A 176,001-nucleotide genomic window follows, 5' to 3' on the forward strand; every position below is an offset into this window, starting at 1 on the left:
TGCTGATGTCCGCGATGGGCCTCGCCATGCCCAACACCAACGCGCTCGCCCTGCTCCGCGCCCCGCACGCCGCGGGCTCCGCGTCCGCCCTGATCGGTACGACGTCGTTCCTGATCGGCGCGGTCGCGTCCCCCCTCGTCGGGATCGCGGGGGAGCACACCGCCGTCCCGATGGCCGTCGTCCAACTGGCGTCCTCGCTGGTCGCCGTGGGCTGCTTCGTGGGACTGTGCCGACCGGGACGCGGACGCCGTACCGAGGAGGTGGCGAGCTGAGCAGCGCACGGCTGCGGAGCGCACGCCTGCGGACCGGTTCGGCGGAGCGTGCCGGACTCGACCCCGGGCCGCTCGGCGACCTCGTCCACGCGGTGCGTGCCCTGCCCGGCGGGGCCCGGCCCTGGTGCGCGGGCGCCGTCGTCGTGGCGGGGCGTGGATCCGTCGTCGCCGTCGAGGAGGCGGCGGGCTGGGCCGTGCGCTACTCCGGCTACGACGAGACGGCCGACGAGGGCGTGGAGCTGCCGCATGAGGCTCGGGTGCCGATGCGCACCGACACACCCTTCGACCTGGCCTCGCTGACCAAACTGTTCACGACCGTCGCCGCCGTCCAGCAACTGGAGCGCGGCACCCTCGGCATCGACGCCCCGGTCGGCGCGTATCTGCCGGACTTCACGGCCGCCGCCGCGCACCGCGTCACCGTACGGCAGCTCCTCACCCACACCTCCGGGCTGCGGCCCGAACTCCCGCTGTACGACTGCCCGGACGACGCGTCCCGCCGGGCGGCGCTGCGCGCCGAGGCCCCGGTCACGGAGCCCGGCACATATGTCTACTCGGATCTGAACATGCTGCTGCTCCAGTACCTCCTGGAGCGGCTGACGGGCCGCGGGCTCGACGTGCTCGTGCGGGACGGGATCACCCGGCCGCTCGGGATGACGGCGACCGGTTTCGGGCCGTGCCCGGGGGCGGCGGCCACCGAGGACCAGCGGCGGCCGTGGGGCAAGGCGGACCGGGGGATGCTGCGGGGGGTCGTGCACGACGAGAACGCGTGGGCGCTCGGCGGGGTCGCCGGGCACGCGGGCCTCTTCTCGACCGCCGGTGACCTCGCCGTCCTCTGCCGCACCCTGCTCGCGGGCGGCACCTACGGTACGGCGCGGATCCTCGGCCCCGACTTCGTCGACCTGACACTGGCAGCGCCGGGGCTCGGCTTCGCCGTCGACCAGCCATGGTTCATGGGGGAGCTGGCGGGGCGCGGCGCCGCCGGGCACACCGGGTTCACCGGGACCTCGCTCGTCCTCGACCCGGCGACGGACACCTTCCTCATACTCCTGGCGAACACGGTGCACCCCGTGCGGCGGCCGGGCGACAACGCGCCGAGGGCGGCGGCGGCGACCTGTCTGGCACGGGCGGTGGTGGACCGGCGGCCGTCGCCCGGCGGCGCGGCACCCTCGTAGAATCCTGGGGTGAACGCCCCGCACACCTCCGTAGAGAGCCTGCGCGCCGTGCTCGACGGACTCCTCGACGGCATGTCGTCCCGCCAGGCCACGCAGTCCGTCGAACGGCTCATCGGCCACTACCGGGGCCGCACCCCGACCGACGCCCCCGTCCTCCGGGACCGCGCGGACGTCGCCGCGTACGCCGCCTACCGCATGCCCGCCACCTACGAAGCGGTGTGCTCGGCCCTCGCGGCCTTCGCCGACACCCTGCCGGAGGGGTGGGCGCCGGACGGCCATGTGGACATCGGCGGCGGCACCGGAGCCGCCGCCTGGGCCGTCGCCGCCACCTGGTCCGGGCAGCGCCCGGTGACGGTACTGGACTGGTCGGAACCGGCCCTGGCACTGGGCCGCGAGATCGCGGCGACCCACCCGACCCTCCGCGAGGCGGACTGGCACCGTACGAGAGTCGGCCCGGCCCTGACGCTCCCCCCTGCCGATCTGGTGACCGTCTCCTACCTCCTCGGCGAACTGACGGAGACGGACCGGGCGACGGTCATCGACACGGCGGCCCGCGCGGCGCGATCCGTGGTCGTGGTGGAACCGGGGACACCCGAGGGCTACGGGCGGGTGATCGAGGCGAGGCGCCGACTGGTCGATGCCGGGTTCCGGGTGGCGGCGCCCTGCCCGCACAGCGGGGCGTGCCCGATCGTGCCCGGGACCGACTGGTGCCACTTCGCCGCCCGGGTCAGCAGGTCGTCCCTGCACCGGCAGGTCAAGGGCGGCTCACTCCCGTACGAGGACGAGAAGTTCAGCTATGTGGCGGCGACCCGCCTTCCCGCGGTGCCGGCCGCGTCCCGGGTGGTACGGCGCCCCCAGATCCGCAAGGGCCAGGTCCTGCTGGACCTCTGCGACCCCGAGGGAACCCTCCACCGAACCACGATCACCAAACGCCAGGGCCCCTTGTACCGAGCGGCCCGCGACACCCCTTGGGGCGCGCCCTGGCCTCCGGAGGAGGAGTAGCCGTCCGCTGGCGGTGTTCGTTCGGTCAGCCGTGCAGGGGCCAGGCCACCGGGGCGTGGTCCTGGTCGGTGGTGGCGTGCCGGGCGCAGGAGTCGGTGAGGACTTCGAGGAGGGTCAGCGGGTCGGGCAGGGCGTGTTCGGTGCCCCGGACCCACTCGACGGCGAGGTCACCCGGCAGGCGCGCGGGGGGTACCAGGACGTAGGAGCCCCGGCAGTGCCAGCGAAGGCCGGGGTGTTCGTCCATGGTCTCGGGGTGGCAGTCCAGCTCGCAGGGCCACCACTCGTCCTCCTCCTCGGGGGTGCCCCGGGTCGCGGTGAAGAACAGCATCCGGTCACCACCCGACTCGGCGACCGGCCCGACGTCGATCCCGGAGGCGAGCAGCCGCTCCAGCGCCTCGCTCCCGGCGTCCAGGGGGACGTCGAGGACGTCGTGGACCATGCCGGTGGCGGTGATGAAGTTGGCCTGCGGCTGGTGCCGGGCCCAGCGCTCGATCTGCGCGCGATCGGTCGTGGACTGGGTCTGCCAGGCGAAGGAGACGGGGTGCTGTCCGGGCGTGGGACACCCGACACGGTCACAGGAGCAGCGGTACGAGGCCGGGTGGGCGGCGGGTGCCAGCGGCAGTCCGGCGGCGGCGGCGCCGATGAGCAGCGTCTCGCGGCCGGCGTCGTGGGCGGTCTCGGCGTCGTCGGACCCCTTGGGGCGCAGGGCGCGCAGCCACTGGGAAATCCTGCCCTGTCCGCCGGACCTGCGGTCGAACTCCGCGCCCATCTGTCCCCTCACCCCGTCCCGAGTGCCGACTCGTGCGTCCATCGTCCCACCATCCTGCGCGCCGGGTGGCCGGAGCCCTCATCCGGGGTCCGTACGAGGTCTGTACGAGGGCATCAGCCCTGGTGCGCATACGGGGTCATCACGGAGCATGTCCGGATTTACCGGCCTACCGTGGTCGTCATGGTCACCAGGACTCTGCTGACGGGTCTCACCTCGCTGGCCCTCGTCGGGCCGACCGGCATGCTCACGCCCGTCGAGTGGGGCACCGGACCCTTCACGCTGCGGGCGCTGCCGCGCATCGTGTACACGGCACACCGGGGCGGGGCCCTTGAGGTGCCGGAGAACAGCATGGCGGGCCTGATGGCGGCGTACGACCGTGGCACCGCCCAGGTCCTGGACTTCGATACACGGATGCTGCGGGACGGCACCCCCGTGGTCCTGCACGACGCGACGCTGGACCGTACGACGTCGGGCACGGGCCCGGTCGAGCAGCTCTCGCCCGCCGGCTGGCGCGCGGTACGGCTGCGGCCGGGCCCGGAACTGCCGGGCGCCTGGCGGGCCGAGCGTCCGCCGACGGTGGCCGAGGTCCTGGACCGGTTCGGCGGCCGGATCGTCCTGACCCTGGAGGCGAAGGATCCGCGCGCTCTGCGGGCACTCGGCGCGCTGATCAAGGACCGGGGGCTGAGCCGCTCGGTCCTGGTGAACTCCAACCGTCCCGATGTGGCCGAGCAGGCCCACGACCTGGGGCTGCTCTCCCAACTGTGGCGCTCGGCACGGCAGATGCGCACCGACAGCCCGGAGCGGTGGGCGTCGTTCGTGGACGTCCTGGACGTCGACCACAAGGCCCGCGAGGCGGATCTCGTACGGGCGGTGCGCTCGGGAGTGCCCCGGGTGTGGGCGCACACCGTGAACTCGACGCGGCAGCGGGACCGGGTGCTGCGGCTCGGCTGCGACGGGGTCCTCACGGACGTGCCCGGCCTGATGGCGCGGACACCAGTGGTTCGGGTGGCCCGGTGACGGGGCTCAGCGCGGGGTCAGGCCGCTCAGGGCGTAGTCGACGAGGGTGTCGGTGTAGGCGTGGCTGATGGGGCCGCTGTGCTGGAGCCAGCGTTGCGCGAGCGGTGCGACGACGAGTTCGAGGGCGATGCGCGGGTCGATGTCGGCGCGGACGTCGCCGGCCGCCTGGGCGGAGCGCAGCCGATCGACGTAGAGCTGGAGCTGGGGCTCCAGGAGCTTGGTGACGAACTCGGCGCCCAGCTGGGCGTTGACGACGCCTTCGGCGGCCAGCGCGCGGCTCGGTTCCTCGAACTTGGGGTCGAGGAGTTCGTCCACGGTGGCCCGCAGGACGAGCTTGAGGTCGGCCGCCAGGTCGCCGGTGTCCGGGAACGTGAACGGGGTGCCGCCCGCGGCCTCGGCGGCCTGGTCCTGGAGGTCGAGGAACGCTTCGAGCAGTACCTCGGCCTTCGACGACCACCAGCGGTAGATGGTCTGCTTGCCGACTCCGGCGCGGGCGGCGATGCCCTCGATGGTGGTCTTCTGGTACCCCGCGTCGGCGACGAGGGAGAGGGCCGCGTCGTAGATGGCGCGGCGGGAGCGTTCGCTGCGGCGGCCGGCGTCGGGCGGGGGCTTGCGGCCGTCGGACTTCCGGTCCGTGGTGTCGCCGGTGTCTCTGGTGTCTCTCGTCATGCGGGGAATGTACCGCTGGGCGAGACGGAACGTCTTGGGAGGGGTGCCGGAAAAAGAGGTTGAGTGAGACGATACGTCTCGTCCATAGTGGTTCCGAGTGGCAGGTACGAGTGCAGGTCCGAGTCATGGAGGTGACGGCGTATGAGCAAGGGCGGAGCCGGAAACATGCTGGGGGTCGGGGGTACCCGCAGCAAAATGTCCCGCAAGGCGCTGCGCGGCGGTGGCCGTGGCGGCCCGGTCGGTGTGGGTCTCGATCCACAGGCGCAGAAGCGGGAACTGCTGCGCAAACTGAAGGAGGGCCGCGCGACAACCGGTGAATCGTGAGTGTCCGCGGACGGGCGATCACACAACCACCCGTTCGGTTCACTGCGGTGAGGGCTCCTCAAGGCGCACCATGGCAGCGACTGACCCCACCATGGGCAGTATCTGATCCTGCGGTCGTGAGGAGCCCTCATTGCCTGGTCTGCTTGGTCGCCGCGCCACACCCCGGCGTTATCTCATGTGCTCACCGGCACACTTCAAGGTCACCTACTCCATCAACCCCTGGATGGACCCCGCGAAACCGGTCGACGTCCCGCTGGCGGTGGCCCAGTGGGAGGATCTCCGTGACCGTTATCGCTCGCTCGGTCACACCGTCGAGGAACTCGTTCCCCGGGCGGGACTGCCCGACATGGTCTATGCCGCGAACGGCGCGACCGTCGTGGACGGGCGGGTGCTCGGCGCCCGGTTCGCCTACGCGGAGCGCGAGGCCGAGGCCGAGGCGCATCTGGACTGGTTCCGCGCCCACGACTACGACGAGATCCATGAACCGCTGCACATCAACGAGGGCGAGGGCGACTTCGCCGTCACCGCCTCCTATGTCCTCGCGGGGCGCGGCTTCCGTGCCAGTCCGCTGTCGCACGGGGAGGCCCAGGAGTTCTTCGGACGCCCGGTGATCGGGCTCGACCTGGTCGATCCGCGCTACTACCACCTCGACACGGCGCTCGCCGTCCTCGACGACGCCGCCGACGAGGTCATGTACTACCCCGGCGCCTTCTCACCGGGCAGCCGGGCCGTGCTGGAACGGCTCTTCCCCGACGCGCTGATCGCGACCGAGGCCGACGCGGCGGCGCTGGGCCTCAACGCGGTGTCGGACGGCCTCAACGTGCTGTTGCCACAGGCGGCGTGGGGGTTGCTCGATCCGCTCAGGGAGCGGGGGTTCACTCCGGTGGCGATGGACCTCTCGGAACTTCTGAAGGGAGGAGGGAGCGTGAAGTGCTGTACGCAGGAGCTACGTCCCTAGCCTGCTGAGCCTCGGACTCTGTTCCCGCCCGAACACTGTCCGGACACGATGACTGCCCCGCTCCCGAACAGGCGACGGGGGCGTGTCCGGACAACGGGGGCTATTCGCCCTTCGCTCCGGTCAAGCCCTGGATCCTGCTGAGGAACTGGACCTTCGGGTCCGTCGCCGTGCGGGTCGGGTCCAGGACTGCTTGGTTCGAGACGCGTTCCAGGGTCACCGACTGCTTCGCGTCGCCCGTCATCAGCGCCTTCACATCGGGGCCGATGGCGAGGTTCAGGCCCTTCGACGCGGTCTGCTTCTCGAAATGGTGCGTCGAGAAGAAGACCAGCGCCCCGCCATCCTTGGTGCGCAGCGCCAGCGGGGCGTACGCGCCGGACGTCATCGGCTGGTCCACGTACTGCTTCGCCAGACCCGGCCGGCTCGCGCTCTTCAGCCGCTGCTCACGCCACGCCGAGGTGTGCGTACCCGGCGCGAACGCGTCGCCGCCGTCCTCCAGATACGTCGCGTACGCCTGGCTCAGGTCCTTGGGCGCGAGCGACAGCTCGGGGGAGTCCGCCGCCACCGGACGGGCCAGACCGTCCTTGTCGAGCCGGAACTCCGGCACCTTGTCCGGTGCCATCACCGTCAGATACGCGGCCTCCCACACCGCGTCCGGACCGCTGCGGAGGAACACCAGGACCCAGCGGTTGTCCAGCTTCGGGTCGTCGTCCCGGTCCCGGTTCGAATCGGTGTCCGCCACGAAGAACTTGGGCCAGCCCGCCTGCTTCGGAATCGTGAACCGGGCGTCCGTCAGCGTCAGCGGCACATGGTTCGGATTGCCGTCCGGGTTGCTCGCCCGGCGCGCCTTGAGCCCGGCCTGGTTGATGGCGCTCAGCGGGCCGGTCACCCGGTCCGCGTCCAGGGCCGGGTCCAGCGCCTTGTCCGCCGCGTTGTAGGCGGCGGTGAAGTCCTTCAGGGCGCGGGCCGCCTCAGCCTTGGTCGCGGCCGGCAGCACCTCCCGCTCCCCGTGCACCGTCACGCACCCGCTCGCCGTCAGCGACAGCACCGTCAGCGCCGCCGCCGTCGCGAACGGCCGGCTCACCCTGTACCGCTTCTCCATCGGGCCCCTTCGCCTTCCCGTTCCCGGCCCCGAACCCTACCGGGGCGAAGAACAGGGCGAGCGTCGGGATCAAGTACAGCGCCCACACCGTGACCTGAAGGACGGTCGGATCGGGCTGGAAGTTGAACACACCCTTCAGCAGCGTCCCGTACCAACTGTCCGGCGGAATGGTCGTACTGATGTCGAACGCCCTGCTGGTCAGGCCCGGCACGATGTCGGCTTCCTGGAGGTCGTGCAGCCCGTACGCGAGGACGCCGGCCGCGACGACGACCAGCATGCCGCCGGTCCAGGTGAAGAACTTCGCCAGGTTGATACGGAGCGCGCCCCGGTAGAACAGCCAGCCCAGGAGCACCGCAGTGCCGAGGCCGAGGAAGGCGCCGAGCATCGGCTCGAAGGTGCCGTTCTCGGAACCCGCCGCGTGGATCGACGTCCAGACGAACAGCGAGGTCTCCAGGCCCTCCCGGCCCACCGCGAGGAACGCGGTCGCCACCAGCGCGCCCGTCCCCATCAGCAGGGCCGAGTCGAGCTTGCCGTGCAGTTCCTTCTTCAGATGCCGTGCTGTACGGCGCATCCAGAAGACCATCAGCGTCACCAGTGCCACGGCGATGATGGACAGCGAACCGCCCAGCGCCTCCTTGGCCTTGAAGGTCATCTCCTGCGAGCCGAACTCCAGCGCGAAGCCGAAGCCGAGCGAGAGGAGGACCGCCACCGAGACGCCGATCCAGATCGGCCGCAGGGCCGCCCGGTGATCCGTCTTGACGAGATAGGCGACCAGGATGCAGACGACCAGGCTGGCCTCCAGGCCCTCACGCAGCCCGATCAGATAGTTGGCGAACATTCTCTTCCCTCCGGCCGTTGCCGATGGTTCCGCGGCCTTTGCCGATGGCTCTGTGGTGCCCGGTCGGTCCGTCGTGTCCGACAGGGCGGTTCGTGATGTCCGGTCAGGCGAACAGTGCGCGGCCCCACCAGTCGTCCGCGTCCCGGACACCCGGCGGGATCGCGAAGACCGCCGAACCCACGTGCTGGATGTACGCGTTGAGCGCGTCCGCACGCGCCAGGCTCCGCTGTACCGGGATGAACCCCTCGCGCACATCACGCTGGTACGCGAGGAAGAACAGGCCCGCGTCGAGCCGGCCGAGCCCGTCCGTGCCGTCCGTGAACGAGTAGCCGCGGCGCAGGATCGTCGCGCCGCCGTTGGTGTCGGGGTGCGCGAGCCGGACATGCGCGTCGGGCTTCATCGCCTTCAGAAACGGCTCGTCCCGCTCCTTCGCCTTACCGACCGGGGCGCCCTCGCCCTTGTCGCGGCCGAAGACGTCCTCCTGCTCGCCTAGCGAGGCGCGGTCCCAGGTCTCGACGTTCATCCGGATTCGCCGCGCCACCAGATACGAGCCGCCCGCCATCCAGTCCGGACCGTCCCGCTCACTCACCCACACATGCTCGTCCAGGCGGTCGGTCTCGGTGCCCGCGATGTTGCGGGTGCCGTCCTTGAAGCCCATCAGATTGCGCGGCGTCTGCGCGTCCGGCGTCGTCGACGAGGTCTTGCCGAAGCCGAGTTGGGACCAGCGGACGGCGACCTTGCCGAACCCGATCCGGGCCAGATTGCGGATGGCGTGCACCGCGACCTGCGGGTCGTCCGCGCACGCCTGGACGCAGAGGTCGCCGTCACTGCGGTGCGCGTCGAGATTGTCGCCGGGGAACTTCGGCAGGTCGACCAGGGCCTCGGGCCGCTGCTCGCGCAGCCCGAACCGGTCGAAGAGGGAAGGCCCGAAGCCGATGGTGAGGGTCAGCCGGGACGGTTTGAGCCCCAGCGCCTCGCCGGTGTCGTCCGGCGGCGCCTCGGCGAGCCCGCCGTACGCGCCCTCGCCGACCGGGTGCCCCGCGGCCATCCGCTCGGCGGCCCGCGTCCAGTCCTTGAGGAGCTGGACGAACTCCGCGCGGTCCTCGGTCTTCACGTCGAACGCCGCGAAGTGCAGCCGGTCCTGCACGGCGGTGGCGATCCCGGCCTGCACGGCGCCGTGGAACGGCACGGCGGCGCCGCTCTCGGCGACCGGTGCCGTGTCGTCGCCGCGCACCACGGCGACGGCCCCGCCGGCCGCCGCGGCGCCCAGCGCGAGCCCCGCGCCACCCCAGCCGAGCAGCACCCGTCGCGCGGGGCCAGAGGTTCCGGTGCTGTCGCCGGAGGTTCCGGTGTCGGTGGTGCTGTCAGTGCCGGTGGTGCTGTCGGTCATGTCAGGCATGACTGTTCCCCCGCCCCTACTTGGTGACGACGGCGGCGGCGAGCTTGGAGAGCGGCTCGGCGAGCGCGTTCACCGCGTCGGACAGCTCCTTGCGGTCCGCCTTGCCGACCTTCTCGTACGAAGTGAAGTCGTACGAGGCGGTGTCCTTGCGGTACTTGTCGAGCAGCGTGTTCAGGGCGGCGAACTGCTTGTCGAGTTCCTTCGTCAGCGCCGGGTCGTTCTCGGCGGCGACCGGCTTCAGCAGCTCGTACGACTTCTGGGCGCCCTCGACATTGCCCTTGAAGTCGACCAGGTCGGTGTGCGAGTAGCGCTCCTCCTCGCCGGTGACCTTGCCGGTGGCGACCTCGTCGAGGAGTTCCTTGGCGCCGTTGGCCATCGAGGTCGGGGTGATCTCGGCCGTGCCGACCCGCTTCTGCCAGTCGGTGAGGTCGGTGATGAGCTGATCGGCGAGGTCCTTCTCGCGCTGGGTGATCTTCTTGTCCGCCCACAGGGACTTCTCCAGACGGTGCCAGCCCGTCCAGTCCTTCACCGGGTCCTGACCGTCCTCCAGGCCGTCCTCACGGATGTCGACCTTGGGGTCGATGTCCCCGAAGGACTCGGCGACGGGCTCGGTGCGCTCCCAGCCGATCCGCGAGGTGGCGTACGCCTTCTTGGCGGCCTCGATGTCGCCCGCCTTGACCGCGTCCGCGAACTCCTTGGCCTTCGGCAGGGTCGCGTCGGCCTGCTCCTGCGCGTACTTGCGGTACTCCGCGACGGCCGCGTCGAGCCGGGGGTCGCGCTGGGCGGCCTTGCCGCCGGTCGCGGTGACCTTCTGCCGGATGCCGTCGCCCTTCATCCCGGGCTTGCACGCGATCTCGTACGCACCGGCCTTGATCTCGGCCGTGAGCGTCTGCTTGGTTCCGGGGCCGATGTTCTCGCGCTCGGTGACGATGCGGTCGTCCGGGAACAGGACATAGACCTCGGTGACCTTGGAGCCCTTGTTCTCCACGGTCAGTTCGACGTGTCCGGCCGGGAACTCCTTTGTGGAGACGTCGCACTTGTCGTCGGTGGCGGTCACGCTGATCACGCGGTCGCCGCCCTTGGCGTCGCTCTTCTCGGTGCAGCCCGTGACGGCGGTCAGAGCGGCCACGGTGGCGGCGGCGGTGACGACAGAGAGTCGGACGGCTCGCATACGGGCTCCAAAAGAGGGTCAACAAGAGGGGTCAACGACAGACAAGGTGCGGCGACGAATCGCCCGCTCGCACGGCTCGTACGAGGTGAGGCTGGCCTAACTTATCCGAGGCTTACCTTCCTCGTCTTCACCGCCTACGTGATTCACCTCTCAAGGAATCCCAGGGGAAACGACCACATCACGGTCGAACCAAAGGGAATCCATGGGTGAGTCAAGGGATGGTCAAGTCGCGATCTTCACTGGGGTGCGGTCCGTGGTCCCGTTCCGGGACGATCAGCAGGGCGCCGGTGCGGGGGTGGGGCAGGATCTCGATCCGGTGGTGGTAGACCGTGCTCAGCGAGTCGCCCGTGAACACCTCGGCCGGCGGACCCTCGGCGGCGATCTCCCCGTCGTGCAGGACGGCGACCCGGTCCGCGTAGGCGGCGGCCAGGCCCAGGTCGTGCAGGACGACGACGACCGCGTCCCCGGCGGCGGCCCGCTCACGGCAGATCCGCAGCACCAGTTCTTGATGGCGCAGATCGAGCGCGGCGGTCGGCTCGTCGAGGAGCAGCAGCGGGGCGCGTTGGGCCAGGACGCGGGCCAGTGCGACCCGGGCGCGTTCACCGCCGCTGAGCGCCGGGAAGGGGCGGTCGGCGAAGTCGGTGACCTCCGTCGCGGCCATCGCGGCGCGCACGGCCGGGTCGTCCTCGTCCTCGCGGGGCGTGCCCGCCCAGGGCGCCCGCCCCATCCGCACGACGTCCTCGACCGGGAACGGGAACGACAGCGCCGCGGACTGCGGCAACACCGCACGGCGCAGCGCGAGTTCGGCCGCCGTCCAGTCGGCGGCGGCGCGGCCCGCGATGTGCACGGTGCCGTCGGTGGGCGGCAGATCGGCGGCGAGCGCGGACAACAGCGTGGACTTCCCGGCGCCGTTGGGCCCGACGAGGGCCAGCACCTCACCGGCACGCGCGGCCACGTCGACGCCCCGCAGCACGCTACGGGTACCCAGACGGACCGTCAGCCGCCGTGTCCCGGCGACGATGTCCCCTGGCGCGAACGGTTCCGGCAGCGTCCGGGTCCGTACACCGAACCGGGTCCGGCAGGTCCGATGCGGCACAGCGCCCCGCGAGGGGCGCGGGGAACGGTGCGACCAGCCACCGACGGCCCGCATTTTTCGCACTGTCATGCTCAGCCTCCCTTTCCGGAAGGTCCGGTGCGGCACAGCGCCCCGCGAGGGGCGCGGGGAACGGCGCGACCAGCCACCGACGGCCCGCAGTTCGGCACCGGTCCTCCAGCGGAGCGCCCGGTGTCCGTCATGCCCAACCTCCTTGCCTGCGACGGGTCCTGCGCAGCAGCCAGAAGAAGAACGGGCTGCCGAACAGGGCGGTGAGCACGCCGAGCGGCAGCTCGGCGGGCGCGGCCACGGTACGGGCCGCGAGGTCGGCGCCGACCAGGACGAGCGCGCCGCCGAGCGCGCTGCCCGGCACCAGGAAGCGGTGCCCGGGTCCTGTGGCCATCCGCAGCAGATGCGGTACGAGCAGTCCGACGAAGGTGATGATCCCGGCGACCGCCACCGCCGCGGCGGTGAGCAGCGCGACGACGAGGATCAGGGTGATCCGCAGCCGCTCGACGTCCACACCGAGGTGCCGCGCCGGGCGTTCACCGAGGGCCAGCAGGTCCAACTTCCGTGCGGACAAGGGCGCGACGAGCAGTCCGAGGGCCGCGCAGGGCAGCACGGCGAGCACTTTCGGCCAGGTCGCCTGGGCGAGGGAGCCGAGCTGCCAGAAGGTGATCTGAGTGATCTGGGCGTTGTCCGCGAAGAAGATCGCGAGTCCGATGAGGGCGCCCGCGAAGGCGTTCACGGCGATTCCGGTGAGGATCAGCGTGACGACCTCGGTACGGCCGCCGGCCCGCGACAGCACATAGACGAGCAGGACGGTCACCAGGCCCGCGACGAACGCGGCGGCCGTCACCGTCCAGTTGCCGAGGAAGGTCAGCCCGAACGCGATCGCCGAGACCGCGCCGACCGCCGCGCCGGCCGAGATCCCGATGATCCCGGGCTCGGCGAGCGGATTGCCGAACACGCCCTGCATCAGGGCGCCCGCGCAGCCCAGTGACGCCCCGACGAGCAGGGCGAGCACGACCCGGGGGAACCGTACGTTCCACAGGACGCTCTCGCCGACCCGGTCCAGGGCCTGCCCGCCGAGACCCGTCCGGTGCTGCACGGAGGACAGGACGTCGCCCAGCGGGATGTGGTACGCGCCCGTGCCGGCGGACACCAGGGCGACGACGGCGAGCGCGACGACGAGGGCGGCGGTCAGCGGGACAGCGGTGCGGCGCTTACGCGATGGGGTGGTCGGGGTCGCGGTCGGGGGCGGCGGAGGTTCGTCCGGGGCGGTGGTTTCGGTGGGGCCGGTCAGAGTGGTCAACGTCCCTCGCCCTCACCGGAGTTCCCGTACAACTGCTCGACCAGCGTGGTGAGGACCTCGTCGGTGCGTGGGCCGTAGTTGAGCAGGACGCCGTCCTCGATGGAGACGACGCGGCGGTCCGCGCCCGCCGGGGTCTCGGCGACGCCCGGGATCTTCACCAGCCCTTCGACACCGCCGACGGAGTCGAGCCCCTTGGCCATCACGAGGATCGCGTCGGGCGCCGCTTTCGCCAGGGCCTCGCTGGTGATCGCCGTGAAGTCCTTCTCCAGGCCGGACGCCTTGCCCGCGTCGACGGCCCCGGCCGCCTCCAGGAGCGAACTCGCCCCGGAGTCACGGCCGCCGAGCAGATACACGGAGGCCGAGCCGCGTACGTACAGGAAGGCGACGCGTGGCCGGTCCGCGTGCGCGGGGATCGCCGCCTTGGCCTGCGCGATCCGCTGCTCGGTACGGGAGACGAGGGCGGTGCCCGCGTCGGGAACGCCGAGTGTCCGCGCGACCGCGGTGATCCGGGGCTCCACGTCGGCGAGGCTCTTCACCGGTTCCAGGACGACGAGCGGGATGCCCGCGTCCCGTATCTGGTCGATCGCCTCGGCCGGTCCCGTGGTGGTGTCGGCGAGTACGACGGTGGGCCGCAGTGAGAGCACGCTCTCGGCGGACACGTCGTGCGCGCGGGTCACCACGGGCAGGTCCGCGGCCTGTTCGAAGGTGGCGGTGATGTCCCGCGCGACGACGTTCCGGCCGAGTCCGAGGGTGAAGACGATCTCGTTGAGGCTGCCCGTGAGCGGCACGATCCGGCTGGTGTCGGTGACCTTCACCCGGGGCCCGTCCGCCGAGTCGACGGTGACCGGAAGCTTCGGCTCCGGTGTCTCGGCGAGGGGTTCGACGCGGTCTGCGGCGGCCCGCGCCGACTCCGTCCCGGCCTGCGTCCTGGCCTTCCCTCCCGCACCGTCCTGAGCGCCGCCGCAGCCGGTGAGGGCCAGGGCGAGAACGGCCGCGAGGACGCCGGCCGGTCGTGGGATGCGCACGAATTCACCGTCCTGTCGTGCTGGTTGAGGTGCCGCTTGAGGTGCCGGTCGAGGTTCCGGTGGCCGAAGGGTTCCGGCCAGGTCCGAGAGTAGTTTAGGTTAGCCTTACCTTATTGACCAGGCCCGAGGGGGGACCGATGCTGTCCGCAAGAGGGGTCAGAACCGCCGCCACCCTGGCGTGCGCGACTCTCGTGGGAGCCCTCGCGCTCCCCGCGACGACCGCACAGGCGGCGGACCGCACGGTGAGCGGGGGACGGCTCGACTGGGGGATCAAGTCCTCGTTCCAGAGCTATGTCACCGGCCCGGTGGCCCAGGGGAGTTTCACCCTCCAGGGCGGCGCCGCCACCGTCGGCGGAAGCCAGTTCCGCTTCCACTCCGCGACCGGCGCCTACGACCCGGACACCGGCGCCCTCCGCGCCGGATTCTCCGGGGCGGTGCGCTTCGTCGGACACAAGAAGGCCGGCGGCTACGAACTCGACCTCACCATCGGCCGTCCCACCGTCCGCATCTCGGGCGGTACGGGGACGCTGTACGCCGACATGGTCAGCAAGGAGAAGGGCAGCGGCAAGGTCACCACGACCGGCCAGGTGCCGCTCGCCGCGCTCAACCTCTCCGGTGTGAACATGAAGGGCGGCACCACCCCCGTCGCCCTCAACGGCATCCCCGCCACGCTCACCGCCCAGGGCGCCAAGGCGTTCGCCGGGTACTACACGGCGGGCACCCCGCTCGACCCGATCAGCCTCTCGGCCGACGTACGACAAGGCGCGAAGTCGCCCTCGCCGTCACCGAAGGAGGAGAAGCCGGAGCCGAAACCGAAGGAGTCGGCCGGGCGTATCGAGGACGCGGCCGTCGACTGGGGTGTGCGCCGCACCTTCCGCGAATACGTCACCGGGTCCATCGCCGACGGCAAGTGGACCCTCACGGCCGGCGCCCAGGACGGCGGCGCCCTCTTCCGCTTCCCGCAGGGCGAGGGCACGTACCGGAACAAGACGCTCGACGCGCGCTTCGCCGGGACGGTCCGCTTCACCGGCGAGCAGGGGCTCGACCTCGCGTTCAGCAAGGTCGCCGTCACCACGAAGGGCGACCGGGGCACGCTTTACGCGGATGTCGTGAGTAAGGAGTTCAGCGGGAAGAAGGTGCCGTTGGTCACCTTCGACACCGGTGGCCTGAAAACGACGGACGGTCTGGTCACCGTCGTCGAGGCACCGGCCGAACTCACCGCCCGGGGCGCCGAGGCGTTCGGCGGGATGTACCGCGCGGGCACCGCGATGGACCCGGTGTCGCTGGCGGTGGCCCTCGAACCCGACGCCACCCTTCCGGCACTGCCCGACCTGGGCAGCGACCCGTCACCCGGCCCCACGAAGACCACCGAACCGGCCGCGAAACCCCAGGAGGCCGCGTCCGCCACGGACACGTCGTCCGTGCCGGTTCTGCCCTTCGTCGCCGGCGCGGGCGTACTGCTGGCGGCCGGAGCCGCGTTCGGCGTGCTCCGCGCCCGGCGCACCAGGGACGCGGACGCCGGGACCGCGGACTGAGACCGGGAGTCGGTCCCGCGTCCCCCTCCCTCATCCCTTACGTCTCAAGACATCTCAAGGAGAACGACGACCATGGCAGCTACCCGCCGCCCGACAGCCCTCGCGGTCGCCGCCGCGACGGCCGTGACCCTCGGTGCCACCGCACTCGCCCTGCCGGCCTTCGCGGCCCCCGCGGCGGCCGGCGCCCCGCAGATCGGCCTCAAGGACGGCACGCTGGACTGGGGGTTCAAGGAGTCCTTCCGCAAGTACCTCCTGTCGCCCGTCGCGCACGGGAAGATCACGGTCGCGGACGGCGCCGAACAGGCCACCGGCAACGGGCCGTTCACCTTCTCGGACGGCACCGGCAGCTATGACACGGGCACCCACGGCACGGACACCCGGTTCAAGGGGAGTGTGCGCTTCGAGGGCCACGAGGGCGTCCTTGACATCAAACTGTCCGATCTGAAGGTCACCACGTCCGGGACCACCGGGACGATCTCGTCGGACGTGACCACCGTCAAGGACGGCACGCCGACCACACAGAACGACCTCGTCATCGCCGACCTCGACCTCACGGGGATCAGACCCGGTTCGGGCGCGGGCGGCGCGATGGTGTTCAAGGACATCCCCGCCAAGCTGACGGCCGCCGGATCCACCGCGTTCCAGAACTTCTACCAGGCGGGGGCCGCGCTCGACCCGGCGACGCTCACGGTGACGCCCGCGTCGGACAGTTCGGGATCGCCCAGCACGAGCCCGTCGACGTCCCCGTCGACATCTCCGTCCACCTCGCCCTCGACGAGCCCGACCCCGGGCCCCAGCACGAGCCCGTCCGGCGGGACGCCGAGCGGGGATCCGTCCCCGACGGACACCAGCGGTACCCAGAGCCCCGCGCCCGGCGCGGTGGTGGGCGGCACCCTCGCCTGGGGCGTGAAGGAGTCCTTCCGTACGTACATCAGGACCGGCGGCGAGATCCAGCTCGCGGGCGGCGCCAAGGACAACGGCGACGGCTTCGACTTCCCGTACGCCAAGGCCGACTTGGACTCCGACGCGAGGAAGCTCAGCGCGTCCTTCGACGGCAGCGCGCGGTTCCTGTACAGCGGGCACGGCATCGACATGACGTTCGGTGACGTGAAGATCGAGGCGTCCGGGTCGAAGGGCACGCTGATCGTGGACGTCAAGACGGCCAAGGGCACCAACGAGGACGTGCCGTTCGCCACGCTCGATCTGTCGAAGGCGTCGTACATGGCCAAGGACGACGTGGTGCTTCTGGACAAGGTGCCGGCGGCCTTCACGGCGGAAGGCGCGGAGCAGTTCGCGAACGACACGACCGGGTCCCTGTACAAGGAGGGCCAGGCCATCGATCCGGTGACGGTCGCGCTCGCCCTCTCGAAGGACGCGGTCCTGCCGGGTGGTTCGGGCGGCTCGGGCGGTACGGGAGGTTCCGGGTCCGGCGGATCCAGCGGCGGCGGCTCGGTGGGCGGTTCCGTGGGTGGCTCGGGCTCCCTCGCGTCGACGGGCGCCGGACTCCCCTCCGGCGCCCTGCTGGCCGGCGCGGGGGCGGTGGTGGCGGCGGGAGCAGCGGTGTTCCTGTCCGTCCGCCGTCGCCGCCCGGACATCAACGAGGTCTGACGGCCGAGGCCCTTGGGCCGGGCCCCTTCGCGGTGTCGGACGCGCTGATCGGGAGTGGATCCCGATCAGCGCGTCGCCGCTCCCGGGACCGTCAGCCCAGGTGCCGGGCGAAGAACCTCAGCGAGCTGTCCAGCTCGAACGCCGGCACCTCCGCGTGCTTACCGGGGTTGGCGTGCAACGTCTTCTCGGGCGAGGCGAACGCGTCGAACAGCCCGAGACTCGCCTCCCGTGGCACCCTCTCGTCGTCCCACTGCACCAGGAACTCCAACGGGACGGTGATCCGCGCGGCGGCCTCGGCCGAGGTCGGCACCCCGCTCAACCCCAGTACCACCGCGCGGACTCGGGGCTCGGACGCGATGAACGGAACACCGAGCGCGCAGCCCATCGACACCCCCCAGAAGCCCACCGGGCCCGCGCCGACATGGTCGAGTTCCTGGAGCGCGGCCAGGACCGCCCGCCATTCCAGGACGGCCTGATCGGCGAGGAGCGCGTGGAAGGCGGCGACCACCGATGTCGCGTCCTTTCCGGTCTGCGCGTGGGTCCGCATCTCCGCGATGATCCGGTCGTGTTCCGCGCTTCTCGGCCGCTCGCCATGGGCGGGCGCGTCGACGGCCGCCACCGCGAAACCGCACTCGGCCGCGTAGCGACGCGCTCGGGCCACCATGCCCGGGGCCGACTTGTGCCGGCCACCACCGTGTCCCATGAGGATCAGGGGGCGTGCGCCCACGGCGCCGTCCGGCGTCCACAGCACGCCGGGGATCTTGGCACGCGGTGGTACGCGGCGTCGCAGACGTACCACAGCGTGTGTGTGCGGGGTCCGGGCTCTCGCGCTTCAATGGGCGGGTGAATCAACTCGACGTGTTGCGGGTGTTCCTCGGGCCCGACGGACGCCACGGCAATGAACTGGGCGTCGTACGCGACGGCGCCGTGGTCCCCGGGCGGGCGGGCCGCCAGGCCATCGCCCGGAAACTGGGCTTCAGCGAAACCGTGTTCGTGGACGACCCCGAGCGCGGCGTGATCGACATCTACACGCCCACCCTGCGGCTGCCCTTCGCCGGACACCCTTGTGTCGGCACCGCCTGGCTCCTTGACGTGCCCGAACTCGTCACCCCCGCAGGCCCGGTGGGCGCACGGCAGGACGGCGAGTTCTGCTGGATCGAGGCCCGGCCCGAGTGGGCGCCCCCGCGCACCCTGCGCCAGTACGCCTCGGCGTTCGACGTCGACGCGCTCGTCGTACCGCCGCCGGGGGAGTGGCTCTACGCCTGGGCCTGGGAGGACGAGGCGGCGGGTCGCGTACGGGCCCGGGGGTTCCCCGGCCGAGGCGACGGCATCGACGAGGACGAGGCGACCGGAGCCGCCGCCCTCCTCCTCACCGCCGCACTCGGTCGCGCCCTCAACATCCGCCAGGGCAAGGGCTCCCAACTGCTCACGGCACCGCAGCCGGAGGGATGGGTGGAGCTGGGCGGCCGGGTCGACCTGACCCAGGCGGGCGCCCCGCTCCCCATGTGACCGTACGGCCAGGTGACCGTACGGTGCGCTGCTAAGCGGTGAGCGGGAACTCCTGGCCCAGGGCCTGGAACACGGCCGTGTTCAGGGCGAAGGCCCGCTTGCACTCGGCCACGATCCGCTGCTGCTCCAGCTCGTCGGCCCGCACCTGGTCGAGGAGTTCGCGATAACCCCGCTTGAACGCCGCCGGGTTGGTGATCTCCTCGAAGACGTAGAACCGGACGCCGTCGCCCTTGCGCGTGAAGCCCCAGGTCCGCTCCGCCTTGTCCCGGATGATCTGCCCGCCGGACAGGTCACCGAGATAGCGCGTGTAGTGGTGGGCCACATAGCCGGCCGGCCACTCCCGTGCGCACTCCTCGACCCGGCCCGCGTACGCCTCCGTCGCGGGCAGCGGCGTCAGTCCCGTACGCCAGGACGGTCCGCGCAGATGGGCGAGATCCCGCTCCAGGGCGGCGAGCCGCAGCAACTCGGGCCGCACGAAGGGGCCGGCGACCGGGTCGTCCCGCAGGCTCTCCGCTCTGTCCTCCAACGCGCGGTAGACGAACCACAGTTGCTCGGTGTAGCGGGCATACGCCGCCACGCCGAGTTTCCCGCCGAGCAGGTCGCTCATGAACGTCGAGGTCTCCGCCTCGGTGTGCGCGTCATGGGACGCGGTGCGGATGAGCGTCGAGAACGGCGTCGTGTCCATGGGGCCTCCGGGTGCCGAGGGGGTCGAGAGCCACCCCGATCATCTATGGTTAGGCTAACCTAAGTCAACAGCTTCCCGACATCCTGTCGGTAAAAGAGTACCCGGAATGGAGAAGGCCCGCCCGGGAAAGGGCGGGCCTTGCGATCGATGCTGTTTCGGGGTGCTACGGCAGGGTCAGGATCTCGGTTCCGGTGTCCGTGACGACGAGCGTGTGTTCGAACTGGGCCGTCCGTCGCCGGTCCTTCGTGACGACGGTCCATCCGTCGTCCCACATGTCGTACTCGTACGACCCCAGCGTCAGCATCGGCTCGATCGTGAACGTCATCCCCGGCTGGATCACCGTCGTCGCCTGCGGACTGTCGTAGTGCGGCACGATCAGGCCCGAGTGGAACGACGAGTTGATCCCGTGCCCGGTGAAGTCCCGCACCACCCCGTACCCGAACCTCTTCGCGTACGACTCGATGACCCGGCCGATGATGTTGATCTGCCGGCCGGGCCTGACCGCCTTGATGGCGCGGTTCAGGGACTCACGGGTCCGCTCCACGAGGAGGCGGGACTCCTCGTCGACGTCACCGACGAGGTACGTCGCGTTGTTGTCGCCGTGCACTCCGCCGATGTACGCGGTCACGTCCAGGTTGATGATGTCGCCGTCCCGCAGCACCGTGGAGTCGGGGATGCCGTGGCAGATGACCTCGTTCAGCGAGGTGCACAGCGACTTCGGGAAACCGCGGTAGCCGAGCGTGGACGGGTAGGCGCCGTGGTCGCACATATAGGTGTGCGCGACCTCGTCGAGTTCGTCCGTGGTGACCCCGGGGGCGATGATCTTCGCGGCCTCGGCCATCGCCCGTGCGGCGATACCGCCCGCGATCCGCATCCGCTCGATCGTCTCGGCGTCCTGGATCTCCGGCCCGGTGTACGGGGTCGGGGCGGCCTTGCCGACGTATTCGGGCCGGACGATGGTGCCCGGGACGGCGCGGGGAGGGGAGAGGTGCCCTGGTGCGAGCAGTGACTGGCCAGACATGCCAGCGAGTGTAGCCAGCCGGGATGGGGCAGCATGGCCGCTGTAGGTACCGGTTGCCGAGGGTGAGGAGCCCGTGATGGCCCTGTTCAAGAAGCGGACGGTCGGGAAGCCGGGCGAATGGTTCTACTGCCTGGTCCATCAGAAGGTCGAGGAAGGCCCGGACTGTCCGGCCAAGGACCGATTCGGACCGTATGCCTCACGGGAGGAGGCGCAGCACGCCATGGACACGGCGGCTGAGCGCAACCTCGAATGGGAAACGGACCCTCGGTGGCACGACCCGGCGCCGGACGACAAGTAGCCCCCCGGGGGTTGGGCGGCGGAATCTCCCCCCGGCACATCCCACCCACCCGCCCTGACGGGCGGGCACTGGCATGTCGGCCACCGCAGGACAGTCGCCCGGTGGGCCTGCCGCCGCGCTGCCACTCACGGCCCGGTGACCCCTGGCGCCCCGCTTCTTCCCACCCACCCGCCCTGTCGTGCGGGCCCCGGCATGTTGGGCGCCCTGAGGTCGCCGCCCGCCGGAGGTGAGGCCCTCCCTGCCGTGCCCAATGTGTCGGTGGCCGTCCGTTGGGGCGGGTGGGTGGGAATGCCGGAGGTCAAGGGGTTACCGGTCGTCCCGTGCGGCTCGGTTGCGTTGGGTGTCCGGGTCTTTGTCGGCGTTGTAGGTCAGTAGGCGTGGCAAGAGGCCGGCGAGTATCACCACGGCCCCCACGCACACCACCCCGCCTGACCAGATCGCCGTCCGCGTTCCGGTCCATCCGGCCATGGCGCCGGCCCGTACCTGCCCCAACTGCGGTCCCACGCTGTACGACAGCACCTCGATACCGGCCAGCCGCCCCCGCAACTCGTCGGGAATGGTCTGGTTCCAGATCGTGCTGCGCCCCAGCCCGCTGACCATGTCCCCGGCCCCGGCCACCGCCAGACACACCAGTACCGGCCACACCTGGTCGAGCCGTCCCGCCGCCGCGATGGCCAGCCCCCAGGTCATGGCGCCGAACACGACCAGGAGCCCGTGCCTGCGTACCCGGGACGCCCAGCCACTGGTGAGGCCGACCGCCGCCGAACCGACCGCCCCGGCCGCGTACATCAGGCCGAGGGACCAGGTCGCGTCCAACTCGTCCGCGAGGAACGGGAAGATCGTGTGCGGGAACGCCAGGAACATCGCCGCCAGATCGATCGCGTACGTGCCAAGGAGCACCGGCCGCGACCAGGCGTACCGGGCGCCCTCCGCCAGGCCCCGCAGCGACGGTTTCGGCGCGTCGTGCGCCGGGGGAGCGGGGGCGAGGCGCAGGCACATGACCACCGACACGGTGAACGTGACGGCGGTGACCCCGTACGCCGTCGCGCTGCCCGCGAACGCCACCACGAGTCCCGCGAGCGACGGACCCGCGATCTCGCCCGCCTGCCAGCGCAGCGAGGTGAGCGCGGCGGCGGCCGTCAGCTGGTCGTGCGGGACGATACGGGCCACCAGGGCGTCCAGCGCGGGGCGTTGGAGCCCGGTGAGTGCGGAGACGCCGGCCGCGACGAGGTACAGGGGCCAGAGCAGGGGCGACGGGAGAAGGGCGTTCACCAGGAGGACGACGGCCAGCGCGCCGAGGGCGGCCTCCGTACCGATGATGACCTTGCGGCGGTCCACGGCGTCGGCGAGGGCGCCGCCGTACAGACCGAACACCACCAGCGGTACGAGTTCCACCGCACCCATCGCGCCCACGGCGAGCGGTGAGTCGGTGAGGTGCTTGATCTGCAACGGCAGCGCGACCATCGCCATGGCACTGCCGCAGTACGTGACGAACCCCTGGACCCACAGCAACCGGAAGTCCGGCGTCGACCGCAACGGCGACAGATCGGGCAGCACGCGGTACCGCTGCCGCTCCGGGGACGGGGGTTCACCGGTACCCCCCGACGTCCCACCCTCGACTTCCCCACCCACACCACTCACAGCCCGAGATACTCCCCCGCCCCCCACCCCATCAACAACCAATTTCCCCCGCACCAACCCCACCGGGGGCAGCCCCGCTCCTGTCTTTTCCCGCCGCGACGGCGGGTCGCCCCGCGGCGCGTTCCGGCGGTGCCGAACCGGCCTAGTCGGGGCGAGGGGCGGCCTGCCCCTGTTTTCTCCGTCGCGGCGGCGAGTCGGCCCGTGGTGCGATCCGGCGGTGCCCAACCCCCGGTCACTACCACCGCACCGGCGGTGGCGTGGTGAGCTGGTCCGCCAGTCGGGACAGGCGGTCACGGAACCGGTGCCGCCCCCGCGCGGCGGGCAGGCTGTTCTCGCCCGCCGCCGCACTCACCAGATGCTGCACGGTGTCCAGCGACAGTTCCGGTCCGGCCGGCGCGGCCAGCGCCTCGTGGGCCAGGGAGTGCAGGTCCCGGTCCCCGGTGTCCAGGGCCAGTACCGTCGCCCCGGCCCGCCGTGCGTCGTGGACCCGTTCCAACAGGGCGTCCCCGGGTGCGTCCGGGGCGATCACGAGCAGGGTCTCGCCCCGCCGCGCCGCCTCGATCCGGCCGAGCCCGACCGCCAGATGTGCCGCCGCCCCCTCGGCCGGCACCTGATGGCGCACCAGCGTCGGCGTCAGCTCCGGTGTCCCCGACCACGCGGCCTCGTCCACCAGATGGGCGGCCAGATGCCACGGCTCGTACGCCTGGGTACCCACCAGCAACAGCCCGCCCCCGTGCGGCACGACGGACGAGCGCAGGGTGCCCGCGAAGCGGCGTGTCGCCCCCAGCCACTCGGTTCCGGCGAGTACTTCCCGCAGCAGTGCAACCCGTACGGCGTCCATGGCCCCGCATCCTGCCTCAGTCGGACGGTTCGTCAGGTGGAGTTCACCGGGAATTCCCCCGGGCTGGGGACGTGTACGAACCGGCCCGTGCCGTGCCTTGACGCCGCCCTGGGCGCTCCCTAGGGTCACGCAGAGGACAAGGGACGTCCTACCTCTGATGATCATGGGGGACCGCATGCCGAGCGAGGAACCCGTACCCGACCCTGTATCCGACCGCGTATCCGAGCCCGTACCCGACATCTCCGTGCCCTTCCGCGCCGGACAAGAGGGCTACGCCAGCTTCCGTATCCCCGCCGTCGTAGCCACCACCGACCCCACCACCGCCGACGACCGACGCCTCGTACTCGCCTTCTGCGAAGGCCGTGTCTCGTCCCGCTCCGACGCCGGTGACATCGACATCGTCCTCAAGCGGTCCTTGGACGGCGGCCGGACCTGGGGCCCGCTCCAGGTCGTCGCCCGCAACGGCCACGACCTCGCGGGCAATCCGGCCCCCGTCGTCCTCGACACCGGCCGCGTCCTGCTGGTCCACGTCCGCAACAGGGCGACCGCCACCGAGGACGCCATCCGGCGCGGCACCGTCCCGGCGGCCGACGGACGCCGCGTCTGGGTGAAGCACAGCGACGACGCCGGGCTCACCTGGTCCGAGGCCCGCGAGATCACCGACCGCGTCAAGCGGACCGGCTGGCGCTGGTACGCCACCACCCCCGGCCACGCCCTCCAGCTCACCACCGGCCGCGTCGTCGTCCCCGCCAACCACTCGCTGCCACCCACCGACACCGACACTGGCACCGACACCGATACCGGCACCGAGGGCCGCTACTACGGCGGCCACAGCCTCCTCAGCGACGACCACGGCACCACCTGGCGCATCGGATACGTGGACGACCACCCCGAGGGATACGTCAACGCCAACGAGACCACCGTCGCCGAACTCCCCGACGGGCGGCTGTACTTCAACACCCGTACCGACTCACCGTCGCCCGGCACCCGCGCCGACGCCCACTCCACGGACGGCGGCGCCACCCTCGTCAAGCCGTTCCGGCCGCAGGCGGGACTCGCAGGACCGGTCGTGCAGGGCAGCCTGCTGCACCTCGGCGCACCCGACGTGCTCCTCTACTCCGGCCCCGCGGCCCCCGCCTCCCGCGCCCTGATGACCCTGCGCCGCAGTACCGACGGCGGCACCACCTGGGCATCCGCGTACACGGTCGACGGTCTGCCCGCCGCGTACTCCGACCTCGTCCGCGTGGACGAGAGGACCGTCGGACTGCTCTACGAGACGGGCGACTTCAGCGCGTACGAGACCCTCACCTTCCGCAGGATCCCCGTGGCGGATCTGGCGTGAGCCGCCGTCCCGGCCGCAGGGCCGCCCTCGCGTCGGCGGCGGCGACCGGGCTCGCCCTCACCGCCGGTGGCTGCGGCGGCGGCCGGGACAACGGCGCCGAACAGCGGCCCGCCCGCGCCCCCGGCAAGAAGATCACGCTCAGCTTCTGGTCCTGGGTGCCCGGCATCGGCCGCTCGGTCGATCTGTGGAACCGTCAGAATCCGGACGTACGGGTCGAGTTGGAGAAGGTGTCCGCCGTGGGCGGCGCGCAGTACGCGAAGATGCGCGCCGCCGTGAAGGCGGGCCGCCCACCGGACCTCGGCCAGATCGAGTACTCCGTCGTGCCCAGCTTCCTCCTCGACCAGGGACTCACCCACCTCACCCGGTACGGCGCCGCCCGCGACCGGGGCAGATTCGAGGGCTGGCTCTGGCAGCAGTCCGTCTACGCGGGCGCCGTGTACGCGGTGCCGCAGGACTCCGGCCCGATGGGGCTCTTCGTCCGCCAGGACCTGTTCGACGCCTGGGAGGTGCCGGTGCCCGCCACCTGGGACGCGTACGAGTCCGCCGCGCGTGCGATCAGGAAGCGCGGCGCCTGGATCGAGACGTTCGCCGCGACCAACGGCAACCGGTTCGCCGCGTACGCCTGGCAGGCCGGGGCCCGCTGGATCCGTACCGAGGGCGACACCTGGATCGTCTCGCTCGATGACGAACCCACCCGCCGGGTCGCCGACTTCTGGGAGAACCTGGTCCGCGGGAAGCTGGTCAAGACCGTGCCGGACCGGCAGAACGAGTGGTACAAGGACATCCAGAGCGGCGCCATGACCTCTTGGCTCGGGGCCAGTTGGGGCGACGCCCTGCTCGCGGGCAACGCCCCGAAGACGGCCGGCAAGTGGCGCGTCGCCCCGCTGCCGCAATGGTCCGCGCGCGCCAACGCCGGTGCCAACTGGGGCGGTTCGTCCACCGCCGTCTTCGCCGCCTGCCGCTACCCCCGTGACGCCCTCGCCTTCGCCCTCTGGCTCAACGCGGACCCCGCGTCCGTACGGCTCCTGATCGAGGGCGGCATCGGCTTCCCCGGCGCACCCGGCGCCTACCCACCGGCCGCCCTGGAGAGCCGCCGGGACTTCTTCGGCGGGCAGGACTACGCGGCCGTGTTCCGGAAGTCCGCCGCGGCCGTCGACACCAGTTGGCGCTGGGGCCCCGCGACCGACCTCCTCTACCAGCAGCTCGGCGACGCCCTCACCGCCGCGCTCGACGGCGACGGCACCTTCCGCGACGCCCTCCGCACGGTCCAGCGGCAGACCGTCACCGACCTACGGGCCAAGGGACTCAAGGCGGACACCGCATGACCGACACCGAGACCCTTCCCCGTGACGAACCCGCCGGGGAACCCGCCGACCCCCTCGCCCCCGGCCCGCGCACCCGCCCCCGAACCACCCCCCGCACCCGCCGCGACACCCGCACCGCCGCCCTGTTCCTCGGCCCCTTTCTCGCCCTCTTCGCGCTCTGCTACCTGGCCCCGCTCGCGTACGCCGCCTACCAGTCGCTGCTACGGGTCGAGCGGTCCGGACCGCTCGGGCTCGGCGGCAGCCGGGAGGTCTTCGCCGGGCTCGCGAACTACACCCGCGCGCTCCAGGACCCGTCGTTCCTCACCGGCTTCGGCCGGGTCCTGCTCTTCGGCGCCGTCCAGATCCCGGTGATGATGCTGCTCGCCGCCGGGCTCGCCCTGCTCCTGGACGCCGCGAGTGCCCGCTGGATCGGCTTCTTCCGTACGGCCTACTTCCTCCCGTACGGCATCCCCGGAGTGATCGCCTCGATCCTCTGGGGCTTCCTGTACGTGCCCGGGATCAGCCCCTTCGTACAGATCGCCGACGGCATCGGATGGCACCTCGACTTCCTCGGCCCGCACACCACCCTGTGGTCGATCGCCAACATCGTCACCTGGCAGTACACCGGCTACAACATGCTCGTCCTGATCGCCCAACTCAAGGCCGTCCCCACCGAGTTGTACGAGGCCGCCCGCATCGACGGCGCGAACGCCTGGCAGATCGCCCGGCACGTCAAGCTTCCGCTGATCCGGCCCGCGCTCGTCCTGACCGCCGTCTTCAGCATCATCGGCACCCTGCAACTCTTCGCCGAACCGATGGTCCTGCGGCCCCTCACGCACACCATCGACTCCGGCTACACGCCCAACCTGCACGCCTACAACCAGGCGTTCACCGCCGACAACCCGTATCTCGCCGCCGCCGAGGCGGTCCTCCTCGCCTGCGTCGCCTGCCTGCTCAGCTTCGGCTTCCTGAAGCTCACCGGCGGCCGGAAGGACGCCACCCGATGACCACCCCGACCCCCGCCCAGGCCACCCGCCCCGCCGCCCGGTACCGGATCCTGACCGCCGCCGCACTCGCCGTCGCCGCCGTCTACTTCCTCGTCCCCGTCTACTGGCTCGCCGTCTCCGCCACCAAGGACACCCCCGGACTGTTCGGCAGCTTCGGCCTCTGGTTCCACGACCCGCATCCGCTGACGTATCTGCGGGCCGTACTGACGTACCAGGACGGCGTCTTCGTCCGCTGGTTCGCCAACTCCCTGCTGTACGCGGGCGCCGGAGCCGTCCTCGCCACGCTCCTTTCCGCCGCCGCCGGATACGCCCTCGCCGCCTTCCGCTTCCCCGGGCGCGCCGCCGTCCTCAACGTCGTCCTCGCGGGCGTCCTCGTACCGGCCACCGCGCTGGCGCTCCCGCTCTACTTCCTGTTCGCCGCCGTCGGCCTCGCGGACAGCTACGCGGCGGTGCTGATCCCGAGCGTCGTCAGCCCCTTCGGGGTCTATCTGTGCCGGATCTACGCGGACGCCGCCGTCCCCACGTCGCTCCTGGAGGCCGCCCGGCTCGACGGCGCGGGCGAGGGGCGGATCTTCGGCGGCCTGGTGCTGCGCCTGATGAGCCCGGCGCTCGTCACCGTCTTCCTGTTCCAGTTCGTACATATCTGGAACAACTTCTTCCTGCCGTTGGTGATGCTCAACGACTCCACGCTGTACCCGATCCAGCTCGGCCTCACCCAGTGGCTCGGCTACGCGGACCGGCAACCCGTGCTCTACCAGTACACGGTGGGCGGCGCGCTGCTCTCCGTCGTCCCGCTGATGGTGCTCATGGGCGTCCTTCAGCGGTACTGGCGCGGGGGGTTGGCGGACGGCAGCCTCAAGGCGTGACCTGGGCACGACCTGCCGAGCCCGCCCACGTGACGGTGACCACTCGTCTCCGCTACGCCGTACCGACCCCACGGAACGTAAAGTCGCCGTATGACTTCTTCCTCCGCTTCCGACCGCCCGCAGCAGGCCCCCGCCAAGGATCCGTGGGACCTTCCCGACGTGTCCGGGCTCGTCGTCGGTGTTCTCGGCGGCACCGGGGACCAGGGCCGTGGCCTCGCCTACCGGCTGGCCCGCGCCGGCCAGAAGGTGATCATCGGATCCCGCGCCGCCGAGCGCGCGCGGACGGCCGCCGACGAGCTGGGCCTCGGCGTCGAGGGCGCCGACAACGCCGAGTGCGCCCGCCGCAGCGACATCGTCATCGTCGCCGTCCCGTGGGACGGGCACGCCAAGACTCTCGAAGCGCTCCGCGAGGACCTCGCGGGCAAGCTCGTCGTCGACTGTGTCAACCCGCTCGGCTTCGATAAGAAGGGCGCCTACGCGCTCAAGCCCGAGGAGGGCAGCGCCGCCGAACAGGCCGCCGCGCTGCTCCCCGATTCCCGGGTCACGGCCGCCTTCCACCATCTGTCCGCCGTGCTGCTCCAGGACGCGTCCGTCGAGGAGATCGACACCGATGTGATGGTGCTCGGCGAGACCCGCGCCGACACCGACCTCGTCCAGGCGCTCGCCGCCCGGATCCCCGGTATGCGCGGAGTCTTCGCGGGCCGGCTCCGCAACGCCCACCAGGTCGAGTCGCTCGTCGCCAACCTGATCTCCGTCAACCGCCGCTACAAGGCGCACGCGGGCCTGCGCGTCACGGACGTCTAGTACCGGGTAGTACTGCAAGGTGTGGGCAAGGCGCGGTACGGGGTGAGGGGCCGGCACGTTCGGGTCTGGGGGACACTGGGAGCACAGTCAGTGTCCCCCCGACAGGAGCCGAACCGATGCCCCGCCTCGCCCTCTACACCCTCGCGGTCTGCGCGCTCTCCCTGGCCGCGGCCGTGATCTCGTTCGTCCAGGGCAGCTGGCTGCTCGGCGTCGTCTGGGTGCTGCTCGTGGGCCTCTCCTCCAACATGACCTGGTACTACGTCCGCCGCGCGAAGCTCCGCGCCGCCCAGTCGGCCGGGCCGGTCACCCGCTAGACGCACCCCGGGTTGGTCTCCTTCCAGAAGCGGTAGAGGTTCAGCCCGCAGTAGGAGTCCACCTCGCCGACGCCGATGCCCCGCAGCAGTGCGTGGATGGCGTCGAAGAACCAGATGTTCACCTCGGGGATCCACAGCACCGCGAACACGGCGAGCAGCCCGAACGGCGCGAACGGCTCCATCTGCCGCTTCACCCCGTACGACAGCCAGGGCTCGATCACTCCGTACCCGTCGAGGCCAGGGACGGGCAGGAAGTTCAGGATCGCCGCCGTGACCTGGAGCAGCGCCAGGAACGCCAGGGCGTACCGGAAGGTCGCCGGGACGCCGTCCAGTGCGTGCAGCCAGAACGGGGCGGTGCACACGATCGCGAACAGCACGTTCGTCAGCGGGCCCGCCGCCGAGATCAGGCTGTGCTTCCAGCGGCCCTGGATCCGGCCGCGCTCGATGAAGACCGCGCCACCCGGCAGACCGATGCCGCCCATGATCACGAAGAGCACCGGAAGCACGATGCTCAGCAGCGCGTGCGTGTACTTCAGCGGGTTGAGCGTGAGATAGCCCTTGGCGCCGATCGAGATGTCCCCGCTGTGCAGGGCGGTACGCGCGTGCGCGTACTCGTGCAGGCAGAGCGAGACGATCCAGGCGGCCGTGACGAACAGGAAGACGGCGAACCCGGGCTGGTTGGCGTACCCGGTCCAGGCGGCCCAGCCGGAGACGGCGGTGACGGCCACGATCCCGAGGAAGACGGGGCTGACCCTCCGGTCGCTGCGGCGGGTGGAGGCGGTGGTCATCTCGCGGTGCTCCTGGGGTACGGGTGCGGGGCCGGGTACGGGTACGGGTGCGGGGTCCGGTGCGGCTTCGGGGTCTGATTCGGCTTCGGGGGTCCGGTGCGGCTTCGGTGCGGGCCGGGGCCTGCCGACCGTATCGGGCGCACGCCGAAAACGTCTCGCGGTGGGGCAGGAGTTCCGGAGAGGGTGTCCTGTATGACACCGCATTCCCCGTATCCGCCGTCGCACCCGCCCGCACCGGAGCGACCGGCGGGACGGGGAAGACCGGAGCCGATGCCTCCGGGGCGCTCAGGGAGCCCGGAACCCATGCCTCCGGGCCGCCCGGGGGCACCGGCCGCACCGGAAGCCGCGCGACCGGTGACAATGGACCCCGTGCGTTACCGGATCCTCGGCACCACCCGGGCCCAGCGCCCCGACGGAACCCCGCTCCCCGTCGGCGGCGCGCGGCTCCGCGCCCTGCTCACCGTCCTCGCGCTACGGGCGGGGCGGACCGTACCCGCGTCCGTGCTCGTCGACGAGGTATGGGGCGCCGAGCCGCCCGCCGACGCGCCCGGCGCCCTCCAGGCCCTCGTGGGCCGACTGCGCCGGGCCATCGGCGCCGACGCCGTCGCGTCGGTGGACGGCGGCTACCAACTGCGCGCGGGCACCGACGACGTCGACCTGTACCGCTTCGAGCGGCTCGCAGGAGAGGGCGCGCGGGCGCTCGCCGACGGGGACGCGGCCAAGGCGGCGGGCGTCCTGGACGACGCCCTCGCGCTGTGGCAGGGCCCCGCGCTCGCCGATCTCCCCGACCACACCGCCGAGGCGGCCCGCGCCCAGGCCCGCCGCCTCGACGCGCAGCGCACCCGGCTCGCCGCCGCCCTCGCCCTCGGCGACGCGGAGCGCGCCCTGCCCGAACTCACCGCCCTGTGCGACACCCATCCGTTCGATGAACCGCTCCAGGCGCTGCGGCTGCGCGCCCTGCGCGCCGCGGGCCGCCCGGCGGCGGCGCTCGCGGGGTACGAGGACGTGCGCCGCGCCCTGGCCGACCGGCTCGGCACCGACCCCGGGCCCGAACTGCGCTCCCTGCACAGCGAGTTGCTGCGCCCGGACGCCGGTCACTCCGGGAGCAACGGGCACCGCGCCCCCGGCACGTACGACAGCATCGACGGCCCGTACGACAGCATCGCCGCACCCACCCCGGCCACCGCACCCACCCCGTTCGCCGCGCCTTCCGTGACGACCGCGGCACCGACCCCGACGCCCCGCCCGCCCGGCAACCTCCGTGCCCGTCTCACCTCCTTCGTCGGGCGTGAGAGCGACATCGACGTGATCCGCGCCGACCTCGGACGGGCCCGTCTGATCACCCTCCTCGGGCCCGGCGGTGCCGGGAAGACCCGGTTGTCGCAGGAGGCCGCCGAGAGCGCCGCACAGGACTGCCGGGATCTCCCGGACGGTGTGTGGCTCGCCGAACTCGCACCCGTGGACAACCCCGACGACGTACCCGAGGCCGTCCTCACCGCGCTCGGCGCCCGCGAGACCGTCCTGCGCGGCGCGGGTGCCGAGGAGATGCGCGTCGCCGCCGACCGGTACGGCGAGAGCCCGCTCAGCCGGCTCGCCGAGCACTGTGCGCAGCGCCGGATGCTGCTGATCCTCGACAACTGCGAACACGTCGTGGCGGCGGCGGCGCACCTCGCGGCCCACCTCCTGGAGCGCTGCCCCGGTCTGACGGTGCTGGCCACCAGCCGCGAACCCCTGGGCGTACCGGGGGAGTTGCTGCGCCCGGTCGAACCGCTGCCGCAGCCCGTCGCGCTGCGTCTGTTCGCCGACCGGGCCGCCGCCGCGCATCCCGGGTTCCGGGTCGAGGACGCCCCGGACGACGTCGCCGAGATCTGCCGCCGCCTCGACGGACTGCCGCTCGCCATCGAACTCGCCGCCGCCCGGCTGCGGATGCTGACACCCCGGCAGATCGCCGACCGCCTGGACGACCGCTTCCGGCTGCTCACCAGCGGCGCGCGGACCGTACTGCCCCGCCAGCAGACCCTCCGCGCGGTGGTCGACTGGTCCTGGGACCTCCTGGACGAGCCGGAACGGACCGTGCTGCGCCGCCTGTCGGTGTTCGCGGGCGGCTGCGACCTCGCCGCCGCCGAGGCCGTCTCCGGTCCGGCAGCCCTGGAGGCGCTCGGCTCCCTGGTCGACAAGTCCCTCGTCGTCGCGGCCCCCGCGGCGGACGGCGCGATGCGTTACCGGCTCCTGGAGACCGTCGCCGAGTACGCCCGTGAGCGCCTGGACGAGGCTGGCGACCGCCGGGACACCGAGCACGCCCATCTCGTCCACTACCGCGAACTCGCCCGCACCACCGACCCCGAACTGCGCGGCCCCCGACAGCTCGCCGCCATCGACCGCTTCACCACCGAGTACGAGAACCTGCGCACGGCCCTGCGGTACGCGGTCGCCACCCGCGACGAACAGGAGGCGCTGTGCCTGGTGTTGTCGCTGTGCTGGTTCTGGCAGGTCCGCGATCTGCGTACCGACGCCCGGAACTGGGCGCGTGATGTCACCACCCTCGGACCCGACCCGTTCGCGCCGCCCGTGAAACCCGCGCCCCCGCAGTACGAGAGCTGCACCGCGCACCCGCCGCCGATGAGCCCGGACGTCCTGGTCGAGGCGCGGCGCGGTGCCCATCTCATCCTGGTGTCCTGCATGGACATGGAAGTGGACACCTGGCAGAGCCCGGAAGCGCGGGCCAAACTCAAGGCCATCGCCGAGAGTTACCGACCCGGGTTGCCGCAGATCTGCCGTATCCCCGGATACCTCTGGTTCTACGCCGTCATGCTGACCGGCGACGCACAGGCGCTGCGCGGGGTCGTCGACGGGACCGTCGAGACCGCCCGCGAACTCGGCTACACCTGGGAACTGGCGACCGCCCTGCATCTGCGGGCCAACGTCCTCGCCAACCGCACCGAATGGAGCGGCGACGCGACCCGGGACGCCGACGAGTCGCTGGAGATCTTCGCCCGTATCGGTGACGCGTGGGGCGCCGCCGAGGCGCTGTCCGCGCGCGGTGAGGCGAATGAGCGGCGGGGCGAGTTCGCCCGCGCGGCGGCCGACTACGAGGCGGCGATCGAGCATGCCGAGGTGCTGGGCGCCACCGCCCAGATCGCCGTGCTGACGGCCCGGCACGCCGCCGTCCTCATCGAGAGCGGGAGCGCCGCCGAGCGCGGTGAGGAGATGCTGCGCGAGATCATCCGGACGGACGGCGAAGCCCATCACGAGGGTATGCCCGCCGCCCGGCTCTTCCTCGTCCTGCGGCTCGGCCGCACCGGCCGCCTCACGGAGGCGCACGAGGAACTGCGCCTGATGCGTGAGAAGTTCACCGCGTCGAACTTCGTCTTCTTCGACGGGTACCTGCTCGGCGTGGAGGCATGGCTCGACATCGCCGAAGGTCACCCCGACCAGGGCCTGGAGAAGCTGCGCGCCGCGATGCTCCTGACCACCGACCCGATGTCGAAGATGATCGCCCCGCACATGCCGGCGATCCATCTGATGACGGGCTCCCTCGCGCTCGTGTCGTACCCGGGCGGGGCGCGGGTCCGGGACGCCGCCCGGCTCCTCGGCGCCTCGACGGCGCTGCTGCCGCCCCTGCACTTCCCCACGGGGATGGAGCGGGAGCTGCACGCGGAGGTGGAGACGGCAGGGCGCGGGATCCTCGGCGACGCCGCCTATGACGCCGCGTACGCCGAGGGCGGCGACCTCACCCTGGACGAGGCCACCGCCCTGCTCTGACCCGTCTTGGCCCCCCACCCTCCTCAGGACCGGCATCGCGGGGGCGTCAGCTCTTGGTACGGAACTTGTGGATCGCGACCGGCGCCATCACCGCGGTGATCGCCACCGCCCAGAGCAGCGTGACCGTCACCTCGTGCGCGACCGGGCCGCCGTTCATCAGGCCGCGCGCAGCGTCCGCGAGCGTCGACAGCGGGTTGTAGTCGGTGAACGCCTGGAGCCAGCCCGGCATGGAATCGGTGGGCGCGAAGATCGAGGAACCGAACTGCAGAGGCATCAGCACGAGGAACCCCATTCCCTGGATGGCCTGGGCGTTCTTCATCACGACGCCCAGGGTGAGGAAGATCCACATGATCGCGGAGCCGAAGACCAGTGCGAGGCCGATCGCGGCGAACAGACCCGGCACGTTCGACACGGACATACCGAGCATGAACCCGACGGCGAGCAGGATCGACGTGGCGACCAGCATCCGTCCGATCTCGACGGTGATCTTCGCGACGAGGACCGACGACCGGGCGATCGGCAGGGACCGGAAACGGTCCATGACACCGGTCTGGAAGTCCTGGTTGAAGCCGGTGCCGACGCCCATCGCGAGGTTCATGCCCATCATCGCCATCAGGCCGGGCACCACGTAGTTGACGTAGGCGTCCTGGTTGCCCTTTCCGGCGATGGCGCCGCCGAAGACGAACACGAACAGCAGCGTGAACACGATCGGCATCAGCACGGCGTCGAACATCGACTCCGGGTCCTGCCGGATCCACAGGAGGTTGCGGCGGACCAGGGCGCTGGTGTGCCGGACGTGCGCCCGCAGTCCGATCCGGCCGTCGGCCCTTCCGGCGGCGGGAGCGGCGGTGACGGTGGCGGCGCTCATACGGCGACCTCCTCGAAGGCGGGCGCGGGCGCGTCCTGCGGCTCGGTGGCCTTGTGGCCGGTGAGGGACAGGAACACCTCGTCCAGGCTGGGCAGTTCGGTGGTGAGATCGGCGAGGGTGATCCCGCGCGCGGTGAGGGCGCCGACGACGGCCGTGAGCTGTTCGTCGCTGAGGATCGGCACCAGGACGGTGCCCGTCTCCGTGTCCACCGTCGCGTTCCCCGGGCCGGTCAGCCCGAAGTCGTCCAGCGTCGCCGCGGTCGGGCGCAGCTCCAGCGGGTCGGCCGGGCGTATCCGCAGCGTACGGCCGCCGACGCGGGCCTTCAGCTCGGCGATACCGCCGCCCGCGATGACCTTGCCGCGGTCGATGACCGTCAACTCACCGGCGAGCTGCTCGGCCTCCTCCATGTACTGCGTGGTCAGCAGTACGGTCACACCGTCGCCGACCATCCGCTTGACCTCGTCCCACACCTCCATACGCGTACGCGGGTCGAGGCCGGTCGTCGGCTCGTCCAGGAACAGCACCGCGGGACTGCCGATCATGGAGGCGGCGAGGTCGAGCCGGCGGCGCATACCGCCGGAGTACGTGTTCACGGGTCGCTTGGCCGCCTCGGTGAGCGAGAACCGCTCAAGGAGTTCATCGGCGCGGACACGGGCGTCCTTACGCGTCAGATCCAGCAGCCGGCCGATCATGTACAGGTTCTCGCGGCCGGACAGCTTCTCGTCGACCGACGCGTACTGACCGGTCAGACCGATGACGCGGCGGAGCTGCCGGGGCTGCTTCACGACGTCGTAGCCGGCGACGGTCGCGCTGCCCGAGTCCGGGGTGATCAGGGTGGACAGGATACGGACGAGGGTGGTCTTACCGGCGCCGTTCGGTCCGAGTACGCCACGGACCGTGCCCTCACGGACATCGAGGTCGACTCCGTCGAGGGCCTTGGTCGGGCCGTAGTGCTTCACGAGTCCCCGCACGGAGACCGCCGCCGCTCCCGGCCGGTCGGGGTATGTATCGGTGTGCGTCATACCCAGCACACTCCCAGCCCCCACCGACAAACCCCCGACACCGAACCGACAACCCGACACCGTCACCGACAGACCGCCGCCGCCGACCGGGGGTTCTGTCGGCGGCGGGGCGGTGGGTGGGGTCAGGTGTTGGGTTGGGTGAAGCGGATGCTGTTGCCGAAGGGGTCGCGTAGGCCGCAGTCGATGCCGTAGGGGCGCTCGGTGGGTTCCTCGGTGAACTCGACTCCCAGGCCGCGCAGCGTCTCGTATGTCTTGCGGCAGTCGTCCGTGGTGAGGATGAGCGAGCCGCCCATGGCGCCCTTGGTCACCAGCTCACGGACCTGCTGTGCCGTCTCCTCGGACATCGCCGGCGGGCCCGGCTTCTCCAGGAGGATCTGGCGCTCCGGGTGGCCCGGGACGCTGACGGTGAGCCAGCGCATGAAGCCCAGGTCGGCGTCCGTGTTGACCTCAAGTCCCAGCTTGCCGACGTAGAAGTCGAGGGCCTCGTCCTGGTCGAGTACGTAGATCTGCGAGTGCGTGATGGCGTTGAACATGTTCATCACGCTAGTCGGCGGGCCGGCCGGAAACTTATCCGAAACTGCTCAGTCAGCTCCTTGGGCGGGTCCATGCCATCGTGTAGCAGGTCGGTACGGCCGGTGCCCCCGCCTTCCCGGTCTCCTTGCGGTACGTCCTCGGGGACCGGCCGACGATGTCGCTGAATGTGCGGCTGAAGGTTCCGGGGCTGCCGAAGCCGACCCTGAAGCAGATGTCCGTCACGCTGTGCTCGGTCTCCCGCAGCAGGAACATCGCCCGCTCGACCCGGCGCCGCTGAAGGTATCGGTGCGGTGTCTCGCCGAACGTGGCACGGAACGTCCGGGTGAAGTGCGCCTGCGACACATGGGCGATCCGGGCCAGCGCGGGGATGTCCAGCGGCTGCGCGTAGGAACGGTCCATCGCGTCCCGGGCCCGCAGCATGCGGCGATTGGTGTCCTCCGTGGCGCTTCTCATCGTGCCATCACACCACGACAGGCCGATCCGCGAAGGCGCCGAAGGGACCGTCCGTGGCGAAGGCCACGGCGGCGAAGCGTTCGCCGATACGGCGGTGCGTGTCGGCGTCCGGGTGGAGCGCGTCGGGCAGCGGCAGTTCGGCGGCGTCGGACTCCCCGTAGAGGTCAAGGCCGTCGAGATAGAACAGGTTCGGGTCCTCCGCTGCCCGTTGCGCCACGATCTTGGCCAGTTCGTCCCTGATGACCCGCAGGGTCAGCTTCCCGCTCGCGGTCTCCGCCGGATCGCCCGCCGCCCGGAACAGCAGCCGTCCCTCGCCCATGGAGCTGAAGTCCACGGCGCTCGGGCCAGGGGTGTCCTCGTGGATGGGGCACAGGATGGGCGAGACGACCAGCAGCGGTGCGGTGGGATGGCCGTCGCGGATCGTGTCGAGGAACCCATGGACGGCGGGGCCGAAAGCACGCAGCCGCATCAGATCGGTGTTGACCAGATTGATACCGATCTTGACGCTGATCAGGTCGGCGGGCGTGTCCCGCATGGTCCGCGCGGTGAACGGGTCCAGCAGCGCGCTGCCGCCCAGACCCAGATTGATCAGCTCCACACCACCGAGCGACGCGGCGAGCGCGGGCCAGGTCGTCGTGGGGCTCGCGGCGTCCGAGCCATGGCTGATCGAACTGCCGTGGTGCAGCCACACCTTGCGGCCCCGGTCCGGTACGGGACCCACGGGAGCGTCGGTACGCAGCGCGACCAGCTCGGTGGTCTCGTTGTGCGGCAGCCAGATCTCGATGTCCTTGTCGCCCTCGGACAACCCGTCGAAGCGGAGCGTGCCGACCGGGCCCGGCCGGTGCTCGGCGGTGCCGGTGGTCATGTCGATGGTCAGCGTGTTGCCGCCGGCCACGACCGCCCGCCCGGCCGGACGCCCGTCGACGCGCAGGTCGTACACGCCGTCCGGGCGGGGCGGAGCGCCCACGTAGATCCGCTTGGTCGGCAGGGTGTCCAGCTCGATGGCGGTGGCCCGGGTCCGGAAGGCCAGCCGTACACCGGCGGGCTGGGACTCCACCATGGCGAGCTGCGGGTCGGCGCACTGGGCGCGCGCCCACGCGGGCAGCCGGTGCGGCAGCACACCGTGCGTGGTGCGCTCCAGATCGAGAGCCCCGCGCAGGATGGCCTCGGTGACGGGTGTCGTGATCCAGGGGTGGTGGTCGGGGGTGTGGTGCTGGTGGGTGGTGGTGTCCATCGTCTCGCCTGCTGTTGGTTTGGGTCGTGCGGGTGGTGTACGGGGGTGAAGTACGGGGATGTGTACGGGTTCGGTGGTGCGGGTCCGGTCAGGGCTCCGGCGGCCAGTTCCTCAGCAGTGCGTCGAGGGCGTCGATGATCCGGGTCCAGGTCACGTCCGAGTCGGGGGCGCTGTGGCTGAACCCGCCGCCCAGTTCCAGGCTGACGTAGCCGTGGAAGACGCTGCCGAGCAGCCGGACCGCGTGGGTCTGGTCTGGCTCCGTCAGGTCGTAGCCGCGCAGGATCGCCCGGGTCATCTGGGCGTGCCGGACGCCCGCACTGGCCGCCGCCGTCTCCGGGTCGAGCCGGAGTTGGGCCGCCGCGTAGCGTCCCGGATGCTCGCGGGCGTAGTCGCGGTAGACGTTCGCGAACGCGGCCAGGGCGTCCTTGCCGGCCCGCCCGGCGAGGGCGGCGGCGACCCGGTCGGCCATCTCCTCCAGGGCGAGCAGGGCGATCCGGGTCTTGAGGTCCTGGGAGTTCTTCAGGTGCGAGTAGAGGCTCGCGACCTTGACGTCGAACCGCCGGGCGACCGCCGAGACGGTCACCTGGTCGAAGCCGACCTCGTCGGCGAGTTCGGCTCCCGCCCGGGTCAACCGCTCCGTGGTCAGTCCCGCATACGCCATAATCGCCTCCTTATTTGCCAGAGCCGATTATGCACATGCCTAATACCTTTAGGCAAATGACCGCACCCCACGTCGTTCCACAACACACCCCGCGCACGGGACAGCCCGCCGACGGGGGAAGATCGGCGGGCTGTCTGGTGCCGCAGTGGATCAGTGGTCCGGTAGCGACCGGTGGCCGGAACGGATCAGTGGACGGAGTGCTCGTCGGCGGGGAACGTGCCGCCCACCACCTCGTCGGCGAACGCCCGCGCCGCACCCGTCATGACGGACCGGAGTTCCGCGTACTGCTTCACGAACCGCGGCATCTTCCCGCCGGTCAGGCCCAGCATGTCCGTCGACACGAGAACCTGGGCGTCGCACGCGGCCCCTGCCCCGATCCCGACGGTCGGAATGTGCAGCACACGTGTCACCTCGGCGGCCAGCTCGGCCGGTACGAGTTCGAGTACGACCGCGAAGGCGCCCGCGTCCTGCACCGCCTTGGCGTCCCGCAGCAACTGCTGGGCCGCCTCCTCGCCGCGCCCCTGTACGCGGTAGCCCATCGTGTTCACGGACTGCGGGGTCAGCCCGATGTGCGCCATCACCGGGATACCGGACTCGACCAGCAGCTCGATCTGCCGGTGCGACCGCTCGCCGCCCTCCAGCTTCACGGCGCCGACCCCGGCGTCCTTCACCAGCCGCATGGCGCTGCGCAGCGCCTGTACCGGCCCCTCCTGATACGTGCCGAAGGGCAGGTCGCCGACGATCAGGGCGCGCTTGGTGCCCCGTACGACCGCGGCGGACAGCATGGTCATCTCGTCGAGGGTGACGGGCACGGTGGTCTCGTACCCGAGGTGCACATTGCCCATCGAGTCACCGACGAGCATCACCGGGATACCGGCCTCGTCGAAGACGGACGCGGTCATCGCGTCGTAGGCGGTGAGCATGGGCCACTTCTCGCCCCGCTCCTTGGCGACGGTGATGTCGCGGACCGTGATGCGCCGGGTGCTCTTGCCTCCGTACAGCGCCTTGCTGCTGTCGGAGGTCTTACCGGCATCCCGGCCGGGCTCGGGGGCAGCCGAAAGCTGCGTCATCGCAACGGCTCCTTCTGTCATCTCAAGGCGCCCTGACGGCGTCCCTGGACCGCCTCCATGGTGGCACCAGGTGCCGTCCGACGGCTAGGGCAGGGGGTGCCGGGAGCGTCACACCGGCCCAGGGAGCGTCACATCGGCCGAGGGAGCGTCACGCCTGGGCCGGTCACGGAGGAGCGTCACAGCGTTCCGTGCGTAAAGTTCTACCCATGGTTTCCGATACGAGACGGTCCCGTATCGGAAAATCTCTAGGCTCCTCCTCATGACTTCTCCCGCCATCCCCGGCCCGCGCATACCGGAAGCGGTGCACCGCCGGCGCTGGGCGATCCTGGCCGTTCTCATGCTCAGCCTGCTGATCGTCGTCCTCGACAACTCGATCCTGAACGTCGCGATCAAGACGATCTCCACCCCGGCCCCCACCGGCCTGGGCGCCACGCAGAGCGAGTTGGAATGGGCGATCAACGCCTACACCCTCGTCTTCGCCGGACTCCTCTTCTCGGCGGGCCTCCTCGGCGACCGGCTCGGCCGCAAGAAGGTCCTCATCGCGGGCCTCGCCGTCTTCGGCATCGGCTCGGCCCTCGCCGCCGAGTCCGGCTCCTCCGCCCAACTCATCGCGTTCCGCGCCGTGATGGGCCTCGGCGCCGCCTTCGTGATGCCCGCGACGCTCGCCGTCCTGATGAACGTCTTCGAGCGCGACGAGCAGCCCAAGGCCATCGGCATCTGGGCCGGCGGCGTCGGCCTGGCCATCGCCATCGGCCCCATCACCGGCGGTGTGCTCCTCGACCACTTCTGGTGGGGCTCGGTCTTCCTGATCAACGTCCCCATCGTCGCGATCGCCATCGCCCTGATGCTCGTCCTGGTCCCGGACTCCCGCGACCCGAAGCCCGGCCGTATCGACCCGGTCGGTGTCCTGCTCTCCGTCATCGGCCTGGTGCTGCTGGTGTACGGCATCATCAAGGGCGGCCAGCTCGCCGACTTCACCGACGCCCAGGTCCTGTTGACCATCGGTGCGGGCCTTGTCGTCCTCGGCCTCTTCGTCTGGCACGAGAAGCGCAGCGACCATCCGTCCATCGACATCGGCTACTTCAGGAACAAGGTCTTCTCGGCCGCCATCGTCGCGATCGCCCTCGTCTTCTTCGCGCTGATGGGCGTCACCTTCTTCTCGGTCTTCTACACCCAGAGCGTGCGCGGCTACTCGCCCCTCCAGACCGGTCTGTTGATGCTGCCGCTCGCCGCCGCGCAGATGATTTTCGCGCCGCGCGCCCGGCTCGTCGTGGACCGCTTCGGCAACCGCGCCGTCACCACCGGCGGTCTGCTGCTGCTCGCCGCGATGCTCGCCGCCTTCACGGTGCTCGACGCGAACACCCCGATCTGGCTCCTGGAAGTGATGTTCTTCCTGATGGGTACAGGCATGGCGCACATCATGACGCCGACCAGCGTGGTCATCATGCAGGCGCTGCCGCGCGAGAAGGCGGGGTCCGCGTCCGCGCTGAGCAACACCTTCCGCCAGGTCGGTGGCGCGCTCGGTATCGCCGTACTCGGCTCGGTCCTGTCGGCCGTGTACCGCTCCGGCATCGAGGACCGGCTCGCCGACGTCCCGGCCGGGATGCGGCACGCGGCGGGTGAGTCCATCGAGGCCACGCTCGGCGTCGCCGCGAAGCTGGGACCGCAGGGTCAGGCACTCGTCACCCCGGCCCACGACGCCTTCCTGCACGCGATGCACCTCACCGCCGTATGCGGAGCCGGCGTCGCGGTCATCGGCGCCCTGGTCACCGCCGCGTTCCTCCCCGGCAAAACCCCCGAGCAGCCGGAGCCGGAGAAGGAACCGGGGGAGACTGTGACCACGGGGAGTTGAGCGGACCGGCGGCCAGGACACCCCCAGTGCTGGGCATCCGGTACTGGGCATCCGGTACTGGGTAACCGGTACCGGGCACGCCGATCCAACCCGCAGGGAAGGAACAGGAATTGAGCACGGCCAAGGCTCTGAGGGGCCGCCCCCGCAGCGAGGCGGTGGAGCGCGCCATCCTCGAAGGAGTGATCAAACTCATCGAGGACGGCGTCCCCCTGGCCGAGGTCTCCATCGAGTTGGTCGCCCGTACGGCGGGTGTGGGCAAATCCACCATCTACCGCCGCTGGAGCGGTCGCGAGGCACTCTTCTGCGACGCGCTGCGCGCCGCCGAACCCCCCGAGCCCGAACTCCCCGGCACCTCGGTACGCGACGACCTCATCGCCATCCTCGAATCCATCCGCAGAAAAGGCGTCGTGAACCGTTCGTCGGCGCTTCTGCACAACGTCCACGCCCAGATGAAGACCCAGCCCCGGCTCTGGGAGGCGTACCACGCGACGGTCATACAGCCCCGGCGGCTGCGCACGAACGAGGTGCTGCGCCGGGGCCAGGAGACCGGCGAGATCCGCACCGACCTGGACGTCGACCTGGTCAACGACCTGTTCGTGGGCCCGATGCTGGTCCGCACCATGATCCGCCCCAGCGCCGACCTGCCGGAAACCCTTCCGGCGGACGTCGTGGACGCCGTCCTAGCGGGCCTGCGACCCACCGGGTGAATATGCGCGTTTCGTCACAGACCGCGCTAGGCCCCGCCCAACCGGAACTTGTCACGCCGCGCCGTTCGTCCTTGTGCCCGTACGACCGTGATGGAAGGGCGGGAACAACAGCGTTCATCGCCTAGGGTCATGGGCGAAACCGATGTGCACGGCAGGCAGTGAGGCGACGGTATGGCGCAGCAGACGTACGCGACGGAGACGCACAGCGGCGGGTCCCCCGACCGCCGGGGATCCCGCCTGCGACGTCTGACCAGCGGCTGGGGAGAGGGTAGAGGGCCCTGGCGGCGCGGTCTCATCGTCGCGGCGCTGGCCCTGGCCATCGCCCTGGTGACGATCCTTCACGCGCAGATCCCCAACTCCATCGGCAACCTCGGCAGCCTCAACGAGACATTCCTGCCCTGGCTCGGCGTCTTCGTGCCGCTGCTGTTCCTCCTCGCCGTGATCCGCAAGTCGGGCACCGCGCTGATCGCCGTCATGGTGCCGGCGATCGTCTGGGTCAACCTGTTCGGCGGGCTGCTCACCGACAAGGGCGGCACCGGTGGCGATGTGACCCTCGTGACACACAACGTCAACGCCGAGAACCCCGACCCGGCGGGCACCGCGCGTGACCTGGCCGCGTCCGACGCCGATGTGGTGGCCCTGGAGGAACTCACCGCGCGGGACGTCCCGGTGTACGAGCGGGCGCTGGCCGGCGCCTACCCGCACCACTCGGTGCAGGGCACCGTCGGCGTGTGGAGCAAGTACCCGCTGAGCGCGACCGCGCCCGTCGACATCAAGCTCGGCTGGACCCGCGCGATGCGTGCGACGGTGACCACGCCGTACGGGAAGATCGCCGTGTATGTGGCCCATCTGCCGTCGGTGCGGGTGAAGCTGAACGCCGGGTTCACGGCGAGTCAGCGGGACGAGAGCGCGGACGCGCTCGGCGCGGCCATCCGCGAAGAGCCGCTGGCCAAGACCGCGCTGCTCGGTGACCTCAACGGCACCATGAACGACCGGTCCCTGAACGCGGTCACCGCGCAGATGCGGTCCACGCAGGGCGCGGCGGGCAATGGCTTCGGGTTCAGCTGGCCCGCGTCGTTCCCGATGGCGCGGATCGACCAGATCATGGTCAAGGGTGTCGAGCCGGTGTCGTCGTGGACGCTGCCGCGCACCGGGAGCGACCATCTGCCGGTGGCGGCGCGGATCCAGCTCCGCGCGTCGTGAGTCCCTCGGGCCGTGAGTCCTGCGCGTCGTGAGTCCCGCGCGCATCGTGGGCTTGCCCGAAGGGTGCGCGCAATCACCCATTAACCTCGCGGAATACTGGGCCTGGCAGACTTTGTTTCGTAAGCGAACATAGTCGTACGCGAACGTAGCCGTTCCCCTCTTCTTCCGTGAAAGGTTCCCCCTCTCATGCCCCTGGCCCTGCTCGCCCTCGCCGTGGGCGCCTTCGGCATCGGCACGACCGAGTTCGCGATGATGGGCCTGCTGCCCGATGTCGCCGACGATCTCGGTACCTCGATTCCCTCGGCCGGACATCTGGTCTCCGCGTACGCGCTCGGTGTCGTCGTCGGCGCCCCGCTGCTCGCCGCCGTCACCGCGCGGATGCCCCGGCGCCGCGTCCTCATCGGCCTGATGGTCCTCTTCGTCGCGGGTAACGCCCTGTCCGCCGCCGCGCCCGACCACGGCTGGCTGCTCGCCGCGCGGTTCCTCAGCGGGCTGCCGCACGGCGCGTTCTTCGGGGTCGGGGCCGTCGTCGCCACCGGGCTCGTCGCGCCCGAGCGCAAGGCGCGGTCCGTGTCGCTGATGTTCCTCGGGCTGACCGTCGCGAACATCGTCGGGGTGCCCGCGGCCACACTCATGGGGCAGCACCTCGGATGGCGGGCCACCTTCCTCGCCGTCAGCGCGATCGGGCTCGTCGCCATCGCCGCGCTCGCCCTGCTGCTGCCGGACGACCACGGCCGGGGCGCGAACGGCGGGCTGCGCGGGGAGGTCGCCGCGCTGCGGGGGCTGCCGGTGTGGCTGGCGCTCGGGACGACCGTGGCCGGGTTCGGGGCGCTGTTCTCGGCGTACAGCTACATCACGCCGATGCTGACGGAGGCCGCCGGGTACGGGGACGCCAGTGTGACGGTGCTCCTCGCGCTGTTCGGGGTCGGGGCCACCGCCGGAAATCTCCTCGGCGGACGCCTTGCGGACCACGCGCTACGGGGCACCCTGTTCGGGGGACTGATCGCACTGGGTGTCGTACTCGCCCTCTTCCCGCTGCTGATGCGGGCCGAGTGGAGTGCGGCGGTGGGGGTGACCCTGCTGGGCACGGCGGCGTTCACGACCGGGTCGCCGCTTCAGCTCATGGTGATGGAAAAGGCGGCGGCGGCACCGTCGCTGGCCTCGTCGGCGAATCAGGCGGCGTTCAACCTGGCGAATGCCGGCGGCGCTTGGGTGGGAGGTCTGGTCCTGGCGGCCGGCTTCGGGGTGACGTCACCCGCGGTGGCCGGAGTGGGGCTCGCGGTACTGGGCATTCTGGTGGCGGGAGTGTCGTACGGGGTGGATCGCCGCAGGTCGACCCCTTTGGCAACGGGCAGACTGATCGCGACCCATGTCCCACCGGCGTCGAAGACGGAGGCCCGCACCCTCTGACCGTCACCTTCGGGGGCACCACACGTAACGGGTCCGCCCGCCACCGGGAAGCACCCGTTCTTTCATCCCCGCCGCGACGGCGAGTCGTCCCACGGCGGAGATCGGCGGTGCCGAGCCGGCCTGTTAGGGGTCGGGGGCAGAGCCCCGGTGGTTCTCGGGTGCGCGACTCGCCCGTCACCTGGAAGCCCCCGGGCACCCATCCCGGCCACCCGGAAATCACGGGTCAGCCGACGGCAGTCACACCGTTTCTCGCCACGCGCTCGTGATCGGCAGTCGGCGGTCCTTGCCGAAGCCCTTCGGGGAGATCTTCGTGCCCGGCGGGTACTGGCGGCGCTTGTACTCCGCCGTGTCGACCATGCGGAGGATCCGGGTGACGAGTTCGTGGTCGTACCCGGCCGCGACAATGGCGTCGGCGCCCTCGTCCCGGTCGACGTATCGCGCGAGGATCCCGTCCAGGACCGGATAGTCCGGCAGCGAGTCCGTGTCGACCTGGTCCGGGCGCAGCTCCGCGCTCGGTGGCTTCGTGATCGAGTTCGGGGGGATCGGCGGCGTCTGGCCCCGCTCGGCAGCCGCCCTGTTGCGCCATTCCGCCAAGCGGAAGATCGACGTCTTGTACACGTCCTTGATGGGCCCGTACGCCCCCACCGAGTCCCCGTACAGCGTCGAATACCCCACCGCCAGCTCGGACTTGTTGCCCGGTGCCAGGACGATATGGCCCTCCTGGTTGGAGATCGCCATCAGCATGGTGCCCCGTAGCCGCGACTGAAGGTTCTCCTCCGCGAGACCCGTCAGCCTGAGGGACCCCATATACGCGTCGAACATCGGCTCGATCGGCACCGTACGCAAATGCAGCCCGGTGCGTGCCGCGAGGTCGGCCGCGTCGTCCTTGGAGTGGCCCGAGGAGTACTTCGAGGGCATGGAGACCCCGAAGACGTTCTCCGCGCCGAGCGCGTCGCACGCCAGGGCCGCCACCAGCGCCGAGTCGATGCCGCCGGACAGGCCGATCAGGACCGAGCGGAAGCCGTTCTTCGCGACGTACGCCCGCAACCCGACCACCAGCGCCGAGTACACCTCCTCGTCGTCGTCGAGCCGGTCGGCGTACCCCCCGCTCAGCTCGGCCTCGTACGCGGGCACCGGCTCGGTGGACAGCGTGACGTGGTCGATGCGCAGGCCGTCGTCCACGACCCCCGACGGCGGCTCGGCCGCCGCGGCCGGCAGATCCAGGTCCAGTACGACGCAGCCCTCGGCGAACTGCGGCGCCCGCGCCACCACCGCACCGTCCCGGTCCACCACGATCGAGTCGCCGTCGAAGACCAGTTCGTCCTGGCCGCCGATCATCGCGAGATAGGCGGTCGTGCACCCGGCCTCCTGCGCCCGCTTACGGACCAGTTCGAGCCGGCTGTCGTCCTTGTTCTGCTCGTACGGCGATGCGTTGACCGAGAGCAGCAGCCCGGCACCGGCGGTCCGCGTGGCCGGCACCCGGCCGCCGTCCTGCCACAGGTCCTCGCAGATCGCGAGCGCCACGTCCACGCCCCGCACCCGCACGACGGGCAACGTGTCGCCCGGCACGAAGTAACGGAACTCGTCGAAGACGCCGTAGTTCGGCAGATGGTGCTTGGCGAAGGTGAGGGCCACCCGGCCCTCGTGCAGCACCGCCGCCGCGTTCTGCGGTGCCCCGGCCGGCTGACCGAACGCCGGGCGCGCCGACTCACTGCGGTCGAGATAGCCGACGATCACCGGGAGCGCGCCGAAGCCCTCGTCGGCCAGCCGCCGCGCGAGCGCCCGCAGCGCGGCCCGGGACGCCTCCACGAAGGACGAGCGCAGGGCCAGGTCCTCCACGGGATAGCCGGTCAGCACCATCTCGGGGAACGCCACGAGATGCGCCCCCTGCTCGGCGGAGTGCCGGGTCCAGCGGACGATCGCGTCGGCGTTCCCGGCGAGATCCCCGACGGTCGAGTCGATCTGGTTCAGGGCGAGACGTAGTTGAGGCACGCGACCCAGTGTAATCGTCAGAGCGACGCGATGTCCCGGGGGAGCGGTGTGGGTCAGCCCACCCCGGCCCGTGGGGTGCGCGGGAGCCGTCGCCGTCCGATCATGGCGGCATGGCGACCGAGGGCGGAGCAGCGCGTATGACCGCGCTGCGCGCCCGCGTCGCCGCACCGCCGCCCATGCCCCCGGCACCCGCCCGCGCGCGGGTCGGCGTTCTCGTCCTGCTCCTCACCCTCGGCGCCCTCGCCTACAGCGCGTGGACCCTGGAGGCGCTCCTGCCGACCGGACTGTCACCCACGCGCGCGTACGTCAGTGAACTGGCCGCAGCGAACCAGCCGTACGGCACCTTCTTCCGGACCATGGACCTCGTGGCCGGGCTGCTGGTCGGCGCCGCGGGAGTCGGCGGGCTGCGCCGGCGGCCCCGGCTGCCGTGGCCCCGCGCGCGGTGGGGCGCGGCGGGCTGGTCGGGGCTCGCGCTCTTCGGGCTCGCCACCGCCCTGGACTCGCGGCTGCCGCTGAGCTGCGCGCCGACCGCCGACGCCGGGTGCGCGGAGCGTGAGCGGGCGGGCCTGGTCCCCGTGACGCACTCCGCGCACCTGGTCACCAGCTCCACCGCGATGTGCGGGGCCCTCGTCGCCGTCGTCGCACTGACCGTGGCACTCCGTATGAACAGAGCCGGCGTGACCAGATCCAGCGTGACCGGGTCCGGCGTGACCGGGTCCGGCGTGACCAGGTCCGGCCTCCTCGTGCACGCGGGCACCGCCCTGATGGCCGCCGAACTCGCCGCGACCGTCTGGACCCTGACCGCCATCGCGGCCTTCGGCGCCGGGCACGGGAGTTGGGGTCTGGGGATCGCGCAGCGCCTTCAGGTGGCGTTCCTGGCCGTGTGGCTGCTCGTCCTGGCCGCCGCGATCCTCCGCCGACCGCGCTCCCTGATGTCGGCCCCCTGACGCGTCCGTGCCGCTTGCCCGCTCACCGATCCGTGATGCTGGGGCCATGACCTTCGTACGGATCGGGGGCGTGCCCCACCACGTCGAGACCGACGGCAGCGGGCCCGTGTGCATACTCAGCCAGGGGCTCGGCCTGTGCTGGTTCGACTGGGACCCGGTGGTGCCGCTGCTCGCGCCGCACCGTACCGTCGTCCGGTTCGACCGGCCGGGCCTCGGGCTCAGCGCGCCCGCGTGCGCGATGCCCACCCTTGAGGGCGAGGCCGAACGGATCGGGCAGGTCCTGGACGCCCTCGGACTCGCCGGACCCGTGACCCTGGTCGGGCACTCGCTCGCCGGATTCCACTGCGAGGCGTTCGCCCGGCGGCACCCCGCGCGCGTGGCGGGACTCGTCCTGGTCGACGCCAGCATCGAGGAGCGGCCTCGGGTACGGAAGGCCGCGGCGGCCCGGGACGCCTGTACGCGCGCGTGCGGCGCGGCACTGGCCCGCGCGGGAGTGGCCCGCGCCCTCGGACCCGCCCTGCGCCGCGCGGCCGTACGGGCCTCCCGTCACCGGGGCGGCGACCCGGCGCCGGACGCGCTGGTGCGGGCCGTCTACGGGACGAGCCGGGTGTTCCGCGCGGTCATCGCCGAGAACGCGCGCTACCACGACCAGGCCGCCGAACTCGCCGCCCTGCGCCGCGCCGGGCCCCTGCCCTCCGGGCTGCCCGTGACGGTACTCGCCGCCGACCCGGGCGACCGGTACTCCGCCCGCTGGCTGACCCGGCAGCGCGCCCTGGCGACCGAACTGGACGCCGCGTACTGGATCTCGGCCCCCGCCGGGCACATGGTGATGCTGGACCGCCCACGGGACGTCGCCGACGCGATCCTCGCCACGGGATGACGCCGTACGGCGCGGGACGTATGGCACCGGCCCCCCTGCCCGACGCCCCCTCACGCCGACGGCGCCCGCCCCCCGCCGGACAGGGGACGGGCGCCGTACGGGACCCGAGGTCAGCGGCGGTACGAGGTCACGTAACCCGGCGCGGGGGAGCCGACGCCGAGATCACTCTCGCGATGAACCGTTCATGCCAGGGGAACGGGAGTTCCAAGAAGGCGCCAAGGAAGCGTCAGCGCATGGTCAGCGGGCGTACCAGGTAATGGTCAGCGGGCGTACCAGGTAACGGAATGGAGAGTCCCGTAACGATGGCCGCCGCTCACTCGGCCTTCGCGCCGCGCGCCTTCAACAGGTCCGCCATCAGGTCGATCTCCGACTGCTGCGAGTCGACCATGCCCTGCGCGAGCCGCTTCTCTGCGCCCACCTCGCAGGCCGACGCGCAGCCCTGCGCCATATGGATGCCGCCCTTGTGATGCGCCGTCATCAGTTGCAGATACAGCACCTCGGCCTGCTTGCCGCTCGCCTTGCCCAGCTCTTCCAACTGGGTGTCGGTGGCCATGCCCGGCATCAGCGCGCCGTCCTCCCCGGACGCCATGTCCGCCATCCCCATCCACGCCATCGGCGCGTCGGACGACACCTTCGGCAGCGCCCACAGATCCAGCCAACCCAGCAGCATGCCGCGCTGGTTGGCCTGGGTCTGCGCGATGTCGTACGCGAGTCGGCGTACTTCCTCGTCCCGCGTGCGGTCGCGGACGATGTACGACATCTCGACGGCCTGCTGGTGATGGATGGCCATGTCCCGCGCGAAGCCCGCGTCGGCCGATTCCACGGCCGGCGTGCGCGGCGCGTCCGGGCCGTTCGCCGAAGCGACGGTGAAACCGCCGCCCGCGGCGAGCGCCACCACGGCGACCGCTCCGGCGATCAGCCCCGCGCGCCGCCTCACTTCGACAGACCGTTGGTGCACGCCGCACCCTGCTCGGGCGTCTGCGATCCCTGCACGTACGCCGAGAAGAACGCGTCCACCTTCGGGTCGTCGGCCCCCGTCACGGACCGCTGCTTGCCCCACGCGCTGAGCATGATCGGGTCCTTCTGCCCCTGGACCGGGCTCATCAGCGTGTACGGGATCTTCTTCACCTTCTCCGCGAGCTTCTGGACATCGGCTTCCGGCGCCTTGTCGTTGTACGTCACCCACACCGCGCCGTGCTCCAGCGAGTGCACGGCGTTCATGTCCGGGACGGCGTTCTCGTACACGTCGCCGTTGCAGTTCATCCACGCCTGGTCGTGGTCACCGCCGACCGGGGGCGTCATCGGGTACGTGACCTTCTTGGTGACATGGGTACGGGTCAGTTTCTTCGCGTCCCACGACGAGACGCCGTCCTTGTCCACGGTGGGGGCACCGACGTTCTTGGAGTCCGCCTGCGCCGACCCGTCCTTGCCGTCGTCGGAGTTCCGGCTGAAGAGGAGGGCGCCGCCGGCGACGAGGGCCGCGACGACGATCACACTGCCGGTGATCAGCAAGCCACGGTTGCGCCGGTCGCGGGAGCGCTCGGCACGGCGCATCTCCTCTATACGCGCCTTGCGGGACGGGGTCGACGTGTTCTTGGCGGAACCCATGGTGTGTCCTTCTGCGGAAAGGGACGAGCGGGTCCGCTGATGGTAATGGGGACAGGGGGGCGTCCCGCCACACGGCCCCCGGCCATTCCCGACGGCCGTCCCGGCGGCCCCCGGCCGTTACAGAACCCCGGGTCAGCAGGCAGTATGGGCAGTGAGCAGCGGTACACCCGTACGACCCGGGACGTTCAGACCGAGGTCTGCAACGCGCCCGAAACGGTGTGGTGGGATGCTCATGAGCCCCGATATGCCCTCGTGGCATCGGAGCACGCGGCCTGACCAGCAAGGATGGGTGGAAGTCGACCATGGACAAGCAGCAAGAATTCGTGCTCCGCACCCTGGAGGAGCGCGACATCCGGTTCGTACGCCTGTGGTTCACGGATGTGCTGGGCTTCCTGAAGTCCGTCGCGGTCGCCCCCGCCGAGCTTGAGCAGGCGTTCGACGAGGGCATCGGCTTCGACGGCTCCGCCATCGAGGGCTTCGCCCGGGTGTACGAATCGGACATGATCGCCAAGCCGGACCCGGGCACCTTCCAGGTCCTGCCCTGGCGCGCCGAGGCCCCCGGCACGGCCCGGATGTTCTGCGACATCCTGATGCCGGACGGCTCCCCGTCCTTCGCGGACCCGCGCTACGTACTGAAGCGGGCCCTCGCCAAGACCTCCGACCTCGGGTTCACCTTCTACACACACCCCGAGATCGAGTTCTTCCTGCTGAAGGACAAGCCGCTGGACGGCTCCCGGCCGACCCCGGCCGACAACTCCGGCTACTTCGACCACACCCCGCAGAACGTCGGCATGGACTTCCGCCGCCAGGCCATCACCATGCTGGAGTCGATGGGCATCTCGGTCGAGTTCTCGCACCACGAGGGCGCACCGGGCCAGCAGGAGATCGATCTGCGGTACGCCGACGCGCTCTCCACGGCCGACAACATCATGACGTTCCGCCTGGTCATGAAGCAGGTCGCGCTGGAGCAGGGGGTGCAGGCCACGTTCATGCCGAAGCCGTTCTCGGAGCACCCCGGCTCGGGCATGCACACTCACCTCTCCCTCTTCGAGGGCGACCGGAACGCCTTCTACGAGTCCGGTGCCGAGTACCAGCTCTCCAAGGTCGGCCGGTCCTTCATCGCGGGGCTGCTGAAGCACGCGGCGGAGATCTCGGCGGTCACCAATCAGTGGGTGAACTCCTACAAGCGGATCTGGGGCGGCTCCGAGCGCACCGCGGGCGCCGGCGGCGAGGCACCCTCGTACATCTGCTGGGGCCACAACAACCGCTCCGCGCTGATCCGGGTCCCCATGTACAAGCCCGGCAAGACCGGCTCCGCCCGGGTCGAGGTCCGCTCCATCGACGCGGGCGCGAACCCCTACCTGGCGTACGCCGTCCTGCTCGCCGCCGGACTCAAGGGCATCGAGCAGGGCTACGAGCTGCCGCCGGGCGCCGACGACGACGTCTGGGCCCTCTCCGACGCCGAACGCCGCGCCATGGGCATCGAACCCCTCCCCCAGAACCTCGGCGAGGCGATCACGCTGATGGAACGCAGCGAGCTTGTGGCCGAGACGTTGGGGGAGCACGTCTACGACTTCTTCCTCCGCAACAAGAAGCAGGAGTGGGAGGAGTACCGCTCCGAGGTCACGGCATTCGAACTGCGGAAGAACTTGCCGGTGCTGTAGGGGCTGTAGGGGTGGTTCGGCTCAGAACTCGCGGTCCGCACCCATGTTGGCGTCCCTGATGAAGTCGATGCACTGGCGCACCATTGTGTCGAGGTGACTCCGGGGCGCCGGTGGGCCGGTCCATTTCTCGCACACCTTGCGGGCGATCTTGTTCTTGTCCGGCGTGGTGGCCTTACCGGATGTCACGTTCCGGAGAGTGAGCGGGTTTTCCCACATTTCGCCCTGCCATGCGAGGGGCTCGGCCTTCGGATGCACCGTGGCCACCGCGGCTCGCAGAATCGCGGGCGGGACATAGTTCTCGATGGTGTATCCGTCGGTGATCCAGGCGAAGCCCTGTGCCGGATCGATGTCGAACTCGTCCCGCACGCGCTGTTTGGTCTCGTTGATCGGCATGTCGGCCTGAGTGCGGTCGCTGTCGATGACGATGGCGAGGTGCCGGTTCAGCCGGCGTAGCTTGATGAAATCCGTGACTTCTTCGTCGGTCGAGGTCAGGTGATTCAGCAGTCCGCCGCCATAGAACATGATCGAATAATGGATTCCCTCGATCAGGTCTTTCTCGGTTCGCTCGATCCAGTGTTTGAGATAGATGCGATCGGAGGGACCTTCGACCCAGATGACGGCGTTGGTCTGGAGAAGGTCGGAGGGGCGGTCGTGAAGCTGTCCACTCACGTCGAAGTCGAGCCAGGCGAGCTTGTCGTCAAGCTTTTGCAGAGAGGGGTGGGCGAGGATGTCCGCAAGTATGGGCTTCGCTGACCTTTGGTGCTGTTCAGACCGTTCAGGAGTTTGCCGGGATGAAATGCCAATGAATAACGGCACGGAGGGGAAGGCTCCTCTTGCGGATGATCCAGTGCGCTCAGTTCAAATTTCCCCGAGGCTGTCTTCTTCAAGAACCGCAGGAAATTAGACTTCCCGGTATTGTTCTGCCCGGCAAGTAAGGTGACCGCGCCCATTTTCCCGCTGTACTGGATGTCTTCGCCGAAGCTCCGATATCCGGAAATCCCCAGCCCGGAAAAGATGAGTTCAGCCACGTGCCCCCTGGCCCGCCAAGCGCGCTGAGCGCCGCCACATGCCGCGATGGTGCGGGCAGCATAGCCGTAGATGACCGGTGAGCTTCCCGGGGATATCTAGTCTTGGGCCGCCGGCTCGCCGAGAGAAAGATCAAGCAGAACATAGCTGCGGTGTTCGCGCCCACCCGCCGACCGCGCGGTCAGCACGTGCACGTCAGCTTCTACATGGCGCTCCGCGTACCCGGCCAGCAGAGCCGGAACGTCCTCCTTCGAGGTACGCACCACGACGATGCCGTTCCCGTCGACTTCGATCTCGATGACTCCACGCAGCTTGCTACCACCGACCACGGTGCCGACCAGACGGTCGCTACTGTCCTCCACCTGCGCCGCCCGTAGGGTCGTGCGGCAGCGCTCAGCGCTTTCCGAGGTGAGAGTCGAGGTTCGGCGCGCGGTCGCCTTCGATTCCCACGTCAATGTGACGCTGGTGCCGGTGGAAGCGAGCACATCTGACAGTTCCGACAGGTGACTGATCACTCGGCGGCCCAGGGGCAACGCCGCGTCCAGGACGGCATCCTCGGCGCCGGCGCCGGAACTGGCCCGGTCGGCGACGTCGAAGATCCTGTTCATCGCCCGGTCCAGAAGTACATCGCCACCCGTACCCGGTAGCTCTGCTTGTCCCGCTTCCGGAGCACCTTCGAGGACCATTCCGTAGGACGATGCGAACACTGGACCGGAGAACAACCGTGTCATCCGTTGGATCTCTTTGGGTACGGGTCCCGAGTCCCGTGTGGGACGGAGTTCATCGAGGGCATAGGCCACAGACTGCACAGTTGTTTGCAATGCCCGGAGCCAGTCGCCCAGTACGGCGGATTCGACGCGTTGGGTGCGGACGGTTTCGCCATCCAGGGCAAACCGCAGGATGGGCCGGTCCGGTCGCTCCGCAGACTCCGGATCCGTGTCGCTTTCCATCGACCTCGCGAGACGTTTGAGCTGTACGGAACGCAACTCGGTCAGCGTGCGGGGGAGCGGCTTGTCCGTGGACTCCGACCGTCTGGCCGCCAGCCAGGCACGCATGGCCTTCTTGTCGCCGGCATCAGGCAAGCTGTGAGGAGTGCTCATAGCAATACCTCCGCATAGCCCCTTCGCCGACCGTCACCCATACGGCAACGCTGCCAGATCTCGTCATACAGACCGAGCATCTGAAAGATTTCACTGTCCCCCGGTGCCATCGCGCCGACCAACCCTAGGTCCCGGAAATCTACAGTGGCAGGCAGGCTCAGCAGGTAAGCGTCGATGCGCATGCCGTGCTTCACACACCACTCCCGATCGCTGAGGTTGGCGAGGTCGGCGATGTCGTCCACCTCGGTGACTGCCTGGAACACATGTGCGTCAACCAGATACGCGAGGTCCACGTCGCTGGGGTCCAGTTTGCCGCTTACGAAGCTACCTGCCAGCCACAGGCGGCGCACTGACCCGAAGAGACACTCGACCTGTGCCCTGTGCGACTGGAGTTCAGTCCACAGGCCACTTCGAGTGATGGACGCCTGGAAGGTCTCTGCCCGCACCAAGGAGTTTTCCACCTCGTCCCACGTCATGGGGTAGCGGCCGGGAGGCGGACACAGTGTGTCCGGATCGAACGGCGGTAGCGGAGGCATACGGCTCCAAGGGAGCGACCGAAGTAGTCCGAACACTCTATGTGACTGCCCGTTCACGCATGAGGTGATTGGGATAACCGCCGTCAGTTCAGGTACGTAGGGGACACCGCCGATCTCGTGAGGAGGTGTGGGGTGCCTGTGCCGTCTGACGGGAGTGTGTAAAGGTCCGCTCCGTAGTCGCCCGGCAGGGCGTACGTCAGCGTTGTGTTGTTTCGCCAGACCGGCTGGTCGTCCACGCTTCGGGGTTCCGTGAGTGCCGTTTCGCGCAGGGTGCGTAGGTCGAGTGTGTACAGGCGCCAAGGGGCGTCCGCCGGGAGGCCCTTGACGCGTTTCTTGAAGGCGATCCGGGTGCCGTCCGGCGACAGGGACGGACACTCGACGTTCGTTCGCAGCGTGGTGACCGTACGGGCCCTGAGGTCGCCGCGGATCAGATACGTGCGGCCCGCCGTGCCCAGCGTGGCGTAGAAGTGGCGGTCGTCCGACGCGAAGGTCACGCCCCAGAAGTTGACGTCGGCGGCACGGTACGTGCGGCCGTCCCGGACGATCCGGTACGACTCCAGGGTCGGGGTCAGCTGCCCGGTGCGCAGGTCGACGATCGCCGCGCGGGTGGCGAAGTCCCCGCCCACGTACGAGTCGCCGCCGACGAACGCCGTCCACGTCGCGAGCCGCCCGCTCGGCGAGACCCGTGCCCGCGACGGGACGCCCGGCACGTCGTAGCGGGCCGTGACCCGCAGCCGCGCGTCGAGGACGACCGCCCGGTACGTGTCCTGGACCGGCCCGCGCACCGCCTGAAGACAGATACCGGTACCCGAAGCGGCATAGAAACGCAGGCACTTGACGCCCCCGGCGGTCCGTTCGCCGCCCGCCCGGTCCGCCGGGACCGTCGTCAGTTCGTCGCGGTGCGGGCCCCACGCCATGTTCCGGAACACCAGCAGCCCGCCCGGCCCACCGCTCAGCGCGACCCGGCCCGAGGTGACCGCCGGGCCACCCGGCACCGCCCGGTCCCGCCGGTCCGCGCGGTCCGCCGCGCGCAGCACCGACACGGTCGCCACACCGGCCAGCAGCGCGAGCGCGCAGAGCAGGACGACCAGCCGCGTCCGTAGGGTCATACGGGCACCTTCCACGGGTTCACCTTCAGACAGATCAGCGCGCACACCGCCAGCGCCACCGTCGACGCGGTCAGCGCGGTGCGGTCGCCCCACGCCGTCCACGCCGCGCCGAACGCCAGCGAGCACACGAACCGTGCCAGCGCCTGCCCGGTCCCTACGAGCGCCAGGCCCGAGGACCGCAGCCCGGCCGGCACCCGGTCCGACGCGGCGGCCATCAGCACCCCGTCGGTCGCCGCGTAGAAGGCGCCGTGCAGGAGCAGTACGGCGATCACCGACGCGAGGACGTCCACGCGCCCCCCGATGTCCCCGGACCGGGCCCCGGTCGCGGACCACAGCAGCAACCCGTACGCCACCAGCAGCGCGCCATGTCCCGCGAGGAACACCCGTAACCGCCCGATCCGGTCGGCGAGCCACCCGAGCGGCACCGCGAGCAGCAGGAACGCGGCGGGCCGTCCCCAGCGGAAGCAGCGCGAACCAGCGGTCGGGGACGCCGAGCCGCCGCTGGAGCAGCAGGAAGACGAACGAGTCGCTGACCGTCGCGAGGCCCAGCAGCGTGGCGCACAGCGCGATCCGCCGGACACCGGGCTCCCGCAGCAGCCGGAGCGCGGCACGGAGACTGGGCCGGGGGGCGCTTTCCGCTGCCGGTGCCGGTGCCGGTGCCGCTGCCGGTTCCGGAGCGCGGGCCACGGCCGGCGGGGCGCCGGGCACGAACAACACCAGCACCACCACCCCCACCACCGCCACACAGAAACTCACGGTGAACACGGCGTCGTACCCGTCCACCGTCGCCCGCAGAATCAGAAACGCGGCGAGCGGCCCGAGCAGCGCGCCCGCCGTGTCCATCGCCCGGTGCACACCGAACGCGCGCCCCCGGGTCTCCGGCGCGCTCGACAGCGAGATCAGCGCGTCACGCGGCGCGGTCCGCAGCCCCTTGCCGGTCCGGTCGGCCGCGAGGACCGCGCCGATCAGCGGCAGGGTGCCCGCGAGGAGCAGCAGCGGCTTGCACAGCGCGGACAGCCCGTACCCGAGGACGGCGACCGTCTTGTGGCGGCCGTTCCCCCGGTCGGCGACATGCCCGCCGACGAGCCGTACGAGCGCGGAGACCCCGTTGTAGACGCCGTCGAGCAGCCCGAAGCCCAGCGGGGACAGGCCGAGCCCGACGACGAGATACAGCGGCAGGACCGCGCTGACCATCTCCGACGACACATCGGTGATCAGGCTGACCGTGCCGAGCGCGAACACCGTCGGAGCGACCGCGGCACGCCGCCCGGGGCGCGTGGCGTCCCGGGCGGAGCGGTCCGCGGACCCCGCGCGCGAGGCGCGGCCGTCCGCCAGATACACGTCAGGACGTCCAGATGCCGGTGATGTCCTTCGCCGTCGCCGCGTTGCCCGCGTGCGGCAGCCCGTACATGTTCTCCAGGGTGCGGAGCAGGTCGTAGTGGTTGTACGTGGTCGACGACGACGCGCCCGCGGTCACCTGCTGGCCGTACAGCACCGTGGGGACGCGGTTGCCGCTGAGCCGGTTGTCCTCGTCGAAGGTGACGACGAGCAGGCTGTTGTGGGTCTTCGCCCAGGTCGCGTACGCGCCGAGCTTGTTCTTCAGCCAGGTGTCCCCGGTCGCCACCGAGCAGTCGTGCATGTCGCTGCACAGGTTCGGCACCACGAAGGAGACCTGCGGCAGCGTCGTGAAGTCGGTGGGGAACTGGGTGAACGTCTTCGCGCTCGACGCCGGAACATTGCTGAAGCCGAACCACGGATTGTGCTTACGGGCGTACGAGCCGCTGCTGCACGTGGTCGAACCCTGGCTCGGCAGCGTCTCGTTGTAGCTCGCCCAGCTCTTGCCCGCCGCGATCAGCTCGGACGCCAGATTGGGCGCGGAGCTGAAGCCGGGCGTGTAGCAGCTGTCGTCCGTGACGCCCTGCGTCGAACCGGAGAACAGGGCGAAATAGTTGGGCTGGCTGGGGTGCGTCTCGGCGTACGACTGCGTGAGGTTGGCGCCGCCGGTCTTCAGGGAGTTGATGTACGGCGCGCTCGACGAGCCGATGACCTGGCTGTAGGCGTGGTTCTCGAACACCACGACGACGACGTGGTCCGGCGTGGGGACACCGGCCGCGGCCTGCGCGGCGGGTGTGTTGCCGAGCGCCGCCGTCCACAGCCCGACGGACGCGGCGACGAGCGCCACGGCGGAGGCGACGGCGGAACGGGCACCGCGCAATGTGGAACCGACACCGCTGAACACGGAGCTGCCGGACACGGGGACCTCCGGTGGGGAGACGGAGATGGGGAGGGAGGGGAGGAAAAGGTGGGGACGGGGGTGGTACGGGGAGCGCGTGCGCTGCCCTGCAGAGCATGCACACGCCAACATGCCCCACCCCGGTGCCGCCACCCCCCAACCCGCGTAAAGAACGGATGAACGTCTCCCTCCCGTCTCCCTCTCCCCTCAGCTGAAACGCCAGCGGGTCTGGCCGAAAGGCTCGCCCTTGGCGAAGCCGAAGGCCACCCGGGGCGCCACCGCGAAGACCATCGCGGCCCCTCCGCCCCCGTGGAAGTACGCGTCGTCGCGCACCTCGAAGTGCCATACGGCGCCGTACTTCTCCTCGAACGCCTTGGCGAGGTCCCGCAGCCGGGCAGTGTCGGTGATTCGGGCCGCCGTGCCCTCGACCACGAGGTCGGTGCCCTCGGCCCAGGCGTTGGCGCCCGTGGTGAGTACCACCTCCGGGTTGGCGGCGAGGTTGAGGGCCTTGCGCTCCAGCTCCCCGGTCGTGAAGTGCAGCGCACCCTCGTACCAGAGTCCGATCAGCGGGGTGACATGTGGGCGCCCGTCGGGCCGTACCGTCGAGATCCAGAACAGTTCGGCGGCGGTCAGCAGCTCCTCGGCCCGGGACCAGGGCACGGCCTCGGCTCCCGGACTGCTGAAGCGGGTGTCAAGCTCGGTCGCCGGTGCCGTGCGGTCCGTGGCGCGGTTCATGGCCGATTCCTTCTCCGACATGAGGCGTCCTCCTCATCGATGGTGCCTGCGAAAGGGAGACTCCGCACACGCGCGGAATTCATCGGCCAGGTCGTAGGCTCGGTGCAGCTGTGATCGATCAGGAGGGCGGCGGACATGACGGTGCCGCAAGGGCGCAGGAGCAGTACGTTCACCCGGCTGCTGCGGCACGGTTTCACCGACCCCTCCACCGCGGAGCGGCTGCTCGACAGCGCGTGTCTGTCGTCCGTGCGCGGCGACCCGGTCCTCCTCGACGCGCTGGGCGGCGCCGCCGATCCCGATCTGGCGCTGCTCGGTCTGGTCCGGCTGGTCGAGGCGCAGCCGGACGAACACGGTCGCCGCGTGCTCCTGGACACCCTCATCGCGGCGAAGCCGCTGCGGGACCGGCTCCTCGGGGTGCTCGGCGCGTCGGAGGCGCTCGCCGACCATCTGGCGCGGCACCCCCAGGACTGGCAGGCGCTCGTCACGTACGAGGCGCAGGATCTGCACCCCGGTGTCGAGGACTTCGAGCGGGGGCTCGCACAGGCCACCGACCCCGTGTCGCTGCGGGTCGCCTACCGGCGCTGTCTGCTGTCCATCGCCGCGCGGGACGTGTGCGGCACGACCGATGTCGCCGAGACCGCCGCGGAACTCGCCGATCTCGCCACGGCGACCCTGCGCGCCGCGCTCGCCATCGCCCGCGCGGCGGCGCCCGAGGACGCGGCACAGTGCCGGCTCGCGGTCATCGCGATGGGCAAGTGCGGGGGGCACGAGCTGAACTACGTCTCCGATGTGGACGTCATCTTCGTCGGGGAGCCGGTCACCAACGGCACGTACACAACCGGCACCGGAGCCGGTGGCGCCGAACCCGCCGACGAGACCGCCGCGCTGCGGGCCGCCACCCGTCTCGCCTCGCATCTGATGCGGATCTGCTCCGAGACGACCGTCGAGGGCACCATCTGGCCGGTGGACGCCAATCTGCGGCCCGAGGGTCGCAACGGGCCGCTGGTGCGCACCCTCTCCAGCCATCTCGCCTACTACCAACGCTGGGCGAAGACCTGGGAGTTCCAGGCGCTGCTCAAGGCCCGGCCGGTCGCCGGCGACCCCGAGCTGGGCGCCGACTACGTCGCCACGCTCGCGCCGCTCGTCTGGCAGGCCGCCGAGCGGGACAACTTCGTCTCCGATGTGCAGCAGATGCGGCGCCGCGTCATCGCCAACATCCCGGTGGGTGAGATCGACCGCGAGCTGAAGCTCGGGCCCGGCGGTCTGCGGGACGTCGAATTCGCCGTGCAGCTCCTCCAGTTGGTGCACGGCCGCGCCGACACCTCGCTGCGCAGCGGCACCACACTCGACGCGCTGCGGGCGCTCGCCGCCGGGGGGTACGTGGGCCGGGTCGACGCCGCACAGCTCGACGACGCGTACCGGTTCCTGCGCACCCTCGAACACCGCATCCAGCTCTACCGGTTGCGGCGTACGCATCTCGTGCCCGAGGACGAGGCCGACCAGCGGCGGATCGGCCGCTCGCTGGGGATGCGTACCGAGCCGATCACGGACCTGGGCCGCGCCTGGCGCCGGCACACCTCCGTCGTACGCCGGCTGCACGAGAAGCTGTTCTACCGGCCACTGCTCGACGCCGTCGCCCAACTCGCCACCGGCGAGGCCCGGTTGAGCACCGACGCGGCCCGCGAGCGGATGGTCGCCCTCGGCTACGCGGATCCGGCGGCGGCGCTGCGCCACCTGGAGGCACTGGCCTCGGGCGTGACCCGCAAGGCGGCGATTCAGCGCACGCTGCTGCCCGTCATGCTCGGCTGGTTCGCGGACTCCGCCGACCCCGACGCCGGGCTGCTCAACTTCCGCAAGGTGTCCGACGCGCTCGGCAAGACACCCTGGTACCTGCGGCTGCTGCGGGACGAGGGTGCCGCCGCGGAGAACCTCGCCCGGGTCCTGTCCGCCGGGCGGCTCGCGCCCGACCTGCTGATGCGGGCGCCCGAGGCGGTCGCGCTGCTCGGCGACGAACGCGGGCTCGTCCCGCGCGACCGGGCCCATCTGGAGCAGGAGATCCTCGCCGCCGTAGGCCGCGCGGACGGCGCCGAACAGGCCGTCGTCGCGGCGCGCGGGGTCCGCCGCCGGGAGCTGTTCCGCACCACGGCGGGCGACATCGTCGGCTCGTACGGCACCGAGGACCGCCCCGCCGAGGCGGACCGGGGCGCGCTCGTGGACCGGGTCGGCGCCGCCGTCTCCGATCTGACGGCGGCGACACTCGCCGGCACCCTGCGGGCCGTGGTTCGTGCGGGCTGGGGCGATGAACTCCCCACCCGTTTCGCCGTCATCGGCATGGGCCGCTTCGGCGGCCACGAACTCGGGTACGGGTCCGACGCCGACGTCCTGTTCGTCCACGAGCCACGCCCCGGCGTCACCGAACACGAGGCCGCGAAGGCGGCGAACGCCGTGGTCTCCGAGATGCGACGACTCCTCCAACTCCCGTCCGCCGACCCGCCGTTGCTGATCGACGCGGACCTGCGCCCGGAGGGCAGGAGCGGCCCGCTGGTGCGCACCCTGGGGTCGTACGAGGCGTACTACCGCCGTTGGTCGCTGGTCTGGGAGTCCCAGGCGCTGATCCGGGCCGAACCGGTCGCCGGTAACGCCGAGTTGGGCGCCCGCTTCATCGAACTGGTCGACCCGCTCCGCTATCCCGCCGAAGGGCTGGGGCCGGACGCGGTACGGGAGATCCGGCGGCTGAAGGCCCGGATGGAGTCGGAACGGCTGCCGCGCGGCGCCGACCCCACACTGCACACCAAGCTGGGGCGCGGCGGGCTGTCCGACGTGGAGTGGACGGTGCAACTGCTGCAACTGCGGCACGGCTGGGAGGAACCGGGGCTGCGCACCACACGGACCCGCGACGCCCTCGCGGCGGCCTGCGCCGCGAAGCTGATCGGCGGCGAGGACGCGGCGACCCTGGACGAGGCGTGGGTGCTCGCGACGCGGGTACGGAACGCGGTGATGCTGGTCCGGGGCCGGGCCGGCGACACCTTCCCGTCCGAGAGCCGCGAACTGGCCGCCGTAGGACGCTACTTGGGCTACGGCCCCGGCCACGTGGGCGACATGCTGGACGACTACCGCCGAGTGACGCGCCGCGCGAGAGCGGTGACGGAGTCCCTGTTCTACGACTCGTAGCCCCGAGGGTGCCGGTGCCCCCGCCCGGGTGGGTTCGGCACCGCCGGTGTCAGTGGCGCTCAGTCGTCCGCTGCATACCGCCAGGGCGAATCCGGCTCCGAGGAGGAGGGTCACCGCGCGCTCGTACCTCCTATGTCCGCACGCACCGACATCTACGCCCGCTTCGCGGAGGAACCGAACTGATGCAGAACCGCATGTCCGTGGCCGATACGTCCGTGGCCGATCTCGTGCTGGTCGGTGCCCGGGTCCGTACCCTCGATCCCGCGCGGCCCTCGGCGAGCGCCGTCGCGGTGCGGGACGGTGTCGTCGTCGCCGTCGGGGACGAGGGCGACGTACGCGACTGGCGCGGGGCCCGTACCGAGGTCGTCGATCTCGGTGGCGCCACCCTCGTGCCGGGGCTCACCGATGCCCACAGCCACCCGGTGTGGGGCCTGGAGATGGCGACCGGGATCGATCTGTCGGGGGTACGGGATCCGGCGGGGCTGCGGGCGGCGCTCGTCGGAGCGGAACGGGTCGACGGCTGGGTCATCGGGTGGGGCCTCGACCACAACGTCTTCGGCGGCAGGCCCGTGCACCGCTCCCTGATCGAGGACGCGCTCGGCGGCGCCCCCGCCTTCCTGCGGCTGTACGACGGCCACTCGGCGCTGGTCAGCGGCGCGGCCCTCGCGGCGGCGGGCGTCACGGGCCCGCGGGACTTCCCGCAGCGCTCGGAGATCGTCTGCGACAGCGCGGGCACGCCCACCGGGTACCTGATCGAGCACGCCGCGATGGACCTGGTCGCGGAGGTTTTGCCCCGGTTCCCGTACGCGGTCCGGCGTGCCCGGCTGCTGGAACTGCTGTCCGCGATGGCGGCCACCGGGCTGACCGGTGCCCATGTCATGGACCTCGGTGATGTGGACCTGCTTGCCGCCGTGGCCGAGGAGACGGTGCTGCCGCTACGGCTGCGGCTCGCGCCCTGGTGCATGCCGGGCGCGGACCGGGACACCCTGGACGAACTGCTCGCCGCCCAGACACGCGGGGGCCGGAACTGGCGGGTCGGCGGCGTCAAGTTCTTCATGGACGGCACCGTCGAGGGCGGCACGGCATGGCTGGAACACGCCGACTGCCACGGCCAGGGCACCGACCCCTTCTGGCCGGATCCGCAGGCGTACGCGGCTGCCGTACGGCATCTGCACACGGCGGGGGTCCGTACCGCCACGCACGCCATCGGGGACGCGGCGGTACGGCATGTCCTGGACACGGTGGAGTCGCTGGGCGCCGGCGCTTTCCTGCGGCACCGGATCGAGCACATCGAGACGGTGCCGGACGACACGGTGCCGCGGTTCGCGCGGCTCGGCGTGGTGGCGTCGATGCAGCCGCCGCACGCCGCGTACACGCGGGCGGACCACACCGACGAGTGGTCCAGGCGGCTCGGACCCGCCCGCGCGGCGCGTGCCTGGCGGATCCGGGATCTGCGGGACGCCGGGGCGTATGTGGCGCTCGGCTCCGACTGGCCGATCGCAGGGTATGACGCGCGGACCGTTCTCGCGACCGCGCGGGTGCCGCGGGGCGCGTCCCCCGGGCCGGGTCTTACGGGACTCATGGCACTGGAGGGACTGACCTCGCATGCCGCTGTCGCGGCGGGCGAATCGGATGTGGCGGGCCGTATCGCGCCCGGCTACCGGGCCGACCTGACGGCACTGACCCTGGACCCGGTGACGGCGTCCCCGGACGAGGTGGCCGAGGCCCCGGTACGTCTGACGACGGTGGGCGGCCGGGTCACACACCGGGCCTGACACGCGGCGGAAGGGCCTGCTCCGGAAGGGCCTGCTACGGAAGGGCCTGCTACGGAAGGGACCGCTCCGGCGGGGCTACGCCTTCGAAGGTTCCGGAGCCGGAGCCCCCGTAGCCTCCCTGGAAGGGAGTCTCGGGAGCGTGTACGGCAAGGCTCCGTACCACGTCCGTGCCACCGTGAAGCCGAAGGCGAGGCAGAGCATGCCGCCCACCGCGTCCAGCCAGAAGTGATTGGCGGTGGCGACGATCACCACGAGCGTCGCCACCGGATAGAGCAGTCCGAGCACCCGTACCCACGGCACCGACGCGAGCGCGAAGATCGTCAGCCCGCACCAGAGCGACCAGCCGATGTGCATCGAGGGCATCGCCGCGTACTGGTTCGACATGTTCTTCAGGTCGCCCGACGCCATCGAGCCCCATGTCTCGTGGACCTTGACGGTGTCGATGAAGTTGCCGCCGGTCATCAGCCGGGGTGGCGCCAGCGGATACAGGTAGTAGCCGACGAGGGCGACCGCCGTGGTCGCGAAGAGGACGAGCCGCGCCGCCGCGTACCGCCCCGGATGGGAGCGGTAGAGCCACACCAGGACGCCGAGCGTCACGACGAAGTGCAGCGTCGCGTAGTAGTAGTTCATGCCCACGATCAGCCATGTCACCGAGTCCAGCGCGTGGTTGACCGACTGCTCGAACGCGATCCCCAGGTCGTGCTCGATCCGCCAGATCCAGTCGGCGTTGCGAAGTGCCTGCGTCTTCTGTTCCGGGACCGCGTTGCGGATCAGGGAGTACGTCCAGTAGCTCACCGCGATCAGCAGGATCTCGAACCAGAGGCGGGGCCGCCGCGGTGTCCGCAGCCGCCCGACCACTTCGCGGGGGGCCCACCTGCCAGGGGTGCCCGTGCCTTCCACCGGGTCGGTGACGCTTTCCCGGGGGGCGGACTCCGTACCCCTGCTGGTGGCCCCCTGTTGGCCGTCCAGTGGTTTCACGGTCGTCTCTCCCATGAGGAAAGAGTCTACGAGAAATCCCTTCTAGGCCCGATCATCCCCCGGTCGGGTCCCGCTCGCATTCTCTCCACCCTGCGGACGATTTCTCTCCCCAGGGGACGAAGCGGTTGAACCCCGGACCACCAGTTCCGGCATGAACACGAACTCACTGTGCGGCGCGGGCGTCCCGCCGATCTCCTCCAGAAGCGTCCGTACCGCGGCCTGCCCCATCGCGGGCACCGGCTTGCGGACCGTGGTCAGCGGGGGATCGGTGAACGCGATCAGCGGCGAGTCGTCGAACCCGACGACGGATATGTCGTCCGGTACCTCAAGGCCGCGCTGCCGGGCGGCCCGGATCGCGCCGAGCGCCATCATGTCGCTGGCGCAGACGATCGCCGTGCAGTCCCGGTCGATGAGCGCGGTCGTCGCCGCCTGGCCGCCCTCCAGGGTGTACAGGGAGTGCTGGACGAGCCGGGTCCCTATGTCGTCGGGCGACAGGTCGAGCAGGTCCTGCATGGTGCGTACGAAACCCTCGATCTTCCGTTGCACCGGGACGAACCGTTTCGGCCCGAGCGCGAGCCCGATCCGGGTGTGTCCCAGGGAGACCAGATGGGTGACGGCGAGTTGCATCGCGGCCCGGTCGTCCGGCGAGATGAAAGGTGCCTGCACCTTCGGCGAGAAACCGTCCACGAGCACGAACGGTACGCCCTGCGCCCGCAACTGCTCGTAGCGCTGGGTGTCCGCCGTGGTGTCGGCGTGCAGCCCGGAGACATAGATGATGCCGGCGACACCCCGGTCGACGAGCATCTCCGTCAGCTCGTCCTCGGTGGAGCCGCCCGGTGTCTGTGTGGCCAGGACCGGTGTGTAGCCCTGGCGGGTCAGGGCCTGTCCGATCACCTGGGCAAGCGCGGGGAATATCGGGTTCTCCAGCTCCGGCGTGATCAGCCCGACCAGACCCGCGCTGCGCTGCCGCAGTCGCACCGGACGCTCGTAGCCGAGGACGTCGAGTGCGGCAAGGACGGACTGGCGGGTGGTCGCGGCCACGCCCGGCTTGCCGTTGAGTACCCGGCTGACGGTCGCTTCGCTGACACCCGCCTGGGCTGCGATGTCGGCGAGCCGTGCGGTCACGGGAGTGGACTGTACCGGCCGCGTGACGGACTGCCCACCAACCGGGCGGCGGGTGCCGTGCGTTGTACGCCGCGCCGCGGGCTGCTGCGTCATCGCGCTCCTCTTGTTGCGGTAGTGCCGTCTCGTCGTCGTGACGAGTGGGGGGTGATCCGGGCACCGAGGCATCGGTCGACGTATCGGTCGACGTATCGGTCGAGGCGTCAAGGAGCGACCGGACCTGGAGCGATGATTCCTCGGCCCGACACGGATAGCAAGACCTTGCAGCGACTTGCGAAACTACTTGCATTTTTTTGCTGCAAGGTCTTTCGCGGCGATTGCATCGCTGTTACGTTCACGTCGCCCGGCGGCCGAAACGGCACGGTCGGCAAGTCGGCCAGGGGGGCGGACGGGACCGCTCCCCACCACACGGGCCTTCACCCTCAAGGAGATCTCATGCGGCGTGGCATAGCGGCCACCGCGCTGGTGGCGTCCTTCGCCCTCGCGGCGACGGCCTGCGGCGGAAGCGACAGCGGCAAGGACGGCAAGGCCGACGGGCCGGTCACGCTCACGTGGTGGGACACCTCGAACGCCACCAACGAGGCGCCCACGTACAAGGCGTTGGTCAAGGAGTTCGAGAAGCAGAACTCGGGCATCAAGGTCAAGTACGTCAACGTGCCGTTCGACCAGGCGCAGAACAAGTTCGACACCGCCGCCGGCAGCAAGGGCGCCCCGGACATCCTGCGCGCCGAGGTCGGCTGGACGCCCGCGTTCGCGAAGAAGAGCTTCCTGCTGCCGCTCGACGGCACCGAAGCCCTCGCGGACCAGGACAAGTTCCAGCCGAACCTGCTCAAGCAGGCCCAGTTCGAGGGCAAGACGTACGGCGTGCCGTTCGTCACCGACACCCTCGCGCTGGTCTACAACAAGGACCTCTTCAAGAAGGCCGGCATCGATCTGCCGCCCACCAGCTTCGAGGACCTGAAGAGCGCCGCCGCGACCATCAAGTCCAAGACCGGTGTCGACGGCTACTGGGGTTCCACACAGGCGTACTACGCGCAGCCCTACCTCTACGGCGAGGGCACCGACACCATCGACGCGGACGCCAAGAAGCGCACCATCACGAGTGACGCGGCGGTCAAGGGCCTCACCACCTGGCAGGGCATGTTCGACGGCAAGGGCCTGCACAAGGCCGACACCACCGCCGACGCGTACGCCCACATCCAGGACGCGTTCGTCAACGGCAAGGTCGCCGCGATCATCCAGGGCCCGTGGGAGATCACCAACTTCTACAAGGGCTCCGCGTTCAAGGACAAGGACAACCTCGGTATCGCCCCCGTCCCGGCCGGCTCCACCGGCAAGGCGGGCGCCCCGACCGGCGGCCACAACCTGTCCGTGTACGCGGGCTCCGACAAGGCGCACCAGGAAGCCGCGCTGAAGTTCGTGAACTTCATGACCTCCGCGAAGTCGCAGGAGCAGGTCGCGCTCAAGAACTCCACGCTGCCGACCCGCGACGACGCGTACACCACGCAGGTCCAGACCGACCCGGGCATCGCGGGCTACCAGAAGGTGCTCCCGATCGCCCAGCCGCGCCCGGCGCTCCCCGAGTACAGCTCGCTGTGGGGTCCCCTCGACACCGAGCTGCCGAAGATCGCCTCCGGCAAGACGTCCCTGACCAAGGGCCTGGACAGCGCCGACCTCGCGATGGAAAAGCTCCTGCCCGGCTTCACCAAGTGATCTGAGGGCCGCCGGGTCCGCCCGCCACGGGGGCGGGCGGACCCGGCGGCACCCGCCTGCCGCCCGGCACCTCGTGCCGCCCGCGCGCCATCGCAGCAGAACTCCCAGAAGGTGCCCGAACCATGACAGTCGCCGTCGAGACCACGGCCGCCGACAGCAGCCGTGACCGCGGACCGCAGCGGCCCGGTCCACTGGAGCGCCTGAAGCGCTCGTACCAGAAGTACTGGTACGCGTACGCGATGATCACGCCGGTCGTCGTGGTGCTCGGTGTGCTCGTGGGCTATCCGCTGGCGCGGGGTCTGTATCTCACCCTCACCGACGCCAACAGCCTCAACTCGGCCCGCACCATCGGCGTCAACCACATCGACGCCACCTACCAGTTCATCGGCCTCGACAACTACGCGGACATCCTCTGGGGCCCCACCGCCTACGACCGGTTCTGGTCGCACTTCGTCTGGACCGTCGTCTGGACGGCGCTCTGCGTCGCCCTGCACTACTTCATCGGGCTCGGCCTCGCCCTGCTGCTCAACCAGAAGCTCCGCGGCCGGACCGTCTACCGGCTGCTGCTGATCCTGCCGTGGGCGGTACCCACCTTCGTCACCGTGTTCTCGTGGCGGATCATGCTCGCCGACTCCGGACTCATCAACAGCATGCTCGGCTCGCTGCACCTGCCGCAGCCGCAGTGGCTGGAGGACACCACCTTCCAGCGCGCCGCCGCCATCCTGGTCAACACCTGGTGCGGTGTCCCCTTCATGATGGTGTCGCTCCTCGGCGGCCTCCAGTCCATCGACTCCGCGCTGTACGAGGCCGCGGAGATGGACGGCGCCAACGCCTGGCAGCGGTTCCGCCATGTCACCCTGCCCGGACTGCGCTCGGTCAGCTCCACCGTCGTGCTGCTCGGGGTGATCTGGACGTTCAACCAGTTCACCATCATCTTCCTGCTGTTCGGCAACAGCGCCCCGGACGCCCAGATCCTCGTCACCTGGGCCTACCAGCTCGGCTTCGGCCAACAGCCGCGTGACTACGCCCAGTCCGCCGCGTACGGCGTACTGCTCCTCTCCATCCTGATCGTCTTCACCTCTGTCTACCGCCGCTGGCTGGCCCGCAATGAGCAGATCGCCGTCTGAGGCAGGAGCCGTCCCCATGAGCCCGACCACCACCACCGAGGCGACGGCCACCGCCGCGCCCCCGGCCGCCCCCGCCGCGCCGAAGCCCCGCACCGTGAGCCGCGACCGCAGGGGCCGCACGGTCTCCCTCGTGTCGCACGGCCTGCTGACCGTCGCCAGCCTGATCGCGCTGTTCCCGATCGTGTGGCTGATCTTCCTGTCCCTCGGCCCGGACAAGGACGACTACCTCCACCCGGGGCGCATCTTCGACAAGATGACATTCTCCAACTACTCGTTCGTGTTGCAGCACACGAACTTCTTCAAGTGGCTGGAGTCCACGGTCATCGTGGCCCTCGGCACCACCGTCATCGGTGTCGCCTTCGCCGCGACCACCGGATACGCCGTCTCCCGGATGCGCTTTCCCGGGTACCGGAAGCTGATGTGGATGCTGCTGCTCACACAGGCGTTCCCGATAGCCGTCCTCATCGTCCCGATGTACGAGATCCTCGGCGAACTCGGCCTCATCGACAGCTACGGCGCCCTCATCCTCATCTACTGCTCCACCGCCGTGCCGTACTGCGCCTGGCTGCTCAAGGGCTACTTCGACACCATCCCGGTGGAGATCGACGAGGCCGGCCGCATCGACGGACTCTCGCCCTTCGGCACGTTCTGGCGGCTGATCCTGCCGCTGGCCCGCCCGGGGCTCGCGGTCGCCGCCTTCTACACGTTCATCACCGCGTGGGGCGAGGTCGCCTTTGCCTCCACGTTCATGCTGGACGACCAGAAGTACACCTTCGCCGTCGGGCTCCAGAGCTTCATCAGTGAGCATGACGCGCAGTGGAACTACATGGCCGCGACGGCGGTGTTGATCGCCGTGCCCGTCTCGGCGTTCTTCTACCTTGTGCAGAGGAATCTGGTGACGGGCCTCACCTCGGGCGGCACCAAGGGCTGACGCCCGACCCCCTTCCCTTCCCCCTTCCTTACGCAATCCCCTTACGCAGCAAGGACGTCATGAGTCAGCACACTGCCGACCAGCCGCAGACCTCGACCCTCGCCGCCGCCACCGGCCCCGACTGGTGGCGCGACGCGGTGATCTACCAGGTCTATCCACGCAGCTTCGCCGACAGCAACGCCGACGGCATGGGTGACCTGGAGGGCGTTCGCTCCCGGCTCCCTTATCTGCGCGACCTCGGTGTCGACGCCGTCTGGCTCAGCCCTTTCTACGCCTCACCGCAGGCGGACGGCGGCTACGACGTCGCCGACTACCGTGCCGTGGACCCCATGTTCGGCAACCTCCTGGACGCCGACGCCCTCATCCGTGACGCGCACGCGCTGGACCTGCGCATCATCGTCGACCTGGTGCCCAACCACTCCTCGGACCAGTACGAGTGGTTCAGGCGGGCCCTCGCCGAAGGCCCCGCGTCGCCGCTGCGTGAGCGCTACCACTTCCGTCCCGGACGCGGCGCGGACGGTGAACTCCCGCCCAACGACTGGGAGTCCATCTTCGGCGGCCCCGCCTGGACCCGTACCACCGACCCGGACGGCACCCCCGGCGACTGGTATCTGCACCTGTTCGCGCCCGAGCAGCCCGACTTCAACTGGGACCACCCGGCCGTCGGTGACGAGTTCCGCTCGATCCTGCGGTTCTGGCTCGACATGGGCGTCGACGGCTTCCGAATCGATGTCGCCCACGGCCTGGTCAAGGCGCCGGGACTGCCCGACCTCGGCTCCCACGACCAGGTCCGGCTGCTCGGCAACGACGTCATGCCGTTCTTCGACCAGGACGGCGTCCACGCCATCTACCGCGCCTGGCGCGGCATTCTCGACGAGTACGCGGGCGAGCGCATCTTCGTCGCCGAGGCATGGACCCCGACCGTCGAACGCACCGCGCTGTACGTCCGGCCCGACGAACTCCACCAGGCGTTCAACTTCCAGTATCTGAGCGCCGCTTGGGGGGCCGCCGAGCTGCGCGATGTCATCGACCGCTCCCTCGACTCGATGCGCCCGGTCGGCGCCCCGGCGACCTGGGTGCTGTCCAACCACGACGTCACCCGGCACGCGACCCGCTTCGCCAACCCGCCCGGACTCGGTACGCAGATCCGTACGGCGGGCGACCGGGACCTCGGCCTGCGCCGCGCCCGTGCCGCGACCCTCCTCATGCTGGCGCTGCCCGGCTCGGCGTATGTCTACCAGGGTGAGGAACTCGGCCTGCCCGATGTGGTCGACCTGCCCGACGAGGTCCGTCAGGACCCGTCTTTCTTCCGCGCGGCCGGACAGGACGGCTTCCGCGACGGCTGCCGGGTGCCGATTCCGTGGACGGTCGACGGTTCCTCGTACGGGTTCGGGGGCGGCGGGTCCTGGCTGCCGCAGCCCGAGGGGTGGGGGGAGCTGAGCGTGCAGGCCCAGACGGGGGTCGAGGGGTCGACGCTTGAGCTGTACCGGGCGGCGTTCGCCGTGCGGCGTTCGCACGCGGCGCTGGGGGCCGGGGACTCCGTGGTGTGGCTCGACGCGCCCGCCGATGTTCTGGCCTTCCGCCGGGAGAGCGGGGGTGCGGGATTCGTCTGCACCTCCAACACCGGCGACTCCGTCGTACGGGTGCCTGTGTATGGGGATGTGGTGCTTGCCAGTGCCGAGGGGGCCGTTGTCCTGGCGGACGGCTTCGCGGAGTTGGCGCCTGACACCACGGTGTGGTGGTCCACCGCCTCCGCCTGATCCTGCATCGCGCCTGCGGCGCGATGGTTCTCCCCGCCCGCCCGCCCCCAAATGGGGCGGGCGGGCGGTGAACAACCGGCGCGGAGCGCCGGCGCACCGAACGGCCCACTCAGCGGCACTCAGCCACAGCCCTCTCGAAGGAGATCGCCGTGCCCGCTCGCCTACGAAGAACAGCCACGGCCGCCGCGGCGGCCCTGCTCGCGGTACTCGTACCCCTGCCCACCGCGTCAGCGGCACCCCCACCCCCGCCCCCGTCGGACGGAAAGCTCGCCGGGACCCCCGCCCGCCACGACCTCACCCGGGAACAGTTCTACTTCGTGCCGCCCGACCGGTTCGCCAACGGGGATACCGGCAACGACCGGGGCGGGCTGACCGGTTCGCGGCTCGCGACCGGGTTCGACCCCACCGACAAGGGGTTCTACCAGGGCGGCGACCTCAAGGGGCTGACGCAGCGGCTCGACTACATCAAGGGCCTCGGCACCACCGCGATCTGGTTGGCCCCGATCTTCAAGAACAAGCCGGTGCAGGGGGAGGGGAAGGACGCCTCGGCCGGTTATCACGGGTACTGGATCACCGACTTCACGCAGGTCGACCCGCACTTCGGTACCAACGCCGATCTGACGAAGCTGATCGACAAGGCCCACGGCAAGGGCATGAAGGTCTTCTTCGACGTCATCACCAACCACACCGCCGACACCGTCGACTACGCCGAGAAGAAGTACGGCTACCGTCCCAAGGGCGCCTACCCGTATCTCGACACCCAGGGCCGCCCCTTCGACGACCGCGACGGTGTGCCGAAGGTCGACGCGGACTCCTTCCCGTACACGCCCGTCGTCCGCACCGGTGAGAAGAAGGTGCCGGCGTGGCTGAACGACCCGGCGATGTATCACAACCGGGGTGACTCGACCTTCGCGGGCGAGAGCGCCGAGTACGGCGACTTCAGTGGCCTGGACGACCTGTGGACCGAGCGCCCCGAAGTTGTCAGGGGCATGGAAAAGATCTATGAGAAGTGGGTCCGCGACTTCGACATCGACGGCTTCCGTATCGACACCGTCAAACATGTCGACCTGGACTTCTGGACCCAGTGGGCCACCACACTCGACGCCTACGCGGAGCGCCAGGGCCGCGACGACTTCTTCATGTTCGGGGAGGTGTACTCCGCCGACACCGCGATCACCTCGCCGTATGTGACGCGCGGGCGCCTCGACTCGACCCTCGACTTCCCCTTCCAGGACGCGGCCCGCGCCTACGCCTCACAGGGCGCCGGAGCCGAACGCCTCGGGAAGGTCTTCGCCGACGACTACCGGTACGCCACCGACAAGGCGAACGCCTATGAGCAGGTGACGTTCCTCGGCAACCACGACATGGGCCGTATCGGCACCTTCCTCAAGCAGGACAACCCGAAGGCCGACGACGCCGAGCTGTTGAAGCGGGACCGGCTCGCCCATGAGCTGATGTTCTTCGGCCGGGGCAACCCGGTGATCTACTACGGCGACGAGCAGGGCTTCACCGGTGCCGGCGGCGACAAGGACGCCCGCCAGACCCTGTTCGCGTCGCAGGTCCCCGACTATCTGGACGACGACCAGCTCGGCACCGACCGCACCCACGCGAGTGACGCGTACGACACCAAGGCCCCGCTCTACCGGGACATCGCCGCGCTCTCCCAGCTCCGCAAGGACAATCCGGCGCTCGCGGACGGTGCGCAGACCGAGCGGTACGCCCAGGACTCGGTGTACGCCTTCTCGCGCACCGACGCACGTAAGCAGGTCGAGTACGTCGTCGCCGTCAACAACGCGACGAGCGCGAAGACGGTGCGGATCCCGACCGGTTCCGCCACCACCGACTTCCGTACCCTGTACGGCGGTTCGGGCACCGTGCGCAGCGACAGCGGCAAGAACGTCACCGTGACCGTGCCCGCGCTGTCGTCCGTCGTGCTCAAGGCGGCGAAGCCGCTGGGCGCCCCCGCCGCCAAGCCCGCGATCACCCTCAAGGCCCCGGCCGCCGGTGCCACCGGCACCGTCGAGCTGTCCGCCGACATCGACGGCGGCGGACTGAACCGGGTCGTGTTCGCCGCGCAGACCGGCAACGGACCCTGGCGCACCCTCGGTTCGGTGGACCACGCCCCGTACCGCATCACGCAGTACGTACCGGAGAGTGTGCGGGCCGGGACCGCGCTGCGGTACAAGGCGGTCGTGGTGGACAGTGCCGGGCGGACGGCGAGTGACCGGGCGGACACGACGGCCGGACAGCCGCCCGCGCCGGAGAGGCCGAGCGCCGTGGAACGCGACTACACCGTGGTCCACTACCGGCGCGCCGACGGCGACTTCGACGGCTGGCAGCTCAAGTCGGCAGGAAAGACAGCCGAGTTCACCGGACGCGATGCCTACGGAGCCTTCGCCTGGGTCAAACTCGACGACGACGCAACGGACTTCGCGTACACCGTGGAGAAGGGCGGCACCGCCGAAGGACCGCAGCGGACGGTCGACCTCGCCAAGACCGGTGAGGTGTGGATCGAGCAGGGCAAGGACGCGCAGGCCGAGACCCGGCCCGACGGGGTCTATCCGCCGCAGGACAAGGGCAAGGCCGTCCTGCACTACCAGCGGCCCGGCGGCGACTACGACGGCTGGGGCCTGCACACCTGGACCGGTGCCGCGAACCCCACCGACTGGACCAAGCCGCTCCAGCCCGTGAGGAAGGACGCGTACGGCGTCACCTTCGAGGTCCCGCTCACCGAAGGCGCCACCTCGCTGAGCTACATCCTTCACAAGGGCGACGAGAAGGACCTCCCCAGCGACCAGTCCCTCGATCTCGCGACCTACGGGCACGAGGTGTGGATGCTCGCCGGTCAGCCGAAGTACCTGCTGCCGAGCACCGGCGGCGCGCCCGATCTCGACCTGGGCAAGGCCGAGGCGCAGTGGATCGACCGGGACACCGTCGTCTGGAAGGTCAAGTCCACCGAGGCCACCAGCCAGCAGCTCGTGTACGCGCCCGAAGGCGGCATCACGGTCAAGGACGGCGCCCTGTCCGACGAGGGCCACTGGCTGCGCCTGAACCCGGGCGCCCTCACCGACGCCCAGAAGGCGGCCTACCCGCACCTGAAGGAGTACCCGGCCTTCACCGTCGACCCGAGGGACCGCGACCGGATCACGGACTCCCTGCGCGGCCAGCTCATCGCCACTCAGCGCGCGGCCAACGGCGCTCTGCTCGCGGCGACCGGCGTACAGATTCCCGGTGTTCTCGACGCCGTGTACGGATCCGCCGCGACGAAGGCCGACCTCGGACCGGTGTTCCGTGCCGGACGGCCCACACTGTCCGTGTGGGCGCCCACCGCCCACGAGGTCGCCCTCGACCTGGACGGCCGCACGGTGCCGATGCGCCGCGACGACCGCACCGGCGTCTGGTCGGTCACCGGGCCCCCGAGCTGGTCCGGCAAGCCGTACCGCTACCGGGTGACCGTCTGGGCGCCGACCGTGCGCAAGCTGGTGACCAACCTGGTCACCGACCCGTACGCGACCGCCCTCACCGCCGATTCCGCGCGCAGCCTGGTGGTCGACCTCGCCGATCCGAAGCTCGCGCCGAAGGGCTGGCGCACCCTGAAGAAGCCCGCCGCCGTGCCGCTGCGGGACGCGCAGATCCAGGAACTCCACATCCGGGACTTCTCGATCGGCGACCGCACGGCCAAAGCCCCGGGCACCTATCTCGCGTTCACCGACAAGGACAGCAAGGGCTCGAAGCATCTGCGGGACCTGGCGAAGTCCGGTACCTCGTACGTGCATCTGCTGCCCGCGTTCGACATCGCGACGATCCCCGAGCGCGCCGCGGACCAGGCCCGCCCCGACTGCGACCTGGCCTCCTTCCCCGCCGACTCCGAGAAGCAGCAGGAGTGCGTCGCGAAGACCGCCGCGAAGGACGCGTACAACTGGGGCTACGACCCGTACCACTTCACCGTCCCCGAGGGCTCGTACGCGACCGATCCCGACGGGACGCGCCGCACGGTCGAGTTCCGGGAGATGGTGCGGGGGCTCAACGAGGACGGGCTGCGGGTCGTGATGGACGTGGTCTACAACCACACCGCCGCGAGCGGCCAGGCCAATACCTCCGTCCTGGACCGGATCGTGCCCGGCTACTATCAGCGGCTCCTTGACGACGGCACCGTCGCCACCTCGACGTGCTGCGCCAACACCGCGCCCGAGCACGCCATGATGGGCAAACTCGTCGTGGACTCGCTGGTGACCTGGGCGAAGGAGTACAAGGTCGATGGCTTCCGCTTCGACCTCATGGGCCACCACCCGAAGGCGAACATCCTGGCCGTACGCGAGGCCCTGGACGCGCTGACCCTCGCGAAGGACGGCGTGGACGGCAAGAAGATCGTGCTGTACGGCGAGGGTTGGAACTTCGGCGAGATCGCCGACGACGCCCGCTTCCCGCAGGCCACCCAGAAGAACATGGCCGGCACGGGCATCGCCACCTTCTCGGACCGGGCCCGGGACGCGGTACGCGGCGGCGGACCCTTCGACGACGACCCGCGCGTCCAGGGCTTCGCCTCCGGCCTCTACACCGACCCCAACACCTCACCCGCGAACGGCACCCGCGCCGAACAGAAGGCCCGGCTCCTGCACTACCAGGACCTCATCAAGGTCGGCCTGACGGGCAACCTCGCGTCGTACGCCTTCACTGACACGAGCGGGCGTACGGTCACGGGCGCCGAGGTCGACTACAACGGCGCCCCGGCCGGATACGCGGACGCGCCCGGCGACGCCCTCGCCTATGCCGACGCCCACGACAACGAGTCGCTGTACGACGCGCTCGCGTACAAGCTGCCGGTGACGGTGAGCGCGGCCGACCGGGCACGGATGCAGGTCGTCGCGCTGGGCACGGCCGCCCTGTCGCAGGGCCCGGCGCTCTCCCAGGCGGGCACGGACCTGCTGCGCTCCAAGTCCCTGGACCGCAACTCGTACGACAGCGGCGACTGGTTCAACGCGATCCACTGGGACTGCCGGGACGGCAACGGCTTCGGGCGCGGGCTGCCCCCGGCCGCCGACAACAGTTCCAAGTGGCCTTACGCCAAGCCCCTGTTGACAGGGGTCCCGGCTGCCGGCTGCCGTGACATCGAGGGCACGTCGGCCGCGTACCGCGATCTGCTGCGGATCCGCACCACGGAGCAGGCGTTCGGGTTGCGGACGGCCGGCGAGGTGAAGGACGCGCTGTCCTTCCCGCTGTCCGGCACGGACGAGACACCCGGTGTCATCACCATGCGGCTCGGTTCGCTCGTGGTCGTCTTCAACGCGACGCCGGAGCGGCACACGCAGACGGTGCCGGGGGCGGCAGGGGAGCGGTACGGGCTGCATCCCGTGCAGGCGTCCGGTGCCGACCAGGTCGTGAAGTCGGCGTCGTACGACCGGGGGAGCGGCACGTTCGCCGTGCCCGGCAGGACGGTAGCGGTGTTCACGACGGATTGAAATACGACTGAGAAAGGGCCGCCTCGCACGGGCGCGAGGAATCGATCTCACTCAATGGGCGTTGGCCGGAAGAGCCTGGCAAGCACTACGAATGGGAACTGGGACGGATCCCCATGCCTTTCAGCAGGTCAAGGAAGATCGGCTCCACGAAGGGAGCCGGCGAGGCGGTCAACACCTCCGACAACGTGGTCTCGGACGGATCGCACCCCGCATCCGCTGCCCAGCCCAACGCTGATCGCGTGGATTGCTCGGCCGGCGCAAACCATGCCTCGAAGTCTGCGTCGCTTTCCGCCATGTAGGCGGCCATCGCTTCTCTTCCCAGGCACGTCCGCCAGAAACCGGTCCGGACGCCGAGAGCTTCGATCACCGCACAGTCACTGTCCATCACATACGCACAGAGAACGGGGGCCCGTGTTCGCTCGACCAGCGCGGACAGTTCATCCTCGGAGATCGGATCCTCGCGCTCGACGGTCCATACCCGCCACCCCTCATCGGCCTCCAGAAAAATAGACTCGTCCGAGTCTGCGACCGCGGGAAGCCGTGCGCTCACCCGGTCATCAGACTTCACGAGAAGCAAAGATCCCCAGAAGCCCATTCGTTACCCCTGTCTTCCTCTTCATGAATTCCGGCCGTCCGGCGTGGACCGCGCGGGCGCCATCACGTATACGACGGCGCCCGCACGGAATCCATCCGATTCAGCACCCGCGCGGCAGATATCTCATGCGAAATCTGACCACGGCGTCCCTCACGGGGTCGCGGCCCCTCAAGTAAGCCCGAACAGGATGAATCCGCCAACAACCGCCAGGCCATGCGCTGTTCCTTTGGCCATGCTGCCAAGACCATCCGTGTCCACCGTCAGGTCGCCGAATCCGCCACCGGCGGGCTCAGGACAGCCACCGGGCGGCGGGGAAACCGGAGCCGGCCCTGACGCGGGAGCAGGCGCAGGAGCCGGGGCGGGAACAGTGACCGGCTCGGGCACCCGCGGGACCGGACGGTCCCACGCTCTCCGGTAAGGGTGCCCCGGGCGGCTCAGGCCGCTCGGGGCACCTGGCGTTTCAGGCCGGCCGGGGTGCCAACGCGACCAGTCGGCCCACGAGTTCGGTGAACGGGCCGTCGACCGGTTCCTTGGCGAGGACGGCCATGAAAATGCCCGCCATCTCCTCGTCGTACGCGGAACTCACCGCGGTCAGCGCCGCGAAGTCGTGGACGAGCTGCGCCTCCAGTTCGGTGCGCGGAATGCGCCTGCCGTCCAGCCAGATCAGCGCCGTCGACTCGACGAGCGAGATCCAGGACCGTACGACGAGTTCGAGCCGGGCGGGCGGTTTGTCGATCCCCAGATGCGCCAGGATCTGGAGATACGCGGCCTGCCGCACCGAGTCGATGAGGGCGTTGGTCGCCGACGAGCCGACCGCGGGGCCGCCCCGCATCAGCGCCGAGAACCCGGGCCCGTGCTCGTCGACGAAGTCGAAGAAGCGGCGCATCACCCGCAACAGCCGGGTACCCAGGGGACCTTCGTGCGGCTCACGGAACCGGTCCGCCAGATCGTTCGCCGCCCGCGTCAGGGCCGCCTCGTACAGGCTCATCTTGCCGGGGAAGTAGTGATACACCAACGGCCGTGAGATGCCCGCCGCCGCGGCTATCTCGTCGATGGAGACCTCGTCGGGCGAACGGTGGCTGAACAGTTCGAGGGCGACCCCGATCAACTGCTGCCGCCGCTCCTCGACACCCATCCTGCGGCGCACCCCGGTAGTCATACGAACAGCCTATCGGGACGTGGGTCCTCACATATCCAGCACCAGCCGCTCACCGTACGCGCGCGACACACACATCAGCATGGAATCACCGCGTTCGATGCCGGTGAGGAGCTTGTCACGGTGGTCGATGTCACCTTCGACCACCCGCTGTTGGCAGGTCCCGCAGAAACCTTGTTCGCAGGAGTACGGGTGTCGGGCAGCGTGCGGCGCGAACCGCTCCAGGTGCGGGGTGCAGCCTTCGGCTTCACGGGACTTCACGGGACTGTCAGCAAGGTGTGCCGGGAACGTACCGATCACCGCCCGGGAGGCAAGGTCGGCGCGAGCCGTGTTTACCGGATGCGTGTACCGCCAGTAACTTCGTTGATGCGCAGGGGACTTCCCATGGGCGGTCGATCGGCGAACCGGGGGGTTGCGGGGTGGCGGCATATCGGCCAACGGATTGGCATGTCCTGGACCTGGACAAGGATCCGACGCCGGGTGATCCGGACCGGGTGCGGACGCTGGCGAAGGGGCTGCACGATTTCGCGGACGACGTCTCCGAGGCGCTGCGGCTGATCAAGGGGATGGCCGAGGAGGACACGGTCCTGGTCTGGGCGGGGAAGTCCGCCAAAGCGTTCCAGGACGAGTTCTCGGGTGTGCCGAAGAATCTGCGGAAGTTGAAGAAGTCGTACGAGATGGCGGGCGACGCGCTCGCCGCGTACTGGCCGAAACTGGAACGCGCCCAGGCGTTGGCGGACAAGGCCCTGGTCAAGGGCCGCGAGGCACAGGCCGACCTGTCCTCCGCCCAGTCCAAGCTGACGTCGGCCGAATCCTGGGTGGACCGGGCCGGCAAGGAAGCCGACAAGTACAAGGACGACCCGACCGGGGGCAAGGACGTCCCGAAGCCGGATCCGGACAAGGTGAAGGCGGCGACCCGGGACGCGCAGAGCGCGAAGGATGCCCGTACGAGTGCGCAGTCGGATGTGTCCTCGGCGTCGAGCGCGCTGGACGCGGCGAAGAAGATGGCCGGGGACGCCCGCGAGATGCGGGAGGACGCGGCGCGGGAGGCGAAGGACAAACTCGACGACGCGTCGGACGCCGGGATTCACAACCGGAAGTGGTGGGAGGAGGTCGGCGACTGGTTCACCGACAACTGGGACACCATCGTCGCCGTCTGCAAAGTCGTCGTCGCCGTCCTGGGCATCGTCGCGCTGATCATCGGCGGCCCGATCCTCGGCGCGATCGTCCTCATCGCGGCCCTGGTGGTCCTCGCGGACACGTTGATGAAATACGCCAATGGCCAGGCGACGTTGTGGGATGTGGCGTTCGCGGCACTTGACTGCATACCCGGGATGAAGGGGTTCACCAGCCTTGGGAAGCTGGCCAAGGGGGCCAGGGCCCTGGGCAAGACAGGGCTGAAAGGTATGGCCCTCGGCGCCAAGGGTCTCGGAAAGGCTGGCCGTCAGGGAGCCCGCAACATCAAGAAGCTCTTCACTTGCGGCGACCCGATCGATGTCGCCACCGGAGAGATGGTGATGTCCGCGACCGACGTCACGCTCCCCGGCGTGATGCCGCTCATCCTGGAGCGCCATCACAGGACGAGTGTGCGCTCAGGCCGCTACTTCGGACCGAGTTGGTCCTCCACCCTGGACCAGCGCCTCCTGCTGGACGAGTCGGGTATTCGGCTCGTCACGGAAGACGGGATGGTTCTCCACTATCCGGTGCCCGAACCCGATCTGACCGTACTGCCCGTCGAAGGTCCCCGCTGGCCGCTGGAATGGAGCGGAACGGATCGTGAGGAGATCACGGTACAGCGGCCCGAATCCGGGTTGATCCTGCACTTCAAGCCCGTTCCCGGTCATCCCCGGTCCGAGCTTCCGCTGGTACGCATCAGCGACCGCAACGACAACTCGATCGACGTCAGTTACGACGGAGAGGGGATGCCGAGCGAGGTCGTCCACCATGGCGGCTACCGGATCGGTGTTCTCTCCGAGGAAGGGCGCATAGTCGGCCTGACTCTGCGGAGCGACTCCACGGAGCCGTTCCTGATGCGTTACGGCTACGACGAACACGGCAACCTCGCCTCGATCGTCAACTCTGCGGACCTGCCTCTGCGTTTCACGTATGACACCCAACGTCGCATCACCGGCTGGGAGGATCGCGTCGGTAGTTGGTACCGCTACTCGTACGATGCGGTCGGCAGATGTGTCAATGGACAGGGCATCGACGGAATTCTCGACTACGCCTATCTCTACGACGAGGAAACGCGCACCACTACCGTCACTGACTCCCTTGGCCACGTCAGTCGCTATCGCTTCAATGACGCGTACCAACTCGTGTCCGAGAGCGATGCGTTGGGGCACACCACCCACCGAAGCTGGGACAGGTACGACAACCTGCTCTCTCACACCGATCCCCTGGACCGGAGGACCGATTTCTCCTACGACGAGGCCGGCCGCCTGGTCGGAATGGCACTGCCGGACGGCTCCATCACCACCACCGTCTTCAACGAGCTGGGGCTGCCCGAGCAGGTGGTCGAACCCGACGGCGCGACGTGGACCCAGTATTACGACGAGCAAGGAAATCTCGTCGAGGCCGTCGACCCGACCGGGGCGGTGACGCGCTATTCGTACACCACGGGCGGGCGCCTTGCGTCGCATACCGATCCGATGGGACACACGCGTTCCCTGGGCACGGACGCCGCCGGTCTGCCAGTCATGCTGACGGACGCGCTGGGTGCCACAACCGCATGCTCGCGAGATGCGTTCGGCCGAGTCGTGGAGATGGTGGACCCACTGGGCGGCCGGACCCGGCTGGGCTGGACGGTCGAGGGACTGCCGAGCTTTCGGGAGGAGCCCGACGGCGCCCGCGAGACCTGGGAGTGGGACGCCGAGGGCAATGAGATCGCTCACGATGACCCTGCCACCGGCACGACGCTTCACACCATCGGCCCCTTCGATCTCCCGGCCGCACGGTACAACCCGGACGGCACCGTGCACCGCTTCACTTACGACACCGAACAACGACTTCTGAGCGTCACCAACTCACAGGACCTTTCGTGGACGTACGAGTTCGATCCGGCGGGTCGTCTCACAGCGGAACGTGACTTCAACGGAGTCGGCCAGACATACGCGTACGACGCGGCCGGCCAGTTGACCCGGCGAGCCAGTGAGGCCGGAGAAGCTGTTGCCTTCGCCTACGACGACCGGGGAAATGTCGTCGAACAGCGGTATTCGGACGGCGCGGTCACCGCCTTCAGTCACGATGCCGCGAACCAACTCGTGAGGGCGCGAAACGCGAGTGCCGACGTCGTCATCGAACGGGACGGTTTGGGCCGTATCACGTCAGAGACTGTCAACGGCAGGACTCTCAGGTCCGTCTACGACGCATTGGGGCGTCGCACTGAACGGACCACACCGGCCGGTGTGGTGTCTCGCTGGGAGTATGACGCGGAGAGTCGACCCACCAACGTGCGTGCCGGCGGTCGGAGCATGGACTTCGCCTACGACACCGCCGGCCGTGAGACACGGCGCGGCCTTGGGGGCGCCGCCGAACTGCGGCAGAACTGGCAGCCGAGTCACTATCTCGCCGGGCAGGACATCTTGTCCGGTGTCCCTGATGCCACGCCGCTGGAACAGCGCCGCTATCAGTACGAACGGGGCGGCCACATCACGGCGATCGAAGCGCTCGGTACGGGGGTTCGTCGCTACGAGTTGGACGATGCCAAGCGGGTCACCTCGGTCGACGGCCCGGAGTGGCGGGAGCGGTATGCCTACGACAGAGCGGGCAACGTATCGTCGGCGGCCATCGGCGAAGCACCGGATCGAGGCACCGGTGAGCGGGAAACCAGTGGAACGCTGGTGCGCCGGGCGGACGGCTCTCGCTACGAGCACGATCGTCAAGGGCGCGTCGTCCGCCGCATCAAGCGAACCCTGTCCGGGCTTCGCAAGATATGGACGTACCGCTGGAACGCTGAGAACAGGCTCACGGACCTGCACACCCCCCACGGTGAGCATTGGCGCTACGGATACGACCCACTGGGGCGTCGCATCGCGAAGCAGCGCCTACACGAAGACGGATCCGTGGCCGAGGAAGTCGGTTTCGGATGGGACGGCGAGAACCTCGTCGAAGAGGTCGGTGACGAGTTCGGAGTCCGTACCTGGGAATATCTCCCCGATACACACACTCCCCTGTGGCAACTTGAGCGGACACCGACCCAAGCAGATTTCGATGCACGCTTCTATGCCATCATCGCCGATGAGGTCGGCACACCCACTGAACTGGTTTCGGAAGACGGATCTTTTGCCTGGCGGAGCTGCACCACACTGTGGGGCACGGATGCCGGATCGTTATCCGACGGCGCCAACTGTCCACTACGATTCCCTGGCCAGTACGCCGATGAGGAGAGCGGCTGGAACTACAACTTCCACCGCTACTACGACCCGGAGACGGCGCAATACACCTCCCCGGATCCTTTGGGTCTCCTTCCAGCGGACAACAACTACGGATACGTACTCAATCCGTTGCACTGGTTGGACGCTCTGGGGCTGGCGCCATGTGCCAAAGCCCTTCTCCTCAAGGCGTGGAGGCTCAAGAACAATCAGGGGGGCTATTCCGTCTACCATGGACTTGACGTGCATGGAAACAAGATTTATGCGGGCATAACGAACAATCTTGCGCGGCGTGAAGGCCAGCACATAGCCAAGAATTACGGGATTACGAAGTTGGTTGAGGTTCGGGGCGCGACGGGGCTCAAGAAGTGGCAGGCGCGGGCGATTGAACAGGGGCTCATCGAAGATGTTCGGGCGTCCGGGTTCAGCCGTAGCAGGAACGGAGTCCCCATCGGGCAGATCAACTCCATCAGTCCCAAGCGGTCAATTTACGGCACCGCTCTCCGTTATGGCAGAATCTTCCTGGCCTGACCCGAAGCCGCCTTGTGGACGGAAGGAACAGATATGCCGTTGCAGAAGATGAAGGGACAGCGTCGGAGTCATGAAGTGGGGGATGTGTTCGTTCTCCAGGTGGCGGACTCCACGTACCGATTCGGACGCATCGTGAAGATGGGGCAAAGCGGACCGGAGGGCCGCTTCCCCGGGGGGATCCTTGCCTACATCTATGACATGCCCTCGGACACCCCTGAGCCCGACCTCGCAACGCTGACGCCGGATCGGCTCCTGATGCCGCCGTTCTTCACCATGAACTGGGTCTGGCACAAAGGGTATTTCCGTACGGTCGCCCATGAGGACCTCCTCCCCGCACACCTGCTGAAGCAGCACTGCTTTTACGACGCCAGTACCGAGGGCTACGTGGACGAGAACGACCGGATCATCCACGAGCGGACCGAGCCGTGCGGCTGGTACGCGTTGACCAACTTCGAGCACTTCCAGTACGAGGTCGATGAAGCTCTGGCGGGCCGTCCCGTACACGGGGCATATCCGAAGAAGCGCTGACCATGGCAGGTGCCGTATACCGGTTGCTCCCCGCCCTGGGCGACTTCCGTACCCTCTTCCTCGGCCCCTCCCTCGTCACCCTCATCCGCTGGCAGATTCAGGGGTCGCCGTCCGACGCGCGGCCCACGGAGTTGGACGCGGAGTTGCAGGGAGACCCGAAGCTGCGGGTCACGGAGTTCCCCTCCGGCTACCCCGGGGCGCCGATCCTCAGCGGACGGGTGGCCGAGCTGGTACGGGAGGAGTTCGCACCGGCCGGCTCCTTCGTGCCGGTCCATGTGGAGGGCGCCGCCCCCGGCGCCTACGTCCTCTTCCTGGTCGAAAGCATCGTGGACTGCCTGGACACCCGGCGCTCCTCGAAGCCGAAGAAGACGACCGGCGAGGTCAAGAAGGCGATCTTCCGCCCCGAAGCCGTCCCCTCGCACCTGCCGGCCTTCCGCCTCCCCGAATACCCGGGCGGCGTCTACTGGACGTCCTGGGCCACCACCCGCCTCACCACCCTGATCGGCCCCGACGTGGAAACCCGCCTCGTCTGGTCCGAAGACCCAACGGCCACACCCCATCCGAACCCTTGGGGGTTCTGAACAGGTACGGGGGGCAGGGACAGGGCCGTACCGGCTAGTGCAGCGCCGTGATTTCCCTGCCGTTCGGCATGTGGGCCGTCAATGTTGCCTGGGCTCCCTGTTCGGTGGGGAGGGCTACCGTGTTGCCGGGGGTTGTGGACTCCACGTCGCCCGTGGTGGTCAGGTCCGTCACGTCGGGGGTGGCGGCTGCCAGGAGGTACCAGGCGCCTGTTTTCGACTTCCACAGGACGCCGGCCAGGACCTGAGGGTCGCGGGTGCCGCAGGCGGGGGAGTCCTCGGACTGGGCCGCGACCGCCGCGGCCGGTTTGCCGGGGGCCTGGACCTGGGCGAGTACCCGGCTGCCGGCACCACGCCAGGTGTCCGCGCGGGTGCACAGCCAGGTCGCCGTGCCGTTGGTCTCGGGGAGTGTCTGCCGGGCGTACTCCCAGGCGTTGACGGTCCGTACACCGTGGCCGCGTACCGCCGCGAGGGAGCAGCCGGTCTGCGACCAGGCGGACAGGGCCGCCCGGCCCGTCGCCTCACGCATGGCGCCGGGTTTGCCGGAGGTCAGATGCGCGGGCACCAGTTCGCCGAGGTCGGCCATCAGGCGGGTGCCCGAGTTGTCCCCCAGTTGGAGCGCGTTCCAGGACGTGCACACGCCCGTCGCGGCGTCGGACCGCCCCGAGCCCGCGAGCGGATCCGTGACACCGTCCGCCGACCGCCGCAGCGGTGTCGGCTCCGCGTCCGGCTTGAGAAGGTCCCGCATCGAGGTCGCCGTCACCCAAGGCGCCGTCAGATAGCGCACGTTGCTGTCCGCGCGCCCCACGACCACCGCGTTCGCCTCGGATCCGGTCGCCCCGTCGACCCGCGCGAAGTCGAGCGCCGCGCCGCTCGTGCCGGTCTTCGGCTCCGCGTACCGCACGATCCGCAGCCCGTCGTACAGCAGCACCACACGGGCCTGGTCGACCTCGCCCGCGTACAGCAACTGCGCCGGGCCCGGGGGCGCTCCGGCCGCCGTGCCGGGCGTCGCCGTCACCTGGACCGAACCGCCGGGCCGCGCCCACACGGCGAGCGCCCGGCGCAGCAACGCCTTGTCGCCGGTGAGGCTCCCGCGCGCGGGCCACACCGAGAAGTCCGTCCGTGCGGAGTCCTTCCACGCGGCGGGCGCCACCTTGGTGAGCTGCGCCGGATCGAGGGCCGCCTGCTGCGCCGGATTACGGGCGTACGGCGGGGCCGCCGCGCCGTCCGGGCCCCAGCCGTCGCCCGGCAGCCCGAGCAGCGCCCCGCACACCAGCGCGGCGACCGCCGCGACGAGGGCGGCCTTCATGTGCTGCCTGCGCCGCATCAGATCCGTCGGCCGCGCCTGGAGCGAGCACGGGTCGAACTCCGGTGACAGGAGCAGCGCGTACGACGCCTCGATCTCGTCGGCCTCGTCGAGCGCGTCCTCCGGGTCGTCGACCCCGGCGGCGGCGAGAATCCCGCGCACCCCGTCGTCCGGCAGCCGTTCGAGACCCCGCAGTACATACGCCGCACGGGCCGCACCGCTCAGCGCCGACAGCCGCTGGTCCAGGGCGAGTTCGTCGGCGCCACCGGAGCGCGGGAACAGCCGCAGCCCCCACACGTGCGGCAGCACCGGCGGCAACTGCGCCCGCTTCGGCCACGCGAGCCGCCGCAGCGGAAGTCCCGCGTCGAGCGCGGTCCTGAGCACCCGCTGGCGTACGAAGGTGTAGCCGGGGTCGGCGTTACGGGCGTCGTCGGGGCGCCGGGGGGTGATCACCGCCGCGTCGCTCGTCGTCCGGCCGCGAGGCAGCGCCCGCTGCGTCAGCGCGTGTGCCGTGAGGACACGGCGGTTACGGCCGAGGCTGGGCGGGAGCACCAGATAGGCGAGCCGGACGAGCCGCGGATAGTGCTCGACGAGCGCGGCCTCGGCCTGCTCCACGTCTACGACCGGTCCGGAGGGGTGGTCGGGGCGGCGGGTGGCGACATCCTGTGACTGCACGTTCAGCAGAACGAGCGAATCGTGCGATGGTCACCCCCGCCGACGCCCGACCCTTCGCCCCCCACCGCCCCCCAGCAGCCCTACCGGTCGCCGGAGTTACTCGGTCCGCCGACCTCCCAACCGCTGAACTCCACCGTCCCGCGCGCCCCACCACCCCCGTTCGTCGCGCTCATGAACAGCCCCACGTCCTGCACGGCCGCCGCCCCCGGCACCGCGACCGTCGCGACCGTCCGCCAACTCGCCCCGTCGTCCGTCGAGCAGTCCCCGGTGTACGCGCCACCCGCGCGGGTGAGCCGCAGCAGCACCGGGGCCTTGATCCCGGTGATCCGCTTGTACGTGTCGAGCGTGCCGTCGCCCGTGGTGTCGTAGGACAGGACGACACCGTTGGCCGGGGTCACCGCCAGATTCAGGAAGCCCGCCGAGCCGGCGGTGGCCAGGCTGTTCCGGACGATGATCCCGGCCCGCGCCCAAGGTCCCGTCACCGCCTGCGCGTCCACCCTCAGGACCACCGGAACCCCGTCCCCGAACGCGCCCTCACGGTAGACCGCGCCGAACTCCGTGGTGCCCTTCCACAGGTCCGCGCCCGCCCCGTCGATCGCGAACCGGTCCTCCCACTGCCCGAACACCGCCGCGTTGTTGGAGACCGTCCGCCACCCCGCACCCAGCGGCCCCGCCTCGAAAAGGGTGCCCTGCTGGACACCGCTCACCCGGTCCTCACCGCGCGGCCCGTACCGCACGGTCAGCGTGTACGGCAGCGGACGCAGCGGCCGGTCCAGCGGCACGGAAGGGGCACTCGCCCGCCAGGACACCGAGCCGGTACCGGCCGCGGGGACCGACGCCAGCGACACCGGACCCTCGGCCGTCGCGTCGATCCCGGTCAGCGTGAAGTCGACGCGGCCCGTGGCGCGCAGCCCGTTGACGTTGCCGAAGTCGGCCCGCACGCGCGCGTGCCCGCCGGGCGGGAAGGCGGGCGGCTCGGCCGTCACGCTCAACCCACCCTGGTAGGGCGCCTTCGCCAGCGCGTCCCGTACCCGCGTGGCCGTGCGGTACGGGTCGGCGACCGGGCGCATCGGATAGTCCTTGCGCTCCCGCGTCCACGGCTCCTCGAACGCGAACCAGTCCACGGCGGTCGGCGCGCGCCCCGAGGCCAACGCGTCCTGGAGCGCGTCGAGCCACTTCTGCCAGCGCGGCAGATAGAAGTCGGCGACCAGACCGTGCCACTCCCGGTTCCCGTACTCGTGCAGATTGCCCGCGTCCGATGTGGCCCGGCCGCCCCAGGTGGTGATCAGCACCTTCGCGGTCCGCTCGAACTCGGCGCGCTCCGTGTCGTTCGTCGCGAGCCGCCGCGCGTCCTCGATCCACGGCCCGAGCAGGAACGCGCCGTGCGCGCCCGTCACGTCGTCCGAGAGCCGCATCAGCCGCAGCCACAGCGTCGACAGCGCCCGGAAGCTGTCCGGATCCTTGCGGTCGTACGCGGCCCGCAACTGCGGCAGCAACTGCCGGCTGCGGTGCGCGAGCGCCTGCCGGGCCACGTCGACCAGGTCGTAGCGGTACGCGGAACTGCCGCGCAGCGCCGCCGGGACCCCGAGCAGCCCGGTGAGCGCCGCGTCGAAACGGCCCGGATCGTAGGTGAGGGCACGCGGCGCGTACTCGGCGGCACGGTTGGCGGCCAGGTCGGGGCGGGCCGCGAACAGCGAGTCGTGCGGATCGCTGCGCTCCACGGCGGTGTGCCGGTACGCCGTGTCGTGCAGGGCCCGCCAGGCGTCCCGCGCGGCGCCGCCGCGCGCCCCGTACCGGAAGTCCGCGTACGACGCGAACCAGGCGGCGCGGTCCACCGGGCCCGCCGTCCAGGCGAGTTCCGAGAACAGCTCGAAGGCGGCCGGGTCGCGGTCCGTGGACTCCGGCATGTACGCGGTACCGGCGAGCGCGCTGCCCGGCTTGTCGCGCCAGGCGAAGAACTTCTCGTTCCACAGATGGGTGCGGGCCCCGATCGTGGTGCGCCCGCCGAAGTTGGGGATCGTCCCGAACGCGTACGGGGTGCCGCCCCAGTCCTTCTCGCGGTCCCGCACGCTCGTGTAGCGGTCCGAGACACCGTCCACGATCAGCATCCGGTCCCGGTCGACGGCGTCGAGGAGCGCGGGCAGCGGATTGGCCTCCCAGCCGAGGATCACCCAGGTCGCGCCGGGCCGCGCGGCCTGGAGAGCCTTCTCCACGCCGCGTGCCGCGTCCCCGACGGGTACGTCACCCGCGGTGCCGCCCTCGTGCAGCAGATCCATCTTGAAGTGCCGTGCCTCGCCGAACACGTCCGCCTGGTGCCGGTAGAACGCGGCGGCCACGCGCGCGAAGGCGTCGGTGCGCGGGTCGAGCCAGTCGGGCCGGGCGAAGCCGTGCCAGGTGCCCTGCGGGACGACCCGGGCGTCACCGCCGTCGCGTTCGACGAAGCCGTCCGGGACGTGCCCGTAGTAGCCGGGCAGGACGGGCGCCATGCCCAACTCGCGCAGCCGGTCCGCGATGCGGCGGCCCAACGCGGCGCGGCGCGCGAGGAGTTCGGGCGAGAGGGGTCCGCCGTAGTCGGAGAGGTTCTGGAGCAGCCACCACGGCTGGTGCGAGGGCGCGGGCAGCCAGGCCCGCGCCTCCTCGTCGCTGTATCCGACGTCCCGCAGGGTGCGCCGGTAGACCTCCTCGGTGCCCGCGATGACGAGCACCTCGTTGCAGCCGTGCAGCGCGAGGATGTCGATCATCCGTTCCCAGTACGGCCAGTCCGCGTACGGCGCGGTGTAGCCGTCGTTGGTGTCGTTCAGCGCGAATCGGTGCGGCAGCGCGGTCGAGCGCTCCAGGGGCCGGGCGGGCGCGGGCAGTCGGCGCGGCAGGTCGAGTTGGCTGCCGTTCCACGCGATGTGCGCCCCGCACACGTACTTGAGGTACCAGTGGACCCCGGTGAGCAGGACCGCGGGGCTCGTCCCCTCGACCCGGACGCGCCCTGTGGTCCCCGTGACACGGAATCTCTCGCGCCCCGGGTGGGGCGCGACGGGGGTGAGGGTGAACTGTGACGCGTGGTCCGGCAGCAGCCGATTGAGCACGGCGCGCGCGGGAGCCGTATCGAAGGAGGGGCCCTGTGAGGGGCTGCCCGCGGCATGGGCCGGGACGGTCGTACCCAGGACGGTCCCGAGCCCGACCGCACCCGTCGTGCCGAGCACCGTGCGTCGCGTCGGATTGGTCATCTGTACCCCCTGCGTCGGATGGTGCGGCGCACGGTAACCGGGTGACCCACCCGGCTCAACGGTGCGCACGCGGCAGGCGGGGCGTTTTCGCCGTAAGAGAGCAGCACAGGGCAGGACAGAGTAGGGCTGAACAGACCAGCACAGTGCAGGGCAGAGCAGGGCAGTGTAGGACAGGGTGGGACAGTGCAGATGGAGCAGAGGGGACAACGCGGATGAAGCGGTCGGCGAGCGGGAAGTGCGCGGCGGGAGCCGTGGGCGCCGTGGTGCTCATGGCGGCCCTGAGCGGATGCGGCGGCGACCGGGGCGGCGAGGTGCCGAAGACGGCCACCGGCAGCCTGGAACAGCTCGCGTCGAAGGTGAAGTGCCGGCCCGATCTCCAGACCGACGCACAGGAGATCCGGCAGGCGAACTGCAGGACCGGCGACGGCCGGTTCGTCCTCGCCACCTTCGCCACCGACCGTGGCCAGCGCGAGTGGCTCAACGAGGCGAAGGACTACGGCGGTTCGTATCTCGTGGGCCGCAAGTGGATCGCCGTCGGCGAGTCCGACGTGGTGACGGCGCTGCGCGGCCGGCTCGGCGGTGACCTGGAGGAGTCCTCGCACCACATGGGGACCAGTGGCGGGGGTAGCGAGAACATGCCCTCCGAGCACCCTTCCGGGCACTCGGGTCACACAGGATGAGCTGACCGCGCAGGTCTGGTGGACGGGAGAAGGCGGGCGGCCCCAGGGCCGCCCGCCTCCGCCGTCAGGTACAGCTCTTGCCGCGGTTGATGCAGCTCACGGCCTTGTTCATCAGGTTCTCGTCGAAGACGTTGATGAAGTCACCGTGGTCGGTGACGGGCTTGTGCAGCTGCTCGGGGAAGGAGTCGACCGCGAAGTTCCGCTCGGCCGGCACGTTGTACACGATCCGCTGCACGATCTGCGGGATCGCCTTGAACCCCTGCGGGCAGGCGCCCGAGTTGGGGTCGGCGAACGCCACATGCGTACGGTGGTTCGCGCTGTCCGTGTTCTGACCGTCCCAGCAGCTCTGGAAGCGGAAGGTCCGCACCACCTGGCTGCCCTGGGGGCAGAGCGGGTACTTGTCCTTGAGCTGCCGGTTCTCGAATCCGGTGCAACTCCAGGACGCGTTGGCGTTCGCGTTGCCGTTGACGAACGCCTTGGCGTCACCGGTGATGATCCGCAGGAACTTCGGCATGGCGACGACCTTGCCGACCGGGCTGCCGGTGAACTTGATGGAGACCTGCGACGGCGTCTGGATCTGACCGACGTTGCTGTCCTTGCCACCGCCGTCGGCCTCGGCGTCGTTGCCCGCCTGCCCGTTCTGCACCCGCAGCACGGGCCAGTAGTACGTCGACTTGTCGCCCTGGTTCTTGCAGGTGGTCGCGCCGTTGGCGAGGGCGTCGTCGCTGGAGAAGGCGTCCGTCGCCTGGTTGCCGATGTAGTCGTGCATATGGTGGGCGCCATTGCTCACACCCGGCGCGACGATGACGTTGTCCGGGTTGAACTTGCCGTTCTGGTTGGTGCCGCACTTGGTGGTGAAGGTGCCGCGTGCCGCGTTCCGTTTGGCGCGGGGTGTCTTCACATTGGGCTGGACGGACTTGATGTCGACGAAGTCCGCGTCGTTGGGACCGTTGCCCGCCTGACCACCGTTGCCCTGACCCTGACCGCCGTCGCCCTGACCGCCGTTGGCCTGGCCCGCGTCGGTGCCCTGGCCGCCGTTCTGGCCCGGGTCGCCGCCGTTCTGACCGCCGTTCTGGCCGCCGTTCGCGTTCGGGTCCTGTGTGTTCTGACCTCCGCTCTGGTTGCCGCCCTGGTTCGGGTTCTGCCCGTTGTTGTCGGGCGCGCGTCCCGTGCAGGGCGCCATCGAGTCGATCCGCTGCGGCGGCTGGCCGCCCTGGCGGGTGATCTCCAGGCGGATGCGCTGGATGATCGCCGTGCGCCGGTCCTTCAGCGGGCCGAGAATGGAGTTCTGCACGAAACTGGGGTCGCGGGCCGCGGCGTCACGGGACGCCGCCAGTCGCTGGTAGGACTCGGTGATCTGGCTGTCCAGCGTGGCCAGTTCGCCGTCGACCTCCCCGCGTGCGGCGTCCGGCACGTCCCTCAACTCATTGCCGATGTCGGGGCAGTCGATCGTGGCCACGGCCGGCTGTGCGCCCGCGCCGCCGCCTCGCTGCCCCCCGTTCTCCTCGTGTGCGGAGGCATAGACATTGGCCGCGATCAGCCCGCCTCCGCCCAGGAGCAACGCGGCCGACGCGGCTATTGCGCGATTGGCCAGTGTTGATCGCCGTTTACGTGATGTGCGTCCCATGGAACTCCTCTGCTTCCTTGCCGGGCCGGGGGCGTACGGCAGGGGTGAAGCGGCTCCATTCCATACGGGACGCGTGGTGCTGGTGTTCAAACCTCTCAAGAGTTTGTAGGAGTCTCCGTGACCAATTCCTCCTCAACTCCCTCAACTCCCGCACACTCCTCGCTTACGGGCGAACGGCCCACGCGTCACCTTTCCCCGTCGAGATAGGCGAGTACCGCGAGCACCCGGCGGTTGTCGTCGTCCGACACGGGCAGCCCGAGCTTCACGAAGATGTTGGACGTGTGCTTCGCCACCGCCCGTTCCGTGACGACGAGTTGGCCCGCGATGGCCGCGTTGGACCGGCCCTGCGCCATCAGGTCGAGCACTTCCCGCTCGCGCGGTGTGAGCCGGCCGAGCGGCTTGTCCGCCGAGTGCCGCGACAGCAGTTGCTGGATCACCTGCGGGTCCATCGCCGTACCGCCGCCGGCGACCCGGCGTACCGCGTCGATGAACTGCTCGGCGTCGAACACCCGGTCCTTCAGCAGATAGCCGACCCCGCCGTTGCCGTCGGCGAGCAGCTCGCGCGCGTACAACTGCTCCACGTGCTGGGACAGGACGAGGACCGGCAGACCGGGCCGGGCGCGGCGGGCGGCCAGCGCGCACTGGAGCCCCTCGTCGGTGTGCGAGGGCGGCAGCCGGACGTCCACCACGGCCACGTCGGGCGCCAACTCGGCCAGCGCACGGGAGAGTTCGGGCCCCGTCTCGACGGCGGCGGCGATCTCGAAGTCGTATGCCTCAAGGAGGCGGACCAGACCGTCACGCAGAAGAAAGAGGTCTTCGGCTAGGACAACGCGCAAGGGATCTCCATGGTGACCATGGTGGGACCGCCCGCGGGACTGCTGACGGCCAGGACGCCGTCGAATGTACCGAGTCGCCGCTCCACCCCGACGAGCCCCGAGCCCGCGCCGACGACCGCGCCGCCCACGCCGTTGTCCGTCACCGCGACGCGCAGCGCGCCCTCGGCGTGGTGCATGTCGACCCAGATACGGTCGGCGTCCGCGTGCTTGACCGCGTTGGTGACGACCTCGCTGATCGCGAAGTACACCGCCGACTCCACCGGCGCGTCGGGCCGCCCCGGCAGATCCACGTCGACCTCGGTCGCCAGCGGCAGCCGCAGCGCGAGGGCCTTGACCGCGTCGCCGAGTCCGCGCTCGGCGAGCACCGGCGGATGGATGCCCCGGACCAGGTCCCGCAGTTCGGTCAGGGCGTCGGCCGACGACAGGCGGGCCCGGGTCAGGAGTTCCTTGGCCTTCTCGGGGTTCTTGTCGACCAGGGCCTCGATGGTGCCCAGGTCCATGCCCATCGCGACCAGGCGGGCCTGTGCGCCGTCGTGCAGATCACGCTCGATCCTGCGCAGTTCGGCCGCCGAGGTGTCGACCGCGTCGCGCCGGGTCTCGGTGAGGACCCGGACCCGCTCGGCCAGCTCGCCCTGGCCCGGTACGAGGAAGGTCCGCGTCAGCTGGAAGTGCAGGGTGAGCAGCCGCGGCGCCGTGAACACACCGACCGTGAAGAGCACCAGGCCGAGGAGGGCGGCCAGCAGGCCGGTGCCCGGTCCGGCGATGGGCACGAAGCCGTACCAGTAGCCGATGCGCGAGCCGTCCGTGAAGGCCCGCCACAGTCCGGCGCCCAGCGCGATGCCCTCGAACGGGTAGACGATCAGCGCGGCGGGCAGCAGCGCGGTGACGAAGCCCGCCGTCATGTCGGCCGGCAGCCAGGCCAGCTCCCGCCAGGTCGCCGGGTCCTTCAGCAGATGGACACAGAGCCGGACCCGCCCGATGGGGCCGCCCGGCAGGTCCGGCGGCAGCGGGCGGTACGTGGCCGGGATCCGTACGTCGCACCACTCGGCGGCCGTCACGCGCCGCCAGTTCGCGAAGGACCGCACCCAGCCGATCACCGTGGGGGTGGTGAGGAACCCGATGCTCAGCACGGTGAACACGATCGACAGGATCATCAGCACGAAGAGGATGATCGATCCGGCGAGCGCCACGACCGACACCATCAGTCCGCGCACCCCCGCGACCACCGCCGCCCGCACCCTCATGCCCGCACTCACCTGACCGCTCCGTCCGTCGCCCCGGGTCCCGGCCCCCGGTCCCGGCACCAGTCTCCCCGTCCGCGCAGGCTGGGTCACGGGGGGCGCCCCCCGGTTCGGGGGGTGGTGCTGGCCCCACCCCCTCCGGTACGAGGTCCTGGTGCCGGGCGCCGGCGGGACTAGCGCACCGCCGGCGGCGCGTACTTGTAGCCGACCCGCCGAACCGTCTGGATCACCTTGCGATGCTCGGCGCCCAGCTTGCGGCGCAGCCGGGCGATGTGGACGTCCACGGTGCGGCCGTCGCCGACATGGCCGTAACCCCAGACCGTGGTGACGAGCTGGTCGCGGGTGTGGACGCGGTGCGGGTGCGCGACGAGATGGGCGAGCAGCTCGAATTCGAGGTACGTCAGGTCCAGGGCGCGACCGTCGACGTGGGCGGTGCGCTGCGCGGTGTCGACGCCGACCAGCACATCGCCGGCGAACGCGGCCTGGCCTGCCGTCGCCGTGCGGGTGCCGGGCTCCTGGGTGAGGCGGTCGGGGACCGGCACGGGCAGCGGGGGCTGCTGGTCCGCCGGGACCAGCACCAGATAGCCGACCATCGGCGGCTGTCCGGGCAGCGTCGGCAGGGTGTGCTGCGGCGCGGGCAGCCAGGTGGCGCCCGGCGGCAGCAGATCCGCGACGTTCACCACCTCGTCCCGGTCGACGGCCCGCAGTCGGTGCCGTGCGGGGGTGGTGGGGCCGGGCCGCGCGGGACCGGTGGCCGGAGCGGCGGCGGTGGCGGCGGTGGTGGCGTAGCCGGGGAAGGGACGGGGGGAACGGGTGTTCGCCATGAGAGGTCAGCTCTTTCGCGCGAGGAGTCGTCGGTGGCGTCGAGGACGGCGAGATCCATGACTCGCGTCGTCGAGGGACGTACGTCGTGCGCGCTGGCCGAAGGCCGGGGTGAGCGGCTTTAGAGGGCCTGCGCCTTCACCACGCGGCAACACACCCGGTCGAAGTCGTGGTGCTGACGGGACGGCCAGAAGGGCTCCAGGTCGTACAGGTCGGGTCGACCCGTGTCTGCGTTCCGGTTGCTGGCCATGGGCCCATTGAACCAGACCATTACGACACCGAGGAGGGCCCTCTCACAGGTCGGACGCCGCCTTGGCGTGAACTTGACGCAGCGCGAAGGGCGACGGCGCACGAAGGGGGCGCCCACCGGAATCGGTGGGCGCCCCCTTCGTGAGCGGGAGGGTGCGGATCAGACCTGCCCTGCCTTCTCCAGGGCCGTGCAGCACGTGTCGACGATCAGCCGCGTCACCACATACGGGTCGACGTTCGCGTTCGGGCGGCGGTCCTCGATGTATCCCTTGCCGTCCTGCTCGACCTGCCACGGGATACGGACCGACGCGCCCCGGTCGGAGACGCCGTAGCTGTACTCGTTCCAGGGGGCTGTCTCGTGCAGACCGGTCAGCCGGTCGTCGATTCCGGCGCCGTAGTTCTTGACGTGGTCCAGCGGCTTGGAACCCTCACCGAGCGACTCGCACGCCGTGATGATCGCGTCGTACCCCTCGCGCATCGCCTTCGTGGAGAAGTTGGTGTGCGCGCCCGCGCCGTTCCAGTCGCCCTTCACCGGCTTCGGGTCGAGGGTCGCCGACACCTGGAAGTCCTCGGCCGTGCGGTACAGCAGCCAGCGCGCCACCCACAGCTGGTCGGAGACGTCGAGCGGGGCCAGCGGACCGACCTGGAACTCCCACTGCCCCGGCATGACCTCGGCGTTGATGCCGGAGATTCCCAAGCCCGCCTTGAGACAGTTCTCCAGGTGCGCCTCCACGACGTCACGGCCGTAGATCTCGTCCGCGCCGACACCGCAGTAGTAGCCGCCCTGCGGGGCCGGGAAGCCGCCGACGGGGAAGCCGAGGGGACGGTCGCCCTCGAAGAACGTGTACTCCTGCTCGATGCCGAAGATCGGCTCCTGCGCGGCGAACTTCTCCGCCAACTCCGTGAGCGGCGCACGGGTGTTGGACGGGTGCGGCGTCATGTCCGTGTTCAGGACCTCGCACAGCACGAGGATGTCGTCGCCGCCCCGGATCGGGTCGGGGCACGAGAAGACCGGCTTGAGCACCCGGTCCGAGGCGTGGCCCTCGGCCTGGTTGGTGCTGGATCCGTCGAAGCCCCAGATCGGCAGCTCGGCGAGGGCCGGGACCGACTCAGGGGAGCCCGTGAGGATCTTGGTCTTCGAACGGAGCTTGGCCGTCGGCTCGGTGCCGTCGATCCAGATGTACTCAGCCTTGAAGGTCACGGGCCACATCCTTCGGGGAGCGCCGGGCGGCGCGGTCTTCGCGGGTGGCGCCGCAAGGGGCGCGGTGCGCGTGCGGCGGCGGTACCCCGACCCTGTCAACCCGCGATTTCCCGATCGTTGCCCGACGATGAACCCCGTGTTACCCGGCCGCCGTCCGCACACCCTCCAGGAACCCCCGTACCGCTGCCAGTTCCCGCTCGTCGTAGCCGGTGAGCAGGTCCACCGTGCGGTCGATCAGGGGGCCGAAGAACGCCGTGCCCAATGCGATGGCGCGCTCGTCCAGCTCGATGTGGACCCGGCGCCGGTCGTGCCCGTCACGGACCCGGTGCACATGGCCGAGCCGTTCCAGCCGGTCGATGACGGCGGTCGTGCCGGCCGAGTTCAGACCGAGCCGGGTGCCCAGCAGGCCCGCCGTCAGTGGGGTGTCCGCGCGCAGCGCGTCCATCAGACAGATCAGGGCCCGCACATCGGTGGGGTGCATACCGTTGCGGGCCGCGAACTCCGCGTTGAGCAGGCCGAGATCGACGACCACCGCGCGCAGCAGATGCACGATCTCCATCGCCGGGCCCTGCTTCTCCATACCGACCTCCGCGTGGTGTCCGGGCCTGTTTCTGTGGTCGTTTCTGTGGTCGAATATATCTCGCTGAGCGAGATTATTGCCAAGCGAGGGGTCACGATGGCCGGAACGCGGCGGGAGACCGCGCGGGACACCGTCCGCGCGGAGTTCGACACGGCGTACGACGAGGTCATGGCCCGCTGGCCGGACGGCACGGAGTCCCTGACCGTGCCCACGCTGTACGGCCCGACGCGGGTGCACACCTGCGGGCCGCATGACGCGCCGCCGCTCGTCCTGCTGCCGGGCGGCGGCGCGACCTCCGCCGGCTGGTACGCGACGGCCGCCGAACTGTCCGGTACGCACCGGGTGTTCGCGGTCGACATGGTCGGGGACGCCGGGTACAGCACACCGGACCCGGAGCGGCCGGTGCGCGCGGTGAGCGACCTCACGGCCTGGCTGGACGCACTCCTGGACGGGCTGCTGCCGGCCGGGTCGCCCGTCGACCTGTGCGGGCACTCGTACGGGGCCTGGATCGCCCTGCACTACGCGCTGCACGCCCCCGCGCGGGTACGGAGCCTGGTGCTGCTCGATCCGACCGGGTGCTTCGCCGGGTTCCGCGCGGGCTATCTGCTGCGGGCGCTGCCGTTGCTGCTGCGGCCCACGGCCCCCCGGTACCGCCGCTTCCTGGCGTGGGAGACCGCCGGGGGAGCACCGCTCGACCCCGCTCTGCTGCGGCTCCAGGAGCGCGCCGCGGTCCTCCCGACGGTCCGGCCGGTCACCGGCCCCCGCCCGGACCCGGCCGCGCTGCGCGGGCTGCGGTGTCCGGTCCTGCTGCTCCTGGCGGGGGCCGGCCGCGCGCACGACCCTCACCGGGTGGCCGCCCGCGCGTCCGGGACGCTGCCGGAGGTGGCGGCGGCCGTCCTGCCAGGCGTCTCGCACCACGCTCTCCCGTTCGTGATGCCCGCCGATGTGAACAGCAGGACGGCCGCGTTTCTGGGGTCCCTCAGCCGACCTTCTCGATGACCGCGCGGCGGATGAGGAACTTGCCGGGCTCGCGGACCAGTTCGAACGCGGCGTTGTTGAGCAGGGCGCAACTGCCGGAGACCGAAGTGACCTCCACCGTCGTCGACTTGCCGTTGTCCAGGTTGGTGACCTTGAGCTTGGTGCCGGCCGGGAACTGGTTGCTGGACGCGGCCGGGGCGCCGCCCTCGCCGGACAGGGTGACCGTGGAACCGGTGCACACCTGCTGCCCGTTCACGGCCCCACCACCGTCCCCCGCGCCACCGGTCTGCTCGGCGGGCGCACTCGGCGCCGCCGGCTCGGTAGCCTGCCCGCCCCCGCCCCCACTCGCTCCCTGCGCACCGCCGGTCACCTCACAGCCCGATGCCTTCTGCTGCACCTGGATCTGCGCGATGACGGCCTCACGGTTGGCTATCCGGGCCGCCGACTGGGCGTCGGGGTTGGCGCGTTGGCCCTCGATGAACTTCTGGTTGTTGGACAGCGCCGTGTTGAGGCCGTCGCACACCGTCGAGGACTGAGCCGCGTTGCTGTTGGCCGCGAAGGCGAACGCGCCGCCGCCGGCTACGACGGCCGCGCTCACGGCCAGCGCGATCTTCCGCTTCGAGCTGAGGGTCTTCTTCCGCGACATGCGCGACCTCCTGTGGTCCGGTGCGGGTGGTGGTGCTAGGTACGGACCACAGGAGGTCGCGACTCAACGGCACCGCCCGGAACAGGAGTTACGTAAACCACACACGAGCCGCTGAACACACGAGACACCCCACCCGTACGAAACAGACTCACGGCAGTACCCACCCGTCGGTTCTGTTCGAATTTCCACCGCCTCACGCGCATCTCGGGGACCGGGCGTGACACGGTGGCAATTCCCGTGCTCACCTGGACATTTGATGGGCTCTGCGGATCCCTGGATGTCAGTGCCGGGCAGTAAACTGGAGGCAGTGTTCGAGGGGTTCGAGGGGAGCCCCCGTTCGCGACAGGAGGATGCCCGTGCCCGCTGCCGCACTCATGCACCAGCCTCTGCTGATCGACCTTCCGTACACCCCACTGGAGAAGAAGGCGCTGCCCGCGGGACGTCCGCGGGAGTGGTACATCACGCACAACCGCAGGCTCAAGGCCATGCGGCTCGCGATCGCGCTGCTCGACTCGGGCGTGTTCGTGCCGAACCAGGCCCACAACCACCGCATCCGGACGACGGCGGAGCGCATAGGAATCCACCCACCGTCGGACACGACGTGCCACATGGTCCGAGCCTTCATGAGGTACAACCGGTAGCCGCGAACCGCTGACGCGGTGTCTGGAGGGGAGTGGGTGCGCGCCGGCCACGGTGGCGCGCACCCCGCCCGCCCGGCGCTCCGCGCGGGGTTCGAGGGACGCACCCCTTTTACTCGGCCGCATGCCAAAGACGCGTCCGAGGGGGTGCACGCCCCCTCCCAGCCCCCGGCAGGGAGCCGTCACCCATTCGACAAGCCTGGAATGCGTACCCCCCATACCCCCCGTTCACTGGTGTGACAGGTTCAGGGCAGGGGCAGGAGGCGTCGGTCGTGAGTGTCATCCCCGCCACCCCCGCCGAGCGCGCGGCGCGAGGTCGCGCCGCCCGTAAGCGCGCCTCGCGCAGCTCGCACGGTGCCTGGATTCCGGCCGCCGGCCGTCCGGACCCCGTGGCCGTACTGGAACGCAAGGGCGCCGACCACGTACCGGAGTTGCTCCCGATCAGATATGGGCGGATGGCCGTGTCCCCGCTCGCGTTCCTGCGGGGGGCCGCCGCGCTGATGGCCGCCGACCTCGCCGCACAGCAGCACACCGGGCTCACGGTCCAGCTCTGCGGCGACGCCCATCTGCTCAACTTCGGCGTGTTCGCATCGGCCGACGGCACCCCGATGTTCGACCTGACCGACTTCGACGAGACATACCCCGGCCCCTTCGAGTGGGACGTGAAACGGCTCGCCGTGAGCGCGGCCGTGGCCGCCCGTGAGAACGGGCACACCGACCCCCAGGCCCACCGCACCGCCCAGGAGGCCGCCACCGCGTACCGCACCGCGATGCGCCGCCTGGCGACCCGCGGCGAACTGGACGTCTGGTACGACCGCGTCGGCACGGCGGACATCCGCCCCCTGACGCGCTCCGCCGGGCGCCGACGCCGGATCCCCGCGAGCCTCGCGCACGCCCGCCGCCGTACCAGCCTGCAAGCCCTCGACAAGCTCACCGAGAGCGGAGAGGGCGGGCGCCGTCTCGTCCACGATCCGCCGCTTCTCGACCCCGTGGGGAAACCGGACATGGCGGCGCTGCGGAAGATCTTCAACGACTACCGGTCCACGCTCTCCGAGGAGCGCCGACTCCTCCTGGACCGCTACCACTTCGTCGACGCCGCCCGAAAGGTCGTCGGTGTCGGCGGTGTCGGTATCCGCTGCTTCATCGTGCTGCTCACCGGGCGGGACACCGACGACCCGCTGTTCCTCCAGATCAAGGAGGCCGGCCGGTCCGTCCTGGAGGAGCACCTGCCGGACGGCGCGTACGTCCACCCGGCACACCGCGTCGTCGCCGGGCAGCGGCTGCTCCAGGCGTCCGCCGACATCTTCCTCGGCTGGATGACCGGGCCGCAGGGCCGCGCCTACTACTGGCGCCAGGTGCGCGACCCGAAGGGATCGGTCGACATCGCGGGCATGAGCCACCGCGCACTCGTCCGCTACGCACGGCTCTGCGGCACCGCCCTGGCCCGCGCCCACGCCCGCTCGGGCGACCGGATCGCCGTCGCCGCCTACCTCGGTTCCGGCGACAGCTTCGACCACGCCGTCGCCGACTTCGCCCTCCGCTACGCCGACCGGACCGCCCTCGACCACAAGGCCCTGGAGGCGGCCATCGCAGCGGGCGTGGTCACCGCCGCCCACGGCGTCTGACGATCCTCGGCAGCGTGTACGTGCCGTCGATGACCGGGTCATCGGGCAGGTAGAGACGGATCATCGGGCGGAACGGCCCCGGGGGAGCGGGTAGCCAGTTGGCCGTGTCCGTCGGCGGGTCCCGCTGGATCAGGAGGGTCAGCGACCCGTCGTCGGCGTACCGCAGATCCGGCGTACGGTCGCCGATCGAGTAACGGTCCATGGGGTTGGCGACGAGGTGGTACTCCGGGGTGTCGTACATCGTCACCGACCAGAACGCGCCGACCGGCGGCAGGACGTCGAACCGCAGCGTGTACGACCGGGCCCCGGTCAGCGGCTCGCCGTCGGCGTCCCGGAAGGTGACCGCGTACACCGCCTCGTACCCGTGGTTGCCCCACAGCCCGAGCCGCGCGGCGACCGCGCGGCGCAGATAGGAATCCTCGCGGTCGGCGGTCCGCCAGCGCGGCGCGTCGATGGTGCCGACGCCGAAGTGGTCGAGGTTGTAGTCGAAGAGGTGCGGGTCCATCTCCCAGGCCCCGGGTGGCCGTTCACCGTCGCCGGACGTCGGCGTGGTGCTCGCCTCCTCCACCCGCGCCTGCCCCTCTGCCAGCCCTTCGCGCAGCGCCCGTACCAGCACCGGGTCGGCGTCCGCGTACGGCGACGCGCCCTCCTCCAGGAGGCCGATCGGCTGGAACCGCTCCTGGTACGCCTGGTCGGGCGCCGAGGGCGGGAACGCGGCCGTCCACACCCGCAGGCGCTCGAAGAACCGCAGGTCGTCGGGCACATCCGGGTCGGGCTCCGGCAGTCCGGTGGGGTGCGGTGAGCCGACCGGTGTCAGCGTCAGATGCTGGTGCAGGACCCGTACCCGCTCCATGTCGTCGGGTCCGTCGCACGCGTTGCGCCCGACGATCGTCGCGACCGTCGTCGGCGCGTCGATCACCCCGCGCACCTCCGGGGGCACGATGCCCGACCAGCCCGGCGGCACGATCAGCCACGACGCCTCGTCGGTGCCGGTCGCCCGCTGTCCCACGTAGGCGAAGTTGTCGGTCCAGGCGTCCACGAACTGGAGTACGTAGTAAGCCCCGTTGGTGTCCGGGACGTGCAGCAACAAGGGTCCGCCGGAGAGGTCGAGTTGGGCGATCGAGTACGCGGTGTCGTTGTTCACGGACACGAACGGCGTGTCCGGACCGGCCAGCCGGGGCGCGTGCGCGAACCGGTTGAAGGGGCGCGGCGGCAGCGGGCCCAGGCCCTCGCGCACGAAGCCGTCGGCCGCGGTCAGATCCAGGACCAGCGGATGGCCGTACACATACGCGTCGGCGGCGAGCGACCTGAGGGTGGCCAGGGACGGGAGTACGGGCGCCATGGGTCTCCCCTCTCACTCGGTCCCGGCGTGTGCGTCGTCGCCGGGGTCGTCCGGGGACCGTCCGGCGTACCGGGCCTCGGCGGCCGGCAGTCGGTACAGGCCCTTGGCGGCGCCGACCGCGCGGGTCAGGAAGTCGTCGCCCTGCTCCTGCCGGGTGCCGAACCGGTGCGTGGTGCTCGCCTCGGCCTCCTTCAGCAGGGCGCGGGCGTCCGCGATGCCCTGTTCGATCGCCGCCGTCAACTCTGATGTCAGCGCGGCCGGTTCGAACTCGCCGCCGCCCGTCACACCGAGCGCCGCGAGGCGTTCGCGCAGCGGTGAGCCGCCGGCCGGCACCGGACAGAACTGGAGCAGGAAGTCGAGCAGCGTGAAGAACTCGACCGAGCCGAGGTCCTCCTCGCGCCACACGGGCCAGACGGGCTCCGGCGCCGGATGCGGCGCGGGACGGTCCAGGAACCGGGACAGCGGCGTCAGCCGCCAGCCCTCGCGCACCGCCCGCGGCCCGTCGACGTCGTCGGGTCCCGCCGGATACGCGCGCCCCACGATCCCCACCAGGAGGGTGTCCGCGAACAGCGCGCCCGTCAGCCGCGACGGCACACCGCCGGTCCACCCCGGCCCGGCGACCAGATAGTCCCCGGCCGCCCGGCCGGTGGTCCGCGAGCCGATGAAACCGACGTACGGGGTGTCCAGATCGTGCACCGTCAGCACGTAGCGCCGGTCGGTCGCGGGTACCGACACCACCCATGGCTCGGCCCGCAGATCCAGCCAGGCCCACGAGAGCGGGGTGCCGTGGTCCGCCGTCACCCCGTCCGGGGCGGCGGGCGTACGGGGGCGGGAGCGGGTGTCGTGCCGTGCGTGGTGCAGGAAGCGGCCGAAGCCGCCCACCGAGCGCGGATCGGCGTCGTCGACGGCCTGGGCGTACAGGGTGCGGTAGTTCTCCAGCACCGGGTATCCCCAGATCCAGCCGTCACGGGCGGTGGCCCGCGCCGAGTCCGCGCCCGGTTCCGGCATGGGCTCAGACCACGGCCCTGCGGCTGTGGGCGGTGCACAGGGCCCAGATCACGAAGATGTCGATCGCGATCACGGTGAGCGCCCACAGCGGCTGGTAGGGCAGCCAGATGAAGTTGAGCAGGAGGCTGAGCGACGCCAGGCCCACGCCCAGCGCCCGTGCCCAGTCGGCGCCCTTGAGGACGCCGTAGCCGACCACCGCGAGGACGACACCCAGGCCGATGTGGATCCAGCCCCAGGAGGTCAGGCTGAACTTGAACACGTAGTTGCCGATCGACGTGTAGATGTCGTCCGTGGCGACCGCCGCGATGCCGTTCAGGATGGCCATGATTCCGGAGACCATCAGCAGGACACCGGCGAAGACCGTGCCACCCGTGGCCCAGCTCTCGCGGGCGGAGGTGGACCGGTCGTGCGGTGCCCTGCCGGGCGCCGGGGCGCCGGCCGACGGAGGTGTGGAGGTGCTCATGGGGTCTCCCCTCGAAGCTCGGTCCTCCGGCCGCACGGCCAGAAGGACCCGGTGCCCCGAGCATCGGCCCGCCCGAACGGCGAGGCGATCGGAGTGCGTCCAAACGGGTGAAACGCAGCCGGTGGGGAGGCGCCCTAGGGGGCCCTGGGGAAGGGGCGCAGCCCTTTGGGGAGGCTTGACGGGGGGCACAGCCCTCTGGAGGGGCTGAAGGGGGGCGCGGCCCCCTTTCCCGCCGCAGCGGCGAGTACCCACGACGGCGAGTGTCCGGCGGAATCGAAGCCGGCCCCAATCGGGCACCCGCTCGGCGGAACCCTTACTCCCCGTACTCGAAAGCCCGCAAAATCCGCTCGGCGGCACTCGTCGCCGTCAGCTCCCCCTCCCGTACCCGCTGTTCAAGCCCGGCGGCCAGCCCCCGTACCACGGGATGCCCCCGCAACCGTCCGAGCAGCTCCTCCTGGACCATGGTCCAGGTCCAGTCCACCTGCTGGTCGCGCCGCTTGGCGGCCAGTCGGCCGGTCGAGTCGAGCAGTGCCCGGTGCTGATCGACCCGCTCCCAGACGGCGTCGAGCCCGGTACCTTCCCGCGCGCTACAGCTGAGTACCGGTGGCCGCCACACCGCGTCCGCGCCATGCATCAACCGCAACGCACCGGCGAGTTCGCGGGCGGCCGACCGGGCGTCGCGTTCGTGTGGACCGTCGGCCTTGTTGACGGCGATGACGTCGGCGAGTTCCAGGACCCCCTTCTTGATGCCCTGCAACTGGTCACCGGTCCTGGCCAGCGAGAGCAGCAGAAAGGTGTCGACCATGTTGGCGACGGCGGTCTCGGACTGCCCGACGCCGACCGTCTCCACCAGCACCACGTCGTATCCGGCGGCCTCCATCACCACGATCGACTCGCGTGTGGCCTTGGCGACCCCGCCGAGCGTGCCCGCCGTCGGTGAGGGCCGGACGAAGGCGTCGGGATCGACCGCCAGCCGTTCCATCCGGGTCTTGTCGCCGAGGATCGAGCCCCCGGTCTTGCTGGACGACGGGTCGACGGCGAGTACCGCGACGCGGTGCCCGAGTCCGGTGAGCATCGTGCCGAGCGCGTCGATGAACGTGGACTTGCCCACGCCCGGCACCCCGCTGATCCCGACCCGCCGGGCCTGCCCGGAGTACGGCAGCAGCGCGGTCAGCAACTGCTGCGCCAGCTCACGGTGGTCGCTCCGGGTGGACTCGACGAGAGTGATCGCGCGCGCGATGTGCGCGCGCCTCCCGTCGAGTACGCCCTTCACATAACTGTCGAGATCGATCGCGCGCGCCATGGGCTCACAGCTCGTCGGGCTCGTGCCCGAGCTGGGCGGCGAGTCGTTTCACCAGGTCGTACGCGGCGTCCGGGATGACCGTGCCGGGCGGGAACACCGCCGTGGCGCCCGCCTCGTGGAGCGTCTCGACGTCCTGCGGGGGGATCACCCCGCCGACGACGATCATGATGTCCTCGCGGCCCTCCTCGGCGAGCTGCTCGCGCAGCGCCGGGACGAGCGTGAGGTGCCCCGCGGCCAGCGAGGAGACACCGACGATGTGCACGTCCGCCTCGACGGCCTGCCGTGCGACCTCCGCCGGGGTCTGGAACAGCGGGCCGACGTCGACGTCGAAACCGAGGTCGGCGAACGCGGTCGCGATCACCTTCTGGCCCCGGTCGTGCCCGTCCTGCCCCATCTTGGCGACCAGGATGCGCGGCCGGCGCCCCTCGGCCCGCTCGAAGGCGTCCACGAGTGCGCGGGTGCGCTCCACGGACGGGGACTCGCCTGCCTCGTTGCGGTACACACCGGAGATCGTACGGATCTGGCCCGCGTGTCGCCCGTACACCTTCTCCAGGGCGTCGGAGATCTCGCCGACGGTCGCCTTGGCGCGGGCCGCGTCCACCGCGAGGGCGAGCAGATTGCCGTCCAGGCCGGGGCCGGAGCCGCGTTCGGCGGACGCGGTCAGGGCCCGCAGTGCGTCCTGGCAGCGGGCCTCGTCGCGCTCGGCGCGCAGCCGCCGCAGCTTCTCGATCTGCTGGGTGCGCACGGAGGAGTTGTCGACCTTGAGCACATCGATCTGCTCGTCCGTCGCGACCCGGTACTTGTTGACGCCGATGACCGGCTGCCGCCCCGAGTCGATCCGCGCCTGGGTACGGGCCGCCGCCTCCTCGACCCGCAGCTTCGGGATGCCCGCGTCGATGGCCTGCGCCATACCGCCCGCCGCCTCGACCTCCTCGATGTGCTGCCAGGCCCGCCGCGCCAGGTCGTACGTCAGCTTCTCGACGTACGCGCTGCCGCCCCACGGGTCGATGACCCGGGTCGTGCCCGACTCCTGCTGGATCAGCAACTGCGTGTTGCGGGCGATCCGCGCGGAGAAGTCGGTCGGCAGGGCGAGCGCCTCGTCGAGGGCGTTGGTGTGCAGGGACTGCGTGTGGCCCTGCGTCGCGGCCATCGCCTCGACACACGTACGCGTCACATTGTTGAAGACGTCCTGCGCGGTCAGTGACCAGCCGGAGGTCTGCGAATGGGTGCGCAGCGACAAGGACTTGGTGTTCTTCGGCCCGAACTCCTTGACCAGCTTCGCCCACAGCAGCCGCGCCGCCCGCATCTTCGCGATCTCCATGAAGAAGTTCATGCCGATCGCCCAGAAGAAGGAGAGCCGTGGCGCGAACGCGTCCACATCGAGCCCCGCGTCCCGGCCGGCCCGCAGATATTCGACACCGTCCGCGAGCGTGTACGCCAGCTCCAGATCGGCCGTCGCACCCGCTTCCTGGATGTGATAGCCAGAGATGGAGATCGAGTTGTACCGGGGCATCCGCTGCGAGGTGAACGCGAAGATGTCGGAGATGATCCGCATCGACGGCTTCGGCGGATAGATATAGGTGTTGCGGACCATGAACTCTTTGAGAATGTCGTTCTGAATGGTCCCGGCCAGTTTCTCCGGCGGTACGCCCTGTTCCTCGGCGGCGACGATGTACAGCGCGAGAACGGGCAGCACGGCGCCGTTCATCGTCATCGACACGGTCATCTTGTCCAGCGGAATACCGTCGAACAGTTGCCGCATGTCGTAGATCGAGTCGATGGCGACCCCGGCCATGCCGACATCGCCCGTGACACGCGGGTGGTCACTGTCGTAACCGCGGTGCGTCGGCAGGTCGAAGGCGACCGAGAGGCCCTTCTGTCCGGCCGCGAGATTGCGCCGGTAGAAGGCGTTGGACTCCTCGGCCGTGGAGAATCCGGCGTACTGCCGAATGGTCCAGGGCTGATTCACGTACATCGTCGGATACGGGCCCCGCAGATAGGGCGCGATACCGGGATAGGTATCGAGGAAATCGAGCCCTTCCAGGTCCCGTCCGGTGTACAGCGGCTTGACCTGGATTCCCTCCGGGGTGTCCCACAGGAGATCGCTGTCGTCCTTGCCGGTGGATTCCTTCACTGCTGTACGCCACCGGTCGTCGGACCCGTCCGAAGAACCGGTGCCCAATTCGACGCCGGAGAAATCGGGAATCGCCATCACGACACTCCCAGAGAATCGAGTACGGAGGTGAGGACGGCCACCGCGTCGCCGCCGGCGGACACATACGCGTCCACATCGGCGTACTCACCGGGCCTGCCCGCGAGGAACACCCGGGTCGCGCCGGCGGACTTCAGCGCGGCGGCGACCGTCTGCGCCTGTTCCGCGTACAGCGCGTCGCTGGAGCACAGACACGCGATCGACGTCCCACTCGCGGCGAACGCCCCGGCGACGGTGGCCGCGTCCACGGACACCGGATCGTGCACGGGCTCGATGCCGCCCGCCTGGAACAGGTTCGACGCGAACGTCACACGCGCGGTGTGCGCGGCGGCCGGGCCGAGTGCGGCGATGAACACCTTCGGGCGGGCGCCGGTCGCGGCGAGATGCGCGTCGGACCGGGCCCGCAGCGCCTCGTACGCCTCGTCGCGCCGGACCCGGGGCAGCCCGCCGGTGACCGGGGCCGGGGCGGGTGGCCGCTCGACGGTCCGCTCGGCGAGGTCCGGGAACTCGCTGACGCCGGTGATCGGTTCACGGCGCCGGGCCAGCGCACGGCTGCGCTCGGCCCAGGTCGCGGCGAGCCGGTCATGGATCAGCCCGGACCGCAGCGCCGCGCCCTGCCCCCCGGCCCTCTCGATCGTCCGGAAGAACTCCCAGCCCGCGTGGGCGAGTTCGTCGGTGAGGCGCTCCACGTACCAGGAGCCGCCCGCCGGGTCGATCACCCGTGCCAGGTGCGACTCCTCCAGGAGGATGGTCGAGGTGTTGCGGGCGATACGGCGGGAGAAGGCGTCCGGCAGTCCGAGCGCGTGGTCGAAGGGCAGCACCGTCACGGCGTCCGCACCGCCGACCCCGGCGCCCAGACAGGCCACGGTGGTCCGCAGCATGTTCACCCAGGGGTCCCGGTGGGTCATCATCACCGACGAGGTCACGGCGTGCTGCCGCTGCGCGCCCGCGCCCGGCGCGCCGCTCACCTCGGCGACCCGCGCCCACAGCCGCCGGGCCGCCCGCAGTTTGGCCATGGTCAGGAACTGGTCGGCGGTCGCCGCGTACCGGAACTCCAGTTGCCCGCAGGCGTCCGCCGCCGAAAGGCCCGCGTCCGTCAGGAGCCGCAGATAGGCGACACCGGTCGCGATCGACGCGCCCAGTTCCTGCGCCGCCGACGCCCCGGCCTCGTGGTACGGCAGTGCGTCCACGGCGAGGGCGCGCAGCCCCGGCCAACGGCTCACGGTCTCCCGTGCCAGGGCGACCGCGTCGGCCGCGTCTGTGGCCTGTCCGCTGCGGGCCTCGTGCCCGAGCGGGTCGGCGCCGAGCGTGCCGCTCGCCTCCGCGCGGGGGATGCCCCGCTCCTCGTAAAGCCGGAGCAACTCCCGTGCGGCGGCGCCGTATTCGGCGCCCGCTTCGAGGGAGACGGCCGCCAGATCGAGGTATACGCCGTCGAGTACCGTGGCGACACCGGAGACGGGGATGCCGTGCGACCCGGCGGTCAGCCACAGCGACGTGACCCCGTTCTCCAGATCGGCGAGGACCGCGTCACGGGTGCCCCCGGGATCCGTACCGGCGTACCGCTGCCGTACGTCCCAGCCGCCCGGGGTCACGCCCTCGGGTCGGGAGCCCCGGACATACGGGCTGAGACCCGGATAGCCCGAGGCGCCGGGCACCGCGTCCCGCGCGGTGTACAGCGGCCGGGTGCCGAGCCCGTCCTCCAGCGTGGTGGAGAGTGCTTCCTCGGCGGCGTCGCCCGAGACTTCCTTGCCCGACTTGCGCAGTACGCCCTCCACGAGGCGCTGCCACTGCTCATGGGTCGCATCAGGGAACTCGGCGGCCAGCGAAAGCCCGTCATCGGGCAGGACCGTCATGGTCCCGATGCTAGAACAGCACACTAGAGTCGCATCAGGGCTACACACTGTGACCTTGCCCTCTTTGGTAAACCCTTGTTAGTCGGCGAAGCCTTGTTCCTGAGTCCGAGGCTGGCGGATGCCTTCGGTGAGGTCGTCGTGGCGAAGGGGGAACGCCGTGCTGAACGTGCCGCTGCACCGGGACTTCCGGTACATCCACGAACCGCGGCCCGTGGACGACCCGGCGATCCCCGTACTCGGGCACGAGGACCTGGTCGCCGGGTTGCTGCGCCGGCTGACGTACTCGCACGGCGGCACGTTCCTGATCACCGGCTTCCGTGGCGTCGGCAAGTCGACCCTCGTCCTGCGGGCCCTCGACCGGGCGGCCCGGGACGACACCCGCGCCGATGTCCTCCTGACCGTCCATCTCGATGTCGCCCGCCGCATGGAACCGGACCAGTTACTGTTCGCCGTCGTCCGCCGCATCTTCGAAACGCTGGACGACCGGGGTGTATCCGCCGCGTTCCGCGCCGTCCTGCGCACCTGTACGGCCCGCTCCCCGGAGGACCGGTACCAGACCCCGGCGGACTTCCTGACCGCACTGGCGGCGATCCCGGAAGCCGGGCCCGCGTAATTCCGTGGCCCCGGCGGCGGGGGTAGGCATAGGGTCGGCGGCCGGAGGTTGGACATGGGTGGAGACGGGGTACCCGGGAAACACCGCACGCGCTGACGTGGTTCGACTGTGACCTGTTGTCGCGTGCTGCTCGGTGTGGTGGCACGGCGAGGCGACGTCCCTGATGAGGACGCCGCCTGATCTCCGTTCTCCTGTTTGCGGCCCGAATCTGTGGCCCGAAGGGCTCTGCCTCGCCATGCCTCTCCTCGTCCTCGCCTGCCTCGCCTACGCGGGAATCGCGCTCCCCGACAGTGTGCTGGGCATCGCCTGGCCTTCCATGAGCACCGAATTCCGGCAGCCCGTAGGGGCGTTGGGCCTGCTCCTGCCGTTCGGTATCGGCGCGGCGGTGCTGTCGAGCGCACTGACGGGCCGTCTGCTCAACCGCGTACGCATGGGCCGCCTGCTGTCCTGCGCCACGGCCCTGTCCGCCCTCGGCCTACTCGGCCACAGCCTGGCCCCTTCCCTGTGGGCGGTGATGGCGGCGACGGTCTTCCTCGGACTCGGATTCGGCGCGATGGACTCGGCGCTGAACGTCTACGCCGCGAGCCATTTCGGCGCCCGGCACATCAACTGGATGCACGCCAGCTACGGATTGGGCGCCGTCGTCGGCCCGGCGGCGATCACCATGGCGCTGAGCGCGGGCATCGGCTGGCGGTGGACGTACGCGGTGTTGGCGGCGGTGCTGCTGGCCCTGGCGGCGACGTTCGCCCGAGCGTGGCGAACCCCGATGGACGTCCCGCGGTCAGTGGCCGCCCCCTCTTCCGGAACCCGTTGGTCCGGGTACATGATCACTTCCCTCAGCGCGGCGGTCTTCGCGATCCACCTGGGCATCGAAGGCGGGATCGGACTCTGGGCGTACGTGTATCTGACGGACGGCAAGGGCCTGACCTCCTGGAGCGCTGGCCTCGCGGTCTCCGCCTACTGGGCGGTCCTGTGCCTGGGCCGCCTCATCCTGGGCTCCATCGCGGAACGCACCGGCCCGGCACCGGTCCTCCGGGCCTCGGTCGTGGGCATGACGGCAGCCGCGGCACTCATGACGATCCCGGCCCCGACCTCGGTAGCCGTAGCGGGCATGCTCCTCCTGGCCGTGGCAGCAGCCCCCATGTTCCCCCTGCTGATCCTGACGACAGCAGACCGAGTACCCCCGTCGGACACCCACCGCACCATCGGCATCCAAATAGCGGCCTCAAAACTGGGCGCGACCATCTTCCCGGCCCTCACCGGCCTCCTGATCCAACACACGGGCCCCCGGATCCTGGCCCCGACCCTCCTCACCCTCACCACCCTCCTGGCGACGGCCTTCACCCTGCTCACCCACCGCCCGAAGCCACCGAAGCCGCGGGACGAGTGAGGGCGGCCGGCCGAAGCGGGTCCGTTGAAGAAGGGCTTCAGTGTCGGTCGTGGGTGAGGGCCGTGGTCTCGCGTACGGCCTCGGCGATGGCCGGGTAGTCCTTCTTCAGGATCGCACCGTGGTTGCTGGCGACCTTCGCGCTGAGCTGTATGTTCGGCTTGCGTGCGAACACCGGGTCGAGACCCGCGCGGATGCGTTCCTGCTCGTCGCCCTTGCTTCCGAAGGACGCTCCCGAAGCAAGCACGTACCGTACCGGGATGGTGATGTCGTCCAGGACGGGGCCCAGTTCGCGTTCCCGGGAGAGTCTGCCGACCTCGATGTTGCTGGTCGCCATCTGCGCGGCGGTCATCCGCGGGGTCAGGCCCGTCGGACGCAGCAGCGGCATGAACCAGCCCATCCGTTTGAAGAACCTGCGGATCCGCACCTCCATCTCGTCGGTCAGCCAGTCGTACGGTTGCGCGCCGTCGACCAGGACGGCGCCGAGGGCACGGTCGGCGGAGAAGGCGGCGGGCAGGTCCTCATCGGTGGCGGAACGCCGGATCACCGGCCCGCCGGGTGGTGAGGACGGCGGAGCAGGCGGCACCGATCGCGGCCCAGGCGAGGAGTGCCGCGGCCCAGGGCCGGGTGCCGGGCGCGACGGTGGTCAGGGCGGCGAGGATCGCGGGCAGGGCGAGGGCAGCGGAGAGCATGAGCGGTCGGTCGCCGGTCCGTCGCAGGAACCGGGGCAGCAGCAGCGCCGTGACGATCGAGCCCGCGCCGTAGGCGCCGAGCGCCGGGGGAGAGGTCGCTCGCCGGGCGGCCGAAGTGGTCGCGGACCAGGACGACGGTGTTGACGAAGACGATCGCGCCCGCGGCGGCGACCGCGAGGTCAAGAGCGAGCAGGGCCCGCAGCCGGGGAGTGGCCCAGAAAAGGCGGGTGCCGAAGACGGTTTTGGCCCGGATGCCTCCGGTGCGGCGGCGCGCAGGGGCCGGTCTGGGCAGGACGGCGAAGACAACCAGGGCGGCGGAGGCGAGGAATCCGGCGGTGGTGCCGACGAAGAGCCAGTCGTAAGAGACGAGTGCCAGCAGGTCGGCGGCGAGCGCCGGGCAGAGCAGGCTCTCCAGGTCGTAGGCGAGCGGGGACATCGACAGGGCCTGGGTGTAGTCGCGTTCGACGGGAAGCAGCTCGGGGATGGCGGCCTGGAAGGTCGGTGTGAACGCGGCGGATGCTGCCTGCAACAGGAAGATCAGGTCGTAGTCTTGCCAGACCTGGGTGACGAACGGCAGGGTGAGCGCGACTGCGGCCCGGATGAGGTCCGTCGCCACCATCAGTCAGCGCCGGGGTATGAGGTCTGCGAGTGCTCCGGCCAGCGGGGCGATGCCGACATAGGCGATCATCTTGATCGCCAGCGCAGTGCCGAGCACCGCGCTGGAGGCTTTGCCCGCGATGTCGTACGCGAGCAGGCTCAGAGCCACGGTGGCCAGGCGCCGCAGATGACCGTGGCGCAGGGAGTAGACGACGCGTCGGCCGTCTTTTGGCTGATGACCAGTCCGGCCAGCCCGAGCTTGGCCAGGTGCTGGCTGACGGATGGGCGGGCGGCGCCGCTCTTCAACGAGCAGAGCGGGCATAAGGAAGTCCGCTACCCCGTAGCCGGGGTAGCGGACCTCTTACACCTACTGGCGGCGCGTCAGTGAATCGGTCCGCCGGTGCACATCCGGTGCACAAGAGGGTGGAAAACAAGCAGTGTCAGTGAGAACTGATGAGAAGAGTTTTCGCAGGTCACAGCTTGCCTGTGGGACTTCCGCTCAGGCGGAGGGGCGCCGGGTTTGGATGACGTAGTACAGCTCAAGCCCCGGACTATAGGTCTTGAGTGCATGCACCCCTACGGCGTACACCCGTTCCACGACCTCCCCGACCCCGGCCGCCAACCGGGCACGTAGCGGTCCCGGGTCATCCGCTGCGGGCGTCGAGCGGCACGGTCGGATCGTCGTGTTCAAGATCCACGGCGTAGACCGGGCGCTCCTGGATGCCGAGTATGAGCATGAGGTGCGTCGTCGGAATCCGGTATCGGCCGCCGACGCGCAGCACGGGGCATGGGAACGTTCCTTGTCGGATCAGTCGGTAGGCGGTCCCGGGATGGATGCCGAACGCGCGGGCCGCGGTTCGGAGGTCCACGGCGATCGGCAGGTCGAATACCTCCCCGAAGCCCAGCGGCGTGCGCGTGGTCTGCTGCATCACCGACGCCTCCTCCCGAGCCGCAACTTCAGCCTCCCAACCCGCCGCCTCGCCCGCCCGGCGCGCCGTACCACCTCACGCACGCCGTAGTCATCGGCCAGCCCAGCGAGCACAGCTGCCTCCACCTGTTCTGCGGGAGCGGAGATTCGCAGCGTTGCTCGCAGGCCGTGCGGTCCGGCGGGGCGGGGCACCACCACGTCGAGCTGCAACTGCCGCTCCGCTTCCTCGACGATGCTGTCCTCGAAGCCGTCCCCGGCGCTGTCAGCCACGTTCTCCAGCCAGTCGGCCGGCTTCTCGCGGCACCGGGTCCGCGCATACCGCCACCCGGCGCTGCGGGCGGCCCTGACCAGTGCCTGCGCCGCGAGTTCTCCGGGGAGGTCGACGCCTGGGATCTCTTCGAGGAGCGCCAGCATCATCTCCGACTCCACGTCCGCCCGATCGGCGCGCAGCCGTTCGCAGATCCTCTGGGCCGTCCCGGTCAGCCGGGGCAGCAACAGCCAGATCAGCAGGAGCTGCCCCGAGCCATGAGACGTTGTGTCGTCACGGGCCTCGGCCAGAGCGCTCTGCCAGACCGCGGCCGCCAACTCCGGGTCGGACACCGGCCCGCCGGTGACTTCGCGGGCCTCGGCAGGAGAGAGCAGCACCGGCCGCGTGCTGCCCCCGGGCAGTCGGACGGTCAGATGTGCCTCGTCCTGGATCCGGGGATCGTCGAAGTGCCGGCCGACCGCGGCGAGTACGCCGCAGGGGAATGAAGACGCCATAAGAGTCCTCTCTCTGTACGGGGAGTGCAGAGCCGGATGTGTGAAAGCGCGCAAATACCTGCGCGGTCCGACGCGTGATCCCGACAAAACGGGAACGAGCATCAGGAGTAACGAAAGTGTTCAAGCATGTGTCGCTCTTGCTACACGCGCTCCGTGGTGTGGCCCCGGCGGAGATGGGCCGAACTCCGTTCCCGAGAGTGGGAAAGGCCGGAACTGCGTGTGGAAGGCGAGGGCGGGCCGGTGCCGGGTGCTCACAAGGGCGTGAGCACCCGGCGAGGCGGGTCAGTCTGTCGCGGCCAGCGAGGGCACGGGCGCCGTGACCGCCGGGGTCTCGGCGACGGCGGCCTCCGGCTGGGACTTGATCAGCGCGAGCTTGCGGGCGGAGTTGGTGTCGGAGGTCCGCTTGGCGCGGACCCCGCGGCGGGCGTTTTGGCGATTGGCCACGGAGAAGTTCCCTTCGGTAGGTGACCGGATCGTCGCCTCCTGTTCTCGGCGACTGACGACATCGTGCCCGGTGCCTGTGGGCGTCCGCGGAGCCGAATCTGACGTAGATCTGACGCATGCCGGGGCGCGCAGGAGCGAAAGGCGTGTGAGGCGGGTGTGGTCGGTGTACGGATCGTCCGATGCCGCTGGGAGGCGGACGTGAGCGCGGTGAAGCAGGGGAGGGCATGGACCGTGGACGCACATGTGTTGGGAGGGGTCTGGGTCGATGACCAGGGCCGAAGAGTGGTTTCCGGGGCTAATAGGGTCACCGCGCTGTTCGCGCTGTTGGCGACCGCACCTGGCGGGCAGTGCACCAAGGAAGAGGTGGCAGCAGCGCTCTGGCCGGGAGGGAAACCGACCGACGCGAGCATCTACCAAGTGGTGCGCCGCCTGCGACGCGGGCTCGGCGAAGACGTCGTCCCGCGCAGCACTCCGGGCATATGTGCGATTCGCATGCCCGAAGGAAGTCTCGACCTCGCGCGGTTTCACGGCGGGGTGCAGCGAGCGCGACATCTGTGGGGCCGCGAAAAGTTCGAGCAGCTGTGCTTCGCACTTCAGCAATGGGACGGTCAGGAGCCGCTGCGCGGGCTGACCGGTGAGGTGTTCGAAGCACGTAGGGCGCAACTACGTAGGGATTGGCTGGAGGCTGTCTGCAGCAGGCTGGAGGCTGCATGGCACGCAGGAGAAGAGAAATGGCTTTGTGAGGAGACGGAAAGACTGTATGAGCAACTGCCGGACCGAGAGACGATCTTCCGTTTCTATCTGGTCGCCCACGGCCCGGACATGTCGTTCGCCAAGCGCTCGGCGCTGATCAGGCGCTGGATGGCGCGGTGGGGCGTACCCGGGGCCGAACTGCGCGCGGTGTTCGAGCGGCTGCGCGGACCTGCCCCGGCCTCACGTGCCGGGATGCTGCTGCCGGCGCCGTACCAGTTGCCTGCCCCACCGCCGAAGATGGTGGGCCGGGACGGGCTGCTGTCGTCCCTGATCGATCACGTAAAGGGCAGGCAGGCCGTGGGTACAACTGCGGTTGTCCTGCTGAGTGGGTTGGCCGGCGTGGGCAAGAGCGCACTGGCCTCGTGCCTTGCTCTGCAGCTCAGGGACGAATTCCCCGACGGAATCCTGTACGGCGAACTTCGTGGGTTCGCGGGGGAGGATGTGCAGCCCACCGATCCAGAGCACATCCTGGATCGCTTTTTGGCCCAACTTCCGCCGCAAGCCCCCGTCGTGGGACTGGAAGCCAAGAGCCTCGCGTTGCGATCGGCGCTCGCTCACCGATCGGTGTTGATCGTCCTCGACGACGCCGCGCAAGCCGACCAGGTCCTGCCGCTCCTCCCCGGGCCTGGCACCTGCGCCGTCATCGTCACCAGCCGGAGCACACTGGACGACCTGCGCGCATCCCGCGATGTCCATGTGTCCGCCTTGGAACCGCTCGTCCACCCGGCCGCCAAGGAACTGCTTCAGGACGGGTTCATTCCGGGGGACCGGCAACGTCACGCCCGATCCTTGGCCAAACTGGCGAAGCTGTGCGGAAATCTCCCGCTGGCACTCGTCGTGATCAAGAGCAGGCTGGAGCATCGGCCCGCGAGCGCGCTTCCGGCTCTCGTACGGAAAATGGAGGAAGAAAAGGAGCGACTGCGGGTCCTGCACCGGACGGACCAAGATTTGTCCGTGCTCACCGCCTTGAGCTGTTCCGCACTGGCACTGAGCGAGGACGCGAGACGGCTGCTGTGGCAGCTCGCCACGCATCCCGGCCCGAGCATCGGCTGGGAGGCGGTGATGGACCTCGGGGCCGTCGGCGGCGGAACGGATGCCGATCACGCGGTGGAGGAACTCGCCACGGCCAATCTGGTGTACCTGCGTGCCGAGCGCTACTGCCTGCACGACTTGGTGAGGGCTTTCGCCCGTTATGAGATGGAGGTGACGTTTCCCGTCCCGAGAGCGGAGTTCGAAACTGAGACCGTGCGGCAAGTCCTGGAACATCAGCTGCACAACATCCACGCCTGCGACCGATTGCTGAACAGCCAACGGCGGCTGCCCATCGGAGAAGCTGACGGCGTCACTGTGGCAGAGCCGGAGTCGGCTGAACGTGCCATGGTGCTCTTGGACGAGGAGTACGACACGACCCTCGAGTGCATCACATTGGCGATGGCATCGTCGCTCAACTCCTACACCTGGCTCTTGCCGACGACTCTGGTCACGTATCAGTGGCGCCGAAGGCGTCTCCGTGACGCTCGTCATTTACTCAAACAGGCGATGGATGCTGCTGAAGACCACGCCCTTCCCGTTGACCGTGCCCTGTTCTATCGGGTATTGGCCGGGACCCACTGGAGGCTTGGGGAGTTCGAACTCGCCGCGGGGGCCCTCCGCCGGGCGATTCGGTTGAGCGAGCAGGACGACAGTGCGGTCGGCCGGATGAGCCTGGCCCGTTCCTTCCAGGTACTTGCCAGCACACTGCGCAAGCAGGGACAGGACGAGGAAGCTGAGCGCTACCACGGAAAGGCCCTGGAGCTGTATCGAGAGCTGTCCGACTCGGTGGGTGAGGCGGAGGCGCTGACCGGGCTCGGCACGATCTACTACGACCGCAGGGAGTACGACGCTGCGTTGCGCCTGTGTGCGGACGCCCGCGGTGCCATTGACGGCCTGAGCATGAACGGCCAGGACCATGTCCTCAACGGTCGTGCCGACGTGCTGTACACCCTCGGCAAGATTCACCACGCGCGTGGCGAGGGCAACGAGGCCAACAGGTTCTACGAGCAGGCTGCGAGTATCTATCGTGAGTTGGGCCATTGGGCTTATGAGGACAAGGTCTCCTGGTTGCATGCCGACGTTCTCGTGGCGACCGCGCGTACGCACGAGGCCGTAGTCGTCCTGGAGCGCGTTTTGCGTCTACGAGAGCACATGGGTGGTGCGGGCGTCCAAGAGGTGCGCGACCGCTTGGAGATGCTGAGATGAAATGCCGCCCCACATGTGTCAGAGCGTCGGCGTATGCGTGCGGTAGTACTCGGTCGGGTCGGGCCGCAGCGGCTTTCGCGGGCGGCGAGAACCTGGCGTGGGCAGATGCGGACGCAGGGCAGCGAAGACTTCTCGCACGGTGGCCGGGCGGCGCCCTGGATCGCGGTCCACCATACGCAGTGCCAGCGGGGCAAGCTCCGGGAGCAGGGCCGCGAGGCGGTCAGGCGGCAGAACGGGCTGGACCGGGTGGCTCTTGCCGATAATGCCCGCCCTGGATCCTCCATAGGGCCGTCGCATGACCATCATCTCTATCAGCATGCAGCCTAGTGCGAAGATGTCAGCCTGTCCGGTGATTCCGTCTGGATTGGCGTTTAGCTGCTCCGGTGGTGCGAAACCCATGGTTCCGCAGGGGAATTCGATGTCTGCGCCGGCCTCAACGGCGAGACCCAGATCGAACAGCCGGATGCGTCCGTCTGGCTCCACCTTCACGTTGTCCGGTTTCACGTCGCGGTGGACGAGGTTGCTGCGGTGGACGTGATCAAGAATCTCACAGAGTTGCCCGACGATTGACGCAACCGTGGTGACATCTCGCACGGGCCGGACTGATTCCAATGCATCGGTCAACAGAGTCCCTTCGATGAACTCCATGACAATGCAGCGCAAGTGTCGGTAGTGGCCGAACGCGAATATGCGCGGGATACCCGGAGTCCCGGCCAGCTTCTGAATGTACTCGCCTTCTTCTGTCAGTTCCTCCGACAGGGTTTCGAAATGGCAGGTCGGCTCAAAGCCCTGTTCGTTCTGGACTTTGATTGCTGCCTTCCGGCCGCTGGTCCTTTCGTATCCGGTGTACAGCTCCGCCTGTCCGCCACTGCCTGTCAGTTCGTGGATGTCGTACGTGTCTTCGATATCGCCGATGTCCTTGATCAACGTCATGACCGCCTCTCTTTGATGCCCTGGGCCCGCTGTGGGTCGGCCCCCAGTATGCCAACCAGTCCCCTTCACTCACCGGAAAGGAACGAGAATGACCGATTCGTGGTTGCCCCCGGACGGAGTCCGGCGGACGTCCGATGTCATCAAGGTGTCCGTCGGAATGTTCAAGGGAATCGAATACCGCTGTCCTGCCGCCGATGCGCTCAAAGCGCGAGGCTACCGACCGACGCAGCGCTCTGCGCGCCGTCACGAACTGCTGGAACACTTCACATTCGGCCCTTTCATGACCGCCTGCGACGCACATGCCCCGCACCCGCCGGCCGACGAGCCGGGAGACGGGTGGGCACGGCCGCTGAAAAGGGCGCACGACGGCCTGCAGCGGTGGACGGAGCATGCGTCGGCTTCTTACGAGGAGGCATTTCCCGTCGACCCGAACAACCCGCTGGCAGAGGTTCCGGAGCCCTGGACCTATCGCCATCAGCCCGCCGGCGCCGACCTGCGGGGAGCCCGCGAGTATCGGTTCACCGTCTGGGGCCGGTGCCTGCAGTCGGCTGACGGGACGGTACGCGAGCTCCGGCTGCCGGTGAACCGGTTGCACCAGGTCTCCCCGCCTGAGGGCTTCGTCTCTGCGGCGGCCCTGGTGCTCTCCGAGGGGGTTCCGGGCCCGCTGCCCGAGCATGTCCGGATTGTGGAGGTGGCGCTGCTGGACGGCCAGGTGCGTACGCTCTTCGACGGCACCCGCGGCGAGGCGGTGAGCCGCTACCGCGAGCACGGCCCCGCAGCGTTGAAGGCGCTGCTGGACAGCCGGGAGTTTCGGCCGGGTTCCTCCTGCGCGGAATGTCCCTACGTGTCCGTCTGCCCCGCGCTGCGCCGGGCGCCCGGGCTGCTCGGCATCGAAACCCAGGGGCGGCCGCGGCGGACCTGGTCCGTCACCAACGGGCGGAACTACCGGATCTGTCCCGCGCGGGACCACCTTCGACGACTGCACCTTCCTACAACGGACGCTATCGAACGCGGCTCAGCCGCCGAACGGGGCCGCGCTGTCCACGCGTACCTCGCCGCACGCCACGGCAGGAGCGTGCTGCGGCCCTGTACGGCAGACGTGCCCGACGAATGGGTCCCCGAGGGCTTCGACCTGGACCCCGGCCAACGCGCCCTCGGCACACGGCTGCTGCGCAGGCACGCCGCTGTGTGCCCGCTGCGCTGCGTACGCGACGGCACAGACGTGCGCAACGAGCCCCGGGTTGTGCGCCATGACACCGCGGCCGACGTCATCGTGATCGCCGCTCCGGACGTCCTCTACCGGGACGCAGACTCCTGGGTCTGGCGGGAGACGAAGACATCGGCTGGCGACCGGACCGGACGCGGGCCACTTCTTGAACGGTTTCCGCAACTGGCCCTGGGGGTAGTGCTCCTCGCACGCGGGGACCTGGGCGGGCAGCCGGGCCGCAGCCGCGTCGAGCTGGAGGTGCTGCGTCCCGGCGGCGCCGACCTGGAGATCATCGATCCGTTCGCCCCCGCAGCACGTTCTGCCGCAGAGAAAGTCCTGCGGGACCTCATCGGGGGCTGGCACCGTGACGACTACTTCGTGGCGACTCCTGGTGTTGCCTGTACGCAGTGCGAAGTGGCCCGCTGGTGTCCCTCAGCCCTCACCGTAGAGGCGGCGGCGCGATGACCGCGGCGGCGACGGGACCCCAGCCCGGGGACGCGGACACCGCGATTCGAGGCATCCCGGAGCAGGAGGACACCGGAACCCGGCTCTTCCGTGAGCTTTCCCGTATCGTCGTGGCTCTTGCCGACCGCGGCGGCCTGCGGTCGTTCACACTTCCGTATCCGTTGACGGCGCAAAGCGCGCTCGACTGCGTTGTACTCCACTGCCTGCGCACCGGAGAAGTACCGCCGAAGAGCCTGCCCGAATTGCTGAAATGGTGCCGACACCGATCCGCCGGTGACCGGCCCTTCACCGTTTCGCCGTTCCTGGTCACTCCTGAGGCGACGCTCGTTCACCCGATTGGCTTGGCTCCCACCCGGACATGCCTGGAACTGGCCTCGACCCTCCCCGGCGGTGGAGCCGAGACGACCGCCCTGGAACTCCTCGCCCAACTGGAAACCCGGTGCGGTTCGGCGGAGCGGTACCGCCGCTGCCGCCAGTTCCTCGCACACAAGGTCATGGTGCACCAAGAGGACCGCTTCAAGCGCAGCTGGAGCAACGCAGTCTGGAGCCGGGTGCGCGACCTCTACCATCCCGTGCCCGAAGCGTTGCTCGTCGAGGGCACGCTTCTGCGGTGCGCCGGCTGCCGCCTGCCAGCCCGCCTCCGCGGGCGAAGCGCTCCGGAGCACGGTGCTCTGGTCTCCGGAGCGAACACCTGGTGCGAGGGCGAGGAATGCCCCCACGGGGTGCGCCTGGAACTGATCCGTGATTCCGATCAGGTCCGGATCCTGAGCAGGCCACTGCGAGCGTTCGTTGCGCTTCCGCTTCGCGTCGAGGAAGCGGCGCTCGCCGAGCTCGACCGCTTCGGTATCGGATACGAGGCCCTGCCGGGTGAACTCAACTCCTACCGCCTGCTCGGAGACGGACAGCGGGTGCGGAGTCTGCACGCCTATGACCGTCTGCAACCGACCCTGCTGGCAGCCAGGCTCGCCTCCTGGACCACAGAGATCGCTGACGGCACGGCGGTGGTCGTCCCACGCCGGCTCGCCGACCGGGCGGGATACCGGGCCGCTTTCGTCGCGGCGCTACCCGAAGCCGTCCGGCAGCACGTCCTGCTGACCACGCCCGAGGAACTGGTACGGGACCTCGCCGCCATCCCGCCGCAGGCAACGTCGTCCTCCGGTACGACCGGCCGGTCAAGCCCCGGCACACCCGGCCGGGCAGGGGCTCCGACCACATTCGAGACGAACGGAGACCCCGATGCGTAGCCTGACTCCGCCTCTGGCCCACCTGCTCTCCGAGCTGCGGATGGCCGCAGGACCTGAAGTGCGCTCACCGGCGCTGGAGTTCTTCTGCCAGATCGAGCTGGGGCTCCACCTCCAGCAAAAGCTCATGCAGGGCAGCCCTGCCGGTCACGCTTGGGTGCTGTTCAGCGGCTACGGATTCGCCCAGGCATACGGAGTGCCGCTGCCGCGGGACGTCGACCGCATCCTGCGAGTGGCCCGGCACTCCCTATGGACGCTGCGCAGGAGCCGGGCGTGGCGTGAGGCACTCGAACGCTACCAGCGCTTCCCGGCTCCGATGCGTGGATTCGATGTCCCGGACACGGAGCGCCCGGCCAGCCTCCGCGAGGTCTCCCTCGGATGCGACCGATGGCAGGTCTACGACCGGCTGCTGCGTTCCGCGCCGCCGATCGCCGGGAAGCGGCTGCCGGTCGCGGGAGATGGCCCGCACGCCTTCTCTCTCAGCCGTTCTACTGCGGTGGTCGAGATCCCGCCGCTGGCCCGCCAGCCCTTGGTGGCCCACGACATGGACCTCGGGCCGGCCGGCTGCGGCGAGCCACTGACTTTCCGTATGGCAGACCTGGAACGTACGGCGGAGGCGATGGACGCCATCCATGACCGCCTGGGAACCGGCCGTGCCCCACAGTGGCTGGAACGGCTCCGGGAGTTCCGCATGTCCAGCAGGAAAGACGGAGCCTTCCAGGAGACGGACGAGTTCACCGTGGATGGCATCCAGCACCTGCTGGGCATCGTCGGTGCTGGCAAGAGCACGCTGCGCGACATCATCGCCGTCCACCTCGCTCGCCTCGGAAGACGGACCACAGTCGTCGTCTCCGACGTTGCCGAGGTGTTGAAGCTGGTCGAGCAGTACAACCTCTACACCGATGGGGCTGCGGCCCCGGTGCTCGGCCTGCACGGCCGTGAGCGGCACGCCCAGCGACTGCACCGCCGCCTCGCCGGCCGGGGGGAGCACCGGCTGCTGGCCCATGACGATCCGGCGTTCACGTATCTCGGCACATCATGCGTCCTCAATCCCACCTTGCGCGCTCCTGTGTCCGGACCGCTCACGTTCGGTGAAGCGCCCTGCACCCGTCTACGACCGCCGGTCGCCACTGCCCGGCGTACCGGAGGAGGCAATGCGCCTGAGTGGCAGAAGCAGCTGGTGAGCTGCCCGCTGTGGTCCGTCTGCCCCCGGCATCACGGATCCCGGGCACTGGTGGGCGCATCCATCTGGGTCGCCACAGTGCCTGGTCTCATCGACTCCTCTCCGCCGCGTCCGCAGAACGGCGAGCGCGTGCGCTACTTCGAACTTGCCTGCCGCCGCAGCGACCTGATGATCGTCGACGAGGTGGACCGGGTGCAGATGAACCTCGACCGGACCTTTGCGCCCGCCGTGCTGCTCGCCTGCGACGAGGAAAGGGGCTTCATCGACGTACTCAGCAGGCACAAGATCCGGGAGCTCGCTGCCAGCGGACGTACCCAGCTCTCGGACCGCGACGTGGAGAACTTCTCCGCTGCCCTCAACACGGCAGGCACAGCGACGGACCGGCTGTACGCGATGCTGGTCTCGCAACCGCAGCTGCGTACTTGGGTCCGCGTCGGCTACTTCAGTGCTTGGACCCTGCAACTCGGGCTGCTCGACGAGCGCTACCCGCTGCCGGACGACGGCGCCGAAGACGAAGACCCGAACCGGGCTCCGCGGGAGGCGCTGGGGAAGCTCTTCGACGCCTTCCGCGACAACCCCTTCGGCGACCGCCCGCGCCAGCCTGAGGAAGACATCACGCATCTCACCGCCCTGCTCAACGAGCTACTGCACACAGGGAATCCGGAAAGCACCCGGCGCAGCCTCATGACGTTGATGGACAAGGTGTTCCATCTCGACGAGCCGTACATGGCCGGCAGGCAGAAGAAGCACGACAAGGAGTTGGCCGCGTGGCAGAAGAAGAAACAGGAACTCCAACGCAAGTCGGCCAGGAGTGGTCGAGAGCGCAAAGCACCACTGCCACCGCAGAGTCCGAAGGAGTGGCGCGAAGAACTCGCCAGGCGCTTCGAATTCACTTTGCTTCTCAGCGCGCTGGAGCCGCGCCTGGCGGTGATCAACGCCATGTGGCCCAGGGTCGAGGCGTCGCTCAGTCTTGGCTTCAACGAGATGTACCGCAGGCCCCGGGACTACGGCCCCCTCGTGCCCGAAGCTCCCATGGGCAACGTGATCGGTTTCCAGTTCCGGGTGGAAGGTGAGGACAAGGGAGGCGTCCGCAGCGGTGAACTGACCTTCTTCCGCTGTAGCGGCGTCGGCCGGGAACTGCTCAGGGAGGCCCCGCATCTGGCATCCGTCGACGGCCGCCCCGGCGCCCACCTCCTGCTGATGTCCGGCAGCAGCTGGGCGGCGAAGTCAAGCCGATACCACGTCGCCGTACCGGTCGGCGTGATCATCGAGCCGCGGTGGGAAGTGACCGAGCGCATCGCCGCCGAGAGCAGCATGCGCTTCGAATTCCTCGATGACGGGGACGAGATGATGCGGATCTCCGGATCCGACATCGATGAGCGGCCGGAGAAGCTGCGCCGGATCGCGACCTGGCTCGGCGCCGGAATGGAGGAGGCCGAGGACGGTGGTCCCCTGGAGCGGGAACTGCTGTCGCTGCCGAAAGAACGCGACCAGATCCTGTTGCTGGTCGGCAGCTACCAGGAGGCCCGGCTGGTGGCCGACACCCTGCACGGCCTCAACGACCGGTGGCGGGACAGAGTGCTCTGTCTGGTCTCGGACGACGAAGAGATCGACGAAGAGGATCGCGCATCGTCCGCCGGTCGGGCACGGACACTGCGGCGCGGAGACGTTGAACACCTCAAGGATCTCCAAGGGGACATTCTGGTGGCGCCGCTGCTCGCCGTCGAGCGGGGACACAACATCCTCAACGACGACGCCGAGGCCGCCATTGGGACCGTGTACTTCCTCGCCCGCCCGAACCCGCACCCCGAAGACCTCTCCCTGGCGGTCAACGCCATCAACGACTGGATTGTCCGCATGCAGGACAACGGCCGCTTCGCGGCCTGGGTCCGCAGCGGGAGCACCATCGAGGCGGGCGCTGAGGAGTTCCGACGCCAAGCCCGCTCACGTTGGTACCAATTGCTCCAACGTCCCCTGGCCTGGAGCCGTCTAGGCCCCGACCGGGAGCAGGTCACGTGGGACATGCTCGTCCTGATGTGGCAGGTGATCGGCCGCCTGGTGCGCGGCGGAGTGCCGGCCCGGGTCGTCTTCGTGGATGCCGCCTTCGCCCCCAACCGCGCCGCGCGCCCGCCGCGGCCCGACACCGAGAAGTCCAGCCTGCTGCACAGCGTCTTCGCCGTGCTCGCCCCGTACTTCGCCGATGACAGCAAACCCGCCGACGAGCGGTTTATGGTCCGGGCTCTCTACGAGCCCTTGTGGCGCATGCTCGGCCGCTGCCTCGCCGACACTCCTCCCTGCCCTCAGCCGTAGCCCGTCGTCAATGTCCACACTGTTCATGGAGGTACCGCGTGTATCAGACCATCCGTGTCACGGCCTATGAGCCCGATCCGGCGCACGGTCCCTGGCAGGAAGAACTTCAGGTGATGCGGCTCGGCGAACAACTGCACACCGAACTCACGCGTCGCTGGGAGCAGGCCCATCCCGGAGCCGACCGCCCGCTCAGGCTCCCGGTGAAGCGTCTCAACTCCCTACTGCTCGGCATGGCTCCCGGTGTCCTCGCCACCGGCCGCAACGCCGGGACCGACGGGCGGCTGCCCTGGCTGTATGCGCACGAATCCGTACCGCACGAGGTTCTGGCCCCGCTGGTGGCGACCTGGGCGGGCGGGGTCTTCCGGCGGGACGACGACGAGGAGGGAAGCGCGGGAGACTGGGAGCTGGAGGACGAGCTGCTCGCCGAAGGAACAGCTACCGCGCTCGGGCTCCCGGCATGGGAGGCGGAGACTGTCGACCTCACTGAGACCGCCATGTCCGTCGGCGGCACCGCAGAACCCCTGCGCCGCCTCTACAGCCTGCTGCCCGAGCAGGTCGCACTGCGTCTGGCTGCTCGCCCCTTCAAGGCCCACGGGGCCACTCTTCGCTTCCGGGTCGTGAGTACGGGCAGCGGCGCGGAACTCATTTCCTGGCCACCGCAACGGTACCAACGACGCAAGGAGACCTGGTATTACTCCGCGCAGGTAAAGATCACTGTTCACACAGTGCCCTTCGCTCCCCGCTTCCGCCTGCATGTATCCACCGGAGTTCGCCGCTGGGCCACCCGCCTGGAGCTCCGCCCGCACCAGATGAGCGGTGCGACCGTCTTGTTGGACGCTCCGCTTCCCTGGCCCGGGGGTCCCGGGCGGCACCCCCGGCTCATGACGAACACCCTCGGCTACGACCGGCGGCGCCGGGAGATCGCCTGGCGCCGCCACAGCCCCGCCCTGCTGGTCCCCGAGCTGGACATTGTGCGCCGCTATCCCGACCCTGCGGAACTGTTCACCTCTCCGGACAAGTGGATCACTGGGCGCGGCGATATCGCCGCTGGCATCGTCTATCACCCGAAGCTTGGTTCCCACGAGGTCGGCCCGGGTCTGATGCCCCGCGAGCGGGCCGAGATCGACGGCTGGGTAGAGGAGGCGCTTCGGCCCGTACTGCGCCGCGTCGCCGACCTGGGCCGCGTCACCCGTCGCAACACCCCCTCGCTGTTGCCCCGCTCGGTCAAGAAGGAGAAACCCTTGGCCCGCGAAGCGCAGTTGGCCCTGCGCCGCCAGGCCGCGCTGGGGCGCGCGCTGGGCAGCCGCCCCCTGGAAGTCGAGGTCCTCTGGCAATCCGTCGAGACACGCGCGGCGCTGCTCGCGGAACTGCCGAAACTCATCGGGCTGCCCCTCGGCAGTGGGCGGGAGATCGCCGACGACGCCTGGCAGTGGCGGGCGGATGCCATCGAGATCAACGTCAGGATGCGCCCCGCGGGAGTGCTTCTCAGTCCGCTGCCGACGTCCGGAAACCGTACCCGGAGACGTGCCGCTCGCCTTGCCGACGCCATCAACGACCGCTGCGCGCTGGCGGACGAGCACATGGAACCGCCTCGAAGCAGCGCTGCTCTCGTGGTGGCCGAGATTGCGGACAAGAGTCAGTTCGCCGCGCAGCCCGATTCCGACCCCAAGCACGCCCTCCGCCTGGCATGGGCGAGGCAGGGACGGATCAGTCAGTTCGTGAACCTTCCCACCGCGGCGACCTCTCTGGAACACCGCGTCCGCTGGACCTGGCTTGATGCCTTCCGGCAACTCGGCGCGATCAGTCCGCCCGCCCACCGCGTGAGTGCCGGCATCCCCGGCGACCTTCAGTATGCGGCGCTGTGGATGGTGCGGTACACCGCTCACGGGCCGACCCGCTGCCCTGCCCGTCGACTCGTCGCGGTGCGCGTACGGCCGCAGGACGAGCCGGGAGCCATTGAGGGCTGGGACGCCGAGCGGTCAACGTGGGTCCCTTATCCGCAGCTTCTGCTTTCGCTGGCAGACGGGAACGTCCGGGACCGATGGCGGCGACAGGACTCCGACGGCGATGGCGTCGACGAGCGGTGGCAAAGGGAAGCCCAGCGGCAGATCAGGGCCCTTCTGTTCCAACTGAGGGAACAGCCGACGCTGCTGATGGCAAACTCGGCGAACCTGCGCCAGTGCTGGCCGCGGCTGAGTAATGGCTTCCTGTCACGGGATATGCTCGGCTTCGGGGCCGAACCGGACCAGCGCCTGACCCTGTACGGAAGCGACCTGCGCGTCGTCCTGGTGCGTGACGCGAACAGCCGCGAAGAGGTGCCCGAGTGGTACGCCCACGGCGCGGACGACCGGATCGGCTTCGCCGAGGGCGTCTGGGGTTCGACCGAGCCGGAGAACCGGGTCTTCGCCAGCACCGCCAGCACACCGCACACGGCGGTGCTCCCCAAGGGCCTGAGGAAGCTGATCGCGACATCCGAATCCCGTACCGCACCGGGCAAAACCGCGTGGAACCCCGCACAACTCGAGGTGACCGTCCTCGGTTGTCTCACCGAGAAGGCCCTGACCGAGTCCGACCGTGCCGGTACGACACCTGACCGCCCTGCGGAATGGGCCACGCTGACCCATCAACTGCGCTACCACGACGACTACCCGCCGTTGGGCCGCCCCCTCCCGCTGCATCTGGCACGCCTCGCCGCCGAATACGTCCTTCCACTCGCGGAGGCCCCGAGCGTTCCAGCGACCGGGGCAGGCTCCTGACACTCTCCATCCCTCCCTTGCACCAGCCTTGTCGGACTTTCGGTCAGCGACGAGACCAGTCGTAGAAGCGTCTGGCACGCTTAAGTCCGCCGAACGCTCCGGGCTATCCGGATGCATCCGCCATAAAGCTCGTGTCGCACCTGTCCGCATGCGCAGATGATCTCCGGCGGTTTACAGAGCCTTCGAGTTGCGGACGATGCCTGGGCAGCTCCGGAGGCGTATACCGGCAGCCGGATCTGCATCGAGAGTGAGCGCCGTCGCGTCGCCATCGATACGGTTCGTCCCTCACGAGGGCTATGGTCCGGGGCCGGCCGAGCAGGAGAACGTTGAGGGCCGCCGCCCTGGGAATCAGGACAGCGGCCCTTAGCAACCAAGCAGCGTCAGTGTCTCGAGCTCCCGGTGCGGCTCCGGCCCAGATAGGCCCGACCCCCGGTTTAGATGTCGAAGTAAAGCTCGAACTCGTGCGGGTGCGGGCGGAGTTGGATCGGGGCGATTTCGTTGGTGCGCTTGTAGTCGATCCAGGTTTCGATCAGGTCGGAGGTGAAGACGCCGCCGGCCTGGAGGTATTCGTTGTCCGCCTCCAGGGCCTCCAGGACCGCCGGGAGGGAGGTCGGGACCTGGGGCACGCCCGCGTGCTCCTCGGGGGCCAGCTCGTACAGGTCCTTGTCGATCGGCTCGGCCGGCTCGATCTTGTTCTTGACGCCGTCGAGGCCCGCCAGGAGAAGCGCCGAGAAGGCCAGGTACGGGTTCGACGACGGGTCCGGGGCGCGGAACTCCACCCGCTTCGCCTTCGGGTTCGACCCGGTGATCGGGATGCGCATCGCGGCGGAGCGGTTGCGCTGCGAGTAGACCAGGTTCACCGGGGCCTCGAAGCCGGGGACCAGACGGTGGTACGAGTTCACCGTCGGGTTGGTGAACGCCAGCAGCGACGGGGCGTGCTTCAGGATGCCGCCGATGTAGTAGCGGGCGATGTCCGAGAGGCCCGCGTAGCCCTGCTCGTCGTAGAAGAGGGGCTCGCCGCCGGTCCACAGGGACTGGTGCACATGCATGCCCGAGCCGTTGTCACCGAAGATCGGCTTCGGCATGAAGGTCGCGGTCTTGCCGTTGCGCCAGGCGACGTTCTTCACGATGTACTTGAAGAGCATCAGGTCGTCGGCGGCGGCGAGCAGCGTGTTGAACTTGTAGTTGATCTCCGCCTGGCCCGCGGTGCCCACCTCGTGGTGCTGGCGCTCGACCTTCAGCCCGGAGCGGCCCAGCTCCAGGGAGATCTCGGCGCGCAGGTCCGCGAAGTGGTCGACCGGCGGGGCCGGGAAGTAGCCGCCCTTGTAACGGACCTTGTAGCCGCGGTTGTCCTCCAGCGCGCCCGTGTTCCAGGCACCGGCCTCGGAGTCGATCTCGTAGATCGAGCGGTTCGCGGTGGTCTCGAAGCGGACCGAGTCGAAGACGTAGAACTCGGCCTCGGGGCCGAAGTACGCGGTGTCGGCGATCCCGGTCGACGCGAGGTACGCCTCCGCCTTCTTCGCCACGTTGCGCGGGTCACGGCTGTACTGCTCGCCCGTGATCGGGTCGTGGATGAAGAAGTTGATGTTCAGCGTCTTGTCGCGGCGGAAGGCGTCGACCCGGGCGGTCGACAGGTCCGCGCGCAGAGCCATGTCGGACTCGTGGATGGCCTGGAAGCCGCGGATCGAGGATCCGTCGAAGGCCAGCTCCTCAACCGGGTCGAACGCCTCAGCCGGCACCGTGAAGTGCTGCATGACGCCCGGCAGGTCGCAGAAGCGGACATCGACGAACTTGACATCCTCGTCCGCGATGAACTTATTGGCCTCGTCGGCGTTCTGGAACATCCAGCTCCTCCTCCTCCCGACCCCGGGAGGGGCGGGGGTTTTATAGCTCGGTCGTGCGGCCAGTGCGGTGGCACACGCTGGGGCTGACGATAGGGACGCGGGATTTCTCAAGCGTGACCCATTTGTTTCGCCGAAGTTAACCGACCCGGGCTCCCGATCCCGCACGAACACCCCCCTCCGGCCACTCCGCGTACCCCGCGCGGACCCCTCCGGCGCCCCTTGCGTACCCCGGGCGGCGGGGCCCCGGGAGGGGCGCAGTACCGTTGCCGGGTGGACAAGAGGCAAGCAATCGGATCGTGGCTGTCCGGCCCCCGCGCCGCCGCGGAGGACGCCGGGGCCGACTTCGGTTACCGCGGTGAGCAACTGGCCCTGCCCGAGTCGGGCCCCGGCTCCATCGCCCGCCCCGGGCGCCGTATCGGCGCCATCGCCGTCGACTGGGGCCTGTGCCTGCTGATCGCATACGGGCTCCTCACGGACGGCTACAACCAGGCGACCGGCAACTGGGCCCTGCTCATCTTCTTCGTACTGAGCCTGCTCACCGTCGGTACGGTCGGCTTCACACCCGGAAAGCGCCTCTTCGGGCTGCGCGTGGTCGCCGTCGGCTCCGGCGCTACGCCCGCCCCGCTCCGTACGCTGCTGCGAACCGTCCTGCTGTGCATCGGCGTCCCCGCCCTGATCTGGGACCGTGACGGCCGCGGCCTCCACGACCGCCTCGCCCGCACCGTCGAGGTGCGCGCTTAGTCCCGCTTAGTCCCGTTCTGGTTCCGGGAGCAGGGTCAGTTCCGGGCGCGCGGACAGTGCCCGCAGGCCCCGTAGGAAACCGTCTCGATCCGCCGCCGACAGCCCGGCGAGCAGCCGTTCCTCGCCCTCCCGGATCGCCGACCGCACCGCGTCCCGCACCTGTCGCCCCCCGGTGGTGAGCGACAGCAGCCGCACGCGCCGGTCCATCGGGTCGGGCCGGCGGCGGATGAGGTCCCGTGCCTCCAGGTCGTCCAGTACCGCGATGATCCGTGTCTTGTCCGCCTGGATGGCCTTGGCCAGCGCCGCCTGCGTACGGATCGGCGTCTCATCGAGGTGCAGCAGCACCATGTACGCCCACATCGTCACGCCGTGCGCGTCGAGGATCGGCTGCTCGGCGGCCATCAGCGCGCGCCCCAGGGGTACGACCATCGCCGCGAGATCCGGACGGGCCTGACCTTCCCCGGCTTCCCCCAGTGTCGTGTCGCCGTGATCCGCGTTCTCAGCCATGCCCTGAAAATACCCGTTGACAATTCGTACGCACGAGCAGATCGTAAGTGTATGAGTACTAACTCCTGCGACCCTGCCGACTTCGACCGCCTGCGGCATCTCGACGCCGAGGCGGTCCGGGACAGCGTGACCCTGGTACGCCGGATCACGCCCGACGATCTGACCCGGCCGACGCCCTGCTCCGCCTGGACACTGGCCGATCTGCTCGCCCATATGACGGCCCAGCACCGGGGGTTCGCGGCGGCGGCGCTCGGGCAGGGGGAGGACCTGACCCACTGGACGCCGCGCCCATCGGCCGAGCGCCCAGCGACCGAGGACGCCGTCGCGGAGTACGGGGAAGCGGCCGAAGAGGTCATCGCGGCCTTCGCCGCCATCGCCGCCCCGGATCACCCCTTCGCCCTCCCGGAAATCACCGCCGCCGGGACGTTCCCCGCCGCGCAGGCGATCACGTTCCACTTGGTGGACTACGTGGCGCACGGCTGGGATGTGGCCCGCAGTCTGGGCCTCGGGTACCAACCCGGCCCCGACCTCCTGCGGGCCGCGCTGCCGATCGCCCTCGCGGTGCCCGACGGTGACGCCCGGCTCGCGCCGGGCAGCCCTTTCGGGCCGGGACTGGACGCGGTTCCCGGCGCGAGCGAGCTGGATCGATTGCTGGCGGCCCTGGGGCGATCCCCGGACTGGGCGGTGCCGCAGACCCGGAGCGTGACGTGCTGAGGTCGTCCTGGAAATCCGGCCAGGCTCACGACCGGAGCGACCGGAGCGACCGGAGCGGCAGCGGCCCGGTACTGGTCAGCGTCACCGACTTCACGCTCGACCGACTCACGGACCTGCCCGGCGTGTACCGCGCGGCCCGTCGCCTCGCGGGGGAGTGGCCCGAGCTGGACGGGGCGTACGGGCTGTGGCTGTGGACGCTGCCCACGGCCCGGCGATGCGGTGCCGTGGCGGTGTGGCGTGACGAGGCGGCCCTGCACGGTTTCATCGCCTGGCCGCCGCATGTCGAGATCATGCGGCGGTACAAGGGCCGAGGCAGCCTCACCTCAACTACCTGGCAGGCAGAGCGGACAGGGGAGACAGGGGAGTACGACCCGGAAACCATCTGGACCGCCGCCCGAAGAACCCTCCGGGCCAACTGAGACCTGGGACTTCGCACGGCACCCAAGTACCGGCCCACCCCTCAGGTACCCGCAAGGCACCCCGCCGCACGCTGAGGCTCAGCGCCCAGCGTCACCGCATCTTCGGGCCCCCGCCACCCCGAGGCATCCGCATCCCCTTGGGCATGGGCCCCTTCGGCAACGGCATATTGCTCATCAAGTCCCCCATCGCGCGCAGCCGGTCGTTGGTCGTGGTGACCTGGGGGCCGGTGAGGACGCGGGGGAACTTCAGCAGGGTGGTGCGGACCTTCTTGAGCGGGATCTCGTTCTCACCGGTACCGACGATCACATCGTGCACCGGGACGTCCGCGACGATGCGCGCCATCTTCTTCTTCTCGGCGGCGAGCAGACCCTTCAAACGGTTCGGGTTGCCCTCGGCGACCAGCACGATGCCGGCCTTGCCGACCGCGCGGTGCACGACGTCCTGGCTGCGGTTCATCGCCACGGCGGGGGTGGTCGTCCAGCCCCGGCCGATGTTGTCCAGAACGGCCGCCGCCGCTCCTGGCTGGCCCTCCATCTGCCCGAAGGCGGCACGCTCGGCCCGACGTCCGAAGACGATCGCCATCGCGAGGAAGGCGAGCAGGAGGCCGAGGATGCCGAGATAAATGGGGTGACCGATCAAGAAACCGATCCCGAGCGCGACACCGAGAGTGACGATGCCGACGCCCGCGAGCACCAGACCGATCTTGGAGTCGGCCCTGCGGGTCATCTTGTAGGTCAGGGCGATCTGCTTGAGCCGCCCGGGGTTCGCAGCGTCCGCTGCGGTTTCCTTCCTCGCCATGAACCGAAGTCTACGTGGCCCGAGCGGCGGCCACGACGCCCGGTCGGTCACGGCTTCCGGGGCCCGGCGAAGAGCCTGGCGAAGGGCCCGGCGAAGGGTGGTCGTACGGCGGCCGGTATGTCCGACGTGCGGTGTTACGACGTGCGGGCGGCCACGGCCTCGTCGAGCAGACGCTCGGCCTCGGAGCGGTCCTTGGCGCGACGGCGGTCCTCCAGGACGGATGTCCAGGCGTTACGCCGGGCGGTGCGCTGGCCACCGCTCATGAGCAGTGACTCGACGGCGCGCAGGGCGTTGGTGAAGGACGGGATGGCAGTGGCACGTACGGGCGCGGCCTGCATGGTGGTGGTTCCCCTCGAAGCGCTGGTAGGGCGTTGGGACGGGTCCGGCTCCGGGTCCGGGTACGGACGGATACGTGACGCCGACGTGCGACGGCGTACGCGGAGTAGAACCAGGGTCACTCACTGGTGTTACCAGGGCGTGACCGACCGGTCAAACGCCCATGAAGGCTGGACGGTGCGCCCCCGAACACCCGGAGAACACCGACGCGGCCCCGCAGGACCCGCCACCTGCGGGGACTGCCGGGGCCGCGTCGTACCGGCCACTACTGGCCGGTAATGCCTTGTGCGCGGATTCACACGGCGGTGCCGCGCGCGGAGTGGATCAGACGGAGCGGATCAGACGGCCTGCGAGGCCACGTACGCACCCCGGTGCTCGACCGCCATCTTGTACAGCCGCCCGGCGCGGTACGAGGAGCGCACCAGCGGCCCTGACATGACACCGGAGTAACCGATCTGCTCGGCCTCCTCCTTCAGTTCCACGAACTCGTGCGGCTTGACCCAGCGTTCCACCGGGTGGTGGCGCACGGTCGGGCGCAGGTACTGCGTGATGGTGATCAACTCGCAGCCGGCCTCGTGCAGGTCGCGCAGCGCCTCGCTGACCTCCTCGCGGGTCTCGCCCATGCCGAGGATGAGGTTCGACTTGGTGACCAGGCCGACCGCGCGGGCCTCGGTGATCACCTTCAGGGACCGCTCATAACGGAAGCCGGGGCGGATGCGCTTGAAGATCCGGGGCACCGTCTCGACGTTGTGCGCGAGGACCTCGGGGCGGGCCGAGAAGACCTCGGCGAGCTGGTCGGGCTCGGCGTTGAAGTCGGGGATCAGCAGCTCGACCTTGGTACGCCCGGCCGCGCGCTCGGCGGTCATGGCGTGGATCTGCCGGACGGTCTCCGCGTACAGCCAGGCGCCGCCGTCCTCCAGGTCGTCGCGCGCGACGCCGGTGATGGTGGCGTAGTTGAGGTCCATCGTGCCGACCGACTCGGCCACGCGGCGCGGCTCGTCACGGTCGAGTGCCTGCGGCTTGCCGGTGTCGATCTGGCAGAAGTCGCAGCGCCGGGTGCACTGGTCGCCGCCGATGAGGAAGGTCGCCTCGCGGTCCTCCCAGCACTCGTAGATGTTGGGACAGCCGGCCTCCTGGCAGACCGTGTGCAGTCCCTCGCTCTTCACGAGCTTCTGCATCTGCGTGTACTCGGGGCCCATTTTCGCCCGGGTCTTGATCCACTCGGGCTTGCGCTCGATGGGGGTCTGGCTGTTGCGGACCTCCAGGCGCAGCATCTTGCGTCCGTCGGGTGCGACTGCGGACACATCGGCTCCCTGTTGGTTGGCGTGGTCTTCGCGGGTGGCGCGAACCTCGCGGGTGGCGTGATCTTCGAATCTCGTGATCTTCGATTCTTCGGCGTACACCAGGGTACGCCCGTCATGTGTACGGTCCTGCCCCCAGGCCAACCTCCGGCTGCCGGGGTGCATTCCCCCGTTCGCTACGCGGCGGGGGCGGGCTGGGCGGGAGTGGATTCCACGGTGGCGGGTGCGGGCTCCACGGCGCGGGGGCGCGGCTCCGTGTTCTCCAGGATGTCGGCGAGATGGCGCTCGGCGACCGGGAGGACGTCGGCGATGGTGAGGGCGCTGCCCAGCTCGTTCGCGAGCGAGGTGACGCCCGCGTCGCGGATGCCGCAGGGCACGATCCGGTCGAACCAGGTGTTGTCCGGGTTCACGTTCAGCGCGAAGCCGTGCATGGTCACGCCTTTGGCGACGCGAATGCCGATCGCGGCGATCTTGCGGTCCTCGCGGCGCTGGCCGGCGTTGGACGGGGCGTACTCCGGGCCGTTGAGCCGGGGGTCGAACTCCTCGTCGTGCAGCCGGGGGTCGAGGTCGAGCGAGAGACCGCCGAACGCCGGGCGGTCCGCGTCTGCCTTGGGCTCACCGAGGACCCACACACCGCTGCGGCCCTCGACCCGGCTCGTCTCCAGACCGAACTCGGCGCACGTACGGATCAGGGCCTCTTCGAGACGGCGGACATGCGCCACGACGTCGACCGGGCGCGGCAGCTTCATGATCGGGTAGCCGACGAGCTGCCCGGGGCCGTGCCAGGTGATCTTGCCGCCGCGGTCCACGTCGATCACGGGGGTGCCGTCGAGCGGGCGCTCGCTGTCGGAGGTACGGCGGCCCGCCGTGTAGACGGGTGGGTGTTCGAGGAGGAGGCAGGTGTCGGGGATCTCGTCGGCGAAGCGCGCGGCGTGCACGCGACGTTGCTCGTCCCATGCCGCCTGGTACTCCACCCGGTCCGCGCCGTATCCCATGCGGACGAACCGCAGCTCACTCACGGCAAGCGCCTCCCTCAAGGTTCACGGTGCATGTATCGCGCCCCCGGCCACTGTACGACCCGTCGTGTCGCGTCAGCGTTCCGGGCGATCCTCACACGATCGGATGAATGCTGGGCGAAGGTGACTGTGCGGGCATCGCCGACCGCTACATTCGCGCCGTTCACAAGGCCATAAGGGCTGCTCAAAGGCGTGGCCCGGAAGGCAGGGAGACCGCACAGCTGATGACGGAACGACCTCCGCAGCGCACCCCCAACCGCCGGCTAGCCGCGCTTATCGCGGAGGCAGGGTTCTCCAACGCGGGTCTGGCCCGCCGCGTCGACCAGCTCGGTCTGGAGCACGGGCTGGATCTGCGGTACGACAAGACCTCCGTGACGCGCTGGCTGCGCGGCCAGCAGCCTCGCGGCACGACCCCCGCGCTCATCGCGGAGGTCTTCACCCGGCGCCTCGGCCGGCGCCTCTCCGCGCAGGACCTCGGCCTCGACGCGTGCGCGCCCGTGTACGCGGGTCTGGAGTTCGCCGCAGGGCCCGAGGAAGCCGTCGACATCGTCAGCGGCCTGTGGCGCAAGGACTCGGGCACCCACGCCGAACTCCGCAAGATCGCCTTCACACCGGCGGGGCTCGTGGTCCCCAGCCGCGACTGGCTGATCGGCCGGGCGGACGACCGGGTGGGACGGGTGGACGAGGAGGTACGGGGCGGGGCGGACGAGGGGCCCGGCGGGCAGAGACCCGGCGGGCAGAGATCCGGGGAACAGGGATCCGGGGAACAGGGATCCGGGGGGCAGGCGGACGCGAGCGCCGCCGGTGCCACCAGACCGGCCAAACCGGCCCCCGTACCCCGCCCCGCATCCGCCACCCCTACACCTGCGACCTCCAGACCCGCCACCCCCAGACCCGCCCCGGCGGCGCCCACCCCGCCCGCCGCACGCCCCGCACGTGTACCGATGCAACGGCAGCGGAGTGCCGAGCGGGGGCCCGGACACCGGGTCACGGCCGGTGACATCTCGGCCCTGCGCTCCGTCGCCGACCTGTTCCGCACCCTCGACAACACGTACGGCGGTGGGCACGCGCGGCAGGCGCTCGTGCGGTACCTGGAGCACGAGGCCGAGCCGATGCTGCGGGGCGAGTACGGGGAGCAGACGGGGCGGCGGCTGTTCGCCGCCGCCGCGGATCTGACCCGGCTCGCGGGCTGGACGTCGTACGACATCGCGGCGCACGGCCTGGCGCAGCGGTACTTCGTCCAGGCGTTACGGCTGTCGCAGGCGGCCGGGGACCGGGCGTACGGGTCGTATGTCCTCGTGACGATGAGCAGGCAGGCCGTGTATCTCGGCCATGGGCGGGAGGCCGTGCAGCTCGCCCGGGTCGCCCAGCAGGGCGTGGGTCCGTCGGCGCCGTATGTCGTGCAGGCGCTGCTCCACGCGGCGGAGGCGCGGGGGCACGGGGTGCTGGGGGAGGTACGGGCGTGCACGGCGTCGCTGGTGCGAGCCGAACGGGCGCTTGAGTCCGCGCGGCCCGGGGATGATGTGCCGCACTGGGCGCGGTTCTTCGACGAGGCGCAGCTCGCCGACGAGTTCGGGCACTGCCACCGGGACCTCCAGCAGTACCGGGCCGCCGCGCAGCACGCGGAACGGTCCCTTCAGTTGCGTGGGCCCGGGTTCGCGCGCAGCCGACTCTTCTGCCGGGTGGTCCTCGCCACGGCCCGCCTCGGCCTCGGGGAGCTGGACCAGGCATGCGTGCTCGGTGCCGAGGCGGCCCAGGAGGCGGCCGACATGCGGTCGGTGAGGGCACTGGAGTACGTACGGGACTTCGAACGCCGCCTGGACCCGTACCGGGACACGCCTCCGGTCCGGACGTACCGGGAAAAGGTGGCGTCGATCTCGTAGCGGGAGTGGGCCGAGCCGGGTTCAAGGATGCCGACTCTATTGAACCCGGCGACGGCGTCAGCGTGATTCCCAGGTGTGTTGTCCCGGGTGGCCGGTGAACAGCCCGCACGCGTCGTAGTCCACCCGGTGGTCGTCCGGGCCCGAGCCCACCGGGCACGTGTCGCGCATCTCGATGCCGGACCGCCACCACACCCAGGTCATACGGCCGGTCGTGTCCTGGGCCTCCACGATTCCGGCCGCGTGCTCCGGCCCGTCGTGCGCCCCGAGTTCGCAGTCCAGGAACAGTGCGAGGGCGGTGTCCGGATCCTCGCCCGCCATCCGGCACGCCGTGGCCCGCATCTGGGGAGAGGGCAGGTACCGACTCGTACACCGCTCCATGTGTGTCTCCGCCTTACTCTCACTCATGACGTGGCCAGTTGGGTGTGGAGCCGGTAGACGATGCGGGGCCGGGTCATCGTCCAGTCCCCATGGCCCAGCAGACTCAGAATTCGGCAGGTGCCGATCATGGGTTGGATCTCGCGCACCTCGTAGACCCGGCCTTGCACGCGGACGCGGTCGTCCAGTTGGACCTCGCGGGGTCCCACCAGCACCGCCACGGCGCCGGCCGGACAGTCGGGGTCGAGATCGGTCGGGTAGGTCGCCACCGACTCGGCGCCGGCCACCCACTCCTGCGCCGAGTCGCCGGTCAGCCGGACAGATCCGCCATTGCGGACGGTCACGACACCCCGGCGCCGCACGCCCTCGTCCCACACGACGTCGCCCACGTCGAACCCCCACCTGACGCGTGCCGCGTGCCGCCACGTACGCCACGGGCGCGTGATGATCTCCCGGTACGAGTGATGGGACGGGTTCCGCCCACTGTGCTCCAGCACCCAACTCTGCGGATCAGCGAAGTCCTCACCAGCTTCCGAGGACGCCTCACACACCGCACACTCCATCGCGTACGTGGTCGCTTCCGCGTCCGGCTCACGGTCGGGCTCCAGAGTCCAACGCTCGTGACGGAAAACCGAACGCGTACTCATACGCCACGCTCCGCCCGCTGGTTGGCGGCTTTCACACTCGCGCTGAGCCTTTCGGTAAGGGTGGCTAAGCGGATGCGAGCCGGGTCGGCTTCCCACTCCTTACCGCCGCCCACCGGCCGCAGCATGACGTACGGCCCAGCCCGGTCCTGAAACTCCCCGACCTTCCGCATTGCCTGGTCGTACACCAGCGCCCCTCGTTCAGGGACGGTTCCCGTCTCCACCGCAGGCTTGCGGCTCTCGACCGGCTCCATACGCCTCACCTCTACCAAGGTCTCGTCACTGTGTGTTCTCCACCGTGGACCTAGTGCGAGTAGCCTGAACAGGGGTGTCCCGTTGCCTAGTTGCAGGACAACAAGGAGGGGTGATGGATGACTGAGAAAGCGTCCCGAGACCTTGAAGACGAGTCAGCACGGGCCGTCTTGACTCGCGAGCTGAAGCGCTTACGGGAGCGGTCAGGTAAGAGCTTGGCCCAACTACATGAAGACACCAAGTACGATCGCAGCTACCTATGCCGCGTTGAGTCGGGCGAGCGCTTCCCCGGTATGCCAGTGATGGAGTCCCTCGACCGTGCCTACGACACGGGGGACCTCCTCGTCAGTCTCTGGAAGTTGGCCCGCGCTGAAGCCTTCCGCACCCAGTACCAACCCTTCATGCAGTACGAGGCCAAAGCTGTGATCATGCACAAATACATGGTCGCTATTCCTGGCCTGCTTCAGACTGAGGACTACGCGCGCGTGGTGTTGTCCTCGGAACTCGGCGACTCTGATGCACTTGAGGAACAGGTCTTGGCCCGTGTCGGCCGACAGGAGTTGTTGCGCCGCGACCCCCCGCCAAGCATCCGAATCATCCTGGACGAATCCGCGCTGCGCAGGCCGACGAGCGACCTCAAGATCTGGCACGGCCAACTCGCCCGGCTCATAGATGCCGCGCAGACACCAAACATTGTGATCCAGGTACTTACGTTCGCGGCTGGCGTCCACGACCTGATGGGTGGGTCGCTGTCTCTGCTGTGGATGTCAGACGGCAGCGGCGTTGCCTACCTGGAGGGCAGCAAGAGCGGCGAGCTGATTACGGACTCGGAGGAGGTTGCGGCGGCACGACTGTCCTACGATCGGCTCAGGGATCTGGCTCTGAGCCCACCCGAGTCGCTGCGCTTCATTGAGCGAGTCTTGGAGGAAAGCACATCATGAACGGCACACCCGACCTCTCCGCCACCGTGTGGCGGAAGTCCAGTTACAGCAATGGGGGCGACGCCAACTGTGTGGAGGTCGCCGACCGCCCGGGGGTCGTACCGGTCAGGGACAGCAAGGTCCCAGACGGGCCCATACTGTTCCTCTCTGACTCCATCTGGGGTGTCTTCGTGGAGTGGACGAAGGGCTGATCAGCCGCGCAAAGGAGCCCCCGCCGGAGTGCGGGGGCCACTTTCGCTGGAACACCGCAGGTCAGGGCCCCACACTCAGAGTGAACGGATAGGCAACCTTCGAGAACGGGACCGAAGGGCCCGATGCCCAAGGGGATGCGGATGCCCCGGGGTGGGCCCAAGATGCGGTGACGCCGGGCGCTCTGCCCGAGCAGGACAACGAGGGCCGCCGTCTCCAGGAGGAGATGGCGGCCCTCGGCCGTGCGGTCACTCCTTGGGCCATCCTCGGGAGTGAGGCTGCCGATGGTCGGGTACATCGGATGATTCATTGTGTGCACCCTTCTCGAAAAGGCCAGGGCGCTGTAGCGTGTGCGCGATTCCAGCCATACATCCGATGATTGCTGGCGTGTGGCGGGGATTTCATGGGACGCGGAACCCACGCCGCCTCCCTGTCGGCACCCTCAGTTCTCTCCCGCCTCGGCCACGACACGGAGGTCACGCATGGCCAGACGATGGCACATCGCAGGTCTGTCCGGCGCACTCGCCGCCGGAGTCCTGCTCGGATTCCCGGCCCTGCCCGCCCAGGCCAAAAATTCCCCCGACTCCCAGTTCTTCGCCTCGCCCGAGGGCTCGGGCAGCGAGTGCACCAAGAGCGCGCCCTGCAGTCTGACGGGCGTGCGCGACCTGGTCCGTTCGAAGACCGCCACGATGTCCGGTGACATCACCGTCTCTCTCCGCGGGGGTACCTACCGGCTCTCCGAGCCCCTGTCGCTCGGGACGCGGGACTCCGGTCAGAACGGTCACCAGGTGGTCTGGGCCGCGTACCACCGTGAGACTCCGCTGATCAGCGGTGCGAAAAAGGTCTCCGGCTTCGCCCTGCACGACAGTGCCAAGAACATCTACCGCGCGAGCGTCCCGGCGGGCACGAAGAGCCGTCAGCTCTTCGTCGACGGTGTACGCGCTGGGCGGGCCCGTGGCGCCCTGGACCCCGCCGGCTTCACCCTGTCCGGCTCGTCCTTCACCACCAATGACGCGTCGTACGCCTCGTTCACCAACCAGAGCCAGGTCGAGGTCGTCGACAACAACGCGTGGAAGCACATGCGCTGTCCGCTGCAGAGCATCACGAGCACGAGCAATGGAGGGTCCAGCCTCAACGTCGACCCCGACTGCTTCGCCAACAACAACACCCAGGTGCCCAACGTGGGCTTCCCCTTCAACGGCTCGGGCCTGCCGAAGCTGAACGGGGTCTCCTGGATCGAGAACGCGTACCAACTGCTCAGCAAGCCGGGCCAGTTCTACCTCGACAGCTCCGCCGGACAGGTCTACTACATCCCGCGGCCGGGCGAGGACCTGGCCTCGGCCGATGTCGAACTGCCCGTGACGGAGCAGCTTCTGGACCTCTCCGGCACCCCCGGCCATCTCGCCCCGGTGAACAACGACGACAAGCGGGCCGTCTACACCGGGTCCTCGTGGGGACTCAGCAGCAACCGCATCGCCGGTGATCTCGGCAACGACGTGAAGTACGCCACCGCCAACGGTAACTCGGTCAGCTTCACCTTCGAAGGCACCGGCCTGCAGGTCCTGTCCGAGCTCAACCCGGACCAGGGCGACATCGACGTCTATGTCGACGACGTCAAGACCGACAGTGTCTCCACCGTCAAGCCACACCCCCGGCTGGCCCAGCAGGCAGTGGCGTCGGTCACCGGACTGCCGAAGGGCACGCACACCGTCAAGCTGGTCAAGACGTCGGGTACGTACATGCTGATCGACGGCTTCACAGTGATCCCGGACGTTCTCGAGCCGGTGCACGACATCACCTTCAAGGGCGTCGACTTCGCGTACACCACCTGGAACCAGCCGTCCACCAGCGGCTACATCGACAACCAGGCAGGCGTGCTGTGGGACCCCGTCACCCGCAAGCCGGTCAGGATCCCGGCGGCGGTGCAGGTCCACCGGGGCAGCCGTATCACGTTCACCGACGGCAACTTCCAGCACCTGGGCGGCACCGGCATCGACCTTGCCGACGGCACGCAGGACTCCACCGTCACCGGCAGTCGCATCACCGACACCTCCGGCGGAGGGATCTCCCTCGGCGAGGTCGACGACTACTACCAGACCCAGACCGCGCTGATGACCTCGGGTGACACGCTGTCGCACAACACCATTACGCACGTCGGCCAGGAGTACCAGGACGCGGTCGGCATCTGGGCCGGCTACACCCGTAACGCGGTGCTCTCCCGCAATGAGATCGGCTACACCCCGTACTCGGGAATCTCCCTGGGCTGGGGCTGGGGCTGGGCATCCCCGTACCTGCAGGGCATCAGCAGCAGGCACGGCACCAACTACGCGGGCGACAACCAGATCCTCAACAACCATGTGCACAACCACATGGGCGTCCTCCACGACGGCGGAGCGATCTACACCCTCGGTGGCCAGGGTGAAGGCGGCGGTATGACCTCCGTGCTGGCGGGGAACGTGCTCGCCGAGGGCAACAACACCAACAACATGATCTACCACGACGAGGGAAGCTCTTACTGGAACACCCACGACAACGTGGTGCGGTTCGGCGGGAAGAACTGGGTCGGTATGTGGGTCAAGTCGATCCACGACAACAACATCCACGACAACTACTCGGACAACCCCGCGTACCTCGACGTCGGCACCAACATGACCCTTGAACAGGCCACCGTCGTCACCGACGGGGCGTGGCCCGCGGCCGCCCGATCCGTCATCGCCGCCGCCGGACCGAAGGGTCGCTACAAGCCTCACTCCGACCTGGTCGACGACGACGCGCTCTCCGTGGCCTACTCCGGTTCCTGGCAGGCCGACGGCCACCGCGGTCTCGGCGACTACCTGGACGGCATCCACTCCACCAACCGGGACGGCGACTCCGTCACGATCACCTTCTCCGGTACCTCCATCGGTTTCCTCACCGAGACCAACACCGACAAGGGACTCATCAAGGTCACGCTCGACGGGGTCGACAAGGGAACGGTCGACGCCCAGGCCACCGGCCGCAACGTGCGACAGACCCTGTTCCGGAGCGGCGAGTTGAAAAGCGGTGTCCACACCCTGACGCTGACCAAGGCCGGCGGAAGCGTGATGCTGGTCGACGGCTTCGACGTCGCCAAGGACTGACAGCCCGAATCCCGGGGCCCTGCCGTCACACCCCTCGGGGCGTGACGGCAGGGCCCCGTCGTATTCCGGTCCACCCCGGCCAGGGGTTACGCCGCCGGACGCAACCCGTCCGACCGCCGGACGGTGTTCGCTCCCAGGTCCGTCAAGAGGGCTCGGGCCGCTCGGCGGCCCGAGTGGAGGGCGCCCTGCACCGTGCTGGTGTCCCGGTGGTCGCCGCACACGTACAGGCCCGACAGGACCCGTACCGGGCGGCGGAGATCGTGCGGTGCCCGCATCGCCGGTACCGCCTCCGGGGTGTGGTGGGTGGCCAGTAGCTCCCAACTTGATGTGGACGTGCCGTAGAGGGCGGCCAGATGGGCGCGTACCTCCTTGTCCAGGGCGGGGGGCGGGGTACCCAGGACCGTTGACGACACCAGGGTGCGGCCGGCGGGGGCGCGGGTCGGGTCCACGGTGCTCACCACCGCCGTATGGGCCACCGGACCCGACCGGTCCGCGTCGAGCAGCAGCGCCGGCTCGGCCAGCGGCGGCGGTTCGTCGGTCGTGTGGTGCAGGATCGTCACCGGGTGGAAGTCCGGTACGCGCAGGCCGGGGAGCAGTTCCGCCGCCGACCGCGCGTCCGTCGCCAACAGCACGGCCCGGCATCGGAGTTCGCCGTGTTCGGCTGTGGTCACGGACGTGGTCGACACGGAGGTGGCGCGTACACCGGTTCGGAGCGTTCCGGGTGGTAGGCCCGCCGCCAGTAGTTCGGGTACCGCGTCCGCGCCCCCTTCCGGCAGGCACAGACGTCCGCGCGCGAAGGCGTGCAGCGCGAGGTCCGCGCAGCGGCTCGACGTCGTCAGATCCGGGTCGCACAGCAGCGCGGCCAGCAGCGGACGCAGAAACCCGTCGACCGTACGCGCGGGCAGGCCACGTGACCGCAGGGCCCGCCCCGCCGGTAACTCCGGCCGCGCGAGCAGCCGTTCCACCGGAGTCTCGGCGAGCCGCGCGAGCGCGGCGCCCAGCCGCGCCTGGTCGATCGGCCCGCCCAACGGCCCGGCGCCCTGCGCCCCGAACCGCCCGGTACCCCGCACCCCGTGCGCCCCCCGAGGGGCGCTCGCCAGGGCGCGCGCGGCACGGAGTGCGCCCCTCGCGCGCCGCGTGACTCCCGGATCCCCGGCCCGGTGATGCCGCCCCTCGCTGTGGACCAGCACACCGGACGAGAACGGCCGCAGCACCAGCCCTTCGAGCCCCGGTGTGAGCCGCAGTTCCGGATACGCGGTCGACAGGAGCTGTCCGACGCGGTCGAGCCGGAAGCCGTCGACCTTCTCGGTCGACATCCGGCCCCCCACGTAAGGGGCGCCCTCCAGGACCACGGTCGTTACTCCCGCCCTGATCAGCTCCTTGGCGGCCGAGAGTCCCGCGACCCCGGCTCCCACGACGACGACGTCCGCATGGCGTGCGGGCTCAAGCACGTGCCCCTCCCGAGGTCGCGCGGCTGTTGGGGGCCTCTTGCCCTCAACGTGCGGCTGGAATACCCGAGTTCGGCACGAGGGTAGAAGTCGACCGGATCAGGGACACTCGCGCACCGACCGGGCACGGACGCACGACGGTCGCACACCACGCCACCCCGCGTCGCACGCCCTCACACAAGCGTCGTACGCCCCCTCATAGGCCCCCGCACAACGCCCCCGCCGGCAAGTACCGCCCGCACGACACAGCCCGCCCTACAGCGCCGCCCGCAACGCCTCCTCGATCCCGGGAAACGCGAACGCGAAGCCCGACTCCAACAGCCGCTTCGGAAGCACCCGTTGGCTCCCCAGCACATCGCCCGCCATCTCACCGAGCACGGCCCGCAGCACCGGCGCCGGCGCCGTGAAGACCGTCGGGCGGCCAAGGACCCGCCCCATCGCCGCCGTCACCTCACGGTTCGTCCGCGGCTCGGGCGCCGTCAGGTTGACCGGCCCGGACAGCGTTTCCGTAGCCAGGAGATGGCGCAGCGCGGCCACCTCGTCGTGCAGCGCGATGAAACTCCAGTACTGCCCGCCGTCCCCGAGCCGCCCGCCCAGGCCCGCCTTGAACAGCGGGAACAACCGCTGCCACGCCCCGCCTTCGCGCGCCACGACGAGACCGGTGCGCGCGAACACCGTCCGTACGCCCGCCTCGGACACCGCCCCCGCCGCGCCCTCCCACTCCTGGCACAGCGCCGGCAGGAACCCCTCGCCCGCCGGCGCGCTCTCGTCCACCGCACGGTCGCCGGTGTCGCCGTAGAAGCCGACCGCGCTGCCGCTCAGGAACACCCGGGGCGCCACGTCGAGCGAGGCCACCGCCCGCGCCAGGGTCTCGGTGCCCAGGACCCGGCTGTCGCGGATCTCGCGCTTGTACGAGTCCGTCCAGCGGTGGTCGCCGACCCCGGCGCCCGCCAGGTTCACCACGGCGTCGCACCCCGCGAGGCCCGCCGTGTCGATCCGTCGCCGCAGCGGGTCCCAGCGCACCTCGTCCGCCGCGCGCGGAGCGCGGCGCACCAGCCGCACCACCTCGTGCCCGTCGGCGGTCAGTGACCGGGTGAGTGCCGTTCCGATGAGGCCGCCGGAGCCGGTGATGGCGATACGAGAGCGCTGCATGGCCCCATCCTGCCCCGCCGAAAACCCCGGGGCGCGGCGCCGCGTCCGCCGTACGATGACCTTCATGCCGGATCCGTACATACGTTTCGCCCAGGCCGCCGACGACGAGGCGCTCGGCCGTCTCGACCGCGAGACCTGGTCCACGCTGCACGCCGTGAAGCCGCCCGACGAGCCGCCCTACGAACCGTTCTTCACCGATCGGTACGGCCCGCGTGACCATCTGGTCGCCGAACTCGACGGCCGGCTCGTCGGCTACATCCGGCTCGGCTTCGCCACCCCCCTCATGTCGAACGCACACGTCCGCCAGATCCAGGGCCTCGCCGTCGCCGACACGGCGCGCGGCAGCGGCGTCGGCCGGGCACTGCTCCGCGCGGTCCTGGACGAGGCCCGCCGCCAGGGCGCACGCCGGATCACTCTGCGGGTACTCGGGCACAACACCCCCGCGCGCAAGCTGTACGAGTCCGAGGGCTTCGTGGTCGAGGGGGTGCAGCCCGAGGAGTTCTACCTGGGCGGCGCGTACGTGGACGACGTCATGATGGGCCGCAGCCTGTAGGTCCGTCAGCGCGTCAGCCCGCAAGCCCGTAGGCGCGTAATCGCGTGTGCGCGTAAGCCTGCAAGCGCAGTCCGCGCGCGCCTCAGTCCCCCATCCCCCCGAACCGCTCCCACAGCTTCGGATACCGCCCCGCCAACTCCTGGTCGTTCTCGAAGTCGATCGCCGTGCCCTCCGGCTCCGCCGGCGCGGGCGGGATGCCGAGGTCGGGCGCGATCGTGCCGGTGAGCGTCTCGTACGCCTCGTCGGCCGCATATCCCAGTTCCTCGCCGTCCCCGTCGATCTCCTCGTCGAAGTCGTCCAGGAGGTCGGCGAGGGCGTCCGGGTCGTGCAGGGCGCCCTCGAAGACCTCGCGGCCCTGCCCGATCAGCCAGCAGCGGAAGTAGTCGAAGGCGTCGTCGCTGGCGCCGTCCAGGAGCACCCAGGCGGCGCCCCACAGATCCCAGCGGTACGCGCGGCGGTACCGGGACTCGAAGTGACGGGCGAAGTCGAGCACGGCCTCGGGGTCGGCCTGCGTCAGCTTGTCGACGAGCAGCTCGGCATGGTCCTCGGGGTCGCCGTCGGCGGCCTCGCGGGTGCTGTCGATCAGCTCCCAGAACTCCGTCTCGTCCATCACGGGACCAGCATCGGCCTTCGGACAGGTACCCGCACGCCGAGTACCCCGGATGCACCCCTGTTTCGTTATGCGCGCACATGCCCGCGGAAAGCCCGGAGGTCGTACGGAAAGCCGGACAGAGGATGTCGGGGTTCGGCGGCACCATCACCCGTATGAACAACACATCCCCTCACGTGGACAAGACAGCCCTTCAGGGAAAGGTCGCCCTCGTCGCGGGCGCGACGCGCGGCGCGGGTCGTGCCCTCGCCGTCGAACTGGGCCGCGCCGGCGCCACCGTCTACGTCACAGGACGCACCACCCGTACCCAGGTCAGTGAGATGGGCCGGGCCACCGAGACCATCGAGGAGACCGCCGAACTGGTCGACGCGGCGGCGGGCACCGAGGGCGCCGGCATCGCCGTACCGACCGACCATCTCGACGTCGGACAGGTACGGGCCCTGGTCGCCCGGATCGACCGGGACCACGGCCGGCTCGACGTCCTCGTCAACGACGTCTGGGGCGGCAACCATCTGCTCGACTTCGACACCCGGATGTGGGACATCGACCTGGAGCGCGGGCTGCGGATGATCGACCTGGGGACCAGGACCCACATCATCACCAGCAGCGTCGCCCTGCCCCTGCTGGTGCGGCGCCCCGGCGGCCTGGTCATCGAGGTCACAGACGGCACCGCCAGGAGCAACCAGGACTTCCGCGAGAACTTCTACTACGACCTCACCAAGAACCTGCCGATCCGGATGGCCTACGCCCTCGGCGAGGAACTGAAGACCGTGGGCGGTACGGCCGTCGCGGTCACCCCCGGATTCATCCGCTCCGAGGAGATGCTCGACCACTTCGGACTCACCGAGGACACCTGGCGCGAAGGCATCGACAAGCAGCAGCACTGGGCGCTGTCCGAGTCCCCGCTGTACCTGGCCCGTGGCGTCGCCGCCCTCGCCACCGATCCGGACAGGGCCCGCTGGAACGGCACGTCCCTCGACAGCGGGCAACTCGCCCGTGAGTACGGAATCACCGACGCGGACGGCAGCCGCCCGGACATCTGGGGCTACATGCTCGCCGAACGCGCGGGAGAGACCCCGAACCTGGCCGACCACCGGTAGCCGACCACCGGTAGCCACTCACCGGTAGCCACTCACCTCGGGTCACTCATACAGACGGGCCGTCCGGGTCGCCGCCTCCGTGAAGCGGGTGCGGAGCCCGGTCGGTTCGAGGACCTCCACCTCCGGTCCCAGCGTGAGCAGTTGGGTGTACGCGACGTCCTCCGACTCGACCGCCACGGTCACCGTGACCCGGCCCTCGCCGTCCGGCGGCCCGGCCGCGTCCAGCGCCTCCTCGGCGGGTGCCCGCCCGACCGCGTGCCGCAACTGCCGCGCGCCCGCCCCGGACAGCCGTACGACCACGGCCGTCCGCAGGATCGCCCGCGCGAACTGCTCCGCCCGCTCCTCCCAGAACTCCGGCAGACCGAACTCGGGGTCCCGCTCGAAGCGGGTCTCGCCGGCCGTGACGTCCGTGAACCGGTCGATGCGGTACACCCGGTAGGTGCCGGACTCTACGCGGGCGCACAGGTACCAGATCCCGGCCTTCAGGACGAGCCCGTACGGCTCAAGATCGCGCTCCACCTCCCGCTCCACCTCACCGCCGCTGCCCGGCCGCCGGTAGCGCGCGGTGATCCGCCGGTCGTCCCAGACCGCGTCCGCGACCGCCGGCAGCAGTTCGGGCGGGGGTGGCTCGTGGAACCAGCCCGGCGCGTCCAGATGGAACCGCTGCGCCGCCGTCCGTGAGGCGCTCTGCATCGACGGAAGCAGCGCGGCCGACACCTTCAGCCGGGCCGCCGACGCCGTGTCCTGAAGGCCCATCTCGCGCAGCGCGCCCGGCACCCCGGACAGGAACAGCGCCTCCGCCTCGCCGCGCGCCAGGCCCGTCAGCCGGGTGCGGTAGCCGCCGATCAGCCGGTAACCACCGGTGCGGCCCCGGTCCGCGTACACCGGGACACCCGCCTCCGACAGGGCCTGCGCGTCCCGTGTGACGGTCCGCTCGGAGACCTCCAGCTCCCGGGCCAGCTCGGCCGCCGTCATCGACGGGCGGGACTGGAGCAGGAGAACCATCTTGATCAGCCGGGCAGCGCGCATGCGCCCATGATGCCGGGACGGGCACGGGAGGCGGACATGCGACGGGGCGTGACGGTATCCACCGTCACGCCCCGCCCATGTCTCCGCAGGTCTACAGGCCGTAGCGCTCCCGGGCCTCCTTCACCGCCGACGCCGGAACCTCGCCGCGCCGCGCGAGCTGCGCCAGCGCCGCCACCACGATCGACCGCGCGTCGACACCGAAGTGCCGGCGGGCCGCGTCGCGGGTGTCGGAGAGACCGAAGCCGTCCGCGCCGAGCGAGGTCCAGTCCTGCTCGACCCACTGCGCGATCTGGTCCGGCACCTGCCGCATGTAGTCGCTGACCGCGAGCACGGGACCGTCGGCACCGGCGAGCGCCCTGCGGACGTACGGCACCCGGTCCTCGCCCCGCAGCAGCGCCGCGTCCGCCTCCAGGGCGTCCCTGCGCAGCTCCGTCCAGGACGTCGCCGACCACACGTCGGCGCCCACGCCCCACTCCTCGGCGAGCAACCGCTGCGCCTGAAGCGTCCAGTGGATCGCCGTACCGGAGCCGATGAGCTGGATCCGCGAGGCGTTCGCCGGGAGGGTCAGACCCGCCGACTCGGCCGTGTTGAAGCGGTACAGGCCCTTCACGATGCCCTCGTCGACGCCGGCGGGCTTCGCGGGCTGCGGCATCGGCTCGTTGTAGACGGTCAGGTAGTAGAAGACGTCCTGGTCCTCGCCCGGGGCCGCCTCGCCGTACATCCGGCGCAGCCCCTCCTTGACGATCGCCGCGATCTCGTACGCGAACGCCGGGTCGTACGACAGGGCCGCCGGGTTGGTCGCGGCGATCACCGGTGAGTGGCCGTCCGCGTGCTGGAGGCCCTCACCGGTCAGCGTGGTCCGGCCGGCCGTGGCGCCGACCAGGAAGCCGCGGCCGAGCTGGTCGCCGAGCTGCCACATCTGGTCGGCCGTGCGCTGCCAGCCGAACATCGAGTAGAAGATGTAGAACGGGATCATCGGCTCGCCGTGCGTGGCGTACGCGCTGGACGCGGCGATGAAGTCCGCCATCGAACCGGCCTCGGTGATCCCCTCGTTGAGGATCTGGCCGTCCTCGGCCTCGCGGTAGTACATCAGCTGGTCACGGTCGACCGGCTCGTACGTCTGACCCTTCGGCGAGTAGATGCCGAGCGACGGGAACAGCGACTCCATACCGAAGGTACGGGCCTCGTCCGGGACGATCGGCACCCAGCGGCGGCCGGTCTGCTTGTCCCGTACCAGATCCTTGACGAGCCGTACGAACGCCATGGTCGTCGCGATCGACTGCGTACCGGAACCCTTGTCGAACGAGGTGAACGCCTTGTCGGCGGGCGCGGGCAGCGGGGCGACGGCGTGCGTACGGCGGGCCGGTGCCGGGCCGCCGAGCGCGGCGCGGCGCTCCTGGAGGTAGCGCACCTCGGGCGAGTCGGCGCCGGGATGGCCGTACGGCACCACACCATCGACGAACTGGCTGTCGGAGATGGGCAGTTCAAGGAGATCACGCATGCTCTTGAACTCGTCCACCGTGAGCTTCTTCATCTGGTGGTTGGCGTTCTTCGACGCGAAGCCGGAGCCCAGCGTGAAGCCCTTCACCGTCTGCGCGAGGATCACGGTCGGCCCGCCCTTGTGGGCGAGCGCGGCACGGTAGGCCGCGTACACCTTCCGCGGCTCGTGGCCACCGCGCGAGACGTGGAAACACTCCAGGATCTTGTCGTCGCTCAGCAGCTTCGCCAGCTCGACGAGCGCCGGGTCCTTCCCGAAGAAGTCCTGCCGGATGTACGCGGCGTCACGCGTCTGGTACGTCTGCACCTGGGCGTCCGGCACCTCGCGGAGGCGGCGGACCAGGGCGCCGGTGGTGTCGAGCCGCAGCAACTCGTCCCAGGCGGAACCCCAGAGCGACTTGACGACGTTCCAGCCGGCGCCGCGGAACTGGGCCTCCAGCTCCTGCACGATCTTGAAGTTCGCGCGGACCGGGCCGTCGAGGCGCTGGAGGTTGCAGTTGATGACGAAGGTCAGGTTGTCCAGGCCCTCACGGGCGGCGAGCCCGATCGCCGCGGTGGCCTCCGGCTCGTCCATCTCGCCGTCGCCGAGGAACGCCCATACGTGCGACTGCGAGACGTCCTTGATGCCGCGGCTGGTCAGATACCGGTTGAACCGGGCCTGGTAGATCGCGGAGAGTGGGCCGAGCCCCATCGAGACGGTCGGGAACTCCCACAGCCACGGCAGACGACGGGGGTGCGGATAGGAGGGCAGGCCCTGACCGCCGGCCTCCTGACGGAAGTTGTCGAGGTGCGTCTCGGTCAGCCGGCCGTCGAGGAAGGCGCGGGCGTAGATACCGGGCGACGCGTGGCCCTGGATGTAGAGCTGGTCGCCGGAGCCGTCGCCCTCCTTGCCGCGGAAGAAGTGGTTGAAGCCGGTCTCGTAGAGCCAGGCGGCCGACGCGAAGGTGGCGATGTGGCCGCCGACGCCGTGCTTGCTGCCACGGGTGACCATGGCCGCCGCGTTCCAGCGGTTCCACGCGGTGATCCGCCGCTCCAGGGCCTCGTCACCCTCGGGGGCGGGCTCAGCGGCGGTCGGGATGCTGTTGACGTAGTCCGTCTCCAGCAACTTGGGCAGCGCAAGCCCCGCGCCCTCGGCGCGCTCCAGGGTGCGGCGCATCAGGTACGCGGCACGGTGCGGCCCGGCCGCCTGGGTGACGGCGTCCAGGGAGGCCAGCCATTCGCCGGTCTCCTCGGGGTCGCGGTCCGGGAGCTGGTCCAGCTCGCTCGGCTGGATTGCTGCGGGGTCGGTCATGTCGCCGCCTTCCGGAGTCGAAGGGGGTGCCCTCATCGGCAAGGGTTCGGGTGCCCTAGGTCTTTGGCAGGACAGGGCGTGGACTCTGGGTGAGAGTCCATCGGGGACTGTAACTCCCTGATCGATGATCGATCAAAGGGGAGAAGGGTAAAAGGTGCGCGGATACCCAAAGTCGGCACGGAGTGCCTACTTCGCAGGCACCGAGTGCCCACCGAGCAACGGAAGCCGAGGCACCCTCGGCCCACGGTCCGGGTCCCGTCCGGTCTACAGCGACGCGGTGGAGTCGGGGCGTGGGGCGCAGCCCAGGACGTGGGACTTCACCAGGTCTGCGATGGCTGGGTCGCGGGACTTGAAGGCTGCTAGTAGGGCCTCGTGTTCCTCCGCGTACGACTGCTGGACCGTTCCGAGCCAGCGGATCGACAGGGCCGTGAAGACCTCGATGCCCAGGCCCTCCCAGGTGTGCAGGAGGACGCTGTTGCCCGCGGCCCGGACCAGTTCCCGGTGGAAGGCGACCGTGTGCCGTACCTGCCCTGTTCCGTCCGACAGCCGGTCGGCCTCGTACAGCGCCGCCACATGCGGTTCCAGGGCCGAGCAGTCATCAGCCAGCCGATCCGCCGCCAGCTCCGCCGCGATCGCTTCGAGCCCGGCCCGTACCGGATAGCTCTCCTCCAGATCGGCCGCCGTCAGATTCCGTACCCGCACGCCCTTGTTCGGCGCCGACTCGATCAGCCGCAGCGACTCCAGCTCCCGCAACGCCTCCCGCACCGGCGTCTGGCTGACCGCCAGCTCGGTCGCGATCCGCCGCTCCACGATCCGCTCACCCGGCTTCCAGCGCCCGCTGACGATCCCCTCCACGATGTGCTCGCGGATCTGTTCGCGCAGCGAGTGGACGACGGGCGCGGTCATGCGGTGCTCCTTCGGCAGGGCGTCCTGGTGACCCCAAGGGCGTGACCTATAGACAATACGGCCGCGCCCCCGCCCGGACATGCTCCGGACGGGGGCGTTCACCCAGGTGTGGCGAGCCTTACAGGCCCAGCTCGACCTCGAACTCGCCGGCCTCCAGAATCGCCTTGACCGTCGTCAGGTAACGGGCGGCGTCCGCGCCGTCCACCAGACGGTGGTCGTAGGAGAGCGACAGGTACGTCATGTCCCGGACACCGATCACGGTGCCGTCGGGCGTCTCGATGACCGCCGGACGCTTCACCGTGGCACCGATGCCCAGGATCGCGACCTGGTTCGGCGGCACGATGACCGTGTCGAACAGGGCGCCACGCGAACCGGTGTTGCTGATCGTGAAGGTCGCCCCGGACAGCTCGTCGGGGGTGATCTTGTTGCCCCGGACCTTGCCGGCCAGCTCGGCGGTCGCCTTCGAGATACCGGCGATGTTCAGGTCGCCCGCACCCTTGATGACCGGCGTCATCAGACCCTTCTCGGAGTCCACGGCGATGCCGATGTTCTCCGAGTCGAAGTACGTGATGGTGCCCTCGTCCGCGTTGATCCGGGCGTTGATGACCGGGTGGGCCTTCAGCGCCTGGGCCGCCGCCTTCACGAAGAACGGCATCGGGGACAGCTTGACGCCCTCACGCGCGGCGAAGTCGCCCTTGGCCTGCTCGCGCAGCCGCATCAGCTTGGTGATGTCGACCTCGACGACCGTGGTCAGCTGGGCCTGCGAGTGCAGGGCCTTCATCATGTTGTCGCCGATGACCTTGCGCATCCGCGTCATCTTGACCGTCTGACCGCGCAGCGGGGACACCTCAAGGGCCGGAGCCTTCTTGGCGATGGCCGGAGCAGCGGCGGCGGCGGGAGCCGGAGCGGCAGCCGCTGCCTTCGCGGCCTCGGCGGCGGCGATGACGTCCTGCTTACGGATCCGCCCACCGACGCCCGTACCCCTGACGGCCGCGAGGTCGACACCGTGCTCGGTGGCGAGCTTGCGCACCAGCGGGGTCACGTACGCGCCCTCGTCCACGGCCTGCGCGGCGGCCGGAGCCGGAGCGACGGGCGCGGCAGCCACGGGGGCCGCCGGTGCGGGGGCGGCCACGGGAGCCGGAGCGGGGGCGGGAGCGGCTACGGGAGCCGGTGCCGGGGTAGGCGCCGGAGCCGGTGCCGGAGTGGGTGCCGGTGCCGGAGCCGGTGCCGGAGTGGGTGCCGGTGCCGGAGCCGGAGCCGCGGCGGGGGCCGCGGGAGCCGGGGCCGGAGCGGCGGCCGGAGCGGCACCCGGGGCACCGATCACGGCCAGCTTGGCGCCCACCTCGGCGGTCTCGTCCTCGGCGACGACGATCTCCAGGAGAACACCCGACGCCGGGGCCGGGATCTCGGTGTCGACCTTGTCGGTGGAGACCTCAAGCAGCGGCTCGTCGGCGTCGACGGAGTCGCCGACCTCCTTCAGCCAGCGGGTGACGGTGCCCTCGGTGACGCTCTCACCGAGCGCCGGAAGGACCACATCGGTGCCCTGCGCCGCGCCACCGGCCGGAGCGGCGGGAGCCGCCGGGGCAGGGGCGGGGACCTGGGCGGCCGGAGCCGGCGCGGCGGGCGCGGCCGGAGCCGGGACCTCGGCGGCGGCGGGGGCCGGAGCGGGCGCCGGAGCACCCGTGCCGTCGTCGATGACGGCGAGTTCGGAACCGACCTCGACCGTCTCGTCCTCGGCGACCTTGATGGAGGACAGGATGCCGGCGGCGGGCGACGGGATCTCGGTGTCGACCTTGTCGGTCGACACCTCAAGCAGCGGCTCGTCGAGTTCGACGCGCTCGCCCTCGGCCTTCAGCCAGCGGGTGACAGTGCCCTCGGTGACACTCTCACCGAGCGCCGGAAGGGATACGGAAACCGCCATGGTTTCGGTTGCTCCTTACGAAAAGTGCGGAAGTCTGTGGTCGTCGCGCCCGGAGACTGAAGGTCAGTCGTGGGAGTGGAGGGGCTTGCCGGCCAGGGCCAGGTGGGCCTCGCCGAGCGCCTCGTTCTGCGTCGGGTGAGCGTGGATGAGCTGGGCGACCTCGGCGGGCAGCGCCTCCCAGTTGTAGATCAGCTGGGCCTCACCGACCTGCTCGCCCATGCGGTCGCCGACCATGTGGACACCGACCACCGCACCGTCCTTGACCTGGACGAGCTTGATCTCGCCCGCGGTCTTCAGGATCTTGCTCTTGCCGTTGCCCGCGAGGTTGTACTTCAGGGCGACGACCTTGTCCGCACCGTAGATCTCCTTGGCCTTGGCCTCGGTGATGCCGACCGACGCGACCTCGGGGTGGCAGTACGTCACCCGGGGCACGCCGTCGTAGTCGATCGGGACGGTCTTGAGACCGGCCAGGCGCTCGGCGACGAGGATGCCCTCGGCGAAGCCGACATGCGCGAGCTGGAGCGTCGGGACCAGGTCACCGACGGCCGAGACGGTCGGCACATTGGTCTGCATGTACTCGTCGACCAGGACATAGCCGCGGTCCATCGCGACGCCCTGCTCCTCGTACCCGAGACCGGCCGAGACCGGGCCGCGGCCGATCGCGACGAGCAGCACCTCGGCCTCGAAGACCTTGCCGTCGGCGAGGGTCACGCGGACACCGTCCTGCGTGTACTCCGCCTTGTCGAAGAAGGTGCCGAGGTTGAACTTGATGCCGCGCTTGCGGAAGGCGCGCTCCAGGAGCTTGGAGCTGTTCTCGTCCTCGACGGGCACCAGGTGCTTCAGGCCCTCGACGACGGTGACGTCGGTGCCGAAGGACTTCCACGCCGAGGCGAACTCGACGCCGATGACGCCACCGCCCAGGATGATCGCGGACTGCGGGACCCGGTCCAGGACCAGCGCGTGGTCCGAGGAGATGATCCGGTTGCCGTCGATCTCCAGACCCGGCAGCGACTTGGGCACGGAGCCCGTCGCCAGCAGGATGTGGCGGCCCTGGATCCGCTGCCCGTTCACATCGACGGAGGTCGGCGACGACAGCCGGCCCTCGCCCTCGATGTACGTCACCTTGCGCGAGGCGACCAGGCCCTGGAGGCCCTTGTACAGACCCGCGATGACGTCGTCCTTGTACTTGTGGACGCCCTTGATGTCGATGCCCTGGAACGTCGTGAGGACACCGAACTGGTCGGCCTCACGTGCCTGGTCGGCGATCTCGCCGGCGTGCAGCAGGGCCTTCGTCGGGATGCATCCGTTGTGCAGGCAGGTGCCGCCCAGCTTGTTCTTCTCGATCAGGGCGACGTCCAGGCCCAGCTGCGAGGCACGCAGGGCCGCGGCGTAACCGCCGCTACCGCCGCCGAGGATCACTAGGTCGAAAACGGTGCTGGCGTCGTTCGCCACGTCACGTCCTCCATGCATGTGCGCCGGGCGCCGGGCCCCATTTCCGGGGGGTCGACCGGTCGGTCGGCTGGTATTCGGCCGCTCTGTCTTCGGCCCTGTGGTGGGGGCCCTGTCCTGCCGAGAACCCATCTTCGCACTACTCGGCCGCAGCCGGGACGCCGGGCCGTCGAGTGCGACGTACGCCCTACGCGTACGGCCCCGGATCAAGGACCCGGGGCCGTTACGTGGGGGAGGGGCGTCAGCCACCTTGCGAAGGGACGTCAGCCCAGGTCACCCACGGCGGTGCGCTCGGCGAGACGTACCAGGGTGCGCACCGCGGAGCCGGTGCCGCCCTTGGGGGTGTAACCGAAAGCACCCTGCTCGTTGAACGCGGGGCCCGCGATGTCGAGGTGTGCCCAGACGATCCCGTCGGCGACGAACTCCTGGAGGAACAGACCGGCGACCAGGCCGCTGCCCATCCGCTCGCCCATGTTCGCGATGTCCGCGGTCGGCGAGTCCATGCCCTTGCGCAGGTGGTCCGGGAGCGGCATCGGCCAGGACGGCTCGCCGACCTCCTCGGCGATCTCGTGCAGCGAGGTGCGGAACGCCTCGTCGTTGGCCATGATCCCGAAGGTGCGGCTGCCCAGGGCGAGCACCATCGCGCCGGTGAGGGTCGCCACGTCGATGATCGCGTCCGGCTTGTCCTCGGACGCCTTGGCGAGCGCGTCGGCGAGTACGAGCCGGCCCTCGGCGTCGGTGTTGAGGACCTCGACGGTCTTGCCCGAGTACATGCGCAGCACGTCACCGGGGCGGGTCGCGGAACCCGACGGCATGTTCTCGGCGAGCGCGAGCCAGCCGGTGACATTGACCTGAAGGCCGAGCCGGGCGGCGGCGACGACCGCGGCGAACACGGCGGCGGCACCGCTCATGTCGCACTTCATCGTCTCGTTGTGCCCGGCCGGCTTGAGGGAGATGCCGCCCGAGTCGTAGGTGATGCCCTTGCCGACGTACGCGAGGTGCTTGGTGGCCTTGGCGTGCGTGTACGAGAGCTTCACCAGACGCGGGGTCGCGGCGGAGCCGGCGCCGACGCCGAGGATGCCGCCGAAGCCGCCCTTGGCGAGCGCCTTCTCGTCCAGGACCTGGATCTTGATGCCGTGTTCCTTGGCCGCGCCGGCGGCGACCGCCGCGAACGCCTCCGGGTCGAGGTCGTTGGGCGGGGTGTTGACCAGGTCGCGGGCGCGGTTCAGTTCCTCGGTGACCGCGACGGCCCGCTCGACGGCCGCCTTGTGCGCCTTGTCGCGGGGCTTGCCGCCGGTCAGGGCGATCTCGGCGAGGGGGCTCTTGCCGTTCTTGGCGTCCTTGCCGTTCTCCTTGTACGCGTCGAAGGAGTACGCGCCGAGCAGGGCGCCCTCGGCGACGGCGGCGGTGGCCTCCGCGTCGGCGAGGGGCAGTGCGTACGCGGCCTTCTTCGCGCCGTTCAGCGCGCGGGCCGCGACACCGGAGGCCACGCGCAGCGACTCGGCGAGGTAGTTCTCGTCCTTCTCGGGTACCGCGCCGAGCCCGACCGCCAGCACCACCGGTGCCTTCAGGCCGGACGGTGAGGGGAGTTTGGTCACCTCGCCCTCGCCGCCGGTGGCGCCGAGGGTCTCCAGGACGGCCGCGAGCTTTCCGTCGAACGCCTTGTCCACGGCCTCGGCGCCCGGTGCGACGACGAGTCCGCTACCGCCCTTGGGGCCCTTGGCGACACCGACGACGATCGCGTCGGCACGCAGGCTGGACGCCGCGGCGGTGCTGAGAGTGAGAGCAGTCACGGTGGTGAATTCTCGCTTCCGTTGAGTTCATGGCCGAGGGCGGATGGGCTCGACCGGGCCCGACCCGAGCTTCGTGGACCGGGCCGGAAGAGTGCCACCCCGGAGCCTACGCTCAGTGACACCGTCGTGGTCCACCGGTGCGGGCGCCCAGGGGCGCACGGGCGGGGCGGGCGGGGCGCGGGCCCGGACGGGGCCGTGTCATCCACCCAGCGTGAGCACGATGAGCGCGACGGTCGCCGCGGTCTCGGCGAGGGCCCCGAACACATCTCCGGTGATTCCTCCGAGCCTGCGGACGCAGTGCCGCAGCAGGAGTTCGGCCGCCGCGCACGCGACGAGTACGGCGGCGGCGCAGCGCACGGCGTCACTCGCGCCGAACAGCGCGCCCGCGCCCGCCGCGACGCCCACCGCGCCAATCGCCACCAGGAGCGCGGCCCTCCTGGGCACGGTTCCCGCGACGGCGGCGCCCAGTCCCTCGGGCCGCGCGGGCGGTACGCCACTGCGGGCCGCGAGGGTCAGCGCCAGGCGGGCGGCGACGCCGCAGAGCGCGGCGGCGACGGCGCCGCGCGCCCAGGAGTCGGCGTACAGGCCGCTGAGGGCGGCGACTTGGGCGAGCAGGACGAGGACGAGCGTGACGACACCGAAGGGGCCGATGTCGGACTGCCGCATGATCCGCAGCGCGTCGGCGGCCGGTCTGCCGCTGCCGAGTCCGTCGGCGGTGTCGGCGAGGCCGTCGAGGTGCAGCCCCCGGGTGAGCACGGCGGGTACGGCGACGGTGGCGACGGCGGCGAGCGGGGCGCCCGCGCCGAGCAGTAGGAGGAGTCCGCCGAGCGCGGCGGCGCACAGTCCGACGACGAGCCCGGCGACCGGCGCCCACAGCATCCCCGCGCGGGCGGCGTCCCGGTCCCAGCGGGTCACCCGTACGGGCAGCGCGGTCAGCGTGCCGAAGGCGAACCTCGGCCCGTGCCATCCCGGCGCCGCGGACGGGGGCGCGCTCTCGCTCTCGGACATCGCCCGCAGGCTAGCGCGCCCCCGGCGGCCTGGTGCTGCCGGGCCGCCGACAGCGCGATCAGGGAGAACGCGGCGAGGATGGCCGCGAGATGCTCCTTGCCCGCGAGGTTGTTCTTGAGGATCACCTCGCCGATCATCGCGGCGACGACGGCGGCCCCGGTGACATAGGCGCGGTAGTGCCAGGCGAGGAAGACGGCGAGTCCGACGACGGCGGCGGACGGGCCGGTGTCGACGATCTGGGCGTCCGACGCGGGCAGTCCGAGGAAGCCGTCGGGGCCGAGCGCGATGCCCACGCGCGCGTAGAGCGTGCCGGCGAGGGTGGCGGCGTAGCCGATGACGAGGGTGCGCCACCAGCCGAGGCAGATCTCGGCGAGCCCGAACACCAGCAGGATCTGGGCGAGCGCGCCCCACACCGGCAGATCGAGCGCGGGCACGAACAGGGAGAGCGGGGTGCGCAGCAGGGCGAGCCAGAGCGGTTCCTCGGAACGTACGGAGCCGAGGTTCTGGATGAACTGGAAGCCCCACGACTGGTTCTGCACGAACTGGAACAGCGCGGTCAGACAGACCGCCGTGAGCGTCATCGGCGCGGCCCGCCAGCCGCGCTCCGCGAGCCCGTCCCGCACGGCCGCCCACAGGGGCCCCCACTCGGCGCGTGCCAGACGGGCGAGCGTTCTCATCCTTGCGACTCCCGGGGTGCGCGCTGTGACTCCAGATGCTTGCGGTGCAGCCACTTCGGCAGTCCCGGCGCTTCGAGGAACCCCTCGGCGCGCGCGGACGCGATGCCGATACGAGGCAGGTCCGCGCTCTTCTCGAAGAGCAGGAACCGGGGTTCCCAGATGGGCCGGTACTTGGCGTTGGCTCGGTACAGCGACTCGATCTGCCACCAGCGCGAGAAGAAACTCAGCAGGGAGCGCCACAGCCGCAGTACCGGGCCCGCGCCGAGACGCGAGCCACGTTCGAAGACGGAACGGAACATCGCGAAGTTGAGTGAGACCTGGGTGATCTTGATCTCGTCGGCGCGCTGGAGGAGTTCGATGACCATGAACTCCATGAGTCCGTTCTCGGAGTCCCGGTCCCGTCGCATCAGGTCGAGCGAGAGCCCCTGCGGGCCCCATGGCACGAAGGACAGCACGGCCCGCAACTCGCCGGTGCCATCGGTGCATTCGAGCATCACGCACTGTCCGTCGGCCGGATCGCCGAGCCTGCCGAGCGCCATCGAGAAGCCCCGTTCCGTCGCGCCGTCCCGCCAGTCGTCGGCGCGGGTGAGCAGAAGCCGCATCTCGTCGGCGGGGATGTCGGCGTGCCGTCGGATACGGACCTGGTACCCGGCGCGCCTGACCCGGTTGTACGCCTGCCGCACGGTCCGCATCGCGCGTCCGTCGAGGGTGAAGTCGGCGGTCTCGACGAGCGCTTCGTCGCCGAGTTCGAGGGCGTCCAGGCCGTGCCGGGCGTAGATCGTGCCCGCCTCCTCGCTCGCGCCCATCACGGCCGGGATCCAGCCGTGCGCGCGGGCCTCGGCCAGCCAGGGTCCGATCGCGCCCGGCCATGCCTCGGGGTCGCCGATCGGATCGCCGGACGCCAGCGAGACCCCGCCGACGACGCGGTACACCACGGCCGCCTTGCCGGTCGGCGACCACACCACGCTCTTCTCGCGGCGCAGCGCGAAGTACCCCAGCGAGTCGCGGTCGCCGAACCGGTCGAGCAGGGCCCGCAGCCGTTCCTCGTCGCCCTCGGTGAGCGGGTCGACGGCGCGGCGGGAGCGGAACGCGGCGTACAGGACGGCGAGCAGGAGCAGGGTGCTGATGACGTTGATGACGACATTGACCCAGTTCGGCGTCGCGATACCGGGGTAGTGGTCGTCGTTCGCGGCGACCGAGATCAGCCGCAGGGTGCCGTAGCGCCAGCGGTCCAGGAAAGTCGAGCGGTACTCGTCGTGGGCGTGGTTGGTGAGGGTGACCAGGAGCGTCGCGAACAGGGACGACGCCAGCAGTCCGCCGGCCGCGACGAGTGCCGCGAGCCGGGGGTTGGAGCGGTCACCCTTGGCGTAGAACTCCCTGCGGCCCACCAGGAGCGCGAGGAAGAACGCGGCGGTCAGCAGCAGCGACACCCAGTTCTGGACATAGCCGCGGATCTCCGGGAAGACCATCGCGAAGGCGAACAGCAGCAGGAACAGGCCGCTCACCACGAGGTTGAGGATCCACGCGGCCCGCTTGCGGCGGCGCATCGTGATCGCCAGGAACATCGTGAACGCGCCGGACGCGAAGCCGGCGGTCAGCAGATACGGCGTGAACAGATTCTCCTGGTTGTGCCGCCGCAGGTCCTGGCCCAGCGAGACCCAGACGGCGCTCAGGAGATTGATGAAGGTGACGGCCCGGAGGTACCAGACCGCGAACCCGGCGGCTCGCCGTGACGCGGCGGTGGAGCGGGGCCGGGTGCCGTCCCGGACGGCCTCTTCCCGGTCCTGCTCCTGCGTCTGCGCCACGGCCGTACGGACATCTCCCATGATGGGGGATCATATGGGGCAGTTGGGTGTGCCGCCGGTCCGCCGTCCGGGCGGAGTCCTACTTCGCCGTCTCCGCTTCTGCCCCCGCCTCTGCGCCCGCCCCTGCCGCCGTGTCCTCCCCGACCTCGGCCTCCGCGTCCTCCTCGGCCTTGCGGGCCTCGGCGGAGTCGGTGTCCGTGCGCTCGGGAAGCTCCGCCGACAGGGCCGCGGCGGCCTGGACCAGCGACAGCGCGAGCAGCGCGCCGACTCCCTCGCCGACCTTGATGCCCTGCTCCAGTACGGGCTCCAGGGCCATCCGGTCCAGGGCCTTCGCCTGTGCGGGCTCCCCGCCGCTGTGTCCGGCCAGCCACCAGTCCGGCGCCCGGAACGCGACCCGCTGCGCCACCATCGCGCAGGCCGCCGACACCACACCGTCCAGGACCACCGGCGTCTTACGGACCGCGCACTGCAACAGGAACCCGGTGGCGGCGGCGATGTCGGCGCCGCCCACCGCCGCGAGCAACTGCAACTGGTCGCCGAGTACCGGCCGCGCCCGGCGCAGCGCGTCCCGTACCGCCGCGCACTTGCGCATCCACGCCAGGTCGTCGATGGTCTCGCCGCCGCGCCCGGTCACCACGGACGCGTCGGTGCCGCACAGCGCCGCGATCAGCGTCGCCGCCGCCGTCGTACCGCCCACGCTCAGATCGCCGAGCACCACCAGATCCGTACCGGAGTCGGCCTCCTCGTCGGCGACGGCCATCCCGCTGCGGAACGCGGCCTCGGCCTCGTCGGGCGTCAGCGCGTCCTCGACGTCGATCCGCCCGGAGCCGCGTCGCACCCGGTGGCGTACGACCTCGTCGGGGAGGGTGTCCCGGTCGCAGTCGAGCGCCAGGTCGACCACCCGGATCGGCACGTCCAGGCGGCGGGCCAGTACGGCGACGGGGGCCGTGCCGTCCAGGACCGCGCGCACCAGCCGCTCGGCACTTCCGGCGGGCCGTGCGGACACGCCCAGTTCGGCGATCCCGTGGTCGCCCGCGAACAGCACGACGCGGGGCCGCTCGATCGGCCGGACCGGTACGGAGCCCTGCGCCGCCGCCAGCCACTCGCCGAGTTCGTCGAGGCGGCCCAGCGCCCCGGGCGGCACGACGAGCCGTTCCCTGCGCTCCTCGGCGTCGCGGCGCACACCGCCGTCGGGGCGCTCGATCAGGTCGGTGAAGTCGTCGAGATTGAGGGACGTCATTCGCCGAACAGTACCGGCAGCGTCCGCGTCCGGTCATGGACGTCCCGCCGCGTGACGCACCGGTTCCGCTCTGTCGTTGAACCCGTCGCCATGATCCCTTACGTTCCGGTTTGTGCCCCCCACAGAGCAGACCGTCGCCGAGCGGACCGTCGCCGAACGGCGCCCCGCGTATCAGACCGAACTCGCCCGCGGCACCGACCACTTCCACGAGCGACGCCGCCCCGACTGCCCGTGGTGCGGCTCCACCGGCCTCGGCGTCCGGCTCCGCTCCACCGACCTGCTCCAGCACAAGCCCGGCGTCTTCGTTCTCGAACGGTGCCGGGAGTGCGGGCACTGCTTCCAGAACCCGCGGCTGACCCCCGAGGGCCTGGAGTTCTACGAGCGTGACGCGGCGGACCGGACGGCACGGGTCTTCTCCGCCCGGCACGGACGACGGCGCCACCGGGCCGCCGCCCGCGCGCTGCTGCCGTTCGGCGAGCCCGAGAGCTGGCTGGACGTGGGCACCGGCGACGCCCTCTTCCCGGCCGTCGCCCAAGGCGTGCACCCGTACACCTCCTTCGACGGACTGGACCCGGGGCCCGCCGTCGAGGAAGCGGTGGAGCGGGGCCGGATCGAGGAGGGCCACCGAGGCACGCTCCCCGCGCTCGTCCCCCTGCTGGCCGGCCGCTACGACGTGCTGAGCATGTTCCACCACCTGGAACGCGTCCTCGATCCGCGCGCCGAACTCCTCGCCGCCCACGCCGTCCTGCGCCCCGGCGGCCACCTGCTGATCGAGACGCCGGAGCCGGACAGCCGCGCCGCCGCCCTGCTCGGCCGCTGGTGGCCCGCGCACTGCCGCGCCCTCCATCTGATCCCCCTGACCAACCTCCGCCGCGAGTTGCGCCGCCTCGGCTTCACGGTCGTGGTCACCGACACCCGCGCCGCCCACACCCCGCTCGACCTCTCCGGCGCCCTCATCCTCGCCCTGGACCGCTGGCTGCCCCGCCCCGACACCCCCTGGCGCACCCACCCTCCGACCCCCCTCCAGCGTCGAACCCGCCGAACTCTGACCCGAGCGGCAACGCCTTTGATCAGCGCGGCCCAGGCAACGGACCACGCCCTGACCCCGCTGACCTCCCGGACGAGCTTCACCAACACGTACCGGGTCATCGCCCGTAAGGACGGCGGTGGTTAGCCTCGGAGGCGCATCGCGTGTCCTGCCACGATGAGCAGGACGTGCTCGCACTCGGCGGCGAACGCCGTGTTCAGGCGGCCGAGTTCGTCCCGGTAGCGGCGGCCCGAGGCCGTCGCCGGGACGATGCCCGAGCCGACCTCGTTGGACACGGCGACGACCGTCCGCCGGGTCCTGCGCAGGGCCGACGTCAACTCCTCGACGCGCCGCCGCAGTTCCCGCTCCCCGCCCCCGGCCCACTCGGCGTCGTCCCACGCGTTCACGGTGTCCATCGCGTCCGTCAGCCACAGCGACAGACAGTCGATCAGCAGCGGCGGCCCGGCCTCGTCGAGCAACGGCACCAGGTCACAGGTCTCGACGGTCCGCCACGACCCGGGCCGCCGCTCCCGGTGCGCGCCCACCCGCTCCGCCCACTCCGCGTCGCCGTCCCGCGCCCCGCCCGTGGCCACGTACAACACATCGGGGAACGCCGCGAGACGCCGCTCGGCCTCCACCGACTTCCCGGACCTGGCCCCGCCGAGCACCAGCGTCCTGCGCGGTACGTCGGGTACGTCCTCATAGGCGCCCACGGTCAGCGTCGTACCGTCCGGGACGGCGCGCGCCCCGGCCGCCGCGAGCCGGCGCCGCAGCTCACGGCCCGGCGGCACGTCGTGGTCCAGATGGACCGCGACCACATCGGTGGTGGGCCCCACGGCGCCGGACGCCCGCAGCCGGGCCACCGCGTCCGGACGCCCCACGACATCGGCGAGCACCAGGTCGTACGGGCCGTCGTCGGTGAGCCCCGCGGGCGCGGCGCCCGGCGGCAGATACAGCAGCCGCTGTCCGTCGGGGCCCGTGACCGCGTACCCCGTACCGGGGGAGTCCATCGGGACCGCGCGTACCCGGTGCCCGGTGAGCAGCGCCAGCTCACGCCCGTCGGGCACCCGGCCGGGCTGCGGCAGCCCCGCGGGCACCTCGACGGCCGGGCCGTCGTGCGGATGGGACAGGAGCACCTGGCGTACGCCCCCGAGCGAGTGACCCGCGCGGGCCGCGGCGAACGCCGCGCCCGGTGTCAGATCGAGCAGCAGCGTGCCGTCCACGAGCGCCGCCGTCGCGCCACGGGCGGCCTCCCGCAACGCCAGGGCGCAGACGGCACAGGGGCAGCCGGGCCGCGGCAGACCCTCGGGTCCTGCGGTGCCGAGCAGTGTCAGTTCCACGGGAAGATCCTCCCGCGTCCCCGACCGCGCGGCGAACTCCGGTACGGGGCGGTGACATGTGCGCCTCCGCCGCGTGGGCGCAACCAGCCACGCACTTCCTGCACTTTCCGCACAGGCCAGGCCCCTCACAGGGGCGCGGGGCGCTGACATGTGCGGCTCCGCCGCGTGGGCCCGCCCAGCCACGCACCTCCTGCACTTTCCGCACAGGGCCAGCCCCCTCACAGGGGCGCGGGGAACTGCGCAACCAGCCACCCACGCCCCGCGATTCCCGCACCGGTCCACCAGCGGAGCGCATAGGCTCGGGGGCGTTCACAGCGTGATCGAACCTCGGGAGGCTGGTATGGCGGCGTGGACGTGGCGGTTCGAGAAGGCCGATGGGACAGAGGTCCGGCCCGCGGTGCAGCCCGAGGATTTCACCACGCAGGGGGACGCCGAGTCCTGGATCGGTGAGGTGTGGAAGGAACTCGTCGCGGGCGGCGCCGACCAGGTCCGCCTGTTCGAGGACGCGACCGAGATCTACGGGCCGATGAGCCTGCACGCGGAGTCGGAGACGGAGCCGGAGGCAGCGTCGGAGGACGCCGCGACCTGAGCCTCACGTCCCGTACCACCTACGCCCGGCCGTACCCGCGTACGGCCGGGCGTACCGCTGGATACCTGGTGCGCCGCCGGACTACATCGCGCCGAGTGTCACGTCGACCGTGTTCTCGTTCCCGTCCCGCGTGTACGTGACCTGGACCTTGTCGCCCGGTTTGTCGGACGCCAGCACCTCGGAGAGCGAGGTGATCGTGCTGATCTGCTGATTGCCCACCTTGGTGATGATGTCCCCGGCCTGGAGCCCCGCCTTCTGGGCGGCCCCGCCGTTGGTCACGGACACGATCGCGACGCCGGCGGGCTGGTAGTTGGGCCCGACGACGGTACGGCCCGTGATGCCGAGCGCGGCCCGGCCCGAGTCGGTCACCTTGCCCTCTTTGATGATCTGGTCCGCGATGGTCTTCACCATGTTCGCGGGGATCGCGAACCCGATACCGGGCGCCGCGCTGTTGCTCAGTTGGGGGTCGGTCGCCGCCAGCGTCGGGATACCGATGACCTTGCTGTCCAGGTTGACCAGCGCGCCCCCGCTGTTACCGGGGTTGATCGCGGCCGACGTCTGGATCATGTTGCCGATGGTCGCGCCGGTGCCCCCGCCCCCGTTGCCCTCGCTGACGGTCCGCCCGACCGCCGACACGATGCCCTGGGTGACGCTGGAGGACAGCCCGAGCGGTGAGCCCATCGCCAGCACGATCTGCCCGACCTGGACCTGCGAGGAGTCCCCGAACGACGCCGCCTTCAGGCCCGACGGCACACTGTCCAGCTTGACCACCGCGAGGTCCTGCTCCGGGTAGGCGAACACCAGCCTGGCGGTCAGCGCCGACTCGTTGTTGGCGGTGGTCACCTTGAACGTCCGGTCGGTGCCGACCACATGCGCGTTGGTGACGATATGGCCCTGGGCGTCGTAGACCACGCCGGAGCCCAGGTCCTTGGAGCCCTGGACCTGTACGACGGACGGCAGAACGTCCTTGATGACCCTCTCGTAGTCGTCCTGGAGGCTGTTCGACGCCTTGACCGGCGGGGCGGCCCGGGTGGTCGTGTCGGTCCGCCCGGACGACGATCCGGCATCGGAACAGCCACCGACCAGTGCCACCAGGACCGCGGCGGCCACCAGGGGGAGCAGCGGCCGGTGGCCACGGGTACGGCCATGGGTACGAGGGGTTATGTCCATGTCCGGAGTATCACTTCGGACCGGTATGTCCGGCTTCCGGTGGGGGTCCGATCAGGGGGCCTCAGCCCCGAACCCCGCACAGATGCAGCAGTGCGGCCACCCCGCGGTACGGATCGGTACGGCCCGCGCGGTCCTCCGCGTCGATGAGGGCCGCGAGATCGGGCGGCGACGGGGTCTTGTCGGGGGCGGTGTCCGTGAAGACCCGTATGCCGTACCAGGCGTGCAGGGGCGCCCCGATCCCCGCGAGCGTCGCGGTGAGCGCGCCCAGCCGGTCGGCCCGTACGTCGAGCCCCAGCCGATTGCGGTACGCGGTCGAGTCGAACGCCGTCAGCGCCCCCGCCCAGTCCCCGTTCAGGCCCGGCCGCATCGCCAGGGCGTCGGCGTTGCGTACCAGCAAGGACAGCAGCCCGCCGGAGGCCAGCATCCGGGCCAGCCCCGCGACCAGGGGATCCGGCTCCTCGACATACATCAGCACGCCATGGCACAGCACCACGTCGAAGCTGCCGGGCAGGAAGTGCACCCCGGTGTCCCGGCCGTCGCCCTCGATCAGCCGGACCCGCTGCCGGATACCCTCCGGTTCCGCGGCCAGGGCGGCCCGCGCGGCGGCGATCATCCGCGCGTCCTGCTCCAGACCCGTCACCGCGTGACCGGCACGCGCCAGGCGCAGCGCCTGGGTGCCCTGCCCCATGCCGACGTCGAGCACCCGCAGCCGTCGCCCCACCCGGAACCGGCCGGCTATCTGCTCGTCGAGCTGCCGGGCCACCAACTCCTGCCGTACGGCGTCACGCAGCCCGCCCGGACCGTCCGGCCAGGTCGCCGCACCGTCCGGGAAGGAATCCGGACTCAGGGCCGCTCTCCGCGCTTGACCTGCGGCTTCGGCAGCCGCAGACGGCGCATCTGGAGCGTGCGCATCAGCGCGTAGGCCGTGGCGCCCTTCTTGGACTCGTTGGGGAAGCGCGCGTTGAGCTGCTTCTTCAGGCGGACCACCAGGCCGACCGAGTCCAGGATGATCAGCACGATCACCGCGAGCCACAGCAGCATCCCGACGTTCTGGAGCTGCGGCACACGGACCATGCTCAGTACGAGGATGATCACCGCCAGCGGCAGGAAGAACTCGGCGATGCAGAAGCGGGAGTCGACGAAGTCACGCGCGAACTTCCGCACCGGGCCCTTGTCCCGGGCGGGCAGATAACGCTCGTCGCCACTGGCGAGCGCCTGACGCTGGCGCTCCATCGCGGTACGCCGCTCGTCGCGCTGACGCTTCGAGGCGTCCTTGCGCGTGAGCTTCGTGTTCGCCACGGAGCGGCGCGGCGCCTGGGCCTCGCTGCGCTTGGGGGTCGGGCGGCCCTTGGGGGCCTGCGGGTCACGGGTCTGCTTGGAGTCGGTCACGGCCGCCTTGGCGGCGGTGGCCTTCTCTTCCTTGGCGCGGCTACGGAACACAAAACCCAAGGGTACGGGGTGCCGAGGCATGGACACCGGCCCGGTGGGGAACGATCCGGCAACACCGGTCGTCCTTCCTGGGGCAGACCGGACGTTGCCGACGGTTCGCCGGACGGACCTCGGGGAACACCTACTCCCTACGCCGGAGCTGATCCGGCCGCACTCGTCCTTGGGGATGAGCGCATCCGTCCCCGAACAGTGCGGTAATAGAGGCAGGACCCGTACTGTGGGACCTGTTGGAGAGCTTGAGCTGGAGTCCGTCAGAAGGGGGCGCGCGAAGCCCATGAGCGGTGTCATGAAGCGTATGGGGATGATCTTCCGCGCGAAGGCGAACAAAGCCCTTGACCGGGCCGAGGACCCGCGCGAGACCCTCGATTACTCGTACCAGAAACAGCTGGAGCTGCTTCAGAAGGTGCGCCGCGGTGTCGCCGACGTGGCGACGTCCCGCAAGCGCCTGGAGCTTCAGCTCAACCAGCTCCAGGGCCAGTCCAGCAAGCTGGAGGACCAGGGCCGCAAGGCACTCGCGCTCGGCCGCGAGGACCTGGCCCGTGAGGCGCTGTCCCGGCGCGCCGCGCTCCAGCAGCAGGTCACGGACCTGGAGACGCAGCACACCACCCTCCAGGGCGAGGAGGAGAAGCTCACCCTCGCGGCGCAGCGGCTCCAGGCCAAGGTCGATGCCTTCCGCACCAAGAAGGAGACCATCAAGGCCACGTACACCGCCGCCCAGGCGCAGACCCGGATCGGCGAGGCGTTCTCCGGCATCTCCGAGGAGATGGGCGACGTCGGCCTGGCGATTCAGCGCGCCGAGGACAAGACGGCGCAGCTCCAGGCACGTGCGGGCGCGATCGACGAGCTGCTCGCCTCGGGTGCCCTGGACGACCAGTCCGGCATGGCCAAGGACGACATCGCCGCCGAGCTGGACCGCATCTCGGGTGGTACGGATGTAGAGCTGGAGCTCCAGCGCATGAAGGCCGAGCTGGCGGGCGGCTCCTCGTCGTCGCAGCAGGCCATCGAGGGCGGCCAGGAGGCCGGCAAGGGGCAGCAGCCGCAGGACACTCCGCGCTTCGACAAGCAGTAGCCCACGCCGAGGAGGGCGTCATGATCGTACGGATCATGGGGGAGGGGCAGGTGAGGTTGGCCGACAGCCACCTCACCGAACTGAACAAGCTGGACGACGAACTGATGGCCGAAGTGGAGAACGGCGACGGTCCGGGCTTCCGGCACACCCTGACCACGCTCCTGGACAAGGTCCGAGAGCTGGGAACGCCTCTCCCCGACGACTCCCTGGAACCGTCGGAACTGATCCTGCCGTCATCCGACGCCACCCTCGACCAGGTCCGGGACCTTCTGACGGACGAGGGCCTGATCCCTGGCTGAGTACCCGGCAAGGCCGGGTGTTTTCGCCGCCGCAGCGGTGCTCCGCCCTCACGGTGAGTGTCCGGCGGAATGGTCGACCGGCCGCAGGGCCGAGGGCCGACCGCAGGTCAGGCTGTGGTCGGGTCAGGTCCCACGCGGGAGGAGCGGCGTTGCATCACCGGGCGAAGGCCGTCCGCTCCTGGCTCAGGGAGCATCCGCTGGCCCCCGACGCAGCCCTGGCGGCAGGCGTCCTGGTCTGCATGATCACCGGCGCCTTCGTCGACCCGCAGAAGCACGGTCCCGACCACTGGGGCACCCACACCCCCAGCGCCTTCAGCATCGTCCTCATGGTGCTCGCCGCCACCGCGCTGATCTTCCGGCGCCGCGCACCCATGCCGGTGCTGTACGCCACCGGCGCCCTCTCCTTCGTGGAGCTGGTCAGCGGCGAACCCCGCGCCCCCGTCGTCATGAGCGCCGTCGTCGCGCTGTACACCGTCGCCGCCACCACCGACCGGCCCACCACCTGGCGCGTCGGCCTGCCCACCATGACCGCCCTGACGGCCGCCGCCATGCTCGCGGGGCCGCTGCCCTGGTACGCCCAGGAGAACCTCGGCATCTTCGCCTGGACCGGTATGGCCGCCGCCGCGGGCGACGCCGTCCGCAGCCGCCGCGCCTTCGTGCACGCCATACGCGAACGCGCCGAACGCGCCGAACGCACCCGCGAGGAGGAGGCCCGGCGCCGTGTCGCCGAGGAACGCCTCCGGATCGCCCGCGACCTGCACGACGTGGTCGCCCACCACATCGCCCTGGTGAACGTCCAGGCGGGCGTCGCCGCGCATGTCATGGACAAGCGCCCCGACCAGGCCAAGGAAGCTCTCGCCCATGTCCGCGAGGCCAGCCGCTCCGCGCTCGGCGAACTGCGCGCCACCGTCGGCCTGCTGCGGCAGACCGGCGACCCCGAGGCCCCCACCGAACCCGCGCCGGGCCTGGACCGGCTGGAAGAGCTGGTCGACACCTTCCGCAACGCGGGGCTGCCCGTCGAGGTGGCCCGCGGCGACCACGGCACGACACTGCCCGCCGCCGTCGACCTCGCCGCGTACCGGATCATCCAGGAGGCCCTGACCAATGTGCAGAAGCACGCGGGCGAGAACGCGAAGGCCGAGGTCAGCGTCGTCCGGGTAGGCGCCAGGGTGGAGATCACCGTCCTTGACGACGGCGGCACCGCCGCGACGGGCGACGGTCTCCCGCACCCCGGCGAATCCGACCGGCCCCTGGAGGAGGGCGGCGGACACGGCCTGCTCGGCATGCGGGAACGCGTCGGCGCGCTCGGCGGCAGCTGCGCCGCCGGACCCCGTTACGGAGGCGGCTTCCGGATCCATGCGATCCTGCCGGTCAAGGTCCGTGCCACCCAGGGCACGACGGAGACGGGGGACCGCGTATGACCGCCATCCGGGTGCTGCTCGCCGACGACCAGGCACTGCTGCGCAGCGCGTTCCGGGTGCTTGTCGACTCCGAGCCCGACATGGAGGTGGTCGCCGAGGCGTCCGACGGCGCCGAAGCCGTACGCCTCGCCCGCGCCGAGCGGGCCGATGTCGTCCTCATGGACATCCGGATGCCCGGCACCGACGGTCTCGCCGCGACCCGGCTGATCTGCGCCGACCCGGCGCTCGCCGGGGTCCGGGTGGTGATGCTGACGACGTTCGAGGTCGACGAGTACGTGGTCCAGTCGCTACGGGCCGGCGCCTCCGGTTTCCTCGGCAAGGGCTCGGAGCCCGAGGAACTGCTCAACGCGATCCGGGTCGCCGCCGCCGGTGAGGCCCTGCTCTCGCCGGCCGCGACCAAGGGCCTGATCGCCCGGTTCCTCGCCCAGGGCGACGGCGACGACGACCGCGACCCGGCCCGCGCCGAACGGCTCGACGCGCTCACCGTCCGCGAACGCGAAGTCCTCGTCCAGGTCGCGGGCGGCCACTCCAACGACGAGATCGCCGAGCGCCTCGAAGTGAGCCCGCTCACCGTGAAGACCCATGTGAACCGGGCCATGGCCAAGCTCGGCGCCCGCGACCGCGCCCAACTCGTCGTCATCGCCTATGAGTCGGGACTCGTACGCCCCCGCACGGAATGACCCCTCCACCCGGGACCTAGACCCGAAGGTGTACGGCGCGTACTCCGCCCGCAGTATGCATCGCATAAGGAAAGGGACCTGGGACCGAGGAATAGGGGTTCGGGCATGGCGCAAGGTGTAGCTCGGGGGCTTCAGATGTGCCTCCTCCTGCCGCGCAAGCCACAGAAGAGAGACCGTCACCCATGTCCTGGCTGTCCAGATTCAGCCTCGCTCAACGGGCCCTGATAGGACTGATGTCGATCATCGCGATCGTCTTCGGTGCCATCGCGATACCCCAGCTCAAGCAGCAGCTGCTGCCCACCATCGAACTGCCGATGGTGTCCGTCCTGGCCCCGTACCAGGGTGCGTCCCCCGATGTGGTCGAGAAGCAGGTCGTCGAACCGCTGGAAGACAGCATCGAGGCGGTCGACGGCATCACCGGTGTCACCTCCACGGCGAGCGAGGGCAGCGCCGTGATCATGGCCCAGTTCGACTTCGGAGGCGGCACCAAGCAGCTCGTCGCCGATGTCCAGCAGGCCGTGAACCGCGCCCGCGCCCAACTGCCCGCCGCCGTCGACCCGCAGGTCATCGCCGGTTCGACGGACGACATCCCGACCGTGGTCCTCGCCGTCACCTCGGACAAGGACCAGCAGGCGCTGAAGAACCAGCTCGACCGCACGGTCGTGCCCGACCTGAAGAACATCGACGGCGTCGGCCAGGTCACCATCGACGGCGTCCGCGACCTCCAGGTCACCGTCACGCCCGACGACAAGAAGATGGCGCAGGCCGGCATCGGCTCGGCGGCCCTCGGTCAGGCGCTCCAGGCGGGCGGCGCGACCGTCCCGGCCGGCTCCTTCGACGAGGGCGGCAGCAACCGCACGGTCCAGGTCGGCGGCGGCTTCACCTCGCTGCGGCAGATCGAGGACCTGATGATCACGGGCGAGGGCGGCAAGAAGCCCGTCCCCCTGTCGGACATCGCGTCGGTGAAGCAGGAGCCGTCGAAGGCGGACTCCCTCACCCGCACCAACGGCAAGCCCAGCCTCGCGGTCGCGCTCACCATGGACCGGGACGGCAGCGCCGTCGCCATCTCGGACGCGGTCAAGGACAAGCTGCCCGAACTCCGTAAGAACCTGGGCTCCGGCGCCACGCTCACCGTGGTCAGCGACCAGGGCCCCGCGGTCTCCAAGTCCATCGACGGTCTCACCACCGAGGGCGCGCTCGGTCTACTCTTCGCGGTCCTCGTCATCCTGGTGTTCCTGGCGTCGGTCCGCTCGACCCTGGTCACCGCGGTCTCCATCCCGCTGTCGATCGTGCTCGCGCTGATCGTCCTGTGGACCCGGGACCTGTCGCTCAACATGCTGACCCTGGGCGCCCTGACCATCGCCATCGGCCGCGTCGTCGACGACTCGATCGTGGTCCTGGAGAACATCAAGCGCCACCTCGGCTACGGCGAGGAACGTCAGGACGCCATCCTGAATGCGGTCAAGGAGGTCGCGGGCGCCGTGACCGCCTCGACCCTGACCACCGTCGCGGTGTTCCTGCCGGTCGGTCTGGTCGGCGGCATGGTCGGCCAGCTCTTCGGCTCGTTCAGCCTGACGATCACGGCGGCGCTCCTCGCGTCCCTGCTGGTCTCGCTGACCGTCGTCCCGGTGCTCTCGTACTGGTTCCTGCGGCCCCCGAAGTCCGTACGGGGCGTCGACCCCGACGAGGCGCGCCGCGAGGCGGAGGAGAAGGAGGCCCGCAGCCGCCTCCAGCGTGTGTACGTGCCGGTGCTGCGGTTCGCGACCCGTCGCCGCCTCACCAGCCTGGCCATCGCGGTCCTGGTCCTCGTCGCGACCTTCGCGATGGCGCCCCTGCTGAAGACCAACTTCTTCGACCAGGGCGAGCAGGAGATCCTGACCATCAAGCAGGAGTTGAAGCCGGGCACCAGCCTGGCGGCGACCGACGCGTCCGCGAAGAAGATCGAGACGATGCTCGAAGGCATCGACAACGTCAAGGACTACCAGGTCACCATCGGCTCGTCCGGCTTCATGGCGGCCTTCGGCGGCGGCACCGACACCAACCAGGCGTCGTTCCAGGTCACGTTGGAGGACAAGGCGTCCTTCGACAAGACCCAGACCCGGATCGAGGAGGGTCTCGGCGAGCTGTCCGGGATCGGCCAGACGACGATCGCCGCCGGTGACGGCTTCGGCAGCCAGGACCTCAGCGTCGTGGTGAAGGCCGCGGACGGCGAGGTGCTGCGCGAGGCGGCCGACCAGGTCCGGGACACGGTCGCGAAGCTCGATGACGTCACCGACGTCCAGAGCGACCTGTCGCAGTCCGTGCCGCGGATCTCCGTGACGGCCAACGACAAGGCCGCCGCCGCGGGTTTCAACGACGCCACGCTCGGCGCCGCCGTCACCCAGGCGGTCAACGGCTCGGTCACCGGCAAGGCGACCCTCGACGACACCGAGCGCGACATCGTCGTACGGTCCGCCAAGCCCGCCGAGACCATGGACCAGCTCAAGGCCCTGCCGCTCGGTCCGGTGAAGCTCGGCGACATCGCCACCGTGAAGCTGGTCGACGGGCCGGTCTCCATGACCCGGATCGACGGTCAGCGGGCCGCGACCATCACGGCCCGGCCGACCGGTGACAACACCGGCGCGGTGAGCACCGAACTCCAATCGAAGATCGACTCGCTGAAGCTGCCCGACGGCGCCACGGCGTCCATCGGCGGTGTCTCGCAGGACCAGGACGACGCGTTCATGAAGCTCGGCCTGGCGATGCTGGCGGCCATCGCGATCGTCTTCATGGTCCTGGTCGCGACGTTCCGCTCGCTGGTGCAGCCGCTGATCCTGCTGGTGTCGATCCCGTTCGCGGCGACCGGCGCGATCGGCATGCTGCTCCTCACCGGTACGCCGATGGGTGTGCCCGCGATGATCGGCATGCTGATGCTCATCGGCATCGTCGTCACCAACGCGATCGTGCTGATCGACCTGATCAATCAGTACCGGCGTCAGGGCTACAGCACGGTCGACGCCGTCATCGAGGGCGGCCGGCACCGGCTCCGCCCGATCCTGATGACGGCCCTGGCGACGATCTTCGCGCTGCTTCCCATGGCGCTCGGCGTCACGGGCGAGGGCGGATTCATCGCCAAGCCGCTCGCGGTGGTGGTGATCGGCGGTCTGATCTCCTCGACGCTGCTGACCCTGCTCCTCGTCCCGACGCTGTACGCGATCGTCGAACTCCGCAAGGACAAGCGACGCGCCAAGCGCGAGGCGAAGCGGGGGGCGCCCCAGGCGGTCGAGACACCGGAACCGGTACAGGTCTGACGGTCCCGTCCGTCCCGTAACAGCAGAAGGGTCCGGAGTACGCGAGTACTCCGGACCCTTTCGTCGGCCCAGGCCGGCCTACGGAAGAGCCAGCATCCGCTCAAGCGCCAGCTTCGCGTACCGCTCGGTCTCCCGGTCCACCTCGATGCGGTTGACCAGGTTGCCCTCGGCGAGGGATTCCAGGGTCCACACCAGGTGCGGCAGGTCGATGCGGTTCATGGTCGAGCAGAAGCAGACCGTCTTGTCGAGGAAGACGACCTCCTTGTCCTGGTCGGCGAAACGGTTCGCCAGTCGCCGTACGAGATTCAGTTCCGTACCGATCGCCCACTTGGAACCGGCGGGCGCCGCCTCCAGCGTGTTGATGATGTACTCCGTCGAGCCGACCTGGTCCGCCGCCGCGACGACCTCGTGCTTGCACTCCGGGTGCACCAGGACGTTGACACCGGGGATCCGGGCCCGGACGTCCTCGACGGACTCCAGTGAGAAGCGGCCGTGCACCGAGCAGTGGCCCCGCCACAGGATCATCTTCGCGGCGCGCAACTGCTCAACGGTCAGACCGCCGCCGGGCTTGTGCGGGTTGTAGACCACGCAGTCGTCCGGCGAGAGACCGAGATCACGGACGGCGGTGTTGCGCCCGAGGTGCTGGTCCGGCAGGAAGAGCACCTTCTCACCCTGCTCGAAGGCCCATTCCAGCGCCCGCCGCGCGTTGGACGAGGTGCAGATGGTGCCGCCGTGCCGACCCGTGAACGCCTTGATGTCCGCGGACGAGTTCATGTAGGAGACGGGCACGACCTGTTCGGCGACGCCCGCGTCGGTCAGTACGTCCCAGCACTCGGCGACCTGTTCGGCGGTCGCCATGTCGGCCATGGAACAGCCGGCCGCGAGGTCGGGCAGGACGACCTTCTGGTCGTCGCCGGTGAGGATGTCCGCGGACTCGGCCATGAAGTGCACACCGCAGAAGACGATGTACTCGGCCTCCGGGCGGGCGGCGGCGTCCCTGGCCAGCTTGAACGAGTCACCCGTGACATCCGCGAACTGGATGACCTCGTCGCGCTGGTAGTGGTGCCCGAGTACGAAGACCTTGTTCCCGAGCTTCTCCTTGGCCGCGCGGGCCCGCTCGACCAGGTCCGGGTCGGAGGGTGACGGCAGATCTCCGGGGCATTCCACGCCCCGCTCGCTGCGCGGGTCGGCCTCACGGCCGAGCAGCAGCAGGGCGAGCGGGGTCGGCTGGACATCCAGGGGCTGGGCGGTGGTCACGTCACGCACCCTTTCTTCTCTGCGAGGGATGGCCCCGGGGCGCTGCTGTGCGCGGGGGCTCTCGGCGGCTCTGGGGCGGCCTGCGGGCTCTCGCCCCGACCCGCCTTTTCGTCTATTTGACGCTATCTATCATAACTGCTTCACGTCACGTTGACGATGCCCATCGCGTCGATGTGACGCATCACCGGCAGCCGCGGCAGTGCCGGTCCGCGGGCCCGTGTGCGAGCATGGAAAGCGCACGAGGAAAGACACCCCGGCCCGGAATGAATCCGCGGCCCCGCCGGTTGCACACGTCGGCAAGCAGTCTCCGTACAACCCGGGAGAGATGTAGATGTCCGTATCGGACGAGACCACGACCACCGACGGCATCGCCCTGTCCGACGCCGCCGCGGGCAAGGTCAAGGCCCTGCTCGACCAGGAAGGCCGGGACGACCTGGCGCTTCGCGTCGCCGTCCAGCCCGGCGGCTGCTCCGGCCTGCGATACCAGCTCTTCTTCGACGAGCGCTCCCTCGACGGCGACGTCGTCAAGGACTTCGACGGGGTCAAGGTCGTCACCGACCGGATGAGCGCCCCCTACCTCGGCGGCGCCTCCATCGACTTCGTCGACACCATCGAGAAGCAGGGCTTCACGATCGACAACCCGAACGCCACGGGCTCCTGCGCCTGCGGCGACTCCTTCAGCTAAAGCCCCCTCGCGGGTATGACTCGCGGGTACGACGGTGGCGGCGCCCCCGCATGATGCGGGGG

Annotated in this window: 146 protein-coding genes and 3 pseudogenes (1 of these 149 cut by a window edge); 62 read left to right on the forward strand and 87 right to left on the reverse strand. The window is 70.2% G+C overall.

Annotated elements, in window-relative coordinates; translation table 11 throughout:
- The 3 genes in view from ACFVT5_RS35255 to ACFVT5_RS35265 are tightly spaced (at most 9 nt apart) and all read left to right on the forward strand, a layout consistent with a single transcriptional unit that may run on beyond the window.
- A protein-coding gene (locus tag ACFVT5_RS35255) for a multidrug effflux MFS transporter (protein WP_389896653.1) crosses the window boundary here: on the forward strand, nt 1–272 show its 3' portion. 1,177 nt of this gene lie to the left of the window's left edge; only the last 272 of its 1,449 coding nucleotides appear in the window; the start codon falls outside the window, past its left edge; it ends in the stop codon at nt 270–272.
- On the forward strand, nt 227–1,444 hold the full coding sequence (locus ACFVT5_RS35260; RefSeq protein ID WP_389896654.1) for a serine hydrolase domain-containing protein: 1,218 nt from the start codon (nt 227–229) through the stop codon (nt 1,442–1,444). Before ACFVT5_RS35255 ends, ACFVT5_RS35260 begins: the two co-directional genes overlap by 46 nt.
- A 9-nt stretch (nt 1,445–1,453) precedes the next feature.
- On the forward strand, nt 1,454–2,446 hold the full coding sequence (locus tag ACFVT5_RS35265; RefSeq protein WP_389896657.1) for a small ribosomal subunit Rsm22 family protein: 993 nt from the start codon (nt 1,454–1,456) through the stop codon (nt 2,444–2,446).
- Between the two features lie 25 nt (nt 2,447–2,471).
- On the opposite strand, the gene ACFVT5_RS35270 is transcribed toward ACFVT5_RS35265, so the two are convergent.
- On the reverse strand, nt 2,472–3,215 hold the full coding sequence (locus ACFVT5_RS35270; protein ID WP_389896988.1) for a bifunctional DNA primase/polymerase: 744 nt from the start codon (nt 3,213–3,215) through the stop codon (nt 2,472–2,474).
- Nucleotides 3,216–3,395: 180 nt separating this feature from the next.
- On the opposite strand from ACFVT5_RS35270, the gene ACFVT5_RS35275 reads away from it, so the two are divergent.
- On the forward strand, nt 3,396–4,232 hold the full coding sequence (locus ACFVT5_RS35275; RefSeq protein ID WP_389896660.1) for a glycerophosphodiester phosphodiesterase: 837 nt from the start codon (nt 3,396–3,398) through the stop codon (nt 4,230–4,232).
- Between the two features lie 6 nt (nt 4,233–4,238).
- On the opposite strand, the gene ACFVT5_RS35280 is transcribed toward ACFVT5_RS35275, so the two are convergent.
- The gene (locus tag ACFVT5_RS35280) at nt 4,239–4,901 is read right to left on the reverse strand and encodes a TetR/AcrR family transcriptional regulator (protein WP_389896663.1); all 663 of its coding nucleotides are present in this window, start codon (nt 4,899–4,901) and stop codon (nt 4,239–4,241) included.
- 141 nt (nt 4,902–5,042) lie between these two features.
- Between ACFVT5_RS35280 and ACFVT5_RS35285 the strand changes: the two genes are divergently transcribed.
- Together ACFVT5_RS35285 and ddaH are read left to right on the forward strand one after the other, a co-directional pair.
- Nucleotides 5,043–5,225 carry a DUF6243 family protein gene (locus tag ACFVT5_RS35285; protein WP_389896666.1) on the forward strand — a complete coding sequence of 61 codons (183 nt, stop codon included), beginning with the start codon at nt 5,043–5,045 and terminating at the stop codon, nt 5,223–5,225.
- A gap of 130 nt (nt 5,226–5,355) precedes the next feature.
- Nucleotides 5,356–6,183 carry a dimethylargininase gene (gene ddaH, locus ACFVT5_RS35290; RefSeq protein WP_389896668.1) on the forward strand — a complete coding sequence of 276 codons (828 nt, stop codon included), beginning with the start codon at nt 5,356–5,358 and terminating at the stop codon, nt 6,181–6,183.
- Between the two features lie 100 nt (nt 6,184–6,283).
- Here ddaH and ACFVT5_RS35295 read toward each other — a convergent pair whose 3' ends face one another.
- The 7 genes from ACFVT5_RS35295 to ACFVT5_RS35325 all read right to left on the reverse strand — a co-directional run bounded on the left by ACFVT5_RS35295 (nt 6,284) and on the right by ACFVT5_RS35325 (nt 14,123).
- Nucleotides 6,284–7,264: a hypothetical protein gene (locus ACFVT5_RS35295; protein ID WP_389896670.1), complete on the reverse strand. Its 981-nt coding sequence runs from the start codon at nt 7,262–7,264 to the stop codon at nt 6,284–6,286.
- Entirely contained in the window at nt 7,152–8,120 is a 969-nt protein-coding gene (gene efeU / locus ACFVT5_RS35300; protein ID WP_389896672.1) for an iron uptake transporter permease EfeU, read from the reverse strand. The genes ACFVT5_RS35295 and efeU overlap by 113 nt, the downstream gene beginning before the upstream one ends.
- 103 nt (nt 8,121–8,223) lie before the next feature.
- The gene (efeB, locus tag ACFVT5_RS35305; RefSeq protein WP_389896991.1) at nt 8,224–9,510 is read right to left on the reverse strand and encodes an iron uptake transporter deferrochelatase/peroxidase subunit; all 1,287 of its coding nucleotides are present in this window, start codon (nt 9,508–9,510) and stop codon (nt 8,224–8,226) included.
- 25 nt (nt 9,511–9,535) lie between these two features.
- Entirely contained in the window at nt 9,536–10,690 is a 1,155-nt protein-coding gene (gene efeO, locus ACFVT5_RS35310; RefSeq protein ID WP_389896674.1) for an iron uptake system protein EfeO, read from the reverse strand.
- Between the two features lie 211 nt (nt 10,691–10,901).
- Nucleotides 10,902–11,855: a heme ABC transporter ATP-binding protein gene (locus tag ACFVT5_RS35315; protein WP_389896676.1), complete on the reverse strand. Its 954-nt coding sequence runs from the start codon at nt 11,853–11,855 to the stop codon at nt 10,902–10,904.
- Between the two features lie 127 nt (nt 11,856–11,982).
- Nucleotides 11,983–13,089, reverse strand: a complete 1,107-nt coding sequence (locus ACFVT5_RS35320; protein WP_389896994.1) for a FecCD family ABC transporter permease — start codon at nt 13,087–13,089, stop codon at nt 11,983–11,985.
- Between the two features lie 5 nt (nt 13,090–13,094).
- Complete coding sequence (locus ACFVT5_RS35325) at nt 13,095–14,123, reverse strand: hemin ABC transporter substrate-binding protein (protein WP_389896678.1); 1,029 nt, start codon at nt 14,121–14,123, stop codon at nt 13,095–13,097.
- A 137-nt stretch (nt 14,124–14,260) separates the two neighbouring features.
- Here ACFVT5_RS35325 and ACFVT5_RS35330 point away from each other — a divergent pair, with 137 nt between their 5' ends.
- Both ACFVT5_RS35330 and ACFVT5_RS35335 read left to right on the forward strand, forming a co-directional pair.
- The gene (locus ACFVT5_RS35330) at nt 14,261–15,658 is read left to right on the forward strand and encodes an HtaA domain-containing protein (RefSeq protein WP_389896680.1); all 1,398 of its coding nucleotides are present in this window, start codon (nt 14,261–14,263) and stop codon (nt 15,656–15,658) included.
- 72 nt (nt 15,659–15,730) lie between these two features.
- Nucleotides 15,731–17,266, forward strand: a complete 1,536-nt coding sequence (locus tag ACFVT5_RS35335) for an HtaA domain-containing protein (RefSeq protein ID WP_389896682.1) — start codon at nt 15,731–15,733, stop codon at nt 17,264–17,266.
- 91 nt (nt 17,267–17,357) lie between these two features.
- Here ACFVT5_RS35335 and ACFVT5_RS35340 read toward each other — a convergent pair whose 3' ends face one another.
- Nucleotides 17,358–18,065: an alpha/beta hydrolase gene (locus ACFVT5_RS35340; RefSeq protein ID WP_389896684.1), complete on the reverse strand. Its 708-nt coding sequence runs from the start codon at nt 18,063–18,065 to the stop codon at nt 17,358–17,360.
- Nucleotides 18,066–18,109: 44 nt separating this feature from the next.
- Here ACFVT5_RS35340 and ACFVT5_RS35345 point away from each other — a divergent pair, with 44 nt between their 5' ends.
- The gene (locus tag ACFVT5_RS35345; RefSeq protein WP_389896685.1) at nt 18,110–18,775 is read left to right on the forward strand and encodes a PhzF family phenazine biosynthesis protein; all 666 of its coding nucleotides are present in this window, start codon (nt 18,110–18,112) and stop codon (nt 18,773–18,775) included.
- 31 nt (nt 18,776–18,806) lie between these two features.
- Here ACFVT5_RS35345 and ACFVT5_RS35350 read toward each other — a convergent pair whose 3' ends face one another.
- Both ACFVT5_RS35350 and map read right to left on the reverse strand, forming a co-directional pair.
- Nucleotides 18,807–19,460, reverse strand: coding sequence for a heme oxygenase (biliverdin-producing) (locus ACFVT5_RS35350; RefSeq protein WP_389896687.1), 654 nt, complete (start codon nt 19,458–19,460; stop codon nt 18,807–18,809).
- Between the two features lie 163 nt (nt 19,461–19,623).
- Complete coding sequence (gene map, locus ACFVT5_RS35355) at nt 19,624–20,481, reverse strand: type I methionyl aminopeptidase (protein WP_389896689.1); 858 nt, start codon at nt 20,479–20,481, stop codon at nt 19,624–19,626.
- A 76-nt stretch (nt 20,482–20,557) separates the two neighbouring features.
- On the opposite strand from map, the gene ACFVT5_RS35360 reads away from it, so the two are divergent.
- Nucleotides 20,558–20,779: a hypothetical protein gene (locus ACFVT5_RS35360; RefSeq protein ID WP_389896691.1), complete on the forward strand. Its 222-nt coding sequence runs from the start codon at nt 20,558–20,560 to the stop codon at nt 20,777–20,779.
- A 306-nt stretch (nt 20,780–21,085) separates the two neighbouring features.
- On the opposite strand, the gene ACFVT5_RS35365 is transcribed toward ACFVT5_RS35360, so the two are convergent.
- Together ACFVT5_RS35365 and ACFVT5_RS35370 are read right to left on the reverse strand one after the other, a co-directional pair.
- Nucleotides 21,086–22,336: an MFS transporter gene (locus tag ACFVT5_RS35365; RefSeq protein WP_389896996.1), complete on the reverse strand. Its 1,251-nt coding sequence runs from the start codon at nt 22,334–22,336 to the stop codon at nt 21,086–21,088.
- 319 nt (nt 22,337–22,655) lie between these two features.
- Entirely contained in the window at nt 22,656–23,261 is a 606-nt protein-coding gene (locus ACFVT5_RS35370) for a hypothetical protein (RefSeq protein ID WP_389896693.1), read from the reverse strand.
- A gap of 175 nt (nt 23,262–23,436) precedes the next feature.
- Between ACFVT5_RS35370 and ACFVT5_RS35375 the strand changes: the two genes are divergently transcribed.
- The 6 genes from ACFVT5_RS35375 to ACFVT5_RS35400 all read left to right on the forward strand — a co-directional run bounded on the left by ACFVT5_RS35375 (nt 23,437) and on the right by ACFVT5_RS35400 (nt 28,898).
- The gene (locus ACFVT5_RS35375) at nt 23,437–24,603 is read left to right on the forward strand and encodes an exo-alpha-sialidase (RefSeq protein ID WP_389896695.1); all 1,167 of its coding nucleotides are present in this window, start codon (nt 23,437–23,439) and stop codon (nt 24,601–24,603) included.
- Nucleotides 24,600–25,928: an ABC transporter substrate-binding protein gene (locus tag ACFVT5_RS35380; RefSeq protein ID WP_389896697.1), complete on the forward strand. Its 1,329-nt coding sequence runs from the start codon at nt 24,600–24,602 to the stop codon at nt 25,926–25,928. Before ACFVT5_RS35375 ends, ACFVT5_RS35380 begins: the two co-directional genes overlap by 4 nt.
- Nucleotides 25,925–26,914, forward strand: coding sequence for a carbohydrate ABC transporter permease (locus ACFVT5_RS35385; RefSeq protein WP_389896700.1), 990 nt, complete (start codon nt 25,925–25,927; stop codon nt 26,912–26,914). The genes ACFVT5_RS35380 and ACFVT5_RS35385 overlap by 4 nt, the downstream gene beginning before the upstream one ends.
- Entirely contained in the window at nt 26,911–27,780 is an 870-nt protein-coding gene (locus ACFVT5_RS35390) for a carbohydrate ABC transporter permease (protein ID WP_389896702.1), read from the forward strand. Before ACFVT5_RS35385 ends, ACFVT5_RS35390 begins: the two co-directional genes overlap by 4 nt.
- Before the next feature lie 90 nt (nt 27,781–27,870).
- Nucleotides 27,871–28,584 (forward strand): NADPH-dependent F420 reductase, encoded by a 714-nt coding sequence (npdG, locus tag ACFVT5_RS35395; protein WP_389896704.1) that lies wholly within the window; start codon nt 27,871–27,873, stop codon nt 28,582–28,584.
- A 116-nt stretch (nt 28,585–28,700) separates the two neighbouring features.
- Nucleotides 28,701–28,898: a hypothetical protein gene (locus ACFVT5_RS35400; RefSeq protein WP_389896706.1), complete on the forward strand. Its 198-nt coding sequence runs from the start codon at nt 28,701–28,703 to the stop codon at nt 28,896–28,898.
- Here ACFVT5_RS35400 and ACFVT5_RS35405 read toward each other — a convergent pair.
- Complete coding sequence (locus ACFVT5_RS35405) at nt 28,895–29,686, reverse strand: site-2 protease family protein (protein WP_389896708.1); 792 nt, start codon at nt 29,684–29,686, stop codon at nt 28,895–28,897. The two genes, ACFVT5_RS35400 and ACFVT5_RS35405, sit on opposite strands and share 4 nt — an antisense overlap.
- 360 nt (nt 29,687–30,046) lie before the next feature.
- Between ACFVT5_RS35405 and ACFVT5_RS35410 the strand changes: the two genes are divergently transcribed.
- Entirely contained in the window at nt 30,047–33,448 is a 3,402-nt protein-coding gene (locus tag ACFVT5_RS35410; protein ID WP_389896710.1) for a BTAD domain-containing putative transcriptional regulator, read from the forward strand.
- A gap of 46 nt (nt 33,449–33,494) precedes the next feature.
- Here the strand turns inward: ACFVT5_RS35410 and ACFVT5_RS35415 are convergent, their stop codons facing one another.
- The 7 genes from ACFVT5_RS35415 to panB form a co-directional block, all read right to left on the reverse strand.
- A complete protein-coding gene (locus tag ACFVT5_RS35415; RefSeq protein WP_389896712.1) occupies nt 33,495–34,316 on the reverse strand; it encodes an ABC transporter permease in 822 nt (273 codons plus the stop codon).
- Nucleotides 34,313–35,338 carry an ATP-binding cassette domain-containing protein gene (locus ACFVT5_RS35420; protein WP_389896714.1) on the reverse strand — a complete coding sequence of 342 codons (1,026 nt, stop codon included), beginning with the start codon at nt 35,336–35,338 and terminating at the stop codon, nt 34,313–34,315. Before ACFVT5_RS35420 ends, ACFVT5_RS35415 begins: the two co-directional genes overlap by 4 nt.
- A 122-nt stretch (nt 35,339–35,460) precedes the next feature.
- Nucleotides 35,461–35,871: a VOC family protein gene (locus ACFVT5_RS35425; RefSeq protein WP_389896716.1), complete on the reverse strand. Its 411-nt coding sequence runs from the start codon at nt 35,869–35,871 to the stop codon at nt 35,461–35,463.
- 52 nt (nt 35,872–35,923) lie between these two features.
- Nucleotides 35,924–36,325: a helix-turn-helix domain-containing protein gene (locus ACFVT5_RS35430; protein WP_389896718.1), complete on the reverse strand. Its 402-nt coding sequence runs from the start codon at nt 36,323–36,325 to the stop codon at nt 35,924–35,926.
- A gap of 7 nt (nt 36,326–36,332) precedes the next feature.
- Nucleotides 36,333–37,559 (reverse strand): GDSL-type esterase/lipase family protein, encoded by a 1,227-nt coding sequence (locus ACFVT5_RS35435; protein ID WP_389896721.1) that lies wholly within the window; start codon nt 37,557–37,559, stop codon nt 36,333–36,335.
- 88 nt (nt 37,560–37,647) lie between these two features.
- Complete coding sequence (locus tag ACFVT5_RS35440; RefSeq protein ID WP_389896723.1) at nt 37,648–38,220, reverse strand: TetR/AcrR family transcriptional regulator; 573 nt, start codon at nt 38,218–38,220, stop codon at nt 37,648–37,650.
- Between the two features lie 185 nt (nt 38,221–38,405).
- A complete protein-coding gene (gene panB, locus ACFVT5_RS35445; RefSeq protein WP_389896725.1) occupies nt 38,406–39,290 on the reverse strand; it encodes a 3-methyl-2-oxobutanoate hydroxymethyltransferase in 885 nt (294 codons plus the stop codon).
- A gap of 259 nt (nt 39,291–39,549) precedes the next feature.
- Between panB and ACFVT5_RS35450 the strand changes: the two genes are divergently transcribed.
- The 4 genes from ACFVT5_RS35450 to ACFVT5_RS35465 all read left to right on the forward strand — a co-directional run bounded on the left by ACFVT5_RS35450 (nt 39,550) and on the right by ACFVT5_RS35465 (nt 44,462).
- Complete coding sequence (locus ACFVT5_RS35450) at nt 39,550–41,142, forward strand: DHA2 family efflux MFS transporter permease subunit (RefSeq protein WP_389896727.1); 1,593 nt, start codon at nt 39,550–39,552, stop codon at nt 41,140–41,142.
- Nucleotides 41,143–41,252: 110 nt separating this feature from the next.
- Nucleotides 41,253–41,849, forward strand: a complete 597-nt coding sequence (locus ACFVT5_RS35455; RefSeq protein ID WP_389896730.1) for a TetR/AcrR family transcriptional regulator — start codon at nt 41,253–41,255, stop codon at nt 41,847–41,849.
- A gap of 171 nt (nt 41,850–42,020) precedes the next feature.
- Nucleotides 42,021–43,052, forward strand: a complete 1,032-nt coding sequence (locus ACFVT5_RS35460) for an endonuclease/exonuclease/phosphatase family protein (RefSeq protein WP_389896732.1) — start codon at nt 42,021–42,023, stop codon at nt 43,050–43,052.
- Nucleotides 43,053–43,238: 186 nt separating this feature from the next.
- The gene (locus ACFVT5_RS35465) at nt 43,239–44,462 is read left to right on the forward strand and encodes an MFS transporter (protein ID WP_389896734.1); all 1,224 of its coding nucleotides are present in this window, start codon (nt 43,239–43,241) and stop codon (nt 44,460–44,462) included.
- Between the two features lie 237 nt (nt 44,463–44,699).
- On the opposite strand, the gene ACFVT5_RS35470 is transcribed toward ACFVT5_RS35465, so the two are convergent.
- A complete protein-coding gene (locus ACFVT5_RS35470; protein ID WP_389896736.1) occupies nt 44,700–46,454 on the reverse strand; it encodes an NAD+ synthase in 1,755 nt (584 codons plus the stop codon).
- A 110-nt stretch (nt 46,455–46,564) separates the two neighbouring features.
- On the opposite strand from ACFVT5_RS35470, the gene ACFVT5_RS35475 reads away from it, so the two are divergent.
- Both ACFVT5_RS35475 and ACFVT5_RS35480 read left to right on the forward strand, forming a co-directional pair.
- Nucleotides 46,565–47,401 carry a DUF998 domain-containing protein gene (locus ACFVT5_RS35475; protein WP_389896738.1) on the forward strand — a complete coding sequence of 279 codons (837 nt, stop codon included), beginning with the start codon at nt 46,565–46,567 and terminating at the stop codon, nt 47,399–47,401.
- A gap of 46 nt (nt 47,402–47,447) precedes the next feature.
- Nucleotides 47,448–48,281, forward strand: a complete 834-nt coding sequence (locus tag ACFVT5_RS35480; protein ID WP_389896740.1) for an alpha/beta fold hydrolase — start codon at nt 47,448–47,450, stop codon at nt 48,279–48,281.
- A gap of 313 nt (nt 48,282–48,594) precedes the next feature.
- Here ACFVT5_RS35480 and ACFVT5_RS35485 read toward each other — a convergent pair whose 3' ends face one another.
- Nucleotides 48,595–49,218: a DUF305 domain-containing protein gene (locus ACFVT5_RS35485; RefSeq protein WP_389896743.1), complete on the reverse strand. Its 624-nt coding sequence runs from the start codon at nt 49,216–49,218 to the stop codon at nt 48,595–48,597.
- A complete protein-coding gene (locus ACFVT5_RS35490; RefSeq protein WP_389896746.1) occupies nt 49,215–49,889 on the reverse strand; it encodes a DUF3105 domain-containing protein in 675 nt (224 codons plus the stop codon). Before ACFVT5_RS35490 ends, ACFVT5_RS35485 begins: the two co-directional genes overlap by 4 nt.
- Before the next feature lie 302 nt (nt 49,890–50,191).
- Here ACFVT5_RS35490 and ACFVT5_RS35495 point away from each other — a divergent pair, with 302 nt between their 5' ends.
- Nucleotides 50,192–51,553 (forward strand): glutamine synthetase family protein, encoded by a 1,362-nt coding sequence (locus ACFVT5_RS35495; RefSeq protein ID WP_389896748.1) that lies wholly within the window; start codon nt 50,192–50,194, stop codon nt 51,551–51,553.
- 21 nt (nt 51,554–51,574) lie between these two features.
- Here the strand turns inward: ACFVT5_RS35495 and ACFVT5_RS35500 are convergent, their stop codons facing one another.
- The 7 genes and pseudogenes from ACFVT5_RS35500 to ACFVT5_RS35530 form a co-directional block, all read right to left on the reverse strand.
- A complete protein-coding gene (locus ACFVT5_RS35500) occupies nt 51,575–52,369 on the reverse strand; it encodes a hypothetical protein (RefSeq protein WP_389896750.1) in 795 nt (264 codons plus the stop codon).
- 308 nt (nt 52,370–52,677) lie between these two features.
- Nucleotides 52,678–53,679 carry a hypothetical protein gene (locus tag ACFVT5_RS35505; protein WP_389896752.1) on the reverse strand — a complete coding sequence of 334 codons (1,002 nt, stop codon included), beginning with the start codon at nt 53,677–53,679 and terminating at the stop codon, nt 52,678–52,680.
- Nucleotides 53,676–54,215, reverse strand: coding sequence for a DUF6932 family protein (locus ACFVT5_RS35510; protein WP_389896754.1), 540 nt, complete (start codon nt 54,213–54,215; stop codon nt 53,676–53,678). The genes ACFVT5_RS35505 and ACFVT5_RS35510 overlap by 4 nt, the downstream gene beginning before the upstream one ends.
- A gap of 83 nt (nt 54,216–54,298) precedes the next feature.
- Nucleotides 54,299–55,324, reverse strand: coding sequence for a TolB family protein (locus ACFVT5_RS35515; RefSeq protein ID WP_389896757.1), 1,026 nt, complete (start codon nt 55,322–55,324; stop codon nt 54,299–54,301).
- A pseudogene (locus ACFVT5_RS35520) lies at nt 55,321–56,665 on the reverse strand (MFS transporter). Before ACFVT5_RS35520 ends, ACFVT5_RS35515 begins: the two are co-directional and overlap by 4 nt.
- 1 nt (nt 56,666) lies before the next feature.
- The gene (locus ACFVT5_RS35525) at nt 56,667–57,578 is read right to left on the reverse strand and encodes an alkaline phosphatase family protein (RefSeq protein ID WP_389896760.1); all 912 of its coding nucleotides are present in this window, start codon (nt 57,576–57,578) and stop codon (nt 56,667–56,669) included.
- 186 nt (nt 57,579–57,764) lie between these two features.
- Nucleotides 57,765–58,313, reverse strand: a complete 549-nt coding sequence (locus ACFVT5_RS35530; RefSeq protein WP_389896763.1) for a pyridoxamine 5'-phosphate oxidase family protein — start codon at nt 58,311–58,313, stop codon at nt 57,765–57,767.
- 114 nt (nt 58,314–58,427) lie between these two features.
- On the opposite strand from ACFVT5_RS35530, the gene ACFVT5_RS35535 reads away from it, so the two are divergent.
- Nucleotides 58,428–61,463 carry a bifunctional [glutamine synthetase] adenylyltransferase/[glutamine synthetase]-adenylyl-L-tyrosine phosphorylase gene (locus tag ACFVT5_RS35535; RefSeq protein WP_389896765.1) on the forward strand — a complete coding sequence of 1,012 codons (3,036 nt, stop codon included), beginning with the start codon at nt 58,428–58,430 and terminating at the stop codon, nt 61,461–61,463.
- Between the two features lie 182 nt (nt 61,464–61,645).
- A complete protein-coding gene (locus ACFVT5_RS35540) occupies nt 61,646–63,238 on the forward strand; it encodes an amidohydrolase (protein ID WP_389896768.1) in 1,593 nt (530 codons plus the stop codon).
- 75 nt (nt 63,239–63,313) lie between these two features.
- On the opposite strand, the gene ACFVT5_RS35545 is transcribed toward ACFVT5_RS35540, so the two are convergent.
- Entirely contained in the window at nt 63,314–64,231 is a 918-nt protein-coding gene (locus tag ACFVT5_RS35545; protein ID WP_389896771.1) for a phosphatase PAP2 family protein, read from the reverse strand.
- Between the two features lie 27 nt (nt 64,232–64,258).
- Nucleotides 64,259–65,341 carry a LacI family DNA-binding transcriptional regulator gene (locus ACFVT5_RS35550; RefSeq protein ID WP_389896773.1) on the reverse strand — a complete coding sequence of 361 codons (1,083 nt, stop codon included), beginning with the start codon at nt 65,339–65,341 and terminating at the stop codon, nt 64,259–64,261.
- A gap of 432 nt (nt 65,342–65,773) precedes the next feature.
- On the opposite strand from ACFVT5_RS35550, the gene ACFVT5_RS35555 reads away from it, so the two are divergent.
- From ACFVT5_RS35555 to pulA, 5 genes are all read left to right on the forward strand, one after another.
- Nucleotides 65,774–67,051, forward strand: coding sequence for an extracellular solute-binding protein (locus ACFVT5_RS35555; RefSeq protein ID WP_389896775.1), 1,278 nt, complete (start codon nt 65,774–65,776; stop codon nt 67,049–67,051).
- A gap of 122 nt (nt 67,052–67,173) precedes the next feature.
- Nucleotides 67,174–68,178 (forward strand): carbohydrate ABC transporter permease, encoded by a 1,005-nt coding sequence (locus ACFVT5_RS35560; RefSeq protein WP_389896777.1) that lies wholly within the window; start codon nt 67,174–67,176, stop codon nt 68,176–68,178.
- Between the two features lie 16 nt (nt 68,179–68,194).
- Complete coding sequence (locus ACFVT5_RS35565; protein WP_389896780.1) at nt 68,195–69,109, forward strand: sugar ABC transporter permease; 915 nt, start codon at nt 68,195–68,197, stop codon at nt 69,107–69,109.
- A gap of 59 nt (nt 69,110–69,168) precedes the next feature.
- Complete coding sequence (locus ACFVT5_RS35570; protein WP_389896782.1) at nt 69,169–70,869, forward strand: glycoside hydrolase family 13 protein; 1,701 nt, start codon at nt 69,169–69,171, stop codon at nt 70,867–70,869.
- Nucleotides 70,870–71,018: 149 nt separating this feature from the next.
- Nucleotides 71,019–76,328 (forward strand): pullulanase-type alpha-1,6-glucosidase, encoded by a 5,310-nt coding sequence (pulA, locus tag ACFVT5_RS35575; RefSeq protein WP_389896785.1) that lies wholly within the window; start codon nt 71,019–71,021, stop codon nt 76,326–76,328.
- 85 nt (nt 76,329–76,413) lie between these two features.
- Here the strand turns inward: pulA and ACFVT5_RS35580 are convergent, their stop codons facing one another.
- The 3 genes and pseudogenes from ACFVT5_RS35580 to ACFVT5_RS35590 form a co-directional block, all read right to left on the reverse strand.
- Nucleotides 76,414–76,896, reverse strand: a complete 483-nt coding sequence (locus ACFVT5_RS35580) for a hypothetical protein (protein ID WP_389896787.1) — start codon at nt 76,894–76,896, stop codon at nt 76,414–76,416.
- A 487-nt stretch (nt 76,897–77,383) separates the two neighbouring features.
- A complete protein-coding gene (locus tag ACFVT5_RS35585) occupies nt 77,384–78,082 on the reverse strand; it encodes a TetR/AcrR family transcriptional regulator (protein ID WP_389896789.1) in 699 nt (232 codons plus the stop codon).
- A 27-nt stretch (nt 78,083–78,109) separates the two neighbouring features.
- Nucleotides 78,110–78,289: pseudogene (locus ACFVT5_RS35590) on the reverse strand (2Fe-2S iron-sulfur cluster-binding protein); the annotation flags it as partial.
- A 209-nt stretch (nt 78,290–78,498) separates the two neighbouring features.
- On the opposite strand from ACFVT5_RS35590, the gene ACFVT5_RS35595 reads away from it, so the two are divergent.
- From ACFVT5_RS35595 to ACFVT5_RS35605, 3 genes are read left to right on the forward strand one after another with little or no spacing between them, the layout of a single operon-like run.
- Nucleotides 78,499–82,983, forward strand: coding sequence for a DUF6531 domain-containing protein (locus ACFVT5_RS35595; RefSeq protein WP_389896792.1), 4,485 nt, complete (start codon nt 78,499–78,501; stop codon nt 82,981–82,983).
- Between the two features lie 33 nt (nt 82,984–83,016).
- On the forward strand, nt 83,017–83,511 hold the full coding sequence (locus ACFVT5_RS35600) for an immunity 26/phosphotriesterase HocA family protein (protein WP_389896795.1): 495 nt from the start codon (nt 83,017–83,019) through the stop codon (nt 83,509–83,511).
- Nucleotides 83,512–83,513: 2 nt separating this feature from the next.
- Nucleotides 83,514–84,092 carry a hypothetical protein gene (locus tag ACFVT5_RS35605; protein ID WP_389896797.1) on the forward strand — a complete coding sequence of 193 codons (579 nt, stop codon included), beginning with the start codon at nt 83,514–83,516 and terminating at the stop codon, nt 84,090–84,092.
- Nucleotides 84,093–84,126: 34 nt separating this feature from the next.
- Here the strand turns inward: ACFVT5_RS35605 and ACFVT5_RS35610 are convergent, their stop codons facing one another.
- Nucleotides 84,127–86,070, reverse strand: a complete 1,944-nt coding sequence (locus ACFVT5_RS35610) for a hypothetical protein (RefSeq protein WP_389896799.1) — start codon at nt 86,068–86,070, stop codon at nt 84,127–84,129.
- A gap of 80 nt (nt 86,071–86,150) precedes the next feature.
- Nucleotides 86,151–89,291 (reverse strand): alpha-N-acetylglucosaminidase, encoded by a 3,141-nt coding sequence (locus ACFVT5_RS35615; RefSeq protein ID WP_389896801.1) that lies wholly within the window; start codon nt 89,289–89,291, stop codon nt 86,151–86,153.
- Nucleotides 89,292–89,503: 212 nt separating this feature from the next.
- Here ACFVT5_RS35615 and ACFVT5_RS35620 point away from each other — a divergent pair, with 212 nt between their 5' ends.
- A complete protein-coding gene (locus ACFVT5_RS35620) occupies nt 89,504–89,971 on the forward strand; it encodes a hypothetical protein (RefSeq protein ID WP_389896803.1) in 468 nt (155 codons plus the stop codon).
- A 64-nt stretch (nt 89,972–90,035) separates the two neighbouring features.
- Here the strand turns inward: ACFVT5_RS35620 and ACFVT5_RS35625 are convergent, their stop codons facing one another.
- From ACFVT5_RS35625 to ACFVT5_RS35655, 7 genes are all read right to left on the reverse strand, one after another.
- Nucleotides 90,036–91,598 (reverse strand): DUF1996 domain-containing protein, encoded by a 1,563-nt coding sequence (locus ACFVT5_RS35625; protein WP_389896805.1) that lies wholly within the window; start codon nt 91,596–91,598, stop codon nt 90,036–90,038.
- A 185-nt stretch (nt 91,599–91,783) separates the two neighbouring features.
- Nucleotides 91,784–92,434, reverse strand: a complete 651-nt coding sequence (locus ACFVT5_RS35630) for a LuxR C-terminal-related transcriptional regulator (RefSeq protein WP_389896807.1) — start codon at nt 92,432–92,434, stop codon at nt 91,784–91,786.
- Nucleotides 92,419–93,678, reverse strand: coding sequence for a histidine kinase (locus ACFVT5_RS35635; RefSeq protein WP_389897000.1), 1,260 nt, complete (start codon nt 93,676–93,678; stop codon nt 92,419–92,421). Before ACFVT5_RS35635 ends, ACFVT5_RS35630 begins: the two co-directional genes overlap by 16 nt.
- A gap of 170 nt (nt 93,679–93,848) precedes the next feature.
- Nucleotides 93,849–94,499: a winged helix-turn-helix domain-containing protein gene (locus ACFVT5_RS35640; RefSeq protein ID WP_389896809.1), complete on the reverse strand. Its 651-nt coding sequence runs from the start codon at nt 94,497–94,499 to the stop codon at nt 93,849–93,851.
- Between the two features lie 119 nt (nt 94,500–94,618).
- Entirely contained in the window at nt 94,619–94,747 is a 129-nt protein-coding gene (locus ACFVT5_RS35645; protein ID WP_389896811.1) for a hypothetical protein, read from the reverse strand.
- A gap of 159 nt (nt 94,748–94,906) precedes the next feature.
- A complete protein-coding gene (gene glnII / locus ACFVT5_RS35650; protein ID WP_389896813.1) occupies nt 94,907–95,947 on the reverse strand; it encodes a glutamine synthetase in 1,041 nt (346 codons plus the stop codon).
- Between the two features lie 139 nt (nt 95,948–96,086).
- Nucleotides 96,087–96,527 (reverse strand): MarR family winged helix-turn-helix transcriptional regulator, encoded by a 441-nt coding sequence (locus ACFVT5_RS35655; protein WP_389896815.1) that lies wholly within the window; start codon nt 96,525–96,527, stop codon nt 96,087–96,089.
- Between the two features lie 96 nt (nt 96,528–96,623).
- Between ACFVT5_RS35655 and ACFVT5_RS35660 the strand changes: the two genes are divergently transcribed.
- Nucleotides 96,624–97,526, forward strand: a complete 903-nt coding sequence (locus ACFVT5_RS35660) for an alpha/beta fold hydrolase (protein WP_389896817.1) — start codon at nt 96,624–96,626, stop codon at nt 97,524–97,526.
- On the opposite strand, the gene ACFVT5_RS35665 is transcribed toward ACFVT5_RS35660, so the two are convergent.
- Nucleotides 97,507–98,151 carry a hypothetical protein gene (locus ACFVT5_RS35665; RefSeq protein WP_389896819.1) on the reverse strand — a complete coding sequence of 215 codons (645 nt, stop codon included), beginning with the start codon at nt 98,149–98,151 and terminating at the stop codon, nt 97,507–97,509. The two genes, ACFVT5_RS35660 and ACFVT5_RS35665, sit on opposite strands and share 20 nt — an antisense overlap.
- A 350-nt stretch (nt 98,152–98,501) precedes the next feature.
- Between ACFVT5_RS35665 and ACFVT5_RS35670 the strand changes: the two genes are divergently transcribed.
- On the forward strand, nt 98,502–98,792 hold the full coding sequence (locus tag ACFVT5_RS35670) for a hypothetical protein (RefSeq protein ID WP_389896822.1): 291 nt from the start codon (nt 98,502–98,504) through the stop codon (nt 98,790–98,792).
- A 269-nt stretch (nt 98,793–99,061) separates the two neighbouring features.
- The gene (locus ACFVT5_RS35675) at nt 99,062–100,414 is read left to right on the forward strand and encodes a DUF2252 domain-containing protein (RefSeq protein WP_389896824.1); all 1,353 of its coding nucleotides are present in this window, start codon (nt 99,062–99,064) and stop codon (nt 100,412–100,414) included.
- Here the strand turns inward: ACFVT5_RS35675 and ACFVT5_RS35680 are convergent.
- The 6 genes from ACFVT5_RS35680 to ACFVT5_RS35705 all read right to left on the reverse strand — a co-directional run bounded on the left by ACFVT5_RS35680 (nt 100,392) and on the right by ACFVT5_RS35705 (nt 108,595).
- Nucleotides 100,392–101,756: a DUF1254 domain-containing protein gene (locus ACFVT5_RS35680; RefSeq protein WP_389896826.1), complete on the reverse strand. Its 1,365-nt coding sequence runs from the start codon at nt 101,754–101,756 to the stop codon at nt 100,392–100,394. The two genes, ACFVT5_RS35675 and ACFVT5_RS35680, sit on opposite strands and share 23 nt — an antisense overlap.
- A 12-nt stretch (nt 101,757–101,768) precedes the next feature.
- A complete protein-coding gene (locus ACFVT5_RS35685) occupies nt 101,769–102,764 on the reverse strand; it encodes a DUF1254 domain-containing protein (RefSeq protein WP_389896828.1) in 996 nt (331 codons plus the stop codon).
- 4 nt (nt 102,765–102,768) lie between these two features.
- Complete coding sequence (locus ACFVT5_RS35690; RefSeq protein ID WP_389896830.1) at nt 102,769–103,227, reverse strand: hypothetical protein; 459 nt, start codon at nt 103,225–103,227, stop codon at nt 102,769–102,771.
- A 313-nt stretch (nt 103,228–103,540) separates the two neighbouring features.
- Nucleotides 103,541–104,530 (reverse strand): methylmalonyl Co-A mutase-associated GTPase MeaB, encoded by a 990-nt coding sequence (gene meaB / locus ACFVT5_RS35695; RefSeq protein WP_389896832.1) that lies wholly within the window; start codon nt 104,528–104,530, stop codon nt 103,541–103,543.
- Nucleotides 104,531–104,534: 4 nt separating this feature from the next.
- Nucleotides 104,535–106,742 carry a methylmalonyl-CoA mutase gene (gene scpA, locus ACFVT5_RS35700; protein ID WP_389896835.1) on the reverse strand — a complete coding sequence of 736 codons (2,208 nt, stop codon included), beginning with the start codon at nt 106,740–106,742 and terminating at the stop codon, nt 104,535–104,537.
- Nucleotides 106,742–108,595 carry a methylmalonyl-CoA mutase family protein gene (locus ACFVT5_RS35705; RefSeq protein ID WP_389896837.1) on the reverse strand — a complete coding sequence of 618 codons (1,854 nt, stop codon included), beginning with the start codon at nt 108,593–108,595 and terminating at the stop codon, nt 106,742–106,744. Before ACFVT5_RS35705 ends, scpA begins: the two co-directional genes overlap by 1 nt.
- Nucleotides 108,596–108,752: 157 nt before the next feature.
- On the opposite strand from ACFVT5_RS35705, the gene ACFVT5_RS35710 reads away from it, so the two are divergent.
- Nucleotides 108,753–109,208 (forward strand): ATP-binding protein, encoded by a 456-nt coding sequence (locus ACFVT5_RS35710; protein ID WP_389896839.1) that lies wholly within the window; start codon nt 108,753–108,755, stop codon nt 109,206–109,208.
- Nucleotides 109,209–109,443: 235 nt separating this feature from the next.
- Nucleotides 109,444–110,598 carry an MFS transporter gene (locus tag ACFVT5_RS35715; RefSeq protein ID WP_389896842.1) on the forward strand — a complete coding sequence of 385 codons (1,155 nt, stop codon included), beginning with the start codon at nt 109,444–109,446 and terminating at the stop codon, nt 110,596–110,598.
- A gap of 37 nt (nt 110,599–110,635) precedes the next feature.
- Here the strand turns inward: ACFVT5_RS35715 and ACFVT5_RS35720 are convergent, their stop codons facing one another.
- From ACFVT5_RS35720 to ACFVT5_RS35745, 6 genes and pseudogenes are all read right to left on the reverse strand, one after another.
- Complete coding sequence (locus ACFVT5_RS35720) at nt 110,636–111,142, reverse strand: hypothetical protein (protein ID WP_389896844.1); 507 nt, start codon at nt 111,140–111,142, stop codon at nt 110,636–110,638.
- The gene (locus ACFVT5_RS35725; protein WP_389896846.1) at nt 111,139–111,906 is read right to left on the reverse strand and encodes an MFS transporter; all 768 of its coding nucleotides are present in this window, start codon (nt 111,904–111,906) and stop codon (nt 111,139–111,141) included. Before ACFVT5_RS35725 ends, ACFVT5_RS35720 begins: the two co-directional genes overlap by 4 nt.
- A gap of 117 nt (nt 111,907–112,023) precedes the next feature.
- A pseudogene (locus tag ACFVT5_RS35730) lies at nt 112,024–112,214 on the reverse strand (ArsR/SmtB family transcription factor); the annotation flags it as partial.
- A gap of 314 nt (nt 112,215–112,528) precedes the next feature.
- Nucleotides 112,529–112,813, reverse strand: coding sequence for a helix-turn-helix domain-containing protein (locus tag ACFVT5_RS35735; protein WP_389897002.1), 285 nt, complete (start codon nt 112,811–112,813; stop codon nt 112,529–112,531).
- A complete protein-coding gene (locus ACFVT5_RS35740; RefSeq protein WP_389896848.1) occupies nt 112,813–113,574 on the reverse strand; it encodes a hypothetical protein in 762 nt (253 codons plus the stop codon). Before ACFVT5_RS35740 ends, ACFVT5_RS35735 begins: the two co-directional genes overlap by 1 nt.
- Before the next feature lie 282 nt (nt 113,575–113,856).
- Nucleotides 113,857–114,018: a hypothetical protein gene (locus ACFVT5_RS35745; protein ID WP_389896850.1), complete on the reverse strand. Its 162-nt coding sequence runs from the start codon at nt 114,016–114,018 to the stop codon at nt 113,857–113,859.
- Nucleotides 114,019–114,216: 198 nt separating this feature from the next.
- Here ACFVT5_RS35745 and ACFVT5_RS35750 point away from each other — a divergent pair, with 198 nt between their 5' ends.
- The gene (locus tag ACFVT5_RS35750; protein WP_389896853.1) at nt 114,217–117,009 is read left to right on the forward strand and encodes a tetratricopeptide repeat protein; all 2,793 of its coding nucleotides are present in this window, start codon (nt 114,217–114,219) and stop codon (nt 117,007–117,009) included.
- A gap of 18 nt (nt 117,010–117,027) precedes the next feature.
- Here the strand turns inward: ACFVT5_RS35750 and ACFVT5_RS35755 are convergent, their stop codons facing one another.
- A complete protein-coding gene (locus ACFVT5_RS35755; protein ID WP_389896855.1) occupies nt 117,028–117,942 on the reverse strand; it encodes a serine/threonine protein kinase in 915 nt (304 codons plus the stop codon).
- A 280-nt stretch (nt 117,943–118,222) separates the two neighbouring features.
- On the opposite strand from ACFVT5_RS35755, the gene ACFVT5_RS35760 reads away from it, so the two are divergent.
- Genes ACFVT5_RS35760 through ACFVT5_RS35775 form a run of 4 tightly spaced genes read left to right on the forward strand, consistent with a single transcriptional unit; the run spans nt 118,223 to nt 127,104 of the window.
- Nucleotides 118,223–119,614 (forward strand): PD-(D/E)XK nuclease family protein, encoded by a 1,392-nt coding sequence (locus ACFVT5_RS35760; RefSeq protein ID WP_389896857.1) that lies wholly within the window; start codon nt 118,223–118,225, stop codon nt 119,612–119,614.
- Complete coding sequence (locus ACFVT5_RS35765; protein ID WP_389896859.1) at nt 119,611–120,858, forward strand: hypothetical protein; 1,248 nt, start codon at nt 119,611–119,613, stop codon at nt 120,856–120,858. The genes ACFVT5_RS35760 and ACFVT5_RS35765 overlap by 4 nt, the downstream gene beginning before the upstream one ends.
- Nucleotides 120,851–124,348, forward strand: coding sequence for a hypothetical protein (locus ACFVT5_RS35770; RefSeq protein WP_389896861.1), 3,498 nt, complete (start codon nt 120,851–120,853; stop codon nt 124,346–124,348). The genes ACFVT5_RS35765 and ACFVT5_RS35770 overlap by 8 nt, the downstream gene beginning before the upstream one ends.
- A 38-nt stretch (nt 124,349–124,386) precedes the next feature.
- Complete coding sequence (locus tag ACFVT5_RS35775; RefSeq protein WP_389896864.1) at nt 124,387–127,104, forward strand: pPIWI_RE module domain-containing protein; 2,718 nt, start codon at nt 124,387–124,389, stop codon at nt 127,102–127,104.
- A 434-nt stretch (nt 127,105–127,538) separates the two neighbouring features.
- Here ACFVT5_RS35775 and glnA read toward each other — a convergent pair whose 3' ends face one another.
- Nucleotides 127,539–128,948 (reverse strand): type I glutamate--ammonia ligase, encoded by a 1,410-nt coding sequence (gene glnA / locus ACFVT5_RS35780; protein WP_389896867.1) that lies wholly within the window; start codon nt 128,946–128,948, stop codon nt 127,539–127,541.
- A 270-nt stretch (nt 128,949–129,218) separates the two neighbouring features.
- Here glnA and ACFVT5_RS35785 point away from each other — a divergent pair, with 270 nt between their 5' ends.
- The gene (locus ACFVT5_RS35785) at nt 129,219–129,689 is read left to right on the forward strand and encodes an RDD family protein (protein ID WP_389896870.1); all 471 of its coding nucleotides are present in this window, start codon (nt 129,219–129,221) and stop codon (nt 129,687–129,689) included.
- Nucleotides 129,690–129,695: 6 nt separating this feature from the next.
- On the opposite strand, the gene ACFVT5_RS35790 is transcribed toward ACFVT5_RS35785, so the two are convergent.
- Complete coding sequence (locus ACFVT5_RS35790) at nt 129,696–130,196, reverse strand: MarR family winged helix-turn-helix transcriptional regulator (protein ID WP_389896872.1); 501 nt, start codon at nt 130,194–130,196, stop codon at nt 129,696–129,698.
- 51 nt (nt 130,197–130,247) lie between these two features.
- Here ACFVT5_RS35790 and ACFVT5_RS35795 point away from each other — a divergent pair, with 51 nt between their 5' ends.
- Nucleotides 130,248–130,910: a TIGR03086 family metal-binding protein gene (locus tag ACFVT5_RS35795; RefSeq protein WP_389896874.1), complete on the forward strand. Its 663-nt coding sequence runs from the start codon at nt 130,248–130,250 to the stop codon at nt 130,908–130,910.
- Entirely contained in the window at nt 130,904–131,329 is a 426-nt protein-coding gene (locus ACFVT5_RS35800; protein ID WP_389896876.1) for a hypothetical protein, read from the forward strand. Before ACFVT5_RS35795 ends, ACFVT5_RS35800 begins: the two co-directional genes overlap by 7 nt.
- A 91-nt stretch (nt 131,330–131,420) precedes the next feature.
- Here ACFVT5_RS35800 and ACFVT5_RS35805 read toward each other — a convergent pair whose 3' ends face one another.
- The 4 genes from ACFVT5_RS35805 to lipB form a co-directional block, all read right to left on the reverse strand.
- Nucleotides 131,421–132,128, reverse strand: coding sequence for a DUF4191 domain-containing protein (locus ACFVT5_RS35805; protein WP_389896878.1), 708 nt, complete (start codon nt 132,126–132,128; stop codon nt 131,421–131,423).
- 134 nt (nt 132,129–132,262) lie between these two features.
- Nucleotides 132,263–132,466 carry a hypothetical protein gene (locus tag ACFVT5_RS35810; protein WP_389896880.1) on the reverse strand — a complete coding sequence of 68 codons (204 nt, stop codon included), beginning with the start codon at nt 132,464–132,466 and terminating at the stop codon, nt 132,263–132,265.
- A gap of 336 nt (nt 132,467–132,802) precedes the next feature.
- Nucleotides 132,803–133,768, reverse strand: a complete 966-nt coding sequence (lipA, locus tag ACFVT5_RS35815; protein ID WP_389896882.1) for a lipoyl synthase — start codon at nt 133,766–133,768, stop codon at nt 132,803–132,805.
- A gap of 173 nt (nt 133,769–133,941) precedes the next feature.
- Nucleotides 133,942–134,784 (reverse strand): lipoyl(octanoyl) transferase LipB, encoded by an 843-nt coding sequence (gene lipB, locus ACFVT5_RS35820; protein WP_389896885.1) that lies wholly within the window; start codon nt 134,782–134,784, stop codon nt 133,942–133,944.
- Between the two features lie 221 nt (nt 134,785–135,005).
- Here lipB and ACFVT5_RS35825 point away from each other — a divergent pair, with 221 nt between their 5' ends.
- Nucleotides 135,006–136,664 (forward strand): regulator, encoded by a 1,659-nt coding sequence (locus ACFVT5_RS35825; protein WP_389896888.1) that lies wholly within the window; start codon nt 135,006–135,008, stop codon nt 136,662–136,664.
- Nucleotides 136,665–136,721: 57 nt separating this feature from the next.
- On the opposite strand, the gene ACFVT5_RS35830 is transcribed toward ACFVT5_RS35825, so the two are convergent.
- The 3 genes from ACFVT5_RS35830 to ACFVT5_RS35840 are packed head-to-tail and all read right to left on the reverse strand — an operon-like array spanning nt 136,722 to nt 137,937.
- Nucleotides 136,722–137,069 (reverse strand): hypothetical protein, encoded by a 348-nt coding sequence (locus ACFVT5_RS35830; RefSeq protein WP_389896890.1) that lies wholly within the window; start codon nt 137,067–137,069, stop codon nt 136,722–136,724.
- Nucleotides 137,066–137,686, reverse strand: a complete 621-nt coding sequence (locus ACFVT5_RS35835; protein WP_389896893.1) for a hypothetical protein — start codon at nt 137,684–137,686, stop codon at nt 137,066–137,068. The genes ACFVT5_RS35830 and ACFVT5_RS35835 overlap by 4 nt, the downstream gene beginning before the upstream one ends.
- Nucleotides 137,683–137,937, reverse strand: coding sequence for a hypothetical protein (locus ACFVT5_RS35840; protein ID WP_389896896.1), 255 nt, complete (start codon nt 137,935–137,937; stop codon nt 137,683–137,685). The genes ACFVT5_RS35835 and ACFVT5_RS35840 overlap by 4 nt, the downstream gene beginning before the upstream one ends.
- A gap of 117 nt (nt 137,938–138,054) precedes the next feature.
- Between ACFVT5_RS35840 and ACFVT5_RS35845 the strand changes: the two genes are divergently transcribed.
- The 3 genes from ACFVT5_RS35845 (at nt 138,055) to ACFVT5_RS35855 (ending at nt 142,184) form a co-directional block, all read left to right on the forward strand.
- Nucleotides 138,055–138,876: a helix-turn-helix domain-containing protein gene (locus ACFVT5_RS35845; protein ID WP_389896899.1), complete on the forward strand. Its 822-nt coding sequence runs from the start codon at nt 138,055–138,057 to the stop codon at nt 138,874–138,876.
- Nucleotides 138,873–139,067: a DUF397 domain-containing protein gene (locus ACFVT5_RS35850; RefSeq protein ID WP_389896902.1), complete on the forward strand. Its 195-nt coding sequence runs from the start codon at nt 138,873–138,875 to the stop codon at nt 139,065–139,067. The genes ACFVT5_RS35845 and ACFVT5_RS35850 overlap by 4 nt, the downstream gene beginning before the upstream one ends.
- A gap of 480 nt (nt 139,068–139,547) precedes the next feature.
- Nucleotides 139,548–142,184 (forward strand): hypothetical protein, encoded by a 2,637-nt coding sequence (locus ACFVT5_RS35855; RefSeq protein ID WP_389896906.1) that lies wholly within the window; start codon nt 139,548–139,550, stop codon nt 142,182–142,184.
- 86 nt (nt 142,185–142,270) lie between these two features.
- Here the strand turns inward: ACFVT5_RS35855 and ACFVT5_RS35860 are convergent, their stop codons facing one another.
- A complete protein-coding gene (locus ACFVT5_RS35860; RefSeq protein WP_389896909.1) occupies nt 142,271–143,635 on the reverse strand; it encodes an NAD(P)/FAD-dependent oxidoreductase in 1,365 nt (454 codons plus the stop codon).
- Between the two features lie 252 nt (nt 143,636–143,887).
- Entirely contained in the window at nt 143,888–144,784 is an 897-nt protein-coding gene (locus tag ACFVT5_RS35865; protein WP_389896911.1) for a TIGR01777 family oxidoreductase, read from the reverse strand.
- 55 nt (nt 144,785–144,839) lie between these two features.
- On the opposite strand from ACFVT5_RS35865, the gene ACFVT5_RS35870 reads away from it, so the two are divergent.
- On the forward strand, nt 144,840–145,337 hold the full coding sequence (locus ACFVT5_RS35870) for a GNAT family N-acetyltransferase (RefSeq protein ID WP_389896913.1): 498 nt from the start codon (nt 144,840–144,842) through the stop codon (nt 145,335–145,337).
- A gap of 82 nt (nt 145,338–145,419) precedes the next feature.
- On the opposite strand, the gene ACFVT5_RS35875 is transcribed toward ACFVT5_RS35870, so the two are convergent.
- The gene (locus tag ACFVT5_RS35875; protein ID WP_389897004.1) at nt 145,420–145,947 is read right to left on the reverse strand and encodes a DUF4240 domain-containing protein; all 528 of its coding nucleotides are present in this window, start codon (nt 145,945–145,947) and stop codon (nt 145,420–145,422) included.
- A gap of 155 nt (nt 145,948–146,102) precedes the next feature.
- On the opposite strand from ACFVT5_RS35875, the gene ACFVT5_RS35880 reads away from it, so the two are divergent.
- A complete protein-coding gene (locus ACFVT5_RS35880; RefSeq protein WP_389896915.1) occupies nt 146,103–147,047 on the forward strand; it encodes an SDR family oxidoreductase in 945 nt (314 codons plus the stop codon).
- A 42-nt stretch (nt 147,048–147,089) separates the two neighbouring features.
- On the opposite strand, the gene ACFVT5_RS35885 is transcribed toward ACFVT5_RS35880, so the two are convergent.
- The 10 genes from ACFVT5_RS35885 to cobT all read right to left on the reverse strand — a co-directional run bounded on the left by ACFVT5_RS35885 (nt 147,090) and on the right by cobT (nt 161,663).
- A complete protein-coding gene (locus tag ACFVT5_RS35885) occupies nt 147,090–148,076 on the reverse strand; it encodes a helix-turn-helix transcriptional regulator (RefSeq protein ID WP_389896917.1) in 987 nt (328 codons plus the stop codon).
- Nucleotides 148,077–148,167: 91 nt separating this feature from the next.
- Nucleotides 148,168–150,864: a pyruvate dehydrogenase (acetyl-transferring), homodimeric type gene (gene aceE, locus ACFVT5_RS35890; RefSeq protein WP_389896919.1), complete on the reverse strand. Its 2,697-nt coding sequence runs from the start codon at nt 150,862–150,864 to the stop codon at nt 148,168–148,170.
- Between the two features lie 264 nt (nt 150,865–151,128).
- Nucleotides 151,129–151,770: a GntR family transcriptional regulator gene (locus ACFVT5_RS35895; RefSeq protein ID WP_389896922.1), complete on the reverse strand. Its 642-nt coding sequence runs from the start codon at nt 151,768–151,770 to the stop codon at nt 151,129–151,131.
- 118 nt (nt 151,771–151,888) lie between these two features.
- Nucleotides 151,889–153,691, reverse strand: a complete 1,803-nt coding sequence (gene sucB / locus ACFVT5_RS35900) for a 2-oxoglutarate dehydrogenase, E2 component, dihydrolipoamide succinyltransferase (protein ID WP_389896925.1) — start codon at nt 153,689–153,691, stop codon at nt 151,889–151,891.
- A gap of 63 nt (nt 153,692–153,754) precedes the next feature.
- Nucleotides 153,755–155,143, reverse strand: a complete 1,389-nt coding sequence (lpdA, locus tag ACFVT5_RS35905) for a dihydrolipoyl dehydrogenase (RefSeq protein ID WP_389896928.1) — start codon at nt 155,141–155,143, stop codon at nt 153,755–153,757.
- Between the two features lie 260 nt (nt 155,144–155,403).
- Nucleotides 155,404–156,933 (reverse strand): leucyl aminopeptidase, encoded by a 1,530-nt coding sequence (locus tag ACFVT5_RS35910; RefSeq protein ID WP_389896930.1) that lies wholly within the window; start codon nt 156,931–156,933, stop codon nt 155,404–155,406.
- A 198-nt stretch (nt 156,934–157,131) separates the two neighbouring features.
- Complete coding sequence (locus ACFVT5_RS35915) at nt 157,132–157,941, reverse strand: adenosylcobinamide-GDP ribazoletransferase (RefSeq protein ID WP_389896932.1); 810 nt, start codon at nt 157,939–157,941, stop codon at nt 157,132–157,134.
- Nucleotides 157,866–158,618: a hypothetical protein gene (locus ACFVT5_RS35920; protein WP_389896935.1), complete on the reverse strand. Its 753-nt coding sequence runs from the start codon at nt 158,616–158,618 to the stop codon at nt 157,866–157,868. Before ACFVT5_RS35920 ends, ACFVT5_RS35915 begins: the two co-directional genes overlap by 76 nt.
- The gene (locus ACFVT5_RS35925; protein ID WP_389896937.1) at nt 158,615–160,444 is read right to left on the reverse strand and encodes a phosphatidylglycerol lysyltransferase domain-containing protein; all 1,830 of its coding nucleotides are present in this window, start codon (nt 160,442–160,444) and stop codon (nt 158,615–158,617) included. The genes ACFVT5_RS35920 and ACFVT5_RS35925 overlap by 4 nt, the downstream gene beginning before the upstream one ends.
- 58 nt (nt 160,445–160,502) lie before the next feature.
- Entirely contained in the window at nt 160,503–161,663 is a 1,161-nt protein-coding gene (cobT, locus tag ACFVT5_RS35930; RefSeq protein ID WP_389896940.1) for a nicotinate-nucleotide--dimethylbenzimidazole phosphoribosyltransferase, read from the reverse strand.
- A gap of 112 nt (nt 161,664–161,775) precedes the next feature.
- Between cobT and ACFVT5_RS35935 the strand changes: the two genes are divergently transcribed.
- The gene (locus tag ACFVT5_RS35935) at nt 161,776–162,837 is read left to right on the forward strand and encodes a class I SAM-dependent methyltransferase (protein WP_389896943.1); all 1,062 of its coding nucleotides are present in this window, start codon (nt 161,776–161,778) and stop codon (nt 162,835–162,837) included.
- Here ACFVT5_RS35935 and ACFVT5_RS35940 read toward each other — a convergent pair.
- A complete protein-coding gene (locus ACFVT5_RS35940) occupies nt 162,834–164,030 on the reverse strand; it encodes a bifunctional adenosylcobinamide kinase/adenosylcobinamide-phosphate guanylyltransferase (RefSeq protein ID WP_389896945.1) in 1,197 nt (398 codons plus the stop codon). The two genes, ACFVT5_RS35935 and ACFVT5_RS35940, sit on opposite strands and share 4 nt — an antisense overlap.
- Nucleotides 164,031–164,370: 340 nt before the next feature.
- Here ACFVT5_RS35940 and ACFVT5_RS35945 point away from each other — a divergent pair, with 340 nt between their 5' ends.
- The gene (locus ACFVT5_RS35945; protein WP_389896947.1) at nt 164,371–164,619 is read left to right on the forward strand and encodes a hypothetical protein; all 249 of its coding nucleotides are present in this window, start codon (nt 164,371–164,373) and stop codon (nt 164,617–164,619) included.
- An 81-nt stretch (nt 164,620–164,700) separates the two neighbouring features.
- Here ACFVT5_RS35945 and ACFVT5_RS35950 read toward each other — a convergent pair whose 3' ends face one another.
- From ACFVT5_RS35950 to ACFVT5_RS35960, 3 genes are all read right to left on the reverse strand, one after another.
- Nucleotides 164,701–165,789 carry a S1C family serine protease gene (locus tag ACFVT5_RS35950; RefSeq protein WP_389896950.1) on the reverse strand — a complete coding sequence of 363 codons (1,089 nt, stop codon included), beginning with the start codon at nt 165,787–165,789 and terminating at the stop codon, nt 164,701–164,703.
- 61 nt (nt 165,790–165,850) lie between these two features.
- Nucleotides 165,851–166,552, reverse strand: coding sequence for a class I SAM-dependent methyltransferase (locus tag ACFVT5_RS35955; RefSeq protein WP_389896952.1), 702 nt, complete (start codon nt 166,550–166,552; stop codon nt 165,851–165,853).
- A gap of 80 nt (nt 166,553–166,632) precedes the next feature.
- Nucleotides 166,633–167,259 (reverse strand): DUF3043 domain-containing protein, encoded by a 627-nt coding sequence (locus ACFVT5_RS35960; RefSeq protein WP_389896955.1) that lies wholly within the window; start codon nt 167,257–167,259, stop codon nt 166,633–166,635.
- 253 nt (nt 167,260–167,512) lie between these two features.
- Between ACFVT5_RS35960 and ACFVT5_RS35965 the strand changes: the two genes are divergently transcribed.
- From ACFVT5_RS35965 to ACFVT5_RS35985, 5 genes are all read left to right on the forward strand, one after another.
- Entirely contained in the window at nt 167,513–168,307 is a 795-nt protein-coding gene (locus tag ACFVT5_RS35965; RefSeq protein ID WP_389896957.1) for a PspA/IM30 family protein, read from the forward strand.
- A gap of 20 nt (nt 168,308–168,327) precedes the next feature.
- Nucleotides 168,328–168,606, forward strand: a complete 279-nt coding sequence (locus ACFVT5_RS35970; RefSeq protein WP_389896959.1) for a hypothetical protein — start codon at nt 168,328–168,330, stop codon at nt 168,604–168,606.
- Nucleotides 168,607–168,755: 149 nt separating this feature from the next.
- The gene (locus tag ACFVT5_RS35975) at nt 168,756–170,027 is read left to right on the forward strand and encodes a sensor histidine kinase (protein WP_389896961.1); all 1,272 of its coding nucleotides are present in this window, start codon (nt 168,756–168,758) and stop codon (nt 170,025–170,027) included.
- Nucleotides 170,024–170,707 (forward strand): response regulator, encoded by a 684-nt coding sequence (locus ACFVT5_RS35980; RefSeq protein WP_389896963.1) that lies wholly within the window; start codon nt 170,024–170,026, stop codon nt 170,705–170,707. The genes ACFVT5_RS35975 and ACFVT5_RS35980 overlap by 4 nt, the downstream gene beginning before the upstream one ends.
- 182 nt (nt 170,708–170,889) lie before the next feature.
- Complete coding sequence (locus ACFVT5_RS35985) at nt 170,890–173,997, forward strand: efflux RND transporter permease subunit (RefSeq protein ID WP_389896966.1); 3,108 nt, start codon at nt 170,890–170,892, stop codon at nt 173,995–173,997.
- Nucleotides 173,998–174,075: 78 nt separating this feature from the next.
- On the opposite strand, the gene nadA is transcribed toward ACFVT5_RS35985, so the two are convergent.
- Entirely contained in the window at nt 174,076–175,254 is a 1,179-nt protein-coding gene (nadA, locus tag ACFVT5_RS35990) for a quinolinate synthase NadA (RefSeq protein WP_389896968.1), read from the reverse strand.
- A gap of 331 nt (nt 175,255–175,585) precedes the next feature.
- Between nadA and ACFVT5_RS35995 the strand changes: the two genes are divergently transcribed.
- Nucleotides 175,586–175,939: a HesB/IscA family protein gene (locus ACFVT5_RS35995; protein ID WP_389896970.1), complete on the forward strand. Its 354-nt coding sequence runs from the start codon at nt 175,586–175,588 to the stop codon at nt 175,937–175,939.
- The last annotated feature ends 62 nt before the right edge of the window (nt 175,940–176,001 follow it).

It is taken from the genome of Streptomyces sp. NPDC058001, from assembly GCF_042886315.1.
Taxonomy (GTDB): domain Bacteria; phylum Actinomycetota; class Actinomycetes; order Streptomycetales; family Streptomycetaceae; genus Streptomyces.

Coding starts and splice junctions, on each gene's coding strand:
- ACFVT5_RS35920 (WP_389896935.1), bottom strand. CDS start 158,618: ATGAGAACGCTCGCCCGTCTGGCACGCGCCGAGTGGGGGCCCCTGTGG.
- ACFVT5_RS35715 (WP_389896842.1), top strand. CDS start 109,444: ATGCCTCTCCTCGTCCTCGCCTGCCTCGCCTACGCGGGAATCGCGCTC.
- ACFVT5_RS35370 (WP_389896693.1), bottom strand. CDS start 23,261: ATGGACGCCGTACGGGTTGCACTGCTGCGGGAAGTACTCGCCGGAACC.
- cobT (WP_389896940.1), bottom strand. CDS start 161,663: ATGACGTCCCTCAATCTCGACGACTTCACCGACCTGATCGAGCGCCCC.
- ACFVT5_RS35570 (WP_389896782.1), top strand. CDS start 69,169: ATGAGTCAGCACACTGCCGACCAGCCGCAGACCTCGACCCTCGCCGCC.
- efeB (WP_389896991.1), bottom strand. CDS start 9,510: ATGACCGACAGCACCACCGGCACTGACAGCACCACCGACACCGGAACC.
- ACFVT5_RS35330 (WP_389896680.1), top strand. CDS start 14,261: ATGCTGTCCGCAAGAGGGGTCAGAACCGCCGCCACCCTGGCGTGCGCG.
- ACFVT5_RS35740 (WP_389896848.1), bottom strand. CDS start 113,574: ATGGCGTCTTCATTCCCCTGCGGCGTACTCGCCGCGGTCGGCCGGCAC.
- ACFVT5_RS35960 (WP_389896955.1), bottom strand. CDS start 167,259: ATGCCTCGGCACCCCGTACCCTTGGGTTTTGTGTTCCGTAGCCGCGCC.
- ACFVT5_RS35835 (WP_389896893.1), bottom strand. CDS start 137,686: ATGAGTACGCGTTCGGTTTTCCGTCACGAGCGTTGGACTCTGGAGCCC.
- ACFVT5_RS35390 (WP_389896702.1), top strand. CDS start 26,911: ATGACCACCCCGACCCCCGCCCAGGCCACCCGCCCCGCCGCCCGGTAC.
- ACFVT5_RS35995 (WP_389896970.1), top strand. CDS start 175,586: ATGTCCGTATCGGACGAGACCACGACCACCGACGGCATCGCCCTGTCC.
- ACFVT5_RS35420 (WP_389896714.1), bottom strand. CDS start 35,338: ATGACGCACACCGATACATACCCCGACCGGCCGGGAGCGGCGGCGGTC.
- ACFVT5_RS35950 (WP_389896950.1), bottom strand. CDS start 165,789: ATGGACATAACCCCTCGTACCCATGGCCGTACCCGTGGCCACCGGCCG.
- ACFVT5_RS35545 (WP_389896771.1), bottom strand. CDS start 64,231: ATGGGAGAGACGACCGTGAAACCACTGGACGGCCAACAGGGGGCCACC.
- ACFVT5_RS35410 (WP_389896710.1), top strand. CDS start 30,047: ATGGACCCCGTGCGTTACCGGATCCTCGGCACCACCCGGGCCCAGCGC.
- sucB (WP_389896925.1), bottom strand. CDS start 153,691: ATGGCGGTTTCCGTATCCCTTCCGGCGCTCGGTGAGAGTGTCACCGAG.
- ACFVT5_RS35830 (WP_389896890.1), bottom strand. CDS start 137,069: ATGAGTGAGAGTAAGGCGGAGACACACATGGAGCGGTGTACGAGTCGG.
- ACFVT5_RS35825 (WP_389896888.1), top strand. CDS start 135,006: ATGACGGAACGACCTCCGCAGCGCACCCCCAACCGCCGGCTAGCCGCG.
- map (WP_389896689.1), bottom strand. CDS start 20,481: ATGTCTGGCCAGTCACTGCTCGCACCAGGGCACCTCTCCCCTCCCCGC.
- efeO (WP_389896674.1), bottom strand. CDS start 10,690: ATGCGAGCCGTCCGACTCTCTGTCGTCACCGCCGCCGCCACCGTGGCC.
- ACFVT5_RS35555 (WP_389896775.1), top strand. CDS start 65,774: ATGCGGCGTGGCATAGCGGCCACCGCGCTGGTGGCGTCCTTCGCCCTC.
- ACFVT5_RS35565 (WP_389896780.1), top strand. CDS start 68,195: ATGAGCCCGACCACCACCACCGAGGCGACGGCCACCGCCGCGCCCCCG.
- ACFVT5_RS35790 (WP_389896872.1), bottom strand. CDS start 130,196: ATGGCTGAGAACGCGGATCACGGCGACACGACACTGGGGGAAGCCGGG.
- efeU (WP_389896672.1), bottom strand. CDS start 8,120: ATGTTCGCCAACTATCTGATCGGGCTGCGTGAGGGCCTGGAGGCCAGC.
- ACFVT5_RS35615 (WP_389896801.1), bottom strand. CDS start 89,291: ATGACCAATCCGACGCGACGCACGGTGCTCGGCACGACGGGTGCGGTC.
- ACFVT5_RS35530 (WP_389896763.1), bottom strand. CDS start 58,313: ATGTCGGAGAAGGAATCGGCCATGAACCGCGCCACGGACCGCACGGCA.
- ACFVT5_RS35435 (WP_389896721.1), bottom strand. CDS start 37,559: ATGGACACCACCACCCACCAGCACCACACCCCCGACCACCACCCCTGG.
- ACFVT5_RS35985 (WP_389896966.1), top strand. CDS start 170,890: ATGTCCTGGCTGTCCAGATTCAGCCTCGCTCAACGGGCCCTGATAGGA.
- ACFVT5_RS35450 (WP_389896727.1), top strand. CDS start 39,550: ATGACTTCTCCCGCCATCCCCGGCCCGCGCATACCGGAAGCGGTGCAC.
- ACFVT5_RS35965 (WP_389896957.1), top strand. CDS start 167,513: ATGAGCGGTGTCATGAAGCGTATGGGGATGATCTTCCGCGCGAAGGCG.
- aceE (WP_389896919.1), bottom strand. CDS start 150,864: ATGACCGACCCCGCAGCAATCCAGCCGAGCGAGCTGGACCAGCTCCCG.
- ACFVT5_RS35490 (WP_389896746.1), bottom strand. CDS start 49,889: ATGGGTTCCGCCAAGAACACGTCGACCCCGTCCCGCAAGGCGCGTATA.
- ACFVT5_RS35335 (WP_389896682.1), top strand. CDS start 15,731: ATGGCAGCTACCCGCCGCCCGACAGCCCTCGCGGTCGCCGCCGCGACG.
- ACFVT5_RS35635 (WP_389897000.1), bottom strand. CDS start 93,678: ATGAGGGTGCGGGCGGCGGTGGTCGCGGGGGTGCGCGGACTGATGGTG.
- ACFVT5_RS35505 (WP_389896752.1), bottom strand. CDS start 53,679: ATGAGCACTCCTCACAGCTTGCCTGATGCCGGCGACAAGAAGGCCATG.
- ACFVT5_RS35535 (WP_389896765.1), top strand. CDS start 58,428: ATGACGGTGCCGCAAGGGCGCAGGAGCAGTACGTTCACCCGGCTGCTG.
- ACFVT5_RS35600 (WP_389896795.1), top strand. CDS start 83,017: ATGCCGTTGCAGAAGATGAAGGGACAGCGTCGGAGTCATGAAGTGGGG.
- ACFVT5_RS35705 (WP_389896837.1), bottom strand. CDS start 108,595: ATGACGGTCCTGCCCGATGACGGGCTTTCGCTGGCCGCCGAGTTCCCT.
- ACFVT5_RS35495 (WP_389896748.1), top strand. CDS start 50,192: ATGGACAAGCAGCAAGAATTCGTGCTCCGCACCCTGGAGGAGCGCGAC.
- ACFVT5_RS35280 (WP_389896663.1), bottom strand. CDS start 4,901: ATGACGAGAGACACCAGAGACACCGGCGACACCACGGACCGGAAGTCC.
- ACFVT5_RS35670 (WP_389896822.1), top strand. CDS start 98,502: ATGCCCGTGCCCGCTGCCGCACTCATGCACCAGCCTCTGCTGATCGAC.
- ACFVT5_RS35585 (WP_389896789.1), bottom strand. CDS start 78,082: ATGACTACCGGGGTGCGCCGCAGGATGGGTGTCGAGGAGCGGCGGCAG.
- ACFVT5_RS35875 (WP_389897004.1), bottom strand. CDS start 145,947: ATGGACGAGACGGAGTTCTGGGAGCTGATCGACAGCACCCGCGAGGCC.
- ACFVT5_RS35795 (WP_389896874.1), top strand. CDS start 130,248: ATGAGTACTAACTCCTGCGACCCTGCCGACTTCGACCGCCTGCGGCAT.
- ACFVT5_RS35655 (WP_389896815.1), bottom strand. CDS start 96,527: ATGGAGAAGCAGGGCCCGGCGATGGAGATCGTGCATCTGCTGCGCGCG.
- ACFVT5_RS35765 (WP_389896859.1), top strand. CDS start 119,611: ATGACCGCGGCGGCGACGGGACCCCAGCCCGGGGACGCGGACACCGCG.
- ACFVT5_RS35925 (WP_389896937.1), bottom strand. CDS start 160,444: ATGGGAGATGTCCGTACGGCCGTGGCGCAGACGCAGGAGCAGGACCGG.
- ACFVT5_RS35605 (WP_389896797.1), top strand. CDS start 83,514: ATGGCAGGTGCCGTATACCGGTTGCTCCCCGCCCTGGGCGACTTCCGT.
- ACFVT5_RS35430 (WP_389896718.1), bottom strand. CDS start 36,325: ATGAGAAGCGCCACGGAGGACACCAATCGCCGCATGCTGCGGGCCCGG.
- ACFVT5_RS35725 (WP_389896846.1), bottom strand. CDS start 111,906: ATGGTGGCGACGGACCTCATCCGGGCCGCAGTCGCGCTCACCCTGCCG.
- ACFVT5_RS35270 (WP_389896988.1), bottom strand. CDS start 3,215: ATGGGCGCGGAGTTCGACCGCAGGTCCGGCGGACAGGGCAGGATTTCC.
- ACFVT5_RS35680 (WP_389896826.1), bottom strand. CDS start 101,756: ATGGCGCCCGTACTCCCGTCCCTGGCCACCCTCAGGTCGCTCGCCGCC.
- ACFVT5_RS35810 (WP_389896880.1), bottom strand. CDS start 132,466: ATGCAGGCCGCGCCCGTACGTGCCACTGCCATCCCGTCCTTCACCAAC.
- ACFVT5_RS35865 (WP_389896911.1), bottom strand. CDS start 144,784: ATGCAGCGCTCTCGTATCGCCATCACCGGCTCCGGCGGCCTCATCGGA.
- ACFVT5_RS35855 (WP_389896906.1), top strand. CDS start 139,548: ATGGCCAGACGATGGCACATCGCAGGTCTGTCCGGCGCACTCGCCGCC.
- ACFVT5_RS35945 (WP_389896947.1), top strand. CDS start 164,371: ATGGCGGCGTGGACGTGGCGGTTCGAGAAGGCCGATGGGACAGAGGTC.
- ACFVT5_RS35805 (WP_389896878.1), bottom strand. CDS start 132,128: ATGGCGAGGAAGGAAACCGCAGCGGACGCTGCGAACCCCGGGCGGCTC.
- glnA (WP_389896867.1), bottom strand. CDS start 128,948: ATGTTCCAGAACGCCGACGAGGCCAATAAGTTCATCGCGGACGAGGAT.
- ACFVT5_RS35400 (WP_389896706.1), top strand. CDS start 28,701: ATGCCCCGCCTCGCCCTCTACACCCTCGCGGTCTGCGCGCTCTCCCTG.
- ACFVT5_RS35970 (WP_389896959.1), top strand. CDS start 168,328: ATGATCGTACGGATCATGGGGGAGGGGCAGGTGAGGTTGGCCGACAGC.
- ACFVT5_RS35540 (WP_389896768.1), top strand. CDS start 61,646: ATGCAGAACCGCATGTCCGTGGCCGATACGTCCGTGGCCGATCTCGTG.
- ACFVT5_RS35850 (WP_389896902.1), top strand. CDS start 138,873: ATGAACGGCACACCCGACCTCTCCGCCACCGTGTGGCGGAAGTCCAGT.
- ACFVT5_RS35315 (WP_389896676.1), bottom strand. CDS start 11,855: ATGACAGTGCGAAAAATGCGGGCCGTCGGTGGCTGGTCGCACCGTTCC.
- npdG (WP_389896704.1), top strand. CDS start 27,871: ATGACTTCTTCCTCCGCTTCCGACCGCCCGCAGCAGGCCCCCGCCAAG.
- ACFVT5_RS35880 (WP_389896915.1), top strand. CDS start 146,103: ATGAACAACACATCCCCTCACGTGGACAAGACAGCCCTTCAGGGAAAG.
- ACFVT5_RS35690 (WP_389896830.1), bottom strand. CDS start 103,227: ATGAGCACCTCCACACCTCCGTCGGCCGGCGCCCCGGCGCCCGGCAGG.
- ACFVT5_RS35275 (WP_389896660.1), top strand. CDS start 3,396: ATGGTCACCAGGACTCTGCTGACGGGTCTCACCTCGCTGGCCCTCGTC.
- ACFVT5_RS35350 (WP_389896687.1), bottom strand. CDS start 19,460: ATGGACACGACGCCGTTCTCGACGCTCATCCGCACCGCGTCCCATGAC.
- ACFVT5_RS35640 (WP_389896809.1), bottom strand. CDS start 94,499: ATGGCGAACACCCGTTCCCCCCGTCCCTTCCCCGGCTACGCCACCACC.
- ACFVT5_RS35645 (WP_389896811.1), bottom strand. CDS start 94,747: ATGGCCAGCAACCGGAACGCAGACACGGGTCGACCCGACCTGTACGAC.
- ACFVT5_RS35285 (WP_389896666.1), top strand. CDS start 5,043: ATGAGCAAGGGCGGAGCCGGAAACATGCTGGGGGTCGGGGGTACCCGC.
- ACFVT5_RS35515 (WP_389896757.1), bottom strand. CDS start 55,324: ATGACCCTACGGACGCGGCTGGTCGTCCTGCTCTGCGCGCTCGCGCTG.
- ACFVT5_RS35480 (WP_389896740.1), top strand. CDS start 47,448: ATGACCTTCGTACGGATCGGGGGCGTGCCCCACCACGTCGAGACCGAC.
- ACFVT5_RS35885 (WP_389896917.1), bottom strand. CDS start 148,076: ATGCGCGCTGCCCGGCTGATCAAGATGGTTCTCCTGCTCCAGTCCCGC.
- ACFVT5_RS35840 (WP_389896896.1), bottom strand. CDS start 137,937: ATGGAGCCGGTCGAGAGCCGCAAGCCTGCGGTGGAGACGGGAACCGTC.
- ACFVT5_RS35665 (WP_389896819.1), bottom strand. CDS start 98,151: ATGTCGCGGAAGAAGACCCTCAGCTCGAAGCGGAAGATCGCGCTGGCC.
- ACFVT5_RS35660 (WP_389896817.1), top strand. CDS start 96,624: ATGGCCGGAACGCGGCGGGAGACCGCGCGGGACACCGTCCGCGCGGAG.
- meaB (WP_389896832.1), bottom strand. CDS start 104,530: ATGGCGCGCGCGATCGATCTCGACAGTTATGTGAAGGGCGTACTCGAC.
- ACFVT5_RS35460 (WP_389896732.1), top strand. CDS start 42,021: ATGGCGCAGCAGACGTACGCGACGGAGACGCACAGCGGCGGGTCCCCC.
- ACFVT5_RS35465 (WP_389896734.1), top strand. CDS start 43,239: ATGCCCCTGGCCCTGCTCGCCCTCGCCGTGGGCGCCTTCGGCATCGGC.
- ACFVT5_RS35870 (WP_389896913.1), top strand. CDS start 144,840: ATGACCTTCATGCCGGATCCGTACATACGTTTCGCCCAGGCCGCCGAC.
- ACFVT5_RS35980 (WP_389896963.1), top strand. CDS start 170,024: ATGACCGCCATCCGGGTGCTGCTCGCCGACGACCAGGCACTGCTGCGC.
- ACFVT5_RS35510 (WP_389896754.1), bottom strand. CDS start 54,215: ATGCCTCCGCTACCGCCGTTCGATCCGGACACACTGTGTCCGCCTCCC.
- ACFVT5_RS35625 (WP_389896805.1), bottom strand. CDS start 91,598: ATGGGACGCACATCACGTAAACGGCGATCAACACTGGCCAATCGCGCA.
- ACFVT5_RS35560 (WP_389896777.1), top strand. CDS start 67,174: ATGACAGTCGCCGTCGAGACCACGGCCGCCGACAGCAGCCGTGACCGC.
- ACFVT5_RS35735 (WP_389897002.1), bottom strand. CDS start 112,813: ATGCAGCAGACCACGCGCACGCCGCTGGGCTTCGGGGAGGTATTCGAC.
- ACFVT5_RS35405 (WP_389896708.1), bottom strand. CDS start 29,686: ATGACCACCGCCTCCACCCGCCGCAGCGACCGGAGGGTCAGCCCCGTC.
- panB (WP_389896725.1), bottom strand. CDS start 39,290: ATGACGCAGCTTTCGGCTGCCCCCGAGCCCGGCCGGGATGCCGGTAAG.
- ACFVT5_RS35915 (WP_389896932.1), bottom strand. CDS start 157,941: ATGTCCGAGAGCGAGAGCGCGCCCCCGTCCGCGGCGCCGGGATGGCAC.
- ACFVT5_RS35475 (WP_389896738.1), top strand. CDS start 46,565: ATGGCGACCGAGGGCGGAGCAGCGCGTATGACCGCGCTGCGCGCCCGC.
- ACFVT5_RS35845 (WP_389896899.1), top strand. CDS start 138,055: ATGACTGAGAAAGCGTCCCGAGACCTTGAAGACGAGTCAGCACGGGCC.
- ACFVT5_RS35440 (WP_389896723.1), bottom strand. CDS start 38,220: ATGGCGTATGCGGGACTGACCACGGAGCGGTTGACCCGGGCGGGAGCC.
- ACFVT5_RS35385 (WP_389896700.1), top strand. CDS start 25,925: ATGACCGACACCGAGACCCTTCCCCGTGACGAACCCGCCGGGGAACCC.
- ACFVT5_RS35425 (WP_389896716.1), bottom strand. CDS start 35,871: ATGTTCAACGCCATCACGCACTCGCAGATCTACGTACTCGACCAGGAC.
- ACFVT5_RS35685 (WP_389896828.1), bottom strand. CDS start 102,764: ATGCCGGAACCGGGCGCGGACTCGGCGCGGGCCACCGCCCGTGACGGC.
- ACFVT5_RS35375 (WP_389896695.1), top strand. CDS start 23,437: ATGCCGAGCGAGGAACCCGTACCCGACCCTGTATCCGACCGCGTATCC.
- ACFVT5_RS35770 (WP_389896861.1), top strand. CDS start 120,851: ATGCGTAGCCTGACTCCGCCTCTGGCCCACCTGCTCTCCGAGCTGCGG.
- ACFVT5_RS35760 (WP_389896857.1), top strand. CDS start 118,223: ATGACCGCCTGCGACGCACATGCCCCGCACCCGCCGGCCGACGAGCCG.
- scpA (WP_389896835.1), bottom strand. CDS start 106,742: ATGGCGATTCCCGATTTCTCCGGCGTCGAATTGGGCACCGGTTCTTCG.
- ACFVT5_RS35895 (WP_389896922.1), bottom strand. CDS start 151,770: ATGACCGCGCCCGTCGTCCACTCGCTGCGCGAACAGATCCGCGAGCAC.
- ACFVT5_RS35360 (WP_389896691.1), top strand. CDS start 20,558: ATGGCCCTGTTCAAGAAGCGGACGGTCGGGAAGCCGGGCGAATGGTTC.
- ACFVT5_RS35620 (WP_389896803.1), top strand. CDS start 89,504: ATGAAGCGGTCGGCGAGCGGGAAGTGCGCGGCGGGAGCCGTGGGCGCC.
- ACFVT5_RS35755 (WP_389896855.1), bottom strand. CDS start 117,942: ATGACGTTGATCAAGGACATCGGCGATATCGAAGACACGTACGACATC.
- ACFVT5_RS35415 (WP_389896712.1), bottom strand. CDS start 34,316: ATGAGCGCCGCCACCGTCACCGCCGCTCCCGCCGCCGGAAGGGCCGAC.